Here is a 230,686-nt window from a genome sequence, read left to right on the forward strand (position 1 = left end):
AGGTATTTATATTGAAGAAGAACAACTGGGTATCCGCATCGAAAACAATATCTGGCTCACCGCCGATGGTAATGTGGACCTGATGAAGAATATTCCTATCACGGCAGATGAAATTGAAGCCCTGATGGCCAAATAATAATGATGATTTTTTATGATTATCCTGGTTAGCAAAGATTAAAAGATAGATGATATAATATAATTGTCAATATTCTATCTTCGCTCATCAGGATAATCACAAAATCATCATAATCACAGTTAATGAAACAAATACCGAATATTCTTACCCTATGTAACCTCTTCTGCGGTGCACTGGCCATTATCTGCATACTGCATGCGCCTGAATACCGCGCGGAAATTAACGGCGCCGACTATACGATTATCAGCCCGGAGCCTGTATACTGGGCATCCGCACTGGTGGTGATTGCGGGGATTTTCGATTTTTTTGATGGTATGATAGCCCGTCTCCTCAAAGTATCGGGCCCTATGGGTAAGGAACTCGATTCACTGGCTGATGTAGTTACCTTTGGCGTGGTACCCGGCATGATGCTGTACCGCCTCCTGCGCAGCGCTTATTTTCAGCAACCCGATGTTTTTGATGTATCCATTATAAATCTGGCCCCGGCCTTACTGGTGCCCTGCTTCGCCGCTTACCGCCTCGCCAAGTTCAATATAGATACCCGCCAGTCTGAAAACTTCATTGGGGTGCCCACTCCCGCAGTAGCCCTGCTGGTAGCCTCTTTCCCCCTCATCCTTTTATTTAATCCCTTCAACCTGGCCCACTGGTTCCAGAATATCTGGGTATTATATATCACCATTGCCCTGCTCTGCTACCTGATGGTGGCCGAAATACCAATGATCAGCCTGAAGTTCAAAAGTAAAAGCCTGGCCGACAACTGGCCCCGCTTCTTACTGATCCTGCTCACCCTGGTAAGCATACCGCTCCTGAAGTTCGCTACCGTTCCTTTTATATTTATTTGTTACGTAATATTATCGGTAGTGGCGCCGCCGAAAATAGAAGCGGTTTAACATTCTGGATTTTTTGATGTAGGTTTGCGGCAAAATTTCTAGCACAATGACTTTTACTGCACATATCAATGTGATGCCACTGAAAGAATTATTAGATCCGCAAGGTAAAGCGGTAATGAGTGGTCTCAAGAACCTCGGCCTGGGCCAGGTACAAGATGTACGTATTGGTAAACACATTACTCTGCAAATTGAAGCCGCCAGCCAGGAAGAAGCAAGGCAGATCGCTGAAACTGCCTGCCAGAAGCTGCTGGCAAACCAGGTAATGGAATCTTTTGAAGTACAAATACAATAATTAATTGCGAATTGCGGATAACGGAGCTGTGGGGAGATGACTGGTAAAGTCTCCGGACTGCATCTCCCCACACATTCGTAATTCGTAATTCGTAATTAAATTATGAAATTATATCTCGTTCCATCTCCCATTGGCAACCTCGCCGATATTACCTACCGGGCCGTAAAAGTACTCGAAGAAGCAGATCTTATCCTCGCGGAAGATACCCGTACCTCCAGCGTATTACTGCGGCATTACCAGATCAATAAACCCGTTACACCCTACCATCAGCACAATGAGCATAAAATAGTGCAGCACCTCCTGCAACAGCTGCAGGGCGGTAAAACAATGGCTATGCTCACCGATGCCGGTACCCCCGGAGTTTCTGATCCCGGCTTTTTACTGGTCAGGGAATGCGCCCGCGCCGGCGTACCGGTAGAATGCCTCCCCGGCGCCACCGCTTTTGTACCCGCGCTGGTTAACAGCGGTATCCCCATGACCCGCTTCGCCTTTGAAGGATTCTTCCCCCTTAAGAAAGGCCGCCACACCCTCTTTACAAAACTGGCCACCGAAGAACGGACCATCGTTTTTTATGAGTCGCCCATGAGACTGCTCAGAACCCTTTCCGACCTGATCCAGTATTTCGGACCAGACCGTCAATGCTGCGTATGCCGCGAACTCACCAAAATGTTCGAAGAAAATAAACGCGGCACATTACAGGAAGTACACGATTACTTTGCTGAAAAAGGCGTAAAAGGAGAAATTGTAGTAGTGGTGCAGGGCGTTGAATAATTATTTTTATCTTCCGGTTAGTTGCTGACATACCATTGTCGCACCTGTGCTGTTGTTTTGTATAACAAATCATTTAGCCATGCCCGTTACTGATATCGCCGCACTGCGACTGCAACATCAGCAGTTGCTGAAAACAGCTTTCAAAAAACCGCAGGACATCGTGGCCTTCTTTGGCGCCATGCAGGCACAGGAACACGCCAACAGCAAATGGGGCATCGGCGCACGACTCCCCGGCTGTACAGATGCGGACATAGAAAAAGCCATCAGCAACAAATCCATTATCCGCACCACTGCCTTCCGCGGTACCCTGCACCTCATAGCTCCTGCCGATGTACGCTGGATACTGCAACTCATCGCTCCCACCATAAAAGCCCGCATGGGCAGCATGATGCGCAAACTGGAAATGGACAATGCCCTCCTGCAGAAAACCAATCAATATATCACCAAAGCATTACAGGGAGGAAACCACCTCACCCGCAAAGAACTCACCACCCTGTTACAGGAAAAGGGTATCAATACAGACGACCACCGCATGAACCACATCATCTATCACGCGGCGGCAGATGGAATTATCTGTAACGGACCTCTCAGCGGAAAACAATTTACCTACACACTCCTCGATGAATGGCTGCCCGGCACGGCCACACTCAATAAACAGGCGTCGCTGGTTACCCTGGCTAAACGCTACTTTATCAGTCACGGCCCGGCTACCTTACCCGATTTTGCCCAATGGGCCGGCCTCCCACTCACGGATGCCCGGGCCGGACTGGAAGGCGCGCAATCCGACTTAAAACCACTGGACGTAAACGGTACGGCCTACTGGATGGCTCCCGGGAAAAAACAAGCCACACCCGATACCTCCCTGCTGTTACCAGCTTTCGATGAATATTTCATCGGGTATAAAGACCGCAGCACACTGATAGACATGCAGTTTGCCAAAAAGGTAATGACCATCAACGGTATCTTCAACCCCATCATGGTGCAAAACGGGCAAATCATAGGTACCTGGAAACGCACCTTTAAAAAAGACAGTGTAACCATCGTTACCGATCCGTTTAAACCACTCAAAAAGGCCGGCCTGAAAGCGTTTGAGCCTGCCGCACAACGGTACGCCGGTTTTCTCGGACTCACCCTCCACAGTTTCTCCTGATTAACTTCCGGCCACATTGCACTCATCAAATATCAGGGACAAAATCGCCAAATGATCCTTATTTTAGCTGTTTTAAACCAAATGAAACGGAATGAAGTACCGGGTTACAACAGGCAGCTGTATTGCCATCGCTTTGCTGGCGGGCAGCTGGTTACAACTAAGCGCTCAATCTGACCGCTGGCAACAGAGAGTAAAGTATACGATGGATGTGAAGGTGGATGCACCGGCCAATCAGTTCAAAGGACAACAACACCTTGAATATTACAACAACTCCCCCGATACATTAAAGAGAGTTTTTTATCACCTCTACTGGAACGCCTTTCAGCCCGGCAGCATGATGGATGTACGCAGCCGTGAACTGGGAAAAATTGTAATAGGAAGAGATAAGAAAGGGAACGAACGCCGCGACTGGGACAACCGCGTACGCGACCGCATCTCCCAACTGAAACCCGATGAAATAGGCTACCAGAAAATCATCTCCCTGAAACGCGATGGAAAACCACAGGACTTCAAAGTAGTGGAAACCATCCTGGAAGTGCCGCTGGATAAGCCTATCCTGCCACACTCCAAAGCTGTTTTTGATATGGAGTTTGCCTCACAGGTGCCGGTACAGATCCGTCGCAGTGGCCGCAATAATGCCGAAGGAGTGGACTTCTCTATGGCGCAGTGGTACCCTAAAATGTGCGAATACGATTACGAAGGATGGCACGCCACTCCTTACATCGCCCGCGAATTTTACGGCGTATGGGGCGACTATGATGTAAAAATCACCATCGATAAAAAATATGTGATCGGTGGTACAGGCTACCTGCAAAACCCTGATCAGATTGGTCACGGATACGAGAAACCAGGCGCCAAAGTAACGCCACCCACCGGCAACACGCTCACCTGGCATTTCATTGCGCCTAATGTACATGATTTCATGTGGGCCGCCGATCCGGATTACAAACACATCACGCAGAAAGTGGATGGCTTTACGGCTCACTTCTTTTATATCGACAACGAATACACGCACAATACCTGGCCTCAGCTGGCGAAGATGGTGCCTGCTGCCTATGCCTACATCAAAGCGCATTACGGCGCCTATCCGTATGAGCAATACTCTTTCATACAAGGCGGCGATGGCGGTATGGAATATCCAATGGGTACCCTCATTATGGGCAACGGTAAAATGGATGGTTTGTATGGTGTAGCCATGCACGAATGGATGCACAGCTGGTACCAGGGAATGCTGGCCACCAACGAAAGCCTGTACCCCTGGATGGATGAAGGCTTTACTACCTTTGCGGAAAACAATGTGATCTTTAATACCATCGATTCACTGAAAGGACGCGATGCACTGGAAGATTCCTATGCAGGCTATTTTGCGTTGGCAAAAAGTCCTTTTGAAGAACCCGCCACCACACATGCCGATCATTTTAACACCAACTACGGTTACAGTCTTACTGCCTACTCCAAAGGCGCTGTATTCCTGGAACAGCTGGGGTATGTAATTGGCGCGCAAAACCGCGATAACGGCCTGTTACGCTACTATAATGAATGGCGCTTCAAACATCCGAACGTGAATGATTTTGTACGGGTAATGGAAAAAGAAAGCGGTATTGAACTGGATTGGTACAAGCAATATTTTATCAATGCAGTAAAGCATATCGACTATGGTATCGACAGCGTTTTTGCAAAAGGTAATAAAACAGTAGTGCGTTTACGCAGGGTAGGATACATGCCGATGCCTATCGACTTTATGGTAACGGATAAGAGCGGTAATAAAGTGCTGCACTATATTCCGTTGTCCATCATGTACGGCGAAAAGCCTAATGAGTATCCAAATGTAAAACGTATAGTCGACCCCGTTTGGTACTGGACTAATCCTGTTTATGAAGTAGAACTGGATACTCCGCTTGCAGATATTAAAGAGCTGGAAATAGATCCCAGTCAGCGTATGGCAGATGTGGACAGAAGTAATAACAAAGCAGTGTCTTAATATACACCAGAAATAAAATCCGTACCGGGATGTTGTTTGCAAAAGCAGCATCCCGGTATTTTTTTACAGCGATTGCAACACCGCAGCTGCCCGCTGTTCTCCTTCTTCCATCATTTCTTTCATTATCTGCGGTATAAATTCCAGTCCTCCCATAGCTACATTCAGCGCTGTTTTCGGACGGATGATGTGCAGCTTTACCGCCCTTTTTCCCTGGAAGGGATTAATAGCGGGAAGATCAAAACACCGATCTATATCCGCAGCAGTGATTCCCTTTTTCTTCAGGTTATCTTTTACCGCATCCAGGTAGGTGAGCGACTGGTTGATGAGCTGTGTGATTTCCACGTCGGTGGCGGCTATTTCATTGGTGGTATTATCCACCTGTTTTTCGAGGATATCGATCAGGTTTTGGAACAGGATATCATCTTCGCCGGGAGTTTCAGGTGTGAGCAGGATGACATAAATTTCAGTGGCGCCTTTTTCTATGGCCAGTTTAACGGGGTGATAGTGAGCGCCGCCGGCATTGGTGAACTGCTGCACATGATCGGGGAGGGAAGCCACTTCCACCGGGGGCATAAACACCGGCATGCTGCAGGATGCCTGCATGGCTTCACGGAAGGTGTAATTATCAAGAAGGGATATTACATCATAATCTTTCTTCACCATATCGGCGCCTGACGGGGAAAAATAAGTGAGGCGGTTTGTTTGCAGGCAACGTGCCGCAACAAATACTTCTTTATTCAGCTTTTGCAGTGCGCTGAAGCGGGCATCGGTAAAGATGTTGGTAATTTTATGGGCAAGGGCGGTAGCGTTGTAAAGAGAGTTGTTTTGGGGGAAGCGTTGCAGCATGGTATTGGTGCTCACCAGGTCGGCGGTGGTGTTGCTGGTGAACAATTTTTCCAGCAATGTTATTTCCCCCAAAGCCGCGAGGGGAGCAATTAATGAGCTGATGCCGGTGCCGCAGAAAAAGTCGAATTCAATAGCTGGTTGTTGGGAATAAAGATACTTCAAAGCGCCAACAGCAAAAGCTGCCCTGGAGCCGCCGCCGCTGATGACTAACGCAGTTGTAGCCATGAGGATTTTTTAGGTAGCAACAATTTAACTAAAAAATCAAAATATCAGCTGCTGTAATTGGTTCTGCCAGGTATGGCCCTGTAATTCCTGATCTTTTAATTTGCTCAGGTGGTGTTCATTGTGATGTGCAATGTAATAAAGCATCTCCCGGATGGTAATCTTTCCGAGCAGGGGATGTGGCAGGCGGTACCTGTCCAGTTCACTTTCCGACCAGCCGGCCAGTTTGTTGATTAATTTATTTTTCTGGAGAAGAAAACCTTGTAGCAGCGCCGGTCGCTGCGCAGGATAGATCACCCCGGGCTGATAGGCCCTGGTAGCTTTTGCGCCGGCATCCAGGATCCGCTCATAGTCGGCCACCAATTGGTTGTACGACCGTGATGGTATGGCGCTGGTGCCGAAATAGAGCAGTGTTACTTTGGGAAATCCCAGGGCACTGCTTACAGGTCTGATGGATTTGGTGAGATGATCCAGCTGCTGGCCGGCCGACCACTTACCGTAAGGGGAAGCGGTAAATCGTATATCCGGCAACGTATTCACAAAATCCACGAAGTTGTCGAAACTGGTATTTAATAGAGATTTGATCTCGTGCTGGTTCAGGTACATAGGAAACAAAATTTAGAGGATTTCAAATACACTATACCTGGCTTTGTAAACAATATACCCGGGCCGCTGCATTCTCTTTGAAGTTACGCCAGATTTGCGAGCCGGCCAATAGCTTATTACATATAAAATATATTTATGTATAATAAAATCGCCAGATGGCCCGGGAATATTGATCCGCTGCTGAAAAATCTCAGATTATTCCAGCACAGCGCATTCAAAACCTTGTTTTTGAACGAATTCTATAATAATATTCTCTTCCACCTGTAAGTCGGCAATGCGTAATACTTTATCGCAGTCGTCCAGGTCTACATGGCATGACCCAACGGGGAAGCTGGAAGCAATGGCCTGGATCATCTGCTGGCGCTCTTCCAGGCTGCCTATATTGGTTTTGAATATTCCTATCATCGCACAAATGTTTTTTAGTGTGATTCTTTTTCTTCGTTTTTAGGTTGTTCAGGATCACGGTGCCAGTCGTCGCGTTTCCACGCACCAAAGCCTGTTCTGCAGCGGTTGCGCAGATGTTCTCTCATTTTATCCTGTTCTTCCGGCGTCATATTCGCCATCCTGTCTTTCAGGCGGGCTTTCCATTCCCGGCCGCGGCCAAATTTATCGTGATGGTTATGCCATCCAAAAAGTAACTTACCCAGTAACATCAGGCCCAGTGCCTGCCAGAAATTGATCACCGGTCCGTGGAACAGTTCAGGGATCAGGCAGTTCCATAATAACATGGTCGCAAATCCTACTACTGTAATGAACAGTACTCCCATGATTATAAACTTGAGGACCTGTGGCCCCCTTCTTCTGCCAAAATTGTTTCTCATATCTTAATAATTAAATCAGTCGTTAAGTAATTCGTTGTACAGTTCTGCCAGGCGTTCCCGCAGGAACAGTACTGCATAACGTTTGCGTGATAAAAGGGTATTTACCCCGATGCCGGTTTCTTCACTCATTTCCTTAAAGGATTTCCCCTCCAGTTCGTGCTGCAGAAATACCTGCCGCTGTTCGGCCGGTAACTCATCAATGGCCTCCATAATGGCTTCCGACATAATCTTTTTCGCCATCGGGGTGTCTGCCTCCATGTTTTTGTCGGAAAGTAGTTCGGGGAGAAATAACACTTCTTCGCCTTCTATCTCGCGCGTGAAATCGGAAAAAGGAGTTTCTTTCTTCTTACGGAACCAATCGGTAATCTTGTTCCGGGTTACGGCAAAAAGCCATCCGGTGATAGAATCCACCTGGCTTCCCAGGCGCAGGTATTCGGTAAACTGATAGAAAACATCCTGTAAAATATCCTCTGCATCGGACGCATTATTTACCCGTTGCCGGATAAAATGCAGCAATCGCTTGCGTTCCTGCTTCACGGTTGCCTGTATGCGTTCGTTTTGCTCTATGGCCATAATGCTATTTGTAAGGACCAGCTGTTTCATCTTAATAAGGATGACGAAGCAGCGAACCGGATATTTTATAAGGACGAAAAAAAATCTTCTTAAATTACGTACCAGGAAATCTGTTGTTTATGCATGATCACGCCCACGCCCATACTCCTGCACTCAATAACGCCCAGGTTAACAGGGCTTTTATATGGGGTATTTCCCTCAACCTGGCCTTTGTGGCGGCGGAGTTTATAGCGGGTTTCCTTACCCATTCCCTGGCCCTCATGGCCGATGCCGGGCATAATCTCAGCGATGTGGCCAGCCTGGCCCTCTCACTACTTGGGTTCCGCCTGGTTAAAATAACGTCCAATCCCGGTTATACCTATGGCTACCGCAAAAGTACAATTCTTATCTCCCTGTTTAACGCCATGCTGCTGCTCATTGTGGTAGGCGTAATCGGGTATGAGGCCATCCGCCGCTTCAGCCAGCCCTATGAAGTACCCGGAACGCCCATTGCCGTTGTAGCGGGCATCGGTATCTTTATTAACGCTTTTACCGCCTGGCTGTTTTTCAAAGACAAAGAAAGGGATCTGAATATAAAAGGAGCCTACCTCCACCTGGCCGCCGATGCCCTGGTATCAATGGCAACCGTAGTTGCGGGGATCATGATCATTTACACAAAATGGTACTGGCTGGATCCCCTGTTGAGTATAATAGTAATGGTGGTAATTGTGCTGGGTACCTGGGGGCTGCTGCGCGACAGCCTGCGCCTGTCGATGGATGGCGTACCAAAGGATATCGACTTACAGGAAATAAGGAAAAAGGCCCTGGCCGTGAAAGGGGTAAAGGATATTTATCATATTCATGTGTGGGCGCTCAGCACTACCGAAAACGCTTTAACGGCCCAGGTAACCATAGATCCGCAGCTGGATGCTGCCGGCACAGAAGCTTTGAAGAAAGAACTGCGCCATGAACTGGAACACCTGGGCATCCGCCACACTACACTGGAAACCGGGTTTAGCTCTTAGCCAATACCACAAATTTCTCCTTAAAACTTTCTTCCGGGAAAATATCATACACCTTTAGCAGGCGTGGCTTTAAGCCGCTGTCGGAAATTTCCTGGGCCAGATCCCCGCCCTTCAGGCAAATCAGCCCCTTCTCAAACTGCTTGCCCGGTACGGTGGACTTCTTTAATACATGCTTGCTCCAGCGCCAAAGGTCGCCCAAAGGAGCCACCGCGCGGGAAACCACGATATCAAACTTCCTGTTCTTAATGTCTTCCACCCGGCTATGTGCCGCGGTAACGTTTTTTAGCTGCAGCGCTTCCGCTACGCCTTCCACTACCTTGATCTTTTTACCAATAGAATCTACCAGGTGAAATTGTACTTCCGGGAAAAAGATAGCCAGGGGAATACCCGGAAATCCGCCGCCGGTGCCCAGGTCCAGGATTTGGGTGCCTGGCTGGAAATCCGCTATAGCGGCTATACTGAGAGAATGTAATACATGTTTTTCATATAAGGCATCTATATCTTTACGGGATATCACATTGATCTTTTCGTTCCATTCCTGGTATAATCCCTGCAGTGCCTCAAACTGCGACAGCTGTTCCGGTGTAAAGTCGCTGAAATACTTTAAAATAACTTCCATGCGGCAAAAGTAAAGCAAAAGCAAATAAGCAGAAAGCTATTTGCCTGCTGCTTATTACCATTTATTTTTTGCCTTGAAAAGCAAGGCCGGTGTAAAAATGATATAATATAATACCATGAAGATGTCCATCAGCCAGCTGAACTTAAACAGGTCGCTTTCATCCAGCCTGCGCATGGCCGCATAAGTAATAATGGACTGTATCAGCACTTTACCGCCAAAAATTCCCAGCACATACCACAGGATGGGAGGCGGGAAAAATAAAGCGAAAATAAAGGCGGGGTAAAAAAGGAAATGCGTCAGCGAAAATAACCCCAGCACAAACTTATGACCGAAACGGTAATGCTTGCCGGTAGACATATGCCGGGTTTTTTGCTGGAACCAGCTTCTCCAGCTCATCTTTGGCTCGGAGTAGGTGAAAGCCTGTTTGTCGATTACCACCCCCACATTTTTGCGGTTGGCAGCTGTGTTCACAAACAAATCGTCGTCGCCGGAGGCAAGATGCTGGTGGCTTGTAAAACCCTTGTGTTTAAAGAACAGCTCTCTCTTATAGGCCAGGTTGCGGCCTACACCCATATAGGGCATGCCGCTCATGGCAAAGGAAAGATGCTGCAGCGCGCTGAAAAAGGTTTCGTACCGGATGATCTTATTCAGGAACCCCGGTTTTTTATGATAAGCGCCATATCCCAGCACTATTTCTTTTTTATCTGTAAAACCCTGGCTCATCAGGGAAAGCCAGTAGGTGCTGCCTGGTTTGCAATCGGCATCTGTGAGCAATACCTTTTCAAACTGGGCGCCTTTCAAACCTATGGAAAGCGGGTATTTTTTGCCGGGAATGAACTTGGCCGCCTGCTTGATCTCTATATGCCGGTAATGTGGATAACCTGGTTCAATAGAGCGCAGGTAGTATTTGGTGTCATCTTCAGAGTTATCATTTACCACAATTACCTCGTACTCCGGTTTCATGTGCTGGTGATAACGTTGCTGCAACACGCCCGGCAGATTCTTCTGCAGGTTCAGCTCTTCATCCTTGGCACAGATGATTACCGAAAAAGGCCCGTCCGGTGCATGGTCCAGGTCAAATTTACGTCTGTAAAAAGCCACGCGGGAAAACACAAAAAGAAAATAAATGATCTGTATCCCGGCGATGGCAGCAAAAGAGTATAAGGCAATTTCACCCAGATGGTCTAGCATAATGCCCGCAAAAATATAATATTTTTATTATCTGTAAAAGAATTAATTATGAACATTGGAGGGATCCCCTCCAATGGCAAAATCCACCAGCTTCCCCTTCCGCTCTGATCTTCACTTCATTTCAATATCTTTGCGGCCTGAAATATCGACGAGTGAATTTTGAACTGATAACTACAGATAGCGGCAGCAATGCCAGGGCCGGGAAAATCACCACGGCTCACGGGGAAATAGAAACGCCCATTTTTATGCCGGTAGGCACTGTTGGCAGCGTAAAAGCGGTTACACAGGAACAGCTGCGTGCAGATGTACAGGCGCAGATCATTCTTGGCAATACCTATCACCTCTATTTAAGACCCGGACTGGAAGTATTGTCGCTCGCCGGTGGCCTGCATAAATTTAACGGGTGGGACCGACCCATCCTCACCGATAGCGGCGGATACCAGGTGTTTTCCCTGGCAGCCAACCGCAAGATCAAAGAAGAAGGCGTGGTTTTCCAGTCGCACATCGATGGCTCCCGCCACCTTTTCACGCCCGAAAATGTAATGGATATCCAGCGCACCATCGGGGCCGATATTATTATGGCCTTTGATGAATGTCCGCCCTATCCGTCGGAATACCGCTATGCACGCAAGTCGATGGAACTCACCCACCGCTGGCTCGACCGCTGCATCACGCGCCTCAACGATACCCAGCCTGCCTACGGTCACGAACAAACCCTGTTCCCGATTGTACAGGGCAGCACCTATAAGGATCTCCGCAAAGCTTCCGCTGAATACATTGCCTCCCGCAACTGCGCCGGTAATGCCATCGGTGGCCTCAGCGTTGGAGAACCGGAAAATGAAATGTACGAAATGTGCGGACTGGTATGTGAATCACTGCCCACTGATAAACCCCGTTACCTGATGGGCGTGGGTACCCCGTGGAATATCCTGGAGAACATCGGTCTCGGTATCGATATGTTCGACTGTGTAATGCCTACCCGCAACGGTCGTAACGGCATGTTATTCACCTGGAACGGCGTTATTAACATCCGGAACAAAAAATGGGCAACCGACTTCAGTCCTGTTGATGCCAACAGCCCCTGCTTTGCTACCAGCACCTATTCGAAGGCTTACCTGCGACACCTGTTTGTAGCCGGGGAAATTTTAGGCATGACATTAGCCAGTATCCACAACCTGGCCTTTTACCTGGAACTGGTGAAGGAAGCCCGTAAACAAATATTGGCTGGCACTTTCGCCACCTGGAAAACCGGGATGATCAATCAGCTGAAAACACGCCTGTAAAAAGTTCGGACTATAAAATAAACTAATATCTTTGGGGTCATGACTAAAATTGACTGGTACATTTTACGCAAGCTCATAGGTACTTTCATTTATTCCCTGATGATATTCCTATTGATTTCTGTAGTGATCGACACTACGGAAAAAGTGGATGACTTCATGAAGCATCACTTGTCGCTGCATGAAATCGTAGTGGATTATTACTTCGGCTTTATCCCGCATATCCTGGCGTTACTGTTCCCGCTGTTTATATTCCTGTCGGTTATATTTTTTACTTCCAAGATGGCCTACCGCTCGGAGATCATCGCTATACTGGCTGCCGGCGTGAGCTTTCGCCGCTTTCTGCGTCCTTACTGGATGGGCGCTTTCCTGTTTGGCGGGGTACTCTGGCTCGCCAACTACTGGGTGGTTCCCAACGCAAACCGCATCCGTACCAGCTTTGAAAATAAATACCTCCATAGCCACGACGACGAGAAATCACAATACGACCGTACTACCCGTATCGATAGCTTCACTTACGTAACCTTTGGTACCTACGATCCCAACTATAAAAGCGGAAGCAACTTTGTGTTGTCTGTTGTGAATAAACAATCCATGACCTTCAAACTAAAAGCCGACCGTATCAGCTGGGACTCCACCACCAAAAAGTGGAAACTGGACTACGTATCCATGCGCACCATGAACGGCTTAAAGGAAACCTGGACCAGCAAACAGGACACCCTGCTCAAAATACCCCTGGTCCCTAAAGACCTGGTAGACGAAAAGAATATCCAGGAAGCCATGACCACACCCGATCTCAGGCGATACATCCAACGGGAAAGCATCCGTGGGGCGGAAGGGCTTAATACCTATTGGGTAGAATATTACAGGAGAACTTCAGCCGCTTTCGCCGTAGTGATCCTTACCCTGATTGGTGGTATTATTGCCGCCAAGAAGGTAAGGGGAGGAAGTGGATTGCACCTGGCTGTGGGTATCGTAATCAGCGCCAGCTACATTATATTCCTGCAATTCGCCACTGTGTTTTCCGTAAAGGCCGACCTGAATCCCTTGCTGGCCGTGTGGATTCCCAATATCCTGTTCGGCGGACTGGCATTTTACCTGTATCGCCAGGCGCCTAAATGATCTGGCGCGGAGGTTGTCTTTCTCAGGATTAGGTTGATTTTACTGATTAACTTTTTGTGATTACAGAAGGATTTTGAGAGATTAGTGTACCCGTCAGATTTTAATTCCTGCATTGATATTTTCCCTGGAAAATTGGTTTATTTTCGTTTTGATATGATTTCCGGAAAATTCAGTGAAATTTAAAGGCTGCTACCATCGCTATTCCTCAAATAATTTAAAAAGATGGGCAGCTTTTAACGGTAATGATTTATTGCTGCGGTTCATTCACTTTCACCAATATATTAATAAACCGTTTCACTTATAGGGCAGTATTGCGTGGAACGCCCCGTTTTTTTTCGTCTGTAAAGCCCTGTGGTAAAAGATCCTGGGATCAAGTCCACGTCCCCTCCGGGTTATCTCCATGTATTAAGCATGTAATAAGCATATACTAAGCGTATGCAATGTAGGAATGAAGCATCCTACAGTCGATCTTTATGCAATCCCTGTCATCCCCACCACTAATCTCTCCCCTGATCCCAAAAAGTTAATCAGTCAAATCAACCTAATCCTGAGAAAGACAAAATCCGCTCAGATCATCGCATTTTTTCTTTCAATATTTTCAATTCATTCTGAAAATTTTACATTTCTTTAACGTCTATATACATACATTATATATTATATTCGTAAGGGGCTTACAGGTATTATGTTAATGAAGCTCACCGCGGCTATACCGCCTTACTTTTTCATTCGCAAATCGTTGTTAATTTGGCATTAAATACCACTAAAGGGTGGTAACTTCGTTAACAAATCATTACTTTTGACTATTGATCGATTTTGTTTTCATTAATAACAATAGCAGTAAAATGGGGTACATAAAAGAGAAATTCAAGGTTAAAGCAGATGAACTTAACATTGAAGTAAAAGACCTGGTAAAGAATCACGGCACCAAGAAAATTGAGGATGTAACACTGGCACAGGTTTATCAGGGTATGCGCGGTATTACCGGCCTGGTAACAGAAACTTCCCTGCTGGATGCCAATGAAGGAATTCGTTTTCGTGGATATTCCATCCCGGAATTAAGGGAACACCTGCCAAAAGCACCAGGTGGCGCAGAACCTTTACCCGAAGGCTTATTTTACCTGATGCTGATAGGAGAATTGCCTACAGAAGCAGATGTACAATACCTGTCCAGCATGTGGGGCCGTCGCTCTCATGTACCCAACCACGTTTTTGATGCTATTGAAGCGCTCCCGATCACTGCACACCCTATGACCATGTTCAACGTGGGTATTATGGCGCTGCAAACAGAATCCTCTTTTGCACAGGCTTACTCAGAAGGAATTAATAAAAAAGATTACTGGAGTTATACTTATGAGGACACCATGAACCTCATTGCCCGTCTGCCACGTATTGCAGCATATGTTTACCGCCGTAAATATAAAGGTGGCCAGCATATTCAGCCAAACGGTATGCTCGACTGGGCAGGTAACTTTGCACACATGCTCGGTTACTCCGATGAAGGCTTCAAGGAACTGATGCGTCTTTACATGGTGATTCACGCCGACCACGAAGGTGGTAACGTGAGCGCACACACGACACACCTCGTAGGTTCTGCACTGAGCGATGCGTACCTGTCGTTCGCCGCCGGTATGAACGGTTTGGCGGGTCCTTTACACGGCCTCGCTAACCAGGAAGTGATCAAATGGATCCTCCAGATGCGCGAAGAACTGGGTGGTGGCGTTCCTACTAAAGAACAAATTGAATCTTACGTACGCAAAACCTTAGCCGATGGTAAAGTAGTACCAGGTTACGGTCACGCTGTTTTACGTAAAACAGATCCACGCTTCACGGCACAAATGGAGTTCGCCAAGAAACACCTGCCAAACGATGAACTCGTGAAAATTGTATGGCAAGTGTATGAAACCGTGCCGCCAATCCTGCAGGACCTGGGCAAGGTAAAGAACCCATGGCCTAACGTAGATGCACACTCCGGCGCATTGCTGGTACACTACGGCCTGGTGGAATATGAATTCTATACCGTGTTGTTTGGCGTGTCCCGCGCATTAGGCGTACTGGCTTCCCTCTGCTGGGACAGAGCGCTCGGACTTTCCCTGGAAAGACCGAAATCTGTTACCACCGAGTGGATGAAACAGTTCGTGGAAGGAAAAGTAGATGCAATAGCCGAATAGTTTTATAATTGTTTTTTTAGTAAAAGAGGCAAGTGGTGAATTTTTACCATTTGCCTTTTTTATTTTTGTTGTTCACAAAAAATGAAATAGCCATTTCTACTTTTACCGCCATATTATCAAACCCGATAGAATACCTGAAAGGAGTGGGCCCGCAGAAAGGAGAACTGCTGCGCAAGGAAATCAAAGTATATACCTTCGGCGACCTCCTGCAATATTTTCCTTTCCGTTATGTAGATCGTACCAGGATTGATAAAATTGCCTCTCTCAGCGGGTATGAAGATTTTGTGCAGATCCGCGGGAAGATCATCAACATGGTAGTGATGGGAGAAAACAGGTCGAAAAGATTAGTGGCTACTTTTAAAGACGAAACCGGCACCATCGACCTGGTATGGTTTCAGGGCTGGCAATGGATGCAGAAATCGCTGAAGGAAAATGTAGCCTACCTCGTATTTGGCAGGATCTCTGTTTTCAATGGCGTTACCCAGCTGGCACACCCGGAACTGGATCTGCTCACAGAAGAAATCGCCACCGGCAAACAATTCCTGGAACCGGTTTATTACACCACAGAAAAACTCAAAGCCCGCGGACTAACGGCAAAGGCTATAGGAAAACTCACCAAAAACCTGCTGGAACAATTATCTCCCCTGGAAATCAGGGAAAACATCCCGGTGGAAGTATTACAGCAGTACCGGCTCATGCCCCGCGCTATGGCCTACTTCAGGATCCATATGCCTGCCAGCGAAGACGATGCACGGCTGGCACAGCGACGGCTGAAATTTGAAGAGCTGTTTATTGCACAAATCCGTATATGCAGGCTAAAACTCAAAAGACACAAGCAATCGCACGGCTTTGTGTTTGGTGCAGTAGGCGAATCTTTTAATGAATTCTATAACAATCATCTTCCCTTTTCTTTAACAGGCGCACAGAAAAGGGTATTGAAAGAAATAAGGACAGATACCGTTCACGGACGGCAGATGAACCGCCTCCTGCAGGGAGATGTGGGCAGCGGTAAAACAATGGTAGCCCTGCTAACCATGTTGCTGGCTAAAGATAATGGCTTCCAGGCATGCCTCATGGCGCCCACGGAAATCCTGTCGCAGCAGCACTTCAAAGGCATCTCCGAATTGCTGGAACGTATGGATGTAAAGGTAGCACTGCTTACCGGCAGCATCAAAGGCAAGGCGCGTAAACAAATACTGGCCGGCGCCCTTGATGGCAGCATCGATATCCTCGTTGGCACTCACGCCCTGCTGGAAAAAGAAGTGGAATTTAAAAACCTGGGAATGGCCATCGTGGATGAACAGCACCGTTTCGGTGTGGCACAACGGGCACGCCTATGGGAAAAAAATACCATCCCGCCGCATATTCTTGTTATGACGGCAACGCCTATACCAAGAACATTGGCCATGACTATTTACGGCGATCTCGATGTATCCGTTATTGATGAAATGCCGCCCGGACGTAAACCCATTACCACCGTACACCGCACTGAATATCAGCGTCCGCAGGTAATGGATTTTATAAAGGAAGAAGTGAAGAAAGGAAGACAGGCGTATATCGTATACCCGCTGATCGAAGACTCGGAGAAGCTGGACTATGAAAACCTGATGAAAGGATATGAAGAAGTAAAAGCCTTCTTCCCGGAACCGCAGTATTACATCAGTATGGTACACGGCCGCCAGCCTGCCGAACAGCGGCAAACCAATATGCACCGCTTTGTAACCGGCGATACCCATATTATGGTAGCCACCACCGTGATTGAAGTAGGGGTGAATGTACCCAATGCCTCCGTAATGGTGATAGAAAGCACTGAACGTTTCGGACTGTCGCAGCTCCACCAGCTGCGGGGAAGGGTAGGCCGCGGCGCGGAGCAATCCTTCTGCGTACTCATGACAGGCAATAAGCTAAGCCAGGATTCCCGCGAACGGATCAACGTAATGGTGCAAACCAACGACGGATTTATTATTTCGGAGAAAGATATGGAGCTGAGAGGCCCCGGCGATATTGAAGGCACCCGCCAGAGTGGGGTGCTCGACTTTAAACTGGCAGATATTGTTGCGGACAAACCCATCCTCGACGCTGCCCGTGCCAGCGCAGAAAAGATCCTGGAAGAAGACACCGATCTGCTTCTGCCTGAGAATCAGGCACTAAAAGAATTTTTGGCTGCCCAGAGAAGTAAATCTATCTGGAGTAAAATTTCCTGATGGTTTTTACGTTTATTAACTGATGGATGAATTAAAAAAGTATAAAAGCTGCTGAAGCTGAGATTTACCTTGTTTCCCATTTAGCCTGTCATTCCTCAATTCAGAAGTTTTGTGCTTGTCCCGACCGTAACAATTTGAGTGGCTTCTGCGTTTAATAGTATTATATTAGTTTTTAAGAATAAAATAAATCTGATCCCGTTGAAATTTACCTTCCCGACCGGCCTTATTGGATTGATGATTTGCTTTTTGTTCACCGGACGATCCGCCCAGGCGCAGCAGCAACGTGCAAACTTCACCCCCCTGAATTTTATTGAGAACAAAGGCCAGTGGGACAAGGATGTTATCTACAAAACAGAACTGGATGGCGCTGCTATCTTCCTCAAAAAAACAGGATTCACTTTCCTGATGATGAACCAGGAAGATCTCTGGAGCCTGAATGAATATGTTCACGGACACTCCCACCGGAACGACACGGTGTATGTTCCGAAAAGCAGCGTGAAACCGGCGCCCTCCCAACCCGGAAACAGCCAGCCCCCTCCACGGCCCGGCAAAATTCCTGATGTACGCGGACACGCCTGGAACGTTACCTTCCTGAACGCCAATCCTGATGTACAAATAGTACCCGAAAAAGAACAGGATGCCAAAAGCAGCTATTTCATCGGAAACGACCGCACCAAATGGGCGGCCGGCGTGGGTTCTTTTCAGGGTGTTAATTACAATTCCCTTTACTCCGGTATTGATGCACACGTTTACTCCGAAGGTTCCCAGCTGAAATACGACCTGATTGTGCATCCGGGCGCTAACCCGGATAATATCCAGATGGTATATGAAGGCGCCACCGGCATGGAACTGAAAAAAGGCCAGCTATATGTACATACTTCCGTAGGCGACCTGATTGAACAACTGCCCTTCGCTTATCAATACATCGATAATCAACGTGTAACCGTAAAGGTATCCTACCGGTTGAATGGTAATAAACTGGGCTTTAAAATATCCGGTGAATACAATCCAGCCTACCCGCTGGTGATAGATCCGATCTATGTTTTCTCTACCGTGTCCGGCGCCCGCTCCGATAACTGGGGCTTTACCGCTACTTACGATGATGCCGGTAATTTATACGGCGGCGGTATCGTGTTTAATCCCGGCTACCCCGTAACAACCGGGGCTGTACAAAGCGTTTACGGCGGCGGTACTTTTGATATCGCCATTTCCAAATTCAACCCCAACGGTACCAGGCTGATATATGCCACCTACATGGGCGGCAGCGGCCTCGAACAACCGCATAGCTTATTCGTGGATCAGCAGGGCAACCTCGTGATCTCCGGCAGAACTACTTCCAATGACTATCCCAATACTGCTGTAAAAGGAACCCGCGGAGGATGGGACATCGCCATTACCAAAATAAACGCCACCGGCTCCGCTATCATCGGCTCATTGATCATCGCAGGAGGGGCAGACGATGGCGTGAATATGCGGGCCGACCGCCAGGGCGGCGACTGGGTACTGCTGCGCAACTATGGCGACGACGCCCGCAGTGAAGTAGTAGTGGATGATGCAGGCTATATTTATGTAGCCAGCTGCACCCGCTCCACCGACTTTCCCGTAACCGCCGGCGTATTCCAGGGTACTAACAAAGGTTCGCAGGATGGCGTGATCATGAAAATAAACCCGCTTTGCCAGGACCTGGTATGGGCCAGCTACCTCGGAGGCAGTAAGGAAGATGCCGCCTATGTAATTGCATTAAACGGTCTTAATACCCTGTATGTGGCCGGAGGCACCGCCAGCGACGACTTCCCCACAACTGCCGGCGTCATATATCCCCAGTACCGCGGCGGCGTATGCGATGGGTTTATTGCGCACATTTCAAACGATGGAAGAAACATCATTCAAAGTACTTTCCTCGGTTCAGATAATCCCGCAGCCGACCAGGTATACGGTATCCAGCTGGACAGGAGAGGATTTGTATACGTAATGGGCACCACTGAAGGCGCATGGCCCATCAAGTTAATAAGCGCCGACGGATACAATGAAAACGGATTGCAGTTTATCTCGAAGTTAGACGCAAACCTGTCGGCATTCGTGTATTCCACTACTTTTGGAAAAAGAAGAACACTGGTTTCCTCTCCCAATATTTCACCCACCGCATTCCTGGTAGACCGCTGCGAAAACGTATACGTGTCCGGATGGGGCGGAGGTATCAACACCTCCCTGCATTATCCGAATTCAGGAACTTCCGGTTTAACTACCTCCTCAGATGCGCTGCAACGCAGCACAGACGGGATGGATTTTTATTTCTACGTACTGCAACGTGATGCTGTAAGATTTAGTCCTACCCAGGGTCCATTGTATGCAAGCTATTTTGGCGGCTCCGGTTTGTATGAACACGTGGATGGCGGTACCAGCCGCTTCGACCGCAATGGGATTATCTACCAGGGTATTTGCGCCTGGTGTAATGTGAGCAACACCGGTTTCAAACCGAGGTACCCAACCACGCCGGGCGCCTACTCCAGCACGCCGCCAGCTTCCTGTAACTTCGGTGCGCTGAAAATTGCCTTCAACCTCGATGGGGTGAAAGCCGGCGCCAAAACGCTCGACCGGCGCAGCAACTATTGCGTACCGGATACCATTACCTTTGTGGATACCACCCGCTTACCGGGTAAATCCTATCAGTGGTTTTTCCCGGATGAGAACCTCACACTAAACTTCGGACCTGAAGGAGATACGGTGACACACATCTTTACAAAAGTGGGCACCTTCCGCGTAAGGATGGTGAAATACGATCCGCAAAGCTGCAATGGATCAGATACCGCTTATGTAACCGTGAAGCTGGGCAACAATGAAGCGATCCTTCATTTTGAAGCCCGGCGCCAGGATCCGTGCGATAGCCTGAAGTACATGTTTACCAATGAATCCACACCGGCAGCAGATTTCAGGGATCGCTCCTTTATCCTGGACTATGGCGATGGCACACCTCCGTTCTATACCGGTATAGATACCTTCCCGCTATTCCATTATTATCAGAATGCAGGTATCTATAATGCTACCCTCACACTGGTGGATACCAATTTCTGTAACGCGCCGCAAACAATTACCTACACCCTGCGTGTAGCCGAAAACGTTATAGCGAAGTTTACGGATCCGGGAACTGTTTGCGTAGGTACAGAAATACAAATGGATAATACTACTGAAGGTGGTGAAACATTTACCTGGACTTTTGAAGACGACGGTTCTGTTTCACACGATCCTTACCCGGTACATAGATTTAATAAAGCCGGCCGCTGGAAAATAACCCTGGAGGTAGAAGATCCTAACACCTGCAACAAAAGGGATTCTATCACGCAGGAAATAAATGTGGCAGCGCCGCCTGTAGCAGACTTTGATTTTTCACCCACTAAAGCAATTGAAAATACACCGATACAGTTCCTGAATGGTTCTTCAGCGAACGCCATACATTATCTCTGGAATTTCGGCGATGGCGATACTTCATCCCTGCCAAACCCCAGTCACCAATACCTGCGGACAGGTACGTATAATGTGTGTCTTACTGTTACTAACGCGGAAGGCTGTACGGATACAAAATGTCAGGAAGTAAGCGCCATAGTGGTACCGCTGTTTGATGTGCCTAATGCCTTTGCACCGGGTGGTAAGAACAATGTATTTTATGTAAAAGCTTTTGGAGCGACCAAATTCAATCTTAAAATATTTAACCGTTGGGGACAATTGGTTTTTGAAAGTTCGGACCCTCAAATCGGTTGGGATGGCCGGTTTAAAGGAAATATTCAGCCTATGGACGCGTATGCCTATATCGTAAACCTGGAGTTTACGGATGGCACAAAAGGCAGCAGATCAGGAAGTGTAACCTTGTTAAGATGATGAGCCATGAATCAGATCGTTAAAATATCAACATGTCTGGCAATTTTATTAATTGTTTCAATGAACGGAGTGTATGCACAAGACCTCCATTTTTCACAGTTTTTTAATTCGCCATTGACAACTAACCCGGCCAATACCGGTTTTATTCCGGACGGCAACTACCGTATTGGCCTTAATTACCGCGATCAGTGGACCAGCGTTCCCATACCTTACCGGACGATGTCGGCATATGGCGACTTCCAGTTATTCCGCGATCAGCTGGAATATGGCTGGGTAGGCATCGGGGGCGTATTGCTCCGCGATGTGGCCGGCGCCGGCAACCTGACCTCTACCAAAGGATACGCTTCCATCGCTTATCACCAGCTTCTTGGCTTCAGCAGCTTATTATCCGCAGGGTTTAATGTAGGTTCCGCCGGTAAACGGGTGGATATCACCAAGCTCACGTTTGCCGATCAGTGGAACGGCAAGTTCTTTGATTCGCAGATCCCCACCGGGGAACCCATCACCCAAAGCAGCGTTAGTTACTTCGACCTGCAGGCAGGGCTCAATTATGCTTATTTTCCTACCGATAATATTTATGTAAACGCGGGCTTCTCTGTGCAACATATCAACACACCCAGGGAAACCTTTTTTGATGGGAACAACACGGTTCCCCGTCGCTATATCGGGTTTCTGAATGCCAGTTTGAAAATGAGCGATAAAGTGATCCTGAACCCTGCGGCATATTATGCCACACAGGCCGGCGCCAGGGAACTGATGCTGGGCGCCAATGCAGCCTATAATCTTTCCGGCGACGGTGTACAGCAGCTGTATGGCGGCGTTTATTACCGCGCCAATGATGCGGCTGTTTTCCTGGTTGGCTACCAGCTCAACTCCATAAAACTCATGTTTAACTACGATATTACTACCTCCAGTTTATCGGCGGCTAATAACCGGCGGGGCGCCTATGAAATAGGCATTGTTTATACAGGGCTTTACAGCAACCGTACTTTTAACAATGCGAGAAGATCTACGATCTGCCCTTCTTTTTAACCGGCCGGATATTATCACCTAACCGGCATTATGATTATTTTTGTTCCATGACAACGTTTAATAAAGTAACTGCCGCTCATGTAGCGGCATTACGTGAAATAACCGGAGCGCAATACGTATTGGCTGATGAAGAAAGTATGAGCCGTTACGCACAGGATGAAACCGAGGATCTGCATTATCTCCCGGAAGTGGTGGTAAAGCCGGATACCACCGAACAGGTAAGCCGTATCATGAAATTGTGCAATGAAGAGCTGTTGCCTGTAACTCCCCGTGGTGGCGGCACCGGACTCAGTGGCGGCGCGCTCGCCCAGTTTGGCGGCGTACTCATTTCAATGGAACGGTTTAACCGGATCACGCTTATAGATGAAAGGAACCTGCAGGTAATCACCGAACCCGGTGTGATCACAGAAGAATTACAGAACGCCGTAAAAGAGAAAGGGCTGTTTTATCCACCCGACCCAAGCAGTCGTGGTACCTGTTTTATTGGCGGTAATATTGCTGAAAATTCAGGTGGCCCCAAAGCCGTGAAATATGGCGTAGTAAAGGATTATGTGCTGAACCTGGAAATGGTGCTGCCCAGCGGCGAAGTGATCTGGACAGGCGCCAATGTACTGAAAAATGCTACCGGCTATAATCTCACCCAGCTGGTAGTAGGCAGCGAAGGCACCCTGGGCATCGTTACCAAAATTGTATTACGCTTAATTCCGTTACCTAAAACAGACCTGTTGATGCTGGTTCCTTTCCGCTCTGCTGAAAGTGCCTGCGAAGCGGTGAGCGCTATTTTCCGCGCGGGTTACACGCCTTCTGCTATGGAATTTATGGAGCGCGATGCGATCGACTGGGTAACCCAATACGTACAAAGCAGCGCTGTTAAAATAGAAGACGATATACAGGCACACCTGCTCATAGAAGTAGATGGGAACCACCCGGAAGTACTGATGCAGGAAATGGAAGGCATTGCCGGTGTGGTAGAAGGTTTTGATATCGGGGAGATATTGTTTGCAGAAGATTCCCAGCAGAAAGAAGAGCTTTGGAAACTGCGCCGCCGGGTGGCAGAAGCCGTAAAGGCAAATTCTGTATACAAAGAAGAAGATACCGTAGTACCCCGTGCAGAACTGCCGGTATTGCTGAAAGGCGTAAAGGAAATAGGAACCCGGTATGGATTTCATTCGGTATGTTATGGTCATGCCGGCGATGGCAACCTGCATGTGAACATTATCCGTGGTACCCTTACGGAAGAACAATGGAACGGCACCCTCACGGAAGGTATACGGGAAATTTTTCAGCTGGTGAAAACATTGGGGGGTACCATCTCCGGTGAGCATGGTATTGGCCTGGTGCAGAAAAGCTATATGGATATCATTTTTGATCAGACCTCCATGCAACTCATGAAGCAAATAAAACAGATCTTTGACCCGAAGAATATATTAAACCGGGGTAAAATTTTCGATTGTTAAACCTTTCTGCCGGTAAATAGTTAAACTTAATAAATCTGATCATGAAACGTTTACTCATATGTTTTTTCTTTCTGGCTGGAATGCAGCTGGCACACGCGCAGTATTATAAAACGGACACCGCTACCCGCAAAGGTTTTGATCCTTCCCGTCTGGTACTGGGAGGTTCCCTGGGAATGGTGTTTGGCGATGTTACCAATGTGGATATCTCCCCGCTGGTAGGTTACCGTTTTTCTGATTACATCGCTGCAGGTGTGAATTTAAACGCGCAGTACGGGCAATTTAAATCACGGGATTACTACACTGGTAATACCACTCAGCGTGATAAATACACCATCTTTGGTGGTGGTATCTGGGGCCGGGTATACCCGATCCCGATGGTATTTATACATATCCAGCCGGAATATAATTTTGTTACACAGAATTCTACCGTTTACCAGGCAAACGGGGATAAGCAAACCTACAAAACCAATTATGGTGTTCCCAGCTTGCTCGTGGGCGCCGGTTATACCCAGAGCGTAGGTGGCAGGGTAGGTATAGGCATCTCTATTTTGTATGATGTGATCCAGGACAACCGTTCGCCTTATAACAACAGCCTGATATACAGGGTGGGCGCAGGACTTGGCTTCTAGCGGAGGATCGCCTTCGGCGATAGGAAATTGTCTTGGAACAGGATTAGGCTGATTATACTGATTTAGGGATTTTATTTTTCTGGATTTTATAAATAATTAAGGGAGATATGCGGATCTATTCGCTTATCTCCCTTAATCATTTAAAATCAAAAGTGATCAAATCAACAAAATCAGTATAATCAGCCTAATCCCGAAAAAGACAACATCCGCGTATTAACCGCATGTTAAATGTTTATAAAGGCTAAACTTATTTTTAGTAAGTCATTATCTTTGCCACATATTAATACCGGGAAAAGATGGGAATACAATTAGTTGTTTTTGATATTGCAGGCACTACCCTGCATGATGAATCCAATGTAGCAAAGGTGTTACAGCAGGCTATCAAGCTGGCGGGAGTTACCGTAACGCTGGAACAGGTAAATGAAGTAATGGGATACGCCAAGCCGTATGCCATCCGTTACCTGTTGCAGCAGCAGCAGGATAGCCGTTACAGTGACGAAGCCTTTATCCTTGAACTACACAGCCGTTTTGTGGCGGATATGAAAGCGCATTATGCAACACATCCTGCGGTACGGGAAAAGGACGGCGTATCAGCAGTATTTGCCGCACTAAAGGCAAAGGGCATTAAAGTGGCGCTGGATACGGGTTTCGACAGGGACATTACCAACGTGATCCTGGAAAGGGTGGGCTGGCAGCAAAAAGGACTCGTTGATGCTGTAGCCACCAGCGATGAAGTACCTTTTGGCCGTCCGTATCCATATATGATTTACCGGATTATGGAAGAACTGGAAATCCGCAGTATACAATCGGTGGCCAAAACCGGCGATACCATTTCCGACCTGGAAGAAGGTACCAATGCAGGTTGCCGCTACGTAATAGGCGTTACTACCGGCGCCTATAGCCGCGAAGAACTGGAGAAAGGTCCGCATACCCACCTGGTAGCATCGCTGGATGAACTACTGTCTATCTTTTAATCATACTTTACATTTTATATCATGCAACAACAACAGGCAGATGTAGCGGTAATAGGTGCAGGAATAGTGGGGTTGGCGATGTCTTACCACCTGGCATCAACAGGAAGAAAAGTAGTTCTATTTGAACGTAACAGCAAAGCGATCAGTGCTTCGATCCGCAATTTCGGGTTGGTATGGCCCATCGGGCAAACGGCGGGCAAAATGCACGACCGTGCTATGCGCAGCCGCCGCACCTGGAAAGACCTGGCGGCAGCCATCGGTTTGCAGTGCCAGGAAACAGGATCGCTGCATCTCGCATATGAAAATGATGAACTGGCGGTATTGGAAGAATTTGTACAGGCCGCTCCGGGCAACGGTTACAGCTGTGAGCTGATTGCCCCTTCACAAATAGGAAAATATACCACCGCTATTAAAACAAACGGGTTGAAAGGCGCATTATGGAGTGCCTCCGAAATGACCGTGAATCCGCGTCAGGCCAGTGCAGCCATTGCAAAGCATCTGGAAGACAATCTCAACGTAACGGTTCGTTTTGGCACCGCGGTAAATGGTATCAGCATGCCTTACATAGAAACAAAAGATGAGCGCTGGAAAGTGGACGAAGTGTTTGTATGCAGCGGTGCGGATTTTGAAACGCTTTACCCTGCTGAATTTGCAGCGGCTCCCCTGAAAAAATGCAAACTGCAGATGATGCGTACCATCCCGCAACCGGGCAACTGGCAGCTGGGACCCGCTCTGTGCGCAGGTTTAACGCTGGGACACTATGCGGCCTTTGAAAGCTGTAAAACCCTGGAACCCTTGAAGCAACGCTTCGCGCAGGAAATGCCGGATTATGTGAAATGGGGCATCCACCTGCTCATCTCTCAAAATGGTGCAGGTGAACTCACCATCGGTGACTCACATGAATATGGTCCGGACTTCGAACCATTTGATAAAGCATTTATCAATGATCTCATCCTGCAGTATATGCACACCTTTTTGCAGGCGCCGGAGTATACCATCCAGGAACAATGGCATGGCATCTATCCAAAACTCACCAACGGTAAAACAGACCTGGTGTTCTCTCCTGAAAAAAATGTAACGATTGTAAACGGTCTTGGCGGAGCCGGCATGACATTGTCTTTCGGACTCGCAGAAGAAGTAGTGGGGGGCATGCATACCTTTGCGTAACCTTGATAAATTTAAATTAGGTTATTGCTTAAATAATTAATAAATTAATGGAGATTAAGCGTTATGAGAACATCTGTTGATTAAAACGATAGTACTATCTTAATAAATTTCAACATTATTTATTTTTTTGATTGCCAGCATTAGCAACGTTTCTGCAGCGATGTTTATTTAACATCGCTGCACGTTCATAACGTGTTAAATGTAAAGCAGGTTTCTATATAGTTACCTGCTTTTTTTATGCGTATGGCTGTTACTGTAAGCCAATTATTATATAAATTACATCATTCCACGTGCCTGCACGGGGAAGTGTTTTATAGGATAATAAAAAAGCAGTCGCATGAACAGTAGTATAAAGAATCTTAAAGAAAGAGATTGGACGGAAACAAGAGCGCATTCCAGCTGGCAGATATTCAAGATTATGGCGGAGTTTGTTGAAGGATTTGAGAAGCTGGCTAAAATTGGACCCTGCATTTCCATATTCGGATCAGCCCGTACGAAGCCGGGTAACCGTTATTACGATCTTACCCAGGAAATAGCCACCCGCCTGGCAGACGAAGGCTTTGGCATCATCACCGGCGGCGGACCGGGTGTGATGGAAGCGGCCAACAGGGGAGCCCAGGCCGCACATGGCAAATCAGTAGGGGCCAATATCAGCCTGCCGCATGAGCAGCATCCCAATAGTTTTATTGATCCGGAGAATAATCTTCATTTCGACTATTTCTTTGTCCGCAAAGTGATGTTCACCAAGTACTCACAGGGCTTCATTATGATGCCCGGGGGATTTGGTACCATGGATGAATTCTTTGAAGTACTCACCCTCATACAAACCAAAAAAATGGAGGAAACCCCTATGGTATTGGTGGGTAGAGAGTACTGGAGTGGCCTCCTGCAATGGATCCGCACTGTAATGATGGAAAAGGAAAGCAATATTAACCCGGAAGACCTCGACCTGCTGCAGTTATTTGACACCGCAGATGAAGTGGTGGAATATTTCCGTGTTTTCTATACAACCAATAAATTAAGACCGAATTTCTGATAAAGCCTGCCTTCAGGCCGGAAAAGCGGATATACATGAACGTACGCCCGGATAGAATAAAACCCGGCAGAATAACGTTTATGGATATATCCGCTTTTTCTGTTGGAAGCAACAGGCTGTCAGTTAGCCGCTTTTCCTTAGCTTTGCAGAAATTTTAATATATGGAGCTCATACCGGCAGCAGTGGAGGCCTATTCAGAAAAATATACCAGTCAGGAGAGTGAATTGATGTACCAGCTGAACAGGGAAACACATCTGAAAGTAGAGCTGCCACATATGTTGAGCGGGCAGGTACAGGGGCAGTTCCTCAGTATGGTAAGCCATATGATCCGGCCCCGCCGCATCCTGGAACTGGGCACTTACACCGGGTACTCAGCAATTTGCCTGGCTGCGGGCCTTACCCCCGATGGCATATTACACACGGTAGATATCAACGAAGAACTGGAAACACTTTGTCATCACTATTTCTCGGCAAGCGGGAATGCAGATAAAATTAAAATGCATATCGGTAAAGCGGCTGACGTTATTGAACAACTGGATGAAGTATTCGACCTGGTGTTTATTGACGCGGACAAATCCGGATATGAACAGTATTACGACCTGGTTTGGGATAAATTGCGTCCCGGTGGATTTATTCTGGCAGATAACGTGTTGTATCACGGCCAGGTGCTGCTGCCTGAAAATGAACAGGGACGCCAGGCAAAGGCCATGATCAGTTTTTGTGAAAAAGTGTTGGCAGATGATCGTGCAGAACAGGTATTACTCACCATCCGGGATGGTGTACTGATGATCAGGAAGAAATAAAACGCCCATTAAATCCGAACATACATGCAAGTAAGAAAATTCTTATTGGTAGTCAGTTTTCTTATTGGCTTCGTTACCGTACTGCACGCACAGAATATCACAACGCAGCAGTACATTGCCACCTATAAAAACTTAGCCATTGAGGAAATGCGCCGCTCAGGCGTGCCTGCCGCCATTAAACTGGCGCAGGGGATTATAGAAACACAGTCCGGCAACGGTACCTTGTGTTTACAATCGAACAATCACTTCGGTATTAAATGTAAAAATACCTGGACCGGCAAAACCATCAAATACGACGACGATGCCGCGCAGGAATGTTTCCGCGTATATGAATCCGCCCGCGATTCCTACCGCGATCACTCCGATTTCCTGCACGCCAATCCACGCTACGCTTTCCTCTTCCAGTTTGATGGCGATGATTATAAATCATGGGCCTTTGGTCTTAAACAGGCCGGATACGCCACCAATAAAACATATCCGCAACAGCTGATCAAAGTAATTGAAGATTATAACCTCCAGCAATATACCATGATTGCTATGGGGAAAGATCCTTCCGCCGGCGATGCTGCTACCGATGGAACGATGTATGCTGAAGTAACGGAAAAAGGAAGCAAAACTTCTCCCGGAAGAAAAAATCCGGTTACCACTACCAAACAAACGGTCTACCCCAAAGGTATCTTTGAAATCAATGGCCGCAAAGCAGTGTATGTAAAAGCAGGCAGCTCCCTGATCCAGGTAGCCGACCAGCGTAACATGCGTCTCCGTAAACTGGTGCGTTACAACGACCTGGAAAACGACAATCCGCCCGCAAAGGATATGATCGTCTTCTTACAAAAGAAAAGCAAAAGGGGAAATAAAGAATACCACAATGTTGTTAACGGGGAAACCATGCACGATGTAGCCCAGGCAGAAGGGGTACAGTTAAGATGGTTGCGCCGCCGTAATAAAATGAATGAAGGGGAAGAACCTGCTGCCGGTCAGCGGTTAACCCTCGACGGCTTTGCTTCTGCGGCGCCCAGGCTGGCTAAAAACACCCGGGTACTGAAAGAAGAAGACCAGGAGCCCCCGGAAGATTTTTCTCCCCGTAAAGCACTGGATGGCATTAAAGAAGAAGTGGCTAAAAACGCAGCAGGCGGTGCTGCGGTACCGGAAACAAAACCAGCCCCACAACAGGGTGGTGTGCCGGTAGCCATGATAGAAGACCTGAAAAAAGCCGGCCAGGTAACCACCACCGGAAATACAGGTACGCCAAAGGCATCCCTGCCACAACCGGCTCCACGGCCGGCTACACCTGCGCCTGTACAGAAGTCCGGTACACAGTACCACGATGTACAGCCAAAGGAAACGCTGTATGGCATTGCCAGAATGTACAACCGCTCTGTTACGCAACTGCAGGAATGGAATAACCTGCAGGGTTTTGATATTAAAATCGGCCAGCGTTTGCTGGTAAATAAATAAGCAGCGATCTTTTTTTGCTGATGATTGTTAAATAAGGAAATGCAGAAGTATTATGTCAGTGATTAAAGTGCATGACAAAGAGTTCCAGCCCTATATTGATGAAGTGGCGTTGCAGCAGCGGGTGAAGGAAATGGCGGAACAGATTAACAAAGATCTGAAGGGGGAACGCCCTTTATTTATCGCTATTCTCAACGGCTCTTTTATGTTTGCCGCAGATGTGTTTAAATACCTCACTATTGAGGCGGAGATCTCTTTTATTAAACTGGCCTCCTATAAAGGCACCAAATCCACCGGTAACGTGGTACAGGCCATTGGCCTCGACGAAGATCTCTTTGGCCGCACCGTAGTGATCCTGGAAGATATTGTGGACACCGGCCGCACCATGAGCCAGTTCCTGCCGCAACTGGAGCATCAGCAACCTAAAAAATTACTCGTAGCCGCCCTGCTTACAAAGCCGGATGCGATGGTACATCCTATCAAAATAGATTACCTGGGCTTTTCCGTTCCGGATAAGTTCCTGCTGGGATACGGGCTTGATTACGATGGCCTGGGCCGGAATCTGCCAGCCATTTATCAACTGGTGGAATCCGGGCAGTAATTATTTTTTCCGGGCGCTTGCCCGGAAAAAATCTTAACTTAATACATGCTCAAGTACCTTTTACTCTTTCTTTTCTGGGGTGGAGGGCTGCAGGCGCAAACAATCTGGGTATCGGGAGCGGTAGAAGACAGTTTATCCCATCGCCCCGTTGCAGGAGTACAGGTGAAGGTGATGGATGACACAGTCCATGTGGTCACAAACGCTTTCGGTCTTTTTAAAATTTCAATCCCCACGGCATCTGCCACGTTATTGCTCACACAAAGCGGTTATCAATCCAAACAGGTAACGGTGCGCAAATACGACAGGCTGTTAATAACGTTATCGCCTCTACGTAAAGATGCCGACCCGGTGGCCCTTGCCAAAGCCCGGTCAAAACTGCTGCATAGCAGCAATCCCAATTACGGTAATACCGGTATGGGAATACACTCTTTTTACAACGAAACTTACGGCGCTACCTACGAAAATAAATTTGTGCGTACCTCCAGTCACCCGGTATCCACCTTCGCCCTGGATGTGGACAGGGCCGCCTATAGCAATATCCGCCGCTTCCTCCGGCTGAAAGAAACCGTACCGGTGGATGCGGTACGCATCGAGGAAATGATCAACTATTTCCACTACGATTACCCGTTACCGTTAGCTGGCCAAACGATGGCCATGTATAGTAATTATACCACCTGCCCCTGGGAAACTACCCACCAGTTACTACAGATCGCCATCAGGGCGCGCGCATTGGAAACAGACAGCTTTCCCGCCAGCAACCTGGTTTTCCTGCTGGATGTTTCCGGCTCTATGGGCACACCCAATAAGTTGCCTTTATTACAGGCGGCTTTCCGCATCCTCGTGAATAATCTGCGCCCGGTAGATAAAGTAGCGATTGTAGCCTATGCCGGTGAACCCGGCGTCCTTTTACCGGCTACACCCGGTGACCAGAAAGAGAAGATCCTCAATGCAATAGATAATCTCAGCGCCGGCGGCGCCACCGCAGGGGAAGCCGCTATAAAAATGGCGTACCGGATTGCATCGGAGCAATATATTCCTGATGGCAATAACCGCGTGATACTGGCCACCGACGGCGATTTTAACGTGGGCCTCAGCAGCGATAGTGAAATGGAAGAGCTGATCATTCAGCAGAAAGAAAGCGGGGTATTGCTTACCTGCCTGGGTTTTGGGATGAAGAATTATAAAGACTCAAAGTTGCAATCCCTGTCCAGTAAAGGGAATGGTAATTTTGCGTATATAGATGACCTGGAAGAAGCCAATAAAATATTTGCCCGTGAATTCGGCAGCACCCTGTTTACTATTGCCCGCGATGTGCAGTCGGAAGTATGGTTTAACCCGGCGCTTGTAAAGTCGTATAGGCTTATTGGTTATGAGAACAAAATATTGCCTGCCGACAGTTCGGAGAAGGGGGAGTTTGGCGGAGGGATTATCGGCAGCGGGCATTGCTCCGTGGCGTTGTATGAAATTATCCCTGCACCGGAAGCCGCTCCCGGCGATACGGTGCTGGCCCGGGTAAAAATATCCTGGCGTGATCCACAGGATACGGCGATGCAATATTTACCCGGTGTAATTCCTGCGGAACTGAAAAGTTTTGATAAAGCATCCGATGATTGCCGCTTTGCCGCGGGGGTGGCTTTATTCGGTATGTTACTGCGCAAGTCTTCCTACTGCGGTAAAGGCAATATAGACATGGTGAGCGATATTGCCCGCAGGGCGTTGGGCGCCGACAAAGGCAACTATCGCCTGGAGTTTTTGAAGATGGTAAAAATGTTGCGTAAAGGAAAGCGTTGATCCCTTATTTTATTAACCGGTAACACTTCCTGATCATCTTCTGCTGAAAATCAAAAGGTAAGGTCTGATTGGTAATATCCTTGATGCTGGAGGCATTGATCTTATCGGCTTCCAATACAAACCGGCGGTAGTTGTTGCTGAAGTAAACAACACCATCCTTTTTGGTAGCCAGTAATACTTTATTGAGCATATCCGCATGATCGCGCTGTACATCAAGGAAATCCTTCATCCGCTTGCTGTTGGAGAAGGTAGGCGGGTCTATGATTACGAGATCATAGGTGTTGAGCTTCAGGGTGTCGAGGTATTGGAGCACATCGGCATGCACAAAAGTATGTTTCGGGTTATCGAACCCGTTCAGCTTCATATTTTCTTCTGCCCAGGCCAGGTAGGTTTTGGACAGATCCACAGAAGTTACTTCTGCTGCGCCACCTGCGGCAGCATACACGGAGAAGGAGCCGGTATAACAGAACAGGTTTAGTACTTTCTTATCTTTTACTTCTTCCCTTATCATGCTGCGTGTAATGCGATGGTCGAGGAATAAGCCGGTATCAAGGTAATCGGAAAGGTTCACTTTAAACTGCAGACCTGCTTCGTAAGCCGTCATGATATGGCTTTCCAGGCTCAGTTTTTCGTACTGGCTTTTCCTGTTTTCTTTACGTTGCCGTTGTTTAACCCATATTTTATTGGGAGCTACTTCCAGTACTTTGCTGATCAGTTCCAGGCAGGTATCGAGCCACTCTTCGTGCGCATCTTCTTCCATGCCGTGTTTGCGGTGGTATTCTGCGATGTAAACATGGTCTTCATACATTTCTATACTGAAGGGAAATTCAGGAATATCATCATCATACACCCGGTAGCAGGTGATGTTTTGTCGTCTGGCCAGTTTGGATGTATGCCGGAAAACTTTCGTCAGCCGGTTTTCGAACATCTGCAGTTTTTGTTCCATCGCGTAATATTTAGAGCGGATGTTGTCTTTCCCAGGATTACACTGATTTTACTGATTTAACTTTTGGGATTTTATTTTGATTTAATGATTAAGGGAGATAAGAGCGAATACATCCGCTTATATCTCCCTTAATCCTTTATAAAACCAAAAAAGTAAAATCAAGCTAATCAGTAAAATCAGTGTAATCCTGGGAAAGACAACATCCGCGTCAGCTAAAAATATCCCTTACCTTTTCGAAGAATCCTTTATCGGATTTTTCGGGATTTGGTTTAAAGTTATCGGACGATTGTAGTTTATCGAGCATTTCTTTCTCTTCAGCGGTTACATGCTGTGGTGTCCATACATTCACATGAATAAGCTGATCGCCTTTTTCATAAGAGTTTACGGAAGGGAATCCTTTGCCTTTCAGTCGGAATATTTTACCGCTCTGCGTGCCGGCAGGGATTTTAATTTTGGCTTTCCCGTCGATCGTAGGCACTTCCAGGGAGGTACCATACACTGCATCGGGGAAGGAGATGTGCAGATCGAACGCCACATTGAGTCCGTCGCGTTGAAGTTCCGGATGTGGTTCTTCTTCGATGAGGATGAGCAGATCGCCGGGTGCGCCGCCTCTTTCGCCGGCGTTACCTTTACCGCTCATGCTCAGCTGCATACCTTCCTGAACGCCTGCCGGGATATCGATGCTTACCATTTCCTCGCCATACATACGGCCTTCACCTTTACAGTGGCCACATTTGCTGGTAATGATCTGGCCTTCACCATGACAGGTAGGGCAGGTAGTAACGGTTTGCATTTGTCCGAGGAAAGTTTGGGTAACTTTTCTTACCTGGCCGGAACCGCCACAGGTATTACATGACTGGAATGCGTTTTTATCTTTTGCGCCCAGGCCACCACAATGCTGGCAGGGTACATATTTCTTTACTTTAATTTTTTTGTTGGCGCCTTTGGCGATTTCTTCATAGGTAAGACGGATCTTAACCCGGAGGTTAGAACCGCGGGTACCGCGTCCACGACGGTTTCCACCGCCACCACGGGCGCCACCGCCGCCAAAGAAGCTGCCGAAAATATCATCGTTACCAAAAATGTCACCGAAGTTGGAGAAGATGTCGTCCATGTTCATTCCACCACCGCCATATCCACCACCACGGTTGCCATTCATGCCGGCATGGCCAAAACGGTCGTATTGCGCCCTTTTATCAGGGTCGCTTAATACTTCATAAGCTTCAGCTGCTTCTTTGAATTTTTCTTCTGCCTCTTTGTTATTTGGGTTGCGGTCAGGGTGAAACTGCATAGCCACCTTGCGGTAGGCTTTTTTAATTTCATCCTGGGAAGCAGATTTGGCAACAACCAGTATTTCGTAATAATCTCTCTTGGTAGACATTATAATAATCACTTAATGCTGGTGCAGGCACCAGCTTTTGTTCGGTAAAAAATATTGCTTTACGTCAGCTTTTAGCATAGGCATCCTTAGAGATTATGCCACATCGTCATTATTTACCCACAATTACCTTAGCATGACGGATTAACTTGTCATTCAGGTAATAACCAGGTTGCAGCACATCTACTACTTTACCAACCAACTCCGGCGTAGGAGCATGGATTTCGGTAATAGCCTCTTGCAGATCCGGATCAAATGGGGTGTGTATACTCTCCATTGGCTTCAGTCCCTTCGCTTGCAGGGTACTTCTCAGTTTATTGAAAACCAGCATTACGCCATCTTTAACGGCAGCAACATCGGTAGTATTTTCCAATTGCTTTTCGGCCCTGTCGGTATCATCCAGCACATCCAGCAAAGATATGATAACTTCCTTACTGGCTGTTTGCATCAGTTCTATACGTTCTTTGGCAGTACGTTTACGGTAATTGTCAAATTCTGCCTGTAACCGGAGATATTTATCACGGATTTCACTTACTTCCTTTTCTTTCTTCTCCAGTTCTGTCACTTCATCTGGCGCATTATTCGTATTTGAACTATTGCTTATATTTTCTTCTGGCATGCTTTCGTTTTCGCTACCAGTGTTAGCCTGACCGTTTGTCTGCATGTCTTTTTCGTTTTCTGTCATAATAAGTAATAATTGTCTGCGCTGGTATGCAGTCAATTTCTTTGCCAACAGCGGTTTTGCCGACAAAAAGGCAGAATTGAAGTGAAAACCGGGAGGCTAACCGCTAAATAGCTACCTTTGCCCCTCGAAATACAATAAATGACTAAAGTTTTTTTAAAGAAACAGATACAGAACAGGGTATTACAAGGGCATCCCTGGATTTTTGGTAATGAAGTAGCCGAAATAAAAGGAGATGTAAATGCCGGTGATATTGTAGATGTATATACACATAAAGGTTTTTTCCTGGGACGTGGTTATATCAATCCTCAATCCCAGATTCTCGTACGACTGCTTACCCGTGATAAGAACGAAGAAATAAACCCGGAGTTCTTTTACCGCCGTCTCCTGAAATGCTGGGAGTACCGGCAGAAACTGGGCTATGTGGAAAACTGCCGTCTTGTATATGGAGAAGCAGATGATTTGCCTGCACTGGTAATCGACAAATTCAACGATTACTTCGTTATTCAAACGCTCGCATTGGGCATGGAGAAATGGAAAGATGCCATTGTAGATGCCATCAACCGCATTTTTTCACCCAAAGGAATCTACGAAAGAAACGATGTACCTGTAAGGGAACTGGAAGGCATGACCCAACAGAAAGGCTTTCTCAGCGAGCCTTTCGACACTAACCTGATCATCAATGAAAACGGTTTGCGGTTTCATGTGGATATCGTGAACGGTCAGAAAACGGGCTACTTCCTGGATCAGCAGGACAACCGCCGCGAAATTAAGCATATCGTAAAAGGCGCCGACGTAATGGAAGCCTTCTGCTATACCGGTACTTTCTCCTGTCACGCCGGTTTTTACGGCGCCAAAAGTGTACTGGGACTTGATATCTCCGAAACAGCGGTGGCTACTGCCCGCAGAAATGCGGAACTAAACAACCTGCAGGATATTTGCCGGTTCCAGGCTGTGAATGCGTTTGATCAGCTGAAGCAATGGACAAAGGAAGAGAAGAAGTTCGACGTGGTAATACTGGATCCGCCGGCCTTCACCAAAAGCCGTGAAAATATCTCGAAAGCCGTAACAGGGTATAAGGAAATTAACCTTCGCGGGATGAAGCTGCTGAAGCCCGGAGGCTTCCTGGTAACTGCGTCCTGCACCAACCTGGTATCGCCGGACCTGTTCCTGCAAACCATTGATGCAGCCGCAAAAGATGCGAAGAAAAGACTGCGCCAGGTAACTTTCCAGACGCAGGCCCAGGATCATCCTATCCTGAGAAATATTGAGAATACCACTTATCTGAAATTCCTTATTGTAGAAGTTTCCTGATGAGAGAAGATATAAAAAAAGAAAAAGTCACGACGCAAATCGTGACTTTTCTTTTTTTATTTTGATGCCAGATATATCTATTATCTATTTCACTACATTGAATTTCCCCGATTCCACCAGGTTGCCCCGCTGATCTCTTAACTGGAAAATATACAGACCGTTATAATAATTATCCAGGCTCACCGTTGTCTTGGAACTGATGCCTTTTAACTGATCTATTTTTTTTCCGAGGAAATTATATACAATAAGATCGTATAAGCGGTCGTTATTATGTTGTTGAACTTCAAATGTTATGACGGTAGTAGCGGGATTGGGATATAGCTTCACAATTTTGCTACCCCCCTCCGTAGTAGGTTGGGATTTATCGCTTTGAGCCTTACCTATGCTGGTAAAAAGGCTGAAAACCATTATGAGAATCAGGGTAGAGGTTTTCCACATAGTATTATAAAAATAAAGTTTTTTTCAAATATTTCCTAATTTTTGTTTGATAAATTCAGCTCACTCGAGCGCCCATGTTTCTACATAAAAATAACAAACCACAGGCCATTTTGTTAGCATTTCTGCATATTTTATGTAATTTTTAACGCTTGGTAGTTTATTTTCATAATTAATTGATTTATAATAATTTAAAATCTGGGACAGTTTACGCTTTCCAGTGTCGAGTTCCTGCTGTTAAGAAATCCCTTGAAAACCAATGAAATTTCAAAGCCGCCAAATGTCTGGCTGGCAGTTCTCAGTTTGGAAATATTGGTGTCATAGCTCATTCCGATCTCGTATTTATCCATGTCAATTTTGACAGTAGGGATAATGGCATCATTCCATCTCAGGAAGAGGCCGCCATAAATAGCCCGGGTTGATTCCAGCCCCTGGTCCATCAAACCATAACCGATTAATGCACCGCCGATAAATTCAGTATAAGTGCCCTGGTGTAATTGGTTGTAGTGTGCAATCACTTTTACCCGTTCATCTACCGGTATCGTAATACCCGCGTTGAACGTAAGTTTCGGCTGCAATTCAATATTCTGATCGTTATAAAAAGATATTTTAGCCCGGTTAAAATGGAAGTAGCCGGCCCCGATAAAGTAATTCACATCTTCCCCGATCACGCTGTTGTAACTCAGGCCCACCCCGGCATCCAGGTAACTGTAACCTTTCAGCGCCAGCTTGCCTTCCTCGCCGGTAGGGGAAGCCGGATCAAAACGGCCGCTCGTGTACTGGTTGTTGAAGGTCATGTTGGTAGGATCAAATTGCCGCTGTACAAAGCCGCCCATGAACCCCACGGAGAGGAAACTGCTCTTATCCTCATTGAGGGACTTATGATAGTTGATAGCCGGGAAGATCTGCGTGGACTGTAGTTTGGACGTACCTGCACGGTCGTAGGTTACCTGCAAACCCGTCGTTACATAGTCGTTGCTGCGGCCTACCGGGAACTTTATTTCGCCACTCACAGTACCGGTCTGGTAAGGAATGGTAACGCTGTTCCACTGGTTGCGATATACTGCCTGCACGCGCACATCGCCGTTGAAAATGCCTATCAGCGCAGGGTTGCGGAGGATAGGCGTTTCATAGAACTGCGACAGATGTATATCCTGGGCATACAACGGTGTTGCACAGGGGATGCAAACTATCGCCAGTAATACGCGGTATATGATTTTCATGTTAGCCAGGTTAAAAATATTTATCTGAGTAATGTTACGTTGCCTTTCATCCGGAAAAATTCATTGGTATCACAGTATGCTTCAATAAAGTAGATATACACATCGGAAGGTTGCGGCTTGCCGTTAAAAGACCCGTTCCACCCGGTGCTGATATCATCGATGTTGATTCTTTCGCGGTGATGTACTTCCTGTCCCCAGCGGTTGAAAATCCGGAAAGATTTTATCAGGCTGATGCCCTTTCCGCGGGGATAGAAGATATCGTTTTGCCCGTCGCCATTGGGACTGAAAGTATTTGGAATAAACACCACGTCGGTGTTGCAAACGAGGTCCACGTTCATGATATCGCTTTTCGTACAGCCGAACTGGTTAGTACCGGTAATACTGTAGGTAATGGGTTTACGTACAGCCGCCGTTACATACGGAGAGCTGGTGTTATCGAGGTAATCATCCGGGCTCCATTTCCATTTCACGATGTCCGGACTTCCGCTGGCCATGAGCCGTACAATATCTCCGACCATTACGGTCTGGTCTTTCCCTGCATTTACCTGTGGTACCGGCTTTACGGATACCTTCACGGAAAGCGGTGCGCTCATCGGGCAAATGGCGTCGTTGGTGCCGGTTACCTGGTAAGTGATGTCTTCTATTGGTGTGGTAACCGGGTTGGCGATAGTGTTGTTGGTTAAGCCGGTAACGGGCGTCCAGTTATAGATGGTGGCGCCTGTGGCTTTCAGTTGTACCGATGTGCCATAGCAGGCAATGGTATCATTACTTACAGCAAGATTTACCTTGGGCACCACTACTACATCTGTGGAGTCATATACCGTACATCCGTACACGTTAGATGCCTGTACGTGGTAACGGGTGCTTGCAAGTGGCGATGCTACCGGATCTGTACAGAAAACACAACTGAGCTGGTTAGTGGTAAGCCATTGTACGGTGCCATCTGATAAGGCGTTGAGGTTAACGCTGTTTCCCTCACAGATTTTTGGCTGCTGCGCAGATGCTTTCACCACCGGCGTAGGATGAATGTTGATGGTTTTACTGATGGAGTCCCTGCAATTGCGGGCGTCTGTTACCACGAGTTTCACTGCCTGTCCGCCGGAAGCGCTGTATTTAGTGGCTGGCGGCGTTTGAGCGGTGGAACTCAATCCATTGCCCAGATCCCAGTACCAGTTGGCAATGGGGATATTGGGAGAAGTGATGGTGTTATTGATAAAGCTCACTGCCTGGCCTGCACAGGTAACCGGGCCAGTGGTAAAACCGGCCTGTGGTGCGAGGATGTCAATATCATCCGGTTTATACACAATATCATCGCAGTAAGCAGGATCTTTGTAACGGATGGTGAGCTGGTTATCGAACGTGCCGGTGGTGGCCCATGTTTTTATGTAGGTTTGATCGGTAGTGGTAAAGGTGGTACCATCGCCGAATTGCCAGGTGTAGCTGGAAACCAGTCCCAGTGGCACATTCAGCACACCGTAGGTGGCTTTGCTTCCGCGGCAGATGGAGTTGACGCCGGCGGTAAAGTCGGCCCGGAAATAATAGATCGTTTGGAAACTACTATGGTTGCAGTTATTGCCTATTTCCCCGATAGTAAGTCGAACGGTGTAATTGCCTGGTGTTGTATAATTATGCACCGCATCCATTGTGTTTACCAGCGGCGAATTATCTCCAAAGTCCCACTGATAGGTGGAGTTAGCGCTGGTGCCGATAGAATTGTTGGTAAAGATGAATTTACTTTTATCAGCACAATCGCGTACTACACTGAATTGCGACACCGGGCCGGTTACATCTACCGTAACCGGAGACGCTGCTGTGAAGCAGCCATTACTGCCCGCTTTCATTTGTACGGTAAGCGTACCATTGGCATTAAAAGAATGCCGGATATCGTTGCTGCTGCCTGATTCCGTTTTCCCATCTCCGAAATCCCAGCTGTAGGTATCTGCAAAGCTGGCGTTAGCCAGCAATCTTACCGGGTCGCCTACGCAGGTACTGGCAGGAGATACCGTGAAGCTTACATTGGAAGGCGGATTGCCGGTGTGTACAAATTTATCGAAAGAAGTGGTTACCACGCACTGGCCCTGTGTAGTAACGGTAACGCCTACGTTGTAAGTGCCTGTTTGCGTATATACGTGATTTACATTACCGTTGGTAGTGGATTGTGTGTTGCCATCCCCGAAATTCCAGGCCCAGGATACAACCGGATCGTTGATATCGTTGGTAGAAGTAGCCACAAATGCAGCGGTATAGGGTACGCAGCCGGATAATGGCGTGGCCATTGTAATCTGAGGTAGGGAAATATCGATATAAGCATCTTTCTTCAAAGTGGCCGTACAGCCGTTGGTGTTAGTAACGGTGAGGGTTACATCAAATTTACCCGCGCGGGTATATTGATGTGGTATATAAGCGTTGCTGGTGGTAACCGGCGCGGTGCCGTCGCCAAAATCCCACGTACGACTGGCCGCGCCTGTGGTGCCATCTGTGAAATTAGCGGTGAATACTTTGCAGCTTTTTGTTACATCTGCCGAAAAAATAACCTGGGGGGTAGCACCTACTACCAGATCCCGCCAATAGGTACTGGTGGTTGTTCCGCCGCTTACTTTGTATACTGCTTCCAGGGTGATTTTTACGGGGCCGCCACTGGTATAGGTTACCTGTGGATGCTCTTCATGTGAAGTTCTGCCATCTCCGAAATCCCAGTTATAAGTGAGGGGAGTGCCGGTGCTGGTATTTCTCAATGTCAGTGTTACCGGTGTACACAGGTTACCCGGCGAAGCGGTATAGGTAAAGTCCGCCTTCTGTGCCAGTAAGCAGTTTGCCTGCAAAAGGGATATAAGGAGCAGCAATGTCCGAAAACACTTTGCCTGTAGGTATTTCATAGGGTACACAGGTTTTCCATTGACTGAATGTCTACACAAATTAATAAAAATTACATATATAAACTTTTTGATTTTCGGAATTTTTAATAGAGGAAAGATGGAAATGCAGCAGAGTGGCTGCAAATCAACAACATCCGTATCAAAAATTCCGTTGGCGGCGGTCCTACCTGATAAGGGTAATATTCCCTTTCAGCAGGTTCACAGCGCCTTTATCACACACCACTTCCACATAGTACACAAATACATCAGGGTTCAGGACGGTGCCTTTGTAGCGGCCATCCCATCCCGACGATGGATCATTGGTATTCACACCGGTACGCTCAAATACCAGTTGCCCCCAGCGGTTGAAGATCCTGAATATGCGGATGGACTGCATGCCGCGGCCCCGCACATAGAAAATATCGTTCTGGCCATCGCCATTGGGAGAAAAGGTATTGGGGATGAATATGTTGCCTTCATCGCACACCAGCTTGATTGCCACCTCATCGGTGCTCACACAGCCAAACCGGTTGGTTACCTTTACATGATAAGTAATATCGTCTGTTGGGGTAGCCGTAGGCGTTAGGCAGTCGTAGCAGCTTAAACCTGTTACGGGTGTCCATTCAGTTTTAATGATATCCTCACTGCCGGTAACGGGTAACGGAATAACAGAGCCGGTGGCAATCACCATATCCGGGCCTGCGTTTACTACCGGTACCGCACGTACGTAAACCCTGGCCAACGCTGTATCTGTGAAGCAGGTACTGTTATTATAACCCACTACCTGGTAGGTGATATTACCATCCGGACTGGCAACCGGGTCGGCAACATCCGCGCGGTTCAATCCCCTGGCGGGAATCCATTGATATCGTAAAGCTCCCCCTGCATTCATTTTTACGCTTTCGCCCGCACATATCTCCGCATCCTGTGCATAAATTTTAAACGGCTGGGTAACAGTAACGGCTACTTCGCCTGTATTCGTGCAACCGTATTCGTTAGTAGCGGTAACACGGTATATGGTATCGATATCCGGCGTTGCCTGTGGCGAGACACTGGCTACATCTGAGATGTTGTAATCAGTCCAGTTTACTGCTACATTGGCGGTAGTATTTGCCTGCAGCTGTAATGCCGCACCACGGCAGATAGTAGCGGTAGTGGGAGAAGGATTTAATACCGGTGAAGGATGTACGGTCATTTGCGCCGTAGTTTCCGAAGGACAGGAACCATCGGCATTAGTGATCGTTAACACTACAGGTATGGTACCGGGGCTGTTTAAAAGTATTTCCGGTGGCACAGGTACATCGTAGGTTTGCCCTGTACCTACCTGCCACAGCCATTTGGTACCTGGTATATTTTTGCTGTCGCTGCCGGATAGCTGTATTTTTCCGGACACACAAAGCGGTGAAATAGGAGCGATTACAGCCACCGGTTGCGGCGGAATTACCACCGGCAATATCTTTTCATCTATACAGCCATAGGCGCTGGTTACCACCAGTTTAACATTAGTTGTTCCGGGCTGCGGATAATTAAACAAACCGTTTACGGTAGTAGCACTGTTACCGGGATTGCCCGGTACGCCGAAGTCCCAGGCATTGGTAAAGTCAAGCGCAAGTGAATCTTTCGTTAACGTTTTACTCTTATTGGTAAATGTTACCTCGCCGCCACCACATACCTGGAAGTCATTAGTGGTAAAGTCAGCGATCGTTTGATCCACAATGATCTTATCGTTTCCTGCTGCTTTTACTACGCAACCCTGGTTGTCCAGTAAGGATACACGCGGGTAGTAAATGCCTGCTTTGGTATAGGTATGCGCCGGGGATACAGGAGTGGTAGAAGTAAGTACGGTACCGTCGTCGAAATCCCACATATAGCTGTCGGTTTTAACAGAGGTGGCGCTGATGCTGATTGCTAACGGCACACAACCCTGTGTTGGCGTGGTTTTCATGGTGCCGTCCGGCCCCTTGATGGTAATCGGAAGTGTAGCGGTGCTGGAGCATCCTCCTTCTGAGTATACTGTCAGCACTACATCGTAGGTCCGTGCCCGTGCATAGATGTGTACATCCGGATCATTTTTGGAGGAGGTGCCGTTATCGCCAAAATTCCAGCTGGAGTTTACAAAATCGGTAGAAGTGTTAGTGAATAATACTTTCACCGGCGGACACAGATCGAGGTTATCCGGAATAGTGAAAGACGCTTTCGGATCAGGTACCCTGATTATATTTGCCTTAGTGATTTCATCCGTACAACCCGCAGGGGTGGTTACTTTGAGCGTTACATTATATTGGCCCGGTGCGCTGTAAACCTTTACAGGCCTGTTTCCTGTGCCGGTAGTATTATCACCGAAATCCCACGCGTAACTTTGGATAGTGCCCTGCGACTGATCCACAAATGTAAATGACTTATCCAGGCAGGCGATATTGGATGGTACCATAAAGTCGGCCTTCACACGATCGAAGCGGATCACCTTCTGTACTTTCACTACACAACTGAACTGATCGGTTACCGTTAATGAAACCGTGTAATCGTTCGCGTTAGTATAGGTATGTTTTATATCAATGGGTTGTGTGGTGTAATTCTCTTTGCTGCTCTGATCCCCGAAATCCCATTCCCAGTTGAGTATGCTGTTGCCGGTGTTAACGGTGGATTTATCTGTGAAACTGAAAATCTCATCTTTACATCTCTTACCTGTATAATCAAAATCCGGCGTGGCGCCGTTTACATCAATGGTAATTGGCGGCGCTTCGCGGGTGCAGCTGTTTTTATCTGTAATGGTGAGCTTAATGGTGAAGGTGCCTGTTTTGTTGTAGGTATGTGTGATACCATTGGCGGGATTAAAATTATAGGCTGGTATATTTTGCAGGGCGCTGCCATCACCCCAATCCCAGCTATATTCATTGATATTATCATTATTCAGCGGCCCTAACGAAATATGGATGCTTTCACCTCTGCATATCCTGGGCTTATCGGGAGTAATGATTGGTTTTTCATCGATGATGTTCACCGATTGTGTAGTGGTAGAAGTACAGATGCCATTGTCGATGGTAAGCCGCACTTGTTTCAGACCAGTTGTCTGGTAGCGGAAATCCGGGCTTTGATCGGTGGACGTGGCGCCGTTTTCACCAAACTCCCACAGCCAGGTTTTTACCGCGGTGGGTATAGGCCCGAAGGTAGAGTTGTCGGTGAATTTCCGGTGATAAGGATCCACGCAGTCCGGTGTGGTTTCAAACCGCGCGATGGGTGGAATGATTTGTATATAATTCCGTTTTATTAGCTGCTCAATACAACCATTATTATTTACTACCAGGATGACATCATGACTGCCGATTTCATTGAAGGTATGATTAGGATTTTCTTCGGTACTGGTACTGTTATCCTGCACAAAGGTCCAGAGCCAGGAAGTGCCGCGGGGAACAGACAGGTTGGTGAACTGCACCGGGTCTTTGGCGCATGATTTCAGGGGAGTGGCAACAAAATCCACGACAGGCCTTGTTCCTGCCATAATAATAGTGGTGCCGCTGGCGGTACATCCACTTGCTGTAGTTACGGTAATGGTAACGGTGAAAGTTCCCTGTGTAGTGAAAATATGATTAGGTCTTGCATTGGTGGAAGTACTGCCATCTCCGAAATTCCATTGATAGCTGACAATGGGATCGGTCACATCCAGTTCTACGTAGAAGTCGACTGGTAAAGGAATACAACCCTCTGTTGCGCTGCGGTAAATACTCAGATTGGGTTTGGCGATATTGATATAACCGGGATTGGTAACAGTTTTGCTGCAGCCCGAAGCATTGGTGGCGGTGAGGCTCACCGTAAAGGATCCTTCGCGGGTATAAGTGTGCGAAGGGTTTTCCAGTGTAGAAGTAGTGCCATCTCCAAAGTTCCAGTTCCACGCGGTGGCATTGGTGGACTGTGCGCTGAACTGCGTGGTAAAGGGCGTATTACAGGCGCTGAGTGGCGTAGCTACCGGGTTTATTTGCGGAGAAGGATTTATGTGAATGGTTTGCTGGATCTCTTCCATGCAGCTGCCCAGGGTAGCCTGCATTTTCACGATATAATCGCCCGGTGTGGTAAATTGTTTCACCGCGTTTGCCGTTGTTTGTGTGGTGCCATCGGGGAAAGCCCAGGTCACCTGGTCAGGAACGGGTTGCGTGGTATTGGTAAAGTTAACTGGCTGATCTGCACAGGGAGCGGAAAAAGTAAAACCTGGTTTAACTTTTTCAATTACGATATATTCCGTTTTGGTAAGTGGTGTGGAACATCCACCGGAAGTGGTAGCGGTAAGTTTCACGGTAAAGCGGCCTTCCCTGGTATAGGTATGTTGGTTGGCGGTGCCGGTGGTGCCATCGCCGTAATCCCAGGTATAGGTAACCGGATCGGGCGAGTTGTTAACAGTATTGTTAAAGAAGTTTACGGTGAATGGCGTGGTACAGCTTTGTGTTTTATCGGCGGAGAAAGCGGGTGTGGGCGCGCTTTGTATTTTCACAGGTTCCGGTCCTTTAAAAGCCGTACAGCCGTAGCTGTTAGTTACAGCGCTAAGTACATTGTAAGTGCCAGCCTGTGTGTAGGTGTGCGTAACATTTGCGCCTGTGGCGCCGCCGCCGTCGCCGAAGTCCCAGGTAATATCCGCAATGCTGCCATCTCCCGGTGCGGACTGGTCCCTGAATGTAGCCATAAAGGGTGCGCATCCGGAGGTGCTGGGGATGGTGAAGTTGACAACAGGTTTGTTATATACCTGGATGTCGAGTTGTTTGACGATGGTATTAGCGCCGTAGGTAGCTGTTAATTTAACATGATAAATGCCGGGGTCCTGGAATGTTTTCGAGGGGGCAGGGTCGTTGGTAACGTTGGCGCCCAGTCCGAAATCCCATTCTATCTGTTGGTAGCCTGCATCCAGTGTAGCGGTGAAATTCACCAGGAAAGGAGGACAGCCTGCTTTTTTATCCGCATCTATAGCAACTGACTGCGCGCGGGCGCTAATGGCCAGGGCCATCACCGGCAGCAGACAAAGCAAAATACGTCTTATGACAATCCGCAAATAATTGTGTAGGCTTTTCATGGCATAGGTTGGCGTTAAGGCCGTTTCACAGGTATATTCAAAGCATAAAAATAGCAATAATGTTTGGAAAAGCGATGCATTTATGTATGTGGCTGAATGGCCGTAACTTAGCATAAAAAGGAATACCGGATATGGACAGTCAGTATTGGAATAACCGCTATCTTAAAGGAGATACGGGCTGGGATATGGGAGCGGTGTCTCCTCCCCTGAAAGAGTATATCGATCAGCTGGTAGACCGGGATATTCGTATACTCATTCCCGGTGGAGGCAACAGTTACGAAGCTGCTTACCTGGCGGGTCAGGCTTTTAGTGATGTAACAGTGCTGGATATTGCACCGGTATTGGTAGAACAGCTGCGAAAAACGTTTGCCCGTACCCGTGTGAAAGTGCTGGAAGAAGATTTTTTTGCCCATAAAGGCAGCTACGACCTGGTATTGGAACAAACATTTTTCTGCGCGCTGCCGCCTTTTCTCCGGATGGATTACGTAGAACATATGTATTCGCTGATCAAGCCCGGCGGACATCTGGCAGGGGTGCTGTTTAACCGTCATTTTACACAGGACGGACCACCCTTTGGTGGCACTGAAGCGGAATACACCAAGTTGTTTTCTCCCTTATTTGATATTAAAACGTTACAGCCCTGTTATAATTCTCATCCGGCCAGGCAGGGCACCGAGTTGTTTATTAATTTTATGCCGAAAATAAAGAAGATATGGGACGAGTTTTCTTAGCCATCATGTTGATGCTCACAGGCATTACCGCAATGGCACAACAGCAACAGGCGGTAGATGCTGCTGAATTTGATAAGGATATCCAACAGCCTGGTGTACAGGTATTTGATGTGCGTACCGCAGGAGAATTCAGTACCGGGCATTTGCCACATGCCTTACAGGCCGATTATACAAAGAAAGAAGAATTCAAAGACCGGGTGCAATACCTCGACAAGAAAAAGCCCGTTTATATTTATTGCCTGAGTGGTGGCCGCAGCGCCGCCGCTGCCAGGTGGATGAGAGAAAACGGCTTTACAAATGTAGTGGAGCTGGATGGTGGTATCAACGCCTGGAAGCGGGCCGGCAGGCAATTGGAGGGTGTTGCTGAAAAGAAGCCCCAGCTTAGTGTAGCTGATTATAACAAAGCTGTACAGGCAAAAGGATATGTACTCACCGATGTGGGAGCCGCGTGGTGTCCTCCCTGTAAACAGATGGAGCCGGTGCTGGAAAAATTCATCCAGAAACATCCGCAGGTAAAAAAGGTAGCGGTGGATGGTGGTAATGATCAGGATGTAATGAAATCTGTTGATGCAACGAAGCTGCCTACTTTTATTTTTTATAAAGATGGGAAAGAAGTAGCACGGAAGCAGGGTGTGATGGAACTGGCGGAGTTGGAAAAGCTGGCGGGGTTATAATTGAGATATACACCAAATGATAGAAAAGTCCGGAACCATAGTTCCGGACTTTTTATTTTAGAAGCCATATATGCCGCCATACTTCCCTTTCGCATATGCGAGGAACTCGCCGAACACCAGCTGTTTCCCTGTTACTTTCTCACATAATTCATTCGATGTATAAAACCTTCCAAACGGATGAACATTGGTACGCAGCCATTCCAGTAATGGCTGATAATCGCCGCCGGCAATACGTGCATCTAAACCAGGCACCTGTTTTTGTGCGGCAGCAAAGAATTGAGCAGCATAAAAACTACCGAGTGAATAAGTGGGAAAGTAGCCGAAGCTGCCGTGCGACCAGTGGATATCCTGCAATACGCCGTGAACATCGTCGGGTACCGTTACGTGCAGGTATTGACGGTAGTATTCATTCCAGGTGTGTTTCAGATCTTTTACATCGATACTGCCATCGATCAGTCCTTTTTCAATTTCATACCGGATCATGATATGGAAATGATAGGTCAGTTCATCTGCTTCTGTGCGGATGAGCGACGGTTGTACTTTATTGATGGCTTTATAGAATGCATCCAGCGATACATTTCCGAGGTTTTCGGGGAAAAGTTGCTGAAGACGGGGATAATGATATTGCCAGAAGAGGAGGCTGCGGCCCACGTTGTTTTCCCAGAGGCGCGACTGGGATTCGTGTATACCCAAACTGGTGGCTTCTCCGCAGGGAAGACCGTATTGTTCAGTGGGCAGTCCCTGTTCATAAAGGGCGTGGCCGCCTTCATGGATACAGCTCCAGGTCATGTTCCCAAAATCATTTTCATCGATGCGGGTGGTTACCCTTACATCAAGTGGGCTGAAGCTGGTGGTGAAAGGATGTTCGGAAACATCCTGCCGGCCTGCTTTCAGATCGTATCCCATGTTTTCCAGCAGGGCTAGGCCAAATTTCCACTGTGCGTCGCGGTTATAATGTAGGTGCAGGAAATCCTTATTGATGGCGGGTTGCTGTTCTATTTGGGTGAGCAGCGGTGAAAGGGCGGTTTTCACTTCATTAAAAATGGTATCCAGCATACCGGTGTGGGCGCCTTTTTCATATTCGTTCAGGAGGGCATTGTAGGGGTGGCCTTCATAGCCCAGGATATCTGTTTCCTGTTTCTTCAGTTCAATCATCCGGGCAAGCGCCGGGGCAAAAATGGAATAGTCGTTGGCTTTGCGGGCTTTGATCCAGGCGTGATAGCTTTCGTTGGTCACTCTCGACATTTCGGCCACAAAGGCTGCCGGGTATTTTTTATTCTTTTCAAAGTCTTCTGTAGAAAGAATGATATTTTTTTGTTCTACCGGATCCAGCGTGGTATTGCCTTTCAGGGCCTGGAGAATAGTTTCCAGTTCCGGGGCAGTGAATAGTTCGTGGGCAATAGAGCTGAGGGTGGTGATCTGCTGACCACGGAATCCGGCGCCTTTTTCCGGAAGATAGGTTTCCTGGTCCCAGCCAAGTACCGCCAGGGCATTTCTTACATCTGCAATTTTTTGCATTTTTATTTTGTAATCCGCATACTGTTCTGCTGTAGATTTGCTTCCGGGCATAAAAGATAATTTTTTGCAAATTTAGCAGATGCCGCGAATGAACCATTAATTTTTGCAGATATGAAGATAAAAGAGATCATACAGGCCATCGAACAGTTTGCGCCTTTGCAGTACCAGGAGAGCTACGACAATGCCGGGCTTATTTTCGGGCGGGCAGATGTGGAGCTGACCAATGCCCTGCTTACCCTGGACGCTACAGAAGCTGTTATTGACGAGGCTATTGCAACCGGATGTAACCTGGTGATTGCCCATCACCCGATAGTTTTCGGGGGATTGAAGAAGATTAATGGAAATAACTATGTAGAGCGGGTGGCGATTAAGGCCATTAAACATGATATTGCCGTATATGCGGCGCATACCAACCTGGATAATGTGCGGAACGGGGTGTGTGCGCAGATGGCGGCAAAGCTGGGACTGGAACAAACACGGGTATTGCAGCCTAAGCGGGGATTATTAAAAAAGTTATTCACATTTGTGCCTTCGGCAGATGTGGAAACGGTGAGGGCTGCTTTGTTTGAAGCGGGCGCCGGCCATATTGGCAATTACAGTGAATGTAGTTTTAACGGAGCAGGTGAGGGTACGTTTAAGGGAGCGGAAGGCACTGATCCTTATGTAGGTACGCCCGGAAAACGACATTTTGAGGCTGAAATAAAGTTGGAAGTAATTTTTCCGGTATATTTGGAAGGAAAAATTTTACAGGCGCTGTTGGGCAGTCACCCTTATGAAGAGGTGGCTTATGATGTGGTAAGCCTGGAAAATGCTTATCAGCAGGTGGGTTCGGGATTGATCGGTACCTTACCGGAGGCGATGGACGAGCTGGAATTTTTGCAGTTTGTAAAGGAGCAGTTCCGGACTGGTTGTGTGAAATATACCCCATTGAGGGGGCGTTCCGTAAAAAAAGTGGCGTTATGTGGGGGAGCAGGCAGTTTCCTGTTAAAGCAGGCGATAGCAGCCGGGGCAGATGCCTACATTTCGTCGGATTTCAAGTATCATGATTTTTTTGACGCTGACAATCAATTAATTATAGCAGATATCGGACATTTTGAGAGTGAGCAGTTCACAGTGGAATTATTTTATCATATATTGACCGAAAAATTCCGTAATTTTGCGCCTCTTAAATCTACGATTAAAACAAACCCGGTAAATTATTTATAATACATGGCAACCGTAAAAGAATACTCCGTTGAAGAAAAATTAGCGTCTGTACTCAGATTGCAAAAGATCGATTCCAAGCTGGATGGGATCCAGGTGTTGAAAGGGGAGTTGCCGATGGAGGTAAAAGACCTGGAAGACGAGATCGAAGGCCTGAACACACGTCAGTCTCACATTGAGAATGAAATGAAAGGTATACAAGACTTTGTTGCCAGCAAGAAAAACGCCATCAAAGAAGCGGAAGCGCTGATCAAGAAGTACGAGAAGCAGCAGGATAATGTGAAGAATAACCGTGAGTTCGAAGCCATCACCAAAGAAATGGAGATGCAGGCGCTGGAAATCAAGCTGGCTGAAAAGCATATCAAGGACGCTAACGAAGAGATCAAGGAAAAAAGCCGCGTACTGGAAGTAGCCAAGAAAGCGGTAGCAGATAAAGAAGCGAACCTGAAGCACAAGAAAGGCGAACTGGAAAAGATCATCGGCGAAACAGATAAAGAAGAGAAAGCATTCCGCAAAGAAAGTGAAGATGCTAAAACCAAGGTAGATCCCCGCTTATTGCAGGCTTACGAGAAAATCCGTAAGAACTACCGCAACGGTTTGGCGGTGGTAACTGTAGAGCGTGATTCCTGCGGTGGCTGCTTCAATGCCATTCCTCCTCAGCGTCAGGCAGAAATCCGTCAGCACAAAAAGATCATCGTTTGTGAGCACTGCGGACGTATCCTGGTGGATAACGACCTCGAAGCAACTGTGACTATCTAATTATAGTCTATCAGCAATAAATATTTAAAGGACATCTTCGGATGTCCTTTTTTATTGGTGTATGTGCATAAAAAAATATACTAATTTATTTAGTTTTGTTTTACTAATTATATTAGCTTTGTGTACATTACCGTTGCGCAGGTACCTTGCGTAGTAGTTCTTTTATTTTGTGGCAGGGATTTAGCTAAACAATACAACTTTTAAAAAATGTGAAGTGTTATTTGGGATTTGGAAGATGTTATGAGAGATTTGGCCTTTAATTTTGGAATTTTTCCCCGTATGCGTATTATTTTTTCTTTGTTGTTATTGTTGAGCGTAGGATTTAACGTGAACGCCAGGCAGAAAGTATTTGATTTTAACACCCGCTGCGAGCAGGCATATGATGCCATCATGCAGTTGAGGTTAAACACCGGCAGGGCTTTGCTGGAAGCAGAGAAAAAAGAGCACCCGGATAACCTGGCGCCTTATTTCCTGGATAACTATGCGGATTTTTTCCCGCTCTTCTTTAATGAAGATCCTGCGGAGTATTCAAAGAAAAGGAGCCTGCGGTCTTTCCGGCTGAATAAAATGGCGGAAGGTTCCCCGGACTCTCCTTATTACCTGTATACGCAGGCAGCTATCAAGTTTCAGTGGGCCCTGATCAAAATAAAGTTTGATGAGAAATGGGACGCTACCTGGGAAATCCGGAAAGCATATATGATGCTGAAAGAGAACCAGCAACGGTTTCCGGGCTTTGTTCCCAATAACCTGCTGCTCGGCGCCATGCAAACGGTGTTCGGCACTATTCCCGAAGGTTATAAGTGGATCACCAATATTCTCGGCCTTAAAGGCAGTATGAAAGAAGGGATGGCCAATGTGAACAAGTTCATTGAGAGCAATGCGCCGGAAGCAAAAATGTTCCGGGAAGAATCTTACTACTATTATTGCTACCTGATGTTGTTTATTGTGAATAAACCGGAAGAAACGTGGGAATTCTTACAAAGAAAACAACTGGATACTAAAAATAACTACCTGTTTGCTTTAATGGTGGCAAACCTTTCTTTGAACAACCAACGGGCTGCTACCGGTATAAAAGTACTGCAGGAGCGGAATGATACAGCGGAGTATGCAGACATGCAGTATTACAATTATGTAATGGGATTACTGAAACTAACGAGGCTGGATCCGGATGCACACATTTACCTGGAACGGTTTGTCAGTAATTTTAAAGGCAAGTTTTATGTGAAAGAGTGTTTGCAGCGACTCAGCTGGTACTATTACCTGGAAGGGAACCAGGCCACGGCAGATAAATACCGGGCCATGATTCTGACGAAAGGCGGCGTGGAAACGGATGCGGACAAACAGGCACTGAAAGAAGCCAAAACCGGCAAATGGCCCAACCCCTTCCTGTTGAGAGTACGCCTGTTGAGTGATGGCGGATATTTCAACAAAGCGCTGGCATTGCTGCTCACAAAAAAAGCAGCCGAATTCCCGGCAATGGAAGATAAACTGGAATACGCCTACCGTTTGGGCCGCATTTATGATGAAAGCGGGCAAGACGATCAGGCCATTGCCATGTACGAAGTAACCGTGAAAGTGGGCAGCAACAGGCCGGAATATTATGCGGCACGGGCTTCCCTCCAAATGGGTTACATTTATGAAAAGAGAAATGAAAAAGCCAAAGCCATAGAATGTTATCAGCGTTGTCTGAACATGAAAGGCCACGATTATAAAAATTCCCTTGACCAGCGCGCCAAAGCAGGCATGCAGCGGGTAAACGGAACCTGAGCTTTCAACATCATAAAGGAATTTCCTTACTTATGTTACAGCGATTAACCATCAAGAACTACGCAATTATCGATCACCTGGAAGTAGACTTCTCAGGGAACCTGAACGTGATCACCGGAGAAACCGGTGCAGGTAAATCCATCCTCCTCGGAGCCCTTTCCCTGATACTGGGAGAAAGAGCAGACCCGGGAGTATTGTTCGATAAAACAGGCAAATGCATCATAGAAGGGCTCTTTAAAGTAAAGAAATCACAAATCGCTACTTTCTTCCAGGAACACGAACTGGACCTGGAAGATCAGCTGATTATAAGAAGAGAAGTGAGCGCCACCGGTAAATCCAGGGCGTTTGTGAATGATACGCCGGTGAACATCTCCCAGCTGGCAGAACTCAGCGGTTACCTGGTAGACCTCCATCAACAGTTTGACACACTGGCGCTCGGTAACGCCGATTTTCAGCGGGAAGTGATCGATGCCCTGGTCAACAAACCTGCCGAACTGCAACAGTACCACCAGGGATTTGTTCAGTACACACAGGTGCAGAAGAAATACAAACAACTGCTGGATAACCGCGACAACGCCAATAAAGAGCTGGACTATAACCGCTTCCTGCTCGACGAACTGGCAGAAGCAGGTTTCAATCCCAACGAAATAGAAGACCTGGATGCAGAACTGCAAACATTAAGTCACGCAGAAGAAATAAAGAACACCCTGAACCGGGTGTATTTTCAGCTGAAGGAAGACGAACAGCCCATCCTTCAACAGCTGAAACAGCTGCAGTCATCGCTGCAGGCCTTATCCGCCTTTCATAAAGACATGCCCGCGGTATCTGAACGCCTGTTATCCACTTACCTCGAGCTACAGGATATTGCCGGAGAAGTGGAAAGCATCAACGACCATGTACAATACGACGCGCAACGGATAGAGCTGGTGAATGAAAGAATGGCGCTGGGATACCGTTTATTCAAGAAACACGGTGTACAAACCACTGCCGAACTACTGGCCATAAAAGAAGTGCTGACCCAAAAGGTAGAGGATGTGCTGAACCTGGATGAACAGCTGGCATCGCTGGAGCTGGAACAAACCCGGCTGAAAGAAAGTCTGCAGAAAGCGGCGGCTATCATCACCGGGCATCGCCAGGAACAGGCCGGTCCTTTTGAAAAACACGTGAATGCTTTACTGGCGCAGGTAGGCATGCCTAATGCACGCCTGAAAGTAGACATCATCCCCGGAGAGCTCAATTCATACGGACAGGATACCATCGAATTCCTGTTTGATGCCAATAAGAGCAACCAGTTTGCACCAGTGGGGAAAGTGGCGTCCGGCGGGGAATTGAGCCGTATTATGTTATGTATCAAATCGCTGGTGGCACAGTCGGTAGCGCTGCCTACCCTGATCTTTGATGAAATTGATACTGGTATTTCGGGAGAAGCTGCCCGCCAGGTGGGTGTTATATTGAAAGATCTTGCCAAATCGCACCAGATCATCTGTATTACCCATCAGCCGCAGATAGCCGGGAAAGCAGATGCGCACTACTTTGTATATAAAGACGCCAAAGCGGATAAAGTTACTACCAGCGTACGTTTGCTGTCGCAGGATGAGCGGGTGAATAAAATTGCCCAGATGCTGAGCGGAGAACGGCCTACTGCTGCGGCGCTGGAGAATGCCCGCGAAATGCTGGCTGTACATTAATAACTGCTATCTCATTATAGCTGTTAGCCTTTAGCAGGCTGCATTTAGTTAACGGGTAACCGTCTAAATGCTGGTCGCTGATAGCTAACAGCTTTTTTTTTCAACTATAACGACTATTTTTGCCGAAATTAATTTTTGACCAAATGGCTCATAACTTATTAAAAGGGAAGAAAGGTATCATCTTTGGCGCACTGGACGACAAATCTATTGCCTGGAGAACTGCACTGCGTTGCGTGGAAGAAGGCGCTGAAATTGTGCTTACCAATGCCCCTATTGCCCTGCGTATGGGTGAGATCAACAAACTGGCGGAAACCTGTAAAGCACCTGTTATTCCGGCTGATGTTACCAATATGGATGATCTGGCCAACCTGTTCAACAAATCTATGGAGCACTTTGGTGGTAAGATCGACTTCGTTCTCCACTCCGTAGCAATGGGTATGAACATCCGTAAAGGCAGAAGCTATACCGACCTGGATTACGATTTTAATCACAAAACATTTGATATCTCTGCGATGTCTCTGCACCGTGTTCTGCAAACCGCTTACAAGCTGGATGCCTTGAACGAATGGGCATCTGTTATTGCATTGTCTTATATCGCGTCTCAGCGTGTATTCCCTGACTATGGAGAAATGGCTGATGCCAAAGCCCTGCTGGAATCAATTGCACGCAGTTTCGGTTATCACTATGGTACCCACAAAAAAGTACGTGTAAACACCATCTCCCAGTCGCCTGTTAAAACCACTGCTGGTGGCGGCGTGAAAGGTTTCGATGGCTTTATGTCCTATGCAGAGAAAATGAGCCCGCTGGGTAATGCCACTGCAGACGAGTGCGCTAACTACGCCGTAGCCATGTTCTCCGACCTCACCAAAATGGTGACCATGCAGAACCTGTTCCACGACGGAGGTTTCTCCTTCACTGGTGTTTCCAAACCAGTGATCGACCAGATGGAAAAATAGATCAGTCATTTATGGAGCCTGGCGATGTTGCAGATATGAGAGGTTCATCTCTGCAACATCGCCGGATCTCCGAAATACCAAAATAAAAGCCGCTTCCTTATCAGGAGCGGCTTAGTAATTATTTGTCATAGTTGAACGGGAGTACGGTCAGCGATACTGGCTAATATTCATCTTCATTAAAGAAGAAGTCATCCTGCGACGGATAATCAGACCAAATATCTTCAATCCCCTCATAAATTTCCCCCTCATCCTCCAGCTCCTGAAGGTTCTCGATTACTTCGATCGGTGCACCGGAGCGAATGGCGTAGTCGATAAGTTCGTCTTTAGTAGCTGGCCATGGAGCGTCCTCCAGGTATGAAGCTAATTCTAATGTCCAGTACATCTTATTAAAATTTTTACTTTTTAATTTTTCGCAAAAGTATTATTTAATTTGAAATAAACAACTTTTACTATTTTATCGGTTAATTACTTTTCTTTGGGTTATGCTAACCGCTCGCAATGTTACCAAAAATTATTCCAATTTACCCATATTAAAAGGGGTAGACATTACTGTCAGTAAGGGAGAGATTGTAACCATCGTAGGTTCCTCCGGAGCCGGCAAGAGTACCTTGCTGCACATTCTCGGAACCCTCGATACGCCCACTGCAGGCGAAGTATGGCTCAATGATGTCAATCTGACCGGTTTAAAGGGAAACACCCTGGCCGATTTCAGGAACCGTCATATTGGCTTTATTTTCCAGTTCCATCACCTGCTGCCGGAATTCACTGCCCTCGAAAATGTTTGTATTCCCGGCTATATTGCCGGTACCCGCAAAAGCCAGGTAAAAGAAAAAGCCGTTTTCCTGCTGGAAACGCTTGGGCTGAAAGACCGGCTGGAGCACAAACCCAATGCCCTCTCCGGCGGAGAACAGCAAAGAGTGGCTGTGGCACGCGCCCTCATCAATGATCCGGACGTGGTAATGGCCGACGAACCAACCGGTAACCTCGACTCCCGCAACGCCCGGGAACTGCACCATCTTTTCATGGAGCTGCGCGATAAACTGAAGCAAACCTTTATCATTGTTACGCACAATGAAGAACTGGCGCCTATGAGCGACCGCCAGCTGGTGATGAAAGATGGCAGAATTATTTAGCCGTAAATACGGATGCCTGCCTTAAAAGTATTGCAGTGCGCATTTACAATATCACGGATGTGGGTGGAATAGCCTCCTCCCATGGCCACTGCGCAGGGGATGTGATGTTTTTTCAGCGAATGGAAAACCATTTCATCCCGCTCCAGGCAGCCCTGTTGCGTTACTTTCAGCTTCCCGAACTTATCCGTTTCCAGGATATCCACCCCCGAAAGATAAAAAACGAGGTCCGGTTTTACCCGGTTAATCAGCACCGGCAATGCTTCTTCCAGTAATTGCAGGTATGTGCCGTTATCCATACCATCCGCCAGGGGAATATCCCAGTCGGATGTTTCTTTATGAAAAGGGTAATTGTGTGCGCCGTGCATGCTAAACGTATATACATGCGGGTTACCGGCAAACAGCGCCGCTGTGCCATTGCCCTGGTGCACGTCGAGGTCTATCACCAGCGCCTGTTTGATCCGTTGCCGGTGCAGCAGGTAATTGGCGGCTACGGCAAAATCGTTGAGCAGGCAGAAACCTTCCCCATGACCGGCAAAAGCATGGTGGGTACCGCCAGCCACATTAAAACCAATACCATGATCGAGTGCATGCAGCGATATGTCTATGGTTCCCTGTGTAATCACTATTTCCCGTAAGGTAAGCGCAGGAGATTGGGGGAAGCCAATTTTCCGCTGTTCGCGTGGCTCCAGTGTCTGATCCCTCAGCTTATGCCAGTACTCAGCGGTATGCGTTAAAAGAATAGTTTCTTCCGTAGCCGGCGCAGGGGCAAATAATTGCGTGGGGATAATAACGCCCTCCCGCAGCAGCTGGGCCGGTATCAGCTCGTACTTGAGCATCGGGAAGCGATGATCGGCGGGCAAAGGATGGGTGTATATATCGTGACTGGCAATTTTCATTGTGCGCGTATAATCGTTTTTCCGGCTATTACAAACACTGGATCCCTTTCTTCGGGGTCGAGGCTGGCCGAACCGGTAAAGTGGCCGAATGCGGGTAAAATGCCGCAATGCCGGCCAAAATAAAAGCAGGGTAAACGCAGCCGTTGCCTGCCGGCGCCATGCATCACGAAAGCCGGGTGCAGGTGCCCGGAAAAAGTATAGGCGAAGCCATTGTTATCTTCACAAGGCTCATGGATAAAATGAATGTTACGCAAAGTAAGCGCAGGGTGTACATTGATCTGCAGTTCCTCGTACACGGCATCAGGCATAATATCATGATTGCCCTTCACCAGGTCAAAGGAGATCCGGGAAAACTGCTGCCGCCATAATTTGAAATAATGCACTTCGTTATTCTCCCGGCTATGGAACATGTCTCCCACTATAATGATCCTCTCGGGCAGGAACTGCGTGATCAACTGTTGCAGCCGGAACAGGTCTTCCTGTACAATGCCCGCCGGCACGGCAATCCCTGCCTTGCGAAAATGAGCCGCTTTTCCCAGATGCAGATCTGAAAGGATCAGCGCTTTCTCTTCTTCCCAGAAAATCGCCCGCTGGGGTGATAAATGCCAATGCTGCTCCTGAAAGTGAAATATTTCCGCGACCACTGAATCAACTGTTTTTTAATGAGGTGCAAATTAGAGATTTCTTAACCGTTCACCGTGATCAATTTTTTGATCCGGTCTTCCAGCTTTTCGCTGGTCATGGTATCGCGCAAACTGTCCACCTTAATCGGGAAGCAGAAGGGGGTGAGCTTTTGTGGGGTGGTGATCACGATCCTGCTTACCGCGATGCGCTCCAGCGTTTCCCTTAAACGGGCTTCTTCCATCTGGTAAAAAAAGGCTTCGTTGAAAGCCTGCTTCAGCAGCAGGTTTTGCGGGTCGTAGTCTTTGAATACATTAAACAACAGCGAGGCAGAGGATTGCAGGTGACGGTTAGCCTTGTGTTTACCGGGATAACCCTGGAATATTAAACCGGCTATCACCGCAATGTCGCGGAATTTTCGCCGGGCCATTTCGGTAGAGTTAACACTGGTTTGCAGTTCCACGAGTAAGTTTTCGGTAGAAAAAAGCTGTTTGGCGTTTTCGGCTGTCAGCGGAATAGGCTGGTCAGATAACAACTCGAAGCCATAGTCATTCATGGCGATGGAAAAAGTAATGGGCTGGATACGGCTGATCCGGTAGGCCAGCAGCGCTGCCATTACTTCATGTACCAGCCGTCCTTCAAAAGGATATACGAAAAGATGATAACCGTCTTTGGTGGCTATCTGTTCAATCAGCAGCTCATTGGCCTTTGGAATATGCGACAGTTCTTCCTGCAGGTTGAACAGCGGTTGTAAAGCAATCAGCTCCGGGTCTTTTGTGTTCCCCGACAGGGCTTCATTGAATTTTTCGCGCAGCATGCGTCCCAAATTGGAAGAGAGGGGAATACGGCCGCCCTGGTAGCTGGGCACAATTGATCTTTTGGAATTTGATTTGCGGACCAGTACTGTCATATCCTTAATGAGGATAAATTCCAGGTTGCGCCCCGCCAGTGTAAAGGAGTCGCCGGGCGACAGGCGGGAAATAAATCCTTCTTCAATCACGCCGATATAGCCGCCACTCATGAACTTTACTTTGAGCATGGCGTCACTCACGATAGTGCCTATATGTAAACGGTGACGCATTGCCATCATCCGGCTGCGGCAGATGTAGAAATTCCCTTCCCGTTCTACTTTTTTGAATTCATCATAGCTGCCCAATGCATCGCCGCCGGTAGTGAGGAAGGAGAGGAGCCACTGCCAGTCATCTTCCGTAATATGCTGATAGCAAAAGGTATGGCGTACTTCTTCCCATATTTCATGGGCATGAAAGCCATCGGATACTGCCAGCGTCATCAGGTATTGCAATAATACATCGTAAGCGAGTAACACCGGCATCCGGCTTTCTATAAGATCCTGTTCCATAGCGGCTTTCAGCGCGGCGGCTTCTACCAGTTCCAATGCGTGGGTAGGCAGGAAGAAAATTTTACTGATGGCTCCGGGTTGATGCCCGCTACGGCCGGCCCTTTGCAGGAAACGGGCCACTCCTTTCGGACTGCCCACCTGTATAACGCTGTCTACCGGCCGGAAATCCACGCCAAGATCCAGGCTGGCAGTGCATACCACCGCCTTCAGGATACCGTTGTGCAGCGCTTCTTCCACCCATATACGCAGCTCCATATCTATAGAACCGTGATGCAAGGCCAGCGCGCCCGCCAGCATGGGATCTTCACGGAGAAGGGCCTGGTACCATAACTCCGACTGCGACCGGGTATTGGTAAATATCAGCGTGGTTTGGCTGTCGTTGATAATGGGTAATGCCTGCGGCAGCATTCTGATACCGAGATGTCCTGCCCACGGATAGTTTTCTATCTCATGGGGGATCACACTTTTCAGGGCGATATTCTTTTTCAGTTTGGCGCGGATAATAAGGCCATCGCTATGATAGGGGCCCAGCAATACTTCCAGCGCTTCATCGAGGTTGCCGATGGTTGCGGAAATACCCCATACTTTCAGCCGGTCTTTGCATAGTCCCCTCAGCCGGCTGAGGCCCAGTTCCACCATTACGCCGCGTTTACTACCTATCAGCTCATGCCACTCATCCACCACTACGGTGTGCAGGTGTTTAAATACGGCGGGATATTCTTTTTGTGCCAGCAGCAGGTGCAGGCTTTCCGGTGTAATGATGAGTACTTCCGGCATCTGCTTTTTCTGTGCCGCCCGCGTTGCAACAGGTGTGTCGCCACTGCGGATGCCCACCTGCCACGGAACATTGAGTTCCTGCAGTGCGCTTTCCATCGCCCTGCCCAGGTCTTTGGCCAACGCGCGCAATGGCGTTATCCACAATAGCTGTAAACCGTTTTTTGTTTTATGGGAATAATCTTTCGGGTGGGCATCTATCCAGGCGATAACGGCTCCCAGGAACAGGGAAAAGGTTTTTCCGAAACCTGTAGGCGCATTTACGATCCCCGATTTGCCCTGCAGATAAGCTTTCCAGGCATCTTGCTGGAATTTGAAGGGCTTCAGTTCTTTTTCGCCCAACCAGTTATTAATCACTTTCCATCCACCCGAACGTTGTTGCATAGGAATGAAATTAGGATAAAATGATAAATCGTGAAACGCTTATTTTTGCATTATGCTCGCAAAATTTTTCCGGCTCTCCGAACATCACACTACTGTTAAGAAAGAAGTACTGGCAGGGTTAACTACCTTTTCCACAATGGCGTATATCCTGGCCGTTAATCCAAGTATCCTGTCGCGCACAGGAATGGATTTTAATGCGCTGATCACCGCTACCGCCCTGGCCGCTGCTATAGGCACGCTGGTGATGGCATTATATGCCAGGCTGCCTATCGGCGTGGCGCCGGGAATGGGACTGAATGCATTTTTCGCTTACACCATTGTTTCCTCTATGGGTTACAGCTGGCAGTTTGCGCTTACTGCCGTTTTCCTGGAAGGCATTATTTTTATTTTTTTGTCGATGTTCAGGATCCGGGAGGCGATCATCAACAGCATACCGGAGAACCTGAAGCATGCTATTTCGGTGGGTATCGGGTTATTGATTGCATTGATAGGTATGGCCAATGCAGGCATCATTGAAACGGGTATGCATCATGTGGGAGATGGAAAACTGGATGGCGTGATCCTGAAAATGGGCGATGTTACCAGTATTGGCCCCCTGATTGCCTTGATAGGACTGATCGTCAGCGCGGTGCTGATGTACCGGAATGTGAATGCGGCATTGCTGATCGGTATCCTGGCTGCTACAGTAGTGGGTATTCCGCTGGGCATTACGCATTTGCCGGCCAACGGCCAGCTGGTAAGCCTGCCGCCTTCGCTGGCGCCGGTAGCGTTTAAGCTGCAATTCGATAAAATATTCACCCTGGATATGGTGATGATCCTGTTTACGTTGCTGATGGTAAACCTGTTTGATACGGTAGGTACGTTGATCGGTCTTTGTAATAAAGCAGGACTGCTGGATGAGAATGGTCGCTTACCCCGCGCCAAACAGGCTTTGATGGCCGATGCCGTAGGCACTACTGCCGCGGGTTTATTAGGTACCAGCGTAGTAACGGCGTATGTAGAAAGTGCCAGTGGGATTGCTGCTGGTGGAAAAACCGGTTTAACTGCGCTTACTGTGGCCGTTATGTTCCTGCTCTCCCTGTTTTTTGCCCCGGTTTTCGCTATGATTCCACAGGCGGCCACAGCGCCCGCTTTGATCATTGTAGGTATGCTGATGATGGGAGCTGTTACCAAAATAAACTTCAATGATGTAACAGAAGCCATTCCCGCATTTTTAGCTATTGTGATGATGCCATACAGCTATAGCATAGCAGAAGGGATTGTGTTTGGTATGTTGTCTTACGTATTACTGAAAGTATTAACCGGGCAATATAAAAGTATCAGCCCGGTCATGTATGTACTGGCCGTGTTGTTTATCATCACTTTTCTTGTGAAGTAATTATTCCTTTAACGTAACGGTGTCGTCGCCTACGTAGAGGGTATGCATCATCCCGCATTTAAGGGCGTAGTTATTTTTCTGATGTCCTACGGGAAAATTAAAACATACCGGGAAATTAAAATCCCTCACCTTTTCCAGTACCATATCGTATACGGTTCTGCCAAATTCTTCACCGGGATCATCCGGTTTAATCCGGTTAAACCCACCGATGATAAGACCTGCGAGGTTATCGAGTTTATGTGAGCGCTGGAGGGTGCCCAACATACGGTCGAGGCTATACGGATATTCACCTACTTCTTCCAGGAACAGGATCTTTCCATTGGTATCAATTTCGGAATTGGTACCCGACATGCTTTGAATAATAGAGAGGTTACCACCCGTGAGTACACCTCTTGCTTTCCCTTTCCGGTTGCGGGTATCCGGCAAAGCGCTGTACTGCATCTTTTTGCCTGTAAGTGCCTGGTAGATAGACATGATGGTATCCTGGATAACGGGTTCCGCTTTTCCGAAATCGTCCGGGAAGCTGTTGCACATTTTTGAATGCAGGGAAGCTATGCCAAAGTGCCGGCCAATGTGGCAATGCAGTACGGTGGCATCGCTGAATCCAATCACCCATTTGGGTTTCCGCTGAAAGCGGGAGAAGTCGAGTTTATCAACAATCCGTGCAGTACCATAACCACCCCGGCCACACATGATGGCTTTGATATCATCATCGTTCAGCATGGCCTGTAAATCCGCCAGCCTTTCCGCATCGGTACCGCCGAAACTGTAGTCGCGGTCACCCACGGTTTTGCCTATACGAATATTAAACCCCCAGCTTTCCATAATCCGGATAGCCGGTTGGATCTCATCCCTGTTGATATATCCTGCGGGGCAGGTGATACCAATGATGTCGCCGGGTTTGAGATAAGGAGGAACAAGCGGTTCCTTCTTATCTGAAGGTGTGGCTAATCCAATGCCGGCGAGTGTTTGCAGCGCCGGTAGCCCGGCGCCGGTGGTAATAAGAGCAGACAAAAAGTGTTTGCGGTTCATACGCTTAAAATAAGCATATTTCAGCAAATAATCAGGTGGTGATCATTTCACGGATAGACCAGTGAGCAACGTATTGCCCTTCTTTCAGCTGTATGATATCAATAATACGCAGGGTTGCTTTTTTGCCTGTAGGCGCCTGTCCCATAAAGGGCGCGGTGAAAGTGCCTGTAAATGCTTTATGGGTTACTACTTTGTCATCTTCCGCTATCATATCAAAAATTTCCAGCTGAAGATCCGGCAGCGCAGGATGTAATAACTGTAAGATAAAATCGCGGGTAGCATAGCGGTCGTTGTTACCGGCAGGTGCGGTATGGTTAATAAAGTCCGCCGCTACTATTTCTTCAAAAGCCTGCAGGTTGCCTTTTACCAGGAATTCTTCATTGAAGCGTTTTACCACTGCCTTATTCTTTTCAGATAATGTTTGCATATTTTTCTTTTTTACAGATGCAAAATTATCCCGGAATACTTACGGTCAATAACGGAAAAAGCTCAGATGATAGCCTTTTTGGCTCTTACATGATTGGGTGTAATGCCATACGTTTGTTTGAAGATGCGGATGAAGTGAGAGGTGCTCTCAAAGCCGCATGCAATGGCTATTTCAGCCACCTGCTGCGTAGTGGTTTCCAACAGGGTGTGTGCGAAGGACAGTCGCTGCTCATTGATCCACCGGCGGGGTGACGACTGGTACTGCTGCTGAAAATCGCGCTTGAAGGAAGCCAGGCTGCGGCCGGACAGCCTCGCCATTTCGGCAAGTGTAATGGGCTGAAACAGGTGTTGCTTTACAATAAAGGCAATATCCTGCGGCTGTGCATATACGATCTGTTGCATAAAGGCAAGCACAGCAGCATGTTGCGGCGTAGCCAGCAATAACAGGAATACCTCGTATAGTTTTACAGATAATAACGCCGCCAAAGTGGAAGGCTCCTGCGTAAAGTAAGCCGTATAATGTTCCGAGAAAGCCTCCAGCAACGGGGTGATGGGTAATGTGAGATGACTGGTGGCAGCAGCTTTTACAGGTGTTACATAATTGTATTTATGCAGGAACCTGCGCAGTTGTTCATCTGAAAAATATAACAGCAAACTTTGAAATTGTATTTCTTCCCTCACATAGTCGGACATCACATAAAATCCACGTTTCATCAGCAATATGGAACCAGCTTCCACTTTTACGGTATGCTGATCGAAATGCAATAGTTTGTGTCCCGCCAATACAAATATCATCACGTTTTCTGTCAGGAATATGGTGCGTTTATCAGCCTTACTCCTTTGTTTTAACATGGCGAAGTGGGTGTTGCCTGCTTTGAGGATCTGTTGCCCGTTTTGGTCTTTGGGAAATTTGAGTAACATGGGGTAAAGGTACGCGAAAAATGGATTTTAGGAAGCTGGTTGCTTGTTGGCAATTTGTTCGCGGATAAATTGTTTTTCGCGTTCAAGTTCTGCCCGTAATTCCTCTTCCGTTGGTAACACCAGGCGATATTTTGAAGCAAATAATTGTTCATTTCCTTTTAATACACTGTACTTGACTATAGTTTGATCTTTTTCAGTGCAAAGAATAATTCCTATTGTAGGATTATCTCCCTCAGTTTTTATGCGATCCTCAAACATACGCACATACATATCCATTTGACCTATATCCTGATGAGAAAGCTCATTAATTTTCAAATCAATAAGTACAAAACACTTCAAAATGTAATTATAGAAAACTAAATCAATATAGAAGTGTTTTGTGTCAGTCGTGATACGATATTGCCGGCCAACAAAAGAGAAACCTTTACCCAGTTCCAGAAGGAATTGTTGGAGGTTGCTTATGATTGCGGACTCCATATCATTTTCAGAAAATCTGGCTTGTATATTCATTCCTAAAAATTCCAATACATATGGATCTTTTATAAGATCCGCGGGATGTATTTTTTCCATCTTTTCCTGCGCTAATAGGGCTTCCTGCTTGTTTTGTGTGGAAAGCAATCTCTCATAATATAAGGTATTAATATTGCGTTCCAATACCCGTGTACTCCATTTTTGTGTGGCAACTTCGTTAAGATAATATTCTCTGGCTTTAATATTTTCTACCCTCATAATCAATCGATAATGAGTCCAACTCAATTGGCTACGCAGTGCGTAGCCTTTTTCAAAATCAGGGAAAGACAGGTAGAATTGTCTGAAATTTTTAAGATTAGCTATTGAGAAGCCATTTCCCAATTCTTTCGCAAGTTGTTTTGAAAGCGCATGTATAAGAAACTCGCCATAATTGGCCCGCTGCTGGCCTTGTTGTTCTTCCTCAAAAATACGCTTTCCTATCTGCCAATAAGCATCTACCATAGCAACATTAACAGCTGCGTAAGCTTTCTGTCTGGCGGTTTCAAATATGCTTTTGATTTCGGTTATGAATGATTTTTCAATTAGCATGCAAACAGTATTATAAATTCAAACTTACATGAAATAAATATATTCGTTAAAAGCCGATAGAATGTAGTATTGATAGCTGTTCAGTAGAAAATGGAGGGAGATTTTCAAAGATATGATTGCGTTCTCATTACGAATGAACTTTATGATTTTGAGGTGGTCGCATTTTGCGACTACCTTCAGAAGATTGTGATCTCTATTTGATATCTTTTTAACCTTCTCCCCATAAAATACGTTACTATACTGGCAGCATTTTTGAACTCATCTCCCAAACAAAAACTATGCGTCTCCTCATAATTTTCTTATCACTCCTATCCGCTACTTCCGCAGCCTTCGCCCAAAAGAGCGCCTGGCTTATCACTCCTGGAAAGTCTATCGGGCAAATAAAACTTGAAGCCCCGGCCCAGAGTCTGTCAGTATTAGGAAAACCGGACGGCGGCGATGCCGCTATGATGAAAGCCTGGCGAATCTGGTACAGCCGCAGGAAAGATAACAGCATCGATTCATCGCATATGCTGGCGGTATTCACCGCTATGCGCACACAGGATACGCAATATGTAAAACAGATCCGCGTAAATTCGCCGAAGTTCAGAACCAATAAAGGCGTAGGACCAGGAAGCACCATTGCTGCCATCAAAAAGGCGTATCCTGGTATTGAAAAAACACAGGCTTATGAATCCGCTAATAAAGCCAGGAAAATTGTAGTATATGAAGATAAGAAACAGGGAATTGCTTTTGAAACGGCTAACTCACGTAGCAGGAAACCCGTATGCTCTATGGTCGTTGTTTTTGATCCGGGGGAATCTGCTGCCGGCTACCTCGATTTTCACGCAGGATTTGATCTTATGAACCCCGTGGCGCCATAATTCTTCGCCGGTCCTCCTTTTTTTTCTTCCTCATCTCACGGTCCAGTTCGTGGTAATATTCCCTGGGGTGTTCATAATGACGCCTCTCCCGGTGCTGATGAATACGGATGCCGATATTATACAGCAACGACATGCTAAAGATGCCTTTGACATCTGGATTATTGTTACTGAAATTAAACATGTAAGAAGATTGAAGGCTCCAGGAAGAATTACCCATCGGGAAATTGATCCTGCCATCCAGCACCAGGCCATGCGCATGCACTTCTGTGGTATCTATACCAGGACCGGGATCTACCTCGCGCCGGCCATTGTGTGCAGCATAACCTGCTCCAATGGAATAACCCATATATTTATAGCTACGTGGAGTGGCAGCATTGCCAAAAGTATAATTAACCGTAACGGGCACATTTACCATCCATCCTGGCTGTATAGGCCCGGGTCCTCCGTATCCCTTGTCAGTACTATAGTCATAATAAGAAGGCCCCATTGCAAAGCAGGCGCCAATTGATAAGCTCTCTTTCTCAGAGAATTCATAAAAATTAAATCTTGGCTCAAAACTAAAAGCAAATGCGCCGTAATGATAGCCGCCAATACCGCCAATTCCGACAGCGGATTGAAAAGATTTTTTTTGGGCGGTAACAGTAACAGTTACAAACATTAACAGGGACAGGTAGAGGTATTTCATAGATTTAAAACGGACCAGTTAGATAACAGGTTACAGTAAGTGGCAATTTTTCTATGTTATTTTATCTTGTACCCCTGATCCGCACACCAATGTTATAATCGATACCAATACCGGCAATGCCGTGAATGTCGGGGTTATATCGATTGTTATTAAAGAGATAAGAAAAGCGGATACCCAATGAATGATTGCTGACGGGTAGTCTTATTCCTGCACCCAGCGCTATTCCGGATACATGCACCTGGTTGGTGGTTACTTCTTCATCATCTACAAATTCCACGCTGCGTGTGGAATTATGAAATCCATAACCTGCGCCCATGAAAAAGCCCCATTTTGTGAAAGCCTGTTTGGTGGCGGCATTGCCGTAGTTCCAGGTTAACAGGAATGGTACATTTGCCATGAAGATACTGGTGGAGTTACCACCGGTATTGCTGTTGTAATTATCGCCGATAGAAGTACCGATACCAATGTGTGCGCCTGCCGACAGTGTAGATCTGTCGGAGAAACAAATTACATTCAAACGGGGGGAATATACGATGCCGCCACCGAGAAAGTTATTGCAGGAAAACAAGCCACCGCCTATTGCATGGGAAAATAACCGCGATTGGGCCTGAGCCGCAACAGATATTAAAAAGCATCCTGCACACAGTAACGCGTATAGTCGGAACATAGGTATTGAAAATAATTGGCGTTAAAACACTACCTGGTGCGTAGCTTTAATCACTGAAATTACAAATATACTTTGTGTATGACTCAGATTATCTAACTCACCCAGTTTGTTCACATAAAATTCACGGTACTCATCCATGTCCTTTACCTGCACTTTGATCATGAAGTCGAACTCACCGGAAATATTCAGGCACTCCGTCACTTCCGTGAAACCCAGTATTTCCTGGATGAATTTCTTCCCGCACTTTTTATTATGCTCCTTCAGGGTGATGTAACATAAAACAGTGAGACTTTTATTAATCTTCCTGGGATCTACAATCGCTGCGTATTGTTTGATCACGCCTGCCTGCTCCATTTTCCGGATGCGTTCGTACACGGGAGTAGTGCTGAGATTCAGTTGACGCGCAATATCCCGGATGGTCATTTTTGCATCCTGCTGTAATAACTTCAGGATGCCCAGATCCTTCTCATCGAGGTTCAATTGTATATCATCCGTATTATTTTCTTTTTTGCTTGCCATGAAGATAGGTGTTTGGAACAAATATCTAATTTATTGTTAGATAATAGTCTTTTGTTCCAAATTTTTAAGAATTAAATTCCTTTTGAGATGTTTTAATAGGTTTGTGCCGTGAAAAAGGAACGAATCATATTAACAGTAGCCTGCATGGCTATCTTCTTTGAAGCACTGGATGTATCTGTGCTCAACATGGCGATTCCGCAGATGGAATCATTTTTTCATTTTGGTGCAGCCGCTATTCAATGGGTACAAACCGTGTATGTTTTATTTTACGCCGGACTGGTATTGCTCGGCGGCCGGCTGGCAGATACCATAGGAAGAAAGAAAGTATTTGTAACAGGCGCCTGCTGTTTTGTGCTGGCGTCACTGGCTGCCGGGTCCATGAACTTCACCTGGTTGCTGGTATGCAGGGCCCTGCAAGGCGCTGGTGTGGCGCTGGCTATTCCGGCTGCAATGGCTATTATCACCAATACATTTAAAGAACCGGTAGCAAGAAACCGCGCCTTCGGAATTTTCGGCGCTACTGCGGGAATCGGGTTTGCCACAGGTCTTGCCATAGGCGGCTTAATCAGCAACTATCTCGGCTGGCAATGGGTGTTTTTTATTAATGTACCGGTAATAGGACTGGCAGTGATCCTGGCAATTGTATACATTCCGGCAGATGAAAAAGCCGTGGTGAAACCTGCGCATAACCTGCTCAGCGCATTATTGATTACCGGCCTTATGATGCTGGCCGCGTGGCTGATCCACGACCTCGGTAATATCGCCCACCACTATACGAAATATGGCCTGTGGTTATTGTTGTTCCTCACAGCTGGTATATTTTTTATACGCCGTGAACGCGTACACCCGTCACCGTTAGTAGATTTCGAACTGTTCCGGTTACATGGGGTGATCACCGGGAACATAGGAGCAGTAATGCTTGGCAGTATCTTTCTGAGTTATATTTTTATGCTCACCATATACCTGCAGCAGGATCTGCATTTCACGTCTTCACAGGCGGGCTTGTTATTATTTCCCTTTAGTATTTTATCAGGTGTTGTTTCAAAATTTATATTGCCACGCTTGTTTGGTAAACTGGGTGTGGTAAAAACAGGCATGCTGGGAAATGCTTTTATGGGATGTGGTATACTTTTTTTTATCGCCAGCTACTTTACGGATTATACATTGTTGTTTATTTTTTGTGCAGTAGCTTGTATCAATTCATTTGGTATGGCTATTACTTTTCCGTGCGTAACTATCCTGGCGGTGCAGTCGGTGCCGGAGCCACAACAGGGGCTTGCTTCGGGTATCAACGGTACGGCCAATGCGTTAGGTAGTGGGCTGGGCCTGTCTGTGACAGGATTGATCATGCAGCTGGCGGCAACGAAAGGCTGGAGCAGTTATGGCGCGGGATTAACAATGTTGGCAATTATTGCATTGGCAGCTATTATACAGCTGCTGGTGTTTTACCGCCGTAGTCAATTAGCCGTTGGTGTTGTGACCGTTCACCCGCAATAGTTCTTTCAGGTCTTCTAACGTATTGATTTCAGCTACCGGTTTATCTTTCCTCCACCGGTTAATGCGGGGGAAACGTAGTGCTACGCCGGATTTGTGGCGGTTAGATTCAGCAATGCCTTCGAAGGCGATTTCAAATACCAACTCCGGCTGCACGGTTCTTACGGGGCCAAATTTTTCAATAGAGTGGCGTTTGATCCAGTTATCCACTTCCGCAATTTCTTTATCCGTCAGGCCGGAATAGGCTTTGGTAAAGGCTACCAGCTGTTCGCCATCTTTTACTGCGAAGGTGTAATCGGTATATAAATTTGAACGACGGCCATGACCTTTCTGCGCGTATATCATTACGGCATCTATAGTCAGCGGGTCTATTTTCCACTTCCACCAATCGCCGCGCTTACGGCCAACCTGGTAGGGAGCTATCTTTTTTTTGAGCATAAGCCCTTCGCTGCCTTTATCGCGTGATTGGAGCCGCAGTTGCGTTAGTTGATCCCAGCTGTCAAAGATAATTTCCGGCGACAGCTGCAATACGGGCGCTTGTGTATTTTGCACGAGTATTTCCAACAGGGCACGGCGCTCTGCCAGTGTTTTTTCGCGGATATCTGTTCCTTCCCATTCCAGCAGATCGTAGCTGAGGAATATAACCGGCGCTTCCTGGAGTTGTTTGCGGGTCACATTTTTGCGGCCTATCCTGGTTTGCAGCGTTTGAAAGGGTAGTGGCAAACCATTGGCAAAGGTGAGTATTTCTCCGTCCAGTACGGTACCATCCGGTAAGGCTGCGGTTAATGGTGTGAACTCCGGAAATTTTTCAGTGATCAGTTCCTCTCCCCGCGACCATACAAATAGTTGTCCTTCCCGTTTGATGATCTGTCCGCGGATGCCATCCCACTTCCATTCCGCCTGCCAGTCTTTTTCCGTGCCCAGTGTTTCCGGTAATCCTTCCAATGCATAAGCGAGGTAAAAAGGATAGGGCCGGGAAGCATCTGCGCCGGTGGTATGCTGATGCAGGAGTTCTTCGATCGTTACATTATGCGGATCCCAGTTGCCGCTGATCATATGTGAAAGGGTGGCGGGTTCAATGTGGTATGTTTTGGCGAGGGCGTTCACCATCATTTTCTGCGACACGCCTATACGAAATCCGCCGGTGATCAACTTGTTGAATACAAACCTCTCGCCGTTATCGAGTGCATCCCATGTCTGCAAAATAAAAGCCTGTTTTGTTTCTTCGGTTGCTTTCTCCAGCTGTTGCAGCTGTTCCAGCCAGTAATGCAGGGGAGCCGCTATGGGAGTGGTACGTGGCGGCAGCAATAGTGCAATGGTTTCTGCGAGGTCGCCCACGGTGTGATAGCATTCTTCAAAAAGCCAGTCGGATAGTCCGGTGGCCTGCATGCACCAGGTTTTCAGCTGTGTGCTGTTGACCGTCCGTTTGGGCCGGCGCCCAGAAAACAGCGCCAGCACCCATGTTTTATCTTTATCCGGCGCTGTGGCAAAGTATTGGCTCAGCGCCCCCAGCTTCTCGTTGGTTTTGGTGCTGTTGCTTAATAATTGTACCAGTTCAGCAAATTGTTGCACGGCTTAGGATTCTGGGTTATTAATAATTTCTTCGTCGCCATAGGAAGTAGTTACTTCTTTGGCGGCAATACCTTTTTCTGTGAGGTAACGCGCAAATACGCTGCTGAAGCCATGTGTGGCGTATACCTGTTCTGCACCGGTAGCTGTTACGGCTTCGAGCAAACCGGCCCAGTCTGCATGATCCGACAATACAAATCCTGCATCTGCATTCCTGCGGCGCATATTACCACGCACCTGCATCCAGCCACTGCAAATGCCCAGTGAGTAAGGCTGGAACCTGCGCATCCAAACATTATCTTCCGCCGAAGGCGGGGCAATAATTACCGCATTCTTAAAAGCTGTTTTCGGTGTGTCGGGTGTTATCCTTTCCACCGGAGGTAAAGGCCAGCCTTCCTGTAACAGTACTTCATGCGGAATGGCGATGGCGCCATGCGCCAGGAAATGATCCACTTTATCTTTCAGATGATATAACAGCCGTTGTGCCTTTCCCAGGCTGTAAGCCAGTAGTACGCTGGCTTTGCCGGCCTGCTGGTTTTCGTATATCCATTGGGTGATGCCATCGAAAATCTGTTGCTGCTTCGGCCACCGGTAAATAGGCAAACCAAAAGTGGATTCGGTAATAAACGTATGGCAACGGACAGGCTCGAAGGGAGCCGACAATCCATCATTTTCCAGTTTATAATCGCCGCTGGCTACCCATACTTCTCCATCCTGTTCCACTCTTATCTGTGCAGAGCCGATGATGTGTCCTGCGGGATGCAGGGATACTTTTACACCGTTAAAAGAAATGGTTTCGCCATAGGCAATGCCCTGCACCTGGATGTCGTTGCCAAGCCTTAACCGTAGCAAGGGAACGCTGGCATTTTCACATAAGTAGTATTGATTTCCCCACCGGGCGTGATCGGAGTGTGCATGCGTGATCACTGCCCGCTTTACGGGTTTCCAGGGATCAATGTAGAAATCGCCTGCAGGACAGTAGATGCCGTTGTCGGTAAATTGCAGCACATTCATACAGGGAATGTACGTAAAAAAAATCGTGCCACGACAACCGTCGCGGCACGAAGCAAGTAGCGTTGCAGGGCAACTATTTATTCATTTTAATATCCATGCTATCACCTTTCTGGATGATGTAGATATTTTTATTTTCAAAGTAGGAAGGTGTTTCTTCTCCTTCTTTCAGGTATACCGGAAGAAAGTTATAATTGGTGATCACTTTAGGTGACGTACTCACCATGTTGTTGAAATAAACGCCGTTGGTATACAGCAGTTTTACAAAGTAGTAGGTCAGGTCAAAGCCTTTGAAAGCCATGTCAGACGGGCGTGCTTTGTATACCCTGCGGAAATAATCGGAGACATAACGGCTGTAGTAATCTGTTTTGTCGTTATAGTAGGGAGATGAATAATATACCTGTAAGCCTTTAAACTCGGGTTCTTTCAGCTTGATCACATCCCAGGTGGGCATACCAAAGATCTGCAATGGATAGGTAGCTGCAGAAATGCTCAGCTTGCGCAGCAGGCTTTTGGCGCCGGCTTCATCCAGGGCAGTTACAATAACGGCGTTGGTACGGTCTGCCAGCAGGTATTTGGAAATTTCTTCCGGCGTGGTGGCGTCGTTCCAAACTACTTCCCGGATCCTCGATTTTTTGGTACTCTCCATTTTATCGTAGGATGCCTTGAAATCTGCTGCCAGTCTTGTTTCAAAGGCGGTATTCCTACGGAACAGCACAATGTTTTTAGTAGCAAATGCATCCTGGATATAGTTCTGGAGTGCGTCGCAGTGCGTTTTCAAGGTGCTGTTGGAGATGTATAAAAACGGGTTGTTGTTGATACCGCCGTCATTGGGGAAAGTACCGGAAACAAAATTGATTTCTTTGTTCCTGGCAAAATCGCTCAGTTCTTTCAGTTCCGGGTTGCTCACCGCACCCAGGATGAGGTCAGTTTCATCGAGCGCTTTATTGCGGATCAGGGAAGATACGCTTTGCCTGGATTTGCTGTCGTATACGGTTACTTTCAGGTTATATCCCTGTTGCTGCAGCGTATCCAGCGCCAGTTGTGCGCCTTCATAAAATTCGAGACCGGGCAATACATACCGTGGCATGGTACGGCCGGGAATTTCACTGCTGTTGGCAAAAACGGAATCGAGGTATAATGGTGCGAAGAAAGCAATGTTATAGGAAGCTTTTTTAACTTCTTTCCCGAATGCGGGCACATTAAAAGGCGCCTTTGCAGCTTCTTTCTTATTATCCTCCGGTTTTTTAGCCGGTGAAGGTTTACTCAGAGATGGTGGTGGCCCGTCTACCTTACTGGTACTTTTCCTGGTAGATGAGCAGGAGCTGATCAAAACCAATAAAGCCAATCCGGATAACAGGTGCTTAATTGAAACTAAGTGGTTCATAATTGGCGCTAATTTACAAAAATCATTCCGGGGAATGTGAAATAAAGCATTACGGAGTTATGGATAGAAGAAATTATCTGTCTACCCATAACTCCGTAACTATAGCTCAGTATTTTATTGCTTCCTTTTTTTATTCCCACTCAATAGTAGCGGGCGGCTTGGAGCTGATATCGTATACTACGCGGTTGATGCCTTTTACCTTGTTAATGATGTCGTTAGACATTTTAGCAAGGAATTCATAAGGCAGGTGCGCCCAATCGGCGGTCATACCGTCTACAGAAGTTACTGCACGTAAAGCTACTGTGAATTCGTAGGTACGTTCATCGCCCATTACGCCAACGCTTTGAACCGGCAGCAGGATGGTGCCCGCCTGCCATACTTTGTCGTATAAGCCGGCTTCTTTCAGTCCTTCTACATATACGCTGTCTGCTTCCTGCAGCATGTGAACCTTTTCAGGGGTAATAGCGCCGAGGATACGGATCGCCAAACCAGGACCCGGGAAAGGATGACGGCCCAGGAATATTTCACTGATGCCGATTTCACGGCCCACACGGCGTACCTCATCTTTAAAGAGGAAGCGCAGCGGCTCTACCAGCTGCATATTCATCTTTTCCGGCAACCCGCCTACATTGTGGTGCGACTTGATAGTAACCGAAGGACCGTTTACAGAAACGGATTCAATTACATCGGGGTAAATGGTACCCTGACCCAGGAAAGAGATATCGGTGAGATGTGTGGCTTCCTGCTGGAAAACATCGATGAACAGGCCGCCGATGATCTTGCGTTTTTGTTCCGGATCGGAAACGCCTGCCAGTTTCCCGTAAAAAAGATCTTTTGCATTGATCCCTTTTACGTTCAGGCCCATGTGTTTATAAGATTCCAGTACGGTTTCAAATTCGTCTTTTCTCAGCAAACCGTTATCCACAAAGATGCAGAAGAGGTTTTTGCCGATGGCTTTATGGATCAGCTCTGCTGCAACGGTAGAATCCACACCGCCGCTGAGGGCCATTACTACTCTTTTATCGCCTACCTGTGCTTTGATCCTTTCCACTGTTTCATGTACAAAAGCGGCTGGTGTCCAGTCCTGGCTGCAATTACAGATATGTAGCAGGAAGTTGCGGAGGATCAGTTTACCTTCCAGGGAGTGGGTTACTTCCGGGTGGAACTGTAAACCAAACATCGGGTTGGCGGCCAGTGTGGTATTTTTAAAAGCCGCTACCGGGATATTTTCTGTAGTGGCAATAATTTCGAATGCTTCAGGAATACGTTTAATGCTATCTGCATGGCTCATCCATACCTGGCTTTTTGCAGAGATATCATATAATAACTTTTCCTCTTTGTCGTTGTGCTCCATAAAGGCGCGTCCATATTCACGGAGGTTGCTTTTAGCCACTTCGCCGCCGAAAACTTTGGCCATCATTTGCGCGCCGTAGCAGATACCGAGTACGGGTACCTTTGCAGCAATCGCGGCAATATCAATGATAGGCGCATTCTCGTCATTCACCGAAAAAGGACTGCCTGATAATATAACACCTTTAATAGTTTCGTCCCAGGCAATGGGCTGAAGGCAAGGTTTAATTTCGCAATAAACATTCAGTTCACGGATGCTGCGTGCAATCAGCTGTGTATACTGGGAACCGAAATCGAGGATAAGTATCTTTTCTGTCATGGTGGTGCAAAGATAAAGTCCTTCTACGAATTTCGGATTTGGAAATTCGAATTTCGGAAATCTGGCGTATCTTTCTGTTATAATTTAAACCCATGATATCAACAAAATCGCTCCTATGTCAGGCCATAGTGGCCTCTTCTGCTTCTGTACTCCTTTATTCCTGTGATGTAATCGGACAAAATCGTGTAAAAGGCAACGGCCATGTTATTAAGGAAGAACGGCAGGTAGTCCCTTTTCACAGGATTAAGGTAGAAGGAAGTATGAATGTATACCTCACACAGGGCGCTGCCAAAGCGGCTGTTATTGAGGCGGAAGATAATATAGCCCCGCTGGTGGAGCTGGTAGAAGAAGACGGCCGCCTCATTGTAAGACTGAAGCGTGGCGTTTCCATCAGCACCCATAAAGATCTGAACGTATTCCTCACCACCCCGGAGGTGGATGAAGCCAGTCTGGCCGGCTCCGGCGACCTGAAACTGGATGGTAAATTTACTTCCCGCTCTGATGTGAAATTCAACCTGTCGGGTTCCGGTAACCTCAAAGGCGAAATCAATGCACCGGCAGTAAAGGCTTCCATTGCCGGTTCCGGCGATATGTCGCTCAAAGGCGAAACAAAGGATGTAAACTTATCTATTGCCGGCAGCGGTAATTTTGAAGCAGATGAGCTGCTGTCTGAAAATGTAAGTGTAAATATTGCCGGCAGCGGCGATGCAGATGTGTATGCCAGTGTAAAGCTGGATGCAAAAATTGCAGGCTCAGGGAACGTAAATTATAAGGGTACACCTCAGATATCCTCTTCTGTAGCGGGTTCTGGCAGTATTAACAAGAGATAAGCTTCAACATTTACAAATCTTTAACATTTTGAATATCATATTTGGCGGTGTTAAAGAGTTTATAGAGATGTTTTGAAGAAAACAATATCAAGTCCTTGAGTCCAGGTACAGCATTCGCTATAATTAACCCGCTGATGCTGTACCTGGCTGGGGCACAAGACATTACCCCTTTAACAAATACCCCATCCCGTCAACATTTCGCGTCAAATTATCATTAAATCACATGAATCATTGCCGTTTTTTTGTATGTTTACGGCTTGAATTGTAGATTTTACTATTTAAACTGTTTGATTTACGTTTTGAATTGTTGAACTCCTATTCCTTTTATGAACGAAAGACCGAAGATCCTGGTGGTATATTATACACAGACAGGGCAATTGAAAAGGATTATTGATCATGTGCTGGCTCCGCTGGAAGGCAAAGCCGATATTACTTTTGAGCAACTGGTGCCTGTAACGCCTTTCCCTTTCCCATGGGGGAAGCAGCAATTTTATGATACTATGCCGGAAACCGTTCAATCCACCCCCCGTGGTATTGAGCCGTTGAAAGTGGACGTGAATGCACATTTCGACCTGGTTATACTGGCTTATCAGCCCTGGTTCCTTTCTCCTTCACAGCCAACTGCCGCTTTCCTGCAAAGTGAAGCTGCCAAACAGCTGCTGAAAGGTAAAAAGGTAGTAACCCTGCTGGGTAGCCGTAATATGTGGCTGAATGCGCAGGAGAAGGTAAAAAATTATCTGCAGCAGGCAGGCAGTACCCTCGTGGGTAATATTGTACTGGTTGATAAATCGCCCAATCTCATTTCCGTGATCACCATCCTTCGCTGGGCGTTTAAAGGGAAAAAGGAAGCCACGCGCTTTTTACCGCAGGCAGGGGTACAGGAAAACGAGATCATTACCTCCAGCCGGTTTGCCGCCCCAATCGCAGAGGCATTGCAAAAAAATCAATGGGACACGTTACATTCGCAACTGCTGTCATTGGATGCAGTGGAACTGCTTCCCAACCTGGTAGTACTGGAAAACAAGGGGATCAGGGCTTTCCGTTTCTGGGCAAAGTTCATCAGTGCCAAAGGTGGCCCGGGCGCTCCTTCCCGTCAGGGACGCGTATCCATGTACCGGGGATTACTGCTGGCAGGTATTTTTGTTTTAACACCGATATCCCTGATTACTTCTCTTATACAGTTAAATCTGAAAAAGGCTAAGCTGCGCCGCGAAGTAGATTATTATAAGGGTATTTCCCTGAGATAATAAGTATCAGGTCCACCTTAAAGGCGTATCAAAAGCGTACTTAAAGCGACCTTTACGCAGTGGCGTGATACTTGTAATTCCAATTAGAATTCTATATTTACGTCTGTATACAACGTATATTAAATTAAAATATGTTTTTCACTGTGAGCTGGCTGGCAAGGCAGGGCAGCTTTGACCAGGTTTTACATGTAGCCTTAAAAGACGAATAAATTCAAATGAAGGAAGTTTATATTACCAGGCTGTCTAAATTTTTACCTAACAAGCCTGTAGAAAATGAGGAAATGGAGAGTATTCTCGGCATGGTAGATGGAAAGGCTTCCCGTGCGCGTTTGAAGATACTTGGTAACAACAAAATCAAAACCCGTTACTACTCTTTGGACAAGGAAGGGAAATCCACCCATTCCAATGCAGAGATGACCGCAACAGCAGTATCACAATTATTTGATGAGCAGTTTCCTATCAGCAAATTACAGTTACTGGCCTGCGGTACTACTTCTCCTGATCAGTTGTTGCCCAATCATGCTGCTATGGTGCATGGTATCCTGAAATGCCAGCCGGTAGAGCTGATTGCAGCTACAGGAGCCTGTGCGGCAGGAATGCAGGCATTTAAATATGCCTGGATGTCTATCCGTTGCGGTAATACTTCCAACGCCGTAAGCACCGGTTCTGAAAAATTCTCCGCCTGGATGCTGGCACAGAAATTCCAGCCGGAAGCAGAAAATCTGAAAAGCCTCGACGAAAATCCCATCATCGCCTTTGAAAAGGACTTTCTCCGCTGGATGCTATCAGATGGCGCCAGTGCAGCCCTTTTCCAGGATAAACCCAATGAAGAAGGTTTATCCCTGCGGGTCGACTGGGTAGAAATACTTTCCTATGCCAATGAGCTGGAAACATGCATGTATGCCGGCGCTATCAAACAACCGGATGGCAGCACCACCGGATGGATTGATATGACCCCTGAAGAATGGGCACAGCATAGCGTATTCTCCTTTAAACAAGATACCCGTTTACTCGGTAAAAATATTGTTCCTTCCGGAGCACAAATGTGGAAAGAGCTGGTAGAGCGCCACAATATTAATCTCGATGAAATAGATTTCTTCCTGCCTCACCTGTCGTCAGAATTTTTCAGGTTAAAGATAGATGAGGAAATTACCCGGTTAGGTGTTCCTATTCCTTTGGAAAAATGGTTCACCAACCTGGCCAACGTAGGTAACGTAGGTACAGCATCACCATACCTGATGCTGGAAGAACTGATGAACAGCGGCCGCTTTAAGAAAGGACAAAAAGTAGTAATGATGGTTCCGGAAAGCGCACGTTTTTCATATGCTTATGCACATATTACCGTAGTATAAGCAATCACTTCTAAAACTGCCATCATGAAAAAAGAGGAAGTACCGCAGGATAGTGATAACCTGCATGGAGGTACATTCAAGCAGATTATGTATGCGGTGGATAATTCCGGCAATTATGTACAGGTGCAAAGTGCAGGCTGGGAGCCGGAAAACATTGCAATGGACCAGGCCTGGGAAGAAGTAAACGAAAGAGTAAAAGCGGCACGCGCCCGGGTAGAAGCAGGCGAAATAAGTCCTGTTGCCTATTACATGGAAAAGAACCTGATGGATCTGCCGCTATTGGCCAGTTACGTCGGTAAATTCCAGTGGCAGGTAAAAAGACACATGAAACCCGGCGTATTCAAAAAGCTCAGTCCTAAACTGCTGCAGCGTTATGCAGATGCCTTCAAAGTGAGTTTAACAGATCTGCTGCAGATCAAATAAAGCATACAGATATAACGGATTTGTGGGTAGATGATATCCGGTGATCTTCCCGCAAATCCGTTATTCATGATGCTGCTACAAAAAATATTATGACTAATTCTTTTTTCCAACACCACCAGACCGCCCATTGTGAAAGTGGAGTGATATCAAACCTGCTGGGACATTACGGCTTACAGATCAGTGAACCAATGGCGTTTGGTATCGGTGCCGGCATCTTTTTCGGCCATCTGCCTTTTTTAAAGGTGAACGGCGTGCCCGGTACTACTTACCGGATATGGCCCGGCGCTATTTTCCAACGGGTGTGCAAGCGGCTGGGTGTACGGATGGAATCCGAAAAATTTTCTACCCCCGAAAAAGGAATGCAGGCGCTGGACAAAGTAATTGAAGCCGGTATTCCCGTTGGATTACAATCCGGCGTGTATTACCTGCCCTACTTTCCCGCTTCCTACCGGTTTCACTTTAACGCACATAACCTGGTTGTTTACGGCAAACAGGATGGACAATACCTGGTAAGCGATCCGGTAATGGATACCGTTACCACCATTGACCCGGAAAGCCTGGCGCAGGCCCGCTTTGCCAAAGGATTTCCGGCCCCTAAAGGAAAAATGTATTACCCGGTACACGTACCGCCTTCTGCCTCGTTTGAAAAACCGATTAAAGCCGGTATTGAACAGGCATGCCACTTTATGCTGAAAGTTCCCATCCCCATGTTTGGCGTAAAGGGGATCCGCTTTCTTTCCAAAAAAGTAGCCAACTACGCCGAAAATCCCGGCGACCGGAAAGCTACGCTGTATCTCGGAAATATTATCCGTATGCAGGAAGAGATCGGCACCGGCGGTGCAGGTTTCCGTTTCCTGTATGCCGCTTTTTTACAGGAAGCAGCGGAGTTACTGAAGAAGGATGAACTGAGCAGGCTTGCAGGTGAGCTAACTAAAACCGGTGACTTATGGCGTAATTTTGCATTTGCCGCCGGCCGTGTATGCAAAAGCAGATCGGCGGATAATGTTTCCTATAAAGAGCTGAGCCAGATGTTACTGGAGTGCGCGGCATCGGAAGATGCATTCTTCCGCAAGCTGGCACAGGTGAAGTGGTAATTAAATATCCAATTGAATTATGTCCGGCATATCTGTAAAAGATCTATATAAAACCTACAAGGGGAGTGCAGAACCCACACTGAAAGGACTTACATTTCAGTTTGGGAAAGGAAAAATTGCCGGCTTGCTGGGCCCCAACGGAGCAGGCAAAACTACCACGATTTCAATATTATGCGGTATTGTGCGGGGCGACAGCGGAGAAGTAATCATACACGATTTAAAGCAGCAGGCCGCCCACCGGGAGGAGATCAAACATATTATAGGGATCGTACCACAGCAGATAGCCTTGTATCCACAACTGTCTGCCGTAGAAAATCTTACCTATTTTGGTAATCTCTACGGTTTTAAAGGAAAACCGCTGCAACAGAAAATTATGCACTACCTCGAGCTGTTTGGCCTGGAGAAAAGTGCCCACAAAGAAATCCATAAATATTCCGGCGGTATGAAACGGCGGGCCAACATTATTGCAGCCATCCTGCACAACCCCAAACTGCTGGTGCTGGATGAACCTACTGCTGGTGTGGATGTGCAGTCGCGCAGTATGATATTACAGTTCCTGCGCGATTACAACAGCCAGGGAGCCAGTATCCTGTATACTTCCCATCTGCTGGAAGAGGCGCAGTCGTTATGTGAAGAAGTAGTAATCATGGATGCTGGAAAAATGATCGTACAGGGTAATCCGCAAACCCTCATCCATCAGCATCCGGATTGTAATAACCTGGAAGACGTATTCCTGCATTTTACCGGAAATGCACTCCGGGATTAATTTTTTAAAGCTAAAAGCTAAGGGCCAAAAGCGATGTTAAGACTACTGGCAACAATCAGGAAAGAGTGGCAATTGCTGTTACGTGATAAAACAGGGATCATCCTCCTGTTTATAATGCCTGTGGTATTGATTACTGTAATGGCACTGATCCAGGATGCCCCCTTTAAGGATTACCAGGATATCCGGTTTGATATTTTAACAGTAGATAATGATCATGGCCGTTTGGGCAGGTCTGTAAAAGAAGGGCTGGCTTCCGGCGGACAATTCAATATTATCGATTCTCTTGATGGCCAGCCGGTAACGGCAGAACGGGCCAAACAACTGGTGAACGAAGGCAAATACAAGATCAGTATTATCATACCCGCAGGCGCTACAGCCGCCATTGTGAGTAATGCTAACCGCATTGTAAATGATATCACTCACCGCATGGGAATGTCTGTATCCCTGCCGGTAAAGAAAGTACCTGATTCATTAAACGTAACGATCTATTTTGACCCCGCGGCGAAGAAAGCATTTAAAGGCGCTATTCACCAGTCGGTAGATAACTTCCTCACGCAGGTGGAAACAGATATGCTGATAAGCCGTATTAAACAGCAGTTGCGGAGTAAAGACAGCACCGTTACTGCCACAGATACGCTGGCTATTCGTTTGCAGGCAGTGGGACTGAAGGAACAAAGCACCGGTACGGCCAAACAACTGGATGTAATTTCCAATTCTGTTCAACACAACGTGCCTGCCTGGAGCATCTTTGCGATGTTTTTTATTGTGATACCCATTGCCGGCAACATGATCCGGGAAAGGGAAGATGGCAGCCTGCTGCGGATGAAGCTGATACCCGGATCTTACCTGGCTATCCTGGCCGGTAAGATGCTGTTTTTCGTAGGGGTTTGTGTATTACAGTTTTACCTGATGATGCTGGTAGGCATTTATGTGCTGCCACTGCTGGATCTGCCGCAGCTGGTAATGGGACAGCATCCGGGAGCCACTTTGCTGGTAGCCGGTGGAATAGGGCTGGCAGCAACGGCTTATGGTATCCTGATTGGCACGGTATTTAAAACGCCTAACCAGGCACTGAATTTCGGAGCTATCTCTATTGTGATATTGTCGGCCATTGGCGGTATATGGATCCCGCTGGAGGTAATGCCTGCCAGGATGCAGCTGCTGGGGCATTTGTCGCCTTTAAGCTGGGGACTTGATGCTATTAATGATATTTACCTGCGCAATGGAGATGTTGGATTGGTGTGGAAGAATGTGTTGAGATTAATACTCACCGGACTGGCTATGCTGGCCATAGCCGGATGGGTGGAAAAAAGAAGAATGAACTGATAAATGTTTTCAAAACAATAGTAAAACTGTATTTTTACTCCCCGCAAGGGCATTCGCCTGTTGTGAACAACAGGTGATAAACCTACATCATTATGGAAGAATTAAAAAAGAAACTGAAAGAACAAATCATTGAGGCACTCAATCTTCAGGATACCAAACCGGAAGACATTGATGACAATGCACCATTATTTGGAGAAGGTCTGGGTCTCGATAGTATCGATTCGCTCGAACTGATGGTATTACTGGAAAGACAGTATCACATCAAAGTAGAGGACCCGCGCGAAGGTCGTAAGATTCTGCAGTCTGTTCAGTCTATGGCAGAGTTTATCCAGGCAAAACAACCGGCATAAGTAAACTGGCTACATGGCGGAAAGAGTGTTTATAACAGGGATAGGAATGATCACCGCCATTGGTGATAATGTAGCCGGAAACTTGCACCGTCTGCGCTTACAGCAAAGTGGACTGGGTTACAGCAGCTACATTGATACCATTTACAAAAATGTATTGCCTGTTGCGGAAGTAAAACATGCGGGCGAGGCTTTGTTTGCATTGGCCGGTATCCCGGTAAAGGAAGGGTATACACGTACCACTTTACTCGGACTGGCAGCCATGCGGGAGGCTTTGCAGGATGCAGGTATTACGGATGTACAATCGGCTCCCACAGGCTTTATCAATGCCAGTACCGTGGGGGGGATGTGTGATACAGAGAAGTTATATTTTGATATTATTAACCCTGAAAAGACTGGCTCCTTTTTACAATATATAGATACACTGGATTGCGCGGATTGTACACAGCGTATAGCCGACACCGTAGGATTCAGTGAACATATTGCTACTATCAGCACAGCCTGTTCATCTTCCGCCAATGCACTGATGTTTGGTGCGCGTATGATTAAGCAGGGCATGCTTCCCCGGGTGGTATGCGGCGGCACCGAAGCGCTTACCCGTTTTACATTGAATGGATTCAACTCCCTCAAAAATGTGGATAAGCAGTTTTGCCGGCCCTTTGATCAGCAACGCACCGGTTTGAACCTAGGTGAAGGCGCGGCTTACCTGGTACTGGAAAGTGAATCTTTCGCCAGGGCCAACAACAGCCGCATCCTGGCTGAGCTAAGCGGGTATTGCAATACCAATGAAGCTTTCCATCCAACCTCTCCTTCACCGGATGGCGACGGCGCCTACGAAGCCATGAAAATGGCGCTGGCTATGAGCGGACATTCACTGGAAGAAGTATCTTACATCAATGTGCACGGCACTGCCACTCTTAATAACGATGTTTCTGAAGGAAAGGCGCTGGAACGTTTATTCGGGGATAAAGTTCCCCTGTTTAGTTCCACCAAACCTTTTACGGGGCATACACTGGCGGCTGCAGGTGCGATAGAAGCCATCTATTCTATACTGGCTATTCAACATGGGATAATATTTCCCAATCTCAATTTCTCAGAAAGGATGGAGGAATTGAATATCAGTCCGGTTACCACCCTGATGGAAGGGTACCCGGTAAATCATGTTATTTCAAACTCATTCGGCTTTGGGGGCAACAATGCTTCCCTGGTGATCAGCAAATATGAAGGGTAAGTGTTACATACAAGCAATGGCGGCCATCTCCCCGCAGCCAACTTTTGAAGGGGATATTTTTTCGGCGCAGCTGGTACATACAGATAGTAACCTGCTTGCCTGTATAGAACCCGATTATAAGCCATTCATCCCCGGCAACAGCCTGCGTCGCATGACGAGGGTGCTTAAAATGGGACTGACTGCTGCACTTAAATGCAGCCAGGAAAGTGGCATCACCATACCAGGACCCATTATTACCGGCACCGGCAAAGGCAGTTTACAAGACACGGAAAAGTTTATCAAAGAGATTGCCGAATACAAGGAAACAGCCCTGAACCCAACTCCTTTTATTCAATCTACCTATAATTCTGTGAATGGATTAATTGCGTTGCAGCAAAAGTGCACAGCCTATAACAATACTTTTGTACACCGCGGTTTTTCCTTTGAAAATGCTTTGCTGGACAGTATGATGCTGTTGCAGGAAGGCGCTACACATACGCTTACCGGCGCATTTGAGGAAATTACAAAAGAACATTTTTATATCAAAAGCCGGATCGGTTTCTGGAAAGAAGCGCCTACCGACAACCGGGAATTATATCGTCATCTTTCACCCGGCAGTATTGCCGGAGAAGGCGCTACTTTCTTCACACTAACAGGCACGCCTACACCGCAGAGCTACGCAGCCATTTCTGATTTCAGGATGCTGTACAAACCACGCGGCGGAAAACTAGCCGGAGCCCTGAAAAGCTTTACCACTTCTCCTGACCTGATCATTACCGGTCGTAACGGCGACAGTAATCACGAGCATTATTATCAGGAGCTGGATCAATGTTTTCCAGGTATACCACAGTTACCATTCAAGCATCTTTGCGGTGAATATGATACCGCCGGAGCGTTTGGGTTATGGTTAGCCGCGCAGATTATCAAAGCGCAGCAAATACCCACGGCCTGGTTTCCCGGTACGGAGCCTTTGTCTGCGCCTGTTCGCACTATCCTTTTCTACAATCATTTTTACGGGGAACAGCATGTTATGTTGAAACTGGAAAGGGTTTAACTTTCACATCTTCTTAATTCACCCGCCAGGAATTGTTGTAACTCTTCTTTCGTTGGCAGTTGTACGGCGTAGGTAGAGATAAACATCTGCTGATCCATTCCGGAAGGAATGGCATATTCAGCGAGTGCCTCATCTTTATTGGTGACCAGCAAAATACCTATTGGAGGATTATCACCAGGCGCCGTCATTTTTGCTTTGAAATAGTTCAGGTATGTTGTGAGTTGTCCGGCATCTGCATACGTGAAATCACCAACTTTTAATTCGATGAGTACATGGCATTTCAGGATACGGTGATAAAACACAACATCTACAAAATAATATTCCTGTCCTATCAGGATCCTTTTCTGCCGGCCTTCAAGGCAGAAGCCGTGTCCCATCTCCAGTAAAAATTCCTGTAAATGATCCAGCAGTTTTTGTTCTACCATACTTTCCTTTTCTATTGCTTTTTGCGGAAGATCGGGAAATTCAAATGAGTATACATTTTTGATGAGATCTGCGGGTGTCACCGGGCTTTCTGTTGATTGCTGTATCAGCCGGGACAGTTTGTGCGGATCTTTGGCAAGACCCATGCGCTCGAAATAGAGACTGTTGATTTGTCTTTTTAGTTCGCGTACACTCCAGTTGCCTTTAATGCATTCTACTTCAAAAAAGGTCCGTTTGAAATCATCTTCAATTGTAAGCAAACTGGCAATGTGTGTAAACGACAGATTATTTACAATTTTCTTACCTGAAACCCTGCCAATTTCTACCGGGGGCGTTACTGAAGAACCACTTGAATTATTGGACGCTAGCAATTCATCAGACACTGTCTGATGAATTGTATTTAATTGATTATCAGCTTCTTGGAATTCGTCAGTCAGTGACTGACGAATTCGCATGTTGATTTTTTCAAATTCATCAATCACTGACTGATGAATTTGAATAGCATTATTTCTTAATTCGACTGAAACTTCGGAGCTAATCTGAGGATAATACTGATAGAATTGTCTGCACAACTTTAAGTTTGTGGCAGATAGTTTTAGCATAGGTAATGCTTTCGAAATCTGTTCCAATAATTGCGCTCCATATCTGGCTCTATCCACGCCCTTCTGTTCATATTCTACAATATAACATCCAATCATCCAGTTGCGGATGGTAAGGGAACGATTAATAGCTTTGGCGGCTACTTCCTGGAAATGTACATGTGTGGTTTCAATGCTGTTAAGCAGATGGTTAAATTTCATTTTGATAATGGTTTTATGTTAGAGATGTTGTTGTAAGTGAGGAATGCTTATAAACGTGTAAACGGGAACTGATACAGTGTTTGGGGGATTATTAATGTGAGTTATTCATTATCATTTTTATAGCATTTTTCCTAATGCCTCCGCATCAGGCAAAAATTCTTTCATGTTTTCGGGTATGCTATGGGCATGATAATGTGTGTAGGTGCCTACACTCATCGCTTTATCGATAGATTTGATAGCATAATCTACTACTGTATTATCTTTCTGTTTACAGAGTATAATGCCGATACTTGGATTTTCGTGTGGCAGTTTTACTTTATCATCCAGCACGTTCAGGTAAAAGTTCAGCTGGCCGGCGTATTCAGGTTTAAACTTTTTACGTTTCAATTCAATGGCTACAAGGCATTGCAGGTGCCGGTTATAAAAGAGCAGATCTACAAAGAATTCATTGTTGTTTACTTCCAGTCTATACTGATTACCAATAAAGGAATATCCTTTGCCCATACTCATAATGAACTTCCTGATGTTGTTCACTATTTCATTTTCAAGAATCCCTTCATCATCCTCTTCATTAATATTAACAAAGTCGATGAGGTATTCATCTTTAAATACTTCCAGTGCTTTGGATTTGATATTTTCCGGCAGTGTTTTATTGAAGTTATGGGGCATATTACCCTGGTGTTTGAAAAGATTGGCATTGATTTGATGTTCCAATTCTCTTACTGACCAGAATTGTTCTGCGGCCTGGGAGATATAAAAAAGCCGGGCATCCTCGTGGCTACATTTTTCAAGGATGAGAATATGGTGGGTAAAGCTAATGCTGTAGAAAGAAGTCTGTAATTGGCCCGTCAGTGACGGGCCAATTACGGGCGCACCGTATGAGTCATAAAAATGACGCATTTTTTTTAAATTGGTGTAAGAAAAACCTTTTACTCCAGGAAGCTCCTGCTGAAGGTCTCGAGCTATTTGTTCTACTACTTTCGCTCCCCAGTTCTCAGCATTTATCTTCTCGGAAAGCATCTGCCCGATTTTGAAATAGAGTTTTAATTGCTCCTGATTAGCAAGCCTTGCAGCAATGTATCTGCTCCTGACAATGTTCTGTTTTAAATCCTGTACAAATTCCTTGTAAGACATGTTTTTGGTTTTTTGTTTAAAGAATATGAGTTTGAAAGAAGAGTATTTATAGAACTCCCTATGTTGAATACACACAAACAACTACCATGAATGAAGAAAAAATTACTGCAGAATTCATGTTGATATGGTTTTTATAACGGAAGGATTATGCCCACTTCATTTCTCTGAAGTATGTTAACAAACATCTAAACGCGAACGAATTTAAAGCATACATCAATAAAATCCCGTTCATTTTATTCAGGGGTGAAATGATCCGTTCATTATCATGAACAGCATGCATAAAAAAAGCGGAGACATAAGCCCTGCTTATATCTCCGCTTCCATAACTGATAATATCTTATCGTACTCTATACACCGGGTAACGCATGTATTCCGGTTCTGTATAAGGTGAATTTTTAAACACAAAATTCAGCTGCGCACTGGCGTTGTTGGCGAAGGCAGTATCACCGGCTTTCTTCTTATTTAATAATTCCTGTAACTCCGGATGTTGTTTTAAATATTCAGCACCGGTATCTTCAAAAACATAAGGAGAATATCCTTCTTTTTGTCCGAGGATGGCATCAAAAAAGTTCCAGGCAAAAAAAGAATCGCCAGCGGTGGGTTCCAGTGTTTCCATCAGGAAACGGTTGGCGTTTTGGTTCATGGGAATATAGCAATCACCTTTGCGGAACCGGATGGAATCCTTGCTGCTGGTTACTTTGATGTTGGTGTGCAGGTAATGTTTTTCAAATGGTTTGGTGTAGCTCTGGAAGTCGGCAATATGATATATTTCTACGAGGATGGTCGTATCATGTTGCAGCAGCTGCATTTTTACCTGGTTATTTTTCAGCAGATTGATTACTGCCCACCAACCTTGCGGAATAATATATGCCTGTGGTTTTTCCACAAAGTTTTCTTCGGTAGCATAGTTATAGAATTTCACCTGCCTGGTGTAGGGTTTGGAGCGGTCGTAGTACAACCTGGGCAGGCCGGAAATTGCGCTGGGTTTGTGTCCGGAAGCAAAGCCACGGAATGTGATCAGGCTGTATTTGTTCATATCAAACTGCCACGCGAGCGGAAACATTTTCTGTGTAAGAGCGGTTTGCTTTGCCTGTTCGCGCAGGTGTTTAATTTCTTCACTGTGTGTGGCGGTAAATTCGATGAAGCATTCCATCAGGGCGTAAGTTGCTTTTACGCGCAGTGGATAGGGTTTCAGCATATGTGTTTCGGGTACAAAACCGAAGGTATGGAAGAGGGTTGTGTAACCGGTAGAGTAACGGGGAGCGTCAGCAAATTCCACCCATCCGCTGTCGGGTGTTTCACCAAAGTGATTTACATAGGGAACCAGGTCATAGCCTTTATTTTTCATCAGGGCGTATAACCCGGGTTCAAATGTTTTGTTCATGAATTCGCCCATTGGTCCGCCGAGTTTATTGTGCTGAGTAGTGAGGAGGGTCATGATATGCTGATAATCGGCGCCATTGCTCACGTGGTTATCCACAAATACGTCCGGATCGGTGAGGTGATAGATTTGCTGGAAGGCGAGGGCATTTTTTGAATCGGCTTTGATGAAGTCGCGGTTAAGATCCAGGTTCTGGGCGTTGCCGCGGGAGCCAAAGGCATCGGGGCCGTTCTGATCTACCCGGTACCAGGGGGAGCGGTTGAGCATTCCGCCGATATTATATACAGGGATTACAGCGAGTATGATATTTTCCGGGAGATGGATTTTCCCCTGTGCAAGGTCGCGTAGGAGCATCATACTGGCGTCTATACCATCGGGTTCACCGGGATGGATGCCGTTATTGATGAGGATAACCCGTTTATTTTGTTTGTGGAGGCTTTTAAAGTCGAAATTCCGGCTGGGGGAGTAGGTCACCAGGTGCAGGGGAAAACCGGCATCGGTGGCGCCAACGGTTTGTATATGGATCTGCGGGAAGCGTTTGGCAAGTTGCTGGTAATACCGGATCACTTCGTCGTAGGCGGCGGTTTCACGGCCATTGGTTTTCTCGTATCGCGTGGTGAGATCCTGCGCGGAGGAGAGCAGGGGAAAGAGGGCGGTCAGAAGCAGGAGTATCTTTTTCATCATCTTGGTAAAATGGAAAAACAAAAAGCCCTTCCTTTTCGAGGAAGAGCTATAAATATTGTTACTGAAGCAATTAAGCCAGAGCTAATACTCTCTTAGCCAGCTTGCTTTTCAGATTTGCAGCTTTGTTCTTGTGAATAACGTTACGTTTAGCCAGCTTATCAAGCATAGAAGCTACCTCAGTTAAATCTTTCTCCGCTGTTGCTTTATCGGTAACTGCTTTCAGGTCACGGATGGCGTTACGGGTAGTTTTACCATAGTAACGGTTACGCTCATTACGCTTTCTGCTTTGACGTACGTCTTTCTTTGTTGCTTTATGGTTTGCCATTTTTCAAATTTCAAGTTTCGGACGGCAAAGGTAACTATATTACCTTTACAAAACAAACTAAATGTAGTTTTTCCGGTGAACTACAAATATAAGCACCTTTTATCACAGATAAACACTTGATTTTTTCTCATTTTTTCCAACCAGCGTATCGAAAAACGAGCGATATTTGCAATCCCATATATTAATATATTGGGATCAACAGAAAAGTATTTGAACTGAAGATCAGCAAAACTCGTTGTAAATGAAGGACTTCTCATTCGTCACCAACTCACATCCTGCTTACATTGAATCGTTATACCAGGATTTCCGCAAAGATCCCAACTCTGTAGACCCGGATTGGGTTAAATTTTTCGAAGGATTTGATTTTGCAGTATCCAATGTAAACGGCAAGGCGGCAACATCAGCGCCGGTAGCAGGAGGCAGCACTTCGTTGCCCGTGAGCGACGACCAGCTGGCGAAAGAACTGGGCGTGTACCGCCTGATCCAGGCGTATCGCAAAAAAGGCCATTTAATTGCTAAAACCAACCCCATCCGTGAAAGAAAGGACCGCAAGGCCAACCTGGATCTTGCCAGTTTTGGATTAGGGGACGCTGATCTTAAAACCGAATTTTACGCAGGAACCACCATTGGCGTGGGTAAAGCCTCCCTGGAAAAGATCGTTGCCTATCTGCAACAGATCTATGCCGGTTCCGTAGGACTTCAATACACTTACATCAACGACCGTGATAAAGCGAAGTGGATGGAGAAAGAATTTGAGTCCATTATGTTGCAGCCATTGTCGCTGGAGCAGCGTAAACGCATCCTGCAGAAGCTGAACCAGGGTGTTATTTTTGAAAAGTTTCTTCACACAAAATATATCGGACAGAAGCGTTTCGGCCTGGAAGGCGGAGAATCCACCATTCCGGCGCTGGATGCCATCATTAACGTAGCTGCAGAATATGGTGTACAGGAATCTGTGATAGGAATGGCTCACCGTGGCCGTTTAAACGTACTGGCCAATATCCTGGGTAAAACCTACGAACAGATCTTCAATGAATTTGAGGGCCTGGCCATACCGGATATGACCATGGGCAGCGGCGACGTGAAATATCACCTCGGCTTCCGCTCCCAGGTAACTACCCCCGGTGGCAAACCCGTTAACCTGCAACTGATGCCCAACCCTTCCCACCTGGAAGTAGTAGATCCGATCGTGGTCGGATTTGCGCGCAGTAAAGCAGATGTGATCTACAACAGCGATTACGATAAAATACTGCCCATCCTCATTCATGGCGACGCCGCCGTTGCCGGTCAGGGGATTGTGTATGAAGTGGAACAGATGAGCAAACTGAAAGGATACTACGTAGGTGGTTCCATTCACTTTGTGATCAATAACCAGATCGGCTTTACCACCGATTTTGATGATGCCCGCTCCTCAGATTACTGTACCAGCGTAGCATCGATTGTACAGGCACCGGTATTCCATGTAAACGGCGACGACGCAGAAGCAGTGGTGAAAGTATCCCAGCTGGCCGCCCGCTACCGCCAGGAATTCAACGAAGATGTGTTTATCGACATGGTTTGTTACCGCAAACATGGTCACAACGAAGGCGATGAGCCCAAGTTTACACAGCCGAGCCTCTACGCCCTGATTGAAAAACACGCTAATCCGCGTGAAGTATATACCCAGTTCCTCCTGAACAACGGAGAATCTGAAGCACAGGCACTGGCCAAAGAAATGGAAAAAGGCTTCTGGGACGATTTACAGGCACGCCTGGATGAGGTAAAACAACATCCGCTGCCTTATGTGAGTCAAAAACCGGAGCAATGGTGGCAAGCGCTGCGCAAAGCCACCCCACAGGATTTTGACGCTTCCCCGGTAACCGCTATCAAGGAAGACGACTTTAAACGGTTGTTCGACGGCCTCATGAAATGGCCTGAAAACTTCGTGCCCCTGCGTAAAGTGAGCAAACTGTTGCAGGACAAAATAAAACTGTACCAGGATGAAGGCAAAGTGGATTGGGCCACCGGTGAACTGCTGGCCTATGCCAGCCTCCTGATAGAAGGGAAAGACGTAAGAATGAGCGGGGAAGATGTAAAACGTGGTACTTTCTCTCACCGTCATGCAGTACTGTTTGATGAAAATACCAATGAAACGTATAGCCGTCTCAGTCATCTCCAGGAAAACCAGGGTAAATTCAGAATTTATAACTCTTTATTGAGCGAATATGGTGTATTGGGCTTTGAATATGGCTATGCGATGGCCAATCCCAATAACCTGGTATTGTGGGAAGCGCAGTACGGCGACTTTGTAAACGGCGCACAAACAGTGATTGATCAGTACATCAGCAGCGCAGAACAGAAATGGACTACGCAGAATGGCCTGGTAATGCTGCTGCCCCATGGTTATGAAGGTGGTGGACCGGATCACTCCAATGCCCGCCCGGAACGCTTCTTACAACAATGCGCAGAAGAAAATATGGTGATCACCAATATCACGACTGCCGCCAACTTCTTCCATGCGTTACGCCGTCAGTTAACCTGGCAGTTCCGCAAACCACTCATTAACTTCTCTCCAAAAGCAAATCTGCGTCATGTAGGCGCTTACTCTGCTATGCAGGAATTTACACAGGGAGGCTTTAAGGAAGTACTGGATGATCCGTTTATCGACGACGCCGCTGTGGTAAAGAAGGTATTACTGTGCTCCGGTAAAATGTATTTTGATCTGAGTGACAAACAGGCTAAAGATGATCGTAAAGATGTAGCGATTGTTCGCCTGGAACAACTGTATCCGCTGCCGGTTAAACAACTGGAAGCCATTGCACAGAAGTATAAGGGAGCTACTTTCTTCTGGGTACAGGAAGAACCACTGAACATGGGTGCTGCAGCCTTCCTGCAAATGAACCTGAAACAGATCAACTATGGTGTTATCAGCCGCAACCCGAGCGCTTCTACGGCAACCGGTTATGCGAAAGTACATGCCCGTGAACAGCAACAGATCATTGACACGGCTTTTAACATCTAAAAAAATTCAAAGTATAAACAGAATAACGGGGTTTTACGTTAAGCTAAAGGCTAACCGCTAAACGCAAAACCTGGTATCACCATCAACTGATTAAATATGGTTATCGAAATCAAAGTCCCTACGGTAGGAGAATCTATTAGCGAGGTAACAATTGCAAAGTGGTTGAAGAAAGACGGAGATTATGTTCAGCAGGACGAGGTATTGTGTGAAATGGAATCTGAGAAAGCAACCTTCGAACTGAATGCAGAAAAGGCGGGCGTTCTCAAAATTGCCCCCGCAGCTCAGGAAGGAGCTACTTTGAAGATTGGTGATGTAGCCTGTACCATCGATACAGACGCCGCTGCACCAGCAACCGGCGCCGCACCGGCAGCTGAACCTGCTGCACCTGTAGCAGCCGCACCAGCGCCTGCTCCGGCAGAAGCCGCACCGGCCGCACCTGCAGCAAATAAAGGGACAATTGAAATGAAAGTGCCTACAGTAGGAGAATCTATCAGTGAAGTAACACTGGTAAAGTGGCTGAAGAATAATGGTGATTATGTAGAGCGTGATGAAGTGGTATGTGAACTGGAATCTGAGAAAGCTACCTTTGAACTGAATGCAGAAGAAGCCGGCGCACTGATTACTGTAGCAAAAGAAGGCGATACTTTAAAAATAGGCGATGTTGCCTGTAAAATTGATACCAGTGTTGGCAGACCAGCAGGCAAAGCCGCACCGGCAGCCGCTCCCGCTGCACAACCAGCTAAAGCCGCTCCACAGCCGCAACAGGCCCCTGTTACCAGCATCCCCAACGATGTGAAAGCATCACCGGTAGCTGCCGCAGTGATCGCCGACAAACATGTGGATCCCTCCAGCATAAAAGGTTCCGGCGCTCATGGCAAGATCATGAAAGACGATGTATATGCTGCCCTGCAGAATCCGGGCGTAGCCATCGGTCAGGAAATGTTTACCCGTGCCGAACGCCGCGAAAAAATGAGCAACCTGCGTAAAACCGTTTCCCGCCGCCTGGTGGAAGCGAAAAATACAACGGCCATGCTCACTACCTTCAATGAGGTAGATATGACAGAAATTATGGCGCTGCGTGCCAAGTATAAAGAAGTATTCAAAAAACAGCATGAGGTAAACCTCGGCTTCATGAGCTTCTTTACTAAAGCATGCTGCTTCGCTTTACAGGAATTCCCTTCCGTAAATGCTTATATCGACGGAGAAGAACTGGTGTACCACGACTACTGCGATATTTCTATCGCGGTATCTGCTCCGAAAGGACTGGTAGTACCGGTGATCCGCAATGCAGAAAGCCTGGATATGGCAGGTATTGAAAAAGCAGTAGTAGAACTGGCCACCAAAGCCCGCGATAACAAACTGACCATGCCTGAAATGACCGGCGGTACTTTCACCATCACCAATGGTGGCGTATTTGGTTCCCTGATGAGCACACCAATCATCAACATCCCGCAGTCCGCTATCCTGGGTATGCACAAAATCCAGGACCGCCCGATGGCTATCAACGGCCAGGTGGTGATCCGTCCGATGATGTACCTGGCACTGAGCTACGACCACCGTATCATCGATGGCCGCGAATCAGTAAGCTTCCTCGTAAGAGTAAAAGAAATGCTGGAAAATCCTGAACAACTGCTGTTTGGTAAAGATCCGCTGAAAGCACTGCTGAAACTCTAGTTTCAGCTGATAAGATAAAATGAAATCCGGTCTGTTATCAGGCCGGATTTTTTTGTGTTATCTCCCACAGCGTCAATATTAGCCCTTATCTTCGCGTATGACCCGTTGGGAAAATTACTTAGCATCCGCAGAAAAAATTATCGGCGCCTACCAGGGCAGCCTGCCATTACATCATTTCCTGAAATCTTTTTTTAAGGAACATCCCTACATGGGGGGCCGCGACCGGCGCTGGATTTCACAGCTGGTATATCATTACTTCCGCCTCGGGAACTGGGGTAAAAGCCTTTCCGTGAACGAGCGGATCATTACCGGCGCCTTTCTTTGTGAAACCACGCCGAATGATTTCCTGGCAGCTATCCGTCCTGCATGGAACGAGCAAATTGCATTGCCGCATGCCGATAAGGCTGCGCTCCTGCCTGTTCCTTTAACCCCCGACACACTTTTCCCGTTTCTGCCGGAGCTGTCAGCCGGTATAGATGCTAACGCATACGCCTATACTGTTTTAAAGCAGCCGCGGTTATTTATCCGGGTACGCAACAATAAGCTCGATAAAGTGCTGCAATTGCTGGATAAAGCAGCCATTACGTATGAGCTGTTCGCTAATAACACTACCATAGCCTTGCCCAACGGCACTAAAATAGAAGTGGTAGTGCCGGAGAAAAGCTGGTATGAGGTGCAGGACGCTTCCAGTCAGCAGACCGGTGAATTGTTCCATCCGCAGCAACACCAGCGCTGGTGGGATTGTTGTGCTGCCAGCGGCGGTAAATCCATCCTGCTCAAAGATCAGCAGCCTGGTGTGCAATTACTGGTATCTGATGTGAGAAGATCTATCCTGGAAAACCTGCAGCAGCGTTTTGCAACGGCAGGAGTGAAGCATTTTGAAGCACGGGTGGCCGATCTTACGGCAGAGAATTTCCCTGCGTCTATGGGGAGTCAGCAGTTTGATGGTATCATCCTGGATGCACCCTGCAGCGGCTCCGGTACCTGGGGGCGTACGCCGGAAAGTATCTCCTTCTTTAAAAAAGACGAGATCGGGAAGTACCAGCAGTTGCAGAAGAAGATAGCCCATAATGTGGCGCCATTTGTAAAAAAAGGCGGCTCGCTGATCTATATTACCTGTTCTGTTTTTAAACAGGAGAATGAAGAGGTGGTGAAGTATATAGAAGAGATCAGTGACTTGCGGAAGCAGGAAGGGGGCGTGATTGCGGGGTATGACAAGGGAGCAGATACGATGTATGCAGTAAGATTGTCTTAGTTTTTGAAGATAAAAAAAGGGTGGGAAGATCTGTCTTCCCACCCTTTCTGTTTATCTATCTTATGAAATTAATTCTTACAAAACAACCGGCATCGTCCGCTGGATAATTCCTCCGCCAACTACATCGTCGCCTTCATAAAAAACAGCCGACTGACCCGGAGCAATGCCCTTCACGCTTTCGTAGAAGCTTACTTTTACCTGCCCGTTTTCATTATACAGGTTACTCAGTGCGCCTTTATCTTTATAGCGGATCTTGGTAACTGCTTCCATGCCTTCGGGAATGGTATCGTATTTACCCATGTTGATACCGCTTACGAACATCTCACTTCTCTGTAATTCATCTTCATTACCTAAAACCACGGTATTGGTTTCGGGGATGATTTCGGTTACAAAAACAGGGCGTCCGAGGGCAATATCAAGCCCTTTACGCTGTCCAACGGTATAGAAGGGGTAACCCTTGTGATGACCAACGATAGTGCCGTCTGCCAGCACAAAATTGCCTCCGTTTACTCTTTCTTCCAGACCCTCTACTTTTCTTTTCAGAAAACCGCGGTAGTCATTATCCGGCACAAAGCATATTTCATAGCTTTCTGCTTTTTTAGCCAGTTCGGGATAGCCGAAATCAAAGGCCATCTGGCGTATTTGTGTTTTACGGTATTTGCCTAAAGGAAGAATGGTGCGGGCCAGTACATCCTGTTGGATGCCCCACAGTACATAGCTCTGGTCTTTGGTTTCATCCAGACCTTTGCTGATCACATAACGGCCGTTGTCGTGCTGACGGATCTGGCCATAGTGGCCGGTGGCAATAAACTCACAATCCATTGCGTCGGCACGTTTCATCAGTGCGCGCCATTTTATATGGGTATTGCACAGTACACACGGATTGGGAGTACGTCCTGCAATATATTCCTCGACAAAATTATTCACTACAAAATCACCAAATTCATCGCGGATATCCAGCACAAAGTGCGGAAACCCGTGATGCACCGCTGCCGCGCGGGCGTCGTTAAAAGAATCCAGGTTACAGCAGCCGGTTTCCTTTTTACTGGAACCAGCAGATGCATAATCCCAGGTTTTCATGGTGATACCCACCACGTCATACCCCTGTTCATGCAGCATCAACGCCGTAACAGTGCTGTCTATACCACCACTCATGGCTACCAGCACTTTACCATGCTTGCTCATTTATAAAAGTTTAGAGCAACAAAATTACTTAAATTTAAGCCAACGGCCATCTGTGCTTTATTGATCCTGACAATGGCCGGATTGATTCTGATTATATCGTTGATACAATTTTAACGTGTTTGAACGATTATTTCCGGAAACATTATAAATTGTTAATTGTGAATTATATATTTATTAGTTTTAGCCACCTTATAGCATAAATCAGTTGTAATGCTACCTATATTAAACAAAGAATTTATATTAAAAAATCAGGATTCCGGCGTTCATGAAAAAACATTCACCTTCCCGGAAAAGATCCTTCAATTTGGTACTGGCGTGCTTTTGCGCGGTTTAGTAGACTATCTCGCAGACAAAGCCAACCGTCAGGGAATTTTTGAAGGAAGGATTGTGGTGGTGAAATCGACCGACGGTGATACTGTTGATTTTTCCAGTCAGGACTGCCTGTTTACCACCCATATCAAAGGTGTTTCCCAGGGAGAACTGGTAGACCAGGTGCTGATCAACTCCGCTATTAGCCGGGTTTTGCAATCGAATGCAGAATGGCAGGAAATATTAGCTGCTGTTCATCAGCCCGCTTTGCAAACAATTATTTCCAACACCACGGAAGTAGGGATCCAGTATGTTCCGGAGAAAATAGCTGACGGCGTACCGGCCTCGTTCCCCGGCAAATTGCTGGCAGTGCTGTGGGAGCGGTTTACCTACTTTAAAGGCAGCGCCAACACCGGCTTTGTGATTGTACCTACAGAACTGGTGGTAGATAACGGCCGCCTGTTAAAAGACATTGTACTGCAACTGGCCGCTTATAATGAACTGCCACCGGCTTTTATTACATGGATCCAGCAGGATAACCAATTTTGTAATTCCCTGGTAGACAGGATCGTTCCCGGCAAACCCCGCAACCTGGCTGAAATTGAGCAAAAAGCAGGGTACACAGATAAATTATGGATAGAAGTAGAACCCTACCTGTTATGGGCTATAGAAGGTAATGAACATACCCGTTCTGTATTATCTTTTTATAAGGCAGATGAAAGGATGCTGATTGAGCCCAGCATTACGCCATTCCGTGAACAGAAGCTCCGGTTACTGAATGGCAGTCATACAGCAGCAGTGCCATTGGCTTTCCTGTCGGGCCTCAACACGGTATACGAATGTATGCAGGACGACTATATGAGTCATTTCTTCAAAGAAGTGGTGCTCCGCGAAATACTGCCTACTATTGAAGATACCTGTCCTACCGCTACTGCATTTGCGCCGGAAGTACTCGACCGTTTTGCCAATCCGTTTATTGCGCATAAGCTCATCAGCATCACTTTCCAGGAAAGTTCCAAGATGAATGCGCGCAATGTGCGCACACTGGTACGCTACTACGAAAAGTATAAAACACTCCCGCCTCACCTGTGCCTGGGCTTTGCCGCCATGCTGCTGTTCCTGCAGCCGGAGCGTGAAGAAGCAGGTAAATATTATGGCAACAGGAACGGGGAAGAATACGTTATTACAGATGACAATGCCCCGGTTTTTGCAGCCTGGTGGCGCACTCACACCGATATAAATGATATGGTAACCGGGATCTGCAGCGACAAACGTTTGTGGGAAACAGATCTGACGGCCATTCCAGGTTTTGCTGAACAGGTAGCCGGCATCTTAAAAATGTTGAAAAGCAATGGTGTGAAAGCATTTATTCAATCGCAGCTGCTCAAAAATTAATCATGTTATGAAGGAATTTCTGTCTGAGGATTTTTTATTAAAAACGGAAACGGCTAAACGATTATACTTTGATTACGCCGTCTCTATGCCGGTGATCGATTATCATAACCACCTGCCACCGGATGAAATAGCAGGGAATAAAACATTTGACAACCTGTACGCCATCTGGCTGAAAGGAGATCATTATAAATGGCGTGCTATGCGTGCCAACGGCGTGCCGGAGGAGTTTATTACAGGCCCCGCCGACGACTATACGAAATTCCGTCACTGGGCAGCTACTACGCCATATACAATGCGCAATCCTTTGTATCACTGGTCGCACATGGAGTTAAAAAATCCTTTCGGCGTAACCGACCTGCTGAATGAAAAAACAGCGGAGAAGATATACCACGATTGTAACGCACAATTGCCCCGGTTATCCACACAAACACTCCTGCAACATTATAAAGTAGACACGCTGTGCACAACGGACGACCCGGTAGATTCGCTGGAGCATCACCGTGCTATTGCCAATAAACCTTTTGGGACGCGGGTGCTGCCTACTTTCCGCCCCGACAGGGCAATGGCGGTGGATAACCCGGAGGTGTTCAACCGTTTTATTAATGAGCTGGCAGCAGTTACCAATAAAGAGATCACGAAGTTTGAGGACCTCATTGAGGCACTCCATAGCCGGCATACTTATTTTCATGAAGCCGGCGGCCGCCTGAGTGATCATGGCATCAGCACCTTTTATTTTTCACCGGCTACCGGAAGGGAACTGGATACTATTTTTTACAATACCCGCAACCACCGCGCTGCCACACCATACGAGAATGCGCAGTTTAAAACGGCCGTCCTGCTGGCGGTATGCGAGTGGAATCATGAAAGGGAATGGACACAACAGTTCCATGTGGGCGCTATCCGTAATAATAATTCCCGCTTACTGCAGCAGGTAGGGGCTGATGCCGGTGTGGATTCAATCGGCGACTGGCGCGTTGCGGAAGCCATGAGCGCATTTTTTGATGCACTGGATAAGAAAGATAAGTTAACAAAGACAGTAGTATATAACCTGAATCCTTCCTACAATGAAGTTTTTGCTACGATGGCAGGCAACTTCCAGGATGGCGCCATTCCCGGCAAAATTCAGTATGGTTCCGGATGGTGGTTTTTGGATCAGAAAGATGGTATGGAAAAGCAAATGAATGTATTGAGCAACATGGGTTTGCTGAGCCGGTTCGTAGGAATGTTAACCGATTCCAGAAGTTTTCTGTCTTATTCCCGGCATGAATATTTTCGCCGTATTTTGTGTAACCTGATCGGCAACGATGTGGAACAGGGAGAGCTGCCAAATGATGTTGCCTGGTTAGGGAAAATGGTACAGGACATTTGTTACTATAACGCAAAAGCATATTTTGGATTCTAATGAAGCCGGTAAAAGTTATCACATTCGGAGAAATATTATTACGCTTGTCGCCGCAGCTGGCGCAAAACACGGCCGCTGTTTATGTAGGCGGGGCGGAAGCCAACGTAGCAGCGGCATTGGCCAATTGGGGCACAGAAGTGGCCTATATCAGCAAAGTGCCTGAAAACGGGTTGTCGAAAGACGTGCTGGAGCAACTGAGTAACCGCGGTATCCATACCGACAGGGTGTTGTGGGGTGGTGCGCGCATTGGTATTTATTACCTGGCGCAGGGCAGCGACCTTAAACATGCGGAGGTAGTGTACGACAGGGCCTGGTCGTCTTTCAGCGAAATAGTGCCGGGCACTGTTAACTGGGACGCATTGCTCGGTGATGCGGAATGGTTTCACTGGAGCGCTATTACACCCGCATTAAACCCTGCTGCCGCGGAGGTTTGCAAGGAAGTATTGCAGGCCGCCACCCGGAAGGGAATGACCATTTCCACCGATCTTAACTACCGCAGTAAACTATGGCAGTATGGCAAAAAGCCGGTGGAGGTAATGCCGGAGCTGGTTCAGTACTGCGATGTAATCATGGGCAACATCTGGGCCGCCAATAATATGCTGGATACCGCGCTGGATACCGCTGCGCTGGAAGCCAATACCAAAGATATTTTCCTGCAACAGGCAGAAAAGGTAGCCGCAGAAATCACTGCTACGTATAAACGCTGTAAACGGGTGGCTTTTACTTTCCGTTTCAGTCATGCTGCCACGCATAATCTGTACTACGCCTTTTATTATAACGAAGGACAGATGAGCATTTCCCGTGAGTACGATACCAATGACGTAGTGGATCGCGTGGGTAGCGGAGACTGCTTCATGGCCGGGCTCATACATGCCCAGCTGCAGGGACTGGATGATCAGCAGATCATTTCCTTTGCTGCTGCTGCCGCGTATTCCAAATTTTTTGTGAAAGGAGATTTTAATACTACTTCTGAAAAAGAAATAATAAAACTGATATAAGATATGGCACCAAGTCCTGAAACAATTATAGCAGCATTTGAGCAAAGCGGGATTATTCCGGTTTTTTATCATGATGATGAAAATGTTTGCCTGGAAGTACTGCAAGCGTGTTATGATGGCGGCTTACGGGTATTCGAATTTACCAGCAGGGGAGAAAATGCACGTAAGAACTTCGCTACCCTACGCGACAGGAAACTGGCTGCCATGCCGGATTTATACCTGGGTATCGGAACTATTAAAAACGCATCGGATGCAGCCGTGTATGCCGGTATGGGCGCCGACTTTATTGTATGCCCGGTAACTGATCCCGAAACGGCTGCTTATTGCAGTGCGGAAAGCATTACCTGGATTCCCGGTTGTATGACGCCAACGGAAATTTCTGTTGCAGAAAAGAGTGGCGCCAGGCTGGTGAAGTTGTTCCCGGGTAACGTACTGGGGCCGGGTTATGTAAATTCCATCAAACCGCTGTTCCCGCAACTGAAATTTATGCCTACGGGCGGTGTAGAACCTACCCGGGTTAGTATGGATGCCTGGTTTGACGCCGGGGTGGTATGCGTGGGAATGGGGTCTAACCTGCTGTCCAAATCCCTGATCGAAAGTAAGGACTGGGGCGCGCTGAAAGATAAAATAGTGCAAACGTTTGCATTTCTCAGGCCGAAGAAGTAACTTATACACTTTATAAATTCCAAATAAACCGTAATGAATTCCACAACTTTAGGTAAGTATCGCTGGCGGGTATGCGCACTTTTATTTGTTGCGACGACCATCAATTATATAGACAGGCAGATATTAGGATTGCTTAAAACTGACTTATCAGCTGAGTTTCACTGGTCAGAAACAGCTTACAGCAACCTGGTGATGGCGTTTTCCGCTTCCTATGCGATTGGCTTGCTTTTCTTTGGCGCATTGGTAGATAAGATCGGTTCCAAACTGGGATACGCGGTTTCTATTGTGGTATGGAGCCTGTCGGCTATGGCGCACGGACTGGTGCGTTCCACGCTGGGTTTTGGTGTGGTAAGGTCTATCCTCGGCGTAAGCGAAGCGGGCAACTTCCCTGCGGCTATTAAAGCCACCGCAGAGTGGTTTCCAAAGAAGGAGCGGGCGCTGGCTACGGGCATCTTTAACTCAGGTTCCAATATTGCGGCTGTAATAGGGCCGGCAATGGTATACTGGCTGGCCAGCAATCATGGCTGGAGAAATGCCTTTGTATGGACAGGCGCCATCGGTTTTATCTGGTTGATATTCTGGTGGATCTATTATGAAGTGCCTGCCCGTCACAAGAAATTATCCAAAGCAGAATTTGATCATATCCACTCCGACCAGGAAGTAGAAGAAGTGAAACCCAAACCTATTAAATGGAGTAAGCTCCTGGGCGTGAGACAAACATGGGCTTTCATATTTGGTAAATTACTGACTGATCCTGTGTGGTGGTTTTTCCTGTTCTGGTTACCGGGTTACCTGGAATCCATCTTCCACGTAAATATGAAAGAAACGCTGGGTTTGCCGGTGATCATCATATATTCCATTACCAGCTTTGGCAGTATCGGTGGTGGATGGTTATCTTCCCACCTGATCAAATCCGGCTGGCCGGTTTTCAAAGCGCGTAAAGTGTCTATGCTGATCTTTGCGCTTTGCGTATTGCCCATTATGCTTATACAGTATTCCAATAATGTATGGTTCGCTATTGCATTGATCAGTTTGGCCACGGCGGCTCACCAGGCATGGTCTGCCACCATATTCACCACGGCTTCTGATATGTTCCCGAAACGGGCCGTAAGTTCTGTGGTAGGTATTGGCGGTATGGCCGGATCTATTGGCGGTACGCTGTTCCCGATGCTGATTGGCGCTATGCTGGATCATTATAAGTTAATCGGCAACATCGGTATTGGCTATAATATTCTGTTCACTATCTGCGCCCTGGCTTACCTGGTGGCCTGGACAGTGATGCACTTCTTTGCACCTAAAATGGAGCAGGTGAATTTGAATTAGCGAATTTTGTCTTTTTCAGGATTAGACTGATTAGACTGATTACTTTGATTTTACTTTTTTGATTTTATAAAGATTTGTAAAGCTAATTTTCAAATAGAAAACGTCCGGGCAGATGTCCGGACGTTTGTTTTTATTCTTATGAGTATCAAAAATTATTCGCTTAATTTATCTTTCTTCATCTTATAAAATCAAAAAAGTAAAATCAAAGTAATCAGTCTAATCAGTCTAATCCTGAAAAAGACAAAATCCGCGCTGCTTACAGGGAAACACCCCGTTTCCACGGAATAAAATCATCCTGGTTAAGTTGTTCTGCCTTTGTATACACTTCACCACTGGCGGTTTGTATCACATATTCCAGGATTTCTTCACCCATACCGGCAATACTCTGTTCGCCACTGATGATGGTACCGGTATTGATATCAATAATATCTTTCATACGGGTAGCCAGTTTGGTATTGGTAGCCAGTTTTACTACCGGTGCAATCGGGTTGCCGGTAGGCGTACCAAGTCCTGTGGTAAACAACACCACGTTAGCGCCGGAACCTACTTCTGCTGAAGTGGATTCAACATCGTTACCGGGTGTGCAAAGCAGGTTCAGTCCGGGTTTGGTTACATACTCTGTATAATCCAGTACATCCGTAACCGGTGAGGTTCCTCCTTTTTTAGCTGCCCCGGCGGATTTGATGGCATCGGTAATCAGGCCATCCTTGATATTTCCAGGAGATGGATTCATGTAAAAACCGGAGCCTACCGACTGGGCCTGATTTTCATATGCGCGCATAATGCGGATGAACTTATCGGAGGTTTCTTCTGTCTGACAGCGGTTAATCAGTTCCTGTTCCACTCCGCACAGTTCAGGGAACTCGGAGAGAATGGAAGTACCACCCAGCGCCACCAGCAGGTCGGAAGTATGACCTACAGCCGGGTTAGCTGAAATGCCGGAAAACCCGTCGGAGCCGCCGCATTCCAATCCTATTACCAGCTTGGAGAGCGGGCTCGGCTGGCGGGTCAGCTTATTGGCTTCTACCAGCGCGAGGAAAGTATCTTTAATGGCGGCAGACAGCATCGCAAATTCGGAAGCGCTTTTCTGCTGCTCGTATACCAATACCGGTTTGTTAAAGGCCGGGTTAAGCTTTTTCAGTGATTCCTGGAGGATAGATACCTGCGCGTGCTGGCATCCCAGGCTAAGAATAGTGGCTCCGGCAACATTGGAGTGATGAATATAACCGGCCAGCAGGGCGCACAGGGCGTCTGAATCCTGGCGGGTGCCACCGCAGCCTCCCTCGTGGGTGAGGAATTTAATACCATCAATATTCGGGAAAACCACATTACGTTTACTCGTTTCCGTTAGTGCGCCTGCCTCATAGTTTTTAATGGCTTCCAGGTTGCCGCTTTTATAAAGGGAAACGAGGTCCGTTACCTGTTCGTTATATACTTCGGCAGGAGAAAAACCAAGTCCTTTTTCGAAAGCGGTTTTAATCACACTTACATTCCTGTTTTCACAAAAAACCAACGGAATCACCAGCCAGTAGTTACGGGTACCTACCTGGCCATCGGCCCGATGGTAGCCCATAAAGGTGCGGGTTTTCCATTTACTCACATCGGGCGCCTGCCATTCCAGGGAGCTGTCTTTTTCATGGAATGCGTTGGCATCATGAATCACATTTTCTGTGGTAATGGTTTCGCCCTTCCCGATGCTTTTGCTGGCTTTGCCTACCAGTACGCCATACATCGTGATGGGATCGCCCTCCCGGATGTCATTTATCAGGAATTTATGTTTAGCAGAGATATTTTGTTGCAGTTGAATGTTATGTCCGTTAAATGAGATATCGGTTCCTACCGGTATATCCTGTAAGGCTACCAGCACATTATCATCAGGATGAATTTGTAAATAAGCGTTCATAAGAGCTAAAGTAGTAAATAACTGCTCCGGCTGGTGATAGTAAAATGTTAATCCATGATAAGATTTTGACTATTTGATTATTCCGCTGGAACACCTTATGGGAGCAGGTCAGGAATGAATTATAAATTGTTAATCGGCTATCAGTGCCTTTTAACCGCCCGGATGTGTAAATGTCCCGATCCTGTAATATTCATGCAAACGTTTGTAATTTACCTGTATTTTGATATTTTTGATCTATCAGCGCGGGTTTCCGGCGATGACGCCAACAAATTCCATGGGAGCAACTGACGAGATCATTTTGAAGATACCGGTAATCTGAATTGCTGACCTGAAGCGGAGTGATTCCGGCAGAAAAGACAACACCCGCCATACACTCCGGCGCGAACAATTGAATGACAGTATGGCAACAAATACAAACGTTTACATCATGACGCGGTTTGGGAAATATACCATCCCTTTAACCTATTACACTGCCCTGTTTTTATCTTACAAAAAAAAATGTCAAATGCACGTTAAAAAACTGATCTGCGCGGTATTGCTTTTTTCAGGTATTAGTATAGCCGGTAACGTTAGTGGCCAGGATGCCGGTAAAGCCAGGAATTATTTATATGAAGAATACAGGCAGAAAGGTGGTGATGCTGCTTTTAAGGATATTATTCAGTGGAGGGAACAACGATACAAATCTGTTACGGAGAAGATTGCTGCCCTGCCGGCGGCCAGCAAGGCGATATTGCTGAAGGAAGCGGACAAGGGATTATCGTTCGACTGGCCTTCATTACCGGCTACTTTATATCTTCAATACCGTGATAATGGTAACCGTGTAAATTTTGAAAATGCGCAGTTTGAACGCCGCAAAGTATTGGCAGCGTTAGTGGCCGGAGAACTGGTGGATGGAAAAGGAAAATACATGCCACAGATCGTAAACGGTTTATGGCTGATCCTGGAAGAAAGCACCTGGGTATTGCCTGCGCATATTGGCGCACAAAAGGCAGGCAGTGGTTTGCCCGATCCTGCGGAACCGGTGGTGGATCTTTTTGCCGGTGAAACTGCTGCTACACTCAGCTGGGCGCAGTTCCTGCTGCACGATCAGCTGGATAAATTTTCCCCAATCGTAAATAAACGGATTACCTATGAACTGCAACACCGCATTGTGGAACCTTACCTGAAGCGGACTGATTTCTGGTGGATGGGATGGGGCGGCCGCGCAGTGAATAACTGGAATATCTGGATCAATACCAATGTTTTACAAACTGCATTGCTGGGTATAAATGAAACGGATATACGAAATAAGGTAATAGAGAAAACGATCCGCAGCGCGGATAATTTTGTGAACGGATATCCTGATGATGGCGGCTGTGATGAAGGGCCCACTTACTGGGGACATGCAGGCGGTAAGCTCATCGAATTTATTGATCTGCTGAACAGCGCTTCTGCACACCGGTTGAGCTGGAGCAATAATGAACTGATTCACCGGATCGGCGCCTATATTTATAAAATGCATGTAGACAGCAGCCGGTTTGTGAATTTTGCAGATGCTTCTGCGAGCACCATTCCACCTTCACATACCGTGTATTTATACGGAACTGCTTTTCACGACCCGTTGCTGGTTAACTTCGCCGCTTACCTCTCAAGGCTGGAGAATCCCGACAGTAACAGGGTTAAAACGCCTTCCCTGGCTTTCTTTGTGTATAACGTGGAATATCGCAGTGCCTTGTTATCTGCCAAAGCAACAGCCCCTTATACCGCGGAAAACTGGCTCCCTGATTTGCAGGTATTGTCGCTCCGCTCTGAAGCCGGTGTTTCCAAAGGCTTATTCTTCGCTGCACAGGGCGGACATAATGCAGAAAGCCATAATCATAACGACGTTGGAAATTTTGTGCTGTACATGGATGGAAAGCCGGCCATTATTGATGTTGGCGTGGGTACCTATACAAAGCAAACATTTAGTGCCGACCGTTACAAATTATGGTTTATGCAATCGCAATGGCATAACTGCCCCACTATTAACGGTGTTCAACAGCAGGATGGCCGGAAGTTTCAGGCTACAGCTGTGCAGTACAGTCACAATAAGCTGAGTATGGATATTGCCGCTGCTTATCCGGAAACAGCAATGGTACAATCGTGGAAACGTACATTTACATTCAACCCTGCCAAAACTTCCCTGCAATTATCGGAGGCATACCAGTTAAAAGAATGGAAGGAGCCCTTCCTGCTGCATTTTATGACCTGTCTGCCTGCCGGCACCGGTACACCCGGAAGGATTGTATTAAAAGGCGGAACTGCGGACCTGTTACTAACCTACGATCCTTCCTTATTTGAAGTGGTAACGGAGCAGCAGGAGATAAAAGATAGCCGCTTGTCACCGGTATGGGGCGACCACGTAACACGAATCAGCCTGAAGGCCCGGAGCCAGGCACTAACCGGTAAACACTCGGTGGCGTTTGTGATGCGCCGTAAATAGGTACCCATACCATCCTGTAAAAGACATTTTTTAAAATAAATGCTTGATTTTTGCAAACGTTTGCATTACTTTAGAGCTTTCGCCTGAAGCCATGTAATGGAACCGCTTTTTTAACTTTATAAAGGAAAGCCACATTGGAAAGCAGAAACTTTATCAGAATAGTGTCACTGGCAGGGCTTGCCGGAGCTATGAGCCCCGCGCAATCCATTACAACAGCGGTAAAGGGCCAAACAGTGGGCAATCCTCCTGGGGCCGGGCAAATAATGAATCAGTATTCTCAATAGATAAAAACATTCAAACATCATATGAGCACCACGTTCGAATCAAGATATGCCAGCAGTCCGGCTGAAGTAAAGCAAATGGATACGGCACAACTCCGGCAGGCATTTTTAATGGAGAAAATTTTTGATGCCGACCACATTGCCTGGACGCATACACATTACGACCGGTACCTGACCGGCGGCGCAATGCCCGTGAAAGGGCCGGTGGTACTGGAAACGATTGATCTGCTGAAAGCAGCCTATTTCCTGGAGAGAAGGGAACTGGGTATGATCAATGTTGGAGGCGATGGCATAGTGGAAGTGGACGGGGAGAAATTTGAACTGGCGTATAAAGAAGCGTTATACATCGGCAAAGGAAAACAACAGGTGATCTTCTCCAGTAAAAACGCACAAACACCCGCCAAATTCTACCTGAATTCCACTCCTGCTCATCATAGCTTCCCCACCCGCAAAGTGTCTAAAAAAGAAGCAGAAGTGGTAACACTGGGTGCGCTTGAAACTTCCAATCACCGCACTATCAATAAACTGCTGGTAAACAGTGTGCTGGAAACCTGCCAGCTGCAGATGGGCATGACAGAGCTGCAACCAGGCAGCGTGTGGAACACCATGCCGGCGCATACGCACGACAGGAGAATGGAGGTGTATTTTTATTTTGAAGTGCCGGAAGGGCAGTCCGTATGCCACTTTATGGGACAGCCGCAGGAAAGCCGCCATATCTGGATGCAGAATGAACAGGCAGTTATTTCCCCGCCCTGGTCTATTCACTCCGGCGCCGGTACCAGTAACTATACTTTTATATGGGGTATGGCCGGTGAAAACCTCGACTATAGTGATATGGATCATTGCAAGATCACTGAACTACGTTAATGAACTGATAATAGCTGCTATCATGATGATGAAAAAAATTATCGCAGGAAGCTTGCTGAGCTTGTCTTTCCTGCATGCCGGCTTACCGGTGCATGCTACGGAACCTGTTACCGGGCAGCATGCCACGGTTTTCACTGATGCCTACACTGCTGCCGCGGTAAGGGCGCAAATGGAAAAAGTGGCTTCCTGGCAATGGCGCCATATTACTGCTAATGGCTGGAACCATGCGCCTACCGACTGGACCAACGGCGCCATGTATGCAGGCATGATGTCGCTGGCGCAGGTAACATCCAATCCCTTCTTTATTGACCGCCTGGTACAGGTAGGAAAAGATAATGACTGGAACACAGGACCGGACCGTTTTTTCGCAGATGAATACTGTGTGGGACAGCTATACTCACAATTAAACAGTGTGTATAAAGATCCGGTAATGATCGACAAATTCCGTAAGCTGGCAGATAGCATTGTGGCAGCGCCGCATACAGAATCTCTCGAATGGAAAGATGGTATTCATCATCGTGAATGGGCCTGGTGTGATGCGTTGTTCATGGGGCCTCCGGCGCTGGCTTATTTAAGCACCGCCACCGGGGATTCGCGTTATCTGGAAACCGCGGACAAGCTGTGGTGGAAAACAACTGACTACCTGTATAATAAGCAGGATAGCCTTTATTACCGCGATGGCAGTTATATCGGCAAAAAAGAAAAGAATGGCACCAACGTATACTGGAGTCGTGGTAACGGCTGGGTAATGGGCGGCCTGGTGCGTATGCTGGATAATATGCCGGCCGGTTACGCCGGAAAGACGCGTTTCCAGGACCTGTATAAACAAATGGCTTACCGCATAGCCGCCCTGCAAACTGCAGACGGTACCTGGCATGCCAGTTTACTGGACCCGGACAGCTATCCGGCAAAGGAAACAAGCGGCACCGGTTTCTACGTATATGCGTTGATGTGGGGAGTGAACAATGGTCTTTTATCAGAGAAACAATTTTTACCGATAATACAGAAAGGATGGGAAGCACTTACCGGTTGCGTACAGCCAAATGGTAAACTGGGCTTTGTCCAGGAAATAGGCGCTGCACCCGGAAAAGCTACCGCTAACGATACGGAAGTATATGGCGTAGGTGCGTTCCTGTTAGCCGGTTCTGAACTGATTAAATATGACCTCCGGAAAAATGCAGCTGCCCACCTGGTCATCTCCAATAACACCGGTATCAACAGGATAGAAGAGGTTACAGAAATTCCTTATCCCGCTTTCAGCGCGAAATTATCCAAACAAACGTTGAAAGGTTTTAAAGTAGTGGATATTGTGAGCGGACAGGAAATTCCTTATCAGGTGATTTATGAAGGTGGTAAATCAGCAAAGAAGATATTATTACAGGTAACGCTGCCCGCTGCAGCAAGTTTGTATGCCGCAGTGGCAGAAGGTGCCCCGGCGCCGGTAAAGGCGAAAGCGTATGGTCGTTATGTACCTGAGCGCAAAGATGATTACGCCTGGGAAAATGACCGCATGGCCTACCGCATGTATGGCAAGGCGCTTGAACTGGTACCGAAAGAAATGGCCTATGGTATTGATGTATGGGCGAAGCGCACCACCGATATGGTGATCGACACCTGGTATAAACTGGATAACTATCACCATGACAACGGGCAGGGATTGGACTATTACAGCGTGGGCTTAACACTTGGTGCAGGTGATACAGCGCCCTCCGGACAGGATACCATCTATTTCCCAAAAAACTACCGGCAGTCGAAAACCCTTGATAATGGTCCGTTGCGCACCACTTTTTCCCTGACCTACGATACCTGGCAGGCGGGCAATACGGCCGTTACTGTTACCAAAACCATTTCCCTGGATGCAGGTTCCCAACTCAATAAAATGCAGGTGCAATACAACTTTAAGGGAAATGACATCCCCGTGGTAACCGGTATTGTAAAACGCAAAGAGCCGGGTACCGTATTGCTGGATGAGAAAACCGGCGTAATGGGCTACTGGGAGCCCGTTCATGGCGACGATGGCACCTTGGGTATAGGCTGTGTTTTTGCCCGGGAAGTACCGGGAATGAAAACAGATCGCGTACATTTGCTAAGCCCCGGAACAGCAGGGAGCCAGCAGCCATACGAATACTATTTCGGGGCGGCTTGGAACAAAGGCGGAAGAATCACTTCCGCTGAAGAGTGGTTCAGCTACCTGGAAACATTCGCCAAAAAAATTAAGCAACCCTTACAGGTAACGATTCAATAACTTTTCCGGCAGGCCACCAGTGGTGTGCCGGAAAACTCCAACTTATTCATCATGGACTTATTTCAGTTAAAAGGAAAAACTGCGCTGGTTACTGGCTGCAAACGTGGTATAGGAAAGGCGATGGCGGTGGCACTGGCTTCCGCAGGTGCCGATATTATCGGGGTGTCAGCCTCCCTGGAGCTGAGTGGCAGCGAAGTGGAAAAAGAGGTAAAGGCATTGGGCCGTAGTTTTAAGGCTTATCAATCCGACTTTTCCAACCGGACCAGCCTCTATGCATTTATTAAGCAACTGGAACAGGATGTTCCTGTAATAGATATCCTGGTGAATAACGCAGGCACTATTCTCCGTAAGCCCGCTGCAGAACACCCGGACGAGTACTGGGACGAAGTGATTAACATCAACCTGAACGCCCAATTTATCCTGACCCGTGAAATCGGGAAAGGAATGATTGCCCGTGGGAGCGGAAAAGTTATCTTTACAGCATCTTTGCTCACCTTCCAGGGCGGTATCAATGTGCCGGGATATGCAGCCAGTAAAGGAGCCGTAGGATCACTGGTAAAGGCATTTGCCAATGAATGGGCTTCCAAAGGAGTGAATGTGAATGCAATTGCCCCGGGATATATTGCCACGGATAATACCGCGGCACTGAGGGCAGATCAGCAACGCAGCAGCGCTATACTGGACCGTATTCCAGCCGGCAGATGGGGGGAACCGGAGGATTTTGCCGGACCAACAATATTCCTTGCCTCAAAAGCGGCTGATTATGTACATGGTACTATCCTTACAGTGGATGGTGGCTGGATGGGAAGATAACAGAACACTTACAGCTAATAGCCTCTATACATGAGCAAACGTACCGAAAAAACAATTGTAGATATTGCAGAAGAACTGAAACTCTCAGTATCTACTGTTTCACGCGCACTGAATGATAATCCTAACATCAGCGCACGTACGAAAGATAAGGTGAAGAAGATGGCCCGTAAACTGGGTTATCGTCCTAATGCCCTGGCCGCCGGTTTGCGCAACAACAAAAGCAAAACCATCGGGCTTATTGTTCCGCGTATCTCCATGTTCTTTCCTGCCGCTATCAGTACGATCATTCAAAATAAACTGCAGGAACATGGATATAACCTGATCATCTGCCAATCCAATGATTCCTACGAACAGGAAATAGCACTGGTAAATACGCTGTATTCCGCACGGGTAGACGGATTGGTGGTATCCACTACGTTATATACCACCGACTTTTCCCATTTCGATATATTCAAGGACAACAACATTCCGCTGATATTTTTTGACAGGGTCCCCAAAGATTACAATGTAAAAGTGATTAAGGGAGATGATTACGTAGGAGGTTACACCGCCACTACCCACCTGATAGAAAAAGGTTGTAAAGATATTGTTCATATTTCCGGGCCGCTAAGCTGTAACCTGTATGTGGAAAGAGTAGCAGGGTACAAGAACGCCTTACAGGAGTTTAAGCTGCCGTTTAAAAAAACGCGCGTATTTTATCACGAGCTCACGCGCGATAACGCCTGGCAAACGTGTGAAAAAATATTCTCGCAACCACCATTTCCGGATGGCGTATTTGCATCTAACGATACTACTGCTATTACCATCATGGAGTATTGCCGTAAGATCAATGTAAGGGTGCCGGAAGACCTGAAAATAGTAGGGTATTCCAATGATCCCCGGACAGAAATTGTTACGCCGCCTGTTACCAGTGTAGACCAGTATCCGGCTATGATGGGAGAAAGGGTGGTGGCTGCCCTCATGGAACTGATTAATACCGCCCCTTCCAGCGTACCACGTTATTCACAGGAAATAATACCTATTCAACTGATAGCCCGCGAGTCTTCTGCCGGTACAGCCAAGAGTAGCGGAAAAAAGAAATGATCATACTCTAATCACGTTATTATGAAAAAGAACCTGTTCTTTACGGTACTGTTATTGCCTGCATTTTTGATGCAATCGTATGCACAAGCAGGTAAAGCAGATAAAGCCTTACTGGCAAAGGCAGATGCCACATTGCAATTTGCCGCCAGGCAGTATAAGCTGATGATGAAGCATGTGCCCGACAGCTTGTTACCCCGTAGCACCAGCAAAGACGGCAGTTTGATGACGTCTAACTCCAGCTGGTGGACCTCCGGTTTTTATCCCGGTACCAACTGGTATCTTTTTGAATACACGAAAGATCCGGCCTTTAAGAATGAAGCCCTGAAAAGAATGGCGCTTGTACAAAAAGAACAGTACAATACCCACACACATGACCTGGGCTTTATGATGTATTGTCCTTTTGGAAATGCCCTGCGCATCACAAAAGACACCGCTTACAAAGCTATCCTGCTTACCAGTGCAAAGTCACTATCCACGCGGTTTAATCCAACTGTAGGTTGTATCAAATCATGGGATCACGGCACCTGGAAATTCCCGGTGATCATTGATAATATGATGAACCTCGAACTGCTGAACTGGGCCACCCGCGAAAGCGGTGATAAACAATTTGCAGACATTGCACGCATACACGCCAACACCACCATGAAAAATCATTTCCGTCCGGATTACAGCTCTTACCACGTAGTGGATTATGATCCTGCTACCGGCGCCGTAAATGAACGTAAAACGCACCAGGGGCTGGCAGACAGCTCTGCCTGGTCGCGCGGACAGGCATGGGGGCTCTATGGTTACACCCTGATGTACCGCGATACAAAGGACAAAGTTTACCTGGAACAGGCACGTCATATTGCAGAGTTTATCCTGAACAACCCGCATATGCCGGCCGACCTGGTGCCTTACTGGGACTATGATGCACCGGATATTCCCAACGCACTGCGTGATGTATCTGCTGCATCAGTAGCCGCATCTGCACTGCTGGAACTGAGCCGCTACACAGGCAAAGCCGATGGTAAACGTTACTGGAACGCCGCAGAAAAAATGCTGACAAGCCTTTGTAGCCCGGCATACCTGGCGAAGGAAGGAGAGAACAATGATTTCATACTGATGCATAGCGTAGGCCACCTGCCTAATAAATCGGAAGTAGATGTACCGCTCACCTACGCCGATTATTATTTTGTAGAAGCATTGCTGCGGTATAAACAATGGGCGAAATAACGCCGTAAATTTATTTGCATGGACAGACGCTTTTTTATCAAGGCTATTCCTATGGCAGGAGTGGCCAGCACCATAGGCACAGAAAAAGGACTGCTGAAAGCAATGGCTGCTGAAAAGCCTGCGACCGGCGACAGGGAGTATAATGTGGATCTGATGATTCGTATATGCCGCCCCGTTATAGAGCAGCTGAGCAAAGGAAAACTGAAGACTACCATGCCTACCGAAGTGGCGCCCAGCTATGGAAAGCCGGTGGATAAAGTAACCTATCTCGAAGCATTTGGCAGAACCCTCGCCGGTATTGCGCCCTGGCTGGAACTGGGGGAAGATAATACAATGGAAGGCAGCAAACGTATTGAGATGTTGGAGATGACCCGTAAAGCTATAGCAATGGCGGTAGATCCTGCCTCTCCGGACTATATGAACTTTACCGGCAAGTTTGATGCGCAACCATTGGTAGATGGCGCTTTCCTCGCGCATGGATTACTACGCGCCCCCAAACACGTTTGGGGCAGGTTGTCTCCCAAAACACAACAACAGGTTATAGATGGCCTGATCAGCTTACGCAGCATTAAAGCATTTACCAATAACTGGGTGTTGTTCTCCGCTATCATTGAAGCCATGCTGCTGAAATTCGGCGCCGACTGGGACCGCAAACCAATAGACCTGGCCGTACAAAAAATGATGGAGTGGTACAAGGGCGATAGCATGTATGGTGATGGTGCGCATTTTCATTACGACTATTACAACTCCTTTGTAATTCATCCCATGCTGGTAGATGTACTAAAGGTGATGGCTGAAAAAGAAGAAAGCAGCAAAGCCAATTATGAACTGGCATTAAAACGGATGCAACGCTATGCTGCTATTCTTGAAAAACAGGTATCTCCTGAAGGGACTTTCCCGGTAGTGGGTCGCTCGATGCCCTACCGCAACGCGGCCTTCCAGGCATTGGCGCAAATTGCATTAGAAGAGAAATTACCAGAAGATATATCCCCTGCACAGGTAAGGTGCGCACTAACGGCAGTGAATAAACGAATATTTGAAACGCCCGGTACCTTTGATAAAAAAGGCTGGCTGCAGATTGGTTTCTGCGGGCATCAGCCGGAAATTGCAGATGTTTATACCTCTACCGGTAGCCTGTACTTATGTAGCACCGGCTTCCTGGCATTGGGGTTGCCTGCTTCAAACCCTTTTTGGTCGGCGCCTGCGCAACCATGGACATCAAAGAAAGCATATGCCGGGGCTCCTGTAAAAAAGGATCACGCTATTGATTATTAATGACATTTCTTCTTAAAGAAAAACAGCGGCAGAGAATATTTTTCTGCCGCTGTTTTTCTTTAAGAAGAAATTATAAGTCAGGAAGAGGTGGAAACAATGGAACTGGTTTCTTTCCATCAGGAGTTAGCCACTTCTCATATACCAGCCGTACCGGTTCATAATCTTTCGACACCAGGAACTGTTGCATACGATGGTTGTTGGCCAGTGTATATCTTACTATTCTGCGGATACCCATCTCTACGTATATCCGTTCCAGTTCCTCATTCATCATCCTGTAAATACCCTGCCGGCGGAATTCATTGGCCACATAGCCATCAGATACATACAGGGTGTTACCGGTGTAATCTTCAATCCGGCTTTCATCCGGTTCTTCCAGGTAGGCAAAGATGAAGCCTGCCGGTTCATCATCAGCATATGCCAGCAGGCAGGTACCATCGCAGGTTTCCTGCATTTCCATTACATGCTGCATGTAGTTTGAAGCAATGCTTTCCCAGGCGGCTGTTTTCAGAAAGAATGTTTTTTCCGAGAGATGCAGCTGCTCCATCATGCTGTTGATAAGATCATAGTGATCTCTTATCTGTATGGACCGGATGGTGATCATTTTCGTATATACGGTGGCGTTATTCGGGTTTAACCGGGCTGCCTGTCCAGCTGGTACCCGGTTGTAATTTTTCTCCTTTCATTAACAACGAGAGGGGGGCAATGTTTACATCATCGCCTATCTCACTGTCGTACAGGATGATAGATCTTGCGCCAATGCTGCTTCTGCGGCCTATTTTAATGGGTCCTATCTTCATTACCCGGTCTTCAAACAGGTGCGTCTGCGGACCGCTGTCTTCATTCAATACGCTGTCAGTGCCTATTTCCACCATATCAAACTCTGTAATATCTGCGGTATTCAGCAATACGCGGCGGCCTGTTTTTACACCCAGTAAGCGGAGTATTACCGGCAGCCAGGGCGTTCCTTTCAGGTATTCCAGCAGGAACGGAATAGAGAGGGCTTCGTAAGTAGAAGTAATGGCTTCGCTGCGCCATACATTGGAAGTCCACATAGGACTTTGCAAAGCCTTGTATTTGCCGACAAGGATCCATTTGAGCAATACCGTGAAAAGGAATGCGGGCAGCCCCAGGAAAAAGAGATAATAGAAGGGGAACTGCAGCAGGATCATCCACCAGGCTTCATCTGTTACGAGGTCGTGGGCATAGGCGATGAACAGGATACTGCAGCAGATCACCACTGTTTCGGGGATCAGGATACGTATAAACTCCACCGTAGCCCTGGCCAGTTTGCGTTGTGGTGATGGGTGAGTGGTGAGTTCCGGCGGAAAGAAATGACTTTCCTGGCGGCGTGGCAGCGCAATGGCCGGCGATCCAAACCAGTCGCGCGCAGTACTTGCTGCCAGCTGTTCTTTGGATGGCGGCGTGGATAGCACACCTATCAGCATATTCTCCGGTAATTCATATCCCTGCGGTATCAGGGCGCTGTTGCCTACAAAGCTGGTGTTATGGATAATTGTTTTTTCCAGTATCAGTTGTTGTCCGCGTACATCGGATTCGCCGAGAGTTACTGCATCCGCAATAAAGGCGCCGTCGCCGATTTCCAGCAAAGGATGGGTAACGCTGCTGGCGGTAGATACTTCTGTATTGCGGCCTATTTTAGCACCCAGTGCGCGGAATAACGAAGAAATATATACCGTGGCAAAAATTGGATGGATCACAATCAATGATAACGACATCAGCTGATCGGCAAACCATTTACGGGCATAAAACGCACTGTAAATAGGGTAGGTACCCGGCTTAATGCCCCATTGCAGTAAACGGGTGAGCAATACTGTCTGCCCGGTAAATAAAATAATATAACTCAATGCCAGTGCCGGTGTGATCACCATATAATTGAAGTTATAATCCGGCGCTGCATTATCCATCTGGTTGAGGGTAATGATCGTAGGCAATAACGGCAATAACACCGTGAATGGAAATACCAGCAGGAACAGGGAAAAGATAGCACTGTATTTTCTGCGGGTAGCTTTTGATACGGGCAATGGTTGCGGCAGCTCACTGATACTTTTAGTTACTTTTAACACTGCCGGACTACCCTGCCATACTTCGCCTGATTTCACGGTACTGTTGGCGGGCAAAAAGCTGAGGTCCTGTAACTCGCTCCAGGCTTCCATTACCGTATCACCGCCAATAACGGCACTGCTGCCTATGTACGCATGATCGCCAAGATGTACGGTGCGGAGTTTCAGCAGGCCATCTTCCACGAAAGCATTGTTAATCACTGCCTGTGAACTGATACTTACATCACTGCCAATGGTAACAAGATCTTCCGCACCAATAGTCACCGCGCCGAGTTGCGCATCCGGCGCTATTTTCACACCCAGCATCCGGAGATAAGCAGGGTATAGCGGTGTGCCATTAAGGAACTGTGAAGGCATGAGACGCTGGATTGTTTTTACCAGCCACCAACGGAAATAATAAGTACCCCATAAAGGATAATCTCCTGCTTTCATTTTTCCGATGACCAGCCATTTGGTGCTGATAATAAGAATAGAAAAGAGAGGAGGCAGCAGGCAAAACATGATGAGCGCAGTAAGAATAGCATATCCCAGGTGGCTGGTATCCTGTTCTACATAATAATATCCGAGGTAGGGAAGGAATATCTGCATGGCAAATAATCCGAAGATCACCAGTACAGCAATGGTTTGCGCTATCCAGCAACTGAGGTGACGCCACCACGGCACTTTATTAAAAACACGATGCGGCTTTTGGGCCGACTGTGGTTGTGCGGCCCATACATTTACCAGTTCCTGCAGGGGGCGATGTATATAAATATCTTTGAGAGATGCATTCGGCACATTGGCTTCCCGGCGCAGTCGTGATACAAAAGCAGCTGCCAGCAATGAGTGTCCGCCAAGGTCTGTGAAAAAGTCCTGCTGAAGATCGATTGTCCTGTCCGGAAATACCTTTGCCAGGATAGCGCTGATCCTGTCGGCAACGGGTGCATCCGGATCGATGGCTTCATGGGTGGTTACCTGTGTAAAGGCAGCTGGCAGTGGCAGTGCCTTGCGGTTTATTTTACCGCTGGGCAGGCGGGGCATATCTTCCAGCGCTACAATGGTGCCAGGCACCATATAGGGTGGTAATGTTTTGGCAAGTGTTGCGCGGAGGGAGGATTCATCGAAAGGAGAATGATCTTCCTGTACAATATAACCCACCAGCTGGTCCTGGTCGTTGCTGTCTTTTTTTACAGCTACTGCCGCTGCGGCGATGCCGGCAATGGCATGGAGCTGGTTTTCAATTTCTCCCAGTTCGATCCTGTACCCGCGTAGTTTGATCTGATCATCGAGGCGGCCCTGGAAGTCGATGCTGCCATCCGGTAAAATGATGGCCGCATCACCGGTGCGGTACAGGCGGTTGCCGGGCAACTCCGTCATGGAAGATGGTTTATCCACAAATTTTTCCCGGGTTAGCTCCGGGCGGTCGATGTATCCGGCGCCTACTCCGGGTCCTGAAATAACGAGTTCCCCGCGTTCGCCTACCGGCAGGATATCTAGTTTTTCATCTACCACGGCCATGTTGTAATTGGGCAGTGGCTGGCCGATGGTGATATAATCTCCCGGCCTTAGTGCGGCGAAAGTAGCGCTGACCGTTGTTTCCGTAGGGCCGTAACTGTTATAGAAGTGACGGGGAGGCGCTGCCCACCTGGATAACACCTGTGGTGTACATGCTTCGCCACCGGCGTTGATGAGGCGCAGTGTGGGGATGTTATCATCCATAATGGCGAGCAGGCTGGGAACGGCGTGTAGTACGGTAATTTTCTCCCGGCGCAATACGTCGCCCAGTTCATCAATGGCCTTCGCGGTAGTAGCGTCGGCCACCCAGAGGGTAGCGCCGGCGAAGTAACTAAGCCAGGTTTCTTCACACCACATGTCAAAGGATACGGAGAAGCCCTGGTACACTTTATCGGTGGCGCGGATATTTAAAACGGTTTGTTCTGCCCTGATGAGGTGGCAGATCTGCCGGTGACTGATCGGAATACCTTTGGGTTTGCCGGTACTGCCGGAAGTGTATAATACGTAGGCAAAGTTTTCGGGTTGTGGTCCGGCATGAAGGGTGAATACTTCGGTGCTGTCGGGTACCGGGGGGATGGATAATACCGGGGCTTCCAGCTGGAGAGGCACTTCGCTGAAGCAGGCGGCAGCCTTTACTTCTGTAAGTACGCCTTCCACTCTTTCCGCGGGCATTTCCCGGTCGAGCGGAACATAAGCTGCACCGGCTTTTATGATACCCAGTATTGCGGCGTGCAGTTCCAGGCTGCGCGGCCACCAGATGCCTACTACACTGCCGGGCCCTATTCCTTTGGATTGCAGGAATGCGGCGATGGCATCGCTCCAGTGATCCAGCTGTTGATAAGTAAGCGTTTGTTGCTGGAATATCAGTGCAGTGTGATGGGCGTGTTCCTGCACTGTTTGTGAAAAGATATCTGCCAGCGTTTCATGGTGAAGCAGCTCTGGCTGTTGGGGCCCTTTAACTATACTGTAAACATTCATAAGTTCGCGTTCCCGTAGGTACTTTGGTGTTTGGTATAGCAAAGTTAGGGGTAAGAATCGGAGCGCCGCCTTATAATACGCTTAAAAATGGTCCGGCAAAATTTGCCTGCAACCGGATAAGGGCTTTTTAGGTTTGATGCTTACCAATAACTGTATATGCTGGTAGTATAACATAGATAAGCAGCTATATGTTCGATCAGATTGTTTCATTGATTTTATCCAGTACCTTTTTCCAGTAGTCGTTCATTTTAAGCCTTTCTTCGCCGTCTTTTAGCCATTCGTGATGAAAAGCAATGACGGTTTTTTCTTTGGCGGGAATCACTCTTATCTGCAGGGTAGAGGTATTTGTACCGGGGGCCTGCTGCCATTTCATGCGGATCACTTTACCGATGGTAACGGAAGCTACGTGGATAGTGATACCGGAGCGGGTGGTATAGGAGTCGCCTTTCTCAAAGGGGATGTTTGCATTATTATCCAGCCATAATCCCAGTATGGGTTGTGTAAACAGCTTTTCCCAGGCTTCCATGGGAGCGATCGCAAAAGTGCGTCGGATGCCGGTTTCCCAGCCCTGCGAGGTAGTCAGTCCGACAGGTTTCTTTCCAGAGGTCATCGTTTTTTATGGAAAGGTAAGAAAACGCGTAGATATTGGCATATGTAAAGAGTTGATACTAAATGTCGATATGATTTTTAGTGCGGTCTGCAAACAAACAGGAAATTTATATATGAAAATGCAAAATTATTTTTTATTTTTAAGGTAACCTATTAAGCACTACTGAGCATCTGCGGGAGGTGTGTTTATAGTAAGCAACCAAAATCTGAAAAACAGGAGTATCACAAACGATAAACTAACTTGATTAACATCTAAACCAGACGCTGATCTTTCGTGAGAGAACTAATGCTCATGCCCTGCAGGCATGTTGATGACGTTTATACAATGGTGATATTTTGACTTTTCTGACAAACTTTTTTCCTCGTCTAACCGGCAGGCACTATTTAGTGCTGGTCCTTTTTTTCATAAGCAAAAACGGGGCTGTCCTACACAAGCGGGCAGCCCTTTGTTTTTTTGTCTTTGCAGAATATTGATAAGATTACGGGATGATTATATTTCCCCTCCGGCGGTATGCCCTTTCTTTGCGGCTTCCCAGCCGATGATGGCACTTTTACGTGTACTGCCCCAGTGGTATTGCCCGGTGTCGCCGGTAGCTTTAATTACGCGGTGGCAAGGGATCAGGAATGCCACAGGATTCTGCGCTACGGCTGAACCTACTGCACGGGAGGCATTCGGGTTTTGAAGCGTGGTGGCCAGCTGGGAGTAGGTGGTTAAGTTACCCATCGGAATTTTCAGGAGCGCTTCCCATACTTTCAGTTGAAAGTCCGTTCCCCGCAAATGCAGTTTTATTTCCGACAGCCGGCTCCAGTCCTGCGTAAATATATACAAGGTATTTTGCTGGATAAGATCCACCATCTGGGTAAACTGCGCATGGGGAAACTGTGCAGTCAGCTCCTGCAGGGCAAGTTGCTGATCGTCTGCAAAGGCCATGTGGCAAATACCCTTTGAAGTGGATGCCACTATGATATCACCAAACGGACTTTCAGCAAAACTGTAATTAATGCGTAGTGCCTTGCCGCCGTTTTTATATTCTCCCGGTGTCATACTTTCGATATTGATAAACAGGTCGTGCAAGCGCCCGGTACCTGAAAGACCCGCTTCAAAGGCGGCATCGAACACAGTCACCTTTTCTTCTCTCAGCATCGTTTTGGCGTAATCCAGCGTAAGGTATTGCAGGAACTTTTTAGGTGTTACCCCTGCCCACTCAGCAAATACACGTTGAAAATGAAATGGGCTCATATGTACTGCCGCAGCAATTTCCTGTAAGTCGGGCTGCGTTTTGAAATGCTCTTTAATATAGTCTATTGCCGTGGCAACGGTATTGTAATGATTCATGGCTTCAATGTTTTTAAACAAAGGTAGCCTCGTGAATATCGGTAAAAAACCCGGTTATTGCGGATTAAATCCCACCGCCTGATATCCCTTGTTTTAGTATGGTTTATAAAAACAGATATTAGAAGAATAAAAAAATTCCTGTGAGAATTAAATATATAAGCTGCTGATACCTATGTATTAGAGCAGTAGAAAATCGTTTTTGGAGAGATGAATATTAAGTAATATTTATCGCTGCGATGAAAAGTTAAATTTCTTTTTTATTTTTAAGCAACCAGTAATATTTACCGGTGAACCTTATTGTGTGTATTTGTATTGTAGCTGCAACCAAAATTCTGAATCTAAACCTTTAATTATTATAACTAAAACCTTAAAACTCTGTGCTGTAAAGCCTTTTAGCTAATGTAATCACCTGGTCTTTTTAACGCATGCTAATCCGGTTTCATGAACCGGAACAGGATGTCTATTGCCAAAATCTCGATACCACCATTGTAATTTTTTATCAACAATTAAATCTAACTGACATGAGGAAACTTCTACTCGTGCTGGCAGGTATGCTATTGATAGCCACCTCGCTGCTGGCACAGCATCCCCGCACTGTGAAAGGAAAGATAACAGACGATACCGGTAATGGATTACCTGGTGTTTCTGTAAGCTTACCCGGAGGCAGAACAGGCACTGTTACCGATGCAATGGGCGAGTTCTCGCTTTCCGTACCTGAAAATGTTAAATCATTGAAAGTATCTTTTGTAGGATACGAAACAAAAACGCTGCCTATCACAGGCAATTCTACAGGCAATGTAATCCTGTTGCCCGATTCAAAATCTATTTCCGAAGTGGTGGTAGTGGGTTATGGTACGCAACGTAAAAAAGATGTAACCGGCAGCATCGCCTCTGTGAAAGGCGGCGCCATCGCGGAATTGCCGGTACAAAGCTTTGAGGCTGGTTTAGGTGGCCGCGCGGCAGGTGTGCAGATCACCGTTCCTAACGGAATCGTGAACAACCCGCCGGTATTCCGTATCCGCGGTTCCAATTCTATTTCCATGAGCGCCTATCCGTTGATCGTTATTGATGGCGTACCCGCATTTTCAGGAGATGTGGGCGCGGGTATTTCCAACTCACCGCTGAATCCATTATCAAGTATCAATCCTGCTGATATCGCTTCTATAGATATCGCCAAAGATGCTGCTGCTACTGCTATTTACGGTAGCCGTGCCGCCAATGGTGTAGTGTTTGTAACAACCAAAAAAGGCAAGGCCGGCCGCCCGAAAGTAACCTACGATGGTTGGGTAGGTACTACCAGACCTACACGCCTGCCTACTGTATTGAATACAGAACAGTTTCTTGAAATGAAAAATGAAGCGTTGAAAAACGCCGGTAATACGGATCGCTATGTAGCTAACCTCGATGCCAATGGTAAAGTAATTGATACCAAATGGATGGATGTGGTGTACCGCGACAAAACAATATCGCATAATCATAACGTAAATGTTTCCGGCGGTTCCGAAAGTACCAGCTATTACTTTTCTGCAGGGTATACCAAACAACAGGGTATTCTGAAAAGAAATGACTTCGCACGCAAGAGCCTTCTGTTCAGTATTGATCAGCAATTGGGAAAAGCCTTTTCCATCGGTGCGCGGATGTCTTACTCCAATGAGCAAAGCCTGATCTCCGGATCTTCCGGCTCACTGGAAGGCGAAGCCTTTAACTCCGGCGGTCTTGCCCGTCTGGCTTTCCTTACTTCTCCGTTAGTATCTCCCTATAACAATGATGGAAGTTATAATATCAGTGGTTCCGGTATGAGTGGCGGAAAAAATACGCTGCCCATAGGCATCTACAACCCGCAGGTACTGCTGGATATGGATCATTCCAATACAGAAGCCAGTCATATACAAGGCAACGTTTACCTGCAGTTGAAACCTGCTGAGTGGATCACCTTAAAAACCCAGTATGGTGCAGATTACATCCTGATGAACAACGATATTTATCTCAATTACCTGTCGGGCGACGGAGTATCTTCTACCGGTGATGTTACCAGTATTTATACACAAAACAAACGTTGGGTATGGACCAATACCGTACAACTGGACCGTTCTTTCGGTAAACACAATCTGAGCCTGCTGGCGGGTTTTGAACAACAGCGTGATGCACGCGAGCGTTATGGTTTGCGCCGGCAGAAACAGATGGACAACTATTTCAATAATAGTGAAGGAGGCTGGCTCACGGACCTGTCGCGTTATTTGCTGCGCAAAGAAAATTACCTGCTGTCTGCCTTCTCCCGTTTAAATTATAATTATAACGAGAAATATTATTTAAGCGCCAACGTAAGACAGGACCAATATTCCGCTTTTGGTCCCAACTTTAAGAAAGGTACTTTCTATGGTTTTTCTGCGGGATGGGAAATTACGAAAGAAGCATTCTGGACAAACGCCGGTCTTAATAATGTATTCAGCAGTTTCAAGATCAGGGCCAGTCATGGTAAAGTGGGTAACTTCGCGGGCCTGGGCGATTATGACGCCTTATCATTGTACAAGCCTGCTCCTTACGGTGGTAGTTCTTCTATCTATTTCAACCAGGCGGGTAACCCCGATCTGAACTGGGAAACCAGTAAGAAAACAGACGTAGGGTTTACCTACGGCATACTGAACAACAGGATCAGTGGTGAGTTTTCTTATTACTATAATGATATTAACGGCTTAATCCTGTTTGTACCGCAAATGCCATCTGCCGGTATTCCTATCACCAGCACTACGGCTACTATTGCTACCATCCCAACCAACGTGGGCAGCATGTATAACAAAGGAATAGAGTTCAGTGTAAACGCGGTAGCTATTGATAAACGTGATTTCTCCTGGAACATCGGTTTCAACATTGCACATAACAAAAATGAAGTGACATCACTGGCCGGTGATATCACTGCGATCCCTTTTGTTACCAGCAGCCTGGAACAAACCAGTATCAACAAAGTAGGCTATCCTACCAGCATGTTGTACGTAGTACGCACCGATGGTGTGGACCCGGCAACAGGCAGAAGGATTTTTATCAATGCCAACGGCGACAAGGTTTATTTTAACAATGCAGATGCCGTTAAGTATAAATATGAAGACGGCAAAGCTGCTCCTACCGTGGGTGTGAAAGATGCGGTGGCGTATAGAAATACCAATCCGAAAGTACTCGGCGGACTGGAGAATACCTTCCGCTACAAAGCCTTTGAGCTGAACGTGCTGCTTACCTATCAAACAGGATTTTACGTGTACTATGGCAGTAATGCAGGATTAAGAGATCAGCGTTACTGGAACAACAGTACAGATGTGTTAAACAGATGGCAGAATCCAGGCGATCAGACTGATATGCCGCGTGTAGTATACGGGGATAACATTTCCAACGGTTCTTCTTTTGCAATTGCCGCGAATGTTTTTAAAGGCGACTTTGTAAAATTAAGCACCGCCGCACTCACTTACCGTCTTCCTGATAATATCGCAAACGCCATCCGGCTGCAGGGCGCCAAAGTTTATGTAAGAGGACAAAACCTCGCGCTGATTACAAAGTATCCTGGTCCGGATCCGGAAGTTTCTTCCAATGGTAATAATGCTTCCGGTCAGGGTGTTGACCGTAATACGCTTGGTAATGGAAGAACACTGACAGTGGGTCTTAATGTTAACTTTTAAATTGAAAGAAGATGAAAAAATATGCTTTAAATATATTGGCTGTTACTGTGATGGGTTTAGGTGCTTGTCAGAAAGGATTACTGGAGCCGGTTCCTTCTACGGATATTCCTGATTTCAAGGCTTTTGAAACCAAAGAGCGGATTACCAGCCAGGCGAATGGCTTGTATTCTGTAATGAAGCATGGCAAGTTCCTCGGCGGAAAATATGCCATTGCCAATGAAGTAAGGGGCGAAGACTTTGTGAATGAAAAGGCCAACAACGTAACATTGAATGCCAGCTGGCGAATGGTGCCCACCGGTGAAGCGCAGGAAGTGAAGGAGATCTGGTCGCAGGGTTACATCACCATTAACAACGTGAATGTTTTTCTTACGGGCATGAATGCTGTTGGCAACCAGGTGGTGGGTGACTCCATTGCGAAGCTGTATGCCGGCGAAGCGAAATTTGTACGGGGCGTGAGCTACTTTTCATTACTGCAGTTATATGCGCGTCCGCATTGGGATGGCGCCGGCAGTAAACCCGGTTTAATTATTCACACCGAAGGACATGCTAAAATTGGTAGTTATGCCCGTGCGCGCAGTACGGTGAATGAAACATATGCGCAGATTATCCGCGACCTGGATTCTGCCGAAACGTTGTTAACAAAACCGGCTGCTGGCGCCCTGACGTCTATTACGCGCGCCAACGCCTATAGCGCTATTGCTTACAAAACCCGTGTGTACCTGTATATGGAGCAATATGATAAAGTAATAGCAGAAGCTGCAAAACTGGTGTCTGCCAGTGCGCCGTTTGTATCACCTGCCGGGCATGCATTGGAAGCGGATGTGCAAAAGGTATTTGCGCCGCCGTATTCTACAAGGGAGTCTATATTCTCCCTGCCATTTACCGGTTCTACAGACGATTTTCCGGGTACGCAAACACAGCTTGGATATTATTTTACGCCTGCTGCAAAGCCATTTACCGGTAATGGTGAGTACTCCATGCATCCTAATGGGGTGATCGCTGATTCTTCCTGGAAGTCTGACACCGATACACGAAGGAAATTTATTGTACAATCTCTCGGGAAAAAATACTGGACCAAATTCCCTACTCCAAGTCCGTTCACAGATTATATTCCTGTGATCAGGTATGCAGAAGTATTACTGAACCTGGCGGAAGCAAGGGCGCGGCAAACCAATTCAGTAGACCCAACTGCGGTAGCGTTGTTGTCTGCAGTAAGACACCGTTCCGATGCTACCATCACTTATACCGTAGCTGATTTTGCCAATGTAACAGCCTTGCTGACGGCTATTGCCCAGGAGAAACATATTGAATTGCTGGGAGAAGGTTTCAGAAGTATGGAGATTACCCGTCTTGGCATTCCGTTCCCTGCCAAAAGCAGTACGGTGCCTGTTATTGCGCCAACGGTTCCTCAGTATATCTGGCCGATTTCTTCTGATGAACTGATCTATAATAAGCTTTGTGTTGATAATAACTAAGTCCTCATAACTAGAAAAAAGCCCCCGCATCTGTTTGGGTGCGGGGTTCTTTTTTTCAGGAAAGCCGGATTGCACCGGCAGCTGTTAAAAAGAGTTTCGTTAAAATACAGTTGGTTTTTGTTTAAAAAACATAATTTGCGTGTAGTAATAATAAGTAGATTGCGTGGAGTAAGATTTATTTATCTCTTCTATCCGGGGCATTTTATGGAAGACAGTGAACTTTTGAACCATCTGAAAAAAGGTGATGTGCGGGCATTTGATGCCATCTACGCACGTCACTGGCCCGATTTATTCAAGCATGCATATTACACCCTGAAATGCCGCGACATGGCGATGGATGTGGTACAGGAGGTATTCGCCTGGCTTTGGCTGCACCGGGAACAGGTGGAGATCACATCTTTGAAACATTATCTCAAAGCAGCCACGCGCTTTAAGATGGCCAATTATATACGTGCCAGCAAAAACCGGGAGCTGTTTATGAGTGATCTCCGGTATACTACCGATGTGGTCGTAAACCCCGATGATCTGGCAGTGCGTGAACTGAAATCCGTAATTGCGCAGGCAGTGGAAGGGTTGCCGGGTAAATGCCGGACTGTTTACAGCTTAAGCAGGAACGAGCAGTTATCCCATGCGGAGATCGCCTCCCGTCTCAATATTACCGTTAAAACGGTGGAGAACCAGATCACCATTGCGCTGAAGCGCATCCGTTTATTTATAGGACATTCTATGCCTGTAATCATCTTACTGATATTCCGTCTCTAAAAATTATTTCCCCTTTTTTTGGGGGGTACCTCACTTTCGTGTGCCTAGATATATAAACATCCATTAAGTGAATCAGGAACAACTTGCAGGGCTTGCTCAGCGAATCGCGGAAGGCAATGCCACAGCCGAAGAAATTACACTGTATAATCATCTGCTGAGCAAGGTGGGAGAGGAAGAACATTGGGACGAATCATTGCTGGGTGATCAGGAGGAAACCGCGAGGTTATTGCGTGATCGTATTTACCAGAGTGCCGGTATCCGTAAGAACCGGCTGCGTAGTATGATGGTAAAGGTTTCTGTGGCAGCAGCAGTGTTAGCGTTATTCGTGGTAACCGGCATAAAATTGCGCAAAGCAGGAAATAAAGAAACTGCCGGAAATGCCTTGCTGGCGGGTAAAACAATTGTGCCTGGCAGTGATAAGGCGGTGCTTACACTGGCAAACGGCCGGGAAGTAGTGTTGGATAGTGCCGGTGGCCGGTCGATGCAGCAGGGCAACAGTACCATTCATTTGCACAACGGGCAGGTAGTATACACCAACTCCTCTGCGCGCGGAAATGAGGCGTATAATGTTTTAACCACACCACCGGGAGGGCAGTACCAGCTGATATTACCGGATGGTACAAAGGTATGGCTGAACGCGGCTTCGTCGCTTCGTTTCCCTGCGGGGTTTTCCGGCAACCAGCGGAAAGTGGAGCTGAAAGGAGAAGCATATTTTGAAGTGGCTGAAAATGCGAAGATGCCATTTGTAGTACAGGCGGGTAACAAGGTGGTGCAGGTATTGGGCACTCACTTTAACCTGATGGCCTACCCGGAGGAGCCCAGTACCAATGTAACACTGCTGGAAGGCGCTGTGAAAGTACTGCACCAAACAGATACCGTATTACTCAAACCAGGGCAGCAGGCGAAGCTGTCGGATAATCGCAGGATAGAACTGGTGAAACATGCCGACATGGAAAAGATCATTGCCTGGAAGAACGGTTATTTCTCGCTGAACGGGGAAGGCACGGCAGTAGTGATGCGGCAGCTGGCGAGGTGGTATAATACAGAAATTGAATACGCCGGGCAGGTACCGGATCTGAAATTTGAAGGAAGTATAAAACGGAGCTATGAACTGGAAGATGTATTAAACATCCTGGCGGCAAGCGGGATTCATTTCCGGGTAGAAGGAAGAAAAATTATAGTACTCACGGAATAAAATAAAAAGCGGGAAGCAAAATTATCGAGTATAAAAACAAGTCACCAAAATCGCTGAAAAAAACCGGGCATGCGCTAACATGTCCCGGCTCAAAAAGGCAATAGAACATACATCTGTTAAGCATTTTCATTACCTAAATCAAATTTATGTTATTAAAGTCTCGTTTCCAAACTAACCACCAGGGGGCATTCATTTCTGCAGATCCCCATCATTCAGCAGTGAACATTTACAGTGAACAATTGACCTGGTAACACGGCAACTGCCATCTATGGCGAATTAATTACCACTTATGATCAGAACAATTACCGGTGGCGGGTCCGGCATACGCTAATATGCCAGATTTAGCAACGCCATCTGTATGACTATCTGTTAAGCAACCTTAATCTATTATCTATGCACTTATCTGCTTGTTTAATCAACAAAGGCAGGCCCGGCCGCCTATTGCCAAAAATCCGGAAAATCATGAAACTATCTGTATTTCTCTTCCTGATTTCATTTCTTCAAATCAGTGCAAAAGGACTGGCACAGAAAATTACGCTGGTAGAAAAAAATAAACCAGTTCAGGAAATTCTCACAAAAATAGAACAGCAAAGCGGTTACAAGTTCTGGTATCATTCAGGCGACCTGGATGGTACGCACAACATAAATATTGAAGCAAAGGAACTGCCGCTTGCACAGGTACTGGACATGTGTTTTAAAGATCAGGGGCTTTCCTGGAAAATTATCCGCGAAACAATTGTGTTGAACCGCATCCCAGTATCACCGGCAGCAGCGGCGCCCGCAGACACCCTGCGTGGCCGCATTACAGACGATAAGGGGAATCCTGTTCCCGGCGCCACCATCCAGGTAAAAGGCACTAAAACCGCCGCTATCTCTAACAGTGAAGGATATTTCCGTTTGGTAAATATTTCGCCGGAGGCGATACTGGTAATATCCAATATTGGCTTTCAACGGCAGGAAGTTGCTACCGCCGGAAGAAACCGCGTGGATATTAAATTCCTGCCTGAAATATCGCAGCTCGAAAACGTGGTAGTGGTAGGGTATGGTACCCAGAAAAAAGTAAATCTTACCGGCGCTGTCACGCAGGTTTCCGGCAAGGTGCTTGAAAACCGGCCTATGACACGTATCAGCCAGGGATTACAGGGCATGATAGCAGGTTTGAATATTGTTACCAATTCAAGCGGCGGTGCGCCCAATGCTTCCCAGAGCATCAACATCAGGGGATATACCGGCCTGGGTGCTACCGGCGGTCCACTAGTGGTAATCGATGGGATACAGGGAGGCGATATTAATGCGATCAGTCCAAGTGATGTAGAAAGTATTTCTGTACTAAAAGATGCCGCTTCTACCGCTATCTATGGTTCCAGTGCACCATACGGCGTGATCCTGATCACTACCAAAAAAGGTAAAGCCGGGCAACCAACAAAGATCGCATATGACAACAACCTGTCGTGGGCGCAGCCGATCAACCTGCCAAAGATGTTAAATTCGCTGGATTTCGCTAACCTCTATAACGAAGCGTTTGCCAATGCCGGCAGGGCGCCTTTTTTTAATGAAGAAACTATTGAAAGAATTAAAGCCTACCAGGCGGGTACGTTAACTACAGAAACGATCAAAGATCCCAATGCGCCAAATGGCTGGAACAACTGGAACACCGGCAACGCGAACAACGACTGGTTTAAAATATATTTCAAGGACTTCGCTTTTAGTCAGCAGCACAACATCAGCGTTAGTGGCGCTACCGATAAAAGCAGCTACTATATTGGCCTGGGCTACAACGATAGAGCCGGAATGTATAATTATGGCAACGATAATTTCAAACGTTTTAACATCAGGGCCAACCTGTCTTCAAACATTACCAACTGGCTCACCTTTAATTTCAGGAGCACTATTTCCCGCTCGCTGTATAATACCCCCAATGTGTATTCCGGTCAAACAGGCGGCAATTATATGCACCAGTTTGCAAGGAAGTTTCCTACTGTTTCCCTGATCAACCCCGACGGTCACTATTCTGCTGAAAGCAATGTATTGCTGCACCTGGAAGGTGGAAGGAACAAGAGTACAGAAGATCAGCCGATGCTGACGGGCGAGTTCCAGCTCACGCCACTGAAAGGATGGAATATCACCATGAACTATACCTTCGACGGCGATTTTTACAATGCCGAAAATCACCTTAAAACAGTATATGTATATCTCCCGGATGGCAGCACCGCGCCGTCGGGCGGTACTACTCCCAATTCCTTCTCCCGGAATAATTACCGGAATGAACACCATATTGTGAACACATTTTCTTCTTATGAAAAACAGTTCAAACAACATAATTTCAAAATGCTGGGAGGATTTACCAGTGAGCTTACCGGCTATAGTTCCTATTCCGCTTCCAACAGCCAGCTTTATTCCAACGATATTCCTTCTTTAAGCCTCACCTATAACACCAATCCTTCTGTAAGTGACGCCGGACGCAAACTGGCGGTAGAGGGCTTCTTTGGCAGGTTTAATTATAATTTCGGAGATAAATACCTGTTAGAAATAAATGGCCGGTATGATGGAACGTCGCGCTTTTTGTCAAACAACCGCTGGAAATTTTCTCCGGGTGTTTCTGCCGGATGGAACCTTGACAAAGAGAATTTCTGGCTGCCGGTGAGTCATGTGATCAATGCCTTTAAGCTCAGAGGTTCTTACGGATCTGCGCCTGATCAGTTATTCCTCGGTGATCCCAGCATCAGCAGCTGGTATCCTTTTTATCCCAGCCTCGTAACTACCACGCCTAACAACACTTCCTGGCTTTTTGGAGGCAGTAAACAGGCATCTGTAGGTCAGCCGCCATTGGTGAACCGGGATCTTACGTGGGTAACCACTACCTCGTATGGTATTGGTACCGATATGGCATTGCTGAATAACCGGTTGAACGTTTCTTATGATTACTACATCCGTAAAGCAGATGATTTTGCAGGTCCAGGGCAGGTATTACCGGCATTGCTGGGAGCCGGCGTACCCAGGGTGAATAATGCTGCTATTCAAACAAAGGGCTTTGAGCTTACTATACAATGGTCTGATAGGATAGGTAAACTGGGTTACAGCGTACGGGGTTCCCTCTCTGATTACAAAGGCAAAGTAATGCGTTATAATAACCCTACCCGCGCCCTTGATAATGTTTGGTATAAGGGGATGAATATGGGAGAAATATGGGGATATACTTCTACCGGGTTGTATCAGTCGGAAGGAGATGCCGCCAAAGGGTTGCCTGCCCAGTTCTGGAAAAGCGCCTGGCACGCAGGAGATGTTATTTATGCAGACCTCGACGGTAACGGCAGCATTACCAATGGTAAAAATACGGTAGACAGCAGCGGCGACAGAAGAGTTATCGGGAACAACACACCGCGTTACCAGTACAGCCTGAATTTAAATTTTGATTACAAAGGATTCGACCTCGGTATTTTCCTGCAGGGTATTGCGAAAAGAGAGGTGTGGATCGGCTCTAACTATTTCTGGGGCATCACCGGGGATGAATGGCAAAGTTCTCCTTTCACCACACACCTGAACAGGTACGCTGCCGACAATCCTAATGGCTACTTTCCGAAATATTATATGAGTTCAGAGAATAACAAAAATACACAGACGCAATCCCGCTACCTGCAGAATGCCGCGTACCTGCGTATAAAGAGCGTACAGCTGGGTTATACGCTGCCGGCTAACATTTTATCGCGGATTCATACGCAAAAAGTGCGGTTCTATTTTGATGTGGAAAACCTGGCTACGTTTACCAACCTGGTAAAAACAATGGACCCGGAACTTTCTATCAGTGATGCTAAAATTTATCCTTTGCAAAGGACTTTTTCCTGTGGCATCAATGTAATTCTTTAATTCAATTAATATGAGAGATATGCGTTTGATAAAAATACTGGCTTGTCTGTTATCTGTTTTTATTTTGTTTTCCTGTAAGAAGGATTTCCTGGACAGAAGCCCTGAAACTGTGATCAGCGATGCACAATACTGGCAAACATCCAACGACCTGAAATTATACAGCAATAGTTTTTACGGTGCGTTCCCCGCCTATACCGGGTTTGGAACAATAGGAATCTACGGCCTGGATGCCGATCAGGGAAGTGATAACATGATTTCCATGAGCTATAATACCACGATGAACGGTGAAGCGGTGGTACCCTCTTCCAGCGATGCCTGGAACTGGAGCACACTCCGTAATATTAACTACCTGCTGGCTAACTATAGCAAAGTAAACGAGCCATGGACCAACGTAAAAACATATGTTGGTGAAGCGTTGTTTTTCAGGGCCTACTTTTACTTTGGGATGATGAAGCAGTTTGGCAACCTGCCCTGGGTAAGCAAGCCATTAACAACTGCTTCGCAGGAGCTTTATAACAAACGCATTGCGCGCAATATCATTGCAGATTCCATTCTGGCCGACCTGGACAATGCCATTAGCTATTTACCTTCCAAAAGCGCTGCGCAGGCAGGCAGGGTATATAAAGAGTATGCAATGGCGTTCCAGTCGCGCGTAGCCCTGTATGAAGGCACCTGGGAAAAATACCTGTCGGGTACTCCCTTTGGTGTAACCGGTTCCACCGGCACCAAGTACCTGCAGAAAGCCGCTGAAGTGGCTGGCAACGTGATCTCTACCGGCATGTTCCAGCTGGATAATGCAGGGAAGGAAAACGGGTACTGGTCGTTGTTTAATCAAACAGATTTCAGCGGCAGCAAAGAGGTGATGTTCTGGCGGCAGTATAATCTCACTTCCGGACCTACGCATAACTGGCACCGCTATACGAATTCCGGCGCCGGCCGCGGCTTAACCAAAGGGCTGGTAGATGATTACCTGTGTATGGATGGGAAACCCATTGCGGTAAGTACGATGTACAGGGGAGATGATTCACTAACCACGGTGGTAAAAGGAAGGGATCCCCGCCTGGCGCAAACTATGTATGTAAATGACGGTGCGCACCTTGTAACCAGCAATCAGCCCGGGGGCGCCGTTAACCTGCTTTTCCAGGTACCTACTTTTTCTTCTGCCAATGAAGGCAAGCCGGCTACCGGTTACCAGGTTTACAAGGGACATAATCCCGACTATAGCCAGCAATACGCCGGCGACGTGGGTACTACTGCCCTCATCCTTTTCCGTTATGCAGAAGTATTGCTGAACTATGCGGAGGCAAAAGCGGAGCTGGGCGTATTAACCCAGGGGGATGTGGACCTCAGCATCAATAAGCTCAGAGCCAGGGTAGGTATGCCTGATATGAATATTGGTGCGCTGATAACCGATCCAAACTGGAAATTCCCTTCATTGAGCCCGGTGATCAATGAAGTAAGAAGAGAAAGACGTGTTGAATTGGCCTGCGAAGGTTTCAGACGGGATGATGTGCTGAGATGGGGTGCCGCGGGTAAGTTGTTTACCGGCTGGAAACCGCTGGGAGCTAAATTAAGCCAGTGGGCTACCGTGGTTCCGGCAAACCTGCTGGCAGGATATCCTGTGAATGCCGATGGCTATATTGAGTTATACCAGAAAATCCCGGCGATGTCTGCCGGGTATAAATTCAATGTAAACCGCGACTACCTGTCTGCTATTCCTTTATCTGAGCTGCAGGTACCGAATAGTGTAATAGATCAGAATCCCGGTTGGTAAGATATCTAACCCCAAATAATATTCGAAAAACGGCAGGCATTACGTCTGCCGTTTTTCGTACAGGCTTATCTGTTTATAGCTACTTTAGAAAGAAAAAGCGGATGTATACACCTACAACTTATTATTCTTTTTTGTAGATTCCTTCCCTGAAGGAAGCATTTACAGACTTATTTAAACCCAAGATCAATGAAAATCAGGAAAAGCTTTGTAGTGGTGGCGGCATTTATGGCTGTCGGCACCCTATGTTCACTCGCATTGCCCCAGGAGCCGGAGAAGGCTACCAATCTGAAAGTATTGCCAAAAGATATCAGTCATGATGACCTGATCAAGGTAATGCGCGGTTTTAATGCTGCGTTGGGCGTAAAATGCAATTTCTGTCATGAGCCGCGGAAAGATGATGCAAAGAAACTGGACTTCGCCAGCGACGCTAATCCGCATAAAGGCACTGCCAGGGATATGATGAAGATGACCAAACGCATCAACAAGAAATTCTTTAAAGGCAGTGAAGTAATGGCGGTTTCCTGTTATACCTGTCATCATGGGGATGAAGAGCCAAAAACCAAACCTGATGCTGCACCGGAGGCAGCAAAGTAAGTTTTTAGAAGCCGCTTCACAGCGGCTTCTTTTATTTAGGCCTGATAACGGCAATTTCAGACGTTTTCAACGCTTAAAACACCCCTTTCATATGGCTTTTTTTTAATTTATCAGCATCTTGACCAGAAAAACAGTATCTTTGCTTCCGTCTGTTGAGTTAAAAGCATAAAGCACAGAAATATCTATTCTCTCCAGTCCGGAAATCTTTTCTTTACTGCTCTCCTCAATTGTGATAACGCTAAAGATGAAGAAGCGTTATTTTATATTTATTACATCAGATATATCAACATGTTATTTGAGCAATTAGGGCTTATTGAGCCCATTTTAAAAGCAGTTAAAACCGAAGGGTACACTACACCTACTCCTATACAATTACAATCTATTCCTATTGTATTGGAAGGTAAAGATCTCCTCGGCTGCGCGCAAACAGGCACCGGTAAGACGGCTGCGTTTGCTATCCCCATCTTACAGTTATTGCATAACAGTACGCCGGAAAAACAAGGCTTTAAACATATCCGTACACTGATCCTCACGCCCACCAGGGAACTGGCGGTGCAGATCGATGAAAGTTTTGCCGCCTATGGCAAACACACCGGTCTGAAACACGATGTGATCTTTGGTGGTGTTCCGCAACACAGGCAAACTATTGCCCTGCGCAACGGAACAGATATATTGATTGCCACACCGGGTCGTTTACTCGACCTGATGAATCAGGGTTACATTTACCTGAACCACCTCGAAATATTTGTGCTGGATGAAGCCGACCGCATGCTGGACATGGGCTTTATCAACGATATCAAAAAGGTGATCAGGGAACTGCCACAGCAACGCCAAACGCTTTTCTTTTCGGCTACCATGCCGCCAAGCATCGCGCAACTGGCTAACTCTTTACTTTACAAACCGGAAAAGGTTACCATTACACCGGTATCTTCCACCGCGGAAAGGATTGAACAATCCGTTTACTTTGTAAAGAAGAAAGATAAACAGTCACTGCTGGAAACTATCCTGAAAGACCATCGTATTGAACGTACCATCGTGTTTACCCAAACCAAGCATGGTGCCGACAGGATCGCAAAAAACCTGAAGAAACGTAATATTGATGCCGATGCCCTGCATGGGGATAAGTCACAGGCTTCCCGTCAGAATACCCTGAACAACTTTAAAAATGGCCGCCTGCGTGTGCTGGTTGCTACAGATATTGCTGCAAGAGGTATCGATGTGGATTCACTGGAACACGTCATCAACTACGATCTGCCAAATGTTTCTGAAACATACGTACATCGTATAGGCAGAACCGGTAGAGCAGGTGCTGCAGGTTATGCCCTCTCTTTCTGTGATACAGAAGAAAGGCCATTCCTCCACAGCATCAATAAACTGATCCGTCAAACTATTCCTTCCGTGTCCCATCCGTTTGAAGAAGCGGCACTGATGGAAGCCAACAGCGCCAACCCGGATATGCCGAAGGCACTTCCAAGAAGACCCAAACCACACAACAGGAGAGGGAAACTGGATAAACGCGACAGAACTTTTTAGTGTTAGAAATTAGTCATAGTGATTGGGATGTTGTACTGCAACATCCCTTTTTATTTTACAGACACCGGTAGCTTCCCGCCCTTTACCGCTTTCAGGAAGTCCGCGTAGTCTTTTTCTGTCTGATCTGCATAGGCTACTGCAAACTTGCCGATCGCCTCATCCATCACCTCCGATTTACCCAGGTAGTTGCTGATCACGGCGCCTTGCCCGGTTTTGGCATGCGCCCTTGCCAGCACTTTTCCACACAAACCTGCATAAGCCGCCAATATTTCCTTATCAAAATGTTCTACATCCGGCGCAATCTTCCGGTCTCTCAGCTGCCGCAGGTAATAATGCCTGTTTTCCCCGTCGGTGCTCCAGCCGAGGAAAATATCGCTCGCAGCCTGCACCAGCCGCTGCCCCTGCACAATCCTTTCGCCGTTATGCGGGTATTTGCTTTTACTGGTATAGGCTTCCAGCACACTGGTTCTGGCTTCTTTTACCTGCAGAAAAAGAGGATCGTCTTTTGCATTCATGAGCAACGCTACGAGGCAACGGGTGCCCACACTGCCTACACCCACAACTTTCAGGGCAATATCGACGATGTTGTACTGACTGAAAAGATATCGCCGGTCATCCTGCAAAGTACTCTTGTAATGGTCCAGGAATGACTGTACCTTTTTTTTCTGCTGCACGAGGTCGATCGGGTGATAGATCAGCGGGTGCTGATCTGTAATTTCAAAGCTTCCCAGCACGCTCTGGGTGATTTGATAAAACACTTTGGTATGTGAACTTTTTTCCGCTCTGTCCATTGCTTCTTTCAGCAGGTTTTTTACTTTTTCGCTACGGGTGCGGTTTAGCAGGTCATGCATTTCAAACTTCATATACCAGAGATCCAGTGCATTCATCCGGGCGTATTCCGCCATACCGGTACGATAGGCCATCGCCATATCAACGGCCATCTGCTGCGCGTCTGTCTCCCGCATATTGTTATGCCGTGCTGCCAGCACAAAGCTGGTGGCCAGCCTTTTTACATCCCATTCCCACGGCGCGGGCAGTGTTTCATCAAAATCGTTGGCATCGAAGATCAGGTTACGTTCCGGTGTAGCAAAGCCGCCAAAGTTCATCAGGTGGCAGTCGCCCATTGCCTGTACCTGCAAGCGGGTATGCGGCAGCGAGGAGAGATCCCGTGCCATAATATCGGCAGTACCCCTGTAAAAAGCGAAGGGCGATGTACTCATCCTGCTCATCCGGATGGGGATCAGGTCTTTTACCCGGTCGTAGTTGGAAGCTTTAATAGCTTCCAGGATAGTGGGACGTTGGGCGGGCAGCCGGAAAATGCCCTGCGAAGTGCGGGGCACCGTATCCCTGATTTTTTTGCCGGGATTGTCTGTAGGAGTAGTCATAGTCAAAGCACTTACTATCAAAACACAGGAAAGGCATTGGTTGTTGCAATTAACCGCCGGCCGGGCACTGAAGAGGCTACCGGTAACGGATAAACGGTACTTAGCCCGGCGCCGGGTCGGAGGCAATCTCCTTTCGGGTAGCTGCCCGTGAAGCTATTATTGATATTGCGTGCAGTCGTATCAGAACATTATCTATCTTTACAATACCTAAAGAAAAACTTTAACCTGGTTTTATCCGTAAATACCAGGAATTAGCTCATTTTAACCGAACCCTTAACCAATCCTGATGGATCAGCAGCACTATATGGAGCAGCAACTGCGCAATATGGGACTCAGCGAAGAAGAAATTGCCTTGTATAAGCAGCAGTTACAGCCCCCTGCCACTTCGGCAAACGATTGGCCAGCCCTGTTTAAGGATGTGAAACAGTTTAACCACTTATTTTCAGGAGATGATGCAGATGTAACGGACGGGGATGAACATCCGCCGGCCTTATCTCTGAATCCGCGTAGCCGGCTGGATATCCGGCAGCAATGGGCTGTAGCCTGCGGAGCTGATATTGCCTTTGTAAACCGCTTGTACCTGAATGATGTTACTACCGGTACAGATGGGCTGACATGCCGCGAACAGCTGTCGGAGTGGTGGGATATCAACAATACCGCAGCATTGCAGGAAACGCTGGCCTGGCTGCAGGAGAGCGGTCACCGGATAGAATATGATATTATCTGGCAGGCGATCAATGCTGTTTCTATGAAAGAAAGCAAAGCCTTTCTGAAGGAACATATCGCTACCAATGAGCTGGAAGAGGCGGTAGTGATGGAGCGCTTACGCAATACCCGTGAAGCCCTGGAACTGTTCAGGCAACGGGAACTCATAAACGAAAACCTGCAGCCGGATATGCTGATCTGGGACTTTGGCCGTATTATTAACCTGAGCCGCTCTGGCTATGATGCCGGTTATATCAGTTATGAGCAGGCGCAGGAATACATCCAGGCCTGTGTTCCGTTGATTAAAAGAACTTACACTTCCTGGAAACATCTTTCCGTTTCCTACCAGTTTGCCCGTTGTGTGTGGAACGGGGTGGAAATGGGTAGTTTCGAAATTCTGCGCAATAATATGGAACACCTGCTGGCAGCGCCGGAAAGCCCGTGGGTACGGTTACCTTTTAACAGCCGGTTGTTTTAGTGTTGCATGATCCTGTTCTGCTCACTGTCTTTCAGGTGTACCAGGATATGCTTTGGCAGCAGTGGGCTGTCGAAAGCCAGGTCTATGGATGTTTTGTCGAAGTCCTTTACTTTTGCCACCCGGTGAAATATTTCATACAACGCTATGGGTTCTTCATTAAAGCTCACACAGGTACTTACAAAGTTTAACTCATTGATGGCATACCCGGATCTCTTTATATTATCTTCCATATCTTTCAGCCGGCCTATGAAATGACGTTGACGGATAAACGTAGTACTGTTCATGATGATAAAAATATAATTGGCATAGGAGGTTATCTTACCATAATACATATGGTTATCCCTTCCGGTGCGCTCTACAAGGTATTCATCGCCCGACTTATATATCTCCAGGGAAGATCTCCAGATACGTTCAGCCGCTTTTTTACCCGACTTAAACGGAAGGTTACGGTTATAGCAATACCAGTATCCCACCAGGTGATCCAGTAATTTATGATTGACTGCCGACAGGGGAATACCGATCTTAAGTTCATGAAAGGGATATACCTCTGACGAGTTATTGATGAAATCAATGTAACTGCTGAAGCCAAGTGCCACTGCTATTACATTCAGTTTGGAGAAATTCGGGCTGCTCAATGCTGCGATGGCAGTATTGTTTTTAGCGGCTTTCAGTTTCCGGATCACGAGGTGTTCATAGAAATAATTGTCGCCGAACAGGGAAGGAGGTGCGGCTAATTTCCTGAAGCGCTGCTGTTTGCCGATGATCGTGTTGAACTCATCTACAACATGGCTCCATTCTGTTTTTGAAACATCTTCCCAGCTTACCTTTTTCAGGTATTGATAAGCAATGTAATTCATCAGCCGTTCCAGGTTAAGCAATTCTTCCTTACTCATAATAATACGATTATAATACGGAAATAGGTCTGTCTAAGATACGCACAAGACTTTAGTATTCTGAAATAATTTCATCTTGGTAATAACAAATAAAAAATGAAATTATGATGATGAAAAACAACCAATTCGTAGCCTTATCACCGGGTACATTGCTATGGGAGCAGATCAGCAACTTCCGTTTGGATGAGCCGGATGTAAAGTTCCCGTTTTCGAAAAAGCTGGCCCGGGAACAGCGCTGGAGTGAAGACTTTACGCGGAAAGCCATACAGGAGTATAAGCGCTTTATTTATCTCTGCTGTATTTCTCCAACGGGCGCTTCCCCTTCTGAAATTGTAGATAAGGTCTGGCACCAGCATTTACTTTATACCCAGAATTACTGGGAAGTATTTTGTGAGAAAACGCTGGGTAAAAAGATCCACCATTATCCTTCCGGCGGTGGACGGGCAGAACAACAAAAGCACGCGGCCTGGCAGGAGGACACGCTGCAACTATACCGGCGATGTTTTGGAGAAGATCCGCCTGAAGCTATCTGGTTAAATAAATCCCCCTCCCTTTCCTTCTCCCTGATAAAGCGCTTTACCTTGTTTCCCCGGCGCTGGTTAACACCCCTTCTCTTCTTGTCCTTCTTCTTCTTTGCAGGTTGTACGGCCGACAATGCGCCTTTCTTTGGATATACAATGGTGCTGTTGTTTCTGGGATTTCTTATTGCAAAAAGCAATAAGAAAAAGACGAAAGCTGACAGTGAGGATGATTCCGGCGGAAGTAATTGCAGTAGCGGCAGCAGCTGCGGAAGTAGCTGCGGAAGTAGCTGTGGCAGCAGTTGCGGAGGTGGATGCGGCGGGTGCGGATCCTGATCTTAAAAAAATGATACGATGAAAAAAGAAATAACTCCACGACCCCTTTTTCTTTCTCTCCTTGCCATCGGCGCGTTCTTTTTGCCCTTCCTGTATGTTCACTGTGTTTCATCGCAATGGAATCCCTTTGCCATTAACGGGAAGAAATTCCTGGTGTTCTATGGCGGGTGTATAATCATTGGTTACCTCGCTGTATTATTCCGGCAATATGCCGGTTTTTTCCCTTTTATGAGAGGATTGGTGATAGTGCTACTAGGCGCCGGCGTAGCCCGGATGTGCCAGGGACTTTATCATGGGAAGCCGGTAGGCTACCTGCTCCTGTTATTGATGAGTTTGTTGGTATTGTGGCAGTGGGTGCAGTATTTATATAATAAAAAGAGATAGACGGTTGTCTATCTCCTTTAGAGCTGTAAGGGGGAAATTCATAGTGTTTCCATAGAATAGAATAGTATTAGCAGGTAGATGTTCATACCCTCAGCTATAATCTTTTTTTGGAGTTCACACAGGACAAAATTCGCTAGGTTTTCTGACCAGATTGGTGTAATATTATTAAAATAAGTTAAATGTCAATCGTTTAAGTGACAATGGTAACAACAATGGATGAAAGTATCTTTTGTGCAGTTTAATGCACCTTCATCCTTGTTTTTGTAGAATTTGTAACGGCAAAGAGCTTAAGCCAGCGAACATATTCAGGCTTGCATCTCAAAAGTCAGCATTAAATAGCAAGCGATTAAACTTATTAGATGAATTGACTCATAAACGCGATGAAAATGCGGTTGTATCCAACATTGTGTACTTTAGGGGCTGCTGGAAGGCATTCATAATGTGTAAGTTATAGACTGAAAAGGGTATTTGTATAATATTAAAAATTTATATGATAAAAGAAAATTCAGATTGGTAAAGTATTTTTATCTTACTTGCTTCCTGCTTAGTGTAAATTTTTTATATTCAGGGATACGATGCTAGCTTTTTTCAGAAGAAAAACCAATGGAGAGCCGCCTGATATCAGCCGGAAACTCATGGAATGGTTTTCATTTTTTTTATCTGATAAGTATTATGGAACGAGAGTCAGGATATGGGCGCATGTGCTCATGTGGGGATGCATGGCAATGTTCTATGCTTTATTATTGAGTGGTACTTTTACTGTTTCCGCCAGCGCCAGTCTTGTATTTGTTATCCGGAATGTGCTGGGCGCCATGTTCTTTTTTTATTTCGTTTTTTATTTTACAATACCGAAGGTTTTACTGAAGGGGTACTTTTTTCTTACGATTGTATGTTTAATAATACCTTTCCTGTTCTGGTCTGTTATTAATTACCTATGCTCGTTGTATGTACTTATATTTCTGGAGATTACGGATGTTCCGGTGAGGGAATTCCTGGAGCGGGTGGTTAACAGCGGATGGAGGGATACTTTTTCACCTAATCATTTGCTGAAGATTTTCTTTCCGGTGTTGATGACTGTAGCGCCGCCCATGTCGTTGAAACTGATCCTGGACATTATCCGCGCTTCCACCCGTACATTGAGGCTGGAGCGGGATAACCTGAACCTGGAGGTTGATTTTCTCCGCTCCCAGCTGAACCCGCATTTCCTGTTTAATACACTGAATAATATCTATTCATTGTCTATCAGGAATGACGCGCTGGCATCGGACCTGATCATGCACCTGTCAGAAATGATGCGGTATACGCTCTATGATTCCAATACAGAAATGGTGCCGCTGGGTCTGGAAGCGGAGTTCCTGAAAAATTATGTAGAACTGGAAAGTGTGCGTTATGGAAAAAATGCCAGTATACATTTCGATTGCGATACAGAGAAGATGGAGGGCTACCAGATAGCGCCATTGCTGATGTTTCCTTTTGTAGAAAATGCTTTTAAATATTCACATAGTACTACAGCAGATAAATGCTGGATCCACGCATCAATGGATGTATCGGATAACCGGCTGAGATTTGAAATTTCGAATAGCAAAGGAGAGCTGCCGGAAGGCAAAAAGATATCCGGGGGGATCGGATTAAGCAACACCCGTAAAAGGCTTATTCTATTATATCCTGATCAACACATTTTATTTATTGAAAATAATCCCGAATATTACAAAGTTGTCTTGACACTAACGTTGAACTAGAAAAAATATGGATCAAGTAATTACCTGCCTTGTAGTGGACGATGAGCCGTTTGCGAGGGATCTGATGGAAAATTACATTGGAAGGGTGCCTTATCTGCAACCTGTAGCCTTTTGCGAAAATGCCTTTGATGCAATCAATGAATTGCAACGGCAGCCTGTGGACCTGCTGTTTTCCGATATCCAGATGCCCAATATTAACGGCATCGAAATGATCCGTTCTCTGAGCAACCCGCCTGTTGTTATTTTTACCACTGCCTCAAGGGATCATGCCATTGCAGGTTTTGAGCTGGATGCCGTGGATTACCTGGTGAAGCCTATTTCATTCGACAGGTTCCTTAAAGCTGTAAACAAAGCGCGGGCGCATATCAGTCAGCGCTGGCAGCCCGCAGCCGCAGAAACCATCAAACCCAAAATTCAGAATACCAATCACCTGTTTGTAAAAGATAATAACAAGCTGACAAAAATTCTCTTCGACGATATTTATTATGTGGAAGGGATGAAAGACTATATCAAAATTGTGTGCAGGGAAAAAAATATCATTACCTATATGCGCATGAAAGCAATAGAAGATATTTTGCCGCCTGATCAGTTCATGCGTATCCATAAATCGTATATTGTAAGATTACAGGCCATTAAATCTATCATGGGAAATACCGTGGAAGTCGTTAACGGCCAGTCTGTGATTATTTCCAAAGCCTCCCGGCAAGACCTCAAGCGACTGCTTGGCATTGCCAACTATAACGAGGAGGACGAAGAGTAATTACCGGCATCCATAACCAGGGCTGTTGGTCGAAGAAAAAAGCAATTATGTCTAATAAAATATGATATTTAAGATCATTGGGCGAGCTTCGGTCGTTGATTTGTCTATCAGGTCACTTTAAATGCATATTTTATGTCGGAAACTAAATTGTCTGTGAATCGCCGCCCTGTGTTAATTTTAGAAAAAGAAATTGTTTCAAAAGCTGATATAAGTACAATAGAAAACATAAGGGCATCCAGTTATGATGGAGCAGCAACAATACCTTCGAGTATTCCCACTACTCCTACTACTTTGACAGGTTTATTTCGCTAGGTCTTTAAATTTGATTATTATTCCTAATTGATTAACCCCTTTGGTAAGAAATGCAATACAGATGTGCCATAGTAGATGACGAGCCTCTGGCATTAGATATACTGGAAAGCTATATCCAAAGAACATCCTATCTGAAACTTGTAAAAAAAGCATCAGAGCTGGACACCGTGGAAAGCCTGATTGCTGAGAGAAAAGTGGACGTCGTTTTTTTGGATGTTAACCTAAGAGGCAATACAAGAGATATTATAGCGAAGTTTCTTAAAAAGGACTGCGTTTTTATTCTTGTTACTGCTTATTCCAGTCGCGAGGTCCAACATCTTTGCCAGGAAGAACGGCAGGGTTACCTGGGTAAACCTGCCAGTTATAAGAAATTTGTAGATGAAATGGAACGGGTTATTCCAGGTGTCAAAATAGCCGTCACCTGAGATCCTGAAAAAACATTTTTATCTTTATCAAGCATACAGAGCCGGAAGGCGTAGCTTTCCTACTAAAGTAAGTATGCCAGCTATCTATGTCCGTGCTGCGCACCTGCGATTTCTTTTTACTGAGAATGCCACTATTGTCATATGAGGAAGTGTTACAATTGCATTGTAACACCCGCAGTGATCAGCCTTCCTTTGTATCAGCCCTCCGGGAAATATTTACCCATCCGTTATTACAGGAGGCCGTTTTCCTGGCCAGCCCCGCGCTTCATGCAGAAATGATGAAGTGGCTGCCATCCACCGATACTTCCCTGAAACTACCGTTGGCGCTTTACCGTTACCTCCTGAGAATGAGCACCCGCTGCACACCATACGGCTTATTCGCCGGCTGCAGTACCGGCTACATTCATACAGGCCCTACCCAGTTACCAGCCCCTGCCATACATCAGCACCAACCCGTAGCCCGGCTGGACATGGGGTACCTGTCTGAACTGATAAGCGAACTGGCACAATGGCCCGAAATAAGCGGGCAACTGCTTTATTTTCCTAATAGCAGTTTATATCATTCCGGTAACGCCTCCCGCTATTTTGAATACCAGCTGCGCGATAAAAAAAGGCATTACTTCCTCAGTGCCTTCCCGCAAAATGAATATATGGAAGCCCTGCTCGCTGCCGCCGGTAAAGGCGCCAGCATCGCCCGGCTCACCGGCGTACTCACCAACCTGGACATACCGGCGGAGGAAGCCCGCACTTTTATTGAAACACTGATCCGGAGCCAGATCCTCGTAGTAGGATTATCCCCCGAAATTACCGGGAGTAATAACCTGGATGCCCTGATCCGTGAACTGCTGGCATTACATCCCGCGCCCGCCTGTGTTCCTGCTTTGCAACAGGTGCAGCAGCTTTTGCAGCAGCCGGCTAAAGGAGTAAACCGCTACCAGGAAGTTAAAGATATCCTGGCATCGCATTTCCCGGCTATTAATGCCAAAGAGCCGGTACAGGTGGATCTCTTTTTTGAGTCTGGCCCCCGCCTGTCTGCATCCGTTGCCAATACCCTGTTACAGCGACTGGAGCGCCTGCTGGTATTCAGCACTTCCGGCGATGGTGGGGATCTGCAGCGTTTTAAAGAACAGTTCCTTCAAAAATATGATCAGCGCGAAATACCACTGATGATGGCGCTGGACAGCGAATCGGGGATAGGCTACGGCGTGGTATCCGGTGAAGATGCAAGCTATACGCCGCTGATAGATGACCTCGTGATGCCGGCCGGCAAAAAGAACAGCACCATTCACTGGAACGCCCAAACGAAGTTTGTACTGAAGCATTTGCTCGCTTCAAAAGCAGCAGCCACGACAGTCATCTCCCTGGCAGATGCCGACCTGGATGAGCTGGCCACCGGCATGGATAATCCTGAAATGCCTCCGGCGCTTTGTCTCATGGGCTCGCTGATGGCCACTTCATCCGCTGCAATGGATAATGGCGACTTTAAGTTTTTGCTGAAAACATGCCACGGCCCCAATGCCCTCGCCCTGCTGGGCCGCTTTGCCGCCGGGAACAGGGAACTGGAAAACCTCTTACGCGATTTTACAAAGCAAGAACAGTTACTGGAGAAAGATAAAATACTGGCAGAAATTATTCATTTGCCGGAAGGCCGCACGGGGAACGTATTACTACGGCCATCCCTATACGATTATGAAATACCGTTCCTGGGAAAAAGCAGCCTGCCGGAAGCATTCCAGTTACCGGTGAGCGACCTGCTGGTGAGTGTGCGTAACAACAGGGTAGTGTTGCGTTCGCAGCGATGGGGAAAAGAAGTATTGCCCCGGCTGACCAGCGCCCATAACTTCAGCCGTGGCTTATCGACCTATAAATTCCTGTGCGACCTGCAACAGCAGCACGCACTGTCTGTAGAATGGAACTGGGGGATTTTACAGGAAGAACCGTTTCTGCCCAGGGTGGTATACCACGAGGTGATCCTGGCACGGGCACGGTGGTACCTGACCAGCGCGGCTTTTGCTTCACTCATGGAAACCCATTCTGCGGATGAGGCATTGCTGCTGTTAAAAGAGCAACGTCAGCTGCCGGGGCATGTGGTGTTATCGGAAGGGGATAACGACTTGTTGATAGATTTCTCCAGTGCTTTTGGCCGCATGCTGTTGATGGATAAACTGAAGAAAGGAAATGTAGTATTACAGGAGTGTTTGTTTAATGAAACCACCCGCTTATCGGCAAACGAACAGGGCGCTTTTTGCAATGAAATTATTATACCGCTGCGTAATACAGCATGGCAGCCATCCCCTGCATTGCCTGCCACGCAGGTGCCGGCCGGTTTGCAACGCAGCTTTGCTCCCGGCAGCGAATGGATGTATATAAAAATATACTGTGGTCCCAAATGGATGGATAAACTGTTGCTGAAGGTATTGCTGCCCCTCACTGTGAGGTTGCAGTCGTCGCAGGTAACAGACCGCTGGTTCTTCACCCGGTACCAGGATCCGGATCATCATATCCGCATCCGCTTTCACCTGCCTCAATACCGGGAGCACAGCGCCGCCGTAATACAGGAGATAGATGCATTGCTGCTTCCTTATCTTAACAGTGATATTGTACAGAAGATACAGCTGGATACTTATGTGCGGGAGCTGGAGCGGTACGGGCCGGCGCTGATGGAACAAAGCGAGGCTTTCTTTTTTCACGACAGTGAAGCGGTGTTGAGGCTGTTACTTACCATAAGCGGCGCAGAAAACGAGGAACGCTGGCTGCTGGCGCTAAAAGGAGCAGATGAATTATTAAACGGTTTCGGCTATACGCCGCTGATGAAATTGAAATTGTTGCAGCAATTGCAACAGCAGTACTTTGCAGAGCATCATGGAGATGCCTCCCTGCTGCGGCAATTGAACAATAAATACCGGGAGCACCACAGGCAGGTTACGGATGTACTGTCTGATAACGTGAACGATTATACGTTACCGGATGGCGCGCGCGAAATACTTGCAGCGCGGGCGGCTGCATGGAAGGATATCATCCTGGAACTCCGGATCCAACAACCGGCAGCCGTAACAGAATTGCCACCGCATTACCTGCATATGTTCCTGAACCGGATGTTTACGGCCAACGCCCGTTTGCATGAGCTGGTGATTTATCATTACCTGGTGAAGTATTACACTTCCCTGGTAGCCCGGAGCTGATGCCATTCATCCATAAATTACCAATTCCATAAAAAGCCTTATTATTTTTACACGGTAAGTTTACATATCCCCTCATCAATCATTGTAAATAAAGAAAATATGAAAACAAGAGTAGTTCTCCTGGGATGTTTGTCCGTGATGACGCTGTTATCCGTTCAATGCCTGGCCAATAACGGCGACAGCAGCGTTGTTCGGCGTACAGTGGCGGATCCCGGCAATGCAGGGTTGAAACTGCCCGCAGGATTCAAGGCGCAGGCAATAGCGGAAAACCTGGGCGCAGCCCGCCACATAGCGGTCACTCCGCTGGGGGATGTCTATGTAAAAATCCAGACTTCAAAACCGGGAAAAGCAATTGCGGTTATACATGGCAATGACGTAAAAACCTTTGGCACTTACCGCGGTACCGGCATGGTGATCAAAGGGAAATACCTGTATACTTCCTCTGATGAGGACGTATACCGTTATGCCCTGAACGATAAATTTGAAGTGATCAACCCCGAACAACCGGAAAAAATTGTAACGGGATTGATTAACCGCCACCAGCACGAAGCCAAAGCCTTAACGCTGGACAACGACGGGAATATTTACGTGAACATCGGCGCCTACTCCAATTCCTGCCAGGTACAGGACCGCGCAAAAGGTTCCAAAGGCATGGAAGGCTGTCCTATCCGCGATTCGGCGGCAGGTATCTGGCAATTCCGCGCAGATAAGCAAAACCAGACCTATGGCGATGGCAGCCGCTACGCTACCGGCCTGCGTAACGTGGTGGGGCTCGACTGGAATACAACAGATAACCAGTTATTTGTAATGCAACACGGAAGAGACGGACTGTTTGACATGTTCCCGGAATATTACAACCTGCAGCAGGGCAACGAACTACCCGCTGAGTGTATGTATGCTTTGAAGAAAGGAGATGATGCCGGCTGGCCCTATATTTATTACGACGGCCAACAGCAAAAGAAAATACTGTCGCCCGAATATGGTGGCGACGGAAAGAAAACCGGTGGTGAAAACGCCATTGATCCGGTAGTGGCATTTCCTGCGCACATGGCCCCCAACGGTTTGTTGTTCTATACCGGCAGCCAGTTTCCGGCGAAATATAAGAATGGCGCTTTTGTGGCTTTTCATGGTTCCTGGAACCGTCAGAAAGGACAGAAGGGTTATTTCGTAGCATTTGTACCGTTTAAAGATGGGAAACCATCCGGTAAATGGGAGGTTTTTGCAGATGATTTTGCCGGTGTACCGGACATCCAGTCGCCAGGCCAGGCAAAGCACCGCCCCTGCGGATTGGCACAGGGGCCCGATGGTTCCCTGTATGTAACAGATGATGTAAAAGGAACGGTTTATAAGATTACCTACAGTGGTAAATAATGATATTGTATGAAGAGGATCATTTTAACAGGTGTTGCATTCTGTGCAGTGCTTTCTTTTTTATCTGCGCAGACAAAAAAGCCCGGCGCCAATCCTGCGATGGCCCGCGGCAAAAAGGTATATGAGCAATATTGTCTTACCTGCCACCAGGTAGATGGCAGTGGTGTACCGCATTTAAATCCGCCGCTGATTAAAACTACTTTTGTGCTGGGTGATAAACCCACATTGGTACAGGTGATATTAAAGGGCATGCAGTCGTCTGTTCCGATAGATGACGAGTATTATTCCAATAATATGCCGCCGCATAATTTTCTGAAAGACCAGGAAATAGCGGATGTACTGACTTATGTGAGAAATAATTTCGGTAACAAGGCCAGTGCGGTTACTGCTGCGGAAGTAAAAGCCATCAGGGCAAAAAATTAATCCGTAACGGAAAATGAGAGGCCGGGTCAAACGTTGATCCGGCCTCTCTTCATTTTGGTACATGTTACCCGTTTGTCGTAATTTTAAAATATGAAGGTTCTCTGGAACTATTTGAAGCCACACAAGTGGCTGGTCATTTTATCTTTATTACTGGCCGGCGTCAGCCAGGTGCTGGTGATGACGGATCCGTTGATTTTCGGTAAAATCATCGATGACTACGCCGGTAAGGTAAACAGTATGCCCGAAAAGCAACTGGTGAACGGGGTGTTGTTCTGGCTGGGCGTTGCAGTGGTAATTGCTTTGCTGGCACGGCTGGCAAAATCTTTCCAGGAATATTTTCTTCGCCTGGTAGTGCAGAAATTCGGGATGCAGGTATTCAACGATGGGCTCAAACAAACACTCCGGCTGTCGTTTGAGGAATATGAAGAGCAGCGGAGCGGAGAAACACTTGCCGTACTGCAAAAGGTAAGAACAGATACAGAACGTTTTATTACGGCTTTTATCAACATCCTCTTTACTTCCCTGGTGGGTATGGGATTCCTGATCTGGTACGCCATTACCAAACACTGGGCGCTGATACCCGTATTTGTGGTAGGGATTATTTTCCTGGGTGGACTCACCGGCTTGCTCAGCAAGAAAATGAAAACCGTGCAGCGGGCCATTAACCGCGAAACATTGCAGCTCTCCGGCGCCATTACAGAATCATTGCGGAATATAGAACTGGTAAAAAGCCTGGGCTTAACCTTCCCGGAAATAAGGCGGCTGAAAACCTTTACCAAAGAGATCTTTGACCTGGAAATGGAAAAGACCAGGCAGGTAAGAACCTTATCTTTCTTACAGGGTACTACACTTAATATCTTAAAGCAGAGCATCCTGTTTATCCTGCTGTGGCTGATCTTCCGGAATATACTCACCACCGGTGAGCTGATCACCATGCAGTTTATTACCACGGCTATTTTTGTTCCGTTGCAGGATCTGGGGAATATTATTATCCAGTACCGGGAAGCAGAAGCCTCGTTGCAATTGTTTCATAAACTCATGCAACGCCCGGTGGAAGAGCGTCCGGAAGAACCGGTGGAAATCGGCGACCTGCAGCAGATGCGTTTTGAGGATGTGGTGTTCAGGCATAAAACCGCTGCCATCAATGCGATCGACCACATATCGTTTGCCGTGGAAACCGGCGATACCATTGCGTTTGTGGGTCCATCCGGCTCCGGTAAATCTACCCTGGTGAAATTGCTGGTGGGATTGTATAAACCGGTAGAAGGAGAAATATACTTCAATGATGTGCCTTCCGGCGATATCCGGTATAATGCGCTGAGAAGACAGATTGGCTTTGTAACGCAGGACACACAGCTGTTTGCAGGCACCATCAGGGAAAACCTGTTGTTTGTAAAATCCGACGCCACCGATGAGGAAGTGATTGAAGCATTGGAGAAAGCTTCCTGTACCGCCCTGCTGGCACGTTCCGGCAAAGGCATTTATGCCCGGCTGGGTGAAGGCGGCGTAAAATTATCGGGCGGGGAAAAGCAGCGCATCTCTATTGCCCGTGCCTTGATCCGTCATCCCCGTTTGCTGATCTTTGATGAGGCTACTTCCGCACTGGATTCTATTACAGAAGAAGCCATTACCGATACCGTAAGAAGTATTTCCGCCCGCAGGGAACAGATCACCATACTCATTGCGCACCGGTTATCGACCATTATGCATGCCGACCGGATCATTGTGCTGGAAAAAGGAAAGATCGCGGAAACCGGCACGCATGAGGAGCTGGTGGAACATAAGGGATTGTACTATGCCATGTGGCGCCAGCAGATAGGAGAACGGAGAACAGCTGAATTATCTGTAGAAAAGAAGACGCCGGAAGAGGACGAAGAACCGGAATGGGACGCTTTATAATGCCGGCTTAAATTCCCCGGATTACAAGATTGTCTGTTAAATCCTATTTAAACTTATATTTTTGTGCTCCAAATTTGATCGTTCCGTGGGCAAAAAATACTATATAATCGACTTTGACAGCACTTTCACGCAGGTGGAGGCATTGGATGAACTGGCGCGTATATCCCTGCAGGACCATCCGGACAGGGAGCAGATCTATAAAAAAATTGAAGATCTGACCAACCTCGCTATGGAAGGAAAGCTTTCTTTCAGGGAAAGTCTTGCTGCCAGGGTGCAGTTGCTGGAAGCCAATAAGCACCACCTGAAGCTGTTGGTGAAGCATTTGAAAAAGCTGGTGTCTACTTCTTTCTCCAGAAATAAAAACTTTTTTAAGCATCATGCAGAAGATGTATTAATTGTTTCCGGTGGATTCAAAGAGTTTATCACACCAGTGGTGCTGCCGTTTCATATCAAAAAAGAAAATATTTATGCCAACACCTTTTTGTTTAACGACGAAGGGAAGATAGTGGGCTATGATGCGGCAAATCCTCTTTCCAATGAAGGCGGTAAAGTGAAATTGCTACATGAACTGCAGCTCCAGGGCGAAATTCATGGTATTGGCGATGGCTATTCCGACTTTCAGCTGAAGGAGTCCGGGATGATCAAGAAGTTTTACGCCTTTACAGAAAATATCGAGCGTAAATCCGTTACAGAAAAAGCAGATCATATTACACCGAGCCTCGATGAGTTCCTGTATGTGAATAACCTGCCTTCCGCCATCTCCTATCCAAAGAACCGCATCCTTTGCCAGGTAGCGGGCGATGTACCGGAAGCAGCAGTAAAATACCTGAAGAAAGATGGCTTCACCATTAAGCACGCCGGAACAGACGATAAACAGTTATCGGCTGCCGGAATACTGTTGATGGGAGAAGGAGAAAAGATCAGCGCGGAACAACTGAAAAAGGCGACTAAACTGAAAGTGATCGGTTACCTGGGGAATAGTAAAAAACATATCCCGCAGGAACTTTGCACAGAAATGGGGATCGTGATTTTCGATAATATCCGCAAGCCGGAATCCGTGGCGAAAAGAATTGCTAAGTTTATCAACAATGGCGACTCCTTTAAAAGCAGCAACTTCCCCAACATCCAATTGCCGGAAGTAAATAATGCACACCGCTTTATCCACGTTCACCGCAACGTTCCGGGCGTGATGGCAAAAGTAAACCAGGTGCTGGCGGATCATCGTATTAATATTGTTTCACAATTCCTGATGACGAACACCGCTATCGGTTATGTGATTACAGATACCAGCAGTGAATACGATAAAAAGATATTGAAAGAACTGAAGAAGATTAAAGATACTATCAGCTTCCGGGTGTTGTATTGAGGAAGTTGCGTTGTTATATAAAGAGGCTGTATCAAATTACTTTTGATACAGCCTCTTCTTGTTTTAACCCTGTACTGCTTTCTCCGCCAATTTTCCACAGTTGCCGTTATATTCCAGTGAAAGCTTCGTCAACTGTGCGGCCCATACAATAAACTTCGCCAGTATTTCTGCTGCTACTATGCCGGTTGCCAACGTAAAAGCTCTTGTAAGGATAGCAGTCAGGCCAAACCAACCCGCCGAGACTATAAGGAATTTTAAAATGGGCCATAGAACCTTTTCACGATGCATTTCTGTTATAATACCCAGCCCGGAAGCAACGGAGATCGTAGTGCCGACTAAAGCGGTGATTTTTGCCAACAGCTTTGCATTCCTGACAACAAGATTGAAAATTTTAGTGGGAATCTGGTTGTAGGGCGAGAAAACCGGAAGCGGAAGGAATATGCCCAAAAATTTAACGGAGATGGCGAAGGTAAAAGTTATCCACCAGATAGTACAGTCAGTTACTTCTCCTATTGGACGGTCATAAATAAGTGTGTCTCCACGAAGGTCGTGGTATATGATCTTTGTTCTTCCATTTTCGTCTGTTCTTGTATAAACTTTCCGGAGATTTTCATTCTCTGAGAGCATTCCTTCTGCCTGTGCATATGCTTTTTCAAATACTTCCCGGAAAGCATTTTGTTTTTCTTCATCCAGCTTCCAGAAACTAACCAGGTCTGTAAATGTTTTTTCCTTATGAACAGCAGAGGATAGTTCAGGCTGAACAGCAGGTTTTATGACTGTTGGAGGAGGAAGGGGTTTTTCTTCCACGTTGTTAAAGTAGCTGGAATTGATAGGCATAGAAACACCTAACTGGGCTTTTCTGTCTGCCAGCTCAAGGGTAGTTGTTGCCATCATGTTGGCGGCATCGCCCAATAGTTGAACAGTATGGCCCATTGAATCCATCGGTGGAGTAGTGGTGAAATCGAAGTTGGCTACCAGTCTTGGATCGGTAATCACATCATTCAGTATCCATTGACGTAGTTCTGCCTGATCCAGGCAATCTTTCCATAAACGAACGTTTTGAAAGTAACCGGTGAAGCCAATTCCGCCTAATATCAATCTTCCCTGGGCAACATTCGCTACACCGCCGGGAAAATATTCAGCTGTTTGCAGGTTCCCGTTTACGTAGAGGCTCATCATTTTTGTATCGCCGTTATAGGAAACGGCAAAATGATAGAAACGTCCTTCCGTGATTTGTTCCTTGGAATAGATGGCCTGTCCATCTGAATTCCGTTTTGCAATGATGCGCTGGTTGAGTTTATCGTACTGAATATAGTATTGCCAATGCAAATCTTTTTCAAAGGCTACGAGTACCGCCAAATCCGCTGTGGAGGAGGGATTGAACCAGCCCTCAATGGTATATGGGTGATAGCCACCGAAATTATAATCCGGATAGACACCGCAATCAATAGCGCCATTTTCTGTTACCCCTACCGAAGGGATACTGTAAACATAACTGGGTGGAGGCGTACTGTAGGAGATCTCAATAGCATTACCGGAACGGTCTTCAGTTGGCATTTCCGTGAAGTCTGTCCATAAAACGAGATCAGTTGTTCTTGCCGGAGGGGGAACAATAGCCAGTGCGTCTTCCACGATTTCAAAAACGCTGCGGGCCGATTTCCAAATGGCTACACGTGCCATTTGCCCATTGAAGAATTTCTGGTACCCGGTTGAGGTCTGGGTTTTTCCAACGCCGATATAGGTATGAAGCGGTATGGCCTGGTAAGGAACTCCCTGTACTGCGGTACTACCTGCTTCCACTCCATCCTGGTATAGCGTGATCAATTGCCTGTCACTATCAAAAGTAACTGCCACCTGGTGCCATTCCTGTAGTGATAGCAGCGTTGTAGATGTTACATGGAACCACTTCTGGTTATTATTCAGCGCCTCGAAATACAGGTACCCGCCGGAAATGGAGAAGTTGAAATAAACGCCGGTACCCATTGATGCATTGCAAAGAATGGTCCCTGTTGGTGTTGTTGAAAGGATCGTTGCTTCGAAAGTAAACGACTTCATGTTGTTAAGGAGGCCGGATGGGAAATGAGCATACGAAGTCCCATTGAATTGAAGTGCGCTATATCCCCAGCGCATTGTTAATCCGAGATTCATAAGTGTATTTTTTGGTCCTACTCTGTTATGGTTTTTCGGTTCCACCCCCTGCTTATTGTCAAGCCTGGCCGACCTGTTTTTTTCTGTGCTGGCAGCTGCACATTCTTCTTCACAAAAGTCTATTGATCTGCCGGCCTGGATAAGAGTGTAAATGAGTGTTTCTGAAAACGGGTATAAATACCTGTTTAGGGATATATAGCGGGTATTTATATCTGCCTGGTGCGCCATGTGCTAAAACGTTTTTTCCGTATCGCGTAAACCTTTTTCCCGAATCCGTAACCTCGCCCGGTGTATCGTAATTAATTTTGCGCCTGAATTTCTAAACTGAATTAACCGACCTATATGTTTTCATTTATCAACCGGATAACGGTGTACTTATGCTTTCTATGTGCTGTTTGCTTTTCCATAAATGTATCCGCTGTTACTGAGCCTTTATCTGCTATTAAGGGTTTGGTAGTCACGTCAGACGGTACGCCGGCGGCTTATGTAGCGGTACAGATCAAAGAAAAAAACCGTGGCACACTTACCAATGAAAAAGGAGAGTTTGTATTCAAAAAGCTGATGCCAGGAAAATATACTTTGCAGGTAATGCTGATCGGGTATAAAACAATGTCGCAGGAAATAACTGTAGAACAGGATCAGATTGTGCAGATAAAACTGCAATTGGAAGCTTCCGATAAACAATTGAAGGAAGTAATTGTGAGTGGCGCAAGAAACCGGTATAAGAACGACAGTCTTTCCGGATCACTGCGATTGAGAACGCCCATCCTCGAGGTGCCGCAGAATATCCAGGTAATATCTGCCAATGTAATTGCCGACCAGCAGGCATTTGACCTGGTGGATGGTATTACCCGTAATGTAAGCGGGGCCACACGTGTGGGGCATTGGGATAATCAGTATGCGAATATCAGGATGCGTGGTTCCAAGATCCCTGCTTTCCGAAATGGCATGAACATAGAAGCCAGCTGGGGACCTACCGCAGAAGATGCCGCTATGATTGACCGGGTTGAGTTTGTGAAAGGGCCGGCAGGCTTTATGCTGGCAGGTGGCGAGCCCGGTGGCTTTTACAACGTGGTTACCAAAAAGCCTACGGGTGTTACCAAAGGAGCTGCCAGCATCAGCATGGGTAGTTTCAGCACTTACCGCGCGGCCCTCGACTTTGATGGTAAACTGAGTAAAGATGGTAAACTGCTGTACCGTTTGAATGTGGCCGGTCAGCAGAAGGATTACTATACCAAATACAACTTCAACAACCGTTACCTGTTTGCGCCGGTATTAAAATACCTGGTAGATGACCGTACTTCTGTTACGCTGGAATATACTTACCAGGGATCAACGTACCTGGCGAATGGGAACTATGTTTTCTCCAAAATTAAATTGCTGGATGAAGGTATCTCCAATGATTTCTTTTATGGTGATCCCTCCCTCACGCCGGGCAAATTGAAGGATCATAGTGTATACCTGTATTTCGATCATAAGATGAATGATAAATGGGAAGCACATGCGCAGGTAGCTTATTTCAACTTCGGCATGGAGGCAAACAGTATCTGGGCTTCCAATATAGATAGCGCGGGAAATATGGGCAGAACTTTCAGTGTGGCGGATGAAGCGGGGGAAAACCGTTTTGCGCAGGCGTCCATTTCCGGCGAAGAGTATACCGGTACGGTGCGTCACAGGATTCTGGCGGGTGTGGATATGGGGAATAAAAAGTTTTGGGGAGATTTCAGATCATTGGCCAATATTGATATGGTAGGCGATAAGAAATTCAATGTATATAACCCTGTATACAGTATTCCTATTGGTACCCTGCCCACGATAGACCGCAGCCAGAGTGTAAAAACAAGAGCGGGCGGCAGTAACTATGTAAGCTCCGTAAACTACACCTCTGCCTATATACAGGATGAACTGGGATTTTTTAACAACAAGCTGCGTTTGTCGCTCGCAGGTCGCTTTACTTACGCAGAAACTGTTGGCAAAACCAAAGCACTGGCCATAAAGGATAATGTATTTACGCCCCGTGTTGGTTTGAGTTACTCTATAGATAAATCTACTACGATCTATGGTTTGTTTGATCAGTCGTTTGTACCTGTGCCAGGTGCTGACTCCAACCAGAACGCATTTAAACCTATTAAAGGAGTAGATGTAGAAGCTGGTGTGAAGAAAGAATGGTTTGAAGGAAGATGGGTGGCATCTGCCACTGTGTATCGCATCGCCAGGCAAAACTCGCTTGTAAGCCTGAATATGAAAGACAGTCGTGGTGCTGATGTACAGGAGCAACTCGGAGAAACGCTTACCAAAGGTGTGGAAATTGACATTGCCGGGGAAATACTACCGGGTTTGAATGCCACGTTGAACTATGCTTATACCGATTCAAAGATCTCCAAAGAATCACCGACAGCCACTACAAAAACAGTAGGTAATATAACGCCTAATACAGCTACGCATATTACCAATGCCTGGCTGAACTACCGCATCGGTAAAGGTGTGTTGAACGGATTTGGTGTAACGGGCGGTATCCAGTGGATGGCCGACCGCTACGTAGGAAGCGCCACAAAGGTGTTCAGCATTCCAAACTACTTCCGTACAGATGCCGGTTTAAATTACGTTAAAGGAAAGTATAGTGTTGCAGTACTGGTGAATAACCTGCTGGATAATCAGCGGTTGCTTACTGCTGCTTCTATTCCTACTACTTCCACCGGGTTTTACAATTATATAGTAGAGGCGCGCCGCAATTTCAGGATGACGATCGGTTACCGCTTTTAATATCTTACTAAAATAAAAAAACAAAAGGTGTACTATCAACGGTACACCTTTTGTTTTTATTCATTTACCAATACAATTTTACCTATGTGTTCACTGCTGCCCATCAGCCGGTGCGCTTCTGCGGCTTCTTTAAACGGAAAGGTGGCGTATACCACCGGCAGGAATTTTTTCGCTGCTATCAGCGGCCATACGTGTTGGAGGATATCGGTGGCCAATGCTTTTTTATAACTGTATTCCCTGCTCCGGAGCGTACTACCGGTAATGGTTATACGCTTTTGCATCACCGTGGAAATATTTACTTCCGCCAGGTTGCCTTCCATTGAGTTGATATATACCAGCCGCCCTTCGGGGTTAAGGATAGCAAGATTTTTACCGAGATATTTCCCACCCACCATGTCCAGTATCACATCTATTCCTGTTGTGGCGAGTGCTTTCTCAAAATCCTGTTTTTTGTAATTGATATATTGTGTGGCGCCCAGCCTGATACAGGCTTCCCCTTTTTCTTCCGTACCCACTGTTACCCATACTTTATTGTTTAATGCGTGTGCCAGTTGTATGGCGGTAATGCCAATGCCGCTGGAACCTCCGTGAATCAGCAGGGTTTCGCCCGGCGTTAGTTTTCCGCGTTGAAAAACATTGCTCCATACGGTGAAAACAGTTTCGGGCAAACTGGCCGCTTCGGCAAAGCTGAGCCCTTCGGGAACAGGGAGGCATTGCCCTTCTTTTACGGTCACATATTCCGCATAGCCACCTCCCGCCAGTAACGCGCATACTTTGTCGCCGGGCGACCACATGGTAACGCCTTCGCCACCACTCACCACGGTGCCGGCCACCTCCAGCCCGGGAATATCTGCCGGCACGCCCGGAGGCGCCGGGTACCTGCCTTCGCGTTGCGACAAGTCCGCCCGGTTAAGACCGGCTGCATGTACTTTAATCAGCACTTCTTCCTGTCCGGGTACCGGCGCCGGATATTCCTGTAGCTGCAATACTTCCGGACCCCCCGGTTTGGTAATAACGACGGCTTTCATGATGAATGATTTTATCAAAAATCGGTGTTTCTTCCGGATTATGTTTATTTTATCCGGAGTTTGAATGCAGATATGAAGAAACGATACCTAAGTCGCAAATGACCCGTATAATGTCGCGTTAGTACCTCGTGAGAACGGCAGGATTATGCTAATTTTCAGAAAGAATTCAGCGATATGAAAACAGTAAGCGACATCGATCAGTATATCGCCGGTTTTCCGGAGGAAACCCAGGCGCTGCTGCAGCAAATGAGGGCGGCTATCAGGAAAATTGTACCTGAAGCAGGAGAGAAAATCGGTTATGGTATTCCAACTTTTACTTTGAACGGCAACCTCGTTCATTTTGCAGGATATAAACATCACATCGGCTTTTACCCTGGCGCCTCCGGCATTAAAGCATTTGAAAAAGAGCTTTCCGTTTATAAGAATTCCAAAGGCGCCGTTCAGTTTCCATTGGACCATCCTCTCCCTATTTCTTTAATCAATAAAATAGTAAAGTTCAGGGTGAAAGAAAGCCTGGCAAAAAATGCCGCCAGGCATACTGCTGCACCGGGAGATCTTTTTGCCTCTCTCTCCGCACCCGCGCGCCGCGCATTGGAAAGTAAAGGCATTACAACTATACAGCGGCTTTCCAAATTCAGCGAAGCGGCTATACTGGCGCTTCATGGAATGGGAAAAAGCTCATTGCCAAAGTTGCGCAATGCGCTGAAAGAAAAGGGGCTGTCGTTTAAGGCGGAGTAAGGAAGCGCTTTTTATGCAGACTGGAGGAAGCTGCTTAGTTCTTCCACTGTTTGCTTAGCTGTTCTGCCTACGCCGATAAGTGTGGCAGAAGCAAAGCCCGTCCATGATCCATAGCCGGTTAACCAGAGGCCGGTAATACCTGTTGCTTTTGTTCCGTTTGTTTTAATCCTGCCATCCGTTTGTATTATTCCCAATGGAGCCAGATGCGCCAATGCTGGCCGGAATCCTGTACAAAAAATAACGGCATCCACGGCTTCCTGTTGGCCTGTATTCCATGCAATTCCATCGGGGTAGAAATGATCGAATGCGGGGAGGAAATGTTGATATACGCCTCTTTCCCTGGCTTCTTTTACAGGAGGCACCATTACAATATGCCCCAGCGAAGGAGGCTGGTAATCCCTGCCTTGTTGTTTGGCCTGGTATAGCTGAGTGGCCGCATCAAAGAGATATTTGCCGTCAATATCATCCGGTAAAAATTCGGGTGGCTGCCGCGTGATCCACAGGGTATATGCTACTTTGGAAACCTCCGCCAGGATTTGCGCGCCGGAGTTGCCTTCTCCTGTAATGGCCACGCGTTTCCCTGAAAAATTTTCCGGTTCCCGGTACTGTGAAGAGTGAAGTACAGTACCCTTAAACAAAGCGCTTCCGGGAATATCCGGAATGAAGGGATTGGCATAGCTGCCGGTAGCGCTTACAATAGCTTTTGCGTAATAATAGCCGGCGGTGGTGGTTAAAACAAAAGTATCTTCCTTTTTCACTACTGATGTAACCTTTACGGGTCTTGCCACCGGGAATTTATACCGCGATTCATACTCCTGTAAATAGGTGATGGTTTCCGCGCGGCTGGGGTAATGATGCTGACCTCCCGGCATGAAAACACCTGGAAGGGAGCTCCATTGCGCGGGGGAGAACAGGGAAAGAGATTTCCAGGTGTACTGCCAGCTGCCGCCCGGAAGGGGCGCCGCATCCAGCATGATATATTTCAGCGTGGTCCGGCGGAGATAATATGCCACGGATAAAGCGCTTTGTCCGCCGCCAATGATGATTACGTCGTATATGGTTTGCCTTTCATCTGTCATAATAAATTGCTTTCGTCGACTTTATATTTCCCAACAATAGTAGCATCTAAATTAACCATTTTGGTATTCCCAATTGTGGCGCCAGGCGTATTTGCGTTAGGGCCTATTACAGGATAACCCGGACTATATTTATAGAAAAGATAGGGATAAGCCGGAGATAAGCCGTATCTCTATAGGTACGGGTTATCTATGGCTTATATACGGGTTATATACGGCTTATCTACGGCTTATCCTATAATGGGCCTACTCACGGCGCAGCATTACAGGTACCTGGTAATGATACAGGATTAGCATGATGGCCTCTTATTTAAGCCTTCTGATGGGAAATGGATATCAGGCATTGGCTAAAAAAGAAAACCCACTCACGGAGCGGGTTTTCTTTCAGACCAGGAGGGCCTGCAACTAATGCTTAACAAACTTATAAGTATGATTTATCTGTGCTGATCTGACTTTTAAGTAATAGGTGCCCGGTATCAGTTCAGCAATGCTAATAGACATACCCAATGCCGTTTTCATACGCTGACCATCATTATCATACACCTCAAGATGGGCGTTGTTATTTAGTCCCCTGATATAGAGCCTGGCGCCAACCGGGTTCGGATACAGCGAAATACCCTGTTTTGTGCCCTTCAGCTGGTTGGGCGTTTCCGGCCCTGCCAGGACATTGATACGCATATTGTTCAGCCCCGGTGATGGTTCGCCAAACAATTCGATCTCCGACAACTGGAGCATTGTTCCGGTGTTATTTGACAGATTCAATCTATAAAAAGCATACCCCGTATTATTGTTAATGTTGAAAATTCTTGTTTGGTTACGATAGGGAAAATCTTCATTGGAACGGCTATCAATAGTGGTCCAACTGCTTCCATCTGCCGACCCCTGTAACGTCCAGTTCATAGGATCCCGCTCCGGGGCGTCATTTGCTGAAGTGATCCTATAGCTTTTCACTACATAGCCGGATGGCGCCTGGTATTGGATCCAGGCGGAAGGGTTAAATGTCAGGTATTTGGTGTTACGATTGTTATCGGTCAGGTTTGTATATTCTTCTCCTGCCGGAGAACCCGTTTGATATTGAGCGGTTAATATCCCGCCCAGATCTGTAATATCTGTTCCCAGGCTATCACTGGCATCAACGGGTGGAAGCCCGTTTTTTTCACGCAGCAATTGAAAAAGATGATCCGGCCGCACCACGATATGATTTGAATCGAGCGAGTTCATGACGTTCTTAAAATTTGTAGGCTTCACATCCTGCCAGGGTTGCGCCTGTATAATCATGAACCTCGGCGATGCTCCATCCCATCCTGCGGAAGCAGCGGCAATGGCATCCTTCATGGCTTGTTCCCCGGTGCAATAGTTACAGGAGAGCGGCATTCCCGGCAAGGTTTGGTTATAGATGCTAAGGGGGCCGCCCGTATTCTGTGCGGTTAATCCAAGTAATGATGGGGCATAGGTGGCAAAGCTCTCACCCACATTTTGATTGATGCCACCTGTAATCGTGTTCCAGATGGTAACCACCCGGAACCCTGCCCGTTTGTTGTAATCCTCGGTTTTAGCAACAAATTGGTTGAGTGTATTTTGATTGGGGAAATTATTAGGGTAGGCGTAACCGTATCCCGAGGGGCCTGAAATCAGGTTGTCGTTGTTAGTGGAAGTTTGATGATAGAAGTTTAACGCTCCCGGCATGGCGTCCACCATTGCGGGGGACAAAGTCCATCCAATAGGAACCGAGCCCCGGTCAGGATTGTTCCAGAGCTTGCGCATCAGGTGCTCCACATATTGTAAGTTATCCCCGTCGCTTAATATAAACGCCACGTAAATTTTGTTCTTTAGTGCTGGTTTTGGAGGTATCGGTTTAACGTTGACGGTTCTGGGCATACCGCTATGAACCGTTAAATTGGTGGCATAATCACTGGCAACAGTGGCTATACCATAGCTGGATGCCCTGGTTATACCTGAACCTTCTTCCGGCCACCAACCCATGAAGGAGGCTCCTGCCGGCATGGAGGATAAAAAGCTGTTTAGCAGTTCACTTTCACCCGCTACCCGCGGATCTAACCAAATTACTGCGGCGCCCAGGGCAGTGGCGTATTCCCGCAGGGAACCCTGATGCACTTCCGGACTTAATCCTATTAACACCCGGTGATCCAGCGTTGGCCAATAGGTGTTATATAAAGTTTGGTATACCTGCAGGTTGCTGGTGAACTGGCCACGCAAATCGAGCAATACCGGAAGGTTATAAGGGGCGCCTGTTAAGCGTGATAATAACGATGGTGAGGCAATGAGCGCCTTTTTATTTTTTGCAAGCATGGTTGCCAGGTTTACTGTGGCTGACTGCGCCGGATCGTAAACGATCAGGCCGGATACCTCGCTGCGGTATTTGGTGATAAGCTCCCACCTGTCGGTATGTTCGGTCCAGGTTAAACCTAAAGACTGCATCCAGGTATACGGTCCTTCTGCAAAGGCATCGCCTTCATAGGAAAAGAGACGTGGCTGTGTGCTGTTAACGATGCCTTTCAGGGAGGCAAATAAATAGGTTTCGGCGGTGGCATTATCCTGCTGCACGCCTACCCAGTCGACTTTTATATATGCCCCTCCTCTCCAGAATACACGCAGTTCAATAGCGTGACTGTCGGCCGGCATCGTGAAAGGCAATTTGAAACTTGTGTAATCGGACGCTATGGGGAATTGCTGACGGGTAATTGCCTTAAACGCAAGGATCGCACCGGTGGTGGCATCCCTTACATCGATATCCACTATAGAATCATTGTTGGCGGTATTATTATCTGTTTTCATTCTAAACTCCGCAATATTGGCTCCCGCTGTAACGCTGTTATCATAAGGTCCGTAAATCATATGTTCATTCGCCGCATCGATTCCAACCTGGCAAAGCCAGCCATCGGTTTCCAGGCGCCCGGTATGATGACTGAGAGCGGGGCCTTCCCCTTCCCAGCGCCAGGACCGTTGAGACGTTCCGTTATTGTAAAACAGATCCAGGTTACTGGCTGTTGCCGGAAACGTTGGCAGCAACTGACCAGCAGGCCATGTTATCTGGGCCGTGGAAGGCATCATCAACAATAGTAATAGAGGAATGAGCATTGCAGCCCGGGTTAAAGAGGACTTGATTTTGTGGGTCATCGTGGATAGAATTTGGGTCATAGAATAAGAATGTGCCTATTAAGGGTTTAAAGCGCTTACGGGTTCTCACGGGTTCTCATAAAACAAAATGCCTGTGCAGTACTTACATAAAATAGGCAATTAAATCAGATTTTTTTAATTTTTATTATTGACGGTTACGGCAATAAACAGAAGTGAGGGGGCGGGCGTATGGAAGGATGGTTAGTCTTTAAATCTGGTTTAAAAAGTTACTTAACGATTGCTCTGTTTGCAGACCTATCTTTTTTCTTATCCTATACCGGCTTACTTCCACACCGCGAACCGTGATGTTCAGCAATTGCGCCATTTCTTTTGTTGTGAGGTTAAGCTTAATATAAGTGCATACTTTTAAATCGGAATTGGTAAGCTGCGGATATTGCTTTTTCAGTTTATTCAGAAAGCCATCATTTAACTCATCAAAGTGAGCAGCAAATACTTCCCAGTTGGCATTGTTTTTTTCAGTGTCCTTGATCAGGTCAGTGATACTTTTAATATCGTTGTTATTAGTGGTATCATTGTTAAGACGCGAAACTTTTTCTTTTATTTTTGTTAAGGTATCGTCTTTTTCCATCAGGTGCATACTTGCATTCGCCAATTCTTTTTTCTGGATAAAAACTTCCTGTTCTAATTTTTCATTTTGAAGCTTGATTATTTCTTTCTCATTCTTTTCCAATTCCAGGTGGTGGATGTATTTCAGTCTTTTTTGTTCTTCTTCAAATTTTTTCTGTTGTGAGAGGAATTTATTCTTTTGATGTTTGTTCATCATAAATAACAGACCAGCGAAAATGGAGATATAGCAGAGTATTGCCCAGATAGTTTTATACCACGGGGCATTGATGACAAAACTGTAAGAAACAACCGGGGATTCGTTATTCTGGTTGTCCCGGGCTTTTATTTTAAAAGTATATTCCCCGTTTGACAGGTTGGTATAGTCTTTTTCCGTTTTAGCATCCCAGGGCGACCAGTCATTGTCGTAGCCTTCCAGTTGATAGCTATATTCAATATTCTTCTGGAATTCATATGATGGCGAGCTGTATTCAAAATGAAACGCATTGTAAGCTGATGGCAATTGCAATACCTGTTTGTCTGTGCCGCCATAGCCGCCAAAGATGGTGCTGTCAGTTTTACCAATAGCTTTTACCAGTCCTAAGAAAACGGTCAGCCCGGGCTTTACGGAAGAATATTTTTGATAATCAAGATGAATTAATCCTCTTTCTGAGCCAATAAAAACGTTTTCCTTATTATAAGGATAGATGTTTTCAAATTTTGGCAGGAGCTGCCCGGTTAGCTCCGGAAAATAAGTGACCTTAGGGGTGCTGACAGCATCCGCTGTAGAAAAATGCGCAACCCCTGTACCTTTTTCGTTGCAGAACCAGATGTTGCCTTCTTTGTCTTCTGTCAGATAACGTACTTTCATTCTCCCAAAAACATCTGAAAGAAACGGGGAAGGAGAAAATTTATTTGTTTGGGGATTAAACTCGTAGAGTCCGCGGGCCGTAGCAAAGATGATTTGATTTTTTATCTTGAAAACAAAATTATTTAAGGTAGAAGGTAAGCCATCATTGAGGGTGTATAAACGGGCGGTGTATTTTTTCTTGTCCTGAGAAAGACTAAAGCGATAGATACCGCGGTAGGGATGGGAGGCCCACACATCCCCGTTATGGTCCAATGCCATAAAACGATAGGAATCATTCATGCCGTCCATCTTTCCTTCGTCCCTGAAATCATTGCCTTCGTACCGGAGCCGTTTCAGGCCATAATAGGTACCTACTATGATATCCTGTGCCGGATAAACCGAAGACAGGGGGAGGAAATACCAGCTACCTGCGCCTCCCGAAAGCAGCCGGGCTTCGTTTCCCTGTATTTCATAGCTTCCATTGTCGTTGCCAAGCAACAAATGTCCATTCACTTCGTTGAGGTTCCATGCCTCCCGGTTTTCTGTATTTTTTACCAGGGAGAAATCATTTTTTGTAACATGGTTCCCATTATTTGCCAAAGGGGCGCTATACAGTCCGTTGGAGGTAGCAACAAACAGCTTGTCATTTAGTATCCGGGTTGAATAGCCGGGCAGGTTGTTTGTTTTACCGATCTGGAGGTACCTGATGGCGGAATTGTAATTAATATAACTAATCCCGCTGTTCAACCCGGTCCATAAGTTTTTACCGGCGTCCATAAAAACGCTCAACGCATTGTTATTCTGGAGTCCTTGTTCGTCGGAGAAGCTTTCCCACGTATCCTTTTTTATATTTACCACCAGGCAGCCGGCAGAGGAGGTAGCTATAATAAATTCATCCTCACTTATTTTAGCGGCAGAATTGATGTAGAGATTATTTTGCCTGTTATTGCTTTGTAAAGTTATCAGGTTGTTATGTAACAGGAAGATGCCATTTGTCCGGGTAACAATGAAGATACTGTCTTTGCCCATCTGGAACATACCGGCAATAAGCACTCCGGCCAGTTTTTTACCATCCGTTACCGGGGTCCATTGATTGTCGTTTAGTTGTAGTAACCCTGTAACACGATCTGAAGCATAGATGCTTTCACCGGCACGTTCTATGAAAAGCCATTGTGAATTGGCCATATAAGTATGAACGTTCTTTTCGTCATACTCGAAGATGCGGTCGTCGGCCTGGAAGAAAATCCGGTTGCCCAGGATGGCAATATGCCATATATCTGCAAATTTTTTATATTGTTCCGGGATTTTATTATTTAAGGAGGTATATGTGAGCATACCATTGGGCCCGGGAGAAAAATACCCTATTTCATCCTGGCCGCCAACGTAAATTTTCCCGTTATCACTAACTGCAAGTGACCACATCACCGTATTATTAGGCAGCGGATAAAGTTTCCAATGGCTGCCATCAAACCTCAGTAAGCCTTCATTATTGGCAAAATACATTACTCCCTGTTTATCTTGTCCTATGCCCCAGTTCTGGCTACCTCCGTTGTAATTAAACTTGGTGTAGTTGATAACAGCAGGAATGCCGATGCCATTTTGGGCATATGCAGCGGTGCCGCTCACCAAAAACAGCCCAAAGGAAAACAGGATATTAAGCAGCATCTTATTCATATTTCAAGCCCCCGCATAACAGATGTAGTAGTATTGTAGTAGTTGGTTTTGCCCTAAAAATAGGGAATTACGCGATAAGATGTAGTAGTGTAGTAGGGTTTTCTTAACATTTTCTACCGGGCTAACCTACATTTGATTTTCCACGATTCACATTCGAGAACGAGTTAAAAATTAAATTTTACGTATGAAAAAAAGGTTCTTAGGAATTTTTATCCTCCTTGTGCTTTCCACTATTTTCCACTTAACCACCAAAGCCCAGAACAAAATCATAAAGGGTACCGTCACTGATGACAAAAATGCGCCTGTCATCATGGCTTCGGTAGGAGTGAAAGGCACCGCTACAGGTACTACAACAAACGAAACCGGCGCCTTTACGCTCTCGGTACCTCCCGGCTCGGATTCTATTATGGTGTCGGCAATAGGGTACGCCAGTAAAGTAGTGGCTATTACCGGTAATGTCTTAAATATTCAACTGCGGGAGTCCCTGACCGGGTTGGATGAGGTAGTAGTGGTAGGCTACGGCACGCAGAAGAAAGGCGACCTTACGGCGCCGATATCGATTGTAAATACAGACGATATGCTTAAGCGGACTACGGCTACGCCAATGGAGGCCTTACAGGGAAGCGTTCCTGGTGTACAGGTAGTAACCAGCGGGGTTCCGGGTAGTTCTCCCAATGTCCGGATAAGAGGAGTTGGATCGTTTAATAATGAAAATCCACTTTATGTAGTAGACGGGATGTTTGTAAGTGATATCAGTTTCCTTAATCCCAATGACATTGCCGACATGTCTGTTCTTAAGGACGCGTCTGCTGCAGCGATTTATGGGGTGCGTGCGGCCAACGGAGTAGTGTTAATAACCACTAAGAAAGGGAAATTAAACATGAAGACCCGCGTAACTTATAATGCATATGTAGGGGTTCAGAAGCCAACAAACGTTCTCAAAATGGCCAATGGACAACAATATACCGACTTTTCCCTGAAAAGAGGTTCCACTGCCGACAGTGGCACCGTGTTATTATCTTCTCAAAAATTTGGAGGCAGCGGGCTTAATCCAACCACCAGCACGGATTGGTACGATGTTATTTTAAGAAAAAGCGCCCTGATAACGAATCATGGCATTGATATCCAGGGAGGCAGTGACAAAATAACCTATTCAGTAGGTTTAAACTATACTTATCAAAACGGTATTTTGAATGCGCTGAATAACTTTAAGAGATATAACGGACGGCTTCAATTGGAAGCCAGAGCCTTTCCCTGGCTTAAAGTAGGATTTTCGGCCATTTTTAATAATTCTATCACTTTTACGCCTAACAGCGGTGCTTTCCTGGATGCCTATACAGCTTCCCCTTTATTCCCGGTATACGACAGCACCAATGTGAATGCTTTCCCGGTAAAGTTCACAGCGGCTTCCGTTATTGGAAGATCGGATGATAAAAATCCAATGGCATCTGCCTATTATAATTATAACCGGTCAAAAGCATTTCAGATATTACCAACCCTGTATGCAGAAGCAGGCTTTTGGGATAATAAACTCACTTTCCGGTCCCAGTTGAGCCAGATATATGGATCGTTACTTGGCACCCAGTACAGCCCTTTAAGGAACCTGGGCCCTGGCGCCGATGCCACCGTATCTCACCTGACTTCTATCCAGGAACGGACTACCAATTATATCCTGGACAACCTGCTTACCTATAAGGATGGTAAAGGCCGCCATCATTGGAGCCTGTTGCTGGGACAGTCTACCAGGGAAGAGAGATGGCGTCAAACCCGGACTGAAGCAGATAATGTACCCGATGTAGAGGAATCATGGTATACCAGCCAGGGAACGCCGAATGCGGCTTATTATAAAGAGGATGGTACCCGCAACGCCGGTATCTCATTCTTTACACGCGGCACCTATGATTTTGATAATAAGTACTTACTGACAGCAACTTTTCGTGCCGACGGAAGTTCAAAATACCAGACCAAATGGGGCTATTTCCCTTCCGTAGGTCTTGGATGGGTAATCAGCAAAGAAGCATTTATGCGGAATCAGAAAGTATTTGACTTTTTAAAACTCAGGGGTAGCTGGGGACAACTTGGTAACGACGGTGTAAATGCCAATGCGGGATATGCCATCGTGAAAACCGGCAACAGCACTTCCGCCGTTTTTGGTAGTACTGCAGCAGCCAATGGCCAATATCTGCCCGGCTATACAGTAAACAGATTTTATACAGATATCACCTGGGAAGTTGTAACAGAATGGGATGGCGGTGTTGATTTTGAAATGCTGAAAGGAAAATTAAACGGATCTGTTGATTATTACAACAGAAAAACAACTAAAGCAGCGCTCTATCGCCCATTCCCTTTTACTTATACTACTATTTATGGCAACTGGGCTGATATGGTGAACAGTGGTTGGGATATTGCGTTAAACTGGCATGATAAAATTGGTAACGTGGGATACCAGATAGGCGCCAATATGTCGACTTTAAAAAATAAAGTTACAAACTTAGGAACGCTTCCAAGCTCCACAAGTGGATTTCCGGAGTGGACAGCTGAGTTTCCTAACCGCATAGTTGTTGGGCAACCCATCAATTATTTTTATGGTTACGAATTTATCGGTGTTTACCAAACGAAGGCGGAGGTTGATGGTGATCCGGTTGCTGCCCATTATAACCAATCGGCTACCTCTCAGATTGTTCCCGGTTTCCCTAAGTATAAGGACCAGAATGGAGATGGCATCCTGGACGATAAAGATCGCATCAATATGGGAAGCTATTTGCCAAAAGTTACTTATGGTTTCAATTTTGGACTTACTTATAAGGGCTTTGATTTTAGCGTGGCATTCCAGGGTGTATCGGGAAATAAAATTATGAACCTCAACCGGGGACGGCTTTACAAAGCTTCCACGTCGCTGAACCTGGATGAAAAATTTGCCAGCAATCTCTGGACCGGTCCTGGTTCAACGAATGCATATCCTTCCGCGTATGCTTTAGGTCAGGGATGGTTTAAAGTGAGCAATTCCTTTTTTGTAGAAAGCGGCGCTTATTTACGTGTACAGAATATTCAACTTGGGTATAACTTTAATGTAGGCAAGCAGTCGCCCATTGCCCTGAGGGTATTTGGTACTGCCGACAGGCCGTTTATTTTTACCAAGTACAATGGTTTTACTCCTGAAGTAGGCACCAATACTTCCTTTGGTTATTCGGTTTCTGGTTATGATGCAAATGTTTACCCGGTTTCCTCCACTTACAGCTTAGGTGTAAGGGCTACTTTCTAGGATGAACAAACTCTTCAGGCTATAATAACAGTTATAGGAAAACAAAAAAAAGAATCATGAAAAACTATATATCAATTCTGCTCGTAATATTTTTGTTATCTTCTGGTTGCTCTAAGTTTTTAGACCGGCCATTAGAAAATCAGGCGCAGGCAACCACCATCAATTACACCGATTTGTCTTTAATGTACCAGCCGGTGTCGGGTGTTTACAGAACTGCTGCCAGCGGCACTTTTGCAAAATGGATAAGCGTGGCGATCCGCTCTGAGCGCAGTGATGATATAGCGCCGGGAAATGATGATGCAGGGCAGGTAGCCATTCATAATTTCCAGAGTGATGTAACGGTTAAAAGTTACTGGGGTATTAACGACATGTGGATCAGCATGTATGCAGTGGTACTTGGGGCGAACAGCGCATTGGCCGAATTGGAAAAGTTTGGAAAAAATATTCCCGCCAATGATGCGGCAAAAACAAAGCAGTTGGCACAATACCAGGCGGAAGTTCGTTTCTACAGGGCGCTTGCGCATTTCTGGATTTCCAGGACCTTTGGAGCAGTACCCATTCTTGGCATAGAAAGTAATGATCCTACCAATCTTGGCGCCGCTTCAAAAAGCAGTGTTGAAGATGTGAAAAAGCATGTTATTTCCGAAATGGATTTCTGCATTGCAAACCTGGAAGATGCAAGACCCAATGCTGCCACACACATAGGAGCCGTTACCAAATACACCGCGTTGATGTTAAAAGCCAAAGCAGCAATGGACCTGGCTGGTAACAACAGTGGTAGTACTTATTGGGATGTTGTATTGGATTGTACCAACCAGATTATCAACAGCGGCCAGTTCTCTTTATTCAGCGATTATTACCAGTTGTTTAAGAAGCCAGGTAAACTGTGCGATGAAGCTATCCTGGAATTGCAGTATTCCGATTTCGGAAAATCGACCGGCGATATCGTTATATCCGGCGGCCCCGGCGAAGAATGGGGTAATTTCTTTTTCTTCCAGGGCCCTGAAAATACATTTAGCACGGTGATTACAGGCCCCGGTTGGATGGTGCCTACACAAAAAGCCGTCGATTTTTTGAAATCACGTAATGATAGTATCCGTTTAAAAACAGCGATTCAGTATTGCGGAATTGATGGTAATCCTGATACGTTTTCCTTTACACCGGACGGCGACAAGATCTCCGGTAACGCATCCCGGAAGAAATACTTCAATGGAAAGGCTTATTACCCCCGTTCACAAATGACCGATAGCCGGGTAGATTATTATGGAGCCAATAACAACGTCCGGATCATGCGCTATGCAGAGGTGTTATTGATGAATGCGGAAGCGAAGATCCGTAAGGGACAAAGCGGCGATGCGCAGGTGAACCTGGTCAGGAACCGGGTAAAACTGGCTTCCATCTCCAACGTCACCTTACAACAATTACTCGATGAACGCCATGCAGAACTGATATGCGAGTGGTGGGGAGAAAGATTCAATGACCTGTTAAGAACAGACCAGGCCGCAACCGTACTCCCTGGCTTTGTAAAGGGACAAAGCGACTACATTCCCATTCCGCAGGCGCAGGAAGATGTGAATCCAAGACTTAAATAATTTTATTAACCGGAATATCTGTTGAATCTGAATCTGATGAAATATATAATAGTGTTGCTTATTACAATTGGTTGCTCGGGTATAGCTCATTCTCAATCCTTAAAGCGCCACAAAAAGTGGCAGCTTGCCTGGAGTGATGAATTTAACTACCAGGGGTTGCCTGATAGTACAAAATGGGGATATCAAACCGGCAGATCGGGCTGGGGAAATAATGAACTGCAGCTATACACCGCTGCAGACACCAGCAATGCCAAAGTGGAAAACGGATCTTTGTATATCACAGCAAGAAATACCGGCAGCGGAGATAATAAATATACTTCGGCAAGGATGATTACCAAAGAAAAAGGTGATTGGAAATATGGAAAGCTGGAAGTTAAAGCAAAGCTTCCCGGAGGCAGGGGACTCTGGCCCGCAATATGGATGCTGTCGACCGATGATGAATACGGAGGCTGGCCGGCAAGCGGGGAAATCGATGTGATGGAACATGTTGGCTACATGAAAGACAGCATCTTCGGAAGTTTGCATAGCAAATCCTATAACCATGTTATTGGAACACAAAAAACAAAAGGTATCTATATTAAGCGGCCCTACGACAAGTTTCATGTTTATGCAGTAGAGTGGACTCCGGAAAATATCACTTTCCTGTTAGACGGGAAAGTATATTACCAGGTGGCTAATGAACACAAAACGGCCGCAGAATGGCCTTTTGATAAAAGATTCTATTTGTTGTTAAATGTTGCTGTTGGCGGTAACTGGGGTGGAAAGGAAGGTGTGGATGATACCGTTTTCCCTGCTGCCATGCAGGTGGACTATGTGCGGATGTATAAATGGATAGAGTAACAGTTTGTAAACCTCTTGAATATAAAATATGAAACGGGTAAAAGTAGCCATATTAGGAGCCGGATTTATTGCCGATATCCACCTGGAAAGTTATGAACGGTTTGTTCCGGAAGCAGAGGTGGTAGCTGTTTATACAAGAAGTGCAGAGAAGGCAAAAGCCTTTGCAGCTAAGCATCATATTGCGCAGCACTTCTCTTCCATAGATGATTTGATCAGTAATGTTGACTTCGACGTAGTTGATATTTGTCTGCCAAATTTTCTGCACAAAGAAGCCACCCTGAAAGCCGCAGCGGCCGGGAAGCATATTATTATTGAAAAGCCGCTGGCTGTTACCCTGGAAGAAGCCGATGAAATGATTGCGGCCTGTGAAAAAGCAAATGTGAAATTAATGTATGCGGAGGAACTTTGCTTTGCGCCTAAATATGAGCGTGCCCGGAAGCTGGTGGAAGAGGGAGCCGTTGGAGATGTGTATATGTTAAAGCAATCGGAAAAGCATTCTGGTCCGCATTCCGATTGGTTCTATAATATCGATCAATCCGGCGGCGGCGTTTTAATGGATATGGGGTGCCACGGCATTGCGTGGTTCAGGTGGATGCTGAAAAACAACAAAGCACTCAGTGTTACGGCATCCATGAAAACCGTTTTACATAAAGAAAGAACTAAGGGAGAAGACAACTCCATTGTAATTATAGAATTTGAAAATGGCGTAACAGGCGTTGTGGAAAACTCCTGGGCAAAGCAGGGAGGCATGGATGACCGCAGTGAAATTCACGGTACGGACGGAGTAGTGTATGCCGACCTGTTTACGGGCAATTCCGTACTGGCCTATAGCAAAAATGGATATGGCTATGCAATGGAAAAAACGGATACTACTGTAGGCTGGAGTTTTTGCATGTTTGAAGAAGCATTTAACCAGGGGTATCCCCAGGAGTTAAAGCACTTTATAGACTGCGTACAGCATAACCGGGAACCATTGGTTACCGGAAAGGACGGAAGGGTTGTTCTGGAAATCATTTATGCCGCTTACGCATCTGCCGGGCAGGGAAAGAAAATCAATCTTCCGTTTAATCAGCAAGTAGAAAAACCTATTGACCTTTGGCTGAAGCCATAGTTAACCGTTAATACAGGAATTGTGAAATTAACCATACTTAATACGTACCAGGAACTTTCAGCAGCAGTTGCAGAACAGGTAACTGAACTAATGTCCGGGCGTGAAAATCCTTTACTATGCCCTGCTTCCGGCGATACGCCGGCTGGTTTATATAAGGTGCTGGTGGAAAAATATAAAGACAGAAAAAGTGATGTATCCCAGTGGGGCTTTGTAGGGTTGGATGAGTGGGTAGGATTAAACGGCAGCGATGAAGGAAGCTGCCGTTACTCCATCGACAAAGAGTTGTTGCTGCCACTGAATATTTCCGGAGATAAAATCTGCTTCTTTGATGGCCGTGCTACAGCTCTTCAGCAGGAGTGTGAAGCTGCCGAGCGGTTTATTGCGCAGTATAACGGGATTGATGTAGCCATACTTGGTTTGGGAATGAACGGGCATATTGCCATGAATGAGCCGGGTTGTGCCGCGGATGGCAGGGCGCAGATTGTTACACTACATCCGGTAACCATGCAGGTAGGTCAGAAATATTTTAACCAGCCGCAGGTATTGAAAGAAGGGATTACACTGGGACTCGGTACGTTACTGGAAAGCAGGCATATTATTTTAATGGTAAGCGGAAAACACAAGGCAGGAATTGTGAAGAAGATGCTGGAAGAGCCGCCTACCAATGAATTGCCGGGAAGTTTGCTGCTCAACCATTCTTCTGTAACTATCTTTTTAGATGCAGATGCTGCTGCTCTCTTATCAAATATACACTAACATGGTTATAGGTATTGATCTGGGAGGAACAAATCTGAGAGCTGGTATAGTGAGCGACGGCGTGCTTTCATCCGTTATTTCCCAGCCCCTTTATGCACAGGAAAATGTACCCGAACAGATTTATGGCGTAATTGATAAAATAATCAACGACGATGTAACAGCAATCGGGATAGGCGTTCCAGGTTTGGTAGACCCATCCACTAAAGTTTTATATGATGTTGTTAATATTCCTTCATTGAACGAAATAAATCTCCGGGAGGTTTTAGCGCAGCGTTATCAGTTACCGGTGAAAATGGAGAATGATGCGAACTGTTTTGCATTGGGGGAATTTTATTTTGGAAGCGGGCGTGCGCATGAATCCGTGGTAGGATTGACAATAGGAACGGGGCTGGGAACAGGGATCATCCTGAACAGCCAGTTAGTTACCGGGAAATATGGCGGCGCCGGGGAATTTGGAATGATAAAATACCTGGATAAAAACATCGAGTATTATGTAAGTGGCCGTTTCTTTGAACAGGTGCATCATGTAAAAGGAGACATTCTCTATAACAACGCACTGGCGAATGATGCAGCGGCTATTGAAATATACAACGACTTTGGCAGGCATTTAGGTGAAGCCATCAAATTGATCCTGTATGCACTGGACACGGAGTGTTTTATTATTGGTGGCGCAGTAAAAGCAGCCTTCCCTTTTTATTCAGAAAGTATGTGGAAAACAGTGAACACTTTTGCATATAAACGCGCAATTTCTACTTTGAAAATTGAAGCGTCTTCCCTGGTGAATGGTAATATTTTAGGTGCGGCAGCTTTGCATTTGCACCAATAGCATACAACGTAGAACAACTTAAATAATAACAAGATAAATATTCATATATGGCCGGTAGTTCAGGTACTTCTGTTAAACAGGAGGAAATAACTTCTTTTGATGCAATTGTTGTAGGCAGTGGTATCAGCGGTGGTTGGGCAGCAAAGGAATTGTGCGAGAAGGGATTAAAAACACTGGTATTGGAGCGTGGAAGAAATGTGGAGCATATAAAGGATTATCCAACTGCTAATACGCCTGTCTGGGATTTTAAGTATCGCGGAGCGCTTCCGGAAAAAGTGTTAGACGCCAATCCCTATATCAGCAAAGCCGCAGGATATGATGCCAGTACCGCGCATTTTTTTATAAAAGATGCAGACCATCCCTATATCCAGGAAAAACCTTTTGAATGGATACGGGGCTACCAGGTTGGCGGAAAATCCCTGATTTGGGGCCGTGCCTGCGCACGTTGGAGTGAGATGGATTTTACGGCGCCACACCGGTACGGATATGGAATTGAATGGCCCATTGGTTATAACGATGTGGCTCCGTGGTACAGTCACGTGGAAAAGTTTATTGGCGTTTGTGGCAATAAGGAAGGTATTGATACCATGCCGGATGGAGAGTTTTTGCCTGCTTTTGAATTGAACTGTGTAGAACAGCATTTAAAAGAAACGGTGGCCAGTAAGTTCAACCGTCATTATGTATCCGGCAGATGGGCGCAGGTAACACAGCCGCAGGCTATCCACAAAGAGCAACACCGCCAGTGTTTAAGCAGGAATCTTTGCATGCGCGGTTGTCCGCTGGGCGGGTATTTTAGCTCAAATGCCTCTACGCTGCCGGCAGCGGAAAAAACAGGCAATTTAACGATCCGGCCTTTTTCTGTTGTGCATTCCGTTATCTATGATGAACAATCCGGTAAAGCAACGGGCGTGAAAGTGATTGATGCCAACACAAAGAAGGAAATCATCTTTCATGCAAAGATTATTTTCCTTAATGCCTCTGCTTTAAACACGAACCTGGTGTTGTTAAATTCCACCTCCAGGCGGTTTCCAAACGGACTCGGGAACGATAACGGGTTGCTTGGGAAATACATTGGCTTTCACAATTACAGGGCAGGAATGAGCGGGGAGTTTGATGGTTTTGAAGATAAGTATTACAAAGTATCGAAGCCTTCGGAATGTATTATTCCCAACTTCAGGAATGTGTATCAGAAAGACACAGATTTTGTTGGCGGTTATGTCATCTTTAGCGCTGGTTACCGGGAGAAGTTAAATGATAAAAATATCCCGAAGGCACTGGGCGCTGCATTTAAAGACGCTATTAGTAAGCCGGGTAAATGGGGGGCGTATATGTATATGCAGGGAGAAACAATTCCCAAAGAAAGCAATCATGTAAGATTAAGCAAAGATAAAAAGGATGAATGGGGAATTCCTTTGTTAATAACATCTGTAGACTATGATGATAATGATGATAAAATGGTCAAAGATTTTATCGAACAGGGCAGGGCGATGCTGGAGGCAGCAGGCGCTAAGAATATTGTGGTAAATGAAAACCGCCAGCCGCCGGGACTGGATATACATGAAATGGGCGGCGTACGTATGGGAAAGGACCCTGCCAATTCATTGCTGAATGAATGGAATCAGCTGCATCATTGTAAAAATGTATTTGTTACGGACGGCGCCTGTATGACAAGTACCGGCAATCAAAGTCCTTCTATTCTTTATATGTCACTAACTGCAAGAGCTGCTAACTATGCGGTGGAGCAACTAAAAAAAGGAGCGTTGTAAATGAATCGCCGGGAATTAATAAAAACGATCTCTGTGCTTACAGGCGCAGCATTGGTAGGGGGAGAGCTGTTTCTTGCGGGATGCAGGGAACGTAATGAACCGATTTTTGGTGAGCATGACATTGCATTCTTTGATGAAGTAGCAGAAACTATTCTTCCCCGCACAAATACGCCGGGTGCAAAGGATGCAGAAGTAGGAAAATTTATTGCATTGTATGCATCGGATTGTTATAATAAGATGCAACAACAAACATTGAGGCGGGGAATTACCCAATTAAATGATGCCTCACTTAAAGAGTTTAAGGCAACTTTTGTAAAGCTTTCTGCTGAACAAAAAAATGTTCTCCTTACCAACGTGGATAAAGAGGCGAAAGATCACAGCAGGAACAACACCACATCTCCACATTACTTTACCCTGATAAAGCAGTTGACTTTACTGGGATTCTTTACATCAAAACCCGGTGCTACGGAAGTATTACGCTACCTGCCTTTGCCCGGGGGCTACCAGGGATGTATAGATTACAATGGAGAAACAGCGTGGAGCTGATAGCACAAGAGAAAGAACAGTATTCAATGAACAAATGAACACATGAAAAGAATTTCGTTAATCTTTGGTCTGGCCGGTTGTTTTTCATTTTCAGCTTTTTCACAGTACAAAGGAGAAGTTGACCGCAACCATTTACCGGCATTAAGCAGTCACTATCAACCGGAATACACCTTCGATAAAACAACCGATGAGCGGGCATGGGCTGCGCAGGGCCACGGCCTGCATGTATCTTTCAGCACTACCGATAAACTGTATTTCAGAGCAGAAGTGCCGGTGCAAAAGGCGGTCACCACCTGGGATGCCACCGGCTGGAAGGGAGAAAGACTGAATGCACAATTGCTGGTATGGTCGCCGGACACGCTGAACCAGGTTCGCTTTACATTAAGCGATCTTACCGGCGCCGGCGGCAATGTAATCAGCCGGGAACATACCAGTTTGAACATGGAGCGCTACGTACTTTCTAACTATCCATACGGCGCCAAAGATGCTGTGTGTGGTGAAACGCCGTATAAGAGCGGTTACCTGATGCCGGACCGGTTTGAACCATTTGAGCGTTTTGATGTTCCCGGCGGAACGGTAAGACCGGTATGGCTGTCGCTCAATATCCCGGCCAATACCCCACCGGGCACTTATTCAGGCACCATACAGGTAAACACGGATAAATACAGCACGGTATTACAGGTCAGCATCCGGGTGCAGCCGCAGCTACTGCCTCCGCCGCGTGAATGGTCGTACCGGCTTGATTTGTGGCAGAACCCCTGGGTTGTTGCCTGGCATAATCAACTGCAGCCGTGGTCCGCAGAACATAAAGCACTGTTGAAAAAACATCTGCAATTATATGCCGATGCAGGCGGTAAATATATTACTACCTATGCTGTACATTCCCCGTGGTCCGATAATTCGTACATGATAGAAGGAGGAATGATCGAATGGATAAAACAAAAGAATGGCAGCTGGAAATTTGATTATCATATTTTTGATGAATACATAGAGATGTGCATGGCGTTGGGTATTGATAAAGCAATCACCCTGTATACCGCTATCCCGTGGGCCAACCGGTTCCGTTATATTGACGAGGCCACCGGTAATTACCAGTATGCTTACTGGGCGCCGGAATCGGCAGCATATAAAGCGCACTGGCATATTTTTCTCAACGATCTGCAAATGCATCTGCAACAAAAAGGATGGTTTGATAAAACATACCTGGGCATCAACGAGAATGAAATGAAGCAGACATTGGCCGCCATTAAGGTGATTAAAGAACATCCGGCGAAATGGCGTATCACCTATGCGGGAAACTGGCACAAGGAGCTGGATACGCTGCTGGATGATTATTCTTTCCTGTATGGCAATGAACCTGCTGCTGCTGAATTAAGGCAACGCGCAGCAAGAGGCGCCTCCTCTACCTTTTATGTTTGCTGCAATCCTGCCAAGCCAAATAATTTTGTTTTCTCGCCTCCTTCAGAAGGACGATGGATCAGCTGGTATTCTGCCGCTGTTGGATACGACGGTTTTTTACGATGGGCATACGACGCATGGGCGGAAGATCCGGTAAGGGATGCACGTTTCGGTTCTTGGCCTGCAGGCGATTGTTTCCTCGTGTACCCGGGAGGTAACAGCTCTGTACGTTTCGAAAAATTAAGGGAAGGCATCGCCGATTTTGAGAAGATCCGCATTTTAAAAACACAGGCGCTGGCATCAAAAGATAAAGCGGTAAAAGCCCTGTGGCAAACATTTGAGCAACATCTGCAACGCTTTGCTGCGGAGAAGGATTTTAATGAAGATAAGATCATCGAAGATATTAATAAAGGAAGAAGCCTGGTAGATGCATTAAGCGATAAGCTGGGCAGGTAAAATGTTATCTGAAAAAAACGGAATAATGAATATCAGGATATTGTTATTGCTGCTTGCAGGTAATATTGTTGGCAAATGTATAGGTCAGCCTGCCACTGGTAAAGTGGCCTGTTCGGAACACAGCGACTACCTGCTTACCCATGTGCTTACGCCTGCCGGCCCGGTTCCCCCGGTGTTTGATCCAAACGGGGTATATCCGTACACCAGTTATGCAGAAACATCCAACAGACCGGTGTTGAAGAAATATCGCTTTGTGACGTTGGAAAATGACCTGCTGAAAGTAACGGTATGTCCGGATCTGGGAGGTAAAGTAGTTTCTATGGTTCATAAGCAATCAGGAAAAGAAGTGTTGTATGTGCCGGACGTAATCCGGCAAACGAGGATCCTGCCCCGGTTTTATTTTGTGGCCGGTGGCATTGAAGTGAGTTTCCCGATTTCACATTCGCCTTCACAGAATGAATCCGTGCTTTACAGGATTGACAGTACGCCGGGCAGAACCTATGTTACCTGTGGCGAAAGAGAATTGCGTTTTGGCATGCAGTGGTCTGTTGAATATTCCCTGGGCCCTGCGGATAATTTTTTAACCGAGCGGGTTAAATTTTATAACCCCGGCGCCAACGCCTATCCCTGGATGAGCTGGTCCAATGCAGCGCTGCCTTCCGCTGCCGATACGAAATATAATTTCCCTGAAGGCCGGGTATTGTTGCATGCTTCGCATATTGATACCATTGACTGGGCCAGCCAGGGACCGCGGGTGGAAGCCGATATCCGGGAAATGACCGGCTATTTCTGGAAAACAAAAAATGCGAATGCCTTCGGCGCCTATACTCCTTCACTTGGCACCGGGTTATATCATATTGCCGATAATGCGGTTGCGCCGGGCATTAAGCTGTGGAGCTATGGTTATGGAGCCGACAGCACATGGGCAATGTTGAGCACCGCACGGCGCGCACCATATATTGAATTGCAGGGTGGCCCCATAGCAGATCAATCCATCAAGCTGGAATTGCAGCCGAAAGAAATGCGCTGGCATGTGGAATACTGGATACCTGCAGACCGGGAACTGGATATCCATTCCCTGCAAACGCCGGCTATTAAGCTAAGGCCGGTAACAGACATCCCTTTATTTGACTGGGCGAGGAACACGGACGTGCAGGTTTGGAATGAGCTGGCGAAAGCCTGTGCTGCTAAAACAGCATTGCCTTTGCCTCCGCCTGCCGACCAATATACATGGGCGCCTTCAGGTATGGAAAATATGGACACTCCGTTTAAATACGCCATCAGTAAAACAAATGGAGAAAACAAGGAGATGTGGGAATTTTATTATGCTGCCTGGGAGGCGGGCAGGGGAAGAAGCAAAGAGGCGATACAAATGCTTGCTGCGAACAGGATGGGGCTTGCAAAAGTGCTGCTGGCGAGGCTATTGAAATTAGATGGGAATCTTATAGGCGCCTGGAAAGCAATGGAAGCGATCAGTGAAAAATGGGTACAGTTGCATCCGCAGGTAGTGGTGGAAAGAGATAAGCTGCTGCGCGCTATGGGACCACAAACGATAGCTGAGCGGGAGCACTGGTTATCGGCAGTTGATGCATTGGCCGATGAATGGGTTATTGAAAGAAGGGTGCAACTGCTGATCGACAAAAAACAGGTGCAGCAGGCGAAAAACTTACTGCTCTCCACACATTTTCAGAAAGTACATCAAACCTATACCCGCACCGGTTTATGGATGCAGATATGTGAACAGCAGGGGATTCCTGCATTTCCGGTACCAGCGCAGCTGGGAGAGGACCAACTGGCAAGATTCGGCGCTTATAGGGAATATGAATAGTGCCAGGTTGTTCATCATTAGCACTATTCATGGTTTTTTTCTAAATTTGGCCAAACGCGAAAGGTTGGGCAATCAGCATGATCATATCAATATAGCCAGTGATAGGAAAATCCCGGAAGAAGATGTAAGGCAATTCTCCATTTTCTATGATAAATATAGCGCTGCAGTATATAATACCGCTATGGTGTTTACCAAAGGGGATCAGTCGTTATGTGAAGATATTGTGCAGCTTGTTTTTATGCGTATGTGGGAGAACCGTACCAAACCGGGAACACTTGAAAAACCGGAACATTATCTGTATATACTTGCGCGGAATATTATTTTTGACACCTTTAAAGCGCGTGCGCGTCAGCTGCATCACCAGCTGCAGTTGGGCGAATTGCTTCACGACGGCCCTGATTCGCCTATTAAGATTTTAGCAGCCAAAGAATATTCGGGGATTTTGAAGCAAGCGGTTGAAACCCTTACCCCGCAGCAACGTATTATATTCCAACTGGCAAAAGAATCGGGCATGCCCCATGCCGATATCGCAGAACAAATGGGGATTAGTATCCAGACCGTTCGCACCCACCTGAAACTGGCCACCCGTGCGGTTCGTCACTATGTAATGGCCCATATAGAAGACCCCGAAATAATAATGATTTTGTTGGTGTTGCTGATGCAATAATCGTCAACCCAAAATTTTTTCAAATTCAACTACCCACTTTTTGTGTGGCTGTCGTCTTTATATTGTACCGCTTTAAAAGCTGTTTATGGATGAGATTTATTTCCAATCCTTACTGGATAAATACCGGAAGAATGAAATTTCCGCCGGCGAGTTGTCTGAACTTACAGCAGCTGTAAATACGGGTGTTTACGATGAAACCGTGAAAGCCTCTGTGCAGGCTTCGCTTGAATCAGGGGAGCAGCAGTGGGATAAAACCCGGCAACAGGTTGTGTTCGGGGAAATACTCCGGCAAATTGAAGCAGAAGCGCCTGTAAGAAGAATCATGCCTGAAAAGCGGAGATGGCTGGCTGCTGCCGCCGCCGTACTTGTTATACTGACTATTGGCTGGTATACCGTTAACCGGTTGAAAACGGGGCAGGTCCGGGATAACCAGGTAGCTGTACAGGACGTTGCAGCGGGACGGCCTGGTGCGGTGCTTATGCTGGCAAACGGCAGTAAAATAGTGCTGGATACTGCGGGTAACGGAACAGTGGCCTCCCAGGCAGGAGTTGACATCGTATTGAATAACGGGGCGCTGGCCTATGAACATGGTGCACTTGATGAAGCAGGTGCAGAAGCGCTGAATACGGTGCTTACGCCAAGAGGAAGACAGTTCTCCATTGTTTTACCGGATGGTTCAAAGGTTTGGATTAACGCGGAGTCCTCACTTCGTTTTCCCGTTCAATTTTCGGGAAAGGAGCGCCAGGTGCAGTTAACAGGAGAGGCTTATTTTGAAGTGGCGGAGAATGCATCCCAACCTTTTAAGGTATTGGTTAATAATAAAACCGAAGTGTTGGTGCTGGGTACTTCTTTTAATATAAACGCATATGCCGGTCAGCCACGGGCGAAAGCCACGCTTATAACAGGTAAGGTAAATATCCGCAGCGGGAAGGCAGCTGCTGTCCTGGTACCCGGGCAGGAAGCCAGTATAGCCGGCGATATTACTGTTTTTGATAATGCAGATATCAATAAGGCTATTGCCTGGAAAAACGGCGCCTTTGATTTCAATAATACTACCATAGAGGAATTGGCTGCACAGCTGGAGCGCTGGTATGATATAGAGGTAACTTATGATCAGCATATTTCGCAGATCCCATTTGGCGGCAAAATAAGCCGGAAGGTCAGCCTGAAAACACTGGTCAGGCTAATGGATGGTACGGGACTTGATTTCCGCCTGGCAGAAGGCCGTAAACTAATAATAACAGAAAGAAAATAACACTTCAGGAAGAAGTATATGTAAGAAAAAACAAGTGCCAACCAAAAGAAAAAACCGGAAGTGATTGGAGCCACTTCCGGTATAAGGTTTAGTCATTAAAGAGCGTGCGGCTCAATTTATCAACCAAACACCTGCAAATTATGCAAAAAACTGCTTATCAGCTAAGCATTTCCGGCGCGTGCCATATGGCGGCGGTCCGGAAAAAAAAGATTATCAACCAAACGTTGCTGGTAATGAAATTAACCATCCTCCTTTTAACAGGAGCTCTTCTACAGGTATCTGCATCCGGGCTTGCCCAATCGGTTACTTTTTCCGCAAAAAAAGCACCGTTGATAAAGGCTTTAAATGCACTGGAACAACAGACGGGCTATTACACTTTTTTTAAAAGCCGCGAAATTCAGCGGCTGATGGAATCCCGTAGTATCACCATTGCGGCGAAGAATATGCCTCTTAAGCAATTCCTGGACGAGTTGCTTAAAGAAACTCCTTTCACCTATGAGCTGGATGATAATACGATTGCATTACAGATGAAAGCTCAGGCGCCATTACCGGAAAAGAAGGAGGTGAGCGCCCCCGCAGCTTCACTTTCCGGACAGGTAACAGATCTTGACGGGAACCCGCTTCCGGGGGCGACAGTGATGGTAGTGAAAACAACGATTGCTACTTCCACCGACGGACAAGGTCGTTTCCAGCTGAATGGTTTACCGGATAATGCCAGCATTGTTATTTCATCTATCGGTTATATGCCAATGGGGCTTCGCCTGCTGGATAATAACACTATTGCCACCGATCCGATACGCCTTATAACAGGCAGCGGGCAACCGGACCAAACCGAAGGCAATGCCCAAAGCAATTTCCGTATGCTGTCTTCCGGTATGGTAAATGTGCGCCTGGCCAGGCTGATCAAAGGCATTGAAGGAGTAGTGGTAACCGGGCTTTTCCAGCGCTCGGGCAATAATTTTACCGGGGCATCGAAAACAATTTCCGGTGCTGAATTGAAAAAGGTGAGCGCCAATAATGTATTTGCAGCGGTGTCGGCACTTGATCCTTCTCTCAGGATTGTACCCAACAATGTTGCCGGCGGCAATATTAACCAGCTTCCTGAAATCCAGATGCGCGGGCAAAATTCATTTCCCAATCTCACCGGTGAGCTGTCTGCCAATCCTAATGCACCGTTATTTATCCTTGATGGATTTGAAGTAACGCTCCAGCGTATCGTGGACCTGGACATGAACCTGATCAACAGTATCACTTTGCTGAAAGATGCGTCTGCCACTGCCATCTATGGTTCCCGCGGAGCAAACGGGGTAATGGTGGTTACTACCGTTACACCAAAACCTGGCAGGATCCAGGTAACATTCAACAATGATTTCAGGTTTACCTCGCCAGACCTGTCTGTATATCATCTTTTAGATGCTGAAGAAAAACTTGATTTCGAACAACGGGCGGGGGTATATACTTCTACAAGTTCGCAGGCACAGCACAAACTCAACGTGTTGCGTAATGAAAGATATAAAGCCATGAAAAGCGGGGTGAATACCGACTGGCTCAGGATTCCGGTTCAGGATGGCATTAGTAACCGTAGTTCATTATACCTGCAGGGCGGCGACCAATCGATCCGGTATGGGTTACAGTTTTCTGCCGACTTGCAATCAGGCGTAATGAAAGGACAGGACCGGAAAAATTATTCCGGGCAGTTTGATCTTAACTACGTAGTCAATAAACTACAGTTTAAAAACTCTGTCCGCATCTTCCAGAATAAGTCAAATGAATCTCCTTACGGCGACTTCAGTGAATATGTAACAATGAATCCGTATTGGGCCCCTTACGATGAGAAAGGAAAACCAAAGCAAATGCTGGAGAATCTGTGGATAAATAACACCTACTACAGGCAGGCGAATCCCGCGTATGATGCGGGTCTTCATTCTGTGAACAGCAACCAGTACTTTGGTATTTCCAATAACTTCCAGATGCGTTATACGCCGGTACCATTCCTGTATATGGAAACAAGCCTGAGTATTAATAAACAGAATGCCTCGGGAGACCAGTTTTATTCCGCCCAGGATTCCCGTTTTGCAGAGATAACGGACCTCAGCAGAAAGGGAAGTTATACCGTAAGAAATGAAAATAGTTTTAACTATGAGAGCCTGACAACCGCTAACCTCAATATCTCACGGGGACCTCACCAGTTGTTTTCAATGCTTGGGTTTAATGTTTCCAGCAGTAATAGCAACTATTACTCCGTTGTGACGGAGGGCTTTCCTTTTGACAAGCTGGATAACCTGTTGTTTGCTGCGCAGTACGAGACAAACGGACGACCAACAGGAGATGAGAGCACCATCAGGAGAGTGGGTGTGGTATACAGTGGAAGTTATAGTTATGACAACCGTTTCCTGGCCGATGTTTCCGCCCGCCGGGACGGATCATCACAATATGGAACTGAAAAGAAATTTGGAACATTCTGGTCGGCAGGTATTGGCTGGAATATCCATAATGAAGCATTTTTCAATAAAAGCAGCCTGGTGAACAGGCTTAAACTGAGAGCCAGTTACGGTTCTACGGGTTCACTCAATATTCCGGCTTACAGCGCCCAATCCCGGTATAACTTTGGTGTAAATACCAGCTATTTCGGAGAACTGGGAGCGGTCCTCATCGGGCTGGGCAACGAGTTCCTGAGCTGGCAGAATGTGTATAAGGCGAATGTTGGTATGGATGCGGTATTATTAAGAGAGAAACTGGATCTCCGGCTGGACTTGTATCGTGAGAATACCAAAAATTCGCTGACACAGATCACCCTTGCTCCATCCACAGGCTTCAGCAGTTTTGCGGAGAACTTAGGCCAGATACAGAATACAGGACTCGAATTCTCTGTACGCTATAAAATCCTGGAGAAGCCTGCTAAGGGGCTCTTATGGTCAGTGAACGTAAATGGATTCACCAATAAAAATATTCTGAAAGAGTTATCCAATAAATTGAAGGCTTCCAATAATAAACTCAATGTGGCTAATAGTGATCAGGTCACTCCCAATATACAGTTTGAAGAAGGAGAATCTATTAACACCATTTATGCGGTTCGTTCGCTAGGTGTAGACCCGGCAACCGGTTCGGAAGTCTATCTTACAAAAGACGGAAAAAGAACTTTCACCTGGGACGCAGCAGATAAAGTACCGGTGGGCATTAACCAGCCTAAATGGAATGGTAATTTTGGCACCAACTTTATGCTGAAGGGCTTTGAGGTCAACCTGATCTTCAATTACCAATGTGGTGGCCAGCTCTATAATCAGACACTGATAGACCGTGTTGAATCAGTGAATCCCGCGTTTAACGTAGACCGGAGGGCATATGATCTCGGCTGGTCCGGCCCGGGAGATGTAAGCCCATATACACGTATCGGTGTTTCCACCCAACCTACCCGCCTGACCTCCCGTTTTGTTCAAAACGATAACAACCTGACACTTAGTTCGGCCTCCTTCGGATATAACTTTTACAGGAGTCCGTTTATAAAAAAACTTGGCATGCGGAGCTTACAGGTAACAGCCATCACCAATGACTTTTTCCGTGCAAGCAGTATTCAGATAGAACGTGGTACCAGCAATCCATTTGCCCGTACTTATTCCCTTTCACTCAGAGCCGGCTTTTAAAATTATGAATATGAAAAAGAGTTTGACTATAATAATATGCCTGGTCGCATCTTTGGTGTTCAGCAGCTGTAAAAAATTCCTGGATGTAAAGCCTAAATCCGTTATTTCGGAAGATCAGCTGTTCGCTTCTGAAATTGGTTTCCAACAGGCGCTTACCGGTGTATATTCCCAGCTGGCCAGCCGGGCATTATATGGCGATAACCTGTCAATGGGATTTGTGTCAGCACTGGCGCAAAACTACGCAGTGTCCGGAGCCGGCGCGCCATTTGTTCAAACACGGGCATTGAACTTTGCATCTGCAGAAGTAATTGGATATACCAATAATATCTGGGATACGGCATATGCTGCCATCGCCGGTGTAAACAAGATCATTGCCAGCACTGAAAAAAGAAAAGATGTTCTCTCTGCCACCAGCTATGCGCTTATACGGGGAGAGGCGCTTGCGCTCAGGGCATTCCTTCACTTTGAAGTATTGCGAATGTTTGGTCCTGAGTATACCACAGGCGCAGCGATGAAGGCTATCCCCTATAAAACCACCGTTGACCAATACGCAAAAATACCTTCTGTTACGTCGGAGGTAGTGACATTGGCGCTCGCAGATCTTAGCGAGGCGGCAGATCTGATGAAAGATGCTGATCCTGTTTTAACGGGTTCACAGAACAGGCGTATCAGGATGAATTATTTTGCTGTAAAGGCCCTGGAGGCAAGGATCCGCATTTACGCAGGAGACAAACAGGGCGCTTTCCAGGCAGCTGCTGTGGTAGTGAACTCCGGTAAATTCCCGTTTGTAACCCCTTATGCCGCTTCATCCGCCGCAGGTTACCGGGATCGTCTTTATATTGATGAAGAAATATTTTGTATCCGTGTGCGTGATATAAAGAACTGGGCGGAACGGCAATATTTCCGCTTTAACGGAAGCGCCAACCAGAAGCTGACAAGAAGTGCCGGCAACTTTAGCACACTTTATGAAACTGCAGCAGGCGGCGCCACTGATTTCAGATTTCTTTACCGTATTGAACAGGACGGAGGCGTCCCCTTTCCTTCTAAATTCTGGCAGACATATCAGTTTAATACACTGGATTCAAACAGACTGGATCAGCATGTACCAGCCATCCGTTTATCTGAAATGTACTATATCATGGCGGAAGCGGCTGTAACACCGGAAGAAGGCGCCGGTTATCTGAATACAGTGCGGAAAAACAGGGCGCTGCCTGAGCTTCAGGCAGGTACCATTACCCAGCAAATACTGGAGAAAGAAATCACTAAAGAGTATCAGAAGGAGTTTTACGCGGAAGGGCAGTTATTCTTTTACTATAAACGAAAAAAGATAACCAAAATGCTGTTTATGACCGCTGAGATTCCGCTTAGTAAGTATGTGCTTCCTATACCTGAGTCTGAACTGGAATTTAATCCTAACTACAACTGATAAATCCTGTTTTATGAAGTACCTGTTATTTCTCAACATATTGTTTCTGATGGCAGCCTGTAAAAAGGAGAATATATCAACCTATAAAGGTCCCGACGGGATTACATTTTATGTAGATGAGTATGAACCAGACAGCCTCAGTTATTCCTTTGCGTATTCCCCGGTTCCCAAAAACAGGGATACCGTTTTTCTTAAAATGCGTGTGGTAGGCGCGGCAGCCGACTATCCCCGGGTTATTTCCGTAACAGCAGGCGCGGGGTCAACAGCCAGGCAGGGTAAAGACTACGAGCTACCGGAAATTACGTTGCCGGCCGGCGCTTTAACTGTGCTGTATCCTGTGGTGCTGTTGAATTCACCGGAGATGACTACCACCACTTTCCGGCTTGTTGCCCAGGTTGCCCCGGGTAAAGATTTTCAGGTAGGCGCCACAGGGCGTGAGACCGGAGGAACAACCAGCCTCGAAAAAATTATCATTGACGTGAGTAACAAGATCATTAAACCTTCTTATTGGGACGAGGTAGAGAGTGCATTCGGAGCATTCAGTGAGCGTAAGTTCAGGTTTATGGTGCAAGTTACCGGTCTTTCTGATTTTTCTTCCGATGCAATCGGCGTGGATGGTTATTACAATTTGCCGGTTAAATTACGAAATGCCCTTGCCGAATATGAAGCCGTCAATGGGCCATTGATAGATGAATCCGGCAACGTGGTCACCTTTTAGTTCAACTCAAAATTAAATTCATGCGTAAATATATATTCAGAGCATTCCTCGCAATATTGGCGCTGGCCTGGGCCTCCTGTCAAAAGGATAATCAGCGGTTTGTTTATGATAAACTAAATACAGTTTCCATCAAAACAGCTGATTCATCATTTGTGATAACACAACTGGATACACTTAGTATTCAAACACAACTGACAGAGTCTATACCTTCAGGGGATAGTTATACTTATGAGTGGAAGGCCTATATGGTAGGAGAAAATGCCGTGATATTATCTGATAAGAAAGACCTGAAAGTGGCAGTTAACCTGTCACCAGGCTCATATGACCTGATATATACCGTAACAAGTGTGAAGACGGGTATATCTTCTTTTATGTTGTATCCGCTTACTGTAAACGGAGCATTTTATGAGGGGTGGCTGGTGGCTGCAAACCAGGATGGGAAGGCCCGGTTGTCTTTTATCCGGGCAAACGATTCCGTGTTTTTTTCTCCGGCGGAAGATGTGAACAAGACTACTTACCCTGGAAAGGCCCTGGGGGTCAATGCCGGTATTACCAGTAGTTATGCAAATCTTGCGCTGGTGATGTTTTATACAGACCAGGGTGTTTACAGGTTCAATGCCGACAATTTTATTCAGAATGGTACTACAGCAGATATTTTTCCGGAGCCGAAGCAATTTTCTGCTTCATGCGCGTATGCCATGAGTAAAATACCTTACGATCAGTATATTGTCGCTGACGGAGGACTGTATGCCGGCATCGGACCTTTGTTTTATCCCCAGGATGTGTTGAAGCCTTATTCTGAAAGATTAACAGGTGATTATACCCTTTTCCCGGTGGTGATAAACTCCGCCACTGCTGTCACCTTATTTTATGATAATAAGTACAGGCGATTTATGTCTGTTCCGCTGGGCGACAGAATGTTGAGTCCTGTATCTGCGAGTCCGGGCGCTGTTTTCAATATGGCTGATGTTGGAAAGAAGATGATTGGCTGGGACTATGGAACGCAGTCTGTAATTTCATCTGATGAAATCTACTTTGTTATGCAGGATGATGCCGGTATCCGCTACCTGTACTCGCTTAAAGGGGCAACCCCGGAATTAAGCCAGCAGATCGGCAATAGTCCGGACATAGAGAAAGCCTCCGCTTTTGCTGCTTCCGGGGTTGTAAAGCATCTTTATTATGCTGCAGGTAATAAAATTTATCTCTATGATATACTGGCGAATTCTTCGAAAATGGTATACACGTTTCCCGATGGCGTAAAAATAAAAGACCTGAAAATGTTGTCCATCACCAGTAAAAGAATTGTGGTGGCTACTAACACAGGAACTGCGGGGGAAGTATATTATTTCGACCTGGATAATCTGGGAGATATTATCAATCACACCTATGTTAAGAAATTCACCGGGTTTGGTGAGATTATAAATCTCAGCTACAGATCAGCTAACTGAGATAGGCAATAATTTTTTTCATTTTCTATTATTAACTAAAAGTATGAACAGCAATAGACTATTTTTTTTCCTTGGTTTTATATTATTTTCCCTGACCGCGTCCGGACAGCAGGAAAAAAATGCAAAATATACCTTAACCGGTAATATTGAAGGCCTGGTGAGTAAGGCCGGATATGCTAAAGGGAAGAACTTTACAGCAGGGTATGTTTACCTTTCAGGAATAGTGCGTAACGGTGCCTACACAACGGATTCCGCCAAACTAACTGATGGCCGTTTTATATTCACGGGAAATGTTGATGAACCTTCCATGGCCTATATTTTCTGTAAGCCCGGAGAACGTAATTTCCCTGTTGTCCTGATGATGTTTCTTGAAAATTCAAATATCTCTGTTACCGGCAAATACAGCCCGGATGAAAATTCAGTAAAGGATCCGCAAATAAAAGGATCTGCAGTACAGGATGAATATGCCGGGTTATTTGAAAATGCGAACAACATTTCAGGAAGAACTGAAATAAGGAGGCAGTATGAAGTAGCCATGAAAAAAAATGATACCGCGAAACTTGCCGCCCTCAAAAAGGAAGGAACAGCAGCGATGGCAAAGTATACTGATTATATGAGAGAATACACAAGTACGCATCCTGCCAGTTTTGTTAATCTGTACCTTTTAAGTGATTACATACCCCGTGAAGAAAGTGGGCTGACGGAACTGGAGAATGAATTGAAGAAGTTCGATAAACAACTTCAATCATCTTTCCTGGCAAAAAATATTATCAGTGCAATAGCTGATCAAAGAAAGCGGTTACAAATTGGACCCGGTATACAGGCAATTGATTTTAGTCAACCTGCTGTTGATGGCAAGATCGTTAAACTGTCCGATTATGCCGGCAAATATGTGCTGTTGGATTTCTGGGCGTCCTGGTGTGGCCCTTGCCGTGCTGAAAATCCCAATGTGCTCAAAGCCTACAACACTTTTAATAAAAAAGGCCTTGAAATATTATCCGTATCATTGGATGAAAACCGGGCAGCATGGTTGAAGGCGGTGAAGGCAGACAAGTTACCCTGGTTACAGGTTTCCGATTTGAAGGGCTGGAAAAATGAAGCCGGTAGCAAATATATGATCCAGTCAATTCCCGAAAATTTTCTGATTGATCCAAACGGGAAAATTGTGGCTAAAGGCTTACGCGGGGAACAATTGCATAAAGAATTAGAAAAGATATTTCATAGAGACGACATCACTTCCAGGTAGTAGCTTAAAAAAAGAGAACGTCCATTTGGACGTTCTCTTTTTTCTTAAAACAAAGTTATTGTTTCACTACTTTCATCGTCTTGCTTTGAGGGCCCTGACTAATATTGATATAATAAATACCTGGTTGCAGGTTTTGACCAACCTGGTAATAGGCACCGGTATTTATCTTTGCAGAATAAATGATGTTGCCGGTGTTATTAACAATAATAAGCAGCGCCGGTGCTTTCGAGGAAGAAGTCATTTTTACATTAAACACGCCACCGGAAGGATTCGGATATACTTCCGTTGTAAAATCCAGTTTGCCATGGTTGTTTAATTTGTTATCCACCACGGAGATGCTGTTTTGATTTTCCGTTATACTTTCCAGGGAATCTGCAGCTGTTAATGTCCGCACTTCGATGGCAGCTATTGAGCCGCTATAAGGATCATACAACCCTGTTTTAGGATAAAACATTACCGTTATCAGACCCGTGCTGTTTGCTGTTGCCCTGATGGTCCGTATAACAGCGGTATTCAACCTGTTGCCTGCGGCCTGGTAGATATTAAAGTCTGTAAGACTGTCAAGGCCGTTGCTGGCTTTTACACTGAATATCCTTTTGTTTTTTTCCGTCTCCTGTGCTTCAACGAAATGCATCCGGATATTATAGGTGGTGTTAGGAGTGAGTCCACGCAGGTAATAACGCATCTGGGAGACATTGCTTTTGAACACGCGTATATACTCGTATACCTGTGGTGGAGCGGGGTCGGTTACATATGACACATTTACGGGGGAAGTCACTCTTTGTACCCAGGTATAGCCTGCATGCCATAGCTTATCGGTACCGGTGGGCCCTTCCGGAACATATTGCGCAAAGGTGGTATTTGCATACGGGCCGGGAGGCGTAAGCGTAGTGCCCGCATTAATACCATAAACGGCCGATTTATTTGTCTTTAAAACTTCTATACAATAGTCATCCACCCATACTGTGCCGGGTCCAACTTTGGATACCCAGTAAGTAAGCCCTGTTGCACTGTCGGGCACATTGATGGTATCTCTTATCTGGGCCCAGTTCTCCCGGTATGCGGCCACATTGTCTATCTGTTTTGAATAAACGGTATCCGTAGGAGCGCCCAGGCTATCTACAAACCCAATACCATATCCTGACCACCAGGGATAACCACTGGCGTCTTTTTCTACTTTAACCCATTGACTAAATACGATAACGCTGCCGCCTCTCACTGGTATGGAATCTTGTATGTTCAAAGAGGTGTTTGCTGTAGTGAAACCCATTGTGGTGGCTTTGTCACCGGAATGGCCTTTCCCGCTAACGGTGTATGCAGCGCCTACTGTAGCAACGCGGTCTTTATAAGCTATCCAGTTAATAAGGCCACTTTCAAAACCATAATTGGGTATTCCTCCACATGAATCAAACGGCACCACTGTTACCGGCAAGGCAGCAGAAACGCCTGAACTGTCCCGGGTATTGACGTTAATGGTAGCGGCGCCTTGTTTAATAGCGGTGATAAGGCCGGTACTGTCGACGGTAGCTACTGTTACATTGGAACTACTCCAGCTTACTTTTTTAATGGTGGTATTAGCAGGCAGGAAGTTAACTTTTACCCGTAGTGTATCCTTCTCCCCGATAATGGCGGTAGATGGTTGCAACGTAAGACCGGTAGCCAGCACATTGGCTACATGAATATTGGCCTGTGCAGCAATAAGCGGGTTATCGACCGAGGTGGCAGTTACTATTACGTCGCCTTGTTTGATACCGCTGATAGTGCCATTGCTGCTTACTTTGGCGATGGTTGTATCTGAGGATGTCCATACTACTCCTTTATTGCTGGCTTTGGCGGGGTTGATGGTGGCATTCAGCTGGAGGGTTGATCCTGCAAACACATTAGCCGAAGTGCTATCCAGCGTTAAGGAGGTAACAGGGATGTAGATCACTGTATAAGTTTTGGTAGCGGTAAAACTGCTTTCCGCAGAGGTAGCGGTGATCGTAACCGTGCCGGCGGCTTTTCCTGTTACCACACCATTCAGGTCTACAGTAGCGATGGCGTCATTGGAAGATTTGTACACCAGGTTGCGGTTGGTGGCATTTGCCGGTGTAGTGGTCAGTTTCAGCGTATCCGTATAGCTTACATAAAGATTGCTGCTGTCTGAACTGATGCTGATTCCCTGGAGTGGGATGATAGATACCTCAAGGGCGGCTATAGATGCGCTGTAAGGATCGCCGGTGCCCGTTTTAGGAATGAACATCACAGTGATTACACCTGCGTTGTCAGCTTTTGCCTGCAGGGTGCGCGTGATCACTGTATTCAGTTTATTGCCTGCAGCCTGGTAAATGTTGAAGTTGATGAGGCTGTCGCCGCTGGTTTTCACATTAAACACCCGGTTGGCTTTGTCGGTATTGCTGGGCTCAACAAAGTGCAGGCGCAGCGAGTAGTTGGCATTTGGAATCAGGTTGCGGAAGAAATAACGCAGCTGGCTCGCACTAATTTTACCGATGCGCATATACTCGTATACCTGGCTGGGAGCAGGTGCTGTTACCTGGCTCAGGTCCATCGTTGCCGCGTTACGAACGCTCCAGGTATATCCTGCATGCCATAGTTTATCGGTTCCGGTAGGCCCTTCGGGTATATACTGGCCGACCGCCGTATTCTGGAGTGGCGTTGCCGGACTTCCCGTGGTGGCTGTTGTACCTGCATTGATGGCTGTTACAATGGTATTCACGACCAGCTGCACGGTTTTAGTGGCGCCTCCGTCTGCGGTGGAAATGGTGAGAGTGGTAGTGCCCAGCTTTAAACCGGTAACCACGCCGTTGGCATCCACTTTTGCAATAGTACTATCCGCCACGGACCAGTTCAGGGTTTTATTGGTGGTATTAGCGGGTGTAATAGCAGCAGTGATCTGCTTAGGTGTATTCATGGTACCATACGCCACACTGTCTATCGTGATACCGGTGGATATAGTGGGAGGAATAACGACAATCTGTCTTGTATCTGTTTTTCCTCCATCGACTGATGTAACGGTAATAGTAACGGTACCTGCATTAATGCCGGTCACCTTCCCGACCAGATCCACTTTAGCGATGGCGGTATCAGAGGAGCTCCAGGTAACAGCCGGATTGGTGGGATACGTAGGGGTGAGCTTTGCGTTCAGCTTCACAGAGAATCCTTTTACAATAGTGTCTGATGCGGGGTTGACTATTTCTACCGACTGAACAGGGCCGGCTACCGGGGAGCCGAAAAAGATGCCATTCCCGCTGATGGCAAGAAACATTCTTCCCTTATTGTCTGCCGTAATATTCTGCACTACGCCTGGGACCCGGTCCAGGATGGTGGTCCAGGTACGGCCGGTATCATCTGAGCGGAAGGCGCCGTAGGTGATGCCATTGATGGGAAGGACCTGGGCGGTGGCGTACAAAGCCAGGTGCGCATTGGCGGTGGTGTCGGACATGGCGGCAGCTATCCACTTGGGTTTGAAATTTTCGCCACCCACCTTACTGAATGTTTTACCGGTGTCTGAGGTATGATAAAGAGCGGCGTATTGAGGATAGGCGTCATCGTAAAATGCGATCCATACATCTCCTGTTTTCCCCGGCGTTGCTTCAATGTTGGAGGTCGTGGCATAAGAAGAGCCATTGGGATTGCTGCCTGCGTTTGCAGTAAGACCCGTGGCGGTTGTTTTCTGGAATGATTTCCCGCCATTGGCGCTTACATAAAAGGAACCACGGTCCCATATATAGAAATAATCGCCGTTCACCTTATCCGCTACGAGATGGTTTTGCCCGGGATACAGGTTGAACTGCGGGCCCGCGGGTAAGATGCCCGAAGAAGTACCGGTGGATTTTGTCCAGGTGGTGCCCAGGTCTTCTGACCAGTAAACATTACCTGGAGCATTCGCATCTATTTGGGTAAGCCAGAGGATGTTTCTGCGGTTAGCGGATACGGCTACACGCCCACGCAAGCCAGGCGATTTTGGAAAAAGCGTATAGGTATCGCCACCATCGGTGGAGTAACCCGCGCGCGATTTATCGATTTCCGAAGCCGCCGGGCCGTCGCAGCCTACCCGAACAATAAAATCAGGGTCGGTATACTGGAAAGCAACGCCCTGCATATTAAACGCGGAGTAGATGCCGTAGTGCAGCGCGGTGCCGGAAACGGCGCCCTGGTTCAGCGGCTCCGTAAGGGAACGGTGATGGGCGCCTCCTACATCTGCAGTAGCGGTGAGCAACAGGTTCTTGCCACTGGGAGGAGCTGACATAGGACCTGTTATCACGATTTCTTCCAGGCCCACCACGCGGATCTTCCAGTTGGAAATGGGGTCAAAGATATTTTCGGTGCAGAGCACGTCCAGCATATCATTGATCCATATCCTGTTCGGGTAAAAAGGGTCCCAGGTAAAAGCAGCAGCATTATGTCCTGGCGAATTGTAATATAACCCGTCATTTGCTGAGTGCGGCGCTTCAGAATTATCGCGGGTAATTTTTCCCTGTGTATAGGAGCCGGGGGCGCCACCCTGCCTTGAAATATAATAAGGATCTTTTTGCCAGCTGCCGCGGGTGCTTACAACAATATCATTTGAATTAGCGGGGTTCACCGCTACTTTGGAGAAGTACCTGTCGCTGTTAATAGGATCAGGATCTAAAGTTACAGGAGAGACGTCCTGCCAGCTGCCGTTCTTATACTTGTAGACGCCTTTTTTTTGATTCTCTGTTCCGGCAGATACGTACAGGGTTCCATCTGCGTGAATCGTGGCCCGGGCAGAAAACTGGGGGCTGTTACTCATCAGTGTGAAAGAAGCACCACCGTCATCAGATACGAGTATACCTGTGGACTTGCCGATGTAAATGCGCTTGCTAACATTCTGGCCGTTTATGGAAACCGTACCGGAACTTTTATCGAAAAGAATAAAAGAGCAGACACCTGTTGCTGTGACGGCGCTTACCTGCGACCAGCTGGCGCCGGCATTCTCCGTTTTCCAGGCGCCATTCTGGTCTGTAACCACCCATACATTGTTACCATTGGAAGGGTCTACCTGAATACGATCCCCGTAATTCTGCGTACTGTTGGGATGTACAACGATGGGAACATTGAGGTCGGTCCAGGAGTCACCCCTGTCGGTACTCTTCATGATAGTACCCAGTGAGCTTGAACCTTTGCCAGGCGAAGGACCGGCGCCGTTTTCCACGGTCGCATAAAGAATATTGCCGGTGGCATCGCTGGGATCTACCCCGATGCTGCCGCAACGCTGGTTAACTTCCCAGTTCCAGTAGTTGACGGGTATTTTTTTAAATAGCATTAAATGCTCCCACTTCTGCAGGGTTTTATTCCATCGGTATGGAGTGCCTACATCGGTGGTGATGAAATAAAGATCAGGTACCATCGGGTGCGCCACAAAAGAGGGCAACGAGCCGGACCCGCCTATCCGGACCTGGTTCCAGGTATACGTTTGCGCGCGTATGGCCTGCGAGCCGGTTAAGTAAAAAATTGTTAGCAGTAAAGTGTAGAAAATCTTTCGCATGTTCATAGTGGAATTATTAAAGGATTGTTTAGAATATCCTATGTGGTTACTTGTCCTTAGGTCGGAATATGATGTGGCACAGCATGCTGTTCATCCCTGGCAAAAAATCCGGTAACAGTGCGCCGACGTCCAGGTGAAGTTTATCTGAACCTCATTAAAGCCTACGGTAGAGATTATCTGGTTGATAATGTTTAAAGCGACATTATGCGCTGACTACGGATATTTTCTTTGCCTACTCTTTTAATTAAATGAACCAGGTTTTCATAAATGGTCTACTGTGGCCGTTTTGAAGAGAATCGTGCGTTCTCAATGGAATTACTATGTCCCAGGTACTGCTTTAGTGCATGTATTAAAATTGAAGGGTGAAAGAATAGTAATTGGTTGATAAATAGGTAATACGTTTGTGAAAGACAGACTACGTAGCCGGAACGAAAAAATATTTTTGGAATGGGGAATTCCTGCGCGGTCTGCGCAAAACAGGGGAAGGAAGGGGGCTATACGCCTGTTTTAATAATACCCCCGGCATGCTATAAAAAACGGCGGCGTTAAATGAGTTGGTGTTGCTCATTTAACGCCGCCGGTATGGAGGAAGTGGATTATTTTTTTGCGGCTACCCGCCAGATAGTATTGGAGGCATCATCCGATACCAGTAATGCGCCATCTTTAGCCATAGTAACACAAACAGGGCGGCCATGAACCTCACTTTTAACTTCATTTGCGATAAACCCGGTCAGGAAATCTTCTGCTTTACCGGCAGGTTTACCATCTTTGAACGGCACATAGATCACTTTGTAACCAGAGAGATAGTCGCGGTTCCATGAGCCATGTTGACCAATAAATGCGCCGTTGCGGTATTTTTCGGGAAATGCAGTGCCTTTATAAAAGTGCAGTCCAAGTGATGCCGAATGCGCCATCAGGGCAAAGTCCGGCACCAGCGCACTTTTTACCAGTTCGGGCGCCTGGCCTTTAAGACCTGGATCTTCATGCTGACCAAAATAGGAATAAGGCCATCCGTAAAATGCGCCATCTTTTACGCTGGTAAAGTAATCAGGTACGAGGTCGTTACCCAGCTGATCGCGTTCGTTTACTACCGTCCACAGGGTATGTGTGCCCGGTGCCCAGTCCATACCAACCGGGTTGCGTAACCCGCTCGCATATACTCTGACGCCGGTGCCATCCGGATTTACTTCCAGGATGTTAGCCCTGTTTTTTTCATTTTCCATTCCGTGTTCTGCGGCATTGGTGCCGGAACCTACGGAGACATACAGTTTGGTGCCGTCTTCACTCCGGATCACATTGCGCGCCCAATGGTTATTATAACCACCTGCGGGAAGATCTAAAATTTTCTTTCCTTCTGCTTTCATTTCCGTCATGCCGGCAGTGTATGGATATTGTACCAGTGCATCGGTGTTGGCCACATAAAATTTGTCGTTCAGGATCAGCATGCCCATTGGCTGGTTGAGCTTTTCCAGGAAAACATGCCGCTCATCTGGCACTCCGTCCTGGTTGGTATCACGGAACATGGTGATCCTGTTGGCAGTAATGCTGTTATTTTCTGATTTGGATTTGCCACTGACTGAATTGATCACTTCCTGGCTAAACCGTTTGATAGCATGTGCTTCGGAAACAAAGATGTCGCCGTTGGGCGCCACGTAAATCCATCTGGGATTTTTCAGGCCGTCGGCAAATTTGTTGACTACAAATCCCTCCGGGGCAATTGGTTTGCTGTCGTTTTTCCAGCCGATAACGTTACTGAAATTGGTGACCGAGGGCGTAGCACCGGGGGCAGGCAGTGAGTCGGGGGGCGTGTTGTTGATGATTTCCAGTGAATCAGCTGCTTTATGCAGCGTTTTGGGCTTGCCACCATTGCATCCGTTCAGAACAGTGATCAACGCCATAAAACCGGCAGACAGTAATAGTCTTTCCATACTTAGTATCATTTATATTGTCATAGGGCGATTAACGCCGGGATGTACGCCTTGTTCGAACAGCGCATTTAATATTCTTTTTTATTGATTACCCGGGGTTCAGGTTAAATGGGAGGCCATATATAGAAACTTACGCCTGGCCTTCGAAAAAAATGCTGACAGATCCACCCTCGTATTATTCCGGCTTTATGGTATGCTGAGGACCTCCGGATTTAATCCGGGTTAAATATAGGATTCTTCTCTGGAAAATTTCTGCTTAAATTGCAGATAATCATAGTCCCCGCAATGGACGGGACCAGATATACCTCGCCCAATGGGAACTCAAATTCGCTGAAGTGCTCATTTCATTATACGACTAATGCCAACCACTTAGGCTCGCATACAGTGGCCTAAGTGGTTGGCATTAGTCGTAGTATCCTGTTATTTTACTTCAATTCCTTTTTGTAACCGGCAAGTTTCTTCTCCGATTCTTTAATGGTATCTTCCATAATGAAACCAGCGAATTTACCTTCCTTCAGGAATTGTCTGGCAGTTGCAATGGCTTTCTCCTGGTATTGCACAGCGTTTTTGTAATCATTCATATTTGCATATGCGCCTGCCATCTCCTCGTAGACCATAGATGCCGGCATCTGTGGCACTTGCAGCTGTGCATTCAGCAACTCTAAAGCATATTCATAAGTTGACTTCTTCCATCCCTTTTGCCTTGCAATTACTGCCGCTGTAGAACCTACATATCCGGGTTTAGTAGCTTGCCAGGGTCTTACAAAAGCCATTGCCGAATCTTCATTGACATGTTCAAGTAAGGTTTGGAACTTAAAGAAACCGAATGTTCCGGCAAAGGGAGGCATGGTGCCAATACCCGAATCCAGCAGCTGAATGGCTTTACTGTATTGCTTATCAGCAATGGCTTTTTCATAGTCCTTCATTAGGTTTTGAAAGGGAGCCGCCGCAGCATCTGACTGTTCATTTCTTTCCTGTATCTTCTTCCTGGCAGCGGCTACATCGTAATTCCCCGACATTACCACATTTACTACGGAATCCAGTTCGACCGGATGACCTATCCACATAATAATGCCATCCTTCACCATAAATGTGCAGGGAATACCACCTTCTCCGGCAGCCTTCATCCATTCATTTCCCATAAACTGGTCTTTGCTGTCAGTGATAACATTGAAGTCCATTTTGTTGCCGATACCCTTCACAAATTTGCTGACTTTGGGAAGCGAAGATTCATAAGGTTTGTCACCGGTTTTTTCCCAGATATTCACAGCAATTACGGTAGCTTCTTTTTTGTGTTCCCGTGCAAATTCAGAAAGATGTGGCATAGATGCAATGCAGGGGCCGCACCAGGTTGCCCAGAATTCGAAAAGATAAAGATGGCCCTTTTTGTACTCCTTAACAGGTGTGCCTTTTAACCATTTTCCGTAACGAAGCTCCGGTGCTTTGTCGCCCACAAATAATTTAGCTTTTTCCTGTCCCAATGAAACAATTGTGAAACAAAGGATAGAAAGAAAAGTCAGACACGCAGTCCTCGAAATCTTCAGATTGTAACTCATTTTTTTGTTAGTTTTTGAAATTTTAAATGCAAAATATTGTCCTTTAGAAGCCATTAGGCTTCTATGAAAAAGTTAATTATGACAGTAAGGGCTCTTAGAAGTTCGGTATAGTCAGTACCACTTTAGGATCGTCCGGTTGAATGATCAACGTTTTCCCGTTGTTATCGGCAGCCTTTCTGATCATGGGTAATCCATTGCGGAAATAGTCATATCCGGCATGTCCTTCAAACGCAAGCTCCATACGTCTTTCTTTGAGAATAGCAGCAAGCAGGTCCTGATCGGCGATGCTGGTGATGTCCGATTCGGGTAGTCCTGCACGGGTGTGGATGGTGCTGAGATCGGCCCTGGCCATTGTGTAATTCTTCATTTTAGCATAAGCTTCCGCCCTGTTCAGGTACAATTCGCCGGTGCGCAAAAAGATGTTCGGAGCGCGGGTGATGAGCTGGTTTAGCAATACCAGTAATTTGGTGGTTTCCGTCAGTCCCGTTGCGGCATTAACCCTGAAAAAACTACTGCGTATATCCTGTGTAACAAGTAACTGTTTAAGATCCGAAGAAGGCATAAATATTCCACCCATGCCATAAAGCGGATCATAGTTGTAGAGAATGCCGATCCGGGTATTGCCTGTCATGTTGTCAAAAGCAAAGATGATCTCTTTATTGGAGGCGAATTTAGCGCGGCCAATAGATCCATCCTGGTCATCGGCAAACAGGTTTTTATAGTCGTTTCCCTGCAGCAATGCTAATTTCCCGTTGTTTTGAGTCAATGCACTGTCTGCATAGGTTACGGCCGCCTGGTTATAAGTAGCATCCGGATTGACCATGCTGCCGCCCATATACAGGTACACCCTTGATAACAATGCCCATGCAGCCTCTTTGCTGGCAAAGCTGTTTGTTTTTACCACGGGGGTTTTCATCAATTGCGCCGCTATTTTCAATTCTTCTGTGATATAATCGTATACTTCCTTCACAGTAGATGGTGCTGGAATTTCCTTTGTATCACTTGTCTTTTTTAATGCAACACCGGAACTGTTAGCAGCATTCTGATAGTAAGGCTTGCCGTATAATCTGATCAGGTTAAAATAAGCAAGTGCCCTCAGGAAATGATTTTCGCCTTTCGCATATAATACATTATTCCGGTCGGCTTCGGATGAGGAGGCGAGATTTGCTTTCTCGAAATCAGCGATTCCCTCCAATGTGGTATTAATGCTTACAATTAACTGGTAGGAGCCGCGATAGAAGTCATTGCTGAAACCGAGCGTAGGGCTGTTACTGTTTTGATAGAAGAATCCGTCCGTCGTTTTTTCTGCAGGGCCGAAGATGCGCAAGGTTACATTGTTGCCACGGCTTTCGGACAAGTTTACCAATGGTTCGTCGTAAGACGGAGTGGAATTATCGCGTAGCAAGGAATAATTGCCTACTGTAGCTTCTACAATCCCGGCAACAGACGACAGTTCTCCGTCTTTGTCAATTTTAATCAATGGGCTGATCTCATCGATCTTTTTATCGCATGCCGTCGCAAGGAGAGATATAAAAAATATAATGGCGTAATTTTTCATTTTAATACTTTTTAACTTTCAACTAAAATGTAACCTGTAGTCCAAATACATATCGCCGTGGGATACTTAACGGGCCGCCCGCATTGCCAAAGTCCTGTGCCTGTCCTACAGAAGGGCCTTCGGGACCGGAGGCCACGATATATTTATTGTAGATGGTGTACAGGTTATCGGCACTTACATACGCGGTAAAGTTGGATAATTTCAAGCGGTTGGTCAGCGACTGTGGCAGATCATAACTTAACCGGATATTGCGCAGGGAGGCATTACTGGCATCGCGCATATATTTGCTTGATCCGAAATAGTCAGTAGTTGCCTGGTAATAAAGTTCGGGCTCGGTAGCATTGGTTTGTCCGGGCGTTGTCCAGGGAATCTGGCTTTTAGTATAGGCCAGCTGGTTAAACCGGTCTACATGTGCTACCTGTGAAGACGCCGCATAGTTATCGATGATCGTATATTTCAATGCAAAAGTTATCAACACACTCAGTGAAAAGTTTTTGTAGGTAAAGGTGTTGGTAAGACCACCATAGAACCTCGGCTGGAAAGAGCCAATTGTTTGAAACTGCCTGCTGTCTGAAGCTGCGTCTACTTCAGCAATTGTATTTACATATTCCACGCCGATTCTATTACCCTTCGCATCGAAGATCAGCTTTTCAAATCTCGGTTTTCCTGACTGCGGATCCACACCGGCGTACTTAACAGCTTTTAATGCATTGATATCATCTCCTTTAAAAAGATAATAACTGTTCTGCGGGTAATATCCCTGCCTTAATGAATCATTGGCCACACTAACAATCTGATTTCTATTAAAGCTGATGTTGAAGGAAGTACTCCAGGAGAAATTTTTTCTGTTTAAATTTTGAGAATTCATCACCAGTTCTATTCCCTTGTTTTCTACTGTAGCTGCATTCTGCCATTGTGTTGGGAAACCAGACAAAGCCGGCAATAACACCTTCTGTAACAGGTCCTGGGAGCGGCGTTTGTAAACGTCTATTGTAGCCGTTAAACGTTTGAAGAATTCCATGTCAACACCTGCACTCCATGATTTGGTTACTTCCCATCTGATATCGGGATTACCTAATACTGAAATGGTGGCTGCCCCGGCTCCGCTGTACGTGTATCTTGGATCGTACAACGTTCTTGTGAGAAAGTTGTCGCCAAGTTGCGAGCCACTGGTACCATAGTTGGCCCGTAGTTTTAAATAACTGATCCATTTTACATTTTGCAGGAATTTTTCCTCGCTGGCAACCCATGCACCACCTCCGGAATAGAAAGTACCATAGCGGTTATCCCGGCCAAAGCTGCTGGATGCGTCCCTGCGTACAGAAGCACTTAAACTGTATTTACCTTCGTAAGTATATCCGGCTTCACCAAATAAAGAATAAATGGCTTTTACATCCTTTCCACCCTCAATATTACCCGCTTTGGTAGTGGGAATACCAAAGATCGATAAATCCGCCGAGCCACCTATTTCCCGGGCAAGAGAGATAACCGGGTAACCGGCACGCACATGATTTACATTTACCAGCATGTCTTCAACGGTGGTTTGTCCGAATTCCATACCCGCCAGGGCACGGAACATATGGTCGCCCGTTTTTTTATTAAAGGTTAATTGGTTTGAGGTGAGGTAAGACATCAGGTTGCCGGTGGTGGTACCCAAAAATCCCTGAGGGGCAAAATAGGAACTGCCTCCGTTGTAAGTTCTCACATCTGTGTACCGGGTGTTTTTAGTATAGTTAAGATTGCCTGAGTTGGTGCTGGAGATACTTAGCCAGTCGGTAATTTTATAGTCCAATTTAGCGGATCCGAAAAACAGCTGTGATTGGAGTTTTGAAAAATTATACTGCCTGTTGAACAGGGGATTGTCGATGATCTTCTGTGTCCCGCCCATTTTAAAGTTAAGCGCCTGGGTAACCGACCCATCTGCAGCATAAGGATTTGCCCACGGGATAAGGGTTTGAATGCCATCAACGGTGTAACCCTGGTCCTGACGACCATCATTCATAATGCCATTAATGGAAACAGTGGCTGTAAGCCTGTCTGTTAAACGGCTTTCAAGGTTTAGCCGGAATGTTTTCCGGATTAAACTGTTGAGGATACCGGTAGCCTGCTCGTTGTAGTACGAGCCACCCATATAGTATTTAGTACGGTCGTTTCCTCCGCTGGCAGACAAGTTCACTTCTGTAGTATTGCTGGTAACGAAAGCGTATTTAGTCCAGTCGTAGGAATTATTCACCTGTTCCTGTGTAGGCAGGCGATAATCCAGATAATTGTCCAGGGTAGGGAACATGGGAGAGAGGCTGGCATTATTCTGCTTATAATCTTCGGTGTAAAAGCGTTTTTGCAGATCATAGAGTTCCGCACCGTTCAGAAATTTCATGCGCCCGCGATTAGGCTGATTAATTCCGTATTTCACTTCGGCGTTAATGCGTGGTTTTGCATTACTTCCTCTTTTGGTGGTGACTACCAGTACTCCGGCTGCTGCTCTTGATCCATAGATGGCAGTAGCGGCTGCGTCTTTCAGTACAATGATGTCCTGGATTTCCTGTGGTGTAACCAGCTCTTTCAGATTTTGATTCGGCATAATTACTCCGTCCAGTACAATGAGTGGGCCGTAGTTGAGTGCGGGTACCACAAATTCATTGACCTGATCTACACCAACTCCCGCCACGCTACTCTGGCCCCTTACAAATATTTGTCCCCCGCTGCTGGTGGGGTCGGCGGCATTCTGTTCAGAAATATACAGACCCGCTGCTCTTCCTTTCAGTAAAGATGCGGGATCAGACGATGTAATGCCCCTTCTGATTTCGTCGCCTGATATTTTCTGTATAGACCCGGTCAACTCTCCGGGCTTTTTAGCCATGTAACCGGTGGAAATGACTACTTCTTTTTGTTCGATCGCTTCCTGCTGGAGCGTGAAGGCAAGTTCCAATGGTTTATCTGTTACAATCAGTTTTCTGCTGATCGTGGAATACCCGATACTGGATATTTCCAGTGTATAAGTACCTGGTGGTACATTCGGCAACACAAATATCCCATCTTCATTGGTAGTAGTGCCTATCGTTGATGGCTTTAATTTTACTGATACACCTGGTAGCATTTTACCATCGGACCCCGCAATAATCCCTTTTATGATCACCGGGGTATTGGCCGCATTATTCTCCTGCAACGACGGATCAGTGCGGGGAGTCACTGGCGCCTTAATTGAAAGTGTGATGGTGGTGTTCCTTAAACTGTACTTTAATGGTTGCTCCTGAAAGAGCAGGTCAAGAAACTTTAATAATGGTAAGTCTTTGACCGTAATTGTCACTGGTTTGGCGATAGACAGCAGTTTCTCATCAAAGAAGAAAACATACCCGGTTTGTTTTTCAGCAAGCGCCAATACCGTCGATAGGTCTTTGTCTTTAACAGACATAGACACGTTACCCTGTGCTGCTATCTTTGCACTAACATGCAGTGTGGCAACAAGCATTAAAATAAATGTAATCCTCATAACTCGCAATGTTTGGTAGAGACAACGAGGCCCGGAGCTGCGGGTCCGCATGCTTTTCGCATTTTTTTGCATAATTTTGGTTGGTTTGGTAAATAACAGGATCTGTCCAGACTTGACTTTTGCCAAATTATAGCCGGGTATGTTGACGCATACCGGCTTTTTGTTTTTTGAAACGATTGGTTTTTGATTGTTAATTATATACTACTATTGTTTTTCCCTCCATTTTAAATTTAATATTCACATCCTGGAGTACTTCCAGTACTTGTATTAAGCTGAGGTCGCGTTTAATTTTCCCTCTGAATATCCGTGATGGAATTTGTCCCTCATAACGCACATCTACATCGTACCAGCGGCTCAGCTCATTCATGACGGATTGCAGGTTAGACCGGTCAAAGTTAAATAGTCCATACCTCCAGGCCATTACCTGGTCGATGTTGGCATCGTTCACTACCTTAATCTCTGCTTTTCCGGCCGCTGCCTGTTGACCTGGTTTGAGTAATACAGGTGAATTGGCCGGGGTGGACATTGATACGGCGCCTTCCAGCAAAGTGGTTTTAATGATGTTTTCCTCCGGATAAGCGTTTACATTAAAATGAGTACCCAGTACTTTAACCTCCGCCCTACCATTTACACTTACTTTAAATGGTTTCTCCTCACTCTTCGCCACCTCGAAATAGACTTCCCCGCTCATTTCTACCCGGCGCTCCTGCCCCAGGAAAGCAGTTGGGTACCGGATAGAGCTGGCTGCGTTTAACCAAACCGTGGTACCGTCCGGGAGAATGACTTTAAATTGCCCGCCACGGGGGGTACGCAACGTATTATATGTTACTGCATTCTTACCCGACGAGGCCGCATATACAAGCTGTCCACCCTGTTGCCGTATTGACGAGCCGCCTTGTTGTATGGTGCGGTTACCCGCACTATCCAGTTGTACTACGGAGCCATCGTTCAGGGTAAGGGTAGCACGCTCGTAGCCCGGCGTTACCTTTTCTATTTTTGCGACGCCTGTAATTTCCTGCTGATGCTTTAACTGAAAATAGCCGCCAATACCCAGAAGAAGCAATACCGCTGCTGCCGCGGCCCAATACCAACGTTGCCTTACGGGCTTCATCTGTACCGGTTTATTAAGAATAGCGGCCAACACGTGGGCTCCACTGGGCGTCTGAACCGTGGTTCCCTGCAGTGCTTCCCATCGTTGGCGCATAACCGATTCCAGCAGCACATCGTCCGATTCCATCACTAACTCCATTAACTTCTGGCGGTCGGCATCAGTGGCCGTACCGTCGAAATAACGATTAAACAATTCAGTCAACTGCTCATTCATGTGGAATAAATTAACGGGTATATATAAATGACACCTGGCTTTTCAAAAAGTATATGGGGAATCTTATTTTTTTTCAAAAAAGATAGAAAGTAGAAGAGTCAGGGCAAGACCCAGTGAAGAACGATCTTTTACGTATTGTGTAATCAGGCCGATGGCCTGCTGCATATATTTTTTAACTGTCGGCAATGCAATTCCCAGTGCTACTGCTATTTCTGCCTGCTTCATTTTCCCGATCCGGTTCATGGTCCATACCTGGCGACAATGTTCCGGCAACTGTGTAATCGCCTCATCTATGAGGGAAAGATGCCATTCCCTGTTTTCTTCCGTTTCGGCGGTGGGGACTTGCCTGGCAAAATCGTCTAACAACGCATTGCGGCGCGCCAGGTTGCGCATGACATTGAGGGCATGGTGACGGGTCATCACCCAGAGGTAAGGACTGAATCGCTCTACATACTGCAAAGTTTCCCGCCCCTGCCAGATCTTCATAAAAATATCCTGTAAAATACTTTCGGTTTCCGGAGCGGATTGGATGATGCGATTGACGTATGTGTAAAGTAACGGGTAATATTGGTCGAATATGATAGCATATGCCTGCTCATCGCCTTCTGCTATTCTCGACAATAGTTCTTTTTCGTTATATGTTTGATTGGCTGACACCCGTTAAATGAAACACAATCTAGGAAAATTTCTGAAAATCCGCCAATATATGTTGGTCCACTAATTTGAATGCAACAATGTAAGCGATACCATTTTTATTGATTTTTTTACCAGTGACTTCACCTGCAAATTGTTACTGCTATTACAATTGCAGGAGCTTCTTTATGATTCACAATCTACTAAACCGGACATCAACTGTACAAAACCGGACAGGTTGAAAAATACCGGCAACTTTAATTCATTGGTTTTTATAATATTAAAAACTGGTATTTTATTAGCGATGGGAGTATTCAAACCTATCTCCATGTTTAAAAATTATTTTAAACTCGCCTGGCGTAACCTTATCCACAATAAATTATACAGTCTGCTGAATATATTGGGCCTGGCCACGGGGATGGCAGTGGCATTGATCATTGGTTTGTGGATCTGGTATCAGTATTCTTATGACAGGTTCCTTCCCGATAGTCAGCAGATCTACAAGGCCGGCTTAAAAGGTACCGGCAGTAATGGAGAGGTATATGCTTACCTTGTTTCACCTATGCCATTGGCTGAAGCATTGAGAAGAGACGTTCCAGGTATCAGGCATGTGGTAATGACGGACTGGATAAAACCGCATGGGCTGGTTGCGGGGGAGAGGAAGATATATCTGCCGGGAATAATAGCTGAAAATGATTTCCTGAAAATATTTCAATATCCTTTGTTAAAAGGCCGTAAAGAGCAGGTGTTAAATGATCCTTATTCGATTGTATTGACGGAGTCGACTGCAAAATCATTATTTGGAAATGAAGATCCGCTGAATAAAATTGTTCGTATCGATAATCAGAACGATCTGAAAGTGACAGGTGTGTTAAAAGATATTCCGGACAATTCTACTTTGAAATTTAACTACGTTATTCCTTACGAATACCTTATTCAGAACAGCAATACCAAAGATTACCTTAGCATGTGGGGCCAGATTACAGCCAATGTGTATGTGTCATTACAGCCCGGAGTTTCCTACGCGCAGGTTGAACCGGAACTAAAGAAGATCATAGCCAGGTATAACCCCGAAGAATATAAGCATTCGCGTACTGAAGTAATCATGCAGGGGATGAAAGACTGGCATCTTTATACTGAATTTAAAAATGGGGTGGCTACCGGTGGGATGATCAGCTATGTGAGAGTATTTAGTATTACCGGGATACTTGTGTTGCTGATTGCCTGTATCAATTTTATGAATATTTCTACAGCGCGATCTGAAAAAAGAGCAAAGGAAGTAGGCGTGAGAAAAGTTATGGGTTCCCAGCGATATGAACTGATTTTACAGTTTCTGACAGAATCTTTTGTTATCACTTTTGCCGCATTTATCCTGGCGTTGCTATTGGTACAAACTGCATTACCTTCATTTAATACACTAACACAGGCAACTATCCGCATTCCTTATACGAATGGAATATTCTGGATCGTTATGATCAGTTATTTGTTGCTCACAGGGCTACTGGCGGGCAGCCGCCCTGCTTTTTATCTTTCTTCTTTCAGACCTGTCAGGATATTAAAAGCAGATCGTGGCGCGGTCCGTTCAAGAAAAATGCTGGTATTAATACAATTTTCCTGTTCTATAACACTTATCATCAGCACCATCATTATTTATCAGCAGATAAAATATGCACAGGAACGCCCCGTAGGTTATGATCAGCAGCGGTTGATGATGACAGATGCCAGCAGTGATCTGAAAAAAAATTATCCGGCATTAAAAAATGATCTGCTGCAGAGTGGTGTGGTAACAGCTGTAACTATGTCTTCAGAAACAGTCATTGCACTCAGGAACTTCAGCAGTATCGAAAACTGGCCTGGAAAAACGCCCGTGGAGGAAGTGGGCGCAGCAGTTGTGTTTGTTGCGGATAATAATTATTTCAGAACGATGGATATAGATCTGGCGGCGGGCAGAGACTTTACCGGTAATACCAGTGCCGATTCGCTGAATGTAATTGTGAACGAAGCTGCTATTAAACGGATGAATCTGAAAGACCCGATAGGACAGGTTATTGCTTATAATGGCCGTCATAACTTAAAGATCATAGGTGTTGCTAAGGATGCTATTATGGAATCTCCTTTTTCATCGCCTACTCCCACCGTCTTTATGTATAGTCCTGGCGGAGCAAGATTTATTACCTACCGGTTGTCTCCAAAGGTGAGTACATCAAAAGCGGTTGACAGGATTGCCCGGATCTTTGGACAATATAATACAGCCTACCCCTATGTCTACAATTTTGTTGATGAAGCTTATGCAAAGAAATTTGAACTGGAAATGCTGATCGGTAAATTAACCGGTCTGTTCTCTCTGCTGGCAATTTTTATTTCCTGTCTTGGTTTGTTTGGACTGGCTTCCTATATGGCAGAACAGCGAACTAAAGAGATTGGCATACGGAAAGTATTGGGAGCATCTATCATGCAGTTATGGGCATTATTATCCCGTGAATTTATTGTACTTGTGATGATCAGTTGTTTGATCGCCTCTCCGCCGGCCTTCTATTTTCTTAATAACTGGCTGGATAAATATGTATATCGCATCAGCATAGGCCCACTGGTTTTTATCCTGGCGGCCATCATCACTGTCGGTATCACAGTGCTTACTGTGAGTTTCCACGCAGTAAGAGCCGCTATGGTCAACCCGGTGCGAAGTCTGAGAGCTGAGTAGCTTTAAGATAGACGGGTTTCAAACCTTTCCGGGGATGATGTCAAATTCAATCTCAAACTGTACGAAAAAGCCTTCAGATGGATAGTCTGAAGGCTTTTGATTATTTGCTAAATTAAGCAATTTATTTCGCGGGGTGAGGCGTCCCTTAATTTTAAAGAATACCCTAACATAAGCGGAATGATCTTGAAAAGACTATTCTGCTATTGAGAAATATAAGAGGCTATTTTCGTGTATTCACCGGGTTCGGCCTGGCTTCACCGCCACCAGGAAGGTTTACAAAGTAAGGAGTTCCATATCCATTCCCTGGACGGAAAAAGTCCGTAGAGATGATCTGGGCGCCGCTTTCAAAAGCTGCGTTGGCCCTGGTATGATCATTTGTCTTCGCCTCATATGTTTCGATATCAGAGCGGGTCCTGACCATGTATCCCTTTTGCACTGCCTGCTGTATTTCTTTCCGGCGTACAATGGCGTTGTCCAGCAGTAAAAAGGCGGCATAGGTATCCTGTGGAAGCGACTGCATGAACATCACCCTGCCTTCGAGGTTGGGCCTGTTTTTAGTGTAGTCGGATACCAGGTTCATACCGGCTGTGGAAGGTAACAACAGGAAGATAAATTTCCCTCTGGCAGCTTTTACAGTAGGCCAGTTTTGGGCCAGTGTAGCTTCGCGTAACGTTGGATATTTTCCATGTATGTCATCCGGCGTGATCAGCTTATCTCTACCGAGTTGGGAAACGATTTCCCGATCCAGTGCGTCAAAGGCTTTCTCATCAAAAGGCAACACCTGTGCAGAGTTGGGGAATAAAGGAATCCCCTTGTCTTTGGCTTCTATCATCACATAAATTGGAAAATGTCCGGGATGAGCATCAGACCAGGAGCGCATAGCAGCCAGGGCACCTTTGAAGGTGGTATAGTGTGTGCGGAAATCAATATCGGCCATGTGTAATACTTTGAAGCCCGGTTTATCCAGGTCTGTTGTATCGAATGGCGCCAGGTGCGTAATACCTTTCTTCCGCAGCTCACGATAAACGGCAGGGTCGTTAAAGCGGTTGCCCGTAGGGTCGTTATATACATCAATTTCCAGGCTCCGTACACCGGCATCCAGCTGCACGTCAAACGGAGGATGGTTGTAATGCAGTCCTTCGCTCATTTTTACAGTATTGGGGTGAAACTCCTGGAAAGCTGCGAATTGTTCTTTCGGCATACTTTTCATATAGGTTTGCCCCAATTTTTCAAAAATAGGATCAATATAAGCCAGCACGGCAGAATCCACGGGCCGGGCATAACTGTTGTGCGTACCCAGTACCTGTACCTGGTTTATTTTAAGGGTGTCCAGCTGTGAAGATTGTGCGCCACAAATGGTTGTTGCGCAGGCCATCAGCATTGTTCCCAACGCCCTGGTAATAGTTGTCTGCATCGTCAATTGTTTTTTTAGTTAGAAAATTTTAACACTCACGCCTGCCTGTCCGCGGATGGAGTACCATTCTGCCTGTTCCACCCGGTCAAACGTGCCATGGTAATAGCGCACCGGCGCATTGGTAATATTGTTTAACTCGAGGAATGTCCTGATTTTGGGCGTGATGGAATAAGAAGCGGAAAAATCGACCGTGAAATTCTCAGCATACCAACGGTAGTGGTCGGGGCCTGCAGCCTGACGGATTACGTCGAGGTATTTGCCTTTATAATTGCCTGCAATCCTGGCCATGAATTTATTGTACTCGTATAACAGTGATACGTTGAAAATATGTTTGGCCTGCTTAGGAATTGCGCTCTTGTCTTCTATCTTCTGATTATTCACAAAACGCGGAATTTTCACCTGTGAATTGGTATAAGTATAGTTGGCATCTACTCCAAATCCTTTCCAGAAACCCGGTAAGCTGGTAAATCTTTTCGCAAGGCCGGCCTCAAATCCTGCCAACCAGGCGCCCTGCAGGTTATCCGGTTCACTTACGGCATATGGCACACCACCGATTGTTTCGGACCACTGGTTGGTATAAACGAGGTCGGTGAGTTTTTTATAGAAAGCGCCAATGGTAGCCATGCCTATGCCACCGAAATAATGTTCGGCCATGAGGTCGAAGTTATTGGCAAACGTAGGTTTCAGACTGGCGTTGCCTCTGCTGATAACTTTGTTTGCATCATCCTGCGTGGTGCCGGGATTCAGGTTGTTGAAATCTGCACGGACGAAGCTGCGGGTATAGGCCAGCCGGACAATGTCTTTATCAGTCACATTATATTTCATGTGCAGCATGGGCAGGAAAGCGTTGTAGCTGTTGTCCTGCCTGAGAGAGGTCACCTGCTTGCCGCCTGTGTTGGAGGTGACTTTGCTACCGTTGAAGGTTACCTGGTTATACTCATTGCGAATGCCACCTGTAATCGTCAGTTTGTCCAATACTTTATATTCTCCCATCACGTAGAGCGCATATACTTTTTCCACACCTGTGAAGTACTTGGTGGCACCGGATGCGTTGGTGGCAGAATCTACCTGGAAAGGATACAGGCCGTGCTGGCCGATACCTTCCGGTGTCACCAGCGATTTCAACTGGTTCAGGGCCATCTGATCGATGATCACATTGTTGTATGGAGATCCGATTTCAGACAGGAAGCCGCCGTTATAGGGGAATGGTTCAGTACCCAGGCTGATCATAGTGGGTGACGGTTTCTGGATGCCCGCTACATATACATTGTAGGGAGATTGCACCACTTTGTCTTTATGAATAAACTTACCTCCAAACTTCAGTGTCAGACGCTCCGTAGGTGTGTATTTCAGATGAAAGCTGAAACGTTTGTTCTCCTCCCAGTTGGTGCTGCGCAGCATAATCACCTGGGAGAGTTTCATGGCGTTGGCGCTGATAGGGGTAGTGGACGATATATGTGGTAGTACTGCATCTATCACATCGCCTTTTCCGTCGGGAGCATCCATGGACAGGTATTTTTTTCCGTCGGTAGCCAGACCTTCGTAAGTGACAGCCTGTTGGAAGGTGGCCATGGGATAATAACCGGGATCTTTAAACCGAAACTTTGACTTATCAGCACTAACTGCCCAGTCGAGGCTTAGTTTGCCGGAGAAAACAGATTGTCCGCTTAATTCGCCCGAATAAAGGTCTGTAAAGTAATTGGATGCCCTGTCGGTAATCGTTGCATTTTTGGTGTTGAAATAAAAGTATGTTTCCCGTACATTCTGTCCATCGAGAAACGCGCTATAAATACTTTTAAACTGTATCTTATGCCTGCCATTGAATTTATATTCCAGACCAGCGTTTAGCCCGGTTGTTTTGCGGTGTGCGATATAATCCCTCAACTGAAGATCTGTAATGGAATAGGACTGGCGAACATTGGGATTGGAAAAATCGTAGGTCATGTTATAACGATCCTGAGCCGATGTACGGTCCCAGATCACAGCGGAAACAACAAACCCCAGTTTGCCTTTCAGCAGCCGGTCGCCGTATACAATAGAAGCATTGTAGGAACCTTTGCGGGCCTGGTCACCATATCCGCCGGCGGCATTGATCCGCAACATTTTCGACAACGGAGCTGCTTTGGTAATGAAATTAACGGAACCACCAATGGCATCGCCTTCCATATCCGGGGTGATGGCTTTAGACAATTGCACATATTCTATCAGTTCCGAAGGAAAAATATCCATTTGTATGCGACGGTCTGTATAGTCCAGGCTGGCAGTAGGCAGGCGGTTGCCGTTGAGCAGCGTAGCGCTCCATTGGATGGGGGTGCCGCGCACCGACACATATCTTCCTTCTCCCTGGTCCCTTTCGATGGAAACACCCTGCATACGCTGCACTGCCTCTGCGGCATTACGGTCGGGCAGTTTGCCGATGGCATCGGCAGCCAACACCTCCATAATTCCTGTTGCATTCTTTTTGATACTGATGGCCCGTATCTGAGAGCCGGCGGAAGCGCCTTTCACCACTACTTCTCCGAGCACATCGTTGGAAGGCTCCATCAGGATAGCTCCCAATTGGTTTAATCCGGGTTTGACATCTATTTCTACCGTTTTAACGGCAAATCCTATATAGTTGATTTTAAGCGTCACCTTCCCGGTCTTCCGGAGTGTGATATTAAATATCCCGGAGAGGTCTGTTTGTGTTCCGGTGCCATCGATGACGATGGTAGCGGAGGGTAAGGGACCCTCTTTGGATAGAATGCTCCCCCTGATTTGTTGTGCCGTACAGAAAACAGGCAGGAGTAAAATCATTAGTAAAAGTCGGCTGCTCATGGGCAAAAAAGATTTTCCGCAAAGTTGAACCGGCTGCCGGCCGAAGTCGTCCTTGTAGATAAATCCGTACGACTTTGTAGATCGACGAAAATGAAATGGGGCGTTATTTATTAATAATCAATATCTTATGAAGTGTTACCTTATTGTTAAGCCATTTATGTAAGAGAACTTTTGACTGCACCTGCTGGCATTGTTATCATCATATTTTTACTTTTCATATAGGCGGAAGGGGTATTTCCGGTTACTTTCTTGAAGTATTGGTTAAAAGAAGATTTGGAATGAAACCCGGCTTCAAATGCCAGGGATAGGATATTGGGCGTGTCTTTGCGTTGCCGGTGCTCATCAATTAGTTTGATCACTTCCCGGATCCTGTATTCGTTGATGAATTGATAAAAGGACTGGCCAATATATTGGTTGAGGGTTTCTGAAAGATGATGGCGGGATATTTCCATGGCTGCCGCGAGTTTGTCCAGCGTGAGTTCGGGATCTTTATATACTGTCTTTTCATACATCCACTGTTTTAGCTGGCAGGCAATGGCGGCCTGTTGTTCCTCAGGCAACAGTGATTTCCGGGGTTGCTGCGGAATGCCAGCTGCTGTTTCTTTGTCCGCCGTTTCCGCCGCGCTGGCCACAGCCGGGTCTGTTTCAGGTGATGTATAATCTAACAGCGGCAATGGAGTTTCAGTATCCATCAAAAATAAAATCCTTACCCTGCCAATGGCCAGGCAGATACTCAGCAGGGATATATAAGTAAATATCCTCCCCCACAGGTGCTGGTCGATATTGAACCGGGAAGCGGGCGGTAAATGGTTATTTAACACCAGTGCCAGCATCAACACTGTGATAAGTATAAACACAGTCGCTATAAACCGGACCAGCCATATTTCCGATTGCCAAAAGGAAGGGATACGACGGGCTTCCCGCAGAGACAAAGCTCCATATAAAGGAAAAGAGATCATCGCCGTATACCCTACTACCTGGTTATAATAAATGATCGCCGCGGGAGTATTACCGTTATGTATAATAATGTAACCCGCAATCGTAAAATATACCACGGCTCCCGCCATTGCAGGCAGAAAATGATAGTAGTTTTTTTGTCCCGCCTGTAGATGCCTGCCGGAAAGGTGTTTAGCATATATCCACAACAACGGCGAATACATCAGTGTGATAAAAGTATAGAACTGCTTATGGATTTCGGCATTAGGAAAAAGTGTATGTAGTGCGAAGCCACTACCTAAATGAACAAACACTAATATCAAAAACCAGCTTAATATATTATCCGAAGATCTTTTTTTATGGTCTATGATGAATATACTGAATACGACCACCGCCTGGAAAGCTCCCAGTAAAATAATATACTTCATGACACCCGTTTATATGATAACTTTCAGGTGTGAAGCTACATAACTACTGTTAAGAAATTATTACCTGTGGCATACCGTGAGGTTGGAATGGAAAGACTCATCTGTTTTGAAATGGAACAGATCGTAGGTAAAGTCTGAAACCTATGCATTTTAAAAAGCCCAAAGCGTGGGTTAACGTTATTTAATTTTACCAAGTGTTTGGGCGATTAAGGAAATATGCTCTTTTATTTTTACTATCTGAAGGTGCGCTGCTTTCTCTTGTCCGCCTATACCCAGCAGGGGCACATAACCGAAGCATTCATCATATCCAGGTTCACCTAAATTTGCTTTAGCGGCCACGTAGTTCTTATCATCTAAATTATCCCTTAAAAAGCCCTCGTCGGCTAAATCCATATCAAAAAACCACTCCATATCGTCCCCACTTTCGATAATGGAATCGTAGCCGTTTTTGAAGTAAACAGCCCGTATTGCATCCCCTGTCCATGTCAGGAAATCCCCAAGACCGGTAACTGCAAAAACAATTTCGTTGTTCATATTATTGTAGGCTTCATCAAAAAGCTGTTGAAATTCTGAAGGATCAACCATTTTGAGATAGCCGTTCATATATGTTCCAAATCCATAAGCATTCCAGAAATCCATAAGTTGAATGGGCAGTTTGCCCCTAAACTTATCCAATACATCTACTGTTGGCTTCTGTACGGTTGAATAATCCGGATATTTTTCAAAAAATGTATCAAACATAGTTCATACTTTTTTTTAGTCAAGTAAACTCTCGTAACAGTTTTTTAAAGGAGGGCAATCCAACATCTCTTTTCTACAAAGGGCTTTTAAAAAGCCTTTAACGCTTTTCCCTGAATTTGTGGGGATGCTGCACAAAGGTTTCTATAGCCGTATTTTATTTATTAAGAGTATATAAATAAATGTAGCAAAAAGTTCTGTCAATAAAAACCAACAAGTAGCAATTATCAAAGTCAAATCTTCCTGGCCTCATTATAAAAGCGACCTTTGGGGCCCGCCCCCATGTTGCAGAAAGAAAAGAAATACTGTTTGAAATTCCTATTTATTCCTATTATTGTCTAAGTTATTTTTATTGGTCCGACACGTTATATTCAAACTATCTCTTCATCTAAAGGGAGCATTTGCCAATGAGCATCAATTACATACAGGACAATTTGGAGGGTGTGCCTCCTGATCATCTATGGTTTGACAAGGCTGCCTTTAAGGAGTTATTCACAAAACACTATCCCCCTCTTTGTATCCACTGCAAGTTGAAATATGGCTTTGATATTCACCTGGCAGAGGAGGTGGTTCATACTGGCTTTATCAAACTTTGGGAAACACGCCAAACGCTTGTTCCTGGCATATCTCCAATATCTTATCTGTATAAAATTATTCACAATCTTAGTTTAAATACTATAAGACACGAAAAAGTAAAGCAACAGCATACGGCCTATTTATTGAAAACAACGGCCGAAGATATTTCGGAAACGGGCCTTAATAGTATTGATTTAAAACAGCTGAGTTCTGCTATCGACGCTGCTATTGCAGAACTGCCGGAACAGATGCGTATCATATTTGAACTCAGAAAATTTGAAGGACTGAAATATACAGAAATAGCCGGCCGGTTAAATATATCTGTAAAAACAGTGGATACTCAGATCTATAGGGCTATGATAAAATTGAAGGAGAAACTATCGAAGTTTCTCATTATTCTCATTGTATTGACTTTCAATATTTTATTAAAAAAGTAACAATATTTTTTTTCGTTGTAGGGAAGAATTCATCATTAGGTGTATATATAATATAGCGCACATGGAAGACAACAATCAATATGACGAGCTTTTGGTCAGGTACTTGTTTAATGAGGAAACAGCAGAGGAGAGAGTATTTGTTGAAAACTGGCTCAATGCCAGTGAGGAGCACCAGCGCTACTTTAATCATTTGAAAAAAGTCTGGCAACTAACAGAGATAAAGCAAGACCTGACATATCTGACGGACGAAGCGACCCTGGAGGAGAAATGGAATCGTCTGGAGCAAGATCTGCCAGAGGCAGAAGTCCGGAAAATATCCAGGCCGGTCAACATGCTGGTTGCGGTAGCTGTTGCGGCATCCGTGCTGCTGGTGATTGGTTTGAGCTGGATGTTTTTTAGTAACAAAAAACAGGATCTACCTGTTGTACAGCATACCGGAGGAAAGGCGGATAGCCTGATGTTGGTAATGCGGCATGAAGTAAATACAACAGGTAAAGAGAAAAGAATTCAGTTGGCAGATGGCTCCCTGATCGTTTTGGCAAGCAGTAGTGCAGTCACTTATCGTGAACCATTTACCGACAGGCGGGATATAACACTGACCGGTAAAGCGTATTTCAAGGTCGCTCCTGACAAGGCAAAACCTTTTACTGTTATCAGTGGTGATATATCTATCACTGCATTGGGAACTGAATTTACTGTTACTTCCTTTGCCAATTCAACAAATGTGATCGTTCGTTTATATAAGGGAAAAGTGGTTGTGAAGAGAGTAGATAAATCGAATCGTAAAATGAATGAAGATGTATACCTGTTACCTGGCCAATCGTTTGTGTATGGCAGTCGAACAGCTAATGTGAAGACGTTTAAATTAAACAATCATGCTGTTCCGGAGCAAATCATCAACGATGAGTTATCTGACGATAAACCTTCGCTACCCGGCAATACAGAAGGTTCCTGGTATCAGTTCAATAATCAATTGCTGCCGGAAGTATTTGATCACCTGTCGCAAATGTTCAATGTACCAATAGTCTATAAGAAGAAGGATATTCAAAACATATATTTTACAGCCAAATACAACAGAACAGATTCTTTAGAGAGTATTTTAAAAGAAATAGCCATCCTTCATAATTTAACGATTACTAAGAAGGACAGTGCTTTTATCATAAGTAAGTAAACTGATAACACGTTATAAATTGCATCCTGCAGGATGAACCTTCAGTCATACTGATACAGACTTTTACTTTTATAAAAAAGAATTCCACATGAAATTTGAACTGCTTAAACTCAGGGCTGTTCTACCAGCTCTTCTATTGCTCATACAAATCCTTTCGCCATCCGATACAAAGGCGCAGGAAGCCACCACTATAGTAAAAGGGATTGTGCATGGTAGCGATAACGAACCGCTGGTTGGCGCGTCAGTGATTATCCGCAACAGCAAAACAAACTTTACGTCCGGAACCAAAAGCGATACAGCCGGCGTATTTACCTTTTCCAGTGTGCCTGCCGGTGGTCCATATAGCTTTGTGGTAACAATGGTAGGTTATGAATCGCAAAAATTATCGGGTTATACGCTTAAAGGAGGCGCTACTTTTTCTTTGGTGATTGACATGAAACCATCTGCTACAGGCCTGGGAGAAGTGGTGGTTACCGGGGTGTTCGACAAACGGAAAAAGATGGAAGCCTCAGTAGCTATCAGCACTATTTCTGCCGCCCAGGCCTCCAAACTGTCACTGGTAAGCGCAGCCGACATCCTTAAAAATGTGCCCGGTGTGTATGTTAACTCTTCCCTTGGAGAAGTTCGTAATACCGTTTATTCCCGTGGCGTATCGGTGGGTTCCAATGATGGCGCTTCTGGTTATTATTATGTGAGTATGCAGGAAGATGGGTTACCGGTAACAAACGTTACGTGCAGTAATTATGGGCCCGATTACTTCCTTCGTGCTGATGCTACGGTAGGACGGTTAGAAGCCGTTCGCGGTGGAACTGCATCTATCCTGGGCGCTAATGCACCGGGTGGTATCTTCAATTACATCACAAAAGAAGGAGGTGAGAAAACACAGGGAGAAGTTGTAGCCAAATATGGCCTGGAAGGAAACGGGAAAAACAGTTTCTATCGTACAGACGTTAACATCGGCGGGCCTTTGGGAAAAGATTGGTATTGGAATGCCGGTGGGTTTTACCGGTACGCTGAAGGGGCCAGATACCCCGGGTACCCGATGAATAATGGTGGACAATTCCGCGGCAACCTGGTGAAAAAATACAAATCAGGCTCACTGAAGTTTTATGCCAAATACTTAAATGATCACAACGGCTGGTTTGAATTTACGCCAACGCTTGGTTTTACGGATCCTAAACCGGCGCCCGGTTTTTCAGGCAATTCCAATGTGCTGATGCCTTCCATTCAGCAAAATTTCAACATCAACAAAACAGGCCAGGACGGTATTTACAATAACAAAGATCTGATTCATTCAACAGATAAATCTGCCGGGTTTAACTGGGAACAGCGGTTTGGTAATGGCTGGTCGTTTAATAACGCCATGCGCTACTCTGATAAAAGCACTACCTGGAATACCAACGGATCTGTTTATCCAATACAACTGACTGATCAGGCGATCTATACCCGTATGAACACGATAGGACAACCGGGTACTTATCACATCCGTGACATAAAGAGCGGCCGGGATCTGGCCACTGTAGCAACGTTGGATGGTCGTAGTTTTACCGTTACCAACAGTGATTTGCCGGGTAGCCAGGTAGTTCCCAATTCATTATTCTATGAACCGCTGCTGTTTGTCAGCAATAAAGCAAAGGAATATCTCGACCAGTTTTCTTTCACCAAAAAGTTGGAGAATATGAGCTTCACTTTGGGAGGATTTTTTGGTACTACCCAACTGGACAGGCTTAACGGGCGCATAGGCTTTGCGCTGGCTACGGTAGAAGAACATCCGCAGGTAGTAGGTATTACACGTACTAATCCTGACGGCACCACCGCATTGGTCACAAATGCAAACGGTGTTATGACCGTTAACAGGGTCGGCCAAACAATTAACCATGCCACTCAAAATCAACTGGCGTTTTTCTTCGGCCATAACTGGCAAATAACACCGGCATTAAACTTCGATTGGGGAGTGCGTTACGAAACAGTACGGGTGAAAGGATACAACAGCCCTTCTGTGGCTAACCAGGATACCGCGGGCGGACTGGATAAAAATCCACTCACCTTATACGACAATGCCTACGCCACCACTCCGACTACCTTCAACTTTAACGAGAGTTTAAACACTTTTTCTTATTCGGCAGGTCTGAATTATAAGATTAATAGTCACTTCTCTGTTTACGGGCGTTTTTCGCAGGGTAACAAAGCGCCTGATTTTGATCTGTATATTAATGCTACTACTGATTTCCTGGTGAAAACATTAGACCCGCAGGCACAGAAAGTGAGTCAATTTGAATTGGGACTGAAAGCAAAAACCGGTAACCTGAATTTATTTGTAACACCTTTTTACAGCGTGCTGAGTCACGTCCCTAACCTGCAAACATTTCAAAATGCTGACCAGACTAATTATAACCCGGCACCGGTTTATAATAAATACAGGACTTATGGGGTAGAAGTAGAGGCTGATTATAGCTTTGCAAAACATTTCAATATTCATGGCGTAATTACTTTGCAAAGATCAAAAGCTTTAGACTTCAAAACATGGTTGGCAAATAATCCCGGACCTCAGGACGATTCTTTGGTGACTACTTTTTCCGGTAATGAAACAGATAACATTGCCAGGAGTATGATCAACATTACTCCGTCGTATAACCTGGATAAATTTTATGCGCAGCTTACCTGGTCATTTATGGGCAAGCGGCAGGCAAATGTGGCCAATGCTTTCTTGTTGCCGTCATTCAGTCAGTTCAATTTTAGCGCTGGTTATGATATATCCAAAAGCTTCCGGTTAGGGTTTATCGTCAATAATATTTTCAACACTTATGGTGTAATGAGTTGGAGCCGGCCCGGTTCATTCAACGAGGCGCTTGACAGGCAAGGATTCACCAAACAAATGTATCAGGATGCTGTTAAGAGTAACCGCCCTTACTCCACCGTTGCTATTGCGCCAAGAGCATATTTCATGACTGCAACATTTAAGTTTTAATTTTTATCGTTACAAATGCACGAATACGCTCATTCGTGCATTTGTAATATTCATTCATTCTAATTTTATTATTGTGCACAGGACACTAATATTTTTTGTGTTTATTTTTCTCTTTGTCAAAGGAAATGCACAACGGGTAAACAGCGATACCCTCTATAGAAATTTTATTAGCCCGCCCAATGAAGCAAAGCCCCGCGTGTGGTGGCACTGGATGAATGGAAATATTACTAAAGACGGCATCAGGAAAGACCTGGAATGGATGCACCGGGTGGGCATTGGCGGTTTTCATCAGTTTGAGGTGGAACTGGGTCGTTCGGATAAGTCGCAGATAGTTGATAAGCCACTGGTATATATGACACCCGAATGGTTGGATGCTTTCAGATTTGCTGCTAAAATGGCCGATTCCCTGAAATTGGAAATGGCTATTGCCGCTTCGCCAGGATTTAGCGAAACGGGTGGTCCCTGGGTAAAGCCGGAAGATGGAATGAAGAAAATTGTGTGGACAGAAACCCGTGTAAAAGGTGGCGCCTCAAATATTAAACTAGCCGCAGCACCGGGAATTACAGGGCCTTTCCAGGATATGCCCGTTCAACCTTACGGGGAACGAAAGGTGGATATTTCAAAGGATATTTTATTTTACAGAGATGTGGCCCTGCTGGCGTACAAAGTGCCGCAGGCCGACAGATCGTTGGCCGACTTAGGCGCAGTGGTAACGTCTGGCAGTAATAATTTTACCTTATCTCAACTTACTGATGGTGATTTACATACAAGCGTTCTTTTACCAAAAGATACGGTGAAAGGATATGCATGGATACAATTTGCCTTTCCTCAACCACAAACTATTAAAGCGATAAGCATGGTTGGCGGTGGCAATCCCGGCATGTATGGTAAGGGTGCAGATCCGGCAGATGGCCGTGCGTTGGAAGCAAGTAACGATGGCGTGAATTATCGGTTCATCACCTATATCCCACCAAGCGCCATTTTACAGCAAACCATCCCGGTGCCGGCAACAACGGCAAAATATTTTCGTATCACGGTTAAAAATCCCCCCGTCCCTTTTAACAGGGCGGCCACTATGGGACTCGCCGATAAGAGCAAAAAAAATGTAGCCGGAACTGAGATCGCGGAAATCGTGCTGTATACTGCTGACCGGATAAACAGGTTTGAAGAAAAATCGGCCTTTGCACCAGCAGGCAATTTATTAGATACCAAAACAACTGCTGCCAGTAAAGATGTGGTGAATGCAAACGAGGTGATTGATATCACAGATAAGCTACAGGCCGACGGATCCATCAATTGGACCGTGCCGGAAGGAGGAGAGTGGAGAATAATCCGTTTTGGGTATTCGCTGCTTGGTACGATCAATCATCCTGCTTCTTACCCTGCAACAGGACTGGAAGTGGATAAGCTGGACCCGGTGGCGGTGAAAAATTACTTCACCAACTATTTAGACCGGTATAAAGATGCCACTGGTAGCCTGATGGGAAATAAAGGCCCTTTGCAATATCTTATCACAGATAGTTGGGAAGCGGATGCACAAAACTGGACGGCTGATTTTCCTGCTGAATTTCAAAAACGCCGCGGTTACAGTATTATTCCCTGGTTGCCTGTAATAACAGGGGCAATCATTAAAAGCGCTGATGCCAGTGAGGCTTTTCTGTTTGATTTCAGGAAAACACTGGAAGAAATGGTGGCAGCATATCATTACGATGCACTGACCAATATCCTGGCACAATATGGTATCAGGCGCTATTCCGAATCGCATGAAGATGGTCGCGCATTTATTGGAGATGGTATGGAGGTGAAAAGAACGGCAGCCATCCCTATGTCTGCATTATGGACACCCAGTCCTGTTATTAATGAAAACGATCAGACAAGATATACGATCGATATCCGGGAATCTGCATCAGTAGCGCACCTGTACGGACAAAATCTCGTAGCTGCAGAGTCCTTAACCGCCCTGGGGATGGGCGGATCCGCATGGGCGTATTATCCCGGAAATTTAAAATCAAGCGCGGATCTGGAGCTGGCAAGTGGTGTAAATCGTTTTGTGATCCATTGTTCACCCCACCAGCCGTTAGATAACAAAATTCCCGGTCTTGGCCTCGGACCTTTTGGCCAGTGGTATACACGTCATGAAACATGGGCAGAACAGGCAAAAGCATGGAACGACTATCTGGCCCGCAGCAGCTATTTATTACAACAGGGCAGGTTTGCAGCTGATATTGTTTATTACTATGGAGAAGACAATAATATCACCAACCTGTTTGGTAGAAAACCACCTGCCATTCCTGAAGGATATGATTATGATTTCATAAATACTGATGCGCTTATCCATTTGTTGTCGGTAAAAGACGGCAAATTAGTTACGCCAGGCGGTATGAGTTATAGTGTACTGGTGCTGGACAGCAGCGCCGTTAAAATGACTTTGCCTGCCTTGCGTAAACTAAAGGAACTGGTAAGATCCGGCGCTACTGTTACCGGTGCAAAACCATTGGCCTCTCTAAGTTTGACAGACGACCCCCGTGAATTTAATCAGTTAGTAAATGAAATATGGGCTTCCTCAAATCCCAAAGTCACCACAGCCAAACCATTGAGGGAAGTTCTGTTGGCTTCAAATATGCTACCTGACTTTGAGTACGCCAAACCACACGATAGTACGCAATTACTATATGTGCATCGCAAGCTGCTGGATGGCGATATCTACTGGGTAAATAACCGGATCGACCGGAATGAAGCCGTGAAAGCTGTTTTCCGGGTTAGTGGAAAAACGCCACAGATCTGGCATCCGGAGACAGGGAGCATGGAACCTGCTTCTTACAAAATAGAAAATAACCGCACAACAGTGTCGTTAAAGCTGACACCGAATGATGCAGTGTTTGTAGTATTCCTTTCGCCAGCCACCAGGAAGGCAAATGACCTTCCTGCCAAAACAGAAAAAGAAATCACAACAGTAGAAGGTTCCTGGAGGGTGATGTTCCAGCCCAACCGGGAAGCGCCGGCCAGCACCACTTTCGACCGGCTCACCTCTTATACAGAGAACAGCGATGCCGGTATCAGGTACTTTTCCGGTACCGCTACCTATACAAAGCATATTAATCTTCGTAAGAGCCTTATCGTGAAAGGTGCGCAATTGTGGTTAGACCTGGGCGATGTAAGAAACCTGGCCGAAGTAGTGATAAATGGAAAGCCGCTGGGTATTGTGTGGAAGCAACCCTTTCGTGTAAACGTTACCGGTGTTTTGAAAGCAGGAGATAATAAGCTGGAGATAAAAGTCACCAATCTTTGGGTAAACCGCTTGATTGGTGATGCGCAACCGGGTGTTACCAATAAGCTTACTTATACAACGCTACCTTTTTACAATGCCGATTCGCCCTTGCAGTTATCGGGTTTATTGGGACCGGTAAAAATAATCTCAGTTGAATAAATCTTTATAATACTTTAATCATAACGAGAGTTAATCCGGCTGCTATTCCTGGCAGCCGGTTTCTTTTTACAGGTGCCGTTAGCAAGAAATTTGAAGTAGGTAAGGGTGCTTTTGTGGCATATACTTACGGCGGGTGGTGGAGTTTTACAGAACTGAACCGGCGCCTGGGTCGCCGCTTTTGGGCTTCGCTACCCGATTGCTATTCAAACTGCCTCAGCGCAAATTCTCTCCCAACCCCTCCTCCGGCGATATAACAGAGGGGCTGATATCAAAAGCTAATTATGCCCGAATTTCTTTACAGATTAAATTTCATGTTATGATGCGAATAATTACGCTCATCTTATTGGCTGTAATACCTTCATTGATTGGGCAAAGCCAGAATAATCCTTCAGCACAGAAAAAAGATTATCAGGTAGCTGTTTATTATTTTCCTAATTATCACCCCGACAGTATTAATGCAAGATGGCATGGCAACGGCAGGACGGAGTGGGAGGTTGTAAAAGCCGCTAAACCAAGATTTCCGGGTCATCATCAACGGCAGCCGTTACTATCCCGGGATTTATAGATATTATTAAAAGTACGCCCTGGGAAACGATCAGGGCTACGCTGATCTTTGGATTGCTGTGGGGGATAGGGAGGCTTACGTACGGACTGGGTATAAGATACCTGGGTATGTCGTTGGGAAATTCAATAGTGTTGGGATTTTGTTCTGCCTTTGGAGCACTGGTGCCTGCCATTTACTATAACTTCTATCCTGCGGAAGGTAAATCTACTTTTGCCGAATTGCTTACAACGTCCTGGGGCAGAGTAATACTGGCCGGGATCGCGGTTTGCCTTCTTGCCATTTATGTATGTGGCCGCGCAGGAGTATTAAAGGAAAGAGAGCTTACCAAATTGCAACAGAGTGCGTCCGTTGCTGAATTTAATCTAACGAAGGGATTGATTGTAACGATCGTATCCGGTATCCTCAGCGCCTGTTTCAATTTCGGCATTGAAGCGGGGAAACCGATGACAGAGGTGGCGGTGGCCGCAGGTTGTAATCCCCTGTATCAAAACAATGTGATATATGTTATGCTGCTGTGGGGAGGACTTTTAGTTAACCTGATATGGTGCGTATTGTTAAATGTGCGCAATAAATCCTTTAAAGACTACACCAATGCCAAAACACCGCTGCTGAAAAATTACCTGTTCTCCGCATTGGCCGGCATCACCTGGTATTGCCAGTTCTTCTTTTACGGCATGGGAGAAAGTAAGCTCGGAAATGGTGCCAGCAGCTGGATTGTTCATATGGCATTTATTATCCTCATTGCAAACATGTGGGGGGTACTCATGAACGAATAGAAAGGCGTAGGCAAGAAGGCGAAGCTACATGTACAAGTTGGTATTCTGTTGATTATCGCCTCAGTTGTGTTGGTATGGCAACTCTTTGAAATAGTTAGCCGTCATTCGTATACAGGTGATCCCATCATAAATAAAACACCAGGCTGAATGCCCGGGTGACGGCTACAGGCAATCAAACCAATTTGTCCGGGCATCTTTTTCGGTTTGGTCAAAATTTGATTAAATTTGTTACTCAGATAGTATCATGTCCGGGTTAAATGAATTAAATGACAACCAACTTTATCAGCGTTTAGCTGATGATGATCAGCGCGCGTTCGAATTGCTTTATGAAAGATACTGGAAACAAATGGTGTATAAAGCATTTTGTAAACTAGATTCTTCTAAAGATGCTGAGGAACTCGTTCAGGACACCTTTATTGATATCTGGAAAAGCAGGAAGCGGATTGTGCTTAAACATAGTTTCCATACCTTTATTGCTGCTATTGTGAGATATAAGATCATTGCCAAAATAGCAGCCAGAAACAAGTCTCCTAGAGATTTCGTGGACATTTCCCAAATACAGGTTACCGAAGATAGCACTGAGCGGTTGTTATATCTACGTGACCTGAATGCTGAGATAGAATTGGCTGTAAAGGCATTGCCGGAGAAATGCCAGATGGTTTTTCGCATGAGCCGGGAAGAAGGGAAATCCGATAAACAGATAGCTGCCGAGCTTTATATTTCCCAGAAAACAGTGGAAGCGCACCTTCATAAGGCGCTTAAAATTTTACGGAGAGCTTTAGGAAAGCTCCATTTCCTACTACTTCTTGTTTACCTCATATGCATAATTAAAAAATAATTTTCGCCGGAGTAAGGGCAAACCCCAAATTTGATACACTATGTAAGAAAAGCATCGAATGGAGCGCCTTACAATTGAGCAGATAAATGAGCTTGCCGAAAAATGGTTGAACAAAACAATAACAGCTGAGGAAGAAGCACAACTGTATCAATGGTATGATACAGATGGCGAGCAACCATTAAGCTGGACTGGTGAAGACGAATCGGAAGAAATGCTCAGAAGCCGCTTATATAAAGCGATAAAAGAAAGAACAACACGCTCACGGACCTTAAGAATATGGGTCTCTTCTGCTGCGGCTGCCATCCTGGTTATGGCTATCTCCTCTATATATTTTTTGAACAATAGACAAGCTTCCACAACCGGACAGGCCAAATACGAAAAACGTCAAAGCACTGCCCCCACACTTACTTTATCTAATGGAAAAAGAATAATACTAAGCGATTCAGGCTCTGAAACTTTTACGGAGGCCTCGGGCATAACCATAACTAAATCATCTGGAGGCGGGCTGATATACCACATCTCCGAAACAAATGAACAGGCAGATAAGATAGGATATAATACCATCGAAACCCCCAAAGGTTGCCAGTATCAAATCGTATTGCCAGACCAAACCAAAGTCTGGTTAAATGCGTCATCGTCGCTAACCTATCCAATAAAATTTGAACGGGACAAAAGAGCAGTTAAACTTATTGGAGAAGGCTATTTTGAAGTTGCACACAATAAAAAGGCTCCATTCAAGGTAACATCATCTTCACATGTAGTGGAAGTATTGGGCACGCATTTTAATATAAACGCTTATGCTGATGAACCAAATGCCAAGGTTACTCTGCTTGAAGGCAGTGTACTTGTTGAAAACCACAATAAGTTAAAGCACTTCCTTTCACCGGGGCAGCAGGCTGTTATTACAGAGAAAAGCATGAATGTGAACAACGTGGATACTGAATTGGCAGTAGCATGGAAGGGTGGCAATTTCTTCTTTGATGACACGCCTATTTTTGAAATTATGAGACAGATTTCCAGGTGGTATAATGTAGAAGAAGTTGTGTACAAGGGCGATCTATCAGCCCTCAGGCTAGGAGGTTCCATATCCAGGACAAAAAGCCTGGAAGAGGTGCTTAAGTTGCTGGAAGTAACAGAGCTTGTGCACTTTACAATTAATGGAAAGAGGATTATCGTGACAAAATAAAAACCTTTACGGGAATGCAAATGAAAAATAGTTGGAGGGGGATCTCCCCGATCCAATGGGCTTCTTATGTCAATTGAACTAACATTTTATTCAACCAACCGGCAAGTGTGATTAAGACTTTATACTCAATCATCGCTTACCAAAAAAATCTAATCAAATGTATAAACTTTGCACTGGAATTGTGTATTGGGTAAATCGTAATGCCTTAACTTCTCAGCTAACCAAAAAAAGGATTATACGATTCAACCCCATATTCCTTACTTTATTTATCACTCTACTACAGGTTAGTTATGTGTCTACGGCACAAAATGTGTCATTATCCAAAAAGAATGCTACTCTTCAGGAAATTTTCAGGGAGATTAAAAAGCAAACGGGTTATGACTTCCTTTATAGCAATTTGGAATTGAGAAAAGCAACGCGCGTAAGTATAAATGCCAGGAATCAACCTGTTAGCAAGGTGCTGGAAGAATGTTTCAAAGGGCAGCCCTTTGCTTTCTCAATCAGTAATAAAAGCATCGTCATTGTTCCTGCAAAGCCTGTAGGTGCTGAAACGGTAGTAGTTAAATCAACGGTAGTGGTTAAATCATTAGATGTTAAAGGCCGGGTTCTGGACGAACGGGGACAGCCGCTTCAAGGTGCAGGCATTAAAGTGAAAAATAGTAACCAGGCTACCCTAACAAATTCCAGTGGTGAATTTATACTTTCAGGTGTTAACGAAAATTCCGTTCTGGTTATTTCTTATCTGGGTTACGTAACACGTGAAGTAACTGCCCTACCTGATTTAGGAAACATACAGCTCGAAATCAGCAATTCAGGTTTGAACGAAATCACAGTTATTGGATATGGCACTACAAGCAAACGCCTGAATACCGGATCGATCAATTCAGTGAGCGCAGAGGAAGTTGGAAAGCAACCTGTAAACAGTCCGCTATTGGCTTTGCAGGGAAATGTAGCAGGGATGTATGTTACCCAATCGAATGGTTTGCCAGGAGGAGCGGTCAATATCAGCATACGCGGGCAAAATTCAATTGGGGCAGGCAATAATCCATTGTATATAATTGACGGGGTTCCTTTTAATGCCCAGCCTATTGAGCAACAATCAGGAGGGAGCTATTCGCTTGGTGCCAATGGCAGTACCAGTCCTTTTTCCAGCATCAACCCGGCAGATATTGAAAAAATCAGCGTACTTAAAGATGCTGATGCGACCGCAATTTATGGATCAAGGGCTGCGAATGGCGTAGTACTGATAACAACCAAAAAAGGAAAGGCTGGAAAAACCAGCGTCATCTTAGATGTTTACACGGGCATTGGTCAACCCGCAAGTAAAATGAAAACGTTGAGTACGGAACAATACCTGAAGCTGCGGAGGGAGGCCTTTGCCAACGATAATGTGGTTCCCAATCAATCTAATGCTCCCGACCTGACGACCTGGGGTACACAAACCCGGGATTTCCAGAAGCTATTAATCGGGAATACAGCACACATTACTGAGGCTACAGCTTCGATATCGGGGGGGAGCAACCACACCACCTTTTTTGTCAGTGGAACCTACCGCAAAGAAGGCAGCGTATTCCCTGGGAACAAAGGCTACCAGCGTGGTTCCGCCTTACTCAATGCCAGCCATGCTTCGAGCAATAATAAATTTACAGCTTCAGCCTCTGTATCCCTTTCAAAAGACCTTAATACACTTGCACCGAGCGATATAACACCTTCTGCTCTGACTTTACCGCCGAATTACCCGCTTTATAATTCAGATGGCAGCTTATTTTGGGACAACAACTTTAGCAATCCAATTGCATCGGTTAGTAATCCTTATGAGACAAAAGCCAATAATATCCTAGCAAACATGGCTTTAGGCTATCAGTTGGCTTCCGGCTTATTGTTTAAAACCACATTTGGCTATAATAAATTGCAGAGTGATCAGCGCTTCGCTTACTTG

General features: G+C 46.3%; 166 protein-coding genes (2 of these 166 only partly in view). 108 read left to right on the plus strand and 58 right to left on the minus strand.

Going from position 1 to position 230,686, the window contains the following annotated elements; all coding sequences use genetic code 11:
- The 6 genes from PV783_RS07485 to PV783_RS07510 all read left to right on the plus strand — a co-directional run.
- Nucleotides 1–136: the 3' end of an aminopeptidase P N-terminal domain-containing protein gene (locus PV783_RS07485; protein WP_111576706.1), read on the plus strand. 1,157 nt of this gene lie to the left of the window's left edge; 136 of the gene's 1,293 nt are visible here — the last part of the coding sequence; its start codon lies beyond the left edge, outside the window; it ends in the stop codon at nucleotides 134–136.
- A gap of 122 nt (nucleotides 137–258) precedes the next feature.
- Entirely contained in the window at nucleotides 259–1,026 is a 768-nt protein-coding gene (locus PV783_RS07490) for a CDP-alcohol phosphatidyltransferase family protein (RefSeq protein WP_079469348.1), read from the plus strand.
- A 46-nt stretch (nucleotides 1,027–1,072) separates the two neighbouring features.
- The gene (purS, locus tag PV783_RS07495) at nucleotides 1,073–1,318 is read left to right on the plus strand and encodes a phosphoribosylformylglycinamidine synthase subunit PurS (RefSeq protein WP_079469347.1); all 246 of its coding nucleotides are present in this window, start codon (nucleotides 1,073–1,075) and stop codon (nucleotides 1,316–1,318) included.
- A gap of 102 nt (nucleotides 1,319–1,420) precedes the next feature.
- Nucleotides 1,421–2,089, plus strand: coding sequence for a 16S rRNA (cytidine(1402)-2'-O)-methyltransferase (gene rsmI, locus PV783_RS07500; protein ID WP_079469346.1), 669 nt, complete (start codon nucleotides 1,421–1,423; stop codon nucleotides 2,087–2,089).
- Between the two features lie 79 nt (nucleotides 2,090–2,168).
- A complete protein-coding gene (locus PV783_RS07505) occupies nucleotides 2,169–3,239 on the plus strand; it encodes a winged helix DNA-binding domain-containing protein (RefSeq protein ID WP_420987557.1) in 1,071 nt (356 codons plus the stop codon).
- Between the two features lie 91 nt (nucleotides 3,240–3,330).
- Nucleotides 3,331–5,220 carry a M1 family metallopeptidase gene (locus PV783_RS07510; protein ID WP_420987558.1) on the plus strand — a complete coding sequence of 630 codons (1,890 nt, stop codon included), beginning with the start codon at nucleotides 3,331–3,333 and terminating at the stop codon, nucleotides 5,218–5,220.
- Nucleotides 5,221–5,283: 63 nt separating this feature from the next.
- Here the strand turns inward: PV783_RS07510 and PV783_RS07515 are convergent, their stop codons facing one another.
- The 5 genes from PV783_RS07515 to PV783_RS07535 all read right to left on the minus strand — a co-directional run bounded on the left by PV783_RS07515 (nucleotide 5,284) and on the right by PV783_RS07535 (nucleotide 8,318).
- Nucleotides 5,284–6,291 carry a patatin-like phospholipase family protein gene (locus tag PV783_RS07515; protein WP_420987559.1) on the minus strand — a complete coding sequence of 336 codons (1,008 nt, stop codon included), beginning with the start codon at nucleotides 6,289–6,291 and terminating at the stop codon, nucleotides 5,284–5,286.
- Nucleotides 6,292–6,327: 36 nt separating this feature from the next.
- Nucleotides 6,328–6,894: a DinB family protein gene (locus tag PV783_RS07520; protein WP_111576702.1), complete on the minus strand. Its 567-nt coding sequence runs from the start codon at nucleotides 6,892–6,894 to the stop codon at nucleotides 6,328–6,330.
- 195 nt (nucleotides 6,895–7,089) lie between these two features.
- The gene (locus PV783_RS07525) at nucleotides 7,090–7,299 is read right to left on the minus strand and encodes a hypothetical protein (RefSeq protein WP_079469342.1); all 210 of its coding nucleotides are present in this window, start codon (nucleotides 7,297–7,299) and stop codon (nucleotides 7,090–7,092) included.
- A 14-nt stretch (nucleotides 7,300–7,313) separates the two neighbouring features.
- Nucleotides 7,314–7,715 (minus strand): hypothetical protein, encoded by a 402-nt coding sequence (locus tag PV783_RS07530; protein WP_143313546.1) that lies wholly within the window; start codon nucleotides 7,713–7,715, stop codon nucleotides 7,314–7,316.
- Nucleotides 7,716–7,730: 15 nt separating this feature from the next.
- A complete protein-coding gene (locus tag PV783_RS07535; protein ID WP_227024399.1) occupies nucleotides 7,731–8,318 on the minus strand; it encodes an RNA polymerase sigma factor in 588 nt (195 codons plus the stop codon).
- A gap of 89 nt (nucleotides 8,319–8,407) precedes the next feature.
- Here PV783_RS07535 and PV783_RS07540 point away from each other — a divergent pair, with 89 nt between their 5' ends.
- A complete protein-coding gene (locus PV783_RS07540) occupies nucleotides 8,408–9,292 on the plus strand; it encodes a cation diffusion facilitator family transporter (RefSeq protein WP_420987561.1) in 885 nt (294 codons plus the stop codon).
- Here the strand turns inward: PV783_RS07540 and rsmG are convergent.
- Nucleotides 9,282–9,911 carry a 16S rRNA (guanine(527)-N(7))-methyltransferase RsmG gene (gene rsmG, locus PV783_RS07545; protein ID WP_420987562.1) on the minus strand — a complete coding sequence of 210 codons (630 nt, stop codon included), beginning with the start codon at nucleotides 9,909–9,911 and terminating at the stop codon, nucleotides 9,282–9,284. The genes PV783_RS07540 and rsmG overlap by 11 nt on opposite strands.
- 54 nt (nucleotides 9,912–9,965) lie before the next feature.
- On the minus strand, nucleotides 9,966–11,102 hold the full coding sequence (locus PV783_RS07550) for a glycosyltransferase (RefSeq protein WP_420987563.1): 1,137 nt from the start codon (nucleotides 11,100–11,102) through the stop codon (nucleotides 9,966–9,968).
- Between the two features lie 152 nt (nucleotides 11,103–11,254).
- On the opposite strand from PV783_RS07550, the gene tgt reads away from it, so the two are divergent.
- The 15 genes from tgt to PV783_RS07625 all read left to right on the plus strand — a co-directional run bounded on the left by tgt (nucleotide 11,255) and on the right by PV783_RS07625 (nucleotide 32,694).
- Nucleotides 11,255–12,385 (plus strand): tRNA guanosine(34) transglycosylase Tgt, encoded by a 1,131-nt coding sequence (gene tgt, locus PV783_RS07555; protein ID WP_111576699.1) that lies wholly within the window; start codon nucleotides 11,255–11,257, stop codon nucleotides 12,383–12,385.
- Between the two features lie 39 nt (nucleotides 12,386–12,424).
- Complete coding sequence (locus PV783_RS07560; RefSeq protein ID WP_079469337.1) at nucleotides 12,425–13,504, plus strand: LptF/LptG family permease; 1,080 nt, start codon at nucleotides 12,425–12,427, stop codon at nucleotides 13,502–13,504.
- A gap of 842 nt (nucleotides 13,505–14,346) precedes the next feature.
- Nucleotides 14,347–15,672 carry a citrate (Si)-synthase, eukaryotic gene (locus PV783_RS07565; protein WP_079469336.1) on the plus strand — a complete coding sequence of 442 codons (1,326 nt, stop codon included), beginning with the start codon at nucleotides 14,347–14,349 and terminating at the stop codon, nucleotides 15,670–15,672.
- A 50-nt stretch (nucleotides 15,673–15,722) separates the two neighbouring features.
- The gene (recG, locus tag PV783_RS07570; protein WP_262488101.1) at nucleotides 15,723–17,876 is read left to right on the plus strand and encodes an ATP-dependent DNA helicase RecG; all 2,154 of its coding nucleotides are present in this window, start codon (nucleotides 15,723–15,725) and stop codon (nucleotides 17,874–17,876) included.
- A 198-nt stretch (nucleotides 17,877–18,074) separates the two neighbouring features.
- Nucleotides 18,075–21,749 (plus strand): PKD domain-containing protein, encoded by a 3,675-nt coding sequence (locus tag PV783_RS07575; RefSeq protein WP_420987566.1) that lies wholly within the window; start codon nucleotides 18,075–18,077, stop codon nucleotides 21,747–21,749.
- Nucleotides 21,750–21,755: 6 nt separating this feature from the next.
- Nucleotides 21,756–22,781 carry a PorP/SprF family type IX secretion system membrane protein gene (locus PV783_RS07580; protein ID WP_420987567.1) on the plus strand — a complete coding sequence of 342 codons (1,026 nt, stop codon included), beginning with the start codon at nucleotides 21,756–21,758 and terminating at the stop codon, nucleotides 22,779–22,781.
- Between the two features lie 47 nt (nucleotides 22,782–22,828).
- A complete protein-coding gene (locus tag PV783_RS07585) occupies nucleotides 22,829–24,238 on the plus strand; it encodes an FAD-binding oxidoreductase (protein WP_420987568.1) in 1,410 nt (469 codons plus the stop codon).
- Between the two features lie 41 nt (nucleotides 24,239–24,279).
- Complete coding sequence (locus PV783_RS07590) at nucleotides 24,280–24,867, plus strand: hypothetical protein (RefSeq protein ID WP_420987569.1); 588 nt, start codon at nucleotides 24,280–24,282, stop codon at nucleotides 24,865–24,867.
- A gap of 296 nt (nucleotides 24,868–25,163) precedes the next feature.
- Entirely contained in the window at nucleotides 25,164–25,841 is a 678-nt protein-coding gene (locus PV783_RS07595; RefSeq protein ID WP_420987570.1) for a phosphonatase-like hydrolase, read from the plus strand.
- A 21-nt stretch (nucleotides 25,842–25,862) separates the two neighbouring features.
- On the plus strand, nucleotides 25,863–27,008 hold the full coding sequence (locus tag PV783_RS07600; RefSeq protein WP_420987572.1) for a TIGR03364 family FAD-dependent oxidoreductase: 1,146 nt from the start codon (nucleotides 25,863–25,865) through the stop codon (nucleotides 27,006–27,008).
- Between the two features lie 337 nt (nucleotides 27,009–27,345).
- Nucleotides 27,346–28,044, plus strand: coding sequence for a TIGR00730 family Rossman fold protein (locus tag PV783_RS07605; protein ID WP_111576694.1), 699 nt, complete (start codon nucleotides 27,346–27,348; stop codon nucleotides 28,042–28,044).
- Between the two features lie 161 nt (nucleotides 28,045–28,205).
- On the plus strand, nucleotides 28,206–28,847 hold the full coding sequence (locus PV783_RS07610) for an O-methyltransferase (protein WP_363430936.1): 642 nt from the start codon (nucleotides 28,206–28,208) through the stop codon (nucleotides 28,845–28,847).
- Between the two features lie 24 nt (nucleotides 28,848–28,871).
- Nucleotides 28,872–30,305, plus strand: a complete 1,434-nt coding sequence (locus PV783_RS07615) for a glucosaminidase domain-containing protein (protein WP_111576692.1) — start codon at nucleotides 28,872–28,874, stop codon at nucleotides 30,303–30,305.
- A 52-nt stretch (nucleotides 30,306–30,357) separates the two neighbouring features.
- Nucleotides 30,358–30,903: a hypoxanthine phosphoribosyltransferase gene (gene hpt / locus PV783_RS07620; protein WP_079469327.1), complete on the plus strand. Its 546-nt coding sequence runs from the start codon at nucleotides 30,358–30,360 to the stop codon at nucleotides 30,901–30,903.
- A 45-nt stretch (nucleotides 30,904–30,948) separates the two neighbouring features.
- Entirely contained in the window at nucleotides 30,949–32,694 is a 1,746-nt protein-coding gene (locus PV783_RS07625; RefSeq protein ID WP_420987573.1) for a YfbK domain-containing protein, read from the plus strand.
- A gap of 4 nt (nucleotides 32,695–32,698) precedes the next feature.
- On the opposite strand, the gene PV783_RS07630 is transcribed toward PV783_RS07625, so the two are convergent.
- The 3 genes from PV783_RS07630 to PV783_RS07640 all read right to left on the minus strand — a co-directional run bounded on the left by PV783_RS07630 (nucleotide 32,699) and on the right by PV783_RS07640 (nucleotide 35,703).
- Nucleotides 32,699–33,640, minus strand: coding sequence for a class I SAM-dependent methyltransferase (locus PV783_RS07630; RefSeq protein ID WP_227024398.1), 942 nt, complete (start codon nucleotides 33,638–33,640; stop codon nucleotides 32,699–32,701).
- A gap of 208 nt (nucleotides 33,641–33,848) precedes the next feature.
- Nucleotides 33,849–35,021, minus strand: coding sequence for a molecular chaperone DnaJ (dnaJ, locus tag PV783_RS07635; protein WP_079469325.1), 1,173 nt, complete (start codon nucleotides 35,019–35,021; stop codon nucleotides 33,849–33,851).
- 109 nt (nucleotides 35,022–35,130) lie between these two features.
- Entirely contained in the window at nucleotides 35,131–35,703 is a 573-nt protein-coding gene (locus tag PV783_RS07640) for a nucleotide exchange factor GrpE (RefSeq protein ID WP_420987575.1), read from the minus strand.
- Nucleotides 35,704–35,841: 138 nt separating this feature from the next.
- Here PV783_RS07640 and PV783_RS07645 point away from each other — a divergent pair, with 138 nt between their 5' ends.
- Nucleotides 35,842–37,014: a class I SAM-dependent rRNA methyltransferase gene (locus tag PV783_RS07645; protein ID WP_079469323.1), complete on the plus strand. Its 1,173-nt coding sequence runs from the start codon at nucleotides 35,842–35,844 to the stop codon at nucleotides 37,012–37,014.
- Between the two features lie 84 nt (nucleotides 37,015–37,098).
- Here the strand turns inward: PV783_RS07645 and PV783_RS07650 are convergent, their stop codons facing one another.
- From PV783_RS07650 to PV783_RS07665, 4 genes are all read right to left on the minus strand, one after another.
- Entirely contained in the window at nucleotides 37,099–37,452 is a 354-nt protein-coding gene (locus tag PV783_RS07650) for a T9SS type A sorting domain-containing protein (RefSeq protein WP_079469322.1), read from the minus strand.
- A 188-nt stretch (nucleotides 37,453–37,640) separates the two neighbouring features.
- On the minus strand, nucleotides 37,641–38,672 hold the full coding sequence (locus PV783_RS07655; protein ID WP_111576690.1) for a PorP/SprF family type IX secretion system membrane protein: 1,032 nt from the start codon (nucleotides 38,670–38,672) through the stop codon (nucleotides 37,641–37,643).
- Between the two features lie 20 nt (nucleotides 38,673–38,692).
- Nucleotides 38,693–41,548, minus strand: coding sequence for a PKD domain-containing protein (locus tag PV783_RS07660; RefSeq protein ID WP_420987576.1), 2,856 nt, complete (start codon nucleotides 41,546–41,548; stop codon nucleotides 38,693–38,695).
- A 163-nt stretch (nucleotides 41,549–41,711) separates the two neighbouring features.
- The gene (locus PV783_RS07665) at nucleotides 41,712–46,583 is read right to left on the minus strand and encodes a PKD domain-containing protein (protein ID WP_420987577.1); all 4,872 of its coding nucleotides are present in this window, start codon (nucleotides 46,581–46,583) and stop codon (nucleotides 41,712–41,714) included.
- 131 nt (nucleotides 46,584–46,714) lie between these two features.
- Here PV783_RS07665 and PV783_RS07670 point away from each other — a divergent pair, with 131 nt between their 5' ends.
- Together PV783_RS07670 and PV783_RS07675 are read left to right on the plus strand one after the other, a co-directional pair.
- Nucleotides 46,715–47,314 (plus strand): methyltransferase domain-containing protein, encoded by a 600-nt coding sequence (locus PV783_RS07670; protein WP_079469318.1) that lies wholly within the window; start codon nucleotides 46,715–46,717, stop codon nucleotides 47,312–47,314.
- Nucleotides 47,296–47,988, plus strand: a complete 693-nt coding sequence (locus tag PV783_RS07675) for a rhodanese-like domain-containing protein (RefSeq protein ID WP_420987579.1) — start codon at nucleotides 47,296–47,298, stop codon at nucleotides 47,986–47,988. The genes PV783_RS07670 and PV783_RS07675 overlap by 19 nt, the downstream gene beginning before the upstream one ends.
- A 57-nt stretch (nucleotides 47,989–48,045) precedes the next feature.
- On the opposite strand, the gene PV783_RS07680 is transcribed toward PV783_RS07675, so the two are convergent.
- The gene (locus tag PV783_RS07680) at nucleotides 48,046–49,557 is read right to left on the minus strand and encodes a carboxypeptidase M32 (RefSeq protein ID WP_420987581.1); all 1,512 of its coding nucleotides are present in this window, start codon (nucleotides 49,555–49,557) and stop codon (nucleotides 48,046–48,048) included.
- Nucleotides 49,558–49,617: 60 nt separating this feature from the next.
- Between PV783_RS07680 and PV783_RS07685 the strand changes: the two genes are divergently transcribed.
- The 5 genes from PV783_RS07685 (at nucleotide 49,618) to PV783_RS07705 (ending at nucleotide 55,879) form a co-directional block, all read left to right on the plus strand.
- Nucleotides 49,618–50,712: a Nif3-like dinuclear metal center hexameric protein gene (locus tag PV783_RS07685; protein ID WP_420987583.1), complete on the plus strand. Its 1,095-nt coding sequence runs from the start codon at nucleotides 49,618–49,620 to the stop codon at nucleotides 50,710–50,712.
- A 3-nt stretch (nucleotides 50,713–50,715) separates the two neighbouring features.
- Nucleotides 50,716–51,468: a zinc ribbon domain-containing protein gene (locus PV783_RS07690; protein WP_079469314.1), complete on the plus strand. Its 753-nt coding sequence runs from the start codon at nucleotides 50,716–50,718 to the stop codon at nucleotides 51,466–51,468.
- A gap of 279 nt (nucleotides 51,469–51,747) precedes the next feature.
- Nucleotides 51,748–53,235: a tetratricopeptide repeat protein gene (locus PV783_RS07695; protein WP_159454261.1), complete on the plus strand. Its 1,488-nt coding sequence runs from the start codon at nucleotides 51,748–51,750 to the stop codon at nucleotides 53,233–53,235.
- A gap of 32 nt (nucleotides 53,236–53,267) precedes the next feature.
- On the plus strand, nucleotides 53,268–54,923 hold the full coding sequence (gene recN / locus PV783_RS07700) for a DNA repair protein RecN (protein WP_420987585.1): 1,656 nt from the start codon (nucleotides 53,268–53,270) through the stop codon (nucleotides 54,921–54,923).
- A 143-nt stretch (nucleotides 54,924–55,066) separates the two neighbouring features.
- Nucleotides 55,067–55,879, plus strand: coding sequence for an enoyl-ACP reductase FabI (locus PV783_RS07705; RefSeq protein WP_079469311.1), 813 nt, complete (start codon nucleotides 55,067–55,069; stop codon nucleotides 55,877–55,879).
- 160 nt (nucleotides 55,880–56,039) lie between these two features.
- Here the strand turns inward: PV783_RS07705 and PV783_RS07710 are convergent, their stop codons facing one another.
- The gene (locus tag PV783_RS07710; protein ID WP_012794455.1) at nucleotides 56,040–56,261 is read right to left on the minus strand and encodes a DUF2795 domain-containing protein; all 222 of its coding nucleotides are present in this window, start codon (nucleotides 56,259–56,261) and stop codon (nucleotides 56,040–56,042) included.
- A 100-nt stretch (nucleotides 56,262–56,361) separates the two neighbouring features.
- Here PV783_RS07710 and PV783_RS07715 point away from each other — a divergent pair, with 100 nt between their 5' ends.
- Nucleotides 56,362–57,012: an ABC transporter ATP-binding protein gene (locus PV783_RS07715; protein ID WP_420987588.1), complete on the plus strand. Its 651-nt coding sequence runs from the start codon at nucleotides 56,362–56,364 to the stop codon at nucleotides 57,010–57,012.
- On the opposite strand, the gene PV783_RS07720 is transcribed toward PV783_RS07715, so the two are convergent.
- From PV783_RS07720 to PV783_RS07730, 3 genes are read right to left on the minus strand one after another with little or no spacing between them, the layout of a single operon-like run.
- The gene (locus PV783_RS07720) at nucleotides 57,009–57,908 is read right to left on the minus strand and encodes a histone deacetylase (protein ID WP_420987590.1); all 900 of its coding nucleotides are present in this window, start codon (nucleotides 57,906–57,908) and stop codon (nucleotides 57,009–57,011) included. The two genes, PV783_RS07715 and PV783_RS07720, sit on opposite strands and share 4 nt — an antisense overlap.
- Nucleotides 57,905–58,552: a ligase-associated DNA damage response endonuclease PdeM gene (pdeM, locus tag PV783_RS07725; RefSeq protein ID WP_420987592.1), complete on the minus strand. Its 648-nt coding sequence runs from the start codon at nucleotides 58,550–58,552 to the stop codon at nucleotides 57,905–57,907. Before pdeM ends, PV783_RS07720 begins: the two co-directional genes overlap by 4 nt.
- A 41-nt stretch (nucleotides 58,553–58,593) precedes the next feature.
- Nucleotides 58,594–61,047, minus strand: a complete 2,454-nt coding sequence (locus PV783_RS07730; RefSeq protein ID WP_420987594.1) for a ligase-associated DNA damage response DEXH box helicase — start codon at nucleotides 61,045–61,047, stop codon at nucleotides 58,594–58,596.
- A gap of 52 nt (nucleotides 61,048–61,099) precedes the next feature.
- Between PV783_RS07730 and PV783_RS07735 the strand changes: the two genes are divergently transcribed.
- Nucleotides 61,100–62,425: an NCS2 family permease gene (locus tag PV783_RS07735; protein WP_420987596.1), complete on the plus strand. Its 1,326-nt coding sequence runs from the start codon at nucleotides 61,100–61,102 to the stop codon at nucleotides 62,423–62,425.
- On the opposite strand, the gene PV783_RS07740 is transcribed toward PV783_RS07735, so the two are convergent.
- The 4 genes from PV783_RS07740 to PV783_RS07755 form a co-directional block, all read right to left on the minus strand.
- The gene (locus PV783_RS07740) at nucleotides 62,426–63,457 is read right to left on the minus strand and encodes a S66 peptidase family protein (protein WP_420987598.1); all 1,032 of its coding nucleotides are present in this window, start codon (nucleotides 63,455–63,457) and stop codon (nucleotides 62,426–62,428) included.
- A gap of 31 nt (nucleotides 63,458–63,488) precedes the next feature.
- Nucleotides 63,489–63,884, minus strand: coding sequence for an ester cyclase (locus PV783_RS07745; RefSeq protein WP_079469305.1), 396 nt, complete (start codon nucleotides 63,882–63,884; stop codon nucleotides 63,489–63,491).
- A gap of 62 nt (nucleotides 63,885–63,946) precedes the next feature.
- Nucleotides 63,947–64,804 carry an AraC family transcriptional regulator gene (locus PV783_RS07750; protein ID WP_079469304.1) on the minus strand — a complete coding sequence of 286 codons (858 nt, stop codon included), beginning with the start codon at nucleotides 64,802–64,804 and terminating at the stop codon, nucleotides 63,947–63,949.
- Between the two features lie 27 nt (nucleotides 64,805–64,831).
- Nucleotides 64,832–65,863: a PDDEXK nuclease domain-containing protein gene (locus tag PV783_RS07755; protein WP_111576677.1), complete on the minus strand. Its 1,032-nt coding sequence runs from the start codon at nucleotides 65,861–65,863 to the stop codon at nucleotides 64,832–64,834.
- A gap of 278 nt (nucleotides 65,864–66,141) precedes the next feature.
- Here PV783_RS07755 and PV783_RS07760 point away from each other — a divergent pair, with 278 nt between their 5' ends.
- On the plus strand, nucleotides 66,142–66,726 hold the full coding sequence (locus PV783_RS07760) for a hypothetical protein (RefSeq protein WP_420987601.1): 585 nt from the start codon (nucleotides 66,142–66,144) through the stop codon (nucleotides 66,724–66,726).
- Here PV783_RS07760 and PV783_RS07765 read toward each other — a convergent pair.
- The 3 genes from PV783_RS07765 to PV783_RS07775 form a co-directional block, all read right to left on the minus strand.
- Complete coding sequence (locus PV783_RS07765; RefSeq protein ID WP_420987603.1) at nucleotides 66,704–67,411, minus strand: hypothetical protein; 708 nt, start codon at nucleotides 67,409–67,411, stop codon at nucleotides 66,704–66,706. The two genes, PV783_RS07760 and PV783_RS07765, sit on opposite strands and share 23 nt — an antisense overlap.
- 61 nt (nucleotides 67,412–67,472) lie before the next feature.
- Complete coding sequence (locus tag PV783_RS07770) at nucleotides 67,473–68,078, minus strand: hypothetical protein (protein WP_420987604.1); 606 nt, start codon at nucleotides 68,076–68,078, stop codon at nucleotides 67,473–67,475.
- 21 nt (nucleotides 68,079–68,099) lie between these two features.
- A complete protein-coding gene (locus PV783_RS07775; RefSeq protein WP_079469299.1) occupies nucleotides 68,100–68,597 on the minus strand; it encodes an Lrp/AsnC family transcriptional regulator in 498 nt (165 codons plus the stop codon).
- Between the two features lie 108 nt (nucleotides 68,598–68,705).
- On the opposite strand from PV783_RS07775, the gene PV783_RS07780 reads away from it, so the two are divergent.
- Complete coding sequence (locus PV783_RS07780; protein WP_420987605.1) at nucleotides 68,706–70,094, plus strand: MFS transporter; 1,389 nt, start codon at nucleotides 68,706–68,708, stop codon at nucleotides 70,092–70,094.
- Here PV783_RS07780 and PV783_RS07785 read toward each other — a convergent pair.
- From PV783_RS07785 to guaA, 4 genes are all read right to left on the minus strand, one after another.
- Nucleotides 70,059–71,663 (minus strand): ATP-dependent DNA ligase, encoded by a 1,605-nt coding sequence (locus PV783_RS07785; RefSeq protein ID WP_420987606.1) that lies wholly within the window; start codon nucleotides 71,661–71,663, stop codon nucleotides 70,059–70,061. The genes PV783_RS07780 and PV783_RS07785 overlap by 36 nt on opposite strands.
- Nucleotides 71,664–71,666: 3 nt before the next feature.
- On the minus strand, nucleotides 71,667–72,674 hold the full coding sequence (locus tag PV783_RS07790) for a ligase-associated DNA damage response exonuclease (RefSeq protein WP_420987607.1): 1,008 nt from the start codon (nucleotides 72,672–72,674) through the stop codon (nucleotides 71,667–71,669).
- Between the two features lie 73 nt (nucleotides 72,675–72,747).
- On the minus strand, nucleotides 72,748–74,058 hold the full coding sequence (locus PV783_RS07795) for an ABC transporter substrate-binding protein (protein WP_420987608.1): 1,311 nt from the start codon (nucleotides 74,056–74,058) through the stop codon (nucleotides 72,748–72,750).
- Between the two features lie 130 nt (nucleotides 74,059–74,188).
- Nucleotides 74,189–75,727: a glutamine-hydrolyzing GMP synthase gene (guaA, locus tag PV783_RS07800; RefSeq protein WP_079469294.1), complete on the minus strand. Its 1,539-nt coding sequence runs from the start codon at nucleotides 75,725–75,727 to the stop codon at nucleotides 74,189–74,191.
- A 92-nt stretch (nucleotides 75,728–75,819) separates the two neighbouring features.
- On the opposite strand from guaA, the gene PV783_RS07805 reads away from it, so the two are divergent.
- The 10 genes from PV783_RS07805 (at nucleotide 75,820) to PV783_RS07850 (ending at nucleotide 85,376) form a co-directional block, all read left to right on the plus strand.
- The gene (locus tag PV783_RS07805; protein WP_079469293.1) at nucleotides 75,820–76,557 is read left to right on the plus strand and encodes a head GIN domain-containing protein; all 738 of its coding nucleotides are present in this window, start codon (nucleotides 75,820–75,822) and stop codon (nucleotides 76,555–76,557) included.
- Nucleotides 76,558–76,883: 326 nt separating this feature from the next.
- Nucleotides 76,884–77,804 (plus strand): hypothetical protein, encoded by a 921-nt coding sequence (locus PV783_RS07810; protein WP_079469292.1) that lies wholly within the window; start codon nucleotides 76,884–76,886, stop codon nucleotides 77,802–77,804.
- A gap of 215 nt (nucleotides 77,805–78,019) precedes the next feature.
- Entirely contained in the window at nucleotides 78,020–79,156 is a 1,137-nt protein-coding gene (locus tag PV783_RS07815) for a beta-ketoacyl-ACP synthase III (RefSeq protein WP_079469291.1), read from the plus strand.
- A 24-nt stretch (nucleotides 79,157–79,180) separates the two neighbouring features.
- Complete coding sequence (locus PV783_RS07820) at nucleotides 79,181–79,579, plus strand: hypothetical protein (protein ID WP_079469290.1); 399 nt, start codon at nucleotides 79,181–79,183, stop codon at nucleotides 79,577–79,579.
- 89 nt (nucleotides 79,580–79,668) lie between these two features.
- Nucleotides 79,669–80,673, plus strand: a complete 1,005-nt coding sequence (locus PV783_RS07825; protein WP_363430861.1) for a BtrH N-terminal domain-containing protein — start codon at nucleotides 79,669–79,671, stop codon at nucleotides 80,671–80,673.
- Nucleotides 80,674–80,692: 19 nt separating this feature from the next.
- The gene (locus PV783_RS07830) at nucleotides 80,693–81,439 is read left to right on the plus strand and encodes an ABC transporter ATP-binding protein (protein ID WP_168771237.1); all 747 of its coding nucleotides are present in this window, start codon (nucleotides 80,693–80,695) and stop codon (nucleotides 81,437–81,439) included.
- Nucleotides 81,440–81,472: 33 nt separating this feature from the next.
- Nucleotides 81,473–82,765 carry an ABC transporter permease gene (locus PV783_RS07835; protein WP_420987609.1) on the plus strand — a complete coding sequence of 431 codons (1,293 nt, stop codon included), beginning with the start codon at nucleotides 81,473–81,475 and terminating at the stop codon, nucleotides 82,763–82,765.
- A gap of 92 nt (nucleotides 82,766–82,857) precedes the next feature.
- On the plus strand, nucleotides 82,858–83,115 hold the full coding sequence (locus PV783_RS07840; protein ID WP_079469287.1) for a phosphopantetheine-binding protein: 258 nt from the start codon (nucleotides 82,858–82,860) through the stop codon (nucleotides 83,113–83,115).
- Nucleotides 83,116–83,128: 13 nt separating this feature from the next.
- A complete protein-coding gene (locus PV783_RS07845) occupies nucleotides 83,129–84,343 on the plus strand; it encodes a beta-ketoacyl-[acyl-carrier-protein] synthase family protein (protein ID WP_420987610.1) in 1,215 nt (404 codons plus the stop codon).
- A complete protein-coding gene (locus PV783_RS07850; protein ID WP_420987611.1) occupies nucleotides 84,333–85,376 on the plus strand; it encodes a beta-ketoacyl synthase chain length factor in 1,044 nt (347 codons plus the stop codon). The genes PV783_RS07845 and PV783_RS07850 overlap by 11 nt, the downstream gene beginning before the upstream one ends.
- Here PV783_RS07850 and PV783_RS07855 read toward each other — a convergent pair.
- From PV783_RS07855 to rpsT, 4 genes are all read right to left on the minus strand, one after another.
- Nucleotides 85,373–86,599: a PDDEXK nuclease domain-containing protein gene (locus PV783_RS07855; RefSeq protein ID WP_420987612.1), complete on the minus strand. Its 1,227-nt coding sequence runs from the start codon at nucleotides 86,597–86,599 to the stop codon at nucleotides 85,373–85,375. The two genes, PV783_RS07850 and PV783_RS07855, sit on opposite strands and share 4 nt — an antisense overlap.
- A gap of 117 nt (nucleotides 86,600–86,716) precedes the next feature.
- The gene (locus PV783_RS07860; RefSeq protein WP_420987613.1) at nucleotides 86,717–87,733 is read right to left on the minus strand and encodes a PDDEXK nuclease domain-containing protein; all 1,017 of its coding nucleotides are present in this window, start codon (nucleotides 87,731–87,733) and stop codon (nucleotides 86,717–86,719) included.
- Nucleotides 87,734–88,070: 337 nt separating this feature from the next.
- Nucleotides 88,071–89,795 carry a M14 family metallopeptidase gene (locus tag PV783_RS07865; RefSeq protein ID WP_420987614.1) on the minus strand — a complete coding sequence of 575 codons (1,725 nt, stop codon included), beginning with the start codon at nucleotides 89,793–89,795 and terminating at the stop codon, nucleotides 88,071–88,073.
- Between the two features lie 73 nt (nucleotides 89,796–89,868).
- A complete protein-coding gene (gene rpsT / locus PV783_RS07870) occupies nucleotides 89,869–90,123 on the minus strand; it encodes a 30S ribosomal protein S20 (RefSeq protein ID WP_079469282.1) in 255 nt (84 codons plus the stop codon).
- A 241-nt stretch (nucleotides 90,124–90,364) separates the two neighbouring features.
- Here rpsT and PV783_RS07875 point away from each other — a divergent pair, with 241 nt between their 5' ends.
- From PV783_RS07875 to PV783_RS07885, 3 genes are all read left to right on the plus strand, one after another.
- A complete protein-coding gene (locus tag PV783_RS07875) occupies nucleotides 90,365–93,124 on the plus strand; it encodes a 2-oxoglutarate dehydrogenase E1 component (RefSeq protein WP_420987615.1) in 2,760 nt (919 codons plus the stop codon).
- Nucleotides 93,125–93,220: 96 nt separating this feature from the next.
- Nucleotides 93,221–94,798 carry a 2-oxoglutarate dehydrogenase complex dihydrolipoyllysine-residue succinyltransferase gene (gene odhB / locus PV783_RS07880; RefSeq protein WP_079469280.1) on the plus strand — a complete coding sequence of 526 codons (1,578 nt, stop codon included), beginning with the start codon at nucleotides 93,221–93,223 and terminating at the stop codon, nucleotides 94,796–94,798.
- A 97-nt stretch (nucleotides 94,799–94,895) separates the two neighbouring features.
- Entirely contained in the window at nucleotides 94,896–96,053 is a 1,158-nt protein-coding gene (locus PV783_RS07885) for an Fmu (Sun) domain-containing protein (protein WP_420987616.1), read from the plus strand.
- Between the two features lie 75 nt (nucleotides 96,054–96,128).
- On the opposite strand, the gene mnmA is transcribed toward PV783_RS07885, so the two are convergent.
- Entirely contained in the window at nucleotides 96,129–97,238 is a 1,110-nt protein-coding gene (gene mnmA, locus PV783_RS07890; protein ID WP_079469278.1) for a tRNA 2-thiouridine(34) synthase MnmA, read from the minus strand.
- Between the two features lie 210 nt (nucleotides 97,239–97,448).
- On the opposite strand from mnmA, the gene PV783_RS07895 reads away from it, so the two are divergent.
- Genes PV783_RS07895 through PV783_RS07915 form a run of 5 tightly spaced genes read left to right on the plus strand, consistent with a single transcriptional unit; the run spans nucleotide 97,449 to nucleotide 103,331 of the window.
- Entirely contained in the window at nucleotides 97,449–98,942 is a 1,494-nt protein-coding gene (locus PV783_RS07895) for a tagaturonate reductase (RefSeq protein WP_420987617.1), read from the plus strand.
- A gap of 7 nt (nucleotides 98,943–98,949) precedes the next feature.
- Entirely contained in the window at nucleotides 98,950–100,344 is a 1,395-nt protein-coding gene (gene uxaC, locus PV783_RS07900; protein WP_079469276.1) for a glucuronate isomerase, read from the plus strand.
- Nucleotides 100,344–101,342: a PfkB family carbohydrate kinase gene (locus tag PV783_RS07905; protein ID WP_420987618.1), complete on the plus strand. Its 999-nt coding sequence runs from the start codon at nucleotides 100,344–100,346 to the stop codon at nucleotides 101,340–101,342. Before uxaC ends, PV783_RS07905 begins: the two co-directional genes overlap by 1 nt.
- Nucleotides 101,343–101,345: 3 nt before the next feature.
- Complete coding sequence (locus PV783_RS07910) at nucleotides 101,346–102,008, plus strand: bifunctional 4-hydroxy-2-oxoglutarate aldolase/2-dehydro-3-deoxy-phosphogluconate aldolase (RefSeq protein ID WP_420987619.1); 663 nt, start codon at nucleotides 101,346–101,348, stop codon at nucleotides 102,006–102,008.
- 33 nt (nucleotides 102,009–102,041) lie between these two features.
- Nucleotides 102,042–103,331 carry an MFS transporter gene (locus PV783_RS07915; RefSeq protein WP_079469273.1) on the plus strand — a complete coding sequence of 430 codons (1,290 nt, stop codon included), beginning with the start codon at nucleotides 102,042–102,044 and terminating at the stop codon, nucleotides 103,329–103,331.
- 256 nt (nucleotides 103,332–103,587) lie between these two features.
- Here the strand turns inward: PV783_RS07915 and PV783_RS07920 are convergent, their stop codons facing one another.
- Entirely contained in the window at nucleotides 103,588–105,234 is a 1,647-nt protein-coding gene (locus tag PV783_RS07920) for a UxaA family hydrolase (RefSeq protein WP_420987620.1), read from the minus strand.
- 505 nt (nucleotides 105,235–105,739) lie between these two features.
- Between PV783_RS07920 and PV783_RS07925 the strand changes: the two genes are divergently transcribed.
- From PV783_RS07925 to PV783_RS07955, 7 genes are all read left to right on the plus strand, one after another.
- Entirely contained in the window at nucleotides 105,740–107,695 is a 1,956-nt protein-coding gene (locus PV783_RS07925; protein WP_420987621.1) for a heparinase II/III domain-containing protein, read from the plus strand.
- A gap of 305 nt (nucleotides 107,696–108,000) precedes the next feature.
- Nucleotides 108,001–108,843, plus strand: a complete 843-nt coding sequence (kduI, locus tag PV783_RS07930; RefSeq protein WP_111576653.1) for a 5-dehydro-4-deoxy-D-glucuronate isomerase — start codon at nucleotides 108,001–108,003, stop codon at nucleotides 108,841–108,843.
- Entirely contained in the window at nucleotides 108,806–111,088 is a 2,283-nt protein-coding gene (locus tag PV783_RS07935) for a DUF4861 family protein (RefSeq protein WP_420987622.1), read from the plus strand. Before kduI ends, PV783_RS07935 begins: the two co-directional genes overlap by 38 nt.
- Before the next feature lie 51 nt (nucleotides 111,089–111,139).
- Complete coding sequence (locus PV783_RS07940; RefSeq protein WP_414649786.1) at nucleotides 111,140–111,901, plus strand: SDR family oxidoreductase; 762 nt, start codon at nucleotides 111,140–111,142, stop codon at nucleotides 111,899–111,901.
- A 30-nt stretch (nucleotides 111,902–111,931) separates the two neighbouring features.
- Nucleotides 111,932–112,984: a LacI family DNA-binding transcriptional regulator gene (locus PV783_RS07945; RefSeq protein ID WP_420987623.1), complete on the plus strand. Its 1,053-nt coding sequence runs from the start codon at nucleotides 111,932–111,934 to the stop codon at nucleotides 112,982–112,984.
- A 21-nt stretch (nucleotides 112,985–113,005) separates the two neighbouring features.
- Nucleotides 113,006–114,199 (plus strand): glucuronyl hydrolase, encoded by a 1,194-nt coding sequence (locus tag PV783_RS07950; protein ID WP_420987624.1) that lies wholly within the window; start codon nucleotides 113,006–113,008, stop codon nucleotides 114,197–114,199.
- Between the two features lie 18 nt (nucleotides 114,200–114,217).
- Nucleotides 114,218–115,474 carry a DUF2264 domain-containing protein gene (locus PV783_RS07955; RefSeq protein ID WP_420987625.1) on the plus strand — a complete coding sequence of 419 codons (1,257 nt, stop codon included), beginning with the start codon at nucleotides 114,218–114,220 and terminating at the stop codon, nucleotides 115,472–115,474.
- A gap of 70 nt (nucleotides 115,475–115,544) precedes the next feature.
- Here the strand turns inward: PV783_RS07955 and PV783_RS07960 are convergent, their stop codons facing one another.
- From PV783_RS07960 to PV783_RS07975, 4 genes are all read right to left on the minus strand, one after another.
- Complete coding sequence (locus tag PV783_RS07960; protein ID WP_420987626.1) at nucleotides 115,545–116,075, minus strand: GNAT family N-acetyltransferase; 531 nt, start codon at nucleotides 116,073–116,075, stop codon at nucleotides 115,545–115,547.
- Between the two features lie 19 nt (nucleotides 116,076–116,094).
- A complete protein-coding gene (locus tag PV783_RS07965) occupies nucleotides 116,095–120,027 on the minus strand; it encodes a Pls/PosA family non-ribosomal peptide synthetase (RefSeq protein WP_420987627.1) in 3,933 nt (1,310 codons plus the stop codon).
- Between the two features lie 196 nt (nucleotides 120,028–120,223).
- Nucleotides 120,224–120,637: an SRPBCC domain-containing protein gene (locus PV783_RS07970; RefSeq protein ID WP_420987628.1), complete on the minus strand. Its 414-nt coding sequence runs from the start codon at nucleotides 120,635–120,637 to the stop codon at nucleotides 120,224–120,226.
- Between the two features lie 489 nt (nucleotides 120,638–121,126).
- On the minus strand, nucleotides 121,127–121,972 hold the full coding sequence (locus PV783_RS07975; RefSeq protein WP_079469261.1) for a bifunctional transcriptional activator/DNA repair enzyme AdaA: 846 nt from the start codon (nucleotides 121,970–121,972) through the stop codon (nucleotides 121,127–121,129).
- A gap of 521 nt (nucleotides 121,973–122,493) precedes the next feature.
- Here PV783_RS07975 and PV783_RS07980 point away from each other — a divergent pair.
- The 8 genes from PV783_RS07980 to PV783_RS08015 all read left to right on the plus strand — a co-directional run bounded on the left by PV783_RS07980 (nucleotide 122,494) and on the right by PV783_RS08015 (nucleotide 136,834).
- Nucleotides 122,494–125,637, plus strand: coding sequence for a SusC/RagA family TonB-linked outer membrane protein (locus tag PV783_RS07980; protein WP_079469260.1), 3,144 nt, complete (start codon nucleotides 122,494–122,496; stop codon nucleotides 125,635–125,637).
- 11 nt (nucleotides 125,638–125,648) lie between these two features.
- Nucleotides 125,649–127,112: a RagB/SusD family nutrient uptake outer membrane protein gene (locus PV783_RS07985; protein ID WP_420987629.1), complete on the plus strand. Its 1,464-nt coding sequence runs from the start codon at nucleotides 125,649–125,651 to the stop codon at nucleotides 127,110–127,112.
- Nucleotides 127,113–127,271: 159 nt separating this feature from the next.
- Nucleotides 127,272–127,874: an RNA polymerase sigma-70 factor gene (locus PV783_RS07990; protein WP_420987630.1), complete on the plus strand. Its 603-nt coding sequence runs from the start codon at nucleotides 127,272–127,274 to the stop codon at nucleotides 127,872–127,874.
- A gap of 67 nt (nucleotides 127,875–127,941) precedes the next feature.
- On the plus strand, nucleotides 127,942–129,069 hold the full coding sequence (locus PV783_RS07995; RefSeq protein ID WP_420987631.1) for a FecR family protein: 1,128 nt from the start codon (nucleotides 127,942–127,944) through the stop codon (nucleotides 129,067–129,069).
- Between the two features lie 462 nt (nucleotides 129,070–129,531).
- Nucleotides 129,532–132,933: a TonB-dependent receptor gene (locus tag PV783_RS08000; protein ID WP_420987632.1), complete on the plus strand. Its 3,402-nt coding sequence runs from the start codon at nucleotides 129,532–129,534 to the stop codon at nucleotides 132,931–132,933.
- 19 nt (nucleotides 132,934–132,952) lie between these two features.
- On the plus strand, nucleotides 132,953–134,707 hold the full coding sequence (locus PV783_RS08005) for a RagB/SusD family nutrient uptake outer membrane protein (RefSeq protein WP_420987633.1): 1,755 nt from the start codon (nucleotides 132,953–132,955) through the stop codon (nucleotides 134,705–134,707).
- 186 nt (nucleotides 134,708–134,893) lie between these two features.
- Nucleotides 134,894–135,301, plus strand: coding sequence for a c-type cytochrome (locus PV783_RS08010; protein WP_079469258.1), 408 nt, complete (start codon nucleotides 134,894–134,896; stop codon nucleotides 135,299–135,301).
- A gap of 288 nt (nucleotides 135,302–135,589) precedes the next feature.
- Nucleotides 135,590–136,834 carry a DEAD/DEAH box helicase gene (locus PV783_RS08015; protein WP_079469257.1) on the plus strand — a complete coding sequence of 415 codons (1,245 nt, stop codon included), beginning with the start codon at nucleotides 135,590–135,592 and terminating at the stop codon, nucleotides 136,832–136,834.
- 50 nt (nucleotides 136,835–136,884) lie between these two features.
- On the opposite strand, the gene PV783_RS08020 is transcribed toward PV783_RS08015, so the two are convergent.
- Complete coding sequence (locus PV783_RS08020) at nucleotides 136,885–138,219, minus strand: DUF2252 domain-containing protein (protein ID WP_420987634.1); 1,335 nt, start codon at nucleotides 138,217–138,219, stop codon at nucleotides 136,885–136,887.
- Between the two features lie 286 nt (nucleotides 138,220–138,505).
- Between PV783_RS08020 and PV783_RS08025 the strand changes: the two genes are divergently transcribed.
- Complete coding sequence (locus tag PV783_RS08025) at nucleotides 138,506–139,402, plus strand: DUF1266 domain-containing protein (RefSeq protein WP_420987635.1); 897 nt, start codon at nucleotides 138,506–138,508, stop codon at nucleotides 139,400–139,402.
- Here the strand turns inward: PV783_RS08025 and PV783_RS08030 are convergent.
- The gene (locus PV783_RS08030; protein WP_079469254.1) at nucleotides 139,399–140,295 is read right to left on the minus strand and encodes a hypothetical protein; all 897 of its coding nucleotides are present in this window, start codon (nucleotides 140,293–140,295) and stop codon (nucleotides 139,399–139,401) included. The two genes, PV783_RS08025 and PV783_RS08030, sit on opposite strands and share 4 nt — an antisense overlap.
- Before the next feature lie 104 nt (nucleotides 140,296–140,399).
- On the opposite strand from PV783_RS08030, the gene PV783_RS08035 reads away from it, so the two are divergent.
- The 11 genes from PV783_RS08035 (at nucleotide 140,400) to PV783_RS08085 (ending at nucleotide 153,010) form a co-directional block, all read left to right on the plus strand.
- Entirely contained in the window at nucleotides 140,400–141,149 is a 750-nt protein-coding gene (locus PV783_RS08035; protein ID WP_420987636.1) for a glycine-rich domain-containing protein, read from the plus strand.
- 18 nt (nucleotides 141,150–141,167) lie between these two features.
- Entirely contained in the window at nucleotides 141,168–141,533 is a 366-nt protein-coding gene (locus PV783_RS08040) for a hypothetical protein (protein ID WP_420987637.1), read from the plus strand.
- A 575-nt stretch (nucleotides 141,534–142,108) separates the two neighbouring features.
- Nucleotides 142,109–143,272 (plus strand): sensor histidine kinase, encoded by a 1,164-nt coding sequence (locus PV783_RS08045; RefSeq protein ID WP_111576644.1) that lies wholly within the window; start codon nucleotides 142,109–142,111, stop codon nucleotides 143,270–143,272.
- A 7-nt stretch (nucleotides 143,273–143,279) separates the two neighbouring features.
- Nucleotides 143,280–144,032: a LytR/AlgR family response regulator transcription factor gene (locus PV783_RS08050; protein ID WP_079469251.1), complete on the plus strand. Its 753-nt coding sequence runs from the start codon at nucleotides 143,280–143,282 to the stop codon at nucleotides 144,030–144,032.
- A 132-nt stretch (nucleotides 144,033–144,164) separates the two neighbouring features.
- Entirely contained in the window at nucleotides 144,165–144,344 is a 180-nt protein-coding gene (locus PV783_RS08055; protein ID WP_143313541.1) for a hypothetical protein, read from the plus strand.
- Between the two features lie 50 nt (nucleotides 144,345–144,394).
- Nucleotides 144,395–144,769, plus strand: a complete 375-nt coding sequence (locus tag PV783_RS08060) for a response regulator (RefSeq protein WP_079469250.1) — start codon at nucleotides 144,395–144,397, stop codon at nucleotides 144,767–144,769.
- A gap of 86 nt (nucleotides 144,770–144,855) precedes the next feature.
- Entirely contained in the window at nucleotides 144,856–147,951 is a 3,096-nt protein-coding gene (locus tag PV783_RS08065; RefSeq protein ID WP_420987638.1) for a lantibiotic dehydratase, read from the plus strand.
- A gap of 99 nt (nucleotides 147,952–148,050) precedes the next feature.
- Nucleotides 148,051–149,322 (plus strand): PQQ-dependent sugar dehydrogenase, encoded by a 1,272-nt coding sequence (locus PV783_RS08070; protein ID WP_420987639.1) that lies wholly within the window; start codon nucleotides 148,051–148,053, stop codon nucleotides 149,320–149,322.
- Nucleotides 149,323–149,331: 9 nt separating this feature from the next.
- Entirely contained in the window at nucleotides 149,332–149,745 is a 414-nt protein-coding gene (locus PV783_RS08075; RefSeq protein ID WP_420987640.1) for a c-type cytochrome, read from the plus strand.
- Nucleotides 149,746–149,835: 90 nt separating this feature from the next.
- Nucleotides 149,836–151,644: an ABC transporter ATP-binding protein gene (locus tag PV783_RS08080; RefSeq protein ID WP_420987641.1), complete on the plus strand. Its 1,809-nt coding sequence runs from the start codon at nucleotides 149,836–149,838 to the stop codon at nucleotides 151,642–151,644.
- Between the two features lie 61 nt (nucleotides 151,645–151,705).
- Nucleotides 151,706–153,010 carry an HAD-IB family phosphatase gene (locus PV783_RS08085; RefSeq protein ID WP_420987642.1) on the plus strand — a complete coding sequence of 435 codons (1,305 nt, stop codon included), beginning with the start codon at nucleotides 151,706–151,708 and terminating at the stop codon, nucleotides 153,008–153,010.
- Between the two features lie 63 nt (nucleotides 153,011–153,073).
- On the opposite strand, the gene PV783_RS08090 is transcribed toward PV783_RS08085, so the two are convergent.
- Nucleotides 153,074–155,158: a LamG domain-containing protein gene (locus PV783_RS08090; RefSeq protein ID WP_420987643.1), complete on the minus strand. Its 2,085-nt coding sequence runs from the start codon at nucleotides 155,156–155,158 to the stop codon at nucleotides 153,074–153,076.
- Nucleotides 155,159–155,500: 342 nt separating this feature from the next.
- On the opposite strand from PV783_RS08090, the gene PV783_RS08095 reads away from it, so the two are divergent.
- Complete coding sequence (locus PV783_RS08095; protein ID WP_420987644.1) at nucleotides 155,501–157,921, plus strand: TonB-dependent siderophore receptor; 2,421 nt, start codon at nucleotides 155,501–155,503, stop codon at nucleotides 157,919–157,921.
- A gap of 56 nt (nucleotides 157,922–157,977) precedes the next feature.
- Here the strand turns inward: PV783_RS08095 and PV783_RS08100 are convergent, their stop codons facing one another.
- Nucleotides 157,978–158,949 carry an NAD(P)H-quinone oxidoreductase gene (locus tag PV783_RS08100; RefSeq protein ID WP_420987645.1) on the minus strand — a complete coding sequence of 324 codons (972 nt, stop codon included), beginning with the start codon at nucleotides 158,947–158,949 and terminating at the stop codon, nucleotides 157,978–157,980.
- Nucleotides 158,950–159,123: 174 nt separating this feature from the next.
- On the opposite strand from PV783_RS08100, the gene PV783_RS08105 reads away from it, so the two are divergent.
- A complete protein-coding gene (locus PV783_RS08105) occupies nucleotides 159,124–159,687 on the plus strand; it encodes a DUF1801 domain-containing protein (RefSeq protein ID WP_420987646.1) in 564 nt (187 codons plus the stop codon).
- An 11-nt stretch (nucleotides 159,688–159,698) separates the two neighbouring features.
- On the opposite strand, the gene PV783_RS08110 is transcribed toward PV783_RS08105, so the two are convergent.
- The 3 genes from PV783_RS08110 to PV783_RS08120 all read right to left on the minus strand — a co-directional run bounded on the left by PV783_RS08110 (nucleotide 159,699) and on the right by PV783_RS08120 (nucleotide 166,980).
- Nucleotides 159,699–160,766, minus strand: coding sequence for an ArsO family NAD(P)H-dependent flavin-containing monooxygenase (locus PV783_RS08110; protein ID WP_420987647.1), 1,068 nt, complete (start codon nucleotides 160,764–160,766; stop codon nucleotides 159,699–159,701).
- Between the two features lie 402 nt (nucleotides 160,767–161,168).
- The gene (locus PV783_RS08115) at nucleotides 161,169–163,862 is read right to left on the minus strand and encodes a T9SS type A sorting domain-containing protein (RefSeq protein WP_420987648.1); all 2,694 of its coding nucleotides are present in this window, start codon (nucleotides 163,860–163,862) and stop codon (nucleotides 161,169–161,171) included.
- Nucleotides 163,863–164,109: 247 nt separating this feature from the next.
- On the minus strand, nucleotides 164,110–166,980 hold the full coding sequence (locus PV783_RS08120) for a ligand-binding sensor domain-containing protein (RefSeq protein ID WP_420987649.1): 2,871 nt from the start codon (nucleotides 166,978–166,980) through the stop codon (nucleotides 164,110–164,112).
- Nucleotides 166,981–167,173: 193 nt separating this feature from the next.
- Here PV783_RS08120 and PV783_RS08125 point away from each other — a divergent pair, with 193 nt between their 5' ends.
- The 17 genes from PV783_RS08125 (at nucleotide 167,174) to PV783_RS08205 (ending at nucleotide 191,771) form a co-directional block, all read left to right on the plus strand.
- On the plus strand, nucleotides 167,174–170,251 hold the full coding sequence (locus tag PV783_RS08125; RefSeq protein ID WP_079469240.1) for a SusC/RagA family TonB-linked outer membrane protein: 3,078 nt from the start codon (nucleotides 167,174–167,176) through the stop codon (nucleotides 170,249–170,251).
- Nucleotides 170,252–170,307: 56 nt separating this feature from the next.
- On the plus strand, nucleotides 170,308–171,843 hold the full coding sequence (locus PV783_RS08130) for a RagB/SusD family nutrient uptake outer membrane protein (RefSeq protein ID WP_079469239.1): 1,536 nt from the start codon (nucleotides 170,308–170,310) through the stop codon (nucleotides 171,841–171,843).
- Between the two features lie 36 nt (nucleotides 171,844–171,879).
- On the plus strand, nucleotides 171,880–172,683 hold the full coding sequence (locus PV783_RS08135) for a glycoside hydrolase family 16 protein (protein ID WP_420987650.1): 804 nt from the start codon (nucleotides 171,880–171,882) through the stop codon (nucleotides 172,681–172,683).
- Nucleotides 172,684–172,711: 28 nt separating this feature from the next.
- Nucleotides 172,712–173,794, plus strand: coding sequence for a Gfo/Idh/MocA family protein (locus tag PV783_RS08140; RefSeq protein WP_420987651.1), 1,083 nt, complete (start codon nucleotides 172,712–172,714; stop codon nucleotides 173,792–173,794).
- 21 nt (nucleotides 173,795–173,815) lie between these two features.
- Nucleotides 173,816–174,550, plus strand: a complete 735-nt coding sequence (locus PV783_RS08145; RefSeq protein WP_420987652.1) for a glucosamine-6-phosphate deaminase — start codon at nucleotides 173,816–173,818, stop codon at nucleotides 174,548–174,550.
- Between the two features lies 1 nt (nucleotide 174,551).
- Entirely contained in the window at nucleotides 174,552–175,376 is an 825-nt protein-coding gene (locus PV783_RS08150) for an ROK family protein (RefSeq protein ID WP_420987653.1), read from the plus strand.
- Nucleotides 175,377–175,423: 47 nt separating this feature from the next.
- Complete coding sequence (locus PV783_RS08155; RefSeq protein ID WP_420987654.1) at nucleotides 175,424–177,142, plus strand: GMC oxidoreductase; 1,719 nt, start codon at nucleotides 175,424–175,426, stop codon at nucleotides 177,140–177,142.
- Complete coding sequence (locus tag PV783_RS08160) at nucleotides 177,143–177,688, plus strand: gluconate 2-dehydrogenase subunit 3 family protein (protein WP_420987655.1); 546 nt, start codon at nucleotides 177,143–177,145, stop codon at nucleotides 177,686–177,688.
- A gap of 42 nt (nucleotides 177,689–177,730) precedes the next feature.
- Nucleotides 177,731–179,542: a glycoside hydrolase domain-containing protein gene (locus PV783_RS08165; protein WP_420987656.1), complete on the plus strand. Its 1,812-nt coding sequence runs from the start codon at nucleotides 177,731–177,733 to the stop codon at nucleotides 179,540–179,542.
- Nucleotides 179,543–179,567: 25 nt separating this feature from the next.
- A complete protein-coding gene (locus tag PV783_RS08170; RefSeq protein ID WP_420987657.1) occupies nucleotides 179,568–181,370 on the plus strand; it encodes a DUF5107 domain-containing protein in 1,803 nt (600 codons plus the stop codon).
- Between the two features lie 64 nt (nucleotides 181,371–181,434).
- Nucleotides 181,435–182,037 (plus strand): RNA polymerase sigma factor, encoded by a 603-nt coding sequence (locus PV783_RS08175; protein ID WP_420987658.1) that lies wholly within the window; start codon nucleotides 181,435–181,437, stop codon nucleotides 182,035–182,037.
- 85 nt (nucleotides 182,038–182,122) lie between these two features.
- Nucleotides 182,123–183,292: a FecR family protein gene (locus tag PV783_RS08180; protein WP_420987659.1), complete on the plus strand. Its 1,170-nt coding sequence runs from the start codon at nucleotides 182,123–182,125 to the stop codon at nucleotides 183,290–183,292.
- 140 nt (nucleotides 183,293–183,432) lie between these two features.
- Complete coding sequence (locus PV783_RS08185; RefSeq protein ID WP_420987660.1) at nucleotides 183,433–186,933, plus strand: SusC/RagA family TonB-linked outer membrane protein; 3,501 nt, start codon at nucleotides 183,433–183,435, stop codon at nucleotides 186,931–186,933.
- 10 nt (nucleotides 186,934–186,943) lie between these two features.
- Entirely contained in the window at nucleotides 186,944–188,359 is a 1,416-nt protein-coding gene (locus PV783_RS08190) for a RagB/SusD family nutrient uptake outer membrane protein (protein ID WP_168771233.1), read from the plus strand.
- A 13-nt stretch (nucleotides 188,360–188,372) separates the two neighbouring features.
- A complete protein-coding gene (locus tag PV783_RS08195; RefSeq protein WP_159454255.1) occupies nucleotides 188,373–189,077 on the plus strand; it encodes a DUF4843 domain-containing protein in 705 nt (234 codons plus the stop codon).
- A gap of 20 nt (nucleotides 189,078–189,097) precedes the next feature.
- The gene (locus tag PV783_RS08200) at nucleotides 189,098–190,525 is read left to right on the plus strand and encodes a PKD-like family lipoprotein (protein ID WP_336387344.1); all 1,428 of its coding nucleotides are present in this window, start codon (nucleotides 189,098–189,100) and stop codon (nucleotides 190,523–190,525) included.
- A gap of 43 nt (nucleotides 190,526–190,568) precedes the next feature.
- On the plus strand, nucleotides 190,569–191,771 hold the full coding sequence (locus tag PV783_RS08205; RefSeq protein WP_420987661.1) for a redoxin domain-containing protein: 1,203 nt from the start codon (nucleotides 190,569–190,571) through the stop codon (nucleotides 191,769–191,771).
- Between the two features lie 55 nt (nucleotides 191,772–191,826).
- On the opposite strand, the gene PV783_RS08210 is transcribed toward PV783_RS08205, so the two are convergent.
- From PV783_RS08210 to PV783_RS08240, 7 genes are all read right to left on the minus strand, one after another.
- Nucleotides 191,827–197,286 (minus strand): Ig-like domain-containing protein, encoded by a 5,460-nt coding sequence (locus PV783_RS08210; RefSeq protein WP_420987662.1) that lies wholly within the window; start codon nucleotides 197,284–197,286, stop codon nucleotides 191,827–191,829.
- Between the two features lie 590 nt (nucleotides 197,287–197,876).
- On the minus strand, nucleotides 197,877–199,208 hold the full coding sequence (locus PV783_RS08215) for a PQQ-dependent sugar dehydrogenase (RefSeq protein ID WP_420987663.1): 1,332 nt from the start codon (nucleotides 199,206–199,208) through the stop codon (nucleotides 197,877–197,879).
- Between the two features lie 425 nt (nucleotides 199,209–199,633).
- Complete coding sequence (locus tag PV783_RS08220) at nucleotides 199,634–200,764, minus strand: TlpA disulfide reductase family protein (protein WP_420987664.1); 1,131 nt, start codon at nucleotides 200,762–200,764, stop codon at nucleotides 199,634–199,636.
- A gap of 94 nt (nucleotides 200,765–200,858) precedes the next feature.
- Entirely contained in the window at nucleotides 200,859–202,322 is a 1,464-nt protein-coding gene (locus PV783_RS08225) for a RagB/SusD family nutrient uptake outer membrane protein (RefSeq protein WP_420987665.1), read from the minus strand.
- A 22-nt stretch (nucleotides 202,323–202,344) separates the two neighbouring features.
- On the minus strand, nucleotides 202,345–205,812 hold the full coding sequence (locus PV783_RS08230) for a SusC/RagA family TonB-linked outer membrane protein (RefSeq protein WP_420987666.1): 3,468 nt from the start codon (nucleotides 205,810–205,812) through the stop codon (nucleotides 202,345–202,347).
- Between the two features lie 190 nt (nucleotides 205,813–206,002).
- Nucleotides 206,003–207,136 (minus strand): FecR family protein, encoded by a 1,134-nt coding sequence (locus tag PV783_RS08235; RefSeq protein ID WP_420987667.1) that lies wholly within the window; start codon nucleotides 207,134–207,136, stop codon nucleotides 206,003–206,005.
- Between the two features lie 63 nt (nucleotides 207,137–207,199).
- Nucleotides 207,200–207,793: an RNA polymerase sigma factor gene (locus PV783_RS08240; RefSeq protein ID WP_079469219.1), complete on the minus strand. Its 594-nt coding sequence runs from the start codon at nucleotides 207,791–207,793 to the stop codon at nucleotides 207,200–207,202.
- Nucleotides 207,794–208,097: 304 nt separating this feature from the next.
- On the opposite strand from PV783_RS08240, the gene PV783_RS08245 reads away from it, so the two are divergent.
- Entirely contained in the window at nucleotides 208,098–210,470 is a 2,373-nt protein-coding gene (locus PV783_RS08245; protein ID WP_420987668.1) for an ABC transporter permease, read from the plus strand.
- 220 nt (nucleotides 210,471–210,690) lie between these two features.
- Here the strand turns inward: PV783_RS08245 and PV783_RS08250 are convergent, their stop codons facing one another.
- The 4 genes from PV783_RS08250 to PV783_RS08265 form a co-directional block, all read right to left on the minus strand.
- Nucleotides 210,691–211,884, minus strand: a complete 1,194-nt coding sequence (locus PV783_RS08250; protein ID WP_420987669.1) for a Ca2+-dependent phosphoinositide-specific phospholipase C — start codon at nucleotides 211,882–211,884, stop codon at nucleotides 210,691–210,693.
- A gap of 18 nt (nucleotides 211,885–211,902) precedes the next feature.
- Nucleotides 211,903–214,701 carry a TonB-dependent receptor gene (locus PV783_RS08255; protein WP_420987670.1) on the minus strand — a complete coding sequence of 933 codons (2,799 nt, stop codon included), beginning with the start codon at nucleotides 214,699–214,701 and terminating at the stop codon, nucleotides 211,903–211,905.
- Nucleotides 214,702–214,856: 155 nt separating this feature from the next.
- Nucleotides 214,857–216,065: a helix-turn-helix domain-containing protein gene (locus tag PV783_RS08260; protein WP_420987671.1), complete on the minus strand. Its 1,209-nt coding sequence runs from the start codon at nucleotides 216,063–216,065 to the stop codon at nucleotides 214,857–214,859.
- A 177-nt stretch (nucleotides 216,066–216,242) separates the two neighbouring features.
- A complete protein-coding gene (locus tag PV783_RS08265) occupies nucleotides 216,243–216,806 on the minus strand; it encodes a T6SS immunity protein Tdi1 domain-containing protein (protein WP_420987672.1) in 564 nt (187 codons plus the stop codon).
- A 404-nt stretch (nucleotides 216,807–217,210) separates the two neighbouring features.
- Here PV783_RS08265 and PV783_RS08270 point away from each other — a divergent pair, with 404 nt between their 5' ends.
- From PV783_RS08270 to PV783_RS08310, 9 genes are all read left to right on the plus strand, one after another.
- A complete protein-coding gene (locus PV783_RS08270; protein WP_420987673.1) occupies nucleotides 217,211–217,816 on the plus strand; it encodes an RNA polymerase sigma-70 factor in 606 nt (201 codons plus the stop codon).
- 61 nt (nucleotides 217,817–217,877) lie between these two features.
- On the plus strand, nucleotides 217,878–218,987 hold the full coding sequence (locus tag PV783_RS08275; RefSeq protein ID WP_420987674.1) for a FecR domain-containing protein: 1,110 nt from the start codon (nucleotides 217,878–217,880) through the stop codon (nucleotides 218,985–218,987).
- A gap of 88 nt (nucleotides 218,988–219,075) precedes the next feature.
- Nucleotides 219,076–221,955: a TonB-dependent receptor gene (locus tag PV783_RS08280; protein ID WP_420987675.1), complete on the plus strand. Its 2,880-nt coding sequence runs from the start codon at nucleotides 219,076–219,078 to the stop codon at nucleotides 221,953–221,955.
- A 97-nt stretch (nucleotides 221,956–222,052) separates the two neighbouring features.
- On the plus strand, nucleotides 222,053–225,382 hold the full coding sequence (locus tag PV783_RS08285) for a glycosyl hydrolase (protein ID WP_420987676.1): 3,330 nt from the start codon (nucleotides 222,053–222,055) through the stop codon (nucleotides 225,380–225,382).
- 316 nt (nucleotides 225,383–225,698) lie between these two features.
- Complete coding sequence (locus PV783_RS08290) at nucleotides 225,699–225,947, plus strand: glycoside hydrolase family 99-like domain-containing protein (protein WP_420987677.1); 249 nt, start codon at nucleotides 225,699–225,701, stop codon at nucleotides 225,945–225,947.
- 29 nt (nucleotides 225,948–225,976) lie between these two features.
- A complete protein-coding gene (locus tag PV783_RS08295; protein WP_420987813.1) occupies nucleotides 225,977–226,723 on the plus strand; it encodes an L-rhamnose/proton symporter RhaT in 747 nt (248 codons plus the stop codon).
- A 244-nt stretch (nucleotides 226,724–226,967) separates the two neighbouring features.
- Nucleotides 226,968–227,561 carry an RNA polymerase sigma-70 factor gene (locus PV783_RS08300; protein WP_079469202.1) on the plus strand — a complete coding sequence of 198 codons (594 nt, stop codon included), beginning with the start codon at nucleotides 226,968–226,970 and terminating at the stop codon, nucleotides 227,559–227,561.
- Between the two features lie 58 nt (nucleotides 227,562–227,619).
- On the plus strand, nucleotides 227,620–228,747 hold the full coding sequence (locus PV783_RS08305; protein WP_420987678.1) for a FecR family protein: 1,128 nt from the start codon (nucleotides 227,620–227,622) through the stop codon (nucleotides 228,745–228,747).
- A 157-nt stretch (nucleotides 228,748–228,904) separates the two neighbouring features.
- Nucleotides 228,905–230,686, plus strand: partial view of a SusC/RagA family TonB-linked outer membrane protein gene (locus tag PV783_RS08310; protein ID WP_420987679.1) — the 5' portion only. The gene runs 1,539 nt beyond the window's last position; the window shows 1,782 of its 3,321 coding nt (coding positions 1–1,782); the start codon lies at nucleotides 228,905–228,907; the stop codon falls past the right edge of the window.

Origin of the sequence: Chitinophaga sp. CC14, from assembly GCF_048957795.1 — a bacterium.
Classification (GTDB): domain Bacteria; phylum Bacteroidota; class Bacteroidia; order Chitinophagales; family Chitinophagaceae; genus Chitinophaga; species Chitinophaga ginsengisegetis.

What these genes read in the sequence shown, in the direction of transcription:
- PV783_RS07490 (WP_079469348.1), top strand. Translation starts at nt 259, where the DNA reads ATGAAACAAATACCGAATATTCTTACCCTATGTAACCTCTTCTGCGGT.
- purS (WP_079469347.1), top strand. Translation starts at nt 1,073, where the DNA reads ATGACTTTTACTGCACATATCAATGTGATGCCACTGAAAGAATTATTA.
- rsmI (WP_079469346.1), top strand. Translation starts at nt 1,421, where the DNA reads ATGAAATTATATCTCGTTCCATCTCCCATTGGCAACCTCGCCGATATT.
- PV783_RS07505 (WP_420987557.1), top strand. Translation starts at nt 2,169, where the DNA reads ATGCCCGTTACTGATATCGCCGCACTGCGACTGCAACATCAGCAGTTG.
- PV783_RS07510 (WP_420987558.1), top strand. Translation starts at nt 3,331, where the DNA reads ATGAAGTACCGGGTTACAACAGGCAGCTGTATTGCCATCGCTTTGCTG.
- PV783_RS07515 (WP_420987559.1), bottom strand. Translation starts at nt 6,291, where the DNA reads ATGGCTACAACTGCGTTAGTCATCAGCGGCGGCGGCTCCAGGGCAGCT.
- PV783_RS07520 (WP_111576702.1), bottom strand. Translation starts at nt 6,894, where the DNA reads ATGTACCTGAACCAGCACGAGATCAAATCTCTATTAAATACCAGTTTC.
- PV783_RS07525 (WP_079469342.1), bottom strand. Translation starts at nt 7,299, where the DNA reads ATGATAGGAATATTCAAAACCAATATAGGCAGCCTGGAAGAGCGCCAG.
- PV783_RS07530 (WP_143313546.1), bottom strand. Translation starts at nt 7,715, where the DNA reads ATGAGAAACAATTTTGGCAGAAGAAGGGGGCCACAGGTCCTCAAGTTT.
- PV783_RS07535 (WP_227024399.1), bottom strand. Translation starts at nt 8,318, where the DNA reads ATGAAACAGCTGGTCCTTACAAATAGCATTATGGCCATAGAGCAAAAC.
- PV783_RS07540 (WP_420987561.1), top strand. Translation starts at nt 8,408, where the DNA reads ATGCATGATCACGCCCACGCCCATACTCCTGCACTCAATAACGCCCAG.
- rsmG (WP_420987562.1), bottom strand. Translation starts at nt 9,911, where the DNA reads ATGGAAGTTATTTTAAAGTATTTCAGCGACTTTACACCGGAACAGCTG.
- PV783_RS07550 (WP_420987563.1), bottom strand. Translation starts at nt 11,102, where the DNA reads ATGCTAGACCATCTGGGTGAAATTGCCTTATACTCTTTTGCTGCCATC.
- PV783_RS07560 (WP_079469337.1), top strand. Translation starts at nt 12,425, where the DNA reads ATGACTAAAATTGACTGGTACATTTTACGCAAGCTCATAGGTACTTTC.
- PV783_RS07565 (WP_079469336.1), top strand. Translation starts at nt 14,347, where the DNA reads ATGGGGTACATAAAAGAGAAATTCAAGGTTAAAGCAGATGAACTTAAC.
- PV783_RS07580 (WP_420987567.1), top strand. Translation starts at nt 21,756, where the DNA reads ATGAATCAGATCGTTAAAATATCAACATGTCTGGCAATTTTATTAATT.
- PV783_RS07585 (WP_420987568.1), top strand. Translation starts at nt 22,829, where the DNA reads ATGACAACGTTTAATAAAGTAACTGCCGCTCATGTAGCGGCATTACGT.
- PV783_RS07590 (WP_420987569.1), top strand. Translation starts at nt 24,280, where the DNA reads ATGAAACGTTTACTCATATGTTTTTTCTTTCTGGCTGGAATGCAGCTG.
- PV783_RS07595 (WP_420987570.1), top strand. Translation starts at nt 25,164, where the DNA reads ATGGGAATACAATTAGTTGTTTTTGATATTGCAGGCACTACCCTGCAT.
- PV783_RS07600 (WP_420987572.1), top strand. Translation starts at nt 25,863, where the DNA reads ATGCAACAACAACAGGCAGATGTAGCGGTAATAGGTGCAGGAATAGTG.
- PV783_RS07605 (WP_111576694.1), top strand. Translation starts at nt 27,346, where the DNA reads ATGAACAGTAGTATAAAGAATCTTAAAGAAAGAGATTGGACGGAAACA.
- PV783_RS07610 (WP_363430936.1), top strand. Translation starts at nt 28,206, where the DNA reads ATGGAGCTCATACCGGCAGCAGTGGAGGCCTATTCAGAAAAATATACC.
- PV783_RS07615 (WP_111576692.1), top strand. Translation starts at nt 28,872, where the DNA reads ATGCAAGTAAGAAAATTCTTATTGGTAGTCAGTTTTCTTATTGGCTTC.
- hpt (WP_079469327.1), top strand. Translation starts at nt 30,358, where the DNA reads ATGTCAGTGATTAAAGTGCATGACAAAGAGTTCCAGCCCTATATTGAT.
- PV783_RS07625 (WP_420987573.1), top strand. Translation starts at nt 30,949, where the DNA reads ATGCTCAAGTACCTTTTACTCTTTCTTTTCTGGGGTGGAGGGCTGCAG.
- PV783_RS07630 (WP_227024398.1), bottom strand. Translation starts at nt 33,640, where the DNA reads ATGGAACAAAAACTGCAGATGTTCGAAAACCGGCTGACGAAAGTTTTC.
- dnaJ (WP_079469325.1), bottom strand. Translation starts at nt 35,021, where the DNA reads ATGTCTACCAAGAGAGATTATTACGAAATACTGGTTGTTGCCAAATCT.
- PV783_RS07640 (WP_420987575.1), bottom strand. Translation starts at nt 35,703, where the DNA reads ATGACAGAAAACGAAAAAGACATGCAGACAAACGGTCAGGCTAACACT.
- PV783_RS07645 (WP_079469323.1), top strand. Translation starts at nt 35,842, where the DNA reads ATGACTAAAGTTTTTTTAAAGAAACAGATACAGAACAGGGTATTACAA.
- PV783_RS07650 (WP_079469322.1), bottom strand. Translation starts at nt 37,452, where the DNA reads ATGTGGAAAACCTCTACCCTGATTCTCATAATGGTTTTCAGCCTTTTT.
- PV783_RS07655 (WP_111576690.1), bottom strand. Translation starts at nt 38,672, where the DNA reads ATGAAAATCATATACCGCGTATTACTGGCGATAGTTTGCATCCCCTGT.
- PV783_RS07660 (WP_420987576.1), bottom strand. Translation starts at nt 41,548, where the DNA reads ATGAAATACCTACAGGCAAAGTGTTTTCGGACATTGCTGCTCCTTATA.
- PV783_RS07665 (WP_420987577.1), bottom strand. Translation starts at nt 46,583, where the DNA reads ATGAAAAGCCTACACAATTATTTGCGGATTGTCATAAGACGTATTTTG.
- PV783_RS07670 (WP_079469318.1), top strand. Translation starts at nt 46,715, where the DNA reads ATGGACAGTCAGTATTGGAATAACCGCTATCTTAAAGGAGATACGGGC.
- PV783_RS07675 (WP_420987579.1), top strand. Translation starts at nt 47,296, where the DNA reads ATGGGACGAGTTTTCTTAGCCATCATGTTGATGCTCACAGGCATTACC.
- PV783_RS07680 (WP_420987581.1), bottom strand. Translation starts at nt 49,557, where the DNA reads ATGCCCGGAAGCAAATCTACAGCAGAACAGTATGCGGATTACAAAATA.
- PV783_RS07685 (WP_420987583.1), top strand. Translation starts at nt 49,618, where the DNA reads ATGAAGATAAAAGAGATCATACAGGCCATCGAACAGTTTGCGCCTTTG.
- PV783_RS07690 (WP_079469314.1), top strand. Translation starts at nt 50,716, where the DNA reads ATGGCAACCGTAAAAGAATACTCCGTTGAAGAAAAATTAGCGTCTGTA.
- PV783_RS07695 (WP_159454261.1), top strand. Translation starts at nt 51,748, where the DNA reads ATGCGTATTATTTTTTCTTTGTTGTTATTGTTGAGCGTAGGATTTAAC.
- recN (WP_420987585.1), top strand. Translation starts at nt 53,268, where the DNA reads ATGTTACAGCGATTAACCATCAAGAACTACGCAATTATCGATCACCTG.
- PV783_RS07705 (WP_079469311.1), top strand. Translation starts at nt 55,067, where the DNA reads ATGGCTCATAACTTATTAAAAGGGAAGAAAGGTATCATCTTTGGCGCA.
- PV783_RS07710 (WP_012794455.1), bottom strand. Translation starts at nt 56,261, where the DNA reads ATGTACTGGACATTAGAATTAGCTTCATACCTGGAGGACGCTCCATGG.
- PV783_RS07715 (WP_420987588.1), top strand. Translation starts at nt 56,362, where the DNA reads ATGCTAACCGCTCGCAATGTTACCAAAAATTATTCCAATTTACCCATA.
- PV783_RS07720 (WP_420987590.1), bottom strand. Translation starts at nt 57,908, where the DNA reads ATGAAAATTGCCAGTCACGATATATACACCCATCCTTTGCCCGCCGAT.
- PV783_RS07730 (WP_420987594.1), bottom strand. Translation starts at nt 61,047, where the DNA reads ATGCAACAACGTTCGGGTGGATGGAAAGTGATTAATAACTGGTTGGGC.
- PV783_RS07735 (WP_420987596.1), top strand. Translation starts at nt 61,100, where the DNA reads ATGCTCGCAAAATTTTTCCGGCTCTCCGAACATCACACTACTGTTAAG.
- PV783_RS07740 (WP_420987598.1), bottom strand. Translation starts at nt 63,457, where the DNA reads ATGAACCGCAAACACTTTTTGTCTGCTCTTATTACCACCGGCGCCGGG.
- PV783_RS07745 (WP_079469305.1), bottom strand. Translation starts at nt 63,884, where the DNA reads ATGCAAACATTATCTGAAAAGAATAAGGCAGTGGTAAAACGCTTCAAT.
- PV783_RS07750 (WP_079469304.1), bottom strand. Translation starts at nt 64,804, where the DNA reads ATGTTACTCAAATTTCCCAAAGACCAAAACGGGCAACAGATCCTCAAA.
- PV783_RS07755 (WP_111576677.1), bottom strand. Translation starts at nt 65,863, where the DNA reads ATGCTAATTGAAAAATCATTCATAACCGAAATCAAAAGCATATTTGAA.
- PV783_RS07760 (WP_420987601.1), top strand. Translation starts at nt 66,142, where the DNA reads ATGCGTCTCCTCATAATTTTCTTATCACTCCTATCCGCTACTTCCGCA.
- PV783_RS07765 (WP_420987603.1), bottom strand. Translation starts at nt 67,411, where the DNA reads ATGAAATACCTCTACCTGTCCCTGTTAATGTTTGTAACTGTTACTGTT.
- PV783_RS07770 (WP_420987604.1), bottom strand. Translation starts at nt 68,078, where the DNA reads ATGTTCCGACTATACGCGTTACTGTGTGCAGGATGCTTTTTAATATCT.
- PV783_RS07775 (WP_079469299.1), bottom strand. Translation starts at nt 68,597, where the DNA reads ATGGCAAGCAAAAAAGAAAATAATACGGATGATATACAATTGAACCTC.
- PV783_RS07790 (WP_420987607.1), bottom strand. Translation starts at nt 72,674, where the DNA reads ATGAATGTGCTGCAATTTACCGACAACGGCATCTACTGTCCTGCAGGC.
- PV783_RS07795 (WP_420987608.1), bottom strand. Translation starts at nt 74,058, where the DNA reads ATGAACCACTTAGTTTCAATTAAGCACCTGTTATCCGGATTGGCTTTA.
- guaA (WP_079469294.1), bottom strand. Translation starts at nt 75,727, where the DNA reads ATGACAGAAAAGATACTTATCCTCGATTTCGGTTCCCAGTATACACAG.
- PV783_RS07805 (WP_079469293.1), top strand. Translation starts at nt 75,820, where the DNA reads ATGATATCAACAAAATCGCTCCTATGTCAGGCCATAGTGGCCTCTTCT.
- PV783_RS07810 (WP_079469292.1), top strand. Translation starts at nt 76,884, where the DNA reads ATGAACGAAAGACCGAAGATCCTGGTGGTATATTATACACAGACAGGG.
- PV783_RS07815 (WP_079469291.1), top strand. Translation starts at nt 78,020, where the DNA reads ATGAAGGAAGTTTATATTACCAGGCTGTCTAAATTTTTACCTAACAAG.
- PV783_RS07820 (WP_079469290.1), top strand. Translation starts at nt 79,181, where the DNA reads ATGAAAAAAGAGGAAGTACCGCAGGATAGTGATAACCTGCATGGAGGT.
- PV783_RS07825 (WP_363430861.1), top strand. Translation starts at nt 79,669, where the DNA reads ATGACTAATTCTTTTTTCCAACACCACCAGACCGCCCATTGTGAAAGT.
- PV783_RS07830 (WP_168771237.1), top strand. Translation starts at nt 80,693, where the DNA reads ATGTCCGGCATATCTGTAAAAGATCTATATAAAACCTACAAGGGGAGT.
- PV783_RS07835 (WP_420987609.1), top strand. Translation starts at nt 81,473, where the DNA reads ATGTTAAGACTACTGGCAACAATCAGGAAAGAGTGGCAATTGCTGTTA.
- PV783_RS07840 (WP_079469287.1), top strand. Translation starts at nt 82,858, where the DNA reads ATGGAAGAATTAAAAAAGAAACTGAAAGAACAAATCATTGAGGCACTC.
- PV783_RS07845 (WP_420987610.1), top strand. Translation starts at nt 83,129, where the DNA reads ATGGCGGAAAGAGTGTTTATAACAGGGATAGGAATGATCACCGCCATT.
- PV783_RS07850 (WP_420987611.1), top strand. Translation starts at nt 84,333, where the DNA reads ATGAAGGGTAAGTGTTACATACAAGCAATGGCGGCCATCTCCCCGCAG.
- PV783_RS07855 (WP_420987612.1), bottom strand. Translation starts at nt 86,599, where the DNA reads ATGAAATTTAACCATCTGCTTAACAGCATTGAAACCACACATGTACAT.
- PV783_RS07860 (WP_420987613.1), bottom strand. Translation starts at nt 87,733, where the DNA reads ATGTCTTACAAGGAATTTGTACAGGATTTAAAACAGAACATTGTCAGG.
- PV783_RS07865 (WP_420987614.1), bottom strand. Translation starts at nt 89,795, where the DNA reads ATGAAAAAGATACTCCTGCTTCTGACCGCCCTCTTTCCCCTGCTCTCC.
- rpsT (WP_079469282.1), bottom strand. Translation starts at nt 90,123, where the DNA reads ATGGCAAACCATAAAGCAACAAAGAAAGACGTACGTCAAAGCAGAAAG.
- PV783_RS07875 (WP_420987615.1), top strand. Translation starts at nt 90,365, where the DNA reads ATGAAGGACTTCTCATTCGTCACCAACTCACATCCTGCTTACATTGAA.
- odhB (WP_079469280.1), top strand. Translation starts at nt 93,221, where the DNA reads ATGGTTATCGAAATCAAAGTCCCTACGGTAGGAGAATCTATTAGCGAG.
- PV783_RS07885 (WP_420987616.1), top strand. Translation starts at nt 94,896, where the DNA reads ATGACCCGTTGGGAAAATTACTTAGCATCCGCAGAAAAAATTATCGGC.
- mnmA (WP_079469278.1), bottom strand. Translation starts at nt 97,238, where the DNA reads ATGAGCAAGCATGGTAAAGTGCTGGTAGCCATGAGTGGTGGTATAGAC.
- PV783_RS07895 (WP_420987617.1), top strand. Translation starts at nt 97,449, where the DNA reads ATGCTACCTATATTAAACAAAGAATTTATATTAAAAAATCAGGATTCC.
- uxaC (WP_079469276.1), top strand. Translation starts at nt 98,950, where the DNA reads ATGAAGGAATTTCTGTCTGAGGATTTTTTATTAAAAACGGAAACGGCT.
- PV783_RS07905 (WP_420987618.1), top strand. Translation starts at nt 100,344, where the DNA reads ATGAAGCCGGTAAAAGTTATCACATTCGGAGAAATATTATTACGCTTG.
- PV783_RS07910 (WP_420987619.1), top strand. Translation starts at nt 101,346, where the DNA reads ATGGCACCAAGTCCTGAAACAATTATAGCAGCATTTGAGCAAAGCGGG.
- PV783_RS07915 (WP_079469273.1), top strand. Translation starts at nt 102,042, where the DNA reads ATGAATTCCACAACTTTAGGTAAGTATCGCTGGCGGGTATGCGCACTT.
- PV783_RS07920 (WP_420987620.1), bottom strand. Translation starts at nt 105,234, where the DNA reads ATGAACGCTTATTTACAAATTCATCCTGATGATAATGTGCTGGTAGCC.
- PV783_RS07925 (WP_420987621.1), top strand. Translation starts at nt 105,740, where the DNA reads ATGCACGTTAAAAAACTGATCTGCGCGGTATTGCTTTTTTCAGGTATT.
- kduI (WP_111576653.1), top strand. Translation starts at nt 108,001, where the DNA reads ATGAGCACCACGTTCGAATCAAGATATGCCAGCAGTCCGGCTGAAGTA.
- PV783_RS07940 (WP_414649786.1), top strand. Translation starts at nt 111,140, where the DNA reads ATGGACTTATTTCAGTTAAAAGGAAAAACTGCGCTGGTTACTGGCTGC.
- PV783_RS07945 (WP_420987623.1), top strand. Translation starts at nt 111,932, where the DNA reads ATGAGCAAACGTACCGAAAAAACAATTGTAGATATTGCAGAAGAACTG.
- PV783_RS07950 (WP_420987624.1), top strand. Translation starts at nt 113,006, where the DNA reads ATGAAAAAGAACCTGTTCTTTACGGTACTGTTATTGCCTGCATTTTTG.
- PV783_RS07955 (WP_420987625.1), top strand. Translation starts at nt 114,218, where the DNA reads ATGGACAGACGCTTTTTTATCAAGGCTATTCCTATGGCAGGAGTGGCC.
- PV783_RS07960 (WP_420987626.1), bottom strand. Translation starts at nt 116,075, where the DNA reads ATGATCACCATCCGGTCCATACAGATAAGAGATCACTATGATCTTATC.
- PV783_RS07965 (WP_420987627.1), bottom strand. Translation starts at nt 120,027, where the DNA reads ATGAATGTTTACAGTATAGTTAAAGGGCCCCAACAGCCAGAGCTGCTT.
- PV783_RS07970 (WP_420987628.1), bottom strand. Translation starts at nt 120,637, where the DNA reads ATGACCTCTGGAAAGAAACCTGTCGGACTGACTACCTCGCAGGGCTGG.
- PV783_RS07975 (WP_079469261.1), bottom strand. Translation starts at nt 121,972, where the DNA reads ATGAATCATTACAATACCGTTGCCACGGCAATAGACTATATTAAAGAG.
- PV783_RS07980 (WP_079469260.1), top strand. Translation starts at nt 122,494, where the DNA reads ATGAGGAAACTTCTACTCGTGCTGGCAGGTATGCTATTGATAGCCACC.
- PV783_RS07985 (WP_420987629.1), top strand. Translation starts at nt 125,649, where the DNA reads ATGAAAAAATATGCTTTAAATATATTGGCTGTTACTGTGATGGGTTTA.
- PV783_RS08000 (WP_420987632.1), top strand. Translation starts at nt 129,532, where the DNA reads ATGAAACTATCTGTATTTCTCTTCCTGATTTCATTTCTTCAAATCAGT.
- PV783_RS08005 (WP_420987633.1), top strand. Translation starts at nt 132,953, where the DNA reads ATGCGTTTGATAAAAATACTGGCTTGTCTGTTATCTGTTTTTATTTTG.
- PV783_RS08010 (WP_079469258.1), top strand. Translation starts at nt 134,894, where the DNA reads ATGAAAATCAGGAAAAGCTTTGTAGTGGTGGCGGCATTTATGGCTGTC.
- PV783_RS08015 (WP_079469257.1), top strand. Translation starts at nt 135,590, where the DNA reads ATGTTATTTGAGCAATTAGGGCTTATTGAGCCCATTTTAAAAGCAGTT.
- PV783_RS08020 (WP_420987634.1), bottom strand. Translation starts at nt 138,219, where the DNA reads ATGACTACTCCTACAGACAATCCCGGCAAAAAAATCAGGGATACGGTG.
- PV783_RS08025 (WP_420987635.1), top strand. Translation starts at nt 138,506, where the DNA reads ATGGATCAGCAGCACTATATGGAGCAGCAACTGCGCAATATGGGACTC.
- PV783_RS08030 (WP_079469254.1), bottom strand. Translation starts at nt 140,295, where the DNA reads ATGAGTAAGGAAGAATTGCTTAACCTGGAACGGCTGATGAATTACATT.
- PV783_RS08035 (WP_420987636.1), top strand. Translation starts at nt 140,400, where the DNA reads ATGATGATGAAAAACAACCAATTCGTAGCCTTATCACCGGGTACATTG.
- PV783_RS08040 (WP_420987637.1), top strand. Translation starts at nt 141,168, where the DNA reads ATGAAAAAAGAAATAACTCCACGACCCCTTTTTCTTTCTCTCCTTGCC.
- PV783_RS08045 (WP_111576644.1), top strand. Translation starts at nt 142,109, where the DNA reads ATGCTAGCTTTTTTCAGAAGAAAAACCAATGGAGAGCCGCCTGATATC.
- PV783_RS08050 (WP_079469251.1), top strand. Translation starts at nt 143,280, where the DNA reads ATGGATCAAGTAATTACCTGCCTTGTAGTGGACGATGAGCCGTTTGCG.
- PV783_RS08055 (WP_143313541.1), top strand. Translation starts at nt 144,165, where the DNA reads ATGTCGGAAACTAAATTGTCTGTGAATCGCCGCCCTGTGTTAATTTTA.
- PV783_RS08060 (WP_079469250.1), top strand. Translation starts at nt 144,395, where the DNA reads ATGCAATACAGATGTGCCATAGTAGATGACGAGCCTCTGGCATTAGAT.
- PV783_RS08065 (WP_420987638.1), top strand. Translation starts at nt 144,856, where the DNA reads ATGTCCGTGCTGCGCACCTGCGATTTCTTTTTACTGAGAATGCCACTA.
- PV783_RS08070 (WP_420987639.1), top strand. Translation starts at nt 148,051, where the DNA reads ATGAAAACAAGAGTAGTTCTCCTGGGATGTTTGTCCGTGATGACGCTG.
- PV783_RS08075 (WP_420987640.1), top strand. Translation starts at nt 149,332, where the DNA reads ATGAAGAGGATCATTTTAACAGGTGTTGCATTCTGTGCAGTGCTTTCT.
- PV783_RS08080 (WP_420987641.1), top strand. Translation starts at nt 149,836, where the DNA reads ATGAAGGTTCTCTGGAACTATTTGAAGCCACACAAGTGGCTGGTCATT.
- PV783_RS08090 (WP_420987643.1), bottom strand. Translation starts at nt 155,158, where the DNA reads ATGAATCTCGGATTAACAATGCGCTGGGGATATAGCGCACTTCAATTC.
- PV783_RS08095 (WP_420987644.1), top strand. Translation starts at nt 155,501, where the DNA reads ATGTTTTCATTTATCAACCGGATAACGGTGTACTTATGCTTTCTATGT.
- PV783_RS08100 (WP_420987645.1), bottom strand. Translation starts at nt 158,949, where the DNA reads ATGAAAGCCGTCGTTATTACCAAACCGGGGGGTCCGGAAGTATTGCAG.
- PV783_RS08105 (WP_420987646.1), top strand. Translation starts at nt 159,124, where the DNA reads ATGAAAACAGTAAGCGACATCGATCAGTATATCGCCGGTTTTCCGGAG.
- PV783_RS08110 (WP_420987647.1), bottom strand. Translation starts at nt 160,766, where the DNA reads ATGACAGATGAAAGGCAAACCATATACGACGTAATCATCATTGGCGGC.
- PV783_RS08115 (WP_420987648.1), bottom strand. Translation starts at nt 163,862, where the DNA reads ATGCTCATTCCTCTATTACTATTGTTGATGATGCCTTCCACGGCCCAG.
- PV783_RS08120 (WP_420987649.1), bottom strand. Translation starts at nt 166,980, where the DNA reads ATGCTGCTTAATATCCTGTTTTCCTTTGGGCTGTTTTTGGTGAGCGGC.
- PV783_RS08125 (WP_079469240.1), top strand. Translation starts at nt 167,174, where the DNA reads ATGAAAAAAAGGTTCTTAGGAATTTTTATCCTCCTTGTGCTTTCCACT.
- PV783_RS08130 (WP_079469239.1), top strand. Translation starts at nt 170,308, where the DNA reads ATGAAAAACTATATATCAATTCTGCTCGTAATATTTTTGTTATCTTCT.
- PV783_RS08135 (WP_420987650.1), top strand. Translation starts at nt 171,880, where the DNA reads ATGAAATATATAATAGTGTTGCTTATTACAATTGGTTGCTCGGGTATA.
- PV783_RS08140 (WP_420987651.1), top strand. Translation starts at nt 172,712, where the DNA reads ATGAAACGGGTAAAAGTAGCCATATTAGGAGCCGGATTTATTGCCGAT.
- PV783_RS08150 (WP_420987653.1), top strand. Translation starts at nt 174,552, where the DNA reads ATGGTTATAGGTATTGATCTGGGAGGAACAAATCTGAGAGCTGGTATA.
- PV783_RS08155 (WP_420987654.1), top strand. Translation starts at nt 175,424, where the DNA reads ATGGCCGGTAGTTCAGGTACTTCTGTTAAACAGGAGGAAATAACTTCT.
- PV783_RS08160 (WP_420987655.1), top strand. Translation starts at nt 177,143, where the DNA reads ATGAATCGCCGGGAATTAATAAAAACGATCTCTGTGCTTACAGGCGCA.
- PV783_RS08165 (WP_420987656.1), top strand. Translation starts at nt 177,731, where the DNA reads ATGAAAAGAATTTCGTTAATCTTTGGTCTGGCCGGTTGTTTTTCATTT.
- PV783_RS08170 (WP_420987657.1), top strand. Translation starts at nt 179,568, where the DNA reads ATGAATATCAGGATATTGTTATTGCTGCTTGCAGGTAATATTGTTGGC.
- PV783_RS08180 (WP_420987659.1), top strand. Translation starts at nt 182,123, where the DNA reads ATGGATGAGATTTATTTCCAATCCTTACTGGATAAATACCGGAAGAAT.
- PV783_RS08185 (WP_420987660.1), top strand. Translation starts at nt 183,433, where the DNA reads ATGCAAAAAACTGCTTATCAGCTAAGCATTTCCGGCGCGTGCCATATG.
- PV783_RS08190 (WP_168771233.1), top strand. Translation starts at nt 186,944, where the DNA reads ATGAAAAAGAGTTTGACTATAATAATATGCCTGGTCGCATCTTTGGTG.
- PV783_RS08195 (WP_159454255.1), top strand. Translation starts at nt 188,373, where the DNA reads ATGAAGTACCTGTTATTTCTCAACATATTGTTTCTGATGGCAGCCTGT.
- PV783_RS08200 (WP_336387344.1), top strand. Translation starts at nt 189,098, where the DNA reads ATGCGTAAATATATATTCAGAGCATTCCTCGCAATATTGGCGCTGGCC.
- PV783_RS08205 (WP_420987661.1), top strand. Translation starts at nt 190,569, where the DNA reads ATGAACAGCAATAGACTATTTTTTTTCCTTGGTTTTATATTATTTTCC.
- PV783_RS08210 (WP_420987662.1), bottom strand. Translation starts at nt 197,286, where the DNA reads ATGAACATGCGAAAGATTTTCTACACTTTACTGCTAACAATTTTTTAC.
- PV783_RS08215 (WP_420987663.1), bottom strand. Translation starts at nt 199,208, where the DNA reads ATGGAAAGACTATTACTGTCTGCCGGTTTTATGGCGTTGATCACTGTT.
- PV783_RS08220 (WP_420987664.1), bottom strand. Translation starts at nt 200,764, where the DNA reads ATGAGTTACAATCTGAAGATTTCGAGGACTGCGTGTCTGACTTTTCTT.
- PV783_RS08225 (WP_420987665.1), bottom strand. Translation starts at nt 202,322, where the DNA reads ATGAAAAATTACGCCATTATATTTTTTATATCTCTCCTTGCGACGGCA.
- PV783_RS08230 (WP_420987666.1), bottom strand. Translation starts at nt 205,812, where the DNA reads ATGAGGATTACATTTATTTTAATGCTTGTTGCCACACTGCATGTTAGT.
- PV783_RS08235 (WP_420987667.1), bottom strand. Translation starts at nt 207,136, where the DNA reads ATGAATGAGCAGTTGACTGAATTGTTTAATCGTTATTTCGACGGTACG.
- PV783_RS08245 (WP_420987668.1), top strand. Translation starts at nt 208,098, where the DNA reads ATGTTTAAAAATTATTTTAAACTCGCCTGGCGTAACCTTATCCACAAT.
- PV783_RS08250 (WP_420987669.1), bottom strand. Translation starts at nt 211,884, where the DNA reads ATGCAGACAACTATTACCAGGGCGTTGGGAACAATGCTGATGGCCTGC.
- PV783_RS08255 (WP_420987670.1), bottom strand. Translation starts at nt 214,701, where the DNA reads ATGAGCAGCCGACTTTTACTAATGATTTTACTCCTGCCTGTTTTCTGT.
- PV783_RS08260 (WP_420987671.1), bottom strand. Translation starts at nt 216,065, where the DNA reads ATGAAGTATATTATTTTACTGGGAGCTTTCCAGGCGGTGGTCGTATTC.
- PV783_RS08265 (WP_420987672.1), bottom strand. Translation starts at nt 216,806, where the DNA reads ATGTTTGATACATTTTTTGAAAAATATCCGGATTATTCAACCGTACAG.
- PV783_RS08270 (WP_420987673.1), top strand. Translation starts at nt 217,211, where the DNA reads ATGAGCATCAATTACATACAGGACAATTTGGAGGGTGTGCCTCCTGAT.
- PV783_RS08275 (WP_420987674.1), top strand. Translation starts at nt 217,878, where the DNA reads ATGGAAGACAACAATCAATATGACGAGCTTTTGGTCAGGTACTTGTTT.
- PV783_RS08280 (WP_420987675.1), top strand. Translation starts at nt 219,076, where the DNA reads ATGAAATTTGAACTGCTTAAACTCAGGGCTGTTCTACCAGCTCTTCTA.
- PV783_RS08290 (WP_420987677.1), top strand. Translation starts at nt 225,699, where the DNA reads ATGATGCGAATAATTACGCTCATCTTATTGGCTGTAATACCTTCATTG.
- PV783_RS08300 (WP_079469202.1), top strand. Translation starts at nt 226,968, where the DNA reads ATGTCCGGGTTAAATGAATTAAATGACAACCAACTTTATCAGCGTTTA.
- PV783_RS08305 (WP_420987678.1), top strand. Translation starts at nt 227,620, where the DNA reads ATGGAGCGCCTTACAATTGAGCAGATAAATGAGCTTGCCGAAAAATGG.